240 protein-coding genes, 3 tRNA genes, 3 pseudogenes and 1 riboswitch are annotated in these 220,535 nt (G+C 59.4%); of the genes and pseudogenes, 96 read left to right on the forward strand and 150 right to left on the reverse strand.

Going from position 1 to position 220,535, the window contains the following annotated elements; translation table 11 throughout:
- The first annotated feature begins 131 nt into the window (after positions 1-131).
- A complete protein-coding gene (locus KUW67_RS11450) occupies positions 132-1,001 on the forward strand; it encodes an endonuclease/exonuclease/phosphatase family protein (protein WP_370634971.1) in 870 nt (289 codons plus the stop codon).
- Positions 1,002-1,037: 36 nt separating this feature from the next.
- Positions 1,038-1,385 carry a hypothetical protein gene (locus tag KUW67_RS11455; RefSeq protein WP_224825452.1) on the forward strand — a complete coding sequence of 116 codons (348 nt, stop codon included), beginning with the start codon at positions 1,038-1,040 and terminating at the stop codon, positions 1,383-1,385.
- Here KUW67_RS11455 and KUW67_RS11460 read toward each other — a convergent pair.
- The 5 genes from KUW67_RS11460 to KUW67_RS11480 form a co-directional block, all read right to left on the reverse strand.
- Complete coding sequence (locus tag KUW67_RS11460; RefSeq protein WP_224825453.1) at positions 1,382-2,944, reverse strand: Ppx/GppA family phosphatase; 1,563 nt, start codon at positions 2,942-2,944, stop codon at positions 1,382-1,384. The two genes, KUW67_RS11455 and KUW67_RS11460, sit on opposite strands and share 4 nt — an antisense overlap.
- Before the next feature lie 48 nt (positions 2,945-2,992).
- Positions 2,993-5,158 (reverse strand): RNA degradosome polyphosphate kinase, encoded by a 2,166-nt coding sequence (locus tag KUW67_RS11465; protein ID WP_224825678.1) that lies wholly within the window; start codon positions 5,156-5,158, stop codon positions 2,993-2,995.
- Positions 5,159-5,199: 41 nt separating this feature from the next.
- On the reverse strand, positions 5,200-5,883 hold the full coding sequence (locus tag KUW67_RS11470) for a DnaA ATPase domain-containing protein (protein WP_224825454.1): 684 nt from the start codon (positions 5,881-5,883) through the stop codon (positions 5,200-5,202).
- Position 5,884: 1 nt separating this feature from the next.
- Positions 5,885-6,964 (reverse strand): AI-2E family transporter, encoded by a 1,080-nt coding sequence (locus tag KUW67_RS11475; protein WP_224825455.1) that lies wholly within the window; start codon positions 6,962-6,964, stop codon positions 5,885-5,887.
- 97 nt (positions 6,965-7,061) lie between these two features.
- On the reverse strand, positions 7,062-7,571 hold the full coding sequence (locus KUW67_RS11480) for a fasciclin domain-containing protein (protein WP_224825456.1): 510 nt from the start codon (positions 7,569-7,571) through the stop codon (positions 7,062-7,064).
- A 173-nt stretch (positions 7,572-7,744) separates the two neighbouring features.
- Between KUW67_RS11480 and proS the strand changes: the two genes are divergently transcribed.
- The 5 genes from proS (at position 7,745) to KUW67_RS11505 (ending at position 13,888) form a co-directional block, all read left to right on the forward strand.
- Entirely contained in the window at positions 7,745-9,082 is a 1,338-nt protein-coding gene (proS, locus tag KUW67_RS11485) for a proline--tRNA ligase (RefSeq protein WP_224825679.1), read from the forward strand.
- Positions 9,083-9,344: 262 nt separating this feature from the next.
- A complete protein-coding gene (locus tag KUW67_RS11490) occupies positions 9,345-10,886 on the forward strand; it encodes a trimethylamine methyltransferase family protein (RefSeq protein WP_224825457.1) in 1,542 nt (513 codons plus the stop codon).
- Positions 10,887-10,955: 69 nt separating this feature from the next.
- Positions 10,956-12,239: a lipoprotein-releasing ABC transporter permease subunit gene (locus KUW67_RS11495; protein ID WP_224825458.1), complete on the forward strand. Its 1,284-nt coding sequence runs from the start codon at positions 10,956-10,958 to the stop codon at positions 12,237-12,239.
- The gene (locus tag KUW67_RS11500) at positions 12,232-12,912 is read left to right on the forward strand and encodes an ABC transporter ATP-binding protein (RefSeq protein WP_224825459.1); all 681 of its coding nucleotides are present in this window, start codon (positions 12,232-12,234) and stop codon (positions 12,910-12,912) included. Before KUW67_RS11495 ends, KUW67_RS11500 begins: the two co-directional genes overlap by 8 nt.
- Position 12,913: 1 nt before the next feature.
- Positions 12,914-13,888: an Ldh family oxidoreductase gene (locus KUW67_RS11505; RefSeq protein WP_224825460.1), complete on the forward strand. Its 975-nt coding sequence runs from the start codon at positions 12,914-12,916 to the stop codon at positions 13,886-13,888.
- Here the strand turns inward: KUW67_RS11505 and KUW67_RS11510 are convergent.
- The gene (locus KUW67_RS11510) at positions 13,872-14,306 is read right to left on the reverse strand and encodes a DMT family transporter (RefSeq protein WP_224825461.1); all 435 of its coding nucleotides are present in this window, start codon (positions 14,304-14,306) and stop codon (positions 13,872-13,874) included. The genes KUW67_RS11505 and KUW67_RS11510 overlap by 17 nt on opposite strands.
- 139 nt (positions 14,307-14,445) lie before the next feature.
- Here KUW67_RS11510 and KUW67_RS11515 point away from each other — a divergent pair, with 139 nt between their 5' ends.
- The 4 genes and pseudogenes from KUW67_RS11515 to KUW67_RS11530 all read left to right on the forward strand — a co-directional run.
- Positions 14,446-14,847: a cytochrome c gene (locus KUW67_RS11515; RefSeq protein WP_224825462.1), complete on the forward strand. Its 402-nt coding sequence runs from the start codon at positions 14,446-14,448 to the stop codon at positions 14,845-14,847.
- A 72-nt stretch (positions 14,848-14,919) separates the two neighbouring features.
- Entirely contained in the window at positions 14,920-15,564 is a 645-nt protein-coding gene (locus tag KUW67_RS11520; protein WP_224825463.1) for a DUF3047 domain-containing protein, read from the forward strand.
- 89 nt (positions 15,565-15,653) lie between these two features.
- Positions 15,654-15,890 (forward strand): hypothetical protein, encoded by a 237-nt coding sequence (locus KUW67_RS11525; protein ID WP_224825464.1) that lies wholly within the window; start codon positions 15,654-15,656, stop codon positions 15,888-15,890.
- A 264-nt stretch (positions 15,891-16,154) separates the two neighbouring features.
- Positions 16,155-16,410 (forward strand): annotated as a pseudogene (locus KUW67_RS11530) (helix-turn-helix domain-containing protein); the annotation flags it as partial.
- A 588-nt stretch (positions 16,411-16,998) separates the two neighbouring features.
- Here KUW67_RS11530 and parE read toward each other — a convergent pair.
- Positions 16,999-18,960, reverse strand: coding sequence for a DNA topoisomerase IV subunit B (gene parE / locus KUW67_RS11535; protein ID WP_224825465.1), 1,962 nt, complete (start codon positions 18,958-18,960; stop codon positions 16,999-17,001).
- A gap of 219 nt (positions 18,961-19,179) precedes the next feature.
- Here parE and KUW67_RS11540 point away from each other — a divergent pair, with 219 nt between their 5' ends.
- The 5 genes from KUW67_RS11540 to KUW67_RS11560 all read left to right on the forward strand — a co-directional run bounded on the left by KUW67_RS11540 (position 19,180) and on the right by KUW67_RS11560 (position 24,024).
- Positions 19,180-20,001 (forward strand): hypothetical protein, encoded by an 822-nt coding sequence (locus KUW67_RS11540; RefSeq protein WP_224825466.1) that lies wholly within the window; start codon positions 19,180-19,182, stop codon positions 19,999-20,001.
- Positions 20,002-20,084: 83 nt separating this feature from the next.
- Complete coding sequence (gene ppk2 / locus KUW67_RS11545) at positions 20,085-21,002, forward strand: polyphosphate kinase 2 (protein WP_224825467.1); 918 nt, start codon at positions 20,085-20,087, stop codon at positions 21,000-21,002.
- A 105-nt stretch (positions 21,003-21,107) separates the two neighbouring features.
- Positions 21,108-21,683 (forward strand): DUF1007 family protein, encoded by a 576-nt coding sequence (locus KUW67_RS11550; protein WP_370634972.1) that lies wholly within the window; start codon positions 21,108-21,110, stop codon positions 21,681-21,683.
- Positions 21,668-22,627 carry a nickel/cobalt transporter gene (locus tag KUW67_RS11555; RefSeq protein WP_224825469.1) on the forward strand — a complete coding sequence of 320 codons (960 nt, stop codon included), beginning with the start codon at positions 21,668-21,670 and terminating at the stop codon, positions 22,625-22,627. Before KUW67_RS11550 ends, KUW67_RS11555 begins: the two co-directional genes overlap by 16 nt.
- Before the next feature lie 50 nt (positions 22,628-22,677).
- Positions 22,678-24,024 carry an MATE family efflux transporter gene (locus KUW67_RS11560; protein ID WP_224825470.1) on the forward strand — a complete coding sequence of 449 codons (1,347 nt, stop codon included), beginning with the start codon at positions 22,678-22,680 and terminating at the stop codon, positions 24,022-24,024.
- A gap of 217 nt (positions 24,025-24,241) precedes the next feature.
- Here the strand turns inward: KUW67_RS11560 and KUW67_RS11565 are convergent, their stop codons facing one another.
- Together KUW67_RS11565 and KUW67_RS11570 are read right to left on the reverse strand one after the other, a co-directional pair.
- On the reverse strand, positions 24,242-24,649 hold the full coding sequence (locus KUW67_RS11565; RefSeq protein WP_224825471.1) for a hypothetical protein: 408 nt from the start codon (positions 24,647-24,649) through the stop codon (positions 24,242-24,244).
- 13 nt (positions 24,650-24,662) lie between these two features.
- Positions 24,663-25,865 carry a pyridoxal phosphate-dependent aminotransferase gene (locus KUW67_RS11570; protein WP_224825472.1) on the reverse strand — a complete coding sequence of 401 codons (1,203 nt, stop codon included), beginning with the start codon at positions 25,863-25,865 and terminating at the stop codon, positions 24,663-24,665.
- A 76-nt stretch (positions 25,866-25,941) separates the two neighbouring features.
- Here KUW67_RS11570 and KUW67_RS11575 point away from each other — a divergent pair, with 76 nt between their 5' ends.
- The 3 genes from KUW67_RS11575 (at position 25,942) to KUW67_RS11585 (ending at position 27,192) form a co-directional block, all read left to right on the forward strand.
- Entirely contained in the window at positions 25,942-26,343 is a 402-nt protein-coding gene (locus KUW67_RS11575) for a helix-turn-helix domain-containing protein (RefSeq protein WP_224825473.1), read from the forward strand.
- On the forward strand, positions 26,343-26,603 hold the full coding sequence (locus KUW67_RS11580) for a succinate dehydrogenase assembly factor 2 (RefSeq protein ID WP_224825474.1): 261 nt from the start codon (positions 26,343-26,345) through the stop codon (positions 26,601-26,603). The genes KUW67_RS11575 and KUW67_RS11580 overlap by 1 nt, the downstream gene beginning before the upstream one ends.
- Positions 26,604-26,694: 91 nt before the next feature.
- Positions 26,695-27,192, forward strand: a complete 498-nt coding sequence (locus tag KUW67_RS11585; protein ID WP_224825475.1) for a MarR family winged helix-turn-helix transcriptional regulator — start codon at positions 26,695-26,697, stop codon at positions 27,190-27,192.
- On the opposite strand, the gene KUW67_RS11590 is transcribed toward KUW67_RS11585, so the two are convergent.
- Positions 27,189-27,968: a DUF1194 domain-containing protein gene (locus tag KUW67_RS11590; RefSeq protein WP_224825476.1), complete on the reverse strand. Its 780-nt coding sequence runs from the start codon at positions 27,966-27,968 to the stop codon at positions 27,189-27,191. The two genes, KUW67_RS11585 and KUW67_RS11590, sit on opposite strands and share 4 nt — an antisense overlap.
- Positions 27,919-28,347, reverse strand: coding sequence for a VOC family protein (locus KUW67_RS11595; protein ID WP_224825477.1), 429 nt, complete (start codon positions 28,345-28,347; stop codon positions 27,919-27,921). Before KUW67_RS11595 ends, KUW67_RS11590 begins: the two co-directional genes overlap by 50 nt.
- A gap of 160 nt (positions 28,348-28,507) precedes the next feature.
- Between KUW67_RS11595 and KUW67_RS11600 the strand changes: the two genes are divergently transcribed.
- Both KUW67_RS11600 and KUW67_RS11605 read left to right on the forward strand, forming a co-directional pair.
- Entirely contained in the window at positions 28,508-29,341 is an 834-nt protein-coding gene (locus KUW67_RS11600; protein WP_224825478.1) for a thymidylate synthase, read from the forward strand.
- Positions 29,341-29,817: a dihydrofolate reductase gene (locus KUW67_RS11605; RefSeq protein WP_224825479.1), complete on the forward strand. Its 477-nt coding sequence runs from the start codon at positions 29,341-29,343 to the stop codon at positions 29,815-29,817. The genes KUW67_RS11600 and KUW67_RS11605 overlap by 1 nt, the downstream gene beginning before the upstream one ends.
- On the opposite strand, the gene KUW67_RS11610 is transcribed toward KUW67_RS11605, so the two are convergent.
- Positions 29,814-30,101 (reverse strand): hypothetical protein, encoded by a 288-nt coding sequence (locus KUW67_RS11610; protein WP_224825480.1) that lies wholly within the window; start codon positions 30,099-30,101, stop codon positions 29,814-29,816. The genes KUW67_RS11605 and KUW67_RS11610 overlap by 4 nt on opposite strands.
- 242 nt (positions 30,102-30,343) lie before the next feature.
- Positions 30,344-30,550, reverse strand: coding sequence for a cold-shock protein (locus KUW67_RS11615; protein WP_224825481.1), 207 nt, complete (start codon positions 30,548-30,550; stop codon positions 30,344-30,346).
- 187 nt (positions 30,551-30,737) lie between these two features.
- Between KUW67_RS11615 and KUW67_RS11620 the strand changes: the two genes are divergently transcribed.
- On the forward strand, positions 30,738-31,061 hold the full coding sequence (locus tag KUW67_RS11620) for an arsenate reductase family protein (RefSeq protein WP_224825482.1): 324 nt from the start codon (positions 30,738-30,740) through the stop codon (positions 31,059-31,061).
- Here KUW67_RS11620 and KUW67_RS11625 read toward each other — a convergent pair.
- The 8 genes from KUW67_RS11625 to KUW67_RS11660 all read right to left on the reverse strand — a co-directional run bounded on the left by KUW67_RS11625 (position 31,045) and on the right by KUW67_RS11660 (position 37,687).
- Positions 31,045-31,590 carry a DoxX family protein gene (locus KUW67_RS11625; RefSeq protein WP_224825483.1) on the reverse strand — a complete coding sequence of 182 codons (546 nt, stop codon included), beginning with the start codon at positions 31,588-31,590 and terminating at the stop codon, positions 31,045-31,047. The genes KUW67_RS11620 and KUW67_RS11625 overlap by 17 nt on opposite strands.
- Complete coding sequence (locus KUW67_RS11630) at positions 31,587-32,342, reverse strand: DUF2063 domain-containing protein (RefSeq protein WP_224825484.1); 756 nt, start codon at positions 32,340-32,342, stop codon at positions 31,587-31,589. The genes KUW67_RS11625 and KUW67_RS11630 overlap by 4 nt, the downstream gene beginning before the upstream one ends.
- The gene (locus tag KUW67_RS11635) at positions 32,339-33,196 is read right to left on the reverse strand and encodes a DUF692 family multinuclear iron-containing protein (RefSeq protein WP_224825485.1); all 858 of its coding nucleotides are present in this window, start codon (positions 33,194-33,196) and stop codon (positions 32,339-32,341) included. The genes KUW67_RS11630 and KUW67_RS11635 overlap by 4 nt, the downstream gene beginning before the upstream one ends.
- A gap of 72 nt (positions 33,197-33,268) precedes the next feature.
- Positions 33,269-33,574, reverse strand: coding sequence for a DUF2282 domain-containing protein (locus tag KUW67_RS11640; protein ID WP_224825486.1), 306 nt, complete (start codon positions 33,572-33,574; stop codon positions 33,269-33,271).
- A 220-nt stretch (positions 33,575-33,794) separates the two neighbouring features.
- On the reverse strand, positions 33,795-34,283 hold the full coding sequence (locus KUW67_RS11645; RefSeq protein ID WP_224825487.1) for a Hint domain-containing protein: 489 nt from the start codon (positions 34,281-34,283) through the stop codon (positions 33,795-33,797).
- Between the two features lie 147 nt (positions 34,284-34,430).
- The gene (gene thrS / locus KUW67_RS11650) at positions 34,431-36,377 is read right to left on the reverse strand and encodes a threonine--tRNA ligase (RefSeq protein ID WP_224825488.1); all 1,947 of its coding nucleotides are present in this window, start codon (positions 36,375-36,377) and stop codon (positions 34,431-34,433) included.
- Positions 36,378-36,515: 138 nt separating this feature from the next.
- Positions 36,516-36,917: an MAPEG family protein gene (locus KUW67_RS11655; protein ID WP_224825489.1), complete on the reverse strand. Its 402-nt coding sequence runs from the start codon at positions 36,915-36,917 to the stop codon at positions 36,516-36,518.
- The gene (locus KUW67_RS11660; RefSeq protein WP_224825490.1) at positions 36,914-37,687 is read right to left on the reverse strand and encodes a metalloregulator ArsR/SmtB family transcription factor; all 774 of its coding nucleotides are present in this window, start codon (positions 37,685-37,687) and stop codon (positions 36,914-36,916) included. Before KUW67_RS11660 ends, KUW67_RS11655 begins: the two co-directional genes overlap by 4 nt.
- Positions 37,688-37,784: 97 nt before the next feature.
- Here KUW67_RS11660 and KUW67_RS11665 point away from each other — a divergent pair, with 97 nt between their 5' ends.
- The 12 genes from KUW67_RS11665 to KUW67_RS11720 all read left to right on the forward strand — a co-directional run bounded on the left by KUW67_RS11665 (position 37,785) and on the right by KUW67_RS11720 (position 49,898).
- On the forward strand, positions 37,785-38,540 hold the full coding sequence (locus KUW67_RS11665; protein ID WP_224825491.1) for an alpha/beta fold hydrolase: 756 nt from the start codon (positions 37,785-37,787) through the stop codon (positions 38,538-38,540).
- Positions 38,541-38,586: 46 nt separating this feature from the next.
- Positions 38,587-39,945 carry an MFS transporter gene (locus KUW67_RS11670; RefSeq protein ID WP_224825492.1) on the forward strand — a complete coding sequence of 453 codons (1,359 nt, stop codon included), beginning with the start codon at positions 38,587-38,589 and terminating at the stop codon, positions 39,943-39,945.
- A gap of 58 nt (positions 39,946-40,003) precedes the next feature.
- The gene (gene hisD, locus KUW67_RS11675; RefSeq protein WP_224825493.1) at positions 40,004-41,329 is read left to right on the forward strand and encodes a histidinol dehydrogenase; all 1,326 of its coding nucleotides are present in this window, start codon (positions 40,004-40,006) and stop codon (positions 41,327-41,329) included.
- A 66-nt stretch (positions 41,330-41,395) separates the two neighbouring features.
- Positions 41,396-42,331 (forward strand): ester cyclase, encoded by a 936-nt coding sequence (locus tag KUW67_RS11680; protein WP_224825494.1) that lies wholly within the window; start codon positions 41,396-41,398, stop codon positions 42,329-42,331.
- A 14-nt stretch (positions 42,332-42,345) separates the two neighbouring features.
- Positions 42,346-42,960 (forward strand): hypothetical protein, encoded by a 615-nt coding sequence (locus KUW67_RS11685; protein WP_224825680.1) that lies wholly within the window; start codon positions 42,346-42,348, stop codon positions 42,958-42,960.
- Positions 42,961-43,003: 43 nt separating this feature from the next.
- Positions 43,004-43,762 (forward strand): SDR family NAD(P)-dependent oxidoreductase, encoded by a 759-nt coding sequence (locus KUW67_RS11690; RefSeq protein ID WP_224825495.1) that lies wholly within the window; start codon positions 43,004-43,006, stop codon positions 43,760-43,762.
- Positions 43,763-44,773 (forward strand): LacI family DNA-binding transcriptional regulator, encoded by a 1,011-nt coding sequence (locus KUW67_RS11695; protein WP_224825496.1) that lies wholly within the window; start codon positions 43,763-43,765, stop codon positions 44,771-44,773. It abuts the gene before it with no gap.
- Positions 44,773-45,732 carry an ester cyclase gene (locus KUW67_RS11700; protein WP_224825497.1) on the forward strand — a complete coding sequence of 320 codons (960 nt, stop codon included), beginning with the start codon at positions 44,773-44,775 and terminating at the stop codon, positions 45,730-45,732. The genes KUW67_RS11695 and KUW67_RS11700 overlap by 1 nt, the downstream gene beginning before the upstream one ends.
- A gap of 138 nt (positions 45,733-45,870) precedes the next feature.
- Positions 45,871-46,938, forward strand: coding sequence for a transporter substrate-binding domain-containing protein (locus tag KUW67_RS11705; protein WP_224825498.1), 1,068 nt, complete (start codon positions 45,871-45,873; stop codon positions 46,936-46,938).
- Complete coding sequence (locus tag KUW67_RS11710) at positions 46,935-47,954, forward strand: transporter substrate-binding domain-containing protein (protein ID WP_224825499.1); 1,020 nt, start codon at positions 46,935-46,937, stop codon at positions 47,952-47,954. Before KUW67_RS11705 ends, KUW67_RS11710 begins: the two co-directional genes overlap by 4 nt.
- A 96-nt stretch (positions 47,955-48,050) precedes the next feature.
- A complete protein-coding gene (locus KUW67_RS11715) occupies positions 48,051-49,184 on the forward strand; it encodes a cobalamin-independent methionine synthase II family protein (protein WP_224825500.1) in 1,134 nt (377 codons plus the stop codon).
- 3 nt (positions 49,185-49,187) lie between these two features.
- The gene (locus KUW67_RS11720; protein ID WP_224825501.1) at positions 49,188-49,898 is read left to right on the forward strand and encodes an alpha/beta fold hydrolase; all 711 of its coding nucleotides are present in this window, start codon (positions 49,188-49,190) and stop codon (positions 49,896-49,898) included.
- Positions 49,899-50,061: 163 nt separating this feature from the next.
- On the opposite strand, the gene phaZ is transcribed toward KUW67_RS11720, so the two are convergent.
- Entirely contained in the window at positions 50,062-51,342 is a 1,281-nt protein-coding gene (gene phaZ, locus KUW67_RS11725; RefSeq protein ID WP_224825502.1) for a polyhydroxyalkanoate depolymerase, read from the reverse strand.
- A 101-nt stretch (positions 51,343-51,443) separates the two neighbouring features.
- On the opposite strand from phaZ, the gene KUW67_RS11730 reads away from it, so the two are divergent.
- The 3 genes from KUW67_RS11730 (at position 51,444) to phaR (ending at position 54,511) form a co-directional block, all read left to right on the forward strand.
- Positions 51,444-53,249, forward strand: a complete 1,806-nt coding sequence (locus KUW67_RS11730; protein WP_224825503.1) for an alpha/beta hydrolase — start codon at positions 51,444-51,446, stop codon at positions 53,247-53,249.
- A gap of 130 nt (positions 53,250-53,379) precedes the next feature.
- The gene (locus KUW67_RS11735; protein WP_224825504.1) at positions 53,380-53,823 is read left to right on the forward strand and encodes a phasin family protein; all 444 of its coding nucleotides are present in this window, start codon (positions 53,380-53,382) and stop codon (positions 53,821-53,823) included.
- Positions 53,824-53,959: 136 nt separating this feature from the next.
- On the forward strand, positions 53,960-54,511 hold the full coding sequence (gene phaR, locus KUW67_RS11740) for a polyhydroxyalkanoate synthesis repressor PhaR (RefSeq protein WP_224825505.1): 552 nt from the start codon (positions 53,960-53,962) through the stop codon (positions 54,509-54,511).
- Positions 54,512-54,520: 9 nt separating this feature from the next.
- Here the strand turns inward: phaR and KUW67_RS11745 are convergent, their stop codons facing one another.
- From KUW67_RS11745 to secG, 17 genes are all read right to left on the reverse strand, one after another.
- Entirely contained in the window at positions 54,521-55,558 is a 1,038-nt protein-coding gene (locus KUW67_RS11745; protein ID WP_224825506.1) for a Hint domain-containing protein, read from the reverse strand.
- Between the two features lie 135 nt (positions 55,559-55,693).
- On the reverse strand, positions 55,694-57,061 hold the full coding sequence (locus tag KUW67_RS11750; RefSeq protein ID WP_224825507.1) for an aminotransferase: 1,368 nt from the start codon (positions 57,059-57,061) through the stop codon (positions 55,694-55,696).
- Positions 57,062-57,120: 59 nt separating this feature from the next.
- Positions 57,121-58,314, reverse strand: coding sequence for a DegT/DnrJ/EryC1/StrS aminotransferase family protein (locus KUW67_RS11755; protein WP_224825508.1), 1,194 nt, complete (start codon positions 58,312-58,314; stop codon positions 57,121-57,123).
- A gap of 83 nt (positions 58,315-58,397) precedes the next feature.
- Complete coding sequence (locus KUW67_RS11760) at positions 58,398-59,687, reverse strand: FAD-binding oxidoreductase (RefSeq protein WP_224825681.1); 1,290 nt, start codon at positions 59,685-59,687, stop codon at positions 58,398-58,400.
- The gene (locus KUW67_RS11765; protein ID WP_224825509.1) at positions 59,684-61,036 is read right to left on the reverse strand and encodes a glutamine synthetase family protein; all 1,353 of its coding nucleotides are present in this window, start codon (positions 61,034-61,036) and stop codon (positions 59,684-59,686) included. The genes KUW67_RS11760 and KUW67_RS11765 overlap by 4 nt, the downstream gene beginning before the upstream one ends.
- A complete protein-coding gene (locus KUW67_RS11770) occupies positions 61,033-61,725 on the reverse strand; it encodes a type 1 glutamine amidotransferase (RefSeq protein ID WP_224825510.1) in 693 nt (230 codons plus the stop codon). Before KUW67_RS11770 ends, KUW67_RS11765 begins: the two co-directional genes overlap by 4 nt.
- Positions 61,726-61,770: 45 nt before the next feature.
- The gene (locus tag KUW67_RS11775) at positions 61,771-63,060 is read right to left on the reverse strand and encodes a glutamine synthetase family protein (RefSeq protein ID WP_224825511.1); all 1,290 of its coding nucleotides are present in this window, start codon (positions 63,058-63,060) and stop codon (positions 61,771-61,773) included.
- Positions 63,060-63,896, reverse strand: a complete 837-nt coding sequence (locus tag KUW67_RS11780; protein WP_224825512.1) for an ABC transporter permease — start codon at positions 63,894-63,896, stop codon at positions 63,060-63,062. Before KUW67_RS11780 ends, KUW67_RS11775 begins: the two co-directional genes overlap by 1 nt.
- Entirely contained in the window at positions 63,893-64,771 is an 879-nt protein-coding gene (locus KUW67_RS11785; RefSeq protein WP_224825682.1) for an ABC transporter permease subunit, read from the reverse strand. Before KUW67_RS11785 ends, KUW67_RS11780 begins: the two co-directional genes overlap by 4 nt.
- A gap of 86 nt (positions 64,772-64,857) precedes the next feature.
- Positions 64,858-65,574 carry a transporter substrate-binding domain-containing protein gene (locus tag KUW67_RS11790; RefSeq protein WP_224825513.1) on the reverse strand — a complete coding sequence of 239 codons (717 nt, stop codon included), beginning with the start codon at positions 65,572-65,574 and terminating at the stop codon, positions 64,858-64,860.
- Between the two features lie 22 nt (positions 65,575-65,596).
- A complete protein-coding gene (locus KUW67_RS11795) occupies positions 65,597-66,370 on the reverse strand; it encodes an ABC transporter ATP-binding protein (RefSeq protein ID WP_370634974.1) in 774 nt (257 codons plus the stop codon).
- Positions 66,371-66,473: 103 nt separating this feature from the next.
- Positions 66,474-67,193 carry a phosphate/phosphite/phosphonate ABC transporter substrate-binding protein gene (locus KUW67_RS11800; RefSeq protein WP_224825514.1) on the reverse strand — a complete coding sequence of 240 codons (720 nt, stop codon included), beginning with the start codon at positions 67,191-67,193 and terminating at the stop codon, positions 66,474-66,476.
- 6 nt (positions 67,194-67,199) lie between these two features.
- The gene (locus KUW67_RS11805) at positions 67,200-67,640 is read right to left on the reverse strand and encodes a TerB family tellurite resistance protein (protein WP_224825684.1); all 441 of its coding nucleotides are present in this window, start codon (positions 67,638-67,640) and stop codon (positions 67,200-67,202) included.
- Positions 67,641-67,693: 53 nt separating this feature from the next.
- Positions 67,694-69,550: a cation:proton antiporter gene (locus tag KUW67_RS11810; protein WP_224825515.1), complete on the reverse strand. Its 1,857-nt coding sequence runs from the start codon at positions 69,548-69,550 to the stop codon at positions 67,694-67,696.
- Positions 69,551-69,619: 69 nt separating this feature from the next.
- Complete coding sequence (locus KUW67_RS11815; protein ID WP_224825516.1) at positions 69,620-70,480, reverse strand: PhzF family phenazine biosynthesis protein; 861 nt, start codon at positions 70,478-70,480, stop codon at positions 69,620-69,622.
- Positions 70,477-72,120 (reverse strand): CTP synthase, encoded by a 1,644-nt coding sequence (locus KUW67_RS11820; protein ID WP_224825517.1) that lies wholly within the window; start codon positions 72,118-72,120, stop codon positions 70,477-70,479. The genes KUW67_RS11815 and KUW67_RS11820 overlap by 4 nt, the downstream gene beginning before the upstream one ends.
- 155 nt (positions 72,121-72,275) lie before the next feature.
- Positions 72,276-72,644, reverse strand: a complete 369-nt coding sequence (secG, locus tag KUW67_RS11825) for a preprotein translocase subunit SecG (protein ID WP_224825518.1) — start codon at positions 72,642-72,644, stop codon at positions 72,276-72,278.
- A 196-nt stretch (positions 72,645-72,840) separates the two neighbouring features.
- Between secG and KUW67_RS11830 the strand changes: the two genes are divergently transcribed.
- Together KUW67_RS11830 and KUW67_RS11835 are read left to right on the forward strand one after the other, a co-directional pair.
- The gene (locus tag KUW67_RS11830) at positions 72,841-74,133 is read left to right on the forward strand and encodes an adenylosuccinate synthase (RefSeq protein ID WP_224825519.1); all 1,293 of its coding nucleotides are present in this window, start codon (positions 72,841-72,843) and stop codon (positions 74,131-74,133) included.
- 13 nt (positions 74,134-74,146) lie between these two features.
- Complete coding sequence (locus KUW67_RS11835; protein WP_224825520.1) at positions 74,147-74,377, forward strand: DUF2842 domain-containing protein; 231 nt, start codon at positions 74,147-74,149, stop codon at positions 74,375-74,377.
- Between the two features lie 235 nt (positions 74,378-74,612).
- Here KUW67_RS11835 and KUW67_RS11840 read toward each other — a convergent pair whose 3' ends face one another.
- Positions 74,613-76,454 (reverse strand): hypothetical protein, encoded by a 1,842-nt coding sequence (locus tag KUW67_RS11840; RefSeq protein ID WP_224825521.1) that lies wholly within the window; start codon positions 76,452-76,454, stop codon positions 74,613-74,615.
- Positions 76,455-76,685: 231 nt separating this feature from the next.
- Between KUW67_RS11840 and KUW67_RS11845 the strand changes: the two genes are divergently transcribed.
- Positions 76,686-77,357: a thiamine diphosphokinase gene (locus tag KUW67_RS11845; protein WP_224825522.1), complete on the forward strand. Its 672-nt coding sequence runs from the start codon at positions 76,686-76,688 to the stop codon at positions 77,355-77,357.
- Here the strand turns inward: KUW67_RS11845 and KUW67_RS11850 are convergent.
- Positions 77,287-78,219: a DMT family transporter gene (locus KUW67_RS11850; RefSeq protein ID WP_224825685.1), complete on the reverse strand. Its 933-nt coding sequence runs from the start codon at positions 78,217-78,219 to the stop codon at positions 77,287-77,289. The two genes, KUW67_RS11845 and KUW67_RS11850, sit on opposite strands and share 71 nt — an antisense overlap.
- A gap of 106 nt (positions 78,220-78,325) precedes the next feature.
- On the opposite strand from KUW67_RS11850, the gene KUW67_RS11855 reads away from it, so the two are divergent.
- Both KUW67_RS11855 and KUW67_RS11860 read left to right on the forward strand, forming a co-directional pair.
- Positions 78,326-78,868, forward strand: a complete 543-nt coding sequence (locus tag KUW67_RS11855; RefSeq protein ID WP_224825523.1) for a L,D-transpeptidase — start codon at positions 78,326-78,328, stop codon at positions 78,866-78,868.
- Positions 78,869-78,960: 92 nt separating this feature from the next.
- Entirely contained in the window at positions 78,961-79,545 is a 585-nt protein-coding gene (locus KUW67_RS11860) for a L,D-transpeptidase (protein ID WP_224825524.1), read from the forward strand.
- Positions 79,546-79,661: 116 nt separating this feature from the next.
- Here KUW67_RS11860 and KUW67_RS11865 read toward each other — a convergent pair whose 3' ends face one another.
- Positions 79,662-79,913, reverse strand: a complete 252-nt coding sequence (locus KUW67_RS11865; RefSeq protein ID WP_224825525.1) for a hypothetical protein — start codon at positions 79,911-79,913, stop codon at positions 79,662-79,664.
- A gap of 61 nt (positions 79,914-79,974) precedes the next feature.
- Between KUW67_RS11865 and KUW67_RS11870 the strand changes: the two genes are divergently transcribed.
- Positions 79,975-80,214: a hypothetical protein gene (locus KUW67_RS11870; RefSeq protein WP_224825526.1), complete on the forward strand. Its 240-nt coding sequence runs from the start codon at positions 79,975-79,977 to the stop codon at positions 80,212-80,214.
- A 55-nt stretch (positions 80,215-80,269) separates the two neighbouring features.
- Here the strand turns inward: KUW67_RS11870 and KUW67_RS11875 are convergent, their stop codons facing one another.
- Positions 80,270-81,643 (reverse strand): L-serine ammonia-lyase, encoded by a 1,374-nt coding sequence (locus tag KUW67_RS11875; RefSeq protein ID WP_224825527.1) that lies wholly within the window; start codon positions 81,641-81,643, stop codon positions 80,270-80,272.
- 167 nt (positions 81,644-81,810) lie between these two features.
- On the opposite strand from KUW67_RS11875, the gene rpiA reads away from it, so the two are divergent.
- The 10 genes from rpiA to KUW67_RS11925 all read left to right on the forward strand — a co-directional run bounded on the left by rpiA (position 81,811) and on the right by KUW67_RS11925 (position 91,920).
- Entirely contained in the window at positions 81,811-82,599 is a 789-nt protein-coding gene (rpiA, locus tag KUW67_RS11880) for a ribose-5-phosphate isomerase RpiA (protein ID WP_224825528.1), read from the forward strand.
- 11 nt (positions 82,600-82,610) lie between these two features.
- Positions 82,611-83,969: a glutathione-disulfide reductase gene (gene gor, locus KUW67_RS11885; RefSeq protein ID WP_224825529.1), complete on the forward strand. Its 1,359-nt coding sequence runs from the start codon at positions 82,611-82,613 to the stop codon at positions 83,967-83,969.
- A gap of 62 nt (positions 83,970-84,031) precedes the next feature.
- Positions 84,032-85,219, forward strand: a complete 1,188-nt coding sequence (gene hflK, locus KUW67_RS11890; RefSeq protein ID WP_224825530.1) for an FtsH protease activity modulator HflK — start codon at positions 84,032-84,034, stop codon at positions 85,217-85,219.
- Positions 85,219-86,094 carry a protease modulator HflC gene (gene hflC / locus KUW67_RS11895; protein ID WP_224825531.1) on the forward strand — a complete coding sequence of 292 codons (876 nt, stop codon included), beginning with the start codon at positions 85,219-85,221 and terminating at the stop codon, positions 86,092-86,094. Before hflK ends, hflC begins: the two co-directional genes overlap by 1 nt.
- Positions 86,095-86,098: 4 nt before the next feature.
- Positions 86,099-86,293, forward strand: a complete 195-nt coding sequence (locus KUW67_RS11900; RefSeq protein WP_224825532.1) for a DUF2065 domain-containing protein — start codon at positions 86,099-86,101, stop codon at positions 86,291-86,293.
- Between the two features lie 27 nt (positions 86,294-86,320).
- Complete coding sequence (locus KUW67_RS11905; protein ID WP_224825533.1) at positions 86,321-86,821, forward strand: VOC family protein; 501 nt, start codon at positions 86,321-86,323, stop codon at positions 86,819-86,821.
- Between the two features lie 27 nt (positions 86,822-86,848).
- Positions 86,849-87,652, forward strand: a complete 804-nt coding sequence (locus tag KUW67_RS11910; RefSeq protein ID WP_224825534.1) for an alpha/beta fold hydrolase — start codon at positions 86,849-86,851, stop codon at positions 87,650-87,652.
- Between the two features lie 48 nt (positions 87,653-87,700).
- On the forward strand, positions 87,701-89,137 hold the full coding sequence (locus tag KUW67_RS11915; protein WP_224825535.1) for an MFS transporter: 1,437 nt from the start codon (positions 87,701-87,703) through the stop codon (positions 89,135-89,137).
- A gap of 147 nt (positions 89,138-89,284) precedes the next feature.
- Entirely contained in the window at positions 89,285-90,751 is a 1,467-nt protein-coding gene (locus KUW67_RS11920) for a DegQ family serine endoprotease (RefSeq protein ID WP_370634975.1), read from the forward strand.
- A 107-nt stretch (positions 90,752-90,858) separates the two neighbouring features.
- Positions 90,859-91,920: an AbrB family transcriptional regulator gene (locus KUW67_RS11925; protein ID WP_224825536.1), complete on the forward strand. Its 1,062-nt coding sequence runs from the start codon at positions 90,859-90,861 to the stop codon at positions 91,918-91,920.
- Here the strand turns inward: KUW67_RS11925 and KUW67_RS11930 are convergent.
- Positions 91,893-92,420 (reverse strand): peptidoglycan-binding domain-containing protein, encoded by a 528-nt coding sequence (locus tag KUW67_RS11930; RefSeq protein ID WP_224825537.1) that lies wholly within the window; start codon positions 92,418-92,420, stop codon positions 91,893-91,895. The two genes, KUW67_RS11925 and KUW67_RS11930, sit on opposite strands and share 28 nt — an antisense overlap.
- Before the next feature lie 166 nt (positions 92,421-92,586).
- Between KUW67_RS11930 and KUW67_RS11935 the strand changes: the two genes are divergently transcribed.
- Both KUW67_RS11935 and KUW67_RS11940 read left to right on the forward strand, forming a co-directional pair.
- Positions 92,587-92,910: a 2Fe-2S iron-sulfur cluster-binding protein gene (locus KUW67_RS11935; RefSeq protein ID WP_224825538.1), complete on the forward strand. Its 324-nt coding sequence runs from the start codon at positions 92,587-92,589 to the stop codon at positions 92,908-92,910.
- Positions 92,910-93,614, forward strand: a complete 705-nt coding sequence (locus KUW67_RS11940) for a VCBS repeat-containing protein (protein ID WP_224825539.1) — start codon at positions 92,910-92,912, stop codon at positions 93,612-93,614. The genes KUW67_RS11935 and KUW67_RS11940 overlap by 1 nt, the downstream gene beginning before the upstream one ends.
- Positions 93,615-93,698: 84 nt before the next feature.
- Here the strand turns inward: KUW67_RS11940 and purD are convergent, their stop codons facing one another.
- Positions 93,699-94,961, reverse strand: a complete 1,263-nt coding sequence (gene purD, locus KUW67_RS11945) for a phosphoribosylamine--glycine ligase (RefSeq protein WP_224825540.1) — start codon at positions 94,959-94,961, stop codon at positions 93,699-93,701.
- A 71-nt stretch (positions 94,962-95,032) separates the two neighbouring features.
- Here purD and xseA point away from each other — a divergent pair, with 71 nt between their 5' ends.
- Both xseA and KUW67_RS11955 read left to right on the forward strand, forming a co-directional pair.
- Positions 95,033-96,583, forward strand: a complete 1,551-nt coding sequence (xseA, locus tag KUW67_RS11950) for an exodeoxyribonuclease VII large subunit (RefSeq protein ID WP_224825541.1) — start codon at positions 95,033-95,035, stop codon at positions 96,581-96,583.
- 85 nt (positions 96,584-96,668) lie between these two features.
- On the forward strand, positions 96,669-97,616 hold the full coding sequence (locus KUW67_RS11955) for an IS1595 family transposase (protein WP_224825542.1): 948 nt from the start codon (positions 96,669-96,671) through the stop codon (positions 97,614-97,616).
- Positions 97,617-97,996: 380 nt separating this feature from the next.
- On the opposite strand, the gene KUW67_RS11960 is transcribed toward KUW67_RS11955, so the two are convergent.
- The gene (locus KUW67_RS11960; RefSeq protein ID WP_224825543.1) at positions 97,997-98,416 is read right to left on the reverse strand and encodes a hypothetical protein; all 420 of its coding nucleotides are present in this window, start codon (positions 98,414-98,416) and stop codon (positions 97,997-97,999) included.
- Between the two features lie 298 nt (positions 98,417-98,714).
- On the opposite strand from KUW67_RS11960, the gene KUW67_RS11965 reads away from it, so the two are divergent.
- Complete coding sequence (locus KUW67_RS11965) at positions 98,715-98,855, forward strand: hypothetical protein (RefSeq protein WP_224825544.1); 141 nt, start codon at positions 98,715-98,717, stop codon at positions 98,853-98,855.
- 40 nt (positions 98,856-98,895) lie between these two features.
- A complete protein-coding gene (locus KUW67_RS18485) occupies positions 98,896-99,048 on the forward strand; it encodes a BC1881 family protein (protein WP_224825545.1) in 153 nt (50 codons plus the stop codon).
- Here KUW67_RS18485 and KUW67_RS18490 read toward each other — a convergent pair.
- From KUW67_RS18490 to KUW67_RS11985, 3 genes are all read right to left on the reverse strand, one after another.
- Positions 99,045-99,227, reverse strand: coding sequence for a KTSC domain-containing protein (locus KUW67_RS18490; protein WP_224825546.1), 183 nt, complete (start codon positions 99,225-99,227; stop codon positions 99,045-99,047). The two genes, KUW67_RS18485 and KUW67_RS18490, sit on opposite strands and share 4 nt — an antisense overlap.
- A gap of 133 nt (positions 99,228-99,360) precedes the next feature.
- Complete coding sequence (locus KUW67_RS11980) at positions 99,361-99,753, reverse strand: hypothetical protein (protein WP_224825547.1); 393 nt, start codon at positions 99,751-99,753, stop codon at positions 99,361-99,363.
- Between the two features lie 47 nt (positions 99,754-99,800).
- Entirely contained in the window at positions 99,801-100,874 is a 1,074-nt protein-coding gene (locus KUW67_RS11985) for an alkane 1-monooxygenase (RefSeq protein WP_224825548.1), read from the reverse strand.
- Between the two features lie 153 nt (positions 100,875-101,027).
- Here KUW67_RS11985 and ftsY point away from each other — a divergent pair, with 153 nt between their 5' ends.
- The 3 genes from ftsY (at position 101,028) to KUW67_RS12000 (ending at position 104,025) form a co-directional block, all read left to right on the forward strand.
- Entirely contained in the window at positions 101,028-102,446 is a 1,419-nt protein-coding gene (gene ftsY / locus KUW67_RS11990; RefSeq protein ID WP_224825549.1) for a signal recognition particle-docking protein FtsY, read from the forward strand.
- A gap of 61 nt (positions 102,447-102,507) precedes the next feature.
- A complete protein-coding gene (locus tag KUW67_RS11995; RefSeq protein ID WP_224825550.1) occupies positions 102,508-103,413 on the forward strand; it encodes an EamA family transporter in 906 nt (301 codons plus the stop codon).
- 9 nt (positions 103,414-103,422) lie between these two features.
- The gene (locus KUW67_RS12000) at positions 103,423-104,025 is read left to right on the forward strand and encodes an inner membrane-spanning protein YciB (protein WP_224825551.1); all 603 of its coding nucleotides are present in this window, start codon (positions 103,423-103,425) and stop codon (positions 104,023-104,025) included.
- A 34-nt stretch (positions 104,026-104,059) separates the two neighbouring features.
- Here KUW67_RS12000 and KUW67_RS12005 read toward each other — a convergent pair whose 3' ends face one another.
- Together KUW67_RS12005 and KUW67_RS12010 are read right to left on the reverse strand one after the other, a co-directional pair.
- Positions 104,060-104,758, reverse strand: a complete 699-nt coding sequence (locus KUW67_RS12005) for a glutathione S-transferase N-terminal domain-containing protein (RefSeq protein WP_224825552.1) — start codon at positions 104,756-104,758, stop codon at positions 104,060-104,062.
- The gene (locus tag KUW67_RS12010) at positions 104,755-105,651 is read right to left on the reverse strand and encodes an alpha/beta hydrolase (protein ID WP_224825553.1); all 897 of its coding nucleotides are present in this window, start codon (positions 105,649-105,651) and stop codon (positions 104,755-104,757) included. The genes KUW67_RS12005 and KUW67_RS12010 overlap by 4 nt, the downstream gene beginning before the upstream one ends.
- Before the next feature lie 115 nt (positions 105,652-105,766).
- A riboswitch (SAM riboswitch) is annotated at positions 105,767-105,845 on the forward strand.
- Between the two features lie 69 nt (positions 105,846-105,914).
- On the opposite strand from KUW67_RS12010, the gene metZ reads away from it, so the two are divergent.
- The 3 genes from metZ to folE2 all read left to right on the forward strand — a co-directional run bounded on the left by metZ (position 105,915) and on the right by folE2 (position 108,768).
- Positions 105,915-107,093, forward strand: coding sequence for an O-succinylhomoserine sulfhydrylase (metZ, locus tag KUW67_RS12015; RefSeq protein WP_224825554.1), 1,179 nt, complete (start codon positions 105,915-105,917; stop codon positions 107,091-107,093).
- A 3-nt stretch (positions 107,094-107,096) separates the two neighbouring features.
- The gene (locus KUW67_RS12020) at positions 107,097-107,558 is read left to right on the forward strand and encodes a GNAT family N-acetyltransferase (RefSeq protein ID WP_224825555.1); all 462 of its coding nucleotides are present in this window, start codon (positions 107,097-107,099) and stop codon (positions 107,556-107,558) included.
- Between the two features lie 106 nt (positions 107,559-107,664).
- Positions 107,665-108,768, forward strand: a complete 1,104-nt coding sequence (gene folE2 / locus KUW67_RS12025; protein WP_224825556.1) for a GTP cyclohydrolase FolE2 — start codon at positions 107,665-107,667, stop codon at positions 108,766-108,768.
- A 63-nt stretch (positions 108,769-108,831) separates the two neighbouring features.
- Here folE2 and KUW67_RS12030 read toward each other — a convergent pair whose 3' ends face one another.
- Both KUW67_RS12030 and KUW67_RS12035 read right to left on the reverse strand, forming a co-directional pair.
- On the reverse strand, positions 108,832-110,127 hold the full coding sequence (locus KUW67_RS12030; RefSeq protein WP_224825557.1) for a PepSY domain-containing protein: 1,296 nt from the start codon (positions 110,125-110,127) through the stop codon (positions 108,832-108,834).
- Between the two features lie 40 nt (positions 110,128-110,167).
- Positions 110,168-110,560: a hypothetical protein gene (locus tag KUW67_RS12035; RefSeq protein WP_224825558.1), complete on the reverse strand. Its 393-nt coding sequence runs from the start codon at positions 110,558-110,560 to the stop codon at positions 110,168-110,170.
- A gap of 163 nt (positions 110,561-110,723) precedes the next feature.
- Between KUW67_RS12035 and KUW67_RS12040 the strand changes: the two genes are divergently transcribed.
- Both KUW67_RS12040 and KUW67_RS12045 read left to right on the forward strand, forming a co-directional pair.
- Positions 110,724-111,074, forward strand: coding sequence for a hypothetical protein (locus KUW67_RS12040; RefSeq protein ID WP_224825559.1), 351 nt, complete (start codon positions 110,724-110,726; stop codon positions 111,072-111,074).
- 102 nt (positions 111,075-111,176) lie between these two features.
- Entirely contained in the window at positions 111,177-112,622 is a 1,446-nt protein-coding gene (locus KUW67_RS12045) for a TrkH family potassium uptake protein (protein ID WP_224825687.1), read from the forward strand.
- 2 nt (positions 112,623-112,624) lie between these two features.
- On the opposite strand, the gene KUW67_RS12050 is transcribed toward KUW67_RS12045, so the two are convergent.
- The gene (locus KUW67_RS12050; protein ID WP_224825560.1) at positions 112,625-114,388 is read right to left on the reverse strand and encodes a serine protease; all 1,764 of its coding nucleotides are present in this window, start codon (positions 114,386-114,388) and stop codon (positions 112,625-112,627) included.
- A 163-nt stretch (positions 114,389-114,551) separates the two neighbouring features.
- On the opposite strand from KUW67_RS12050, the gene KUW67_RS12055 reads away from it, so the two are divergent.
- From KUW67_RS12055 to glmM, 8 genes are all read left to right on the forward strand, one after another.
- Entirely contained in the window at positions 114,552-115,481 is a 930-nt protein-coding gene (locus KUW67_RS12055) for a glycine--tRNA ligase subunit alpha (protein ID WP_224825561.1), read from the forward strand.
- A complete protein-coding gene (locus tag KUW67_RS12060) occupies positions 115,478-116,008 on the forward strand; it encodes a DUF6446 family protein (protein ID WP_224825562.1) in 531 nt (176 codons plus the stop codon). The genes KUW67_RS12055 and KUW67_RS12060 overlap by 4 nt, the downstream gene beginning before the upstream one ends.
- Positions 116,008-118,320: a glycine--tRNA ligase subunit beta gene (gene glyS / locus KUW67_RS12065; RefSeq protein ID WP_224825563.1), complete on the forward strand. Its 2,313-nt coding sequence runs from the start codon at positions 116,008-116,010 to the stop codon at positions 118,318-118,320. Before KUW67_RS12060 ends, glyS begins: the two co-directional genes overlap by 1 nt.
- Before the next feature lie 35 nt (positions 118,321-118,355).
- The gene (locus KUW67_RS12070; RefSeq protein WP_224825564.1) at positions 118,356-120,950 is read left to right on the forward strand and encodes a putative PEP-binding protein; all 2,595 of its coding nucleotides are present in this window, start codon (positions 118,356-118,358) and stop codon (positions 120,948-120,950) included.
- Positions 120,951-121,147: 197 nt separating this feature from the next.
- The gene (locus KUW67_RS12075) at positions 121,148-121,846 is read left to right on the forward strand and encodes a cell wall hydrolase (protein ID WP_224825565.1); all 699 of its coding nucleotides are present in this window, start codon (positions 121,148-121,150) and stop codon (positions 121,844-121,846) included.
- A gap of 99 nt (positions 121,847-121,945) precedes the next feature.
- Positions 121,946-122,851 (forward strand): dihydroneopterin aldolase, encoded by a 906-nt coding sequence (locus KUW67_RS12080; protein ID WP_224825566.1) that lies wholly within the window; start codon positions 121,946-121,948, stop codon positions 122,849-122,851.
- Positions 122,848-123,852, forward strand: coding sequence for a dihydropteroate synthase (folP, locus tag KUW67_RS12085; RefSeq protein ID WP_224825567.1), 1,005 nt, complete (start codon positions 122,848-122,850; stop codon positions 123,850-123,852). The genes KUW67_RS12080 and folP overlap by 4 nt, the downstream gene beginning before the upstream one ends.
- Complete coding sequence (glmM, locus tag KUW67_RS12090) at positions 123,849-125,192, forward strand: phosphoglucosamine mutase (RefSeq protein ID WP_224825568.1); 1,344 nt, start codon at positions 123,849-123,851, stop codon at positions 125,190-125,192. The genes folP and glmM overlap by 4 nt, the downstream gene beginning before the upstream one ends.
- Here glmM and KUW67_RS12095 read toward each other — a convergent pair.
- Positions 125,189-126,091 carry a DMT family transporter gene (locus tag KUW67_RS12095; RefSeq protein ID WP_224825569.1) on the reverse strand — a complete coding sequence of 301 codons (903 nt, stop codon included), beginning with the start codon at positions 126,089-126,091 and terminating at the stop codon, positions 125,189-125,191. The genes glmM and KUW67_RS12095 overlap by 4 nt on opposite strands.
- A gap of 64 nt (positions 126,092-126,155) precedes the next feature.
- Entirely contained in the window at positions 126,156-127,178 is a 1,023-nt protein-coding gene (ilvC, locus tag KUW67_RS12100) for a ketol-acid reductoisomerase (protein ID WP_224825570.1), read from the reverse strand.
- A 135-nt stretch (positions 127,179-127,313) separates the two neighbouring features.
- On the opposite strand from ilvC, the gene KUW67_RS12105 reads away from it, so the two are divergent.
- From KUW67_RS12105 to KUW67_RS12115, 3 genes are all read left to right on the forward strand, one after another.
- Positions 127,314-127,772 carry an Lrp/AsnC family transcriptional regulator gene (locus tag KUW67_RS12105; RefSeq protein WP_224825571.1) on the forward strand — a complete coding sequence of 153 codons (459 nt, stop codon included), beginning with the start codon at positions 127,314-127,316 and terminating at the stop codon, positions 127,770-127,772.
- On the forward strand, positions 127,769-128,227 hold the full coding sequence (locus KUW67_RS12110; protein ID WP_224825572.1) for an Lrp/AsnC family transcriptional regulator: 459 nt from the start codon (positions 127,769-127,771) through the stop codon (positions 128,225-128,227). The genes KUW67_RS12105 and KUW67_RS12110 overlap by 4 nt, the downstream gene beginning before the upstream one ends.
- A gap of 113 nt (positions 128,228-128,340) precedes the next feature.
- The gene (locus KUW67_RS12115; RefSeq protein ID WP_224825573.1) at positions 128,341-129,468 is read left to right on the forward strand and encodes an aminotransferase class V-fold PLP-dependent enzyme; all 1,128 of its coding nucleotides are present in this window, start codon (positions 128,341-128,343) and stop codon (positions 129,466-129,468) included.
- 104 nt (positions 129,469-129,572) lie between these two features.
- On the opposite strand, the gene KUW67_RS12120 is transcribed toward KUW67_RS12115, so the two are convergent.
- The gene (locus KUW67_RS12120) at positions 129,573-130,778 is read right to left on the reverse strand and encodes a UbiH/UbiF family hydroxylase (RefSeq protein ID WP_224825574.1); all 1,206 of its coding nucleotides are present in this window, start codon (positions 130,776-130,778) and stop codon (positions 129,573-129,575) included.
- 39 nt (positions 130,779-130,817) lie between these two features.
- The gene (locus KUW67_RS12125; RefSeq protein WP_224825575.1) at positions 130,818-131,471 is read right to left on the reverse strand and encodes a pyrimidine 5'-nucleotidase; all 654 of its coding nucleotides are present in this window, start codon (positions 131,469-131,471) and stop codon (positions 130,818-130,820) included.
- A 102-nt stretch (positions 131,472-131,573) separates the two neighbouring features.
- On the opposite strand from KUW67_RS12125, the gene KUW67_RS12130 reads away from it, so the two are divergent.
- A complete protein-coding gene (locus tag KUW67_RS12130; RefSeq protein WP_224825576.1) occupies positions 131,574-132,227 on the forward strand; it encodes a GntR family transcriptional regulator in 654 nt (217 codons plus the stop codon).
- Here the strand turns inward: KUW67_RS12130 and KUW67_RS12135 are convergent.
- The 57 genes and pseudogenes from KUW67_RS12135 to KUW67_RS12410 all read right to left on the reverse strand — a co-directional run bounded on the left by KUW67_RS12135 (position 132,145) and on the right by KUW67_RS12410 (position 169,723).
- A complete protein-coding gene (locus KUW67_RS12135; RefSeq protein WP_370634977.1) occupies positions 132,145-133,470 on the reverse strand; it encodes a glycosyltransferase family 2 protein in 1,326 nt (441 codons plus the stop codon). The genes KUW67_RS12130 and KUW67_RS12135 overlap by 83 nt on opposite strands.
- 45 nt (positions 133,471-133,515) lie before the next feature.
- Positions 133,516-134,628: a phage late control D family protein gene (locus KUW67_RS12140; protein WP_224825577.1), complete on the reverse strand. Its 1,113-nt coding sequence runs from the start codon at positions 134,626-134,628 to the stop codon at positions 133,516-133,518.
- Entirely contained in the window at positions 134,621-134,830 is a 210-nt protein-coding gene (locus tag KUW67_RS12145) for a tail protein X (RefSeq protein ID WP_224825578.1), read from the reverse strand. The genes KUW67_RS12140 and KUW67_RS12145 overlap by 8 nt, the downstream gene beginning before the upstream one ends.
- Positions 134,831-134,846: 16 nt before the next feature.
- Positions 134,847-135,323, reverse strand: a complete 477-nt coding sequence (locus tag KUW67_RS12150) for a hypothetical protein (protein WP_224825579.1) — start codon at positions 135,321-135,323, stop codon at positions 134,847-134,849.
- 1 nt (position 135,324) lies between these two features.
- On the reverse strand, positions 135,325-135,753 hold the full coding sequence (locus tag KUW67_RS18495) for a hypothetical protein (RefSeq protein WP_224825688.1): 429 nt from the start codon (positions 135,751-135,753) through the stop codon (positions 135,325-135,327).
- Between the two features lie 28 nt (positions 135,754-135,781).
- A pseudogene (locus tag KUW67_RS18500) lies at positions 135,782-136,267 on the reverse strand (DNA cytosine methyltransferase); the annotation flags it as partial.
- On the reverse strand, positions 136,221-136,439 hold the full coding sequence (locus tag KUW67_RS18505; RefSeq protein WP_224825580.1) for a Com family DNA-binding transcriptional regulator: 219 nt from the start codon (positions 136,437-136,439) through the stop codon (positions 136,221-136,223). The pseudogene KUW67_RS18500 and the gene KUW67_RS18505, both read right to left, overlap by 47 nt.
- Positions 136,440-136,574: 135 nt before the next feature.
- Entirely contained in the window at positions 136,575-137,369 is a 795-nt protein-coding gene (locus tag KUW67_RS12170) for a DNA adenine methylase (protein WP_224825581.1), read from the reverse strand.
- A gap of 24 nt (positions 137,370-137,393) precedes the next feature.
- Complete coding sequence (locus tag KUW67_RS12175; protein WP_224825582.1) at positions 137,394-137,603, reverse strand: hypothetical protein; 210 nt, start codon at positions 137,601-137,603, stop codon at positions 137,394-137,396.
- Positions 137,603-138,016: a phage tail protein gene (locus KUW67_RS12180; RefSeq protein ID WP_224825583.1), complete on the reverse strand. Its 414-nt coding sequence runs from the start codon at positions 138,014-138,016 to the stop codon at positions 137,603-137,605. Before KUW67_RS12180 ends, KUW67_RS12175 begins: the two co-directional genes overlap by 1 nt.
- Before the next feature lie 6 nt (positions 138,017-138,022).
- A complete protein-coding gene (locus KUW67_RS12185; protein WP_224825584.1) occupies positions 138,023-140,251 on the reverse strand; it encodes a phage tail tape measure protein in 2,229 nt (742 codons plus the stop codon).
- A gap of 72 nt (positions 140,252-140,323) precedes the next feature.
- Positions 140,324-140,782 carry a phage tail assembly protein gene (locus tag KUW67_RS12190; RefSeq protein ID WP_224825585.1) on the reverse strand — a complete coding sequence of 153 codons (459 nt, stop codon included), beginning with the start codon at positions 140,780-140,782 and terminating at the stop codon, positions 140,324-140,326.
- Positions 140,783-140,829: 47 nt separating this feature from the next.
- Positions 140,830-140,904: transfer RNA gene (locus tag KUW67_RS12195), tRNA-Met, on the reverse strand.
- A 10-nt stretch (positions 140,905-140,914) separates the two neighbouring features.
- Entirely contained in the window at positions 140,915-141,415 is a 501-nt protein-coding gene (locus tag KUW67_RS12200) for a phage major tail tube protein (protein WP_224825586.1), read from the reverse strand.
- 34 nt (positions 141,416-141,449) lie between these two features.
- Positions 141,450-142,646 (reverse strand): phage tail sheath subtilisin-like domain-containing protein, encoded by a 1,197-nt coding sequence (locus KUW67_RS12205; protein WP_224825587.1) that lies wholly within the window; start codon positions 142,644-142,646, stop codon positions 141,450-141,452.
- 154 nt (positions 142,647-142,800) lie between these two features.
- Entirely contained in the window at positions 142,801-143,163 is a 363-nt protein-coding gene (locus KUW67_RS12210; protein ID WP_224825588.1) for a DUF1353 domain-containing protein, read from the reverse strand.
- Complete coding sequence (locus KUW67_RS12215) at positions 143,150-143,803, reverse strand: hypothetical protein (protein WP_224825589.1); 654 nt, start codon at positions 143,801-143,803, stop codon at positions 143,150-143,152. Before KUW67_RS12215 ends, KUW67_RS12210 begins: the two co-directional genes overlap by 14 nt.
- Before the next feature lies 1 nt (position 143,804).
- A complete protein-coding gene (locus KUW67_RS12220; RefSeq protein WP_224825590.1) occupies positions 143,805-144,530 on the reverse strand; it encodes a hypothetical protein in 726 nt (241 codons plus the stop codon).
- Entirely contained in the window at positions 144,523-145,137 is a 615-nt protein-coding gene (locus KUW67_RS12225; RefSeq protein WP_224825591.1) for a phage tail protein I, read from the reverse strand. Before KUW67_RS12225 ends, KUW67_RS12220 begins: the two co-directional genes overlap by 8 nt.
- Positions 145,134-146,165, reverse strand: coding sequence for a baseplate J/gp47 family protein (locus KUW67_RS12230; protein ID WP_224825592.1), 1,032 nt, complete (start codon positions 146,163-146,165; stop codon positions 145,134-145,136). Before KUW67_RS12230 ends, KUW67_RS12225 begins: the two co-directional genes overlap by 4 nt.
- The gene (locus KUW67_RS12235; protein WP_224825593.1) at positions 146,162-146,497 is read right to left on the reverse strand and encodes a GPW/gp25 family protein; all 336 of its coding nucleotides are present in this window, start codon (positions 146,495-146,497) and stop codon (positions 146,162-146,164) included. Before KUW67_RS12235 ends, KUW67_RS12230 begins: the two co-directional genes overlap by 4 nt.
- 5 nt (positions 146,498-146,502) lie before the next feature.
- A complete protein-coding gene (locus KUW67_RS12240; RefSeq protein WP_224825594.1) occupies positions 146,503-146,724 on the reverse strand; it encodes a hypothetical protein in 222 nt (73 codons plus the stop codon).
- A gap of 10 nt (positions 146,725-146,734) precedes the next feature.
- A complete protein-coding gene (locus tag KUW67_RS12245; RefSeq protein ID WP_224825595.1) occupies positions 146,735-147,319 on the reverse strand; it encodes a phage baseplate assembly protein V in 585 nt (194 codons plus the stop codon).
- Positions 147,319-147,855 carry a hypothetical protein gene (locus tag KUW67_RS12250; protein ID WP_224825596.1) on the reverse strand — a complete coding sequence of 179 codons (537 nt, stop codon included), beginning with the start codon at positions 147,853-147,855 and terminating at the stop codon, positions 147,319-147,321. The genes KUW67_RS12245 and KUW67_RS12250 overlap by 1 nt, the downstream gene beginning before the upstream one ends.
- Positions 147,852-148,331, reverse strand: coding sequence for a phage virion morphogenesis protein (locus KUW67_RS12255; RefSeq protein WP_224825597.1), 480 nt, complete (start codon positions 148,329-148,331; stop codon positions 147,852-147,854). The genes KUW67_RS12250 and KUW67_RS12255 overlap by 4 nt, the downstream gene beginning before the upstream one ends.
- Positions 148,331-148,753 carry a gp436 family protein gene (locus KUW67_RS12260; RefSeq protein ID WP_224825598.1) on the reverse strand — a complete coding sequence of 141 codons (423 nt, stop codon included), beginning with the start codon at positions 148,751-148,753 and terminating at the stop codon, positions 148,331-148,333. Before KUW67_RS12260 ends, KUW67_RS12255 begins: the two co-directional genes overlap by 1 nt.
- Before the next feature lie 198 nt (positions 148,754-148,951).
- Positions 148,952-149,365: a hypothetical protein gene (locus tag KUW67_RS12265; RefSeq protein ID WP_224825599.1), complete on the reverse strand. Its 414-nt coding sequence runs from the start codon at positions 149,363-149,365 to the stop codon at positions 148,952-148,954.
- 79 nt (positions 149,366-149,444) lie between these two features.
- Complete coding sequence (locus tag KUW67_RS12270; protein WP_224825600.1) at positions 149,445-150,350, reverse strand: Mu-like prophage major head subunit gpT family protein; 906 nt, start codon at positions 150,348-150,350, stop codon at positions 149,445-149,447.
- 45 nt (positions 150,351-150,395) lie between these two features.
- Positions 150,396-150,788, reverse strand: coding sequence for a hypothetical protein (locus tag KUW67_RS12275; RefSeq protein ID WP_224825601.1), 393 nt, complete (start codon positions 150,786-150,788; stop codon positions 150,396-150,398).
- Between the two features lie 39 nt (positions 150,789-150,827).
- On the reverse strand, positions 150,828-151,880 hold the full coding sequence (locus tag KUW67_RS12280; protein WP_224825602.1) for a phage protease: 1,053 nt from the start codon (positions 151,878-151,880) through the stop codon (positions 150,828-150,830).
- A 338-nt stretch (positions 151,881-152,218) separates the two neighbouring features.
- Positions 152,219-153,442 (reverse strand): phage minor head protein, encoded by a 1,224-nt coding sequence (locus KUW67_RS12285; protein WP_224825603.1) that lies wholly within the window; start codon positions 153,440-153,442, stop codon positions 152,219-152,221.
- Complete coding sequence (locus tag KUW67_RS12290) at positions 153,435-155,003, reverse strand: DUF935 domain-containing protein (RefSeq protein WP_224825604.1); 1,569 nt, start codon at positions 155,001-155,003, stop codon at positions 153,435-153,437. Before KUW67_RS12290 ends, KUW67_RS12285 begins: the two co-directional genes overlap by 8 nt.
- A gap of 491 nt (positions 155,004-155,494) precedes the next feature.
- Complete coding sequence (locus tag KUW67_RS12295; protein ID WP_224825605.1) at positions 155,495-155,677, reverse strand: hypothetical protein; 183 nt, start codon at positions 155,675-155,677, stop codon at positions 155,495-155,497.
- On the reverse strand, positions 155,677-157,329 hold the full coding sequence (locus tag KUW67_RS12300) for a hypothetical protein (protein ID WP_224825606.1): 1,653 nt from the start codon (positions 157,327-157,329) through the stop codon (positions 155,677-155,679). The genes KUW67_RS12295 and KUW67_RS12300 overlap by 1 nt, the downstream gene beginning before the upstream one ends.
- The gene (locus tag KUW67_RS12305) at positions 157,326-157,892 is read right to left on the reverse strand and encodes a DUF3486 family protein (protein ID WP_224825607.1); all 567 of its coding nucleotides are present in this window, start codon (positions 157,890-157,892) and stop codon (positions 157,326-157,328) included. Before KUW67_RS12305 ends, KUW67_RS12300 begins: the two co-directional genes overlap by 4 nt.
- A gap of 3 nt (positions 157,893-157,895) precedes the next feature.
- Positions 157,896-158,213: a hypothetical protein gene (locus tag KUW67_RS12310; protein WP_224825608.1), complete on the reverse strand. Its 318-nt coding sequence runs from the start codon at positions 158,211-158,213 to the stop codon at positions 157,896-157,898.
- Positions 158,210-158,581, reverse strand: a complete 372-nt coding sequence (locus KUW67_RS12315) for a DUF2730 family protein (protein WP_224825609.1) — start codon at positions 158,579-158,581, stop codon at positions 158,210-158,212. Before KUW67_RS12315 ends, KUW67_RS12310 begins: the two co-directional genes overlap by 4 nt.
- On the reverse strand, positions 158,554-158,985 hold the full coding sequence (locus tag KUW67_RS12320; protein WP_224825610.1) for a hypothetical protein: 432 nt from the start codon (positions 158,983-158,985) through the stop codon (positions 158,554-158,556). The genes KUW67_RS12315 and KUW67_RS12320 overlap by 28 nt, the downstream gene beginning before the upstream one ends.
- Positions 158,978-159,196, reverse strand: coding sequence for a TraR/DksA C4-type zinc finger protein (locus KUW67_RS12325; protein ID WP_224825611.1), 219 nt, complete (start codon positions 159,194-159,196; stop codon positions 158,978-158,980). Before KUW67_RS12325 ends, KUW67_RS12320 begins: the two co-directional genes overlap by 8 nt.
- A complete protein-coding gene (locus KUW67_RS12330) occupies positions 159,193-159,534 on the reverse strand; it encodes a hypothetical protein (protein WP_224825612.1) in 342 nt (113 codons plus the stop codon). Before KUW67_RS12330 ends, KUW67_RS12325 begins: the two co-directional genes overlap by 4 nt.
- A gap of 2 nt (positions 159,535-159,536) precedes the next feature.
- A complete protein-coding gene (locus KUW67_RS12335) occupies positions 159,537-160,094 on the reverse strand; it encodes a holin family protein (protein ID WP_224825613.1) in 558 nt (185 codons plus the stop codon).
- A gap of 69 nt (positions 160,095-160,163) precedes the next feature.
- Positions 160,164-160,775 carry a holin-associated N-acetylmuramidase gene (locus tag KUW67_RS12340; protein WP_224825614.1) on the reverse strand — a complete coding sequence of 204 codons (612 nt, stop codon included), beginning with the start codon at positions 160,773-160,775 and terminating at the stop codon, positions 160,164-160,166.
- 75 nt (positions 160,776-160,850) lie between these two features.
- On the reverse strand, positions 160,851-161,243 hold the full coding sequence (locus KUW67_RS12345) for a hypothetical protein (protein ID WP_224825615.1): 393 nt from the start codon (positions 161,241-161,243) through the stop codon (positions 160,851-160,853).
- Positions 161,240-161,677 carry a hypothetical protein gene (locus KUW67_RS12350; RefSeq protein WP_224825616.1) on the reverse strand — a complete coding sequence of 146 codons (438 nt, stop codon included), beginning with the start codon at positions 161,675-161,677 and terminating at the stop codon, positions 161,240-161,242. Before KUW67_RS12350 ends, KUW67_RS12345 begins: the two co-directional genes overlap by 4 nt.
- Complete coding sequence (locus KUW67_RS12355; protein WP_224825617.1) at positions 161,677-162,312, reverse strand: regulatory protein GemA; 636 nt, start codon at positions 162,310-162,312, stop codon at positions 161,677-161,679. Before KUW67_RS12355 ends, KUW67_RS12350 begins: the two co-directional genes overlap by 1 nt.
- Positions 162,309-162,593, reverse strand: a complete 285-nt coding sequence (locus KUW67_RS12360) for a hypothetical protein (protein ID WP_224825618.1) — start codon at positions 162,591-162,593, stop codon at positions 162,309-162,311. The genes KUW67_RS12355 and KUW67_RS12360 overlap by 4 nt, the downstream gene beginning before the upstream one ends.
- The gene (locus tag KUW67_RS12365; protein WP_224825619.1) at positions 162,590-163,231 is read right to left on the reverse strand and encodes an HNH endonuclease; all 642 of its coding nucleotides are present in this window, start codon (positions 163,229-163,231) and stop codon (positions 162,590-162,592) included. Before KUW67_RS12365 ends, KUW67_RS12360 begins: the two co-directional genes overlap by 4 nt.
- On the reverse strand, positions 163,231-163,470 hold the full coding sequence (locus KUW67_RS12370; protein WP_224825620.1) for a hypothetical protein: 240 nt from the start codon (positions 163,468-163,470) through the stop codon (positions 163,231-163,233). Before KUW67_RS12370 ends, KUW67_RS12365 begins: the two co-directional genes overlap by 1 nt.
- Positions 163,467-163,715, reverse strand: coding sequence for a hypothetical protein (locus tag KUW67_RS12375; RefSeq protein WP_224825621.1), 249 nt, complete (start codon positions 163,713-163,715; stop codon positions 163,467-163,469). Before KUW67_RS12375 ends, KUW67_RS12370 begins: the two co-directional genes overlap by 4 nt.
- The gene (locus KUW67_RS12380) at positions 163,712-164,365 is read right to left on the reverse strand and encodes a DUF3164 family protein (RefSeq protein WP_224825622.1); all 654 of its coding nucleotides are present in this window, start codon (positions 164,363-164,365) and stop codon (positions 163,712-163,714) included. Before KUW67_RS12380 ends, KUW67_RS12375 begins: the two co-directional genes overlap by 4 nt.
- Before the next feature lie 14 nt (positions 164,366-164,379).
- On the reverse strand, positions 164,380-164,895 hold the full coding sequence (locus KUW67_RS12385; RefSeq protein ID WP_224825623.1) for a helix-turn-helix domain-containing protein: 516 nt from the start codon (positions 164,893-164,895) through the stop codon (positions 164,380-164,382).
- Positions 164,895-165,914, reverse strand: coding sequence for an AAA family ATPase (locus KUW67_RS12390; protein ID WP_224825624.1), 1,020 nt, complete (start codon positions 165,912-165,914; stop codon positions 164,895-164,897). The genes KUW67_RS12385 and KUW67_RS12390 overlap by 1 nt, the downstream gene beginning before the upstream one ends.
- Before the next feature lie 18 nt (positions 165,915-165,932).
- The gene (locus KUW67_RS12395; protein WP_224825625.1) at positions 165,933-167,819 is read right to left on the reverse strand and encodes a transposase domain-containing protein; all 1,887 of its coding nucleotides are present in this window, start codon (positions 167,817-167,819) and stop codon (positions 165,933-165,935) included.
- A gap of 71 nt (positions 167,820-167,890) precedes the next feature.
- On the reverse strand, positions 167,891-168,724 hold the full coding sequence (locus KUW67_RS12400; RefSeq protein ID WP_224825626.1) for a ParB/RepB/Spo0J family partition protein: 834 nt from the start codon (positions 168,722-168,724) through the stop codon (positions 167,891-167,893).
- Positions 168,721-169,128, reverse strand: coding sequence for a helix-turn-helix domain-containing protein (locus KUW67_RS12405; RefSeq protein WP_224825627.1), 408 nt, complete (start codon positions 169,126-169,128; stop codon positions 168,721-168,723). Before KUW67_RS12405 ends, KUW67_RS12400 begins: the two co-directional genes overlap by 4 nt.
- Positions 169,125-169,250 carry a hypothetical protein gene (locus KUW67_RS18380; protein WP_255596816.1) on the reverse strand — a complete coding sequence of 42 codons (126 nt, stop codon included), beginning with the start codon at positions 169,248-169,250 and terminating at the stop codon, positions 169,125-169,127. Before KUW67_RS18380 ends, KUW67_RS12405 begins: the two co-directional genes overlap by 4 nt.
- 197 nt (positions 169,251-169,447) lie before the next feature.
- On the reverse strand, positions 169,448-169,723 hold the full coding sequence (locus KUW67_RS12410) for a hypothetical protein (protein WP_224825628.1): 276 nt from the start codon (positions 169,721-169,723) through the stop codon (positions 169,448-169,450).
- A 125-nt stretch (positions 169,724-169,848) separates the two neighbouring features.
- Between KUW67_RS12410 and KUW67_RS12415 the strand changes: the two genes are divergently transcribed.
- Positions 169,849-170,514, forward strand: coding sequence for an XRE family transcriptional regulator (locus KUW67_RS12415; protein WP_224825629.1), 666 nt, complete (start codon positions 169,849-169,851; stop codon positions 170,512-170,514).
- A 397-nt stretch (positions 170,515-170,911) separates the two neighbouring features.
- Here the strand turns inward: KUW67_RS12415 and KUW67_RS12420 are convergent, their stop codons facing one another.
- From KUW67_RS12420 to KUW67_RS12440, 5 genes are all read right to left on the reverse strand, one after another.
- Entirely contained in the window at positions 170,912-171,667 is a 756-nt protein-coding gene (locus tag KUW67_RS12420) for a hypothetical protein (protein WP_224825630.1), read from the reverse strand.
- 336 nt (positions 171,668-172,003) lie between these two features.
- The gene (locus KUW67_RS12425) at positions 172,004-173,209 is read right to left on the reverse strand and encodes an acyl-CoA dehydrogenase family protein (protein WP_224825631.1); all 1,206 of its coding nucleotides are present in this window, start codon (positions 173,207-173,209) and stop codon (positions 172,004-172,006) included.
- A 180-nt stretch (positions 173,210-173,389) separates the two neighbouring features.
- The gene (locus tag KUW67_RS12430; protein ID WP_224825632.1) at positions 173,390-174,418 is read right to left on the reverse strand and encodes an AraC family transcriptional regulator; all 1,029 of its coding nucleotides are present in this window, start codon (positions 174,416-174,418) and stop codon (positions 173,390-173,392) included.
- Positions 174,419-174,598: 180 nt separating this feature from the next.
- Positions 174,599-175,231, reverse strand: a complete 633-nt coding sequence (locus KUW67_RS12435; protein WP_224825633.1) for a DUF1826 domain-containing protein — start codon at positions 175,229-175,231, stop codon at positions 174,599-174,601.
- Complete coding sequence (locus KUW67_RS12440; RefSeq protein WP_224825634.1) at positions 175,231-176,442, reverse strand: GTP-binding protein; 1,212 nt, start codon at positions 176,440-176,442, stop codon at positions 175,231-175,233. Before KUW67_RS12440 ends, KUW67_RS12435 begins: the two co-directional genes overlap by 1 nt.
- Before the next feature lie 105 nt (positions 176,443-176,547).
- Between KUW67_RS12440 and KUW67_RS12445 the strand changes: the two genes are divergently transcribed.
- Together KUW67_RS12445 and KUW67_RS12450 are read left to right on the forward strand one after the other, a co-directional pair.
- Entirely contained in the window at positions 176,548-176,973 is a 426-nt protein-coding gene (locus tag KUW67_RS12445) for an Rrf2 family transcriptional regulator (protein ID WP_224825635.1), read from the forward strand.
- A 261-nt stretch (positions 176,974-177,234) separates the two neighbouring features.
- A complete protein-coding gene (locus KUW67_RS12450; protein WP_224825636.1) occupies positions 177,235-177,984 on the forward strand; it encodes an FkbM family methyltransferase in 750 nt (249 codons plus the stop codon).
- Here the strand turns inward: KUW67_RS12450 and KUW67_RS12455 are convergent.
- From KUW67_RS12455 to KUW67_RS12485, 7 genes are all read right to left on the reverse strand, one after another.
- Complete coding sequence (locus KUW67_RS12455; protein WP_224825637.1) at positions 177,979-179,028, reverse strand: glycosyltransferase family 4 protein; 1,050 nt, start codon at positions 179,026-179,028, stop codon at positions 177,979-177,981. The two genes, KUW67_RS12450 and KUW67_RS12455, sit on opposite strands and share 6 nt — an antisense overlap.
- The gene (locus tag KUW67_RS12460; protein ID WP_255596817.1) at positions 179,025-180,608 is read right to left on the reverse strand and encodes an ABC transporter permease; all 1,584 of its coding nucleotides are present in this window, start codon (positions 180,606-180,608) and stop codon (positions 179,025-179,027) included. The genes KUW67_RS12455 and KUW67_RS12460 overlap by 4 nt, the downstream gene beginning before the upstream one ends.
- Positions 180,605-181,405 carry an ABC transporter ATP-binding protein gene (locus KUW67_RS12465; protein WP_224825639.1) on the reverse strand — a complete coding sequence of 267 codons (801 nt, stop codon included), beginning with the start codon at positions 181,403-181,405 and terminating at the stop codon, positions 180,605-180,607. The genes KUW67_RS12460 and KUW67_RS12465 overlap by 4 nt, the downstream gene beginning before the upstream one ends.
- Complete coding sequence (locus KUW67_RS12470; RefSeq protein WP_224825640.1) at positions 181,395-182,390, reverse strand: ABC transporter substrate-binding protein; 996 nt, start codon at positions 182,388-182,390, stop codon at positions 181,395-181,397. Before KUW67_RS12470 ends, KUW67_RS12465 begins: the two co-directional genes overlap by 11 nt.
- A 107-nt stretch (positions 182,391-182,497) precedes the next feature.
- Positions 182,498-183,439: a lysylphosphatidylglycerol synthase transmembrane domain-containing protein gene (locus KUW67_RS12475; protein ID WP_224825641.1), complete on the reverse strand. Its 942-nt coding sequence runs from the start codon at positions 183,437-183,439 to the stop codon at positions 182,498-182,500.
- On the reverse strand, positions 183,436-185,046 hold the full coding sequence (locus tag KUW67_RS12480) for a sulfatase-like hydrolase/transferase (protein WP_224825642.1): 1,611 nt from the start codon (positions 185,044-185,046) through the stop codon (positions 183,436-183,438). The genes KUW67_RS12475 and KUW67_RS12480 overlap by 4 nt, the downstream gene beginning before the upstream one ends.
- Before the next feature lie 11 nt (positions 185,047-185,057).
- Positions 185,058-185,726, reverse strand: a complete 669-nt coding sequence (locus tag KUW67_RS12485) for a CDP-alcohol phosphatidyltransferase family protein (RefSeq protein WP_224825643.1) — start codon at positions 185,724-185,726, stop codon at positions 185,058-185,060.
- Between the two features lie 244 nt (positions 185,727-185,970).
- On the opposite strand from KUW67_RS12485, the gene KUW67_RS12490 reads away from it, so the two are divergent.
- The 3 genes from KUW67_RS12490 to KUW67_RS12500 all read left to right on the forward strand — a co-directional run bounded on the left by KUW67_RS12490 (position 185,971) and on the right by KUW67_RS12500 (position 189,641).
- Entirely contained in the window at positions 185,971-186,474 is a 504-nt protein-coding gene (locus KUW67_RS12490; protein ID WP_370634978.1) for a cytochrome b, read from the forward strand.
- Positions 186,475-186,579: 105 nt separating this feature from the next.
- Entirely contained in the window at positions 186,580-188,145 is a 1,566-nt protein-coding gene (mdoH, locus tag KUW67_RS12495; RefSeq protein WP_224825645.1) for a glucans biosynthesis glucosyltransferase MdoH, read from the forward strand.
- The gene (locus KUW67_RS12500) at positions 188,145-189,641 is read left to right on the forward strand and encodes a glucan biosynthesis protein (RefSeq protein WP_224825646.1); all 1,497 of its coding nucleotides are present in this window, start codon (positions 188,145-188,147) and stop codon (positions 189,639-189,641) included. The genes mdoH and KUW67_RS12500 overlap by 1 nt, the downstream gene beginning before the upstream one ends.
- Here the strand turns inward: KUW67_RS12500 and KUW67_RS12505 are convergent.
- Both KUW67_RS12505 and carA read right to left on the reverse strand, forming a co-directional pair.
- Positions 189,638-190,387, reverse strand: coding sequence for an endonuclease/exonuclease/phosphatase family protein (locus tag KUW67_RS12505; RefSeq protein WP_224825647.1), 750 nt, complete (start codon positions 190,385-190,387; stop codon positions 189,638-189,640). The genes KUW67_RS12500 and KUW67_RS12505 overlap by 4 nt on opposite strands.
- Positions 190,388-190,865: 478 nt before the next feature.
- Positions 190,866-192,011 (reverse strand): glutamine-hydrolyzing carbamoyl-phosphate synthase small subunit, encoded by a 1,146-nt coding sequence (carA, locus tag KUW67_RS12510; protein WP_224825648.1) that lies wholly within the window; start codon positions 192,009-192,011, stop codon positions 190,866-190,868.
- Between the two features lie 171 nt (positions 192,012-192,182).
- Between carA and KUW67_RS12515 the strand changes: the two genes are divergently transcribed.
- Positions 192,183-192,641: a GatB/YqeY domain-containing protein gene (locus KUW67_RS12515; protein WP_224825649.1), complete on the forward strand. Its 459-nt coding sequence runs from the start codon at positions 192,183-192,185 to the stop codon at positions 192,639-192,641.
- Positions 192,642-192,656: 15 nt separating this feature from the next.
- On the opposite strand, the gene KUW67_RS12520 is transcribed toward KUW67_RS12515, so the two are convergent.
- The 7 genes from KUW67_RS12520 to KUW67_RS12550 all read right to left on the reverse strand — a co-directional run bounded on the left by KUW67_RS12520 (position 192,657) and on the right by KUW67_RS12550 (position 199,691).
- On the reverse strand, positions 192,657-193,613 hold the full coding sequence (locus KUW67_RS12520; protein ID WP_224825650.1) for a hypothetical protein: 957 nt from the start codon (positions 193,611-193,613) through the stop codon (positions 192,657-192,659).
- Between the two features lie 77 nt (positions 193,614-193,690).
- Complete coding sequence (locus KUW67_RS12525) at positions 193,691-194,194, reverse strand: hypothetical protein (protein ID WP_224825651.1); 504 nt, start codon at positions 194,192-194,194, stop codon at positions 193,691-193,693.
- Positions 194,187-195,137, reverse strand: a complete 951-nt coding sequence (locus KUW67_RS12530) for a DoxX family membrane protein (RefSeq protein WP_224825652.1) — start codon at positions 195,135-195,137, stop codon at positions 194,187-194,189. Before KUW67_RS12530 ends, KUW67_RS12525 begins: the two co-directional genes overlap by 8 nt.
- Before the next feature lie 85 nt (positions 195,138-195,222).
- Entirely contained in the window at positions 195,223-196,155 is a 933-nt protein-coding gene (locus KUW67_RS12535; RefSeq protein ID WP_224825653.1) for an IS5 family transposase, read from the reverse strand.
- 299 nt (positions 196,156-196,454) lie between these two features.
- Positions 196,455-197,000, reverse strand: a complete 546-nt coding sequence (locus tag KUW67_RS12540; RefSeq protein WP_224825654.1) for a DUF2244 domain-containing protein — start codon at positions 196,998-197,000, stop codon at positions 196,455-196,457.
- Complete coding sequence (locus KUW67_RS12545; RefSeq protein WP_224825655.1) at positions 197,000-198,676, reverse strand: cytochrome c oxidase subunit 1; 1,677 nt, start codon at positions 198,674-198,676, stop codon at positions 197,000-197,002. Before KUW67_RS12545 ends, KUW67_RS12540 begins: the two co-directional genes overlap by 1 nt.
- Positions 198,677-198,890: 214 nt before the next feature.
- A complete protein-coding gene (locus tag KUW67_RS12550; RefSeq protein WP_224825656.1) occupies positions 198,891-199,691 on the reverse strand; it encodes an endonuclease/exonuclease/phosphatase family protein in 801 nt (266 codons plus the stop codon).
- Positions 199,692-199,810: 119 nt separating this feature from the next.
- Here KUW67_RS12550 and KUW67_RS12555 point away from each other — a divergent pair, with 119 nt between their 5' ends.
- Positions 199,811-200,902 (forward strand): serine hydrolase, encoded by a 1,092-nt coding sequence (locus KUW67_RS12555; protein WP_224825657.1) that lies wholly within the window; start codon positions 199,811-199,813, stop codon positions 200,900-200,902.
- Here KUW67_RS12555 and KUW67_RS12560 read toward each other — a convergent pair.
- Positions 200,899-202,077: a TauD/TfdA family dioxygenase gene (locus KUW67_RS12560; protein ID WP_224825658.1), complete on the reverse strand. Its 1,179-nt coding sequence runs from the start codon at positions 202,075-202,077 to the stop codon at positions 200,899-200,901. The genes KUW67_RS12555 and KUW67_RS12560 overlap by 4 nt on opposite strands.
- A 198-nt stretch (positions 202,078-202,275) precedes the next feature.
- Between KUW67_RS12560 and KUW67_RS12565 the strand changes: the two genes are divergently transcribed.
- On the forward strand, positions 202,276-202,449 hold the full coding sequence (locus KUW67_RS12565) for a hypothetical protein (RefSeq protein WP_224825659.1): 174 nt from the start codon (positions 202,276-202,278) through the stop codon (positions 202,447-202,449).
- Between the two features lie 75 nt (positions 202,450-202,524).
- On the opposite strand, the gene KUW67_RS12570 is transcribed toward KUW67_RS12565, so the two are convergent.
- From KUW67_RS12570 to lipB, 3 genes are all read right to left on the reverse strand, one after another.
- A complete protein-coding gene (locus tag KUW67_RS12570; protein ID WP_224825660.1) occupies positions 202,525-203,022 on the reverse strand; it encodes a DM13 domain-containing protein in 498 nt (165 codons plus the stop codon).
- Positions 203,023-203,112: 90 nt separating this feature from the next.
- Positions 203,113-203,643: a class I SAM-dependent methyltransferase gene (locus KUW67_RS12575; RefSeq protein ID WP_224825661.1), complete on the reverse strand. Its 531-nt coding sequence runs from the start codon at positions 203,641-203,643 to the stop codon at positions 203,113-203,115.
- 10 nt (positions 203,644-203,653) lie between these two features.
- Positions 203,654-204,316 (reverse strand): lipoyl(octanoyl) transferase LipB, encoded by a 663-nt coding sequence (lipB, locus tag KUW67_RS12580; RefSeq protein WP_224825662.1) that lies wholly within the window; start codon positions 204,314-204,316, stop codon positions 203,654-203,656.
- 118 nt (positions 204,317-204,434) lie between these two features.
- Between lipB and KUW67_RS12585 the strand changes: the two genes are divergently transcribed.
- The 7 genes from KUW67_RS12585 (at position 204,435) to KUW67_RS12615 (ending at position 211,321) form a co-directional block, all read left to right on the forward strand.
- Positions 204,435-204,521: transfer RNA gene (locus tag KUW67_RS12585), tRNA-Leu, on the forward strand.
- Positions 204,522-204,622: 101 nt separating this feature from the next.
- Positions 204,623-206,332, forward strand: a complete 1,710-nt coding sequence (dld, locus tag KUW67_RS12590) for a D-lactate dehydrogenase (RefSeq protein WP_224825663.1) — start codon at positions 204,623-204,625, stop codon at positions 206,330-206,332.
- 202 nt (positions 206,333-206,534) lie between these two features.
- The gene (locus KUW67_RS12595) at positions 206,535-207,626 is read left to right on the forward strand and encodes an ABC transporter ATP-binding protein (RefSeq protein WP_224825664.1); all 1,092 of its coding nucleotides are present in this window, start codon (positions 206,535-206,537) and stop codon (positions 207,624-207,626) included.
- A 50-nt stretch (positions 207,627-207,676) separates the two neighbouring features.
- Positions 207,677-208,747, forward strand: coding sequence for an ABC transporter substrate-binding protein (locus tag KUW67_RS12600; RefSeq protein ID WP_224825665.1), 1,071 nt, complete (start codon positions 207,677-207,679; stop codon positions 208,745-208,747).
- A 54-nt stretch (positions 208,748-208,801) separates the two neighbouring features.
- A complete protein-coding gene (locus KUW67_RS12605; RefSeq protein WP_224825666.1) occupies positions 208,802-209,092 on the forward strand; it encodes a DUF1330 domain-containing protein in 291 nt (96 codons plus the stop codon).
- Entirely contained in the window at positions 209,092-210,405 is a 1,314-nt protein-coding gene (locus tag KUW67_RS12610) for an ABC transporter permease (protein ID WP_224825667.1), read from the forward strand. The genes KUW67_RS12605 and KUW67_RS12610 overlap by 1 nt, the downstream gene beginning before the upstream one ends.
- A gap of 4 nt (positions 210,406-210,409) precedes the next feature.
- Complete coding sequence (locus KUW67_RS12615) at positions 210,410-211,321, forward strand: ABC transporter permease (RefSeq protein ID WP_224825668.1); 912 nt, start codon at positions 210,410-210,412, stop codon at positions 211,319-211,321.
- Here the strand turns inward: KUW67_RS12615 and KUW67_RS12620 are convergent.
- Genes KUW67_RS12620 through KUW67_RS12650 form a run of 7 tightly spaced genes read right to left on the reverse strand, consistent with a single transcriptional unit; the run spans position 211,318 to position 217,622 of the window.
- Positions 211,318-212,244 (reverse strand): AEC family transporter, encoded by a 927-nt coding sequence (locus KUW67_RS12620; protein WP_224825669.1) that lies wholly within the window; start codon positions 212,242-212,244, stop codon positions 211,318-211,320. The genes KUW67_RS12615 and KUW67_RS12620 overlap by 4 nt on opposite strands.
- Positions 212,244-213,035 carry an MBL fold metallo-hydrolase gene (locus KUW67_RS12625; RefSeq protein WP_224825670.1) on the reverse strand — a complete coding sequence of 264 codons (792 nt, stop codon included), beginning with the start codon at positions 213,033-213,035 and terminating at the stop codon, positions 212,244-212,246. Before KUW67_RS12625 ends, KUW67_RS12620 begins: the two co-directional genes overlap by 1 nt.
- Entirely contained in the window at positions 213,035-213,823 is a 789-nt protein-coding gene (locus KUW67_RS12630) for a TatD family hydrolase (RefSeq protein ID WP_224825671.1), read from the reverse strand. Before KUW67_RS12630 ends, KUW67_RS12625 begins: the two co-directional genes overlap by 1 nt.
- Positions 213,820-214,956, reverse strand: coding sequence for a DNA polymerase III subunit delta' (locus tag KUW67_RS12635; RefSeq protein ID WP_224825672.1), 1,137 nt, complete (start codon positions 214,954-214,956; stop codon positions 213,820-213,822). Before KUW67_RS12635 ends, KUW67_RS12630 begins: the two co-directional genes overlap by 4 nt.
- Positions 214,953-215,570 carry a dTMP kinase gene (gene tmk / locus KUW67_RS12640; protein ID WP_224825673.1) on the reverse strand — a complete coding sequence of 206 codons (618 nt, stop codon included), beginning with the start codon at positions 215,568-215,570 and terminating at the stop codon, positions 214,953-214,955. The genes KUW67_RS12635 and tmk overlap by 4 nt, the downstream gene beginning before the upstream one ends.
- Before the next feature lie 3 nt (positions 215,571-215,573).
- Positions 215,574-216,734: a D-alanyl-D-alanine carboxypeptidase family protein gene (locus KUW67_RS12645; RefSeq protein ID WP_224825674.1), complete on the reverse strand. Its 1,161-nt coding sequence runs from the start codon at positions 216,732-216,734 to the stop codon at positions 215,574-215,576.
- Positions 216,735-216,746: 12 nt separating this feature from the next.
- The gene (locus tag KUW67_RS12650; protein WP_224825675.1) at positions 216,747-217,622 is read right to left on the reverse strand and encodes an SPOR domain-containing protein; all 876 of its coding nucleotides are present in this window, start codon (positions 217,620-217,622) and stop codon (positions 216,747-216,749) included.
- A gap of 221 nt (positions 217,623-217,843) precedes the next feature.
- Between KUW67_RS12650 and KUW67_RS12655 the strand changes: the two genes are divergently transcribed.
- Positions 217,844-217,933, forward strand: a tRNA-Ser gene (locus KUW67_RS12655).
- Between the two features lie 2 nt (positions 217,934-217,935).
- Here KUW67_RS12655 and KUW67_RS18385 read toward each other — a convergent pair.
- The 3 genes and pseudogenes from KUW67_RS18385 to KUW67_RS12670 form a co-directional block, all read right to left on the reverse strand.
- Positions 217,936-218,352 (reverse strand): hypothetical protein, encoded by a 417-nt coding sequence (locus KUW67_RS18385; RefSeq protein ID WP_255596819.1) that lies wholly within the window; start codon positions 218,350-218,352, stop codon positions 217,936-217,938.
- A 287-nt stretch (positions 218,353-218,639) separates the two neighbouring features.
- Positions 218,640-219,359, reverse strand: a complete 720-nt coding sequence (locus KUW67_RS12665; RefSeq protein ID WP_224825677.1) for an alpha/beta fold hydrolase — start codon at positions 219,357-219,359, stop codon at positions 218,640-218,642.
- A pseudogene (locus tag KUW67_RS12670) lies at positions 219,356-220,405 on the reverse strand (ABC transporter permease); the annotation flags it as partial. The gene KUW67_RS12665 and the pseudogene KUW67_RS12670, both read right to left, overlap by 4 nt.
- Positions 220,406-220,535: the final 130 nt, after the last annotated feature.

A 220,535-nucleotide genomic window follows, 5' to 3' on the forward strand; every position in this document is an offset into this window, starting at 1 on the left:
TGGCAAAGCTCAAGCCGATGGACCCAGCCTTTGAGTAAGAGCGCGGTCCTACTTCGGACATCCCAGTAAATTAACGCGATGACGCAAACCAAAGCGTCAGAAAAGAAGAGTTTTTCAACAAAATCGGGCGCGTGTTTCGTGCGCTGGATGCCGATGCGGTCATGGTGATCGAGGCCCCCGACACGAACCGAAACCGCGATGGCGCGCGCGCCTTGGAAGGCTTTGCCGCGCAGTTTGATCTGCGCGCGCGGGTTGCTCTGATGGGCTTTGCCAATGACACGCAGCAGGAAATTACGCTGCTTTATGACCCGGATGTTCTGAGCGCGCGGCATGATCCGCAGGACAGCGATGCAGCACCCGGTTTTGACACGGATTTTGCGATTGATTTGGATATCGACGCGGCGGCGGAGGTTGTGTCCTTCTCGAAGCCGCCGTTGGAGGTCGCGGTTGAAGCGGCGTCTGGTTTTGCCTTTCGAATGATCGGAGTGCATGCAAAATCCAAAGCACCCCATGGCGCGCGGACGCCGGACGAGGTGATGCGCATCTCGATTGCGAACCGGCGCAAGCAACTGGCGCAGTGCATCTGGCTGCGCGCGCGGGTCACACAACATCTGGAGGCGGGCGATCCGCTGATTGTTCTAGGTGATTTCAACGATGGTCCCGGGCTGGACGAGTATGAAAAGCTCTTTGGACGCTCCAGCGTCGAGATTGTGCTGGGCGAAGGCGATACTGCCCTGTTCGACCCCCATGCGCGCGCTGCCCTCACGCAGCGTATTGGGGCAGTGCCAACGTCATCGCGCTTCTTTCTTGCGCATGAAAACAGATACTTACAGGCTTTGTTGGATTACATCATGGTCTCGGCTGATATTCGCAAGACCAACCCGCGCTGGCGTATCTGGCACCCGTTCGAGGATGCGGGCTGCTTTCATATGCCTGAACTGCGCGAAGCACTTTTGACCGCGTCAGATCATTTTCCGGTCACGGTTGATTTGCAGGTTTGACTTAAAATCGGCGCGGTTTTCGCCTATATTCATCATATGAAACAGATCGCTGCTGCCCTTGCCCTCTCGCTGACCTTGACCCCTGCTGTCGCCCAAGACAGCGAGGTGGAGGAGGGTTTTAGCCTGATGGAACGTGGCGCGAAGCTGCTGTTTGAAGGGCTGATGCAAGAGATGCAGCCGCGTCTGGACGAGTTGGAGAGCATGACCCGCGAGCTTGAGCCGAAGTTTCGCGATCTGATGTCCAAGATGGGGCCTGCGCTGGCGGATCTGGCCGAAATGGTCGATGATTTCAGCAATTATGAAGCGCCCGAGATGCTGGATAATGGCGACATTATTATTCGCCGCAAGCCCGAGCCGTTGCAGGACGGTGAGATCGAGATTTAGCGCGCGACGCGAACCTTCGTTTCGGCTTCCAGCGAGCTTGCGAGTGAATTGAAGCGCGCCTCGGCAACCTCGCCATAAAGTGCGACGGCGTCTTTGGTTAGCACCAGTTCCAGCAGTTTTTTCTTGGGGAACCAGCGCAATTCACCCATCTGCCCTCCCGGTTGCAGCCAAAGCATCGCGCCAAAGCGCATCGCTTTGCCAAGGATTTCGGCTTCGTTCTGCTCTTTTTCCGTAAGTAACTCGCAAAGGTCTTCAAAGCGCGTCCCTTCGCGCTTGTTACGATAGCGGTGCAGCAGGGACAGCCCCAGAAACACACGTTCGGAGTGTTTGAGGCCACCCAGATTGGCGCGGGTAGCGTTATCGAATGTCACTTCGGCGCGGTAGTCGGGATGGGCGCGCCAGCTGACATCGTGGAGCAGACAGGCGGCTTTGATAATGCGTTTGCGCTGCGGGTTAGCGGCGCGGAAAAGCGGGCTGATGAAGTTATGCAGCGTCTTGCCGAAACCGGGCAGCCGGGCGTCCTTGGCCTCGGCAAAACGGCAGGCCTCGATCAGGGGATCGCGGTCGCGCAAGCGTTGGGGCATTTGCTCGTACAGCATTCCTTCGCGGATGCCGTAGCTTGAGATCGCGATGTCGCGGGGCTTGAATTGGCGCACAAGCTCTTTCAGCACAAGCGAGGCGAGCGGGATCAGCGACATACGCGCCGACGAAATCCCGACGCGCGAGCGCAGCTCATCAAGATCCTGATCGGCGATCCATTTGACGGTTTCGCGGACGGATGTGGCAGTCATGCGGTATTCGTGCAGCACGTAAAGCGGATAGCCGCGCCGTTCCATATCGAGCCGGGCGATCGCGCGCCACGACCCACCGACGAGAAAAAGCCGCTGATTGGTCCAGTCGATCTCGTCCTTGAGGCCGGACATGACCTCTTTGATATGGGCCTTCGCGCCTTTCTTGCCGCCTTTGACGTCTTTCAGCTTAAGCGGACCAAGGGGGGAGGTGACGCGCTTGCCGACGCGACCTTCCCAAAGGGTCGCAAGCTCCATTGACGAGCCGCCGATATCGCAGACCAGACCGTAGCTGCCGGGCCAGCCCAGTAGGACACCTTGGGCGGATAGGCGGGCCTCTTCCTCGCCGTCGATGACCCAGAGGCGCAAGCCGGTTTCAGCCTCGACCTCGTCGCGGAACTCAGGGCCGTCGCTGGCTTCGCGGACGGCGGCGGTGGCCACAGCGGTCAATGGCGTAATGCCCATGCCTTCGGCCAAGCGTTGAAAGCGCTTGATGGCGGACAGCGCACGAACGCGGCCTTCGGGGTTCAGATGGCCCGTGTCAGACAGCCCCGCCCCTAGCGCGCACATGATCTTTTCGTTGTAAAAATACGCAGGCGACCGGGCCGCGCCGTCAAACACGACCAGACGAACCGAGTTTGAGCCGACATCAACCACGCCGACACGGCTTAGCGCGCGGGCAGACGGGTCCTCAAAAAGCGGGCGACCGAATGGTCCCCAATCCTCGGATTGAGCGATATCTACGGATGGCTCGGCGCGTGCGTCGTCCATGAAGTCCCCCGGGCGTCTGTCCTTTGATGCGACAGCGCAGGCGTTCCGTCAATCCTCGGTGTGGGTGAGCTTTGGCACATCGCTGGCCCCGGCAGAGCCGCGACCCGACAGCGACGGGTTCTCCATGAAGAAGCGGTGGCAGTTGAAGGCGAACGTGCCATCGGGGATTTTGGCGCGGGTGAAACTGCCATCCGGCCCCATGACCCAGCTTTGGGCAACATCAGCCAGATTGGCGGCCATGACCTGACTGACGATCTGTGCTTTGACAGTCGAATTTTCGATCTCGATCAGGGTTTCGACGCGGCGATTGAGGTTTCGGCCCATCCAATCGGCGGACGAGATATAGACGCGGGCTTTCTTGTGGGGCAGCCCGTATCCATTGCCGAAACAGACGATGCGGGAGTGTTCCAGAAAGCGCCCGACAATTGATTTCACACGGATATTCTCGCTCAGGCCCTTGATGCCGGGGCGCAAACCACAGATGCCGCGGATCACAAGGTTGATCTTCACACCTGCCTGCGAGGCCGCATAAAGCGCGTCGATCACATCGCTGTCGATCAGCGAATTCATCTTGGCCCAAATCTCGGCGGGTTTGCCGTTCTTGGCGTAATCGGCTTCGGCGGCGATGCGATCCAGCAGGGTCGATTTCAGTGTGAGCGGCGAGATGGAGAGATTTTCCAACTCGTCCGGTTGGGCGTATCCCGACAGGAAATTGAAGACCTTGGTGGCGTCGCGCCCCAGCGCCGGATCGCAGGTGAACAGCGACACATCAGTGTAGATGCGTGCGGTGATCGGGTGGTAATTTCCGGTGCCGTAATGGGTATAGGTGACCAGTTTGTCGCCCTCGCGGCGTACAACCGTGCTGATCTTGGCGTGGGTTTTATAGTTGATGAAACCGTAAACCACATGCGCGCCCGCGCGTTCCAGACGGCGCGATTGGCGGATGTTGGCGGCCTCGTCAAAGCGGGCCTTCAACTCGACCAGCGCGGTGACGGATTTGCCGTCCTCCGCCGCTTCGCAGAGCGCCTCGACAATCGGAGAATTCTTCGACGTGCGATAGAGCGTCTGTTTGATCGCAACAACATTCGGGTCGCGGGCGGCTTGGCGGATGAAGCGCACGACCATGTCGAATGTCTCGTATGGGTGATGCAGAAGCATGTCCTTCTGGCGGATCGCGGCGAGCATATCGCCTTCGTGATCGCTGACCCTTTCCGGCACGCGAGGTGTAAACTGCGGCCATAGCAGATCGGGGCGATCATCCAGGACCAGTTCAGACAGGTCAGAAATGCCGATCATGCCGTCCACTTCAACGACCTCTTCGTCGGACACATCAAGTTCGTCCATCAAGAGCGCCTTAAGCGCGTCGGGGGCGCCCGCCGAAAGCTTCATGCGGACCACTTCACCGCGACGGCGGCGTTTCAGAGCGGTTTCAAATTCGCGCACAAGGTCTTCTGCTTCGTCCTCAACCTCAAGATCACTGTCGCGCAGCACGCGGAAGGTGCAGTGCCCTTTGAGTTTGTAACCGGGAAAGAGGCTGTCGAAATGCGAAAGCAGCAGGTCTTCGAGCAACACAAAACGCGCGATGTCGCCGGGCAGCTTCACGAAGCGGTCGATCTGATGTGGGATCGGCAAAAGCGCTTGCAAAGGCGTCTTGTCGGTCTTGCGCTCCAGCGAGAGAGCAAGCGAATAGCCTTCATTCGGCAGGAAGGGGAACGGGTGCGCAGGGTCAATCGCGAGGGGCGACAGAACCGGGAAGACTTGCGTCAAAAAATGCTCTGTCAGAAAGGACTTGTCTTCCTTGTCCAACGCGTCGGGGGCCATGAGGGTAATGCCTTCGGCTTCCATCTGCGAGCGGATCTTCTGAAAAATGCTTTGCTGACGCTCCATCAAATTGCGGGCGTCTGCGTTGATCAGCTTGAGCTGCTCGGCTGGCGTGAGACCATCGGCAGCGGGGGTTGTGTTGCCCGCATTGGCCAGTTCGCGCAGGCCTGCAACGCGGACCGTGAAGAATTCGTCCAGATTGGTGGCCGAGATAGACAAGAAGCGCAGACGTTCCAGCAAAGGAACGCGCGGGTTTTCGGCTTCTTCCAGCACGCGCCAATTGAAGCCAACCCAGCTAAGCTCTCGATTGAAAAACCGCGATGGTGTCGTCATGTCCCCCTCGACCGCGACGGGCTCGGGGAAGGGCGCTTTCAGAAAATCAGCAGGGCTCATAACGGGGTTCATGGGGGCGCTTTGTATCAGGGAAGTGACAATCATGCACCTGAGGTGGCGATTTTGTCCAGTATATCAATGGCCAAGCCGCGATTGATCTCGCGCCCCGATTGCAACGCTTCGGCGTCCATGGCCGCCACGATGGTGCCAGCTTGGGCAAAAGAGCGGTCCATATTGGCGGCCAGATACTTCACCACGGTCAAGGCGGGCTTGAGCTGGCGATCATCAAAGAGCTTGAGCAGCACCGCGCTGAGTAACGCATCATCCGGCAAGGCGATGGCAACGGTGTTCGTCGCCTGCATCCGGCTGGCCAGATCGGGCAACGTCAAGGCCCATTGGCTGGGTGCGGTGCTTGCGGTCAACAGCAACGGCTGACCCCGTTCAGCCATACGGTTGTGCAGGTGAAATAGGGTGGTTTGCGCGGCAGTGTCTGAAGCGATCTGGTCGGCATCCTCGACCGCGATGGGGTGGGTGGCCAGCGCGTCGATATCCTGCGCCGTGAGGGCATCGGCGGCAATCAATTGCGCGCCCACATCACTGGCCCAGACATGGGCGAGATGGGTTTTGCCTGCACCTGTCGGGCCGGTCAGCACCAGTTTGCCGTTGGGCCAAAGGGCAGGCGTCTCCAACGTTGCGACGGCGGTCGCATTGGCGGGCGAGACAAAGAAATCCTCGCGCCCCAAAGCCGTTTTGCTGGGCAGATCAAAGGTGAGTTGTTTGGCCATATCAGTCGTCAGTGTTGGGTTCTTGCTGGCCCGAAAGACCATTATAGAGCCGTCCGTCTTTATACCGGCTGATCGCAAACCGCGCTATGACGCCGATCATGGCGGCGACGGGGACAGCGACAAGCATTCCGACAAAGCCGAAAAGTGAGCCGAAGACCGACAGCGCAAAGATCAGCCAGACCGGGTGTAGCCCGACGCTGCTGCCCACAAGGTTTGGCGTCAGGATATTGCCTTCGACCATCTGGCCCGAGAAGAAAACGGCAGCTACAGCGGCCAACATATACCATTCGCCCCAGAACTGGAAAATCCCCAGACCCAGCGCGAGCCCTCCGCCGACGACAGCCCCCACATAGGGAATGAAGGAAATCAGCCCGGCGATAAAGCCCACGACAAGGCCGAAGTTAAGCCCGATGATCATCAGGGCCACAGCGTAATACGTGCCAAGGATCAAGCAGACCGTGCCTTGGCCGCGAATGAAGGAGGCGAGGGTCTTGTCGATCTCTTTTGCCAGATGACGCACGGTCGGGGCGTGATCGCGGGGCAAAAGATCGTCGATCTTGGCGGTCATGTTGTCCCAGTCAAGCAGCAGATAGAACGTCACGACAGGCACGATCACCACCAGAACGAGAATGTTCACCAGCCCTGCCGCCGAGGTCACGACGGTGTTGAGAAGCTCGGCCCCGCGGGATTCGATCGCCTCCCCGATTTTGAGGAGTTGCTGACGGATCGTGCTGTCCTCGACCATGATCGAGGGGAAGCGTTCGGCCAGAAAGGTCTGCAGATTGTTGAAAATTTCGGGCGCAGAGCGGATCAGCGCGCTGGTTTGCTGGATCAGGGTCGGGACGACAAGAAGGATCAGGACAGTGAAGATAACCAGCGCCACAAGGGTGATGACGATCGTGCTGGCAATCCGGCTGAGGCCCATTTTCTGCAAACGGTCTGCGATGGGATCAAGACAATAGGCCAGCGCGCCGCCTAGCACGAAGGGCAAGATCACATCCCCAAGAAACCACAGGATAATGAATAGCACCGCTGTGACGATGCTCCAGTATTTTGCTTGTTGTTCGACGGGTAAGCCCATGAGCGCCTCAACGATATCGGTCGTGATCTACATTGCGCGTTGCGGTCAGGCTTGCAAGGGGGCTCCGCCGACCCCCGGGGCCGACGGAGCGGTCCTGTTAGTGGCAGTCCGGACGCGTGCCTGGCAGCAGCACTTTGTCGATCACGTGGATCACGCCATTGTCTGCCTGGATGTCGGCGATGATGACATTGGCCATCTCCCCGGTGCCATCAGCGACTGTCACACCGTTTGCACCTTTTGTAATGCAGGTGCGCTCGGACGCGAGGATCGGCTTGAAGAAATTGGAGCCTGCGGGGATGTCGGCTGCACTCAGGTTGCGGTCATCGACATGATAGAGCAGCACATTGGTCAGCTGGTCCTTGTTTTCGGGCTGCAGCAATGTCTCGACCGTGCCATCTGGCAAGGCGGCGAAAGCATCATTGATGGGCGCGAAGACGGTAAACGGGCCGGGGCCGGAGAGCGTCTCGGCGAGACCCGCGGCTTGAACGGCGGCGACGAGGGTTGTGAAACGCTCGTCTCCCGCGGCGATATCAACAACAGTGTTGGCGCTGGCTGTGGTCGCGGCGAAAGTGGCAGCGGCAACCGTCATCTTGAAGATGTTTTTCATCGTTCTTATCCTTTGTTTTGCAAACCATGCTCTTTGCATGTGCAAGGGGTTACGGCAGGCGCGTCAAAGCGGTTCACCGTTCTGACGCGTCTGTTATCACGCGTGATCACTTGTCTGTGCCGATATGCGCCGCTACACCGCTTGGGACCGTTCTTTGACTGTGGATGACCCCGATGCGCCTGAGCCGCTATTTCCTGCCCGTTTTGAAAGAAAACCCTGCCGAAGCGCAGATCGTCAGCCACCGGCTGATGCTGCGGGCTGGGATGATCAAGCAAGCCAGCGCGGGAATCTATTCATGGCTGCCGATGGGCTTCAAAGTTCTGAAAAACATCGAAAACATCGTGCACGAGGAACAAATCCGTGCCGGTCACATCCCGATGCTGATGCCGACGCTGCAATCAGCTGATCTGTGGCGCGAAAGCGGACGCTATGAGGATTACGGCGAAGAAATGCTACGCATGTCGGATCGGCACGGGCGCGATATGCTTTACGGGCCCACCAATGAAGAGCTGATCACGGATATCTTCCGCAGCCATGTGGGCAGCTACAAGGACCTGCCGCTGACGCTTTATCACATCCAGTGGAAGTTCCGCGACGAGATCCGCCCGCGTTTTGGCGTGATGCGCGGCCGCGAATTCTATATGAAAGACGGCTACAATTTCGACATCGACTATGACAGCGCGATGCACGCCTATAATCGCCACATGGTCAGCTACCTGCGCAGTTACGAGCGGATGGGCCTGCAGGCCATCCCGATGCGCGCGGATAGTGGCCCGATTGGGGGCGATGACACGCATGAGTTCCTTGTGCTCGCGGACACCGGCGAGAGCGAGGTGTTCTACGACAGCGCCATCACCGATCTGACCTTTGGGGATCGTGCCGTCGACTATGACGATTGGGACGCATGCAAAGCCATCGTGGACGAGTGGACGACGCCCTATGCGCGCACGGACGAGACCCATGACGAGGCGCTTTTTAACGAAGTGCCCGAGGCCCGCCGTAAATCCTCGCGCGGGATCGAAGTGGGTCAGATTTTCTATTTCGGCACCAAGTATTCCGACGCGATGGGCGCCAATGTCGTGAATGACAAAGGCGAGCGTGTGCCGGTCCATATGGGCAGCCACGGCATCGGTGTGTCGCGCCTGCTGGGCGCGATCATCGAGGCCAGCCATGACGACAAGGGCATCATCTGGCCGGAAGGGGTGACGCCGTTCCATTGCGGGATCGTGAACCTCAAGCAAGGCGATGACGAAGCAGATGCCGCGTGTGAGGCGCTCTACGCATCGCTGACTGCGTTGGGGCTTGAGCCGCTTTATGACGACCGCAACGAACGCGCTGGCGGCAAGTTTGCGACAATGGACCTGATCGGTTTGCCGTGGCGCATCACGGTTGGCCCGCGCGGGCTGAAGAACGGTGTGGTGGAGTTAACCTGCCGTCGCACTGGCGAAAGCGAAGAGCTGCCCCCCGAGCAGGCCATTGAAAAGGTTGCGAAAATCTACGCCACGCTCTGAGTGGGGCGAAAACTTTTCTGAAAAGTTTTGAAAGAGTTTTCTGAAAACTCTTCTGCACGCAGGCTGAAAACGACGCTTTGTCGTATTTGAGCGCGCGCATGTCCTGTTTCGTGGCATGTTGTGTGGTGGGAGGACCGCCATGCACATCTTTTGGCGTTTTATACTGACCATCCGCACCATCGGTGCCCAACGTGGCCGCGCCGCGCGCGGAGCCCCTTTGATCTGAGCCTTACCCTCTCTTTCAGATCAAAGGACCCAAGTTATGAACCAGCTCAAACCCCGCCGTTCCGGAGGTCGCGCCGCCCGCAAAGCGCTGCGCGCCGCCCCGCTGACCGAAGATGTGCGCCCAGTGCGCGCAGGCCTTGAAGGGGGCACCTATAACCCGCTGACCAACGCCGATATCGCGCGTATCCACGACGCCGCCCTGACGGCGCTGGAAACCATCGGTTTGGCCGATGCGCCGCAAAGTGGCATCGAGGTGATGACCAAAGCCGGAGCGATCCTCGGTGAGGATGGCCGCCTGCGTTATCCCCGCGCCTTGATCGAAGACATGCTGAGTGTGGCCGCCAAGGACCTGACCCTATGCGCCCGCGATCCGCAGCATGATCTGGACCTCAGCGGCACCAAAGTGCATTTTGGCACTGCAGGCGCAGCGGTGCATATCGCCGATCCGGTCACCGGCGACTACCGCGATAGCACCTTGCAGGACCTCTACAAGGCCGCCTGCCTTGTCGACCGTTTGGACAACATCCACTTTCTGCAACGCCCTATCGTCGCACGTGATATCGCGAACAACCGCGAGATGGATCTGAACACGATCTACGCTTGCGTCAGCGGCACCACCAAGCATATCGGCACCTCAATCTCCGAGCCGGATTTCTGTGCCGATGTGCTGGAACTTTTGCACATGATCGCCGGGTCCGAGGATGCGTGGCGCGCGCGTCCCTTCGTGCTGAACTCCAACTGCTTTGTCGTCCCACCGATGAAATTCGCGACCGAATCCTGCGAAACGATGGAGGCGATGATCCGGGGCGGCATGCCGGTTTTGTTGCTCTCAGCCGGGCAGGCGGGCGCTACCGCACCTGCACCAATTGCAGGAGCCATCGTGCAGGCGGTCGCCGAATGTCTGGCTGGTGTTGTCTATGTGAACGCCATCGCGCCCGGTCATCCGGCGGTTTTCGGCACATGGCCCTTTGTGAGCGATTTGCGGACGGGGGCGATGTCGGGCGGTTCCGGCGAGCAGGCGCTGCTGACCGCTGGGTGTGCTCAGATGGGGCGGTTTTACGGGCTACCTTGTGGCGCGGCGGCAGGCATCGCGGACGCCAAGTTGCCCGACATGCAGGCGGGTTGGGAGCAGGCGATGTCGAACGTCATGGCCGGTCTGTCGGGCTTGAACATGGTTTATGAGGCTGCGGGTATGCATGCGTCCCTTCTGGGATTTTGTCAGCAATCTCTAGTGCTTGGGGATGATCTGCTGGGGCAGGCCCTGCGCTGTATTCGCGGCATCGAGGTGAATGAGGACACGCTCAGCCTTGAGACGATGGCGGCGACATGTGTCGGCGGGCCGGGCCATTATCTAGGCAGTGATCAGACCCTGCGACTGATGCAGACCGAGTATATTTACCCTGAGACAGCGGACCGGTCCTCTCCCAAGGAATGGGAAGAGCGCGGCAAGCCCGACCTTCTGGAAAACGCGACTGCGCGCATGCAGGCCATATTGGCGGAAGGCAGCCGATGCCGCCTCGCTGCTGACGTGGATCAGGCGATCCGGGCGCGGTTCAACATCCATTTGCCCGCCGGGTAACGCGGCAGTTGCTTGACCATCCCGCGCAAAGGCCGCACGGTCCGCCGTGAGCAGTTTGCAAGGATTTCAATGGCCAAAACAGCCCCCTTTGCCCCGTTTGAATGGATGATTGCATGGCGCTACCTGCGAGCCAAAAAGGCCGAAGGTGGCGTCAGCACGATGACGTGGATCAGCCTGATCGGCATCACGCTGGCCGTTTTCGCGCTGATCGCAACGCTGGCCGTGCGGTCGGGTTTTCGGGCCGAGTTCGTTGATACGATCCTTGGCGCGAATGCGCATGTGACGGTTTATAACTCGACCGTCGTCAACGAGTTCGGCGTGCAGTCCCGCACGATTGACGATTATGAGGCCATGGCCGAGCGCATTCGCGCCATCCCCGGCGTGACGCGTGTGGCCCCTCTGGTTAAGGGCCAAGTGATGGCCAATGCCGGCCAGAACAACACCGGCGTGCAGGTCTTTGGCATCTCGGAGCCGGATCTGAACACGATCCCGCGCGTGGCCAATCCAGAGGTCTCTCAGGGTGATATCGGGCGGTTCTCCGAAGGGGTTGCCATCGGCTCTGGCATCGCGCGCGAGCTTGGGTTGCGGCTGGGCGACCGGATCAAGCTGATCTCGCCCAACGGAGTGAAAACCGCGTTTGGCACCAGCCCGCGGGTGAATGCCTATGAGGTCGTCTATATCTTTACTGCCGGGCGGTATGACATTGATCGCACACGCGTCTACATGCCGTTTGAAGAGGCGCAGCTTTACTTCAACCGCGACGGCGTGGCCGACGAGTTGGAGGTCATGGTCGAGGAGCCAGAGGCGATCGACGATCTGACCTTACCGCTTTTGCAAGCCGGTGGAGAGCGCGCGCTTTTGTGGACCTGGCGCGATGCGTCGGGCAGCTTTCTGCGCGCGCTGGATATCGAGGACAACGTAATGTTCATCATCCTGTCGATCCTCGTTCTGATCGCGGCAATGAATATCATTTCGGGCCTGATTATGCTGGTAAAGAACAAGGGGCGCGACATTGGGATTTTGCGGACGATGGGGTTGACCGAAGGGTCACTGCTGCGCGTTTTCTTCATTTGCGGTGCGTTCACCGGGCTGATTGGCACGGCGCTGGGTGTGATCCTTGGCTGTCTTTTCGCGATCTATATCGACCCGATTTTCAGCGTGGTGAACATGATTTCGGGCGGCGGCGTCTGGGACCCGTCGATCCGCGGGATTTATGCGCTGCCAGCCAAGCTGGAGCTGGCGGACGTGCTGTCTGCCGTGGGTCTGTCGCTGGGGCTTTCCTTTATCGTGACGATCTTCCCCGCGCGCCGTGCCGCGCGCCTGAACCCGGTGGAGGCGTTGCGTTATGAGTGATGTTACTCTCCGCCTGCGCGGGATCGAGAAGGCCTATAACAAGGGTAAGTCAAACGAAGTCGCCGTGCTGCGCGGTCTTGATCTGGAGGTCCGCAAGGGCGAGGTCGTGGCATTGGTCGCCCCGTCCGGAGCGGGCAAGTCTACATTGCTACATATCGCAGGTCTGCTGGATACGGCAGATGCTGGCACGGTCGAGATCGCGGGAACCGATCTGACGAAACTCCCCGACCGTCGCCGCACCGCCGCGCGGCGCGAGAATATTGGCTTTGTTTACCAGTTTCACCATTTGCTGCCGGAGTTCACAGCGGCGGAAAATATCGTCTTGCCGCAATTGGCCAATGGAGTTTCCAAGGCCAGTGCAAACGCCCGCGCCACTGATTTGTTAAGCCGCGTCGGGGTCGAGCATCGCGCGGGCAATCGCCCCGCAGCCCTGTCGGGTGGCGAGCAACAGCGCGTTGCCTTCTGCCGCGCTTTGGCCAATGAACCCCAGCTTTTGCTGGCCGATGAGCCGACGGGCAACCTTGATCCCGCCACCTCAGACCGCGTTTTTGAAGCCCTGATGGAGCTTGTTCGCACCACCGGCCTGTCGGCCTTGATCGCAACCCACAATCTTGATCTGGCTGCACGGATGGACCGTGTCCTGCGCCTTGATCAAGGCCATCTGAGTGAATGATATGCCCAAAGTTGCCGTGACCGAAATTTACGAGACCAGCCGCAAGGCGTTAACCAACCACGGCGCAGCAACTTGGATTGCCGAAGAGGTCGCCAAGGCCGTCGCCCGCGCCGAAGCCCTCGGCAATATTATTTGCGGACTTTACTACCTTGAAAGCTACTGCACTCAGTTGAAATCCGGTCGCGTGAAAGGCGATGTGGAGCCGGATGTGCAAGCGATCCGCCCCGGCTTCATCAAGTCCGACGCGCGCTACGGCTTTGCGCAACCGGCTTTCACCCGTGCGCTGCCAATGGCTTTGGAGGCGGCGAAAACAAACGGCACTGCGACACTCGCGGTGGCCCACGCGCATACTTGCACCTCTTTGGGCTACTTCACCGAACAGATTGCGGAGGCGGGGTTCATCGCGATTGGCTTTACCAACGCCTCGCCCATTGTGGCCCCTCCCGGCGGCAAGGACCGGGTGATCGGCACCAACCCGATCTCGATGGCCGTTCCGGGTGAGGGCGCGCCTGCGATGCAGTTCGATTTCTCAACCTCAGCCGTCGCCTTAGGCAAGATCACCATGGCCAAAGCGGCAGGCGAAGCGATCCCGCTTGGCTGGGCTGTGGATGCCGACGGTCAGCCCACAACCGACCCAGAGGCGGCACTGAAAGGCTCTCTGGTCAGCACGGGCGGCTACAAAGGCTGGGGCTTTGGCTTGATGGGCGAGGTGATGGCAGCGGCCCTCACCGGATCGGTTAACTCGCTGGATGTCGGCGGTCTGAAGCTGCCCGATGGGCCACCCCACGGGCTGGGCCAGACCTATGTGATCCTCGATCCTTCCGTCTCACCCGATTTCGGCGCCCGCATGGCGCGGGTCATCGACGCGGTTGAAGCACAAGAGGGCGCGCGCATCCCAGGTGCGCATCGCACTGCCATGACCCATGTCGACGTGCCCGACGCGCTTTGGGACCTGACGCTCAGGCTTTCTGCGTAAGAAAGACCCCGACCGCCATCAGCGCAATGCCCGCTGCACGCATCGGGCCAAGCGCGCTGACCTGCGCGCCAAACAGTCCGAAATGGTCGATGGCCGCGGCAGAGATCAGCTGCCCCAGCAATACAAAAAACACCGCATTGCCGACACCAAATCGCGGTGCGATTGCGGTGATCGTCAGCACGTAAAACGCGATCAACGCGCCTGCGAACAGCAAGTATTTCGGCGCGGTCGCAACCTTTCCCAATGCGCCGGGGCCTTGTGTCAGCGCCACCACCGCCGCGCAGATAAAGGCCACTGCAAAAAGCACAACCGACGCGCTGGCGGCTGATCCGATCCGGGTTCCGAGTGCTGCGTTCAGAGCTGCCAAAATGGGGATGCCGATCCCGGCAGTCAGCATCGTCAGAGCATAAAATGGCATGGCCTCTCCCTTTCTCGCGCATCCTGTGTCAGTGGGGGACGAGGCGCAAGCACCCCTGCGCATCTTGTCTGATCCGGATCAAGGCGCGGCCCTTTGCCCCTGCTACACTGACCTTATGCCCAACCACGGAGGACCCGATATGCGATCCCTGACCCTAGCCCTGACCTTGCTTCTCGCTGCACCTGCCTCGGCGCAGGATGCCGACGCCGGACGCCTGCTTTACATGGATATCTGTGCGGCTTGCCATGGCCTTGAGGCCACCGGCAACGGCCCCATGGTCGAGGCGCTGACCATCGCGCCGCCTGATCTGACGCAACTTTCCGCAAATAATGACGGCGTCTTCCCCATTGTCCGCGTGGTCTTTCAGGTCGACGGGCGTGACCCGATGATCGCCCATGGTGGGCCAATGCCGATCTTCGGCCCTTATCTGGATGGCGGTGCCAGCGTCGCCATGAGCGCGCCAGACGGCACCCCGATCCTGACCAGCCCCGCGATTGCCGATCTGGTCGCCTATCTCGAGACGATCCAGAGCGAGGGCTGACATAACTCTCGCGGGAACGTGCGTTGCGTGTGAGGGCGCGGGCGCGGTTTAACCGGGGTAAAGGAGACCCCAATGTTCTATCGTTCCGTCCTCGCCCTTGCCTTGTCCCTCGCCACCATGCCCGCTTTGGCAGGCCCTGTGTCTTTCTCGGGCTGGCAAGAGCAAAAGTTTTTCCGTACCGCGGACAATGACTATGCGTTCCGCGGCGGGTCTTTGGGGATCGCGTCGGATCAGGCGGTATCCGTCGCCTATTCCGCGCTGGGCCAGGACATGTGGGACAAACGCGCGGCCTCCTGGAACTGGAGCGTGTCGCAATCAGTGCCCCCTACCGACCTGCGCGTGAAGGGCGGCGATGACCGCAACATCTCGCTTTATTTCGTCTTCATGGACCGTGCGAGCGCCGAGCGCGCTGGACCAAACCCGCGTCTACGCTCGCTTCTGGGCAACAAGAACGCGCGGATGCTGGTTTATGTCTGGGGTGGAGATCACAGCCGGGGGCAAGTGCTGGCCTCCCCCTATCTCGACACGCGCGGCGTGACGCTGATTAGACGCGGGGCAGGGACGGGGTCTTTCTCGGAAAGCGTCGATCTGGCGGCGGATTATGCCAAGGTGTTCGGCGGCGCGCCGGATGCGCTGGTGGGGGTCGCTGTGTCGGCGGATAGCGATGATACGGAGACGGCTATTCGGGCCGAGGTGAGCGGATTGGTTTTGCGTTAACTGCACACCCTTTGAGGCGTCTTCGCCGCCCATTCATTGAAAATCAGCTCCGTTAACCTTAATTAATAATTGGTTAACGGAGCATTTTTATGAAGTCTTTTATGATCGCTGGCCTGAGTGCCACAGTCGCCATTCTCAGCATCACCCCGGCTTTTGCCCAGCAATGCCATAACAGCTATCGCGGCGCATGTGTGCCGATTGCATCGGATGTGGATTGCGCAGGTGGGAGCGGCAACGGCCCGGCCTATGTGCGCGGCCCTGTGCAGGTCGTAGGGCCGGATGTGTATGGGCTGGATCGGGACAACGACGGGATCGGGTGCGAGTAAAGTCGCGCACCGCGTTGGAACAAACGCCGCGCCCGAACCGAGGGGTGGGCGAGAAGCGCCCGAGTGGTGCTATGGGTATGCCTTGGGCGTGACGGGGGAGGTTCGGACAGCATGTCAATAGGAAGCCTAAGAGACAGCAAAAACCCTGACGCGTTGATACTGTTTTTTGGGAAAGACGCAAATACCAGCACTCGCTAGCAGACAGGCGCAAGTTAGACTATGCAACCCTAGTTTGCTTTCGACGGATGGAGAAGCGTTAGTCTAATGTCTGGTTCAGGTAACGAATTCCTCTTAGGGGACGTCATGCGTGGCGAAAGGGCCTCTTTGAGAAAAAGTCTGCTAGATGTTCATAGGGAGTTGAAGATTAAGGCGGCCTACATCTCGGCTATCGAAAACGCTGATGCATCCGCATTTGAGACTCCTGGCTTTATCGATGGTTACGTGCGGTCTTATGCGCGGTATCTTGGGCTGGACCCCGAATGGGCGCTAGATAAATTCTGTCTCGAAAGTGGGTTCGGGTCTCAACAGAAATTGTTTCCTTTCACTCAGACTGAAACTAAGCCCAAGATTTCTCAATTACCCAAGAACCAAGCGCTACTTCGGGTTGTGAAGAGTTTCGTGTTTGTGATTTTCTATCCGGTGCTAGTTGTCTTTGATGTTTTCAACTGGATCGTAAGTCGGGCAACACGAGCCGAACCCGGAAGCAAACTCTCTTTTCAAAGCGTTTCCTCATCAACTACCGACTGGTGGGCCCTGTTTTCAGTTTGCGCAGCGATACTGGCAGGCGTCCTCTTCTTTTTTTCTTCCGCGCTGCCAACAGTATCTGACTTACCAACGAGACTACTTCTAACGAGTCTTTTCGCAATCTCGATTGGGTTCATGACCGCTTGGTTCAATCCGAAGTTCTTTTTCGCTCGGATTACCTTGCTCTTGCTCGGTCCGATGTTTATCGCATCTGTTTTTGGCGCCGAAGTACAGGTAAAAGCAAACGGTGAGCTGTTCGGAGGTTATCTTTCGTTAGGAAAAGATTGGGATCCTGTCGAAACGGTTGTTCTGGGTATTCTCTGTGCTTTGGCAATGCTGTTACATAGGCGAGACCAATAAAACGCTAAACATCCAACTCCTCAACGAACTGCGCGTTCGCCTGGATATACTGGAACCGCATTTCCGGCTTTTTCCCCATCAACCGCTCGACCAGATCACCCGTTTCCCCCGGTTCGTCCTCGTCAATCGTGACGCGGATCAGCTTGCGGGACGCGGGGTCCATCGTGGTCTCCTTGAGGTCCTTCGCGTCCATCTCGCCCAGACCTTTGAAGCGGCTGACGTCAATTTTTCCCTTTCCGCCCAGACCCTTCTCAAGCCAGTCGTCCCGCTCGACCTCGTCCAGACAGTAGACCCGCTTGGCCCCTTGGGTCAGGCGGAACAGCGGCGGGCAGGCCAGATACAGATGTCCCGCGTCGATCATCGGGCGCATTTGGGTGAAGAAGAACGTCATTAACAGTGACGCGATATGCGCGCCGTCGACATCGGCGTCGGTCATGATGATGATCTTGTCGTAGCGCAGATCGTCGACGTTGAAGCGGGTGCCGAGGCCGACACCCAGCGCTTGGGTCAAATCGCTGATTTCGGCGTTCGAGCCGAGCTTTGACGACGCGGCCCCCAGCACATTCAGGATCTTGCCGCGCAAGGGCAGAAGCGCTTGGGTTTTGCGGTCGCGTGCCATCTTGGCGGAGCCACCAGCGCTGTCGCCCTCGACGATGAACAACTCGGTCCCGTCGCGGTTCGTGGCGGAGCAATCGACCAGCTTGCCGGGCAAGCGCAGCTTCTTGGTGGCGGATTTGCGTGCGGTCTCTTTTTCCTGACGACGGCGCAGGCGTTCTTCGGCCCGCAGCACCAGAAAATCGAGGATCGCGCCTGCGGATTTTGTATCCGCTGCCAGCCAGTTGTCAAAGTGATCGCGCACCGCGTTCTCGACCAGTTTCTGCGCCTCAACCGTGGCCAGACGGTCCTTGGTTTGGCCGACAAACTCCGGCTCGCGGATAAAGCATGAGACCAGCGCGCAACCGCCCGTAATCAAATCATCACGCGTAATCTGTCCTGCTTTGCGGTTATTTATCAATTCACCATAGGCCCGGATACCCTTGAGGATCGCGGCCCAGAACCCGGCCTCATGGGTGCCACCCTCAGGCGTGGGCACGGTGTTACAGTAGCTTTGGATGAACCCGTCGCGCGACGGCGTCCAGTTGATCGCCCATTCGACCTTGCCGGGCGTGTTGAACTTTTCCTGAAAATCAACCGTGCCCGCGAAGGGCTGTTCGGCATAGGTCGAGGCGCTGCCCAGCGTTTCGGACAGGTAATCCGACAGGCCGCCGGGGAAGTGGAACACGGCCTCTGTCGGGGTCTCGCCATCGTCGATCTCGGATTTCCAGCGGATTTCCACGCCCGAGAACAGGTAAGCCTTCGAGCGGATGGATTTGAACAGCCGCGCGGGCTTAAAGCGGTGCTTGCCGAAAATCTGTTCATCGGCGTGGAAGGTCACCGTGGTGCCGCGCCGGTTGGGGGCCGCGCCGACCTTTTCGACGCCGCCTAAGGGCACGCCGCGCGAAAAGCGTTGCTCGTAGACTTCCTTGTTGCGCGCGACCTGCACGACCATGCTGTCGCTCAAAGCGTTGACGACCGAGGCACCCACGCCATGCAAGCCGCCCGATGTCTGATACGCCTTGCCGCTGAATTTACCGCCCGCGTGAAGCGTGCAGAGAATCACCTCCAACGCGGATTTGTCGGGAAACTTGGGATGCGGATCAATCGGAATGCCGCGCCCGTTGTCACGCACGGTCAGGGCATAATCCGCGTGCAGCTCCACCTCGATCCGGTTGGCGAACCCGGCGACAGCCTCGTCCATGGAGTTATCCAGAACCTCGGCCACCATGTGATGAAGCGCGCGCTCATCCGTGCCGCCGATATACATGCCTGGGCGTTTGCGCACAGGCTCCAGCCCCTCCAGCACTTCGATGGAGGAGGCATCGTAATCGGTAGGCTCCGGGGTGCCGGAAAGAAGGTCGTCGGCCATGGCAGCTGCTCTTATTCTTAAGGGTTTTCCCCAATAAAGCAGGTTTGACGGGGCGGGGGAAGATGGATCGGCACGGGATGGGTCCAATCCTGCCCCGCGCGCGCCATATTTTGACGCCATATCAATGCTCGGAAAAGAGCGATACTGAATAGCAAAAGGCATGTTATGGCTGTGTATGGGCCATGCTGGACCGCGCGTGACGAGTGAAACGAGATGACTGTGAACCAGACAATTTTCGATCTTGACCCTGATAGTCTGACCGGTCCGTTAGGCGCGCATCATCATGCACGCTTCACGGGGCAAGGCGCTGAACTTCTTGTACATTTTGCGACGACTCCGAAGGGGATGGATGCCGATCAGCATCATTCGCCGCTTGAGGCGCAGGCGCGCCAGCGCGGTTGGTCTTTGCTGACGATTGTGGCACAGGCAGGTCATGATTTCCGCGCCGATGCAGTGATTGGTTTCTTTGATCGCTGCGTGGATGGCGCGATTTTCGATCAGTTCGAGCAAACGCTTTTCTATGGTGACGAAGATGGCGGCTATGCCGCGCTGTGTTATGCGCTTTCCGCACCCGGCGCGCGGATTGTTAGTGTGACACCCAAAGCCGCGGCTCAGCCACCACAGGCCCGGTATTTGCCAGAGTCCAAGAACCTTGCCGTGGCATCCCGCCTTATCTGGCTGCATGACCCGACAAGTGCCGATGCCATGAAACCGGACGAGGCGGCACAGGTGCTTACCACACGCTTTCTTGCGCCGGAGGCCGAGGCGCGCTTGCTGCGTTACGGTGTGTTCTGGACCCTGCTAGAGGGGGCTATGGGCGGCGGTGTCGCGCCCAGCGCGATTTACAAAGGCCTGCGCGCCCGGCGGGATGATCAACGCTATATCAGGCGGTTGCTGGCGCTCTGCAAGCCAGCCGACCGTCAGGCGCGTGCGGCTGTCATCGCAGGCTCGTATGCGGCGCGTAGCGGGCATCCTCGTTACCGCGAAACTTATCGCAAATTGATCGAAGCGCATGATCTTAAAGGATTTATGCCGATCTGAGGCATTCTGCCTCACTTGATTCAGCGCAAAGTAGACCGTTGCGCGATGCGCTAAGGCTCTGTCGACACGACAAGGAGACAGAGATGGCCACCCCAAACCCCGCCAATAAATCCGCACTCAAAGCGGTTGCCCCCACACCCGAGGCGGATGCCTTTGAGACAGGGCAATACCCCTATGAGACAAAGCTCTCGCGCCGCTCTTACGAGACGCAGAAAGCGAAGTTGCAGGCCGAATTGCTGAAGGTTCAGCTGTGGGCGCAGGAGACGGGGCAGAAGTTTGTGCTTTTGTTCGAGGGGCGCGATGCAGCGGGCAAGGGCGGCACGATCAAACGCTTTACCGAGCATTTGAATCCCCGTGCCGCCCGCGTTGTCGCGTTGAACAAACCCACCGATGAAGAGCGCGGCCAGTGGTACTTCCAGCGCTATGTGAATCATCTGCCCACAAAGGGGGAAATGGTCCTTTATGACCGCAGTTGGTATAACCGCGCAGGTGTAGAGCGCGTGATGGGGTTCTGCGAGCCCGGTGAATATCTGGAATTCATGCGTCAGACGCCCGAATGGGAGCGGATGCTCGTGAACTCTGGTATTCGGATGTACAAATACTGGTTCTCAGTAACCCGAGAAGAGCAAAAGCGCCGCTTTGACAGCCGCGCCGAAGACCCGCTCAAGCAGTGGAAGCTGAGCCCGATTGATAAGGCCAGCCTGGGCAAGTGGGATGACTACACTGAGGCCAAAGAGGCGATGTTCTTTTACACCGACACGGCTGATGCGCCTTGGACAGTGATCAAGTCCAACGACAAAAAGCGCGCGCGCCTGAACTGCATGCTGCATTTCCTCGACAGCCTCGAATATCCGGGCAAGGATTTGAAGGTCGCGAAAGCGCCTGATCCGTTGATCGTCGGCCGGGCCGGTCAGGTGATCCACAAGGCGGACCATATTCTGGGAACCTCTTTGCATCCTGCACAGCGAAAGGCTGCCAAACCGGCACCCGCCGCTGAATGATGTCTTGAGCCTGCGCGCCCGACCCCCTATTTCAGGGCAATGTGGACGCGCGCGCTCTCTTTTGTTTTGTGCTGTGCTGCCCCGGTTGCCGGGGCGCATCCGCATGTGTTTATCGACACCGGACTGAAGCTGGTTTTTGACGAAGAAGGCCAGCTCAGCGCGGTTGATGTCACATGGGCCTATGACCCGCTTTATACCCTTCTTTTGCTGGAAGACATGAGGCTGGACCCTGATCTGGACGGCGTGCTGGAGCCTGCTGAGTTGGAGCAGCTTCAGGGCTTTGACATGAAATGGATCGAGGGCTTTGAAGGCGATCTTTATCTTGAGGCTGACGGCCCTGTCGCCTTGGCTCCGCCTCAGCCGATCGAGACGCGGATGGAGGGTGAAAAGATCGTCTCGGTGCATCGACGTCCGCTTGAAACGCCGATGGATGTGCGCAATCCGGTCAAAGTGCGCCCTTTCGATCCGGGCTATTTCACCGCCTATGCCGTGACCCTTGATGTCGGCATCGAAGGGGGGGACGGCTGTGATGCGACATTGGAAATGGCCGATATCGCAGCCGCTTCGGACATTCTGGAGGAACTCCTTTTTACCGTTCCACAAGCGCAGCTTGAGACCGACTTCCCCGCAGTGGGCGAGCACTTTGCCGATACGGTGACCCTTACATGCGTCTCTGGATAGCGCTTGGCTTGCTTGTGGCGGCGGCGCTTGGTTTTTGGCTGAGCGGCGTGGACGACCGGATTGCGATCTGGGCGGCCAATGGTCAGCGCGACGTGCAAGCGGCGATGGCTTCATACTTACGCGGCTTGCGCACTGGCGATGCCGGCGCGTTCTGGGGGCTGATGGGTCTTTGTTTTGCCTATGGGTTTTTCCATGCTGCAGGGCCGGGCCATGGTAAGTTGGCGATTGGCGGCTACGGCACCGCGCGGCGCGTGACGGCGCTGCGCCTGTCTGGTTTAGCCTTGGCGTCCAGCCTTGCGCAGGCAGGCACGGCGGTGCTGCTGGTTTATGGCGTGGCAACCGCATTAGGGTGGGGTCGCGAACGGGTCGAGGCGGTGAGCGAAGACATCATGGCACCGATCAGTTACGGGGCGATTGCATTGATCGGGCTTTGGTTGTTATGGCGCGGTACGCGCGCTTTGCTGCGCAGTGACACGCACAGCCGTGATCCACACCATAAGCACGATCATGAACACGGGCATGATCATAAACACCGGCATAGCCATACCCACGGCCACGGCACTCATGACGATGGTACCTGCCACAGTTGCGGGCACAAACATGCCCCTACGGTAGAAGAGGCCGAACGCGTGCGCTCCTTGCGCGATGCGCTTTTGGTGGTTGGCGCGGTCGCGATCCGGCCTTGCACCGGCGCGCTTTTCTTATTGATCCTGACCTGGCGGCTGGGTGTCGAGGCCGCAGGTATAGCAGGGGCGTTCGCAATGGGGCTTGGCACAGCGACAATCACCATAATGGTGGCGCTTCTGGCGGTTTCTGCCCGCGAAGGCGCGCTGACGCAATTGAGCGGCTCGGACAAGCTGGCTCGTGTTGCCCCGGTGTTGGAAATTCTAGGCGGCGGGTTGATCGTGCTGGTGGCGAGCCAATTCCTGCTGCGCGCTCTTTAGAGTTTCGCAAGGTGTTGCCAGTTGCTTTGGTTTGATCCAAAGCAGAAAGCATGACACGTTTTCAACATCTCAAATCGCTTCTCGTGCTGGGGCTGCCATTGATCGGTAGCCATATCGCCCAAATGGCGATCACGACAACCGATACATTGATGTTGGGCTGGTATGGCGTGACAGAGCTGGCGGCCGTCACGCTCGCCTCGTCGATCTTTTTCACGCTTTTCATCGTTGGCAGTGGCTTTGCCTGGGCAGTCATGCCTCTGGTCGCCGCGGCCTCTGAGAAAGGCGACGAGGTGCAGGTCCGCCGCGTCACCCGCATGGGGCTGTGGCTGTCGATGATCTACGGGAGCATCATGATCCCCGCGATGATCTATTCCGAGCCGATCTTCCGTGCGCTTGGGCAAGAGCCAGACGTCGCCGCATTGGCCCAAACCTATTTGCGTATCGCCGGATGGGGCATTCTGCCCGCGCTTTTCGTCATGGTTCTCAAAGCGTTCTTATCCGCTTTGGAACGCACGCAAATCATTTTGTGGGTCACTATTGCGGCTGCAATTCTGAACGGGTTGATCAACTATGCCCTGATCTTTGGCAACTGGGGCGCGCCTGAACTGGGCGTGCAAGGGGCGGCAATTGCCTCGGTGATCGTGCAGGTGGCGTCTGGTGTTTTGCTTGCCCTTTATGTGTCGCGCGTCTTGCCGAAATTTGCGCTGTTCCAACGGATCTGGCGTCGTGACCCAGAGGCATTGGGCACCGTTTTCCGTCTGGGCTGGCCCATCGGTGTCACCAGCTTTGCGGAGACCGGATTGTTCACCGCGTCCGCGATCATGGTGGGAACCATCGGTGCCGTCGAATTGGCGGCTCATGGTATTGCGCTGCAACTGGCGTCGATCACGTTTATGGTGCACCTGGGGTTATCTCAAGCGGCCACTGTGCGGGCTGGTCGGGCGCTGGGGCGCAAGGATATCGGTGGATTGCGGCAAGGTGGCGGCGTCGCTGTTGGCGCGTCTGTTGTCTTCGCTGCGGTCACGATTGCTGCGTTTTTGCTGGTGCCGGAATTTCTGCTGAACCTCTTTGTCGATCCAGACGACCCGCAGCGCCCTGCCATCCTTGCTATTGGTGTCGGCCTTTTGTCGATGGCGGCGTTGTTTCAATTTGTCGATGGCGCGCAGGTTATGGCGCTGGGGCTGCTGCGCGGTGTGCAGGACACTCGCGTGCCGATGATCCATGCGACCCTCAGCTATTGGGGTTTGGGCTTGCCTGCAGGCTATGTACTGGGCTTCCCGCTTGGGTTTGGAGCTGTGGGTGTCTGGATGGGTTTGGTCGTCGGCTTGGCCATGGCTGCAATTTTGCTGCTGGGCCGGTTTTACGGACCAACTTTGCGGCGGTTGTCAGCTGTATGAGGATTTGCGCCGCGGCTTTGCCGCGTCGCTTCGCGGGGGCTCTGCCCCCGCACCCCCGGGATATTTGGAAAAAGCGAAGCGGCTTCCGGCAAGGACTCTGAAAAAGCGAAGCGGCTTCCGGCGAGGACTCTGAAAAAGCGAAGCGGCTTCGGTTAAAGACTCTCAAAAGCGAAGCGGTTTCCAATAAGGACTCAAAGAAAGCGAAGGTGGGCGGGGCCTAGCCTTTGTCTTTCATCAGACGGTCTGCCTTTTTGCGCACAAGCGTTGAGCGCAGATCGTGCATGGCCAGCAAAAGCGCATCGGTGACATTCTCAAGCTCGTCATCAGTGGCTTTGGACTGCACCCATTGGGTCGTCAGGTTCAGATAATCGACCGCCCGGTGAATGTCGTCGATATCGCGCTCCGCAAGGATCGCCCGACGCTCGGTCATCCAATCGTCAATGACATCGCGGTCAGTGTCCGACAGTGTCCGATCCCCGTGGGGTTTGACCTCGCCATTGCGGATGTTGATCACCGCGATCTGGTCCATGTCGATCCGCCGCTGGCGATTTTCGGTGTCCACGCGGAAAACAGCAGCGCCGTTTTCCCGTACACGGAAATAATAGTCTGGCAGATCTCCGGCCATGCTCCGTCCCTCGTTACGTCAGATCTTCGCAAAAACCGATGATCCGAGTGCAGGCCTCTTTCAGGGCCTCGTCGGAGGTAGCGTAGCTGACGCGGAAGGCTGGGGAAAGACCGAAGGCCGCGCCGAAGACAACGGCGACGCCGGTTTCCTCAAGAAGCGCTGTGGCGAACGCCTCGTCATCGGTGATCGGCGTGCCGCCTTTCGAGGTCTTGCCAATGCAGCCTTCGATGAACGGATAGACATAGAACGCGCCATCTGGCGTGGGGCAGGTGATGCCGGGCGCGGTGTTGAGCATGTCCACCACCAGATCGCGGCGGCGCTGGAAGATGGCATTGTTCGTCGCGATATAGCTTTGATCGCCGTTAAGCGCTTCAATCGCCGCCCATTGGCTGATCGTGCAAGGGTTCGACGTGGATTGCGACTGGATCTTGCGCATCGCTGCGATCAACTCCACCGGGCCTGCCGCATAGCCAATGCGCCAGCCAGTCATCGCATGGGCCTTTGAGACCCCGTTGCAGGTCAGTGTGCGGTCATAAAGCTGCGGCTCTACCTCGGCAGGGGTGCAGAATTTAAAATCGCCGAAAACGAGGTGCTCATACATGTCGTCCGTCATCACCCAGACATGGGGGTGACGCAGCAATACGTCCGTCAGGCCCTTAAGCTCGCCCCAGCTATAGCCCGCACCTGTCGGGTTGGAAGGTGAGTTGAAGATCAGCCACTTGGTTTTCGGGGTGATCGCGGCTTCCAGCTGATCCGGTGTCATCTTGAAGCCGGTGTCCAACCCGGCCTCCACCACGACAGGCTCGCCGCCTGCCAGCAGCACCATATCGGGATAGCTGACCCAGTAGGGCGCTGGGATGATGACTTCGTCACCGGGGTTCAGCGTGGCCATCAGCGCATTGTAAAGGATCTGCTTGCCGCCCGTGCCGACGCTGACCTGCGCGGGGGTATAGCTGAGGCCATTGTCGCGCTGAAACTTGTCGCAGATTGCCTGCTTCAGCTCAGCAATGCCGTCGGGGGGTGTATAGCGCGTCTTGCCCGCATCAATCGCGGCCTTGCCTGCGGCGGCAATATTGGCGGGCGTGTCGAAATCCGGCTCGCCCGCGCCCAGACCGATGACATCGCGCCCTGCGGCTTTAAGCTCTGCCGCTTTCGTGGTGACTGCGATCGTCGGGGATGGTTTAACACGGGTCAGTGTCGCAGACAGAAAGGGCATGGTCGTCTCCGGTTGTAAGCTGAGGCGCGACCCTCATAGGATGCAGAGGACACCCAATCAACCCGGAAGGATCGACATGACTGATGCAGTAGACGTGATGGATGGCTGGTATGACGAAGAGACGGCCACATTCGGCGACCGCATGGCTGCCGCGCGCGAACGTGCGGGGTTGAGCCAGGTGCAACTGGCCAAGCAATTGGGCGTTAAGCATGTCACCGTGCGCAATTGGGAAGACGATCTGTCCGAGCCGCGCGCCAACAAGTTGCAGATGATGGCGGGGCTGGTGGGCGTATCGCTCAGCTGGTTGTTGACCGGGGATGGCGAAGGCCCCGATGGCCCACCTGACGAGGAAACGCTCTCGTCCGACGTTACCGATGTTCTGGTTGAAATCCGGGTGCTGAAAGGCGAGTTGTCCCATGCGGTCCAGAAACTGGGCTATCTTGAGAAGAAACTGCGCCAAAAGCTGAAGGAAAGCTGATGTCAGAGACGCCGGAGAACCGGATCAAGCGGCTGAAAATGCGCTCCATGCGGCGCGGCATCAAGGAGATGGACCTGATCCTGAGCGCCTATGCAGGCGACCGGCTGGACGGCATGTCAGAGGCGCAGATCGTGAAATACGATGCGCTTTTGTCAGAAAATGATCAGGATTTATATCAGTGGGTGACCGGGCAATGTGCCCCACCAGCTGAGTTTTCCTCTTTGATTTCAGATATTTCGGATCACGCAGGCACGAAGTAGCTCTTTTTGCGCGAATTTTTCGGGCTTTAACCGAATATTGGGTATTTCCGCCGTAACTGGTCTCAAAGCAGATCAATAAGGCGGATGTCTCATGAGTTTTCAGAACACGGTTTCTACAGGCAAGAACAGCAGTTTCATATCGGGCTACCTTGACAGTTTGGCACTGGTCGAACGGCTTCACCGGCTGTTGCTGGACGTTGTTAAGGACGAGTTTGAGCGGGTCGGCGTGTTGGAGATTAACGCAGTGCAGGCGCTGCTGATCTTCAACATCTCCGACAATGAAGTGACCGCCGGGGAGCTGAAAACCCGCGGCTATTACCAAGGCTCGAATGTCAGCTACAACCTGAAAAAGCTGGTCGAGATGGGCTATATGCACCACCAGCGCTGCGAGATTGATCGCAGGTCTGTGCGCGTGCGCCTGACCGAAAAAGGACGCAATATCAGGGACATCGTGGCCGAGCTTTTTGCGCGGCATGCTGATGGTCTGATGGATAAAGGCGTCATCGGCATGGATGGCATTGAGGAAATCAACACCTCTCTGCGCCGGGTGGAGCGGTATTGGACCGACCAGATCCGCTACATTTACTAGGGCATCAACCGCCCGATCACGAGACCCTCCAACTCGCGGATCAGTTTGCGCGTCATCGCCCGTTCAAAATCCCGGAACCCTAGCGCGGTTTCCACAAAAGCGCCGGGGCCGCGCAGCACAGTTGTGCGGTAATAGCTTGAAAGATCGGCGACCTCGATCAGGCGAATATCACCGATGGGCGGGTTATCCGCGCCGATGACAAGGCCGTTGATCGTGTAGCGATTATCAACAAACACGTCCTGCGGCGCGATCCCGGTGTTGTTCTTGCCATCGCCCGAGATATCCAGCGTCAGTTTCCAACACTCCTCCTGCTGCTCAAGCATGCTGATCCCGAGGGTCATCGCGGTGCCAAGGGCCGTCGCGGTAGAGTTTGCCGTGGCAGCGGCGTTAAAGGCCCGCTGTGTGCCGCGTAACTGTGCAGCGATTGCGGTGATGTCAGCACGGGTACGCACCTCTTGCCAAGGCAGGATCACGCGCTGGCGTTCGGTCGTGCTCCAGTCAAAGGCGGCCAAGCGCACTGGTGCTTCGGGCATCGCCAAAAGCCGCTCTGCCACGCCGGGGGAGGCGATGGCATCGGCCAATCCATTGAGTTGCAAGCTATATTCCTGCGCATCGACCGAGCCTGACACATCCAGCCCCAGGACAAGCGCTTGCCGGCAGGCGGCCTCGGCCGCCGATGGCAAAGCCACCGAAAGCCCCAGCGCGCATGCCAGCCGCGCGGCCACCTTACCAGTGGCCGGTATTTTCCATACTCGCCCAGGGCTCGGCTTTTTCAAGCGCGTCGCCTTCCTGCAAAAGCTCGATGGAAATATTGTCAGGGGAGCGGACAAAGGCCATATGCCCGTCGCGTGGCGGGCGGTTGATGGTCACGCCGTTATCCATCAGATGCTGGCACATCTCGTAGATATTGCCGACCCGGTAGGCCAGATGGCCAAAGTTGCGGCTGTCATCGGGCAGCGCATCGTCGCCGTCCCAGTTATAGGTCAGCTCAATCGGGCACTCCTCCTGACCCGGAGGGGCCATGAAGACCAGCGTAAAGCGACCGCCTTCGTTCTCATGGCGACGGGTCTCTTTCAAACCCAGAAGCCCGTAGAACGCGATGGACTCGTCAAGATCCTTCACGCGAACCATAGTGTGCAGATACTTCAGTGACATGGACGTCTCCCTTTTCGTTGGTTCAAATATAGCGCAATGCGGCCGCGTGGCGAGCTGCCCTGACGCGTAGGCGCAGCACAACAAATGGCGGTTCACGCGCGCACATCCGCAAGATATAGTGATTCGACGACTCGGCGCTTTTCCAAAGGATCCGACCCAGATGCAGCAGTATCACGACGCCCTTCAAACCGTCCTCGACCAGGGAGAGGTCTCAACCGACCGCACCGGGACCGGCACGCTCAGCTATTTCGGCCTGCAAGCACGCTACCCGTTGGCCGATGGCTTTCCGCTGGTGACCACGAAGAAATTGCACCTCAAATCCATCGTGCACGAGCTGTTATGGTTCCTCGCAGGCGACACAAATGTCGGATATCTCAAGGAAAACGGGGTTTCGATCTGGGATGAATGGGCAGATGAAAACGGCGATCTGGGGCCTGTCTACGGCTCTCAATGGCGGCGATTTCCGGCGCTTACACCCACCGGCGATCAGAAAGACGGCGCGCCGACCTTCTTTGCCCACCATGTGGATCAGATCGAAAAACTGGTGGAGGCAATCCGGAAAACCCGCGACAGTCGCAGACTGATCGTCTCTGCCTGGAACCCTGGCGAGGTCGATAATATGGCGCTGCCGCCCTGTCACACGCTTTGGCAGGTGCGCATCATCGGCGGTAAACTGCATCTGCAACTTTACCAACGCTCTGCGGATATGTTCCTGGGCGTGCCGTTCAACATCGCGTCCTACGCGCTGCTTTTGGCGATGCTGGCCCACGTCACGGGCTATGAGCCGGGCGATTTCGTCCACTCCATTGGCGATGCCCATATCTATTCCAACCATATGGATCAGGTGAAAACCCAGCTTGCCCGCAGCCCCAAAGCGCTGCCGAAACTGGTTATCAAACGCGATGTAACGTCGATTTTTGACTTTACCTTCGATGACTTCGCGTTTGAGGGATACGATCCTGATCCCGCCATCAAAGCACCGGTGGCCGTCTGATGCTCAGCCTGATCGTGGCCCGCGCACGTCATGGGGCGATTGGAAAGGACAATGAGATCCCGTGGCATCTGCCAGAAGACCTTAAGCTATTTCAGCGCGAGACGCTGGGCGGGGCGATCATCATGGGGCGCAAAACCTGGGATAGTTTGCCTTACAAGCCCTTGAAAAGCCGATTGAATATTATTGTTTCGCGCGATGCGTCACTGACTGATCACGTTGCAACATCCCCGCAGGAAGCGGTCTCAATAGCCTATGCACAAGGCTACCGCCGCGTTTACGGGATTGGGGGCCAGCGCATATACACAGAAATGTTGCCCATCGCTGACCGCTTGCTCATCACAGAAGTCGATCTTGAGATCGCCGACGCAGACGCCTTCTTTCCTGAATTCAAGGAAAGCGATTGGCGCGAGCTTGGCCGCAGCGAGATCACAGGCGACGGCCCTGCGGCGGTCATGCGCGAATTGATCCGCGCCTAACCCTCAAAACCTACGCGGATAGCACGCTCGGCTTTTTGGCGCAGATCAGCCACGATGTCAGGATTGTCGGCCTCCCATGATTTGAACCCCAGATAGCCGTGCTGCATCTGCTCAAATCGGGCGAGGCTGCCGCGCGGTGCCAGATCGAAGCTTGGAACGAAATAGGTCTTCACCGTCTCATAGGTCTGGGTGCATCGCAGGACCTCTTCGCCAGACATGGGGCGCAGTGCTGCGGTGCTGTCGCAAATGTAGTAAAGCGCCAAAACGGCGAGAAAATCGGACATAACGCGTCTCCTGTATAGGCGGAGACGGGTAGGCCTCCGCAGGTTGCGGTGTCCTCCCCAGCGCGACGTTGCGCGCATCATGAGTGTTGCATGAACTGGTTAACAAATCGCCGATAAATTGCTGCGACGCAGCAAATGTCGCGATGCAAGCTTAGATACGCGGCTGAATGCTGTGAAATCAGGCATAAAAAAAGCCGCCCCTCGAAAGGCGCGGCTTTTAGGTTTGGGGGGTTGGGGAACGCTTACAGCGCTTTCAACTCGCCTGCCGACTGACGGCCGTCACGGCCTTCGATCATCTCGTATTCGATCTTCATATTGTCGGCGAGGCCTGTCATGCCTGCGCGTTCCACGGCGGAAATATGGACGAAAACGTCCTTACCGCCGTCATCGGGTTCGATAAATCCGAACCCTTTTGTGGTGTTGAACCATTTCACGGTGCCAGTGGCCATCCGTCTTCTCCTTCAATTTGCCGCTGCAGAGCGGATCGTGGCCTTGGTCAGACTTGTGATCTCACGGGACGAGGCCGCCCCCCGCAAGTTCATGAATGTAATTTTAGACCGATTACCAAAAAAACAAGGGTGCGCCCCGTGGGTTAACATGGTTTTCATGGCTCAACCTCTTGGAGAAGGAGCCATTATGCAGTTCTACGGGCTAAAAACCTGCGATACCTGTCGCAAAGCACAAAAATTACTCACCGAGGCGGGGCATTCGGTCACAGTGACCGATGTGCGTGCCGATGGCGTCTCCCGCGCTGATCTAGAGCGGTTTCACGCGGCTTTCGGCGATGCGCTGGTGAATACACGCTCGACCACGTGGCGCGGGTTGAGCGATGAAGACCGCGCGCGTGACCCGATCGCGCTGTTGCTGGACCACCCGACATTGATGAAGCGCCCGGTGATTGAGGCCGATACGCTCTACCTAGGGTGGGGCAAGGACGTGCAGGCTAAGTTGATCGGCTAAGCAGTCGGTCAAGCGACAGCGGACCAGCGCCACGAAAGACCAGCACGAGCAGCGGGAAGACCCACATTGCGCGCTGATCCGCGATCAGGCTGGAGGCCCCTTTGTCGAACCACGCACCGATATCGGCGGCGGCCAGATTGTGGCCTGTGATATCGACCAGCGTTTGCACCGCGATAAACACGATCATCCCAAGGCTCGACAGGCGCGTGAGCAGGCCCAGCACGATCAGAACGGGCAGGATGAACTCTGCCCAGGTGCCTGCGACCACGACCAGCCAGTGAAACGCGTTCAATTGCGAGGTGTCATAACCCACCGCCTCGACCGCTTTCGGGAAGATTTGGATATAAGCGCCGCTGGAGGGTCTGAGAAAACCCAGTACGCCTTCGCCCAGTTTTGTTGTCGCTGAAGACCAATAATAGCTGAACAGCACCGCAGCGAAAAGGACGCGGGCAAGGGTTGGCGTGACCCAATCTGCGCTGCGATCCAGCGCTGCTGCTGTGCGATTGTGTAAGGAAATCAAGCTATTCATGTCGGTGGTCCAATCGTGAGTGACGTCAGAGCGCTAGCGCCTAAGAGACATCCCAGTGTCGCGCTGAGATCGAAATCGGGATGCGTTTGGGTGACGCTCTCGAACGCGGTGCCGAGGGTCTCGCCTTGGCCAAGTGCTGAGATGAATGTCGCAGCACCCATGGGCAAAAGCGTTTGCACCGGATCAAATTCGGGCCGCGCGATCATGACGTCTTGCGCCTGCATTTGTGGCTTTGGGCCACCTGCCATGTTGAACTGCCAAAGCGCGTGGATCGGCCACTCCGATGTCACGATCCGCAGCGCTGGGGCCAGCGTGAAGCGCGCCTGCATCAGGTCCTCAGGCGCCAAGGCTCCCAGCGTTTCGGATGCAATCGGGGTGCTGTCAGCGCTATGATAGGCCTCCCGTATTGCAATCTCGAGCCGGGCGACATCCGCAAGGTAAGGCAGATGGGCGACAGGCTCGAAGCTGCGCAGAAACTCTGGCATGGCCGCGCCGTAATACATCATCAGCGCCGAACTGGGCGGATGTGCGCGCAAATAAACTCCCGCCATGGCGCGGAAAAACTCGTCGCCGAGCAGTTTATGGATGACCGGAAACGCTGTTTCCAAGGCGTCCGTCAGGCTGACGGCGACGTTATTGCGATAGACATCGAAACGCTTGGGGGCAGGGCGGCCCTGAGGGTCGACCAAGCCGTCCGGCACGGCGCTTTTGGGATCAAGCAACGCCTGTGTGAAATCAGTTTGATCGGTCATTGTGCCAACTGCGCGAGTGCGGCCTCGGCCCGGGCGGCTTCGGCGGCCAGAACCGGCCATTCGGGCACGTCATTGTCCCATTCGATCAGCGTGGGCTTTGCCCCGCCGCGGGCAATCGTGTGGTCATAAAGCGCCCAGACTGGATCAACGACGGGCTTGCCATGGCTGTCGATCAGCAAGGTCGCGCCATGGTCGTCTTCATCCTCGTCATGCCCGCCAAGGTGAATTTCTCCAACCTTATCAAGGGGAAAGGCGTCGATATAGCTGAGCGGATCGGTTTGTTGATTGGTGGCGGAGACAAAGACATTGTTCACGTCAAAAAGCAGCCCGCAGCCGGTGCGCGTCGCGATCTCCGACAGGAAATCGACCTCAAGCATATCGCTTTCGGAAAACGCCAAATAGGTCGAAGGGTTCTCCAGCAGCATTCGCCGGCCGACGGCCTCTTGCACCTCGTCGATATGGTCACAAACCCGCGCCAAAGTCGCCGCCGTGTAAGGCAGGGGCAGCAGGTCATTCAGGAAGTGGCTGTCATGAGTGGACCACGCCAGATGCTCCGAAAAGCTGGCTGGTTTCAGCCAGCCGATCAGGTGCTTGAGGCGCGCGAGGTGTTCAGGGTCAAGACGGCCTTCGCCGCCGATGGACAGGCCTACGCCATGCACCGAAATGGCAAAACGTTCGGCCAAGGCGCGCATTTGCGCCAGAGGGCGGCCACCGGCGCCCATGTAATTCTCTGCATGGATTTCCAACCAGGCCACGGGGCCAGGGTCTGCCATGATCTCTGCGAAATGCTGGGGTTTATAGCCCACGCCGGGTTTGTTTGGCAGGCGGTCGAAAGGGGGGGACGCATCAAGCATGAGGGGTCTCTTTGTCGTCAAAGCGATGAGCCCTCGCCACTGGGAGGCGAAGGCTCAAAGGTGCGCTATGGCTTATGCCGGCAGGTCGCGGTCCAGCTCTTCGAGAGACCCCGAACGCTCGGTGCCATCGGCCATTGCGGGAAGCTCGATGTCAGCGCAGGTTCCGGCCTCAACGAGGGTCCAGGCATTGCCCTGATAATCGACAGTCGAGGTGCCAGCGCAGGACGTGCCGGGGCCTGCTGCGCAGTCATTTTCGCCAGCCAACGAAACACCGAAGCACTTTTCTTGGGCTTGCGCGTGAACGGGCGTGGTCATCTGAACGGAAAGGGCAGCGGCAACGGCGCCAGCAACGGCGAGAGTTTTTGCGGTGGTCGACATGAGGTAGAATTCCTTCGTGTTGGTCATGAATGTCGCGATGTGCGATAGCCAGACCTTAGAAGGCCGATCATGTCACGCACCACTCACATGCCTGTGTAACACGGCCCCGTCAGGAACTGTAACAAATGGTATGCGGTTGTATTCTAACTTTAAGCGACTGAAAACGCTTGTAAATACGACGTTCAAAAAGTGGGCGGCACGTGGTGCACGCGCCTCTTTATCACCCGGCAAGGCGCATTTTTGCCATTTGTGTTTCATAACCGACCGACTCGTCGCTGGCAGTCGCCGTCATTGACGGACACCAGACACTGCCCACCAGCATGAATCCGTCTTGCTCCAACATCAGTTGAGTAAAGCGCAGATCATGCAGGACCGGCAGCCGATCTGTTCCGCAGAGCAGCGCTTTGGCGGCAATAACGCGCGTCTCCGCCTGTCCGGGCCCATCGCAGAGCACGATCTCTTGGGTCGGGGCCATAATCAGATCGCGGCAGGGGGCGTTTTCAGTCAATGTCCCTGCGCGCAGTCGCACCGGTTGCACACCCGGCGCCCGCGCCACTTCGCGGGCAGAGAGTTGTGTGTGCCCCACCCAAACGACGCGGGCCAGCTTGCCCGCGAGTGTCAAGATGCGGTCGCCCGGCACCAAGCGTTCAATGGTGCGTAGGCCGAAACCTGTTTCCACTTCCGTGCCGTGCAAAAACCCGTAGCTCATAGGAACCTCATAGCGTTGCTGAGGTTAAAATGGCGTTTAGAGGAGCGTGCCGAACGGGGAAAAACGGCTCAACCGCCTCAAAACGCAGGGCTCTGAGGGGCTAAGCCATTCATCTTCAAAACTTTTTGCAGGGCTTGGTTGGCTTTCTTACGCCACGTCGGGCGCTTTCGCCTCCGCTCCCAGATCACGCAAAACATCCTGCAGCGCTTGGACCGAGGTCTGCTTTTCGCCCAAACGACGCAAGGACACCGTGCCTTCGTCCACTTCGCGCTGCCCGCAAGCCAGAATCACGGGGACCTTGCCAAGCGAGTGTTCGCGGACTTTGTAGTTGATCTTTTCGTTGCGGATATCGGCCTCAGCCCGCACGCCCGCCTTGCGCAAAGCGGCCACGACCTCGTGCACATACGCGTCCGCATCCGACACGATGGAGGCGACAACCACCTGACGCGGCGCCAGCCAGAAGGGCAGGCGGCCGGCTGAGTTCTCGATCAGGATACCGATAAAGCGTTCAAATGACCCCAGCGTCGCGCGGTGTAGCATCACAGGCCGGTGCTTGGCGCCGTCTTCACCAATATAATTCGCATCCAGCCGTTCAGGCAGCACGAAATCCACCTGATGGGTGCCGCATTGCCAATCCCGCCCGATGGCATCGGTCAGAACAAACTCCAATTTCGGTCCATAGAACGCGCCTTCTCCGGGGTTGAGTTCCGGCTCGATCCCTGCCGCACGGGTCGCGTTCAACAAAGCCTCTTCCGCCTTGTCCCACACTTCGTCCGATCCTGCGCGCATCTCTGGTCGGTCCGAGAATTTCACCTTGAAGCTATCGAAGCCCAAGTCGTGATAAACCTTCGACAAGAACTCGATAAACTCCGCGGTCTCGGATTCAATCTGGTCTTCGCGGCAGAAGATATGCCCATCATCCTGCGTGAACCCGCGCACCCGCATGATACCGTGCAGTGCGCCTGATGGCTCATACCGGTTGCACGACCCGAACTCGGCCATCCGCAACGGCAGATCACGATAGGATTTCAAGCCCTGGTTGAAGATTTGCACGTGGCACGGGCAGTTCATCGGCTTCAGTGCGTTCACCGATTTCTCGCGCGCGTGTTCCTCGTCCACCTCGACGATGAACATATGCTCTTGATACTTTTCCCAGTGCCCTGAGGCTTCCCACAATTTGCGGTCCACGACCTGAGGCGTGTTCACCTCGACATACCCGCCATCCTGCTGACGGCGGCGGACGTAATCCTGCAGTTCAGTATAGATGCGCCAGCCATTCGGATGCCAGAAAATCTGCCCCGGCGCTTCTTCCTGCATATGAAACAGGTCCATCTCGCGGCCCAGCTTGCGGTGATCGCGCTTGGCGGCTTCCTCCAGCATGTGCAAATGCTTGCGCAGCTCTTCCTTATTGGTGAAGGCCACCCCGTAAATCCGCTGGAGCATCGCGCGGTCACTGTCGCCGCGCCAATAGGCACCCGCGACGCTCATCAGCTTGAACGCATCCGCAGGCACCTGTCCGGTATGCTGTAAATGCGGGCCACGGCACAGGTCCTGCCAGTCACCGTGCCAATACATCCGCAAAGGTTCATCACCGGGAATGCTGTCGATCAACTCAACCTTATAGGGCTCGCCTGACGCCTCATAATGCGCAACCGCGCGCGCGCGGTCCCACACTTCCGTGCGGACTGGGTCGCGCTTGTTGATGATCTCTTTCATCTTCCTTTCGATGAGGCCCAGATCTTCGGGCGTAAACGGCTCGGCGCGATCAAAATCGTAATACCAGCCGTCCTTGATGACCGGTCCGATGGTCACCTTCACATCCGGCCAAATCTCTTGCACCGCGCGCGCCATGATATGCGCAAGATCGTGGCGCACCAGTTCCTCGGCAGGCTCGCGGTCTTTCATCGTGTTGATCGCAATCGAGGCGTCTGCTTCAATCGGCCACTGCAAATCCCAATGCGCGCCATCAACGGTCGCCGAAATCGCTTTCTTGGCGAGCGAGTTGGAGATACCAGCCGCGATCTCAGCAGGGGTCACCCCGGCGTCAAAATCACGCGCATTGCCATCAGGAAAAGTCAGAGAGATTTGGGCCATCAAAGGCACTCCTCGTCAGTTTGGCGCCCACGGAACGCCCGGTTGCGGGTTATGTATGCGGTCCAAATGCCGAAAGGGGCCTGCGCTGTCAACGCCGCCCCTTTCACTTTGGTAAAAATATCCGCGCCGCAGGCAAACTCACGCCAGCAATACAGCGCCTCCGATCAGCAGAATGCAGATCCATCCGGCCGTGAAAATGACCGGGCGGACCGGAAACCGTGCAAGCCCGCTGATCATGCCCACCGCATGGGCCACCCGCAGCCAGAAGAGCGCGGTGGCTGCGATCACCGTCAAACCCGTCGAGACCCCTTGCAAATGGGCCACCAGAACAACTGCCGCAAAAGGCAAGAACTGTTCAATCATGTTCAGATGCGCGCGGTTGGCGCGGTGCACCCAGGCAGGCATCTGGCGCAGATCGGGCGGGCGTTTAAAGTCCGCCACCTCCCGCGCCTCGGTCGCATTCACGCCGATGATGAACGGCAGCCAAAGCGACGCTGCCAGCAAGGCGCTGAGCGTCAGATAGGTCAGCTCGATGCTCATGCGACCTGCTCCTCCGGGCGAAAGTGGACATCCTCGCCCGTCTCCAGCCACGTCTTCAGCCCCGACAGCGTGCGCGCCCAGCCCTCGGCCACACCTTCGTGACCGGCAGGGATCGCATAATGCTCGACCCGCAGCTTGCAGGCGTCCTGCATCGCCTCGACCAGAAACACGCACCGAGAATGCGTTTTGACCTCGTCCCAGTTCGGCTCGAAGGTCACGTCAATCCGCCGTTTAGGCTCAATCGCGTTTACAGTATAGGCCACGATATCGGACCCATCGGGCGCACAAAAGGCCAGCCGGTCTCCGGCAGCTTGCATATCGCCTGCGCCATGCGAGGCGACGAAGTGATAATGTGCGACGGCATCGGCCTTGGTCAGCGCATTCCACAATGCATCGTGGCGGCACCGAATAAAGGTCTCCATCACGAAATCGGGTGGTGTGTTGGTGTCGGACATGGGGGCGGTTCCTTCCAAAGTGTCTTTCAGATCCAGCAAGGCCCGCGCCGCAGGCTTGGCGCGGTAAGGCTCGATCCAGTGGTCAAGGGCGGCCTGCAAACGGGCGGCGTTTAGGTAGTGATGCTTGAACCGCCCCCGCTTCGTCGTGGTGATCAGATGCGCCTCTTCCAGAACGCCCAGATGCTTCATCACGCCGAAACGTGACATCTGCAGATGTGCTTCAAGTTGGGAAAGCGTCTGCCCGTCAGTCTCGCGCAAAGCGTCGAGAAGAGTGCGGCGGGCCGGATCGGCGAGGGCTTTGAACAGGTCATCCATGCAACGACCATAGGTTACTTATTAGTCACGTGACAATAGGGTAACTTGTAAAATACCTCAAACCACTGTTTTCCTTGCCCCAAATCCGGAGGACACCATGCCGAACCCATCCTATCTGACCACCGAATCGGGTCGCCGTATCGCCTATCACCGCAGCGCGGGGCAGGGTCCGGGTGTTGTCTTTCTGGGTGGGTTCAAGTCCGACATGGAAGGCTCCAAAGCCACCCATCTGGAAGACTGGTGCCGCGCCCAAAATCGCGCCTATCTGCGGTTTGACTACTCCGGCCACGGCGAAAGTGATGGGGCCTTCACCGACGGTTGTATCGGCGATTGGGCCGCTGACGCACAAGCGGCGATCAGGCAGCTCACCGACGGCCCTCAAGTCCTTGTCGGCTCCTCCATGGGCGGCTGGATTTCTCTGCTGACCGCCCGCGCGATGCCGGAAAAGGTTGCGGGACTTGTCACCATCGCCGCTGCCCCCGATTTCACCGAAGACGGCTTTTGGGCCAATTTCACCGTCGACCAGCGCGCCGCGCTCGAAACCGATGGCCAGATTGCGCTGCCCTCGGATTATGGTGAACCCTATATCATCACCAAACACCTGATCGAGGAAGGCCGCGACAACCTCGTACTGCGCAGCCCTCTGAAGTTGCCATTCCCCACGCGCTGCCTGCAAGGCACCGCCGACACCTCCGTCACAACAGAAACCGCGCTCAAACTGCTCGATCACGCCCAATGTGATGACATCCGCCTGACCCTCGTCAAATACAAGGATCACAGCTTTTCCGATCCTGAATGCCTGTCGATCATCGAGGCTGCCATTACAGACGTGACGCAGCGTATCGCTATGTAGTCGCGGCCTTCCCCGCATAGCGTCGCCGCCAAACAGGGGAGGGCGTATGCCACTATCACTTACGCAAAAAGCGGGCTGGGGCTTGGCCGACATGGGCATTGTCGTCTTTGTCGTGGTCAAGCAACTGCTGGTGCTGGCCTTCCTGACGAACTACCTCGGCGTGCCTATCGGCCTTGCGGGGGCCGTCACCACCGCCGTGCTGCTCTTCGATATCATCACCGACCCGCTGATCGGCTACCTGTCGGACCGCACCCGTTCCCGTTTTGGCCGCCGCGCCCCATGGATGGCGATCGGGGCGCTTATCCTCGCCGCCGGAACAATCGGCCTTTTCGCGGTGCCGCTGGGCCTCAGCACACTCGGCAACCTTACATGGGTCACAGGGTTTTTCGTTCTCGCCACCATTGGCTTCACCATGGTCGCCATCCCCTACGGAGCCATGGCGGGCGAGATCACCCAAGACCCGCGCGAACGCTCGGCCATGACCGGCTTCCGAATGGGCTTTGCCTCCCTCGGCATCCTGATCGGAGGCGCGCTGATCCCGATCCTTGCAGGCGACGCCCGCGAAGGTTTCGTGCGGGCAGCGCTGGCCGTGTCCCCCCTGATCGTGGGCGCGATCTGGCTGTCGATCTTCGCCACCCGCAACGCCCCGCGCATCGAGGAACCCTCCACCGCCGCCTTCCTGCCGATGCTCAAACTGGTCCTCGCCAACCGCCCCTTCACGATCCTCGCTGTGCTCTACGGCGTGATGACCCTCGCCGTGGCTCTTTTGACTGCAGGGCTGCCTTTCGCCGCGCTATACCTGATCGCTGATACCGAGAACACGCCGCTCTCCGGCGCGGCCCAAGCCCTCGGCACCCTATCCCTGATGTTCGCCGCTTTCGTCATCGGCTCCATCCTGAGCCAAGCCGTTTGGGTGATCTTGTCGGCCCGTTTGGGCAAGCTGAATGCCCTGATCCTTGGCCTCGCGCTCTATATCGCGCTGCTTTTCGGGATGTATGCGGTGCTGCCGTCGGTCAACGTCACCGCAATGTTCGGCATGTTCGTTCTGGCTGGCATGACCAATGGCGCCTACCAGCAAATCCCCTGGGCGATCTATCCTGACCTGATGGACGTGACCCGAACTGAAACCGGCGAAGCCATCGAAGGCGCGTTCTCGGCCCTTTGGCTCTTTGGCCAGAAAGTCGCCAACGCACTCGCCCCGCTGCTGCTGGGTCTGATCCTTGGTGCTTTCGGCTGGGTCGAAACGACCCAAGGCAGCGTGCCCCAAACCGACACCGCGCTAAACGTACTGCGCATCTGTATGTCACTGCTCCCCGCCGCGATCCTTGCCTTTGCCATCGCCGGCCTTTGGACGATTTACCGGCCTTTGGTGAAAAAATTGCATGCGTATGCAAAAACTGGTTGAGCCAAGCTGCGGTTCCGCTATCTTACCCCGAAACGTCACCTCATAGGGGAGAGAGACCATGGCCGAATACCTCAAGCGCGGCAAACCCGCAGACGAGCGCGCGGATGACGACGCAAAAGTCCGTGCAACCGTCGAAGGCATCCTGAAAGACATCGAAACTCGCGGCGACGCCGCCGTGCGTGACCTGTCGACGAAGTTCGACGGCTACACGCCCGACGCTTTCCGTCTGTCTGACAGCGAAATCGAGGCGGCCATGCAAAAGGTCACCACCCGCGAGATGGACGATATCCGCTTTGCGCAAGACCAGATCCGTGCGTTTGCGCAAGTCCAGCGCGACTCGATGAAGGACGTCGAAGTCGAAACGATGCCCGGCGTAATCCTGGGCCATCGCAACATCCCCGTGAATTCGGTCGGCTGCTATGTGCCGGGTGGCAAATTTCCCATGGTGGCTTCGGCTCATATGTCCGTGCTGACGGCGAAAGTGGCCGGTGTGCCGCGCGTCGTCGCCTCCGCCCCGCCCGTGAACGGCGAGCCGCACCCTGCCATCGTTGCTGCGATGAAAGAAGGCGGCGCGGATGAAATTCTGGTGCTGGGCGGCGTCCAAGCCGTGGGCGCAATGGCGCTGGGCACGGAATCGATCAATCCGGTCGATATGCTCGTCGGCCCCGGCAACGCCTTCGTCGCTGAAGCCAAGCGCCAGCTTTTCGGGCGCGTCGGCATTGACCTGTTTGCCGGCCCCACGGAAACCTGCGTGATCGCCGACGATACCGTGGACGGCGAAATGGTTGCCACCGACCTGCTGGGTCAAGCCGAGCATGGCTATAACTCCCCCGCAGTCCTCATCACCAATTCCCGCAAACTGGCCGATGACACGATGGCCGAGATTGACCGCATCCTCGGCATCCTGCCTACAGCCGAGACCGCCCGCGTCAGCTGGGAAGAATACGGTGAGATCATTCTGTGCGACGACTATGACGATATGCTGGCCGTGTCCGAAGACGTTGCCTCCGAGCATGTGCAGGTGATGACCGACCGCGATGATTGGTTCTTGCAGAACATGACCAATTACGGCGCGCTTTTCCTTGGCCCGCGCACGAATGTGGCCAATGGTGACAAAGTCATCGGCACCAATCACACCCTGCCCACCAAGAAAGCCGGTCGCTATACCGGGGGACTTTGGGTCGGGAAGTTCATCAAGACCCACAGCTATCAGAAAGTGACCACGGATGAGGCCGCGACCTTGGTGGGCGAATACGGTTCGCGTCTATGCATGCTGGAAGGCTTTGTCGGCCATGCTGAACAATGCAATGTCCGCGTCCGCCGCTACGGTGGGCTGAATGTGCCTTACGGCGAAGCCGCGCCCTATCGCGACGCGGCAGAGTAAGGTGCCTTTGGCAGGCCTCACATGCCTCCGGCGGAGGTATTTAGGGACAAAAGAAAGCAGGGCGCGATGAACGGGCAAGATGTGGTTAACGGCCTCTTGGCGGGCATTCGGGATGCCGGTGCCTTTATCGATGATGCGCAGGTTCATCTGGCGCATCCGTTTGAGACGCTAACGGTTGAGGGTTATTTTGGTGGCCCACTGACCCAACTCGCCGAAGCCTTCCCCGATCTGGAACGCCGCGACACGATCCGCATGGAAGGTGTCGACGGCCATAACCAGCTTTGGGTGGGGGTGTGTGGCTATTATTGTGGCACCTTCGCGGCCCCTTTCCTCGACATCCCGCCTACACGGCGGATGGCGGTCATGCGCTATCATGAATTCTACCGGATCCAAGACGGCAAGGTTGCCGAGATGCAGGCGCTTTGGGACATTCCAGAGCTGATGATACAAGCCGGTGCGTGGCCGATGGGGCCGTCGCTGGGCCGCGAATGGCATGTGCCGGGACCCGCCTTGCAGGATGGTCTGCGCATTGAGGGCGACGGGGCACGCGCTTTGCAGATCGTCGGAGATATGTTGGGTCGCCTGCATCATAGTGCGGAAGGCGAAGAGGCGATGCGCTTGCCGGATTACTGGCACGAGAACGCCTCGTGGTATGGACCGTCCGGGATTGGCACCTGCCGCGGCATCAAGGGGTTTCGGGCGCATCACCAGATCCCGTTTTTGAACGCCATGCCCAATCGGCGTGGCTTGATCGAGCAGGGGCATTTCCTTGCGCAAGGCAATTACGTCGGTTTTACCGCCTGGCCAGGGATGGAGATGACGCTCTCGGGCGATGGGTGGCTGGGTATCGCGCCGTCTGGTCAGGTCATCACCATGCGCAGCCTCGATTTTTGGCGCATTGAGGACGGCAAGATCGCCGAGAACTGGGTACTGGTCGATTTGCTCCACGCCTGGCACCAGTTGGGCGTTGATGTGCTCGCCCGGATGCGGCAGCTCGCGTGAAGCGTCCCCGATCCATGCGCGGGCTTGAGGATTTGGGCCGCGTCCGCCTGTCCAAGCACTTCTATATGCGCGATTTTCTCTATTCCGAGATCGGCAATAGTCACCAGATTCAGAACATCCCCGATGACCCCGATCTTGCGATCTCAGCAGGTCGCAAGCTTTGCGAAACGCTTCTGGACCCATTGCAGGATACCTTTGGACGCATCGCGATCCGCTCTGGCTTTCGCTCTTGCGAGCTGAACGCTTATGGCAACGCAAACAACCTCAATTGCGCGCGCAACGATGCCAATTATGGCCACCATATCTGGGACCGGCTGGACAATGGCGTGATGGGCGCGGGCACCTCGCTTGTCATCCCTTGGTTTGCCGACCGCTATGATCAGGGCCGTGATTGGCGCGATCTGGCGTGGTGGATTCACGACCATCTGCCTTATTCCGACATGTGGTTCTTCCCGAAGCTGGCGGCGTTCAACCTGAGCTGGCGCGAGGCGCCGAACCGCACGATCTCCAGCTATATCGCGCGAAAAGGCAAGCTGCTGGCTGCCGGAGCCGACCCTGACGAACCCCTCGCCAAACGCCAAAAACGCTACGCTGATTTTCCGCCCTTTCGCGGCATTGAATACCCATGAGCACCCCGCTAACCTGCGTGCAATCGCTTGCAAGGATTGATCCATGAGCCTGCCCAAAACCCCGTCTTTCCGCCTTGAGGGCCGCACCGCTCTGGTTCCCGGAGGCTCGCGCGGCATCGGCCTTGGATGCGCCATGGCGCTGGCCGAGGCTGGTGCCCATGTAATTGTCGCCGCGCGCGGCGCCGAGACGGTGACCGAGGCTGCAGATGCGATCAATGCCGCTGGCTATAAGGCGACCGGTCACACGCTTGACGTCGGTGACCGCGCCGCCGTTGAGGCGACATTTGCCCAGTTCGGCCCTATCGACATCCTGTGCAACTCCGCCGGTATGGCGCGCCATGGACCCGCCTTGGAAAGTCGCGAAGACGACTTTGACGCGGTGGTGAACATCAACCTCAAAGCCGCCTTCCATCTCGCGCAGACGGCGGCGAAACAGATGGTCGGGCGCGGCGGCGCGATCCTGCAAATCTCCAGCCAGATGGGCCATGTGGGCGGCATCGACCGGTCCGTCTATTGCGCCACGAAACACGCGGTGGAAGGCATGACGAAAGCCATGGCCATCGAATGGGGGCCAGAGAATATCCGCGTCAACACGATCTGCCCGACCTTCATCCGCACGCCCCTGACCGAAGCGACGTTTAACGATCCCGTCCGCCGCGCCTGGATCGACGAAAAGATCAAACTGCCGCGCGTGGGAGAGGTTGAAGACATCATGGGCGCGGTTGTCTTCCTCGCCTCTGATGCAGGCGCGATGATCACGGGAACATCGCTGCTGATCGACGGCGGCTGGACAGCTGGTTAAATGCCTAAACCCAAGATCACCTCGCTTGATGTCGCGGCCAAGGCAGGCGTCAGCCAGTCTGCGGTCAGCCGTGTCTTTTCAGGCGCGTCGGCGAGTAAATCAACCGTCAAGAAAGTGCGCGAAGCAGCCGATCAGCTGGGCTACCGGCCTAATGTCCTGGCCCGGTCGCTGATTACCGGACAGTCGAAAATCATCGGCCTCGTCGTGGCCTATCTCGACAATCAGTTCTATCCTGACGCGTTAGAGCGCCTGTCGAACGCGCTGCAAGAGAAGGGCTACCATATCCTGATCTTCATGGCGTCTGGTCAAAGCACAGATGTGGAACGCGTCGTCGGAGAACTCCTTGATTATCAAGTAGATGGCATCATCACGGCCTCTGTGGGCATGTCGGATGAGCTGACCAAACGCTGCGAAGCTGCAGGCATCCCCGTGGTTCTGTTCAACCGTGGCCAAGACGATCCCCGCCTCAGCCAAGTGACCTCTGATAACCGGGCCGGCGCGCGCAAGATAGCCGATTTCCTGATCGCTGCAGGACACGAGCGGATCGCCCATATCAGTGGCTGGTCTGGCTCCTCCACTGGGCGGGAGCGGCAGGCCGGGTTTATCGACGCGCTCGCCGCTCATGAGATGGAGCCTGTCGCCATTGCGGACGGTAAATTCAAACGCGATGTGGCGGCCGAGGCCGCGCTCGACATGGTAATGACCGCAAAGCCCGACGCCATATTCGTCGGCAACGATCACATGGCTTTCGCCGTGATCGACGCACTGCGCCACACTGCCGGACTGACCGTTCCAAACGATATCTCGATCATTGGCTATGATGATGTGCCCATGGCCGCATGGCCTTCCTATGATCTGACGACGATGCGTCAGCCGTCTGGGCAGATGGTTGAAGCGACGGTCGATACGCTTCTCGCTCAAATCGCCGACCGCAGTGTCGCGCCGCAGAAAACCGCGATTGACGGGCCTCTGATTGTCCGAGGTTCTTCTCGCAAACCAAAGGATATGTAATGCACGGATTTAATAATCGTTTCAAAGACTTCCCTGACTATATCCTTGGGATTACGCAAGAAATCTGGGAAGATCGCGGTCTTGGCGCGCGGATGAAAGACTATTACCACCCTGAGGTGATCGTTCGCATGCCGGGCGGCATCTCCCATGGTGAGCCCGCCTCAACCGCGGCCACAATGGCCACACTGGTCGAATTTCCCGACCGTCAGCTGATGGGTGAGGACGTCATTTGGTCTGGCGATCCCGAAGCCGGGATGCTGTCGTCACACCGTATCATCAACACCGCGACCCATAGTGGGGACGGCGCCTTCGGTGCTGCGACAGGTCGCCAGATCACCTATCGCGCCATCGCCGATTGCTATGCGAAAGACAATATGATCAGCGACGAATGGCTGATCCGCGACAATGGCGGGATTGTGCGGCAACTGGGGTTTGATCCGAAAGACTGGGCGCGCGCTAAGCTCGAAAGCATGAGCGATTTCAATCCGATGCGCCCCGAAATTGACGTCGAAGGCCCCTATATGGGCAAAGGCAACGACAACGAATGGGGCGAAACATATGCGGCCCTTCTCACCCGTACCATGGGGGCAGAATTTTCCGCGATTCAATCCGAGTATGACCGTGCATGCTCGGTGCATTATCCGGGTAATGTGAACGCTCATGGGCGCGCTGCGGCTGACAAGTTCTGGCTCGGCCTGCGTTCTGCCTTTCCATCGGCAACCTTTACGGTCCACCACCAGATCGGCCGCGAAGACCCGATGATGCCACCTCGCGCCGCAATCCGCTGGTCGCTTGACGGTACCCATGATGGCTGGGGCTGCTTTGGTGCGCCAACCGGCGCGAAAGTGCATATCATGGGTATTTGCCACGCCGAGTTTGGACCATGGGGCCTGCGCCGCGAATACGCGCTGCTCGATGAAACAGCGGTTTGGATGCAAATTCTGCATCACAGAGGTTAATCATAGACGCTGCCAGATATAGCGTAACGTGCAGCGATCTAATCAAAATCCATGTTTGACCCGGCACATCTTGGGTTAAACCTTGACCGCTTCCACCACATTCAGGCAATTTCTTGCCGACTGGATAGGGGGGATTCCATGCGTTTTTCACTGGCTGCCGCCACATATGTTGCAACCGCTTTGGTGGCAGGCACCGCCGCCGCTCAGGCTTGCGGTGGAAGCTATACCGTGACCAGTGGCGACACGCTTTCTCAGATCGCCAATGAGCTCTACGACGACTCGCGCAAGTGGTCTGTCATCTACAACACCAACCGCGCGCTGATCGGCGACAGCCCGAACCGCGTTCAGGTGGGTCAAAACCTCAACATCCCTTGCGTTGGTGGATTGCCGGTTCTGGGCGGCGCACTCACCGCAACCGCCGCCCCGGCAACCACCTCGCCGGTCGGTCAGCGTCCCGCGCTAAGTGCATCCAGCTTGCGCTTGCTGACTGCAGGCGACTTCGCGCCTTTCACCGATGAAGAGCTTGAGAATGGCGGGTTGATCACCGAAATCGTGGACGCCTCCATGCAGAATGCAGGCGTCGGAGAATACTCGATCAGTTGGGTTAACGACTGGTCGTCGCACCTTGACCCGCTGCTTAGCAATGCGATGCTGGATGCAGGCTTTCCTTGGTACAAGCCCGATTGCGATGGCGATCCGGCCAATTATCGCTGCGAAAACTTCCACTTCTCGGACCCGATGTTCGAGATGTTGATCCTGCTTTTCACCACGAACGCCAACCCGATCACCTTCAACTCTGACGCCGATATTGTCGGCAAAACGCTCTGCCGTCCGGCGGGGTATTTCACCCATGATCTCGACAAGAATGGGCGCAATTGGGTGAAAGAGGCCAAAATCACGCTCAAGCAGCCCGACAGCGTTGCCGATTGTTTCGAGATGCTGACCGATGGCGATGTGGACGCTGTGGCGCTGAACGAATTTACCGGGCGCACCGCGATCAAGGATCTTGAACTCGGCGGCCGCGTTGCCCCCGTGCAGAGCCGCCCGCTGTCGATTGAAGGGCTGCATGTGCTGGTCTCCAAGAACCATCCGAACGCGGAAAACGTGATGGCGGCGATCAATCAGGGCCTCGATGCGATCAAGGAAAACGGGACCTATCAGCAGGTCATCAACCGCCATATGTCCCGCATTTGGTCCGAGCTATGAGGGCAGCCGCCACCGCCTTCGCTCTCCTGCTTCCGGGCGCTGTTTTCGCTCAAGGCCAATGCGATGTTCCGCACAGGATTGCCGAAGGGGAGACGCTTTTTTCCATTGCAGATCAATACTATGGCGACTTGAACAAATGGTCGGTGATCTATTACGGCAACCAGAACACGCTCCCCGCAGGCTTGCTTGATCTGCCCGCCGGCGTGACCGTGACGATCCCCTGCCTACCCGGTCAAAGCCCCGCCGATCCCACACCGCTCCAGACGACAAACGCGGAAATGATGATCCTCACCGGCTCCAACTACGCGCCCTTTGCGGACCGCAGCTGGATGGGCCAGGGCATGGTGACCGAGCTGGTCAACGCCGCGATGGAGGCGACGCCAGAGCCTTTGACCTATTCCATATCGTGGGAGGATGACTGGTCCCAGCATCTGTTCCCGATGCTGGATTCCGGTGCGCAATTCGACATGGGCTTTCCGTGGCTGCGACCCAATTGCGATGAAAATCCGGACAATGAGCGGTGCGCGAATTTCCATTTCTCCGATCCGCTGGTCGAAATCCTCGTGTTGCTTTTCACTCGCACTGATGCGCCCGTGCAGTTCGAAGATGACGCCGACCTGCATGGCCGTACCATCTGCCGCCCCGCGGGGTATTTCACCCATGATCTCGACCGCGCCGACCGCCGTTGGATCAGCGACGGCCTTGTCACCCTTGTGCAAGCCGAAAGTCCTGAGGCGTGTTTTGCCGCGCTCATGGACGGCTCCGTCGATGCGGTCACGGTAAACGAGTTTCTGGGCTGGACCAAAATCCACGAGCTTGGCCTGCAAGGGCAGGTCCAGCCCGAACAGCGCCCCGTCTCCGTCGAGGGCCTCCATGTCGTGATCTCCAAGAAGCACTGGCGCGGCACCACACATCTCTACCGCTTCAACGCAGGCCTTGCCGCCCTGCGCCAAACCGAGCGCTATAACGAGATCGTCACCCGCCACCTTGGCACCTTTTGGGAGCAGCTCAACTAGGCTGAAAATCGCGCGCATGCAGCGGATTTCGAGTGCAGCGCCCGGCGGCTTTGGCTAACGTCCCAACAATGCAATTCCGGGGGAGGACCGCACGCCATGACCAGTATCAAGACCACCCATGTGGGCAGCCTGCCGCGCACACAGAAGGTCGTCGATTTCATCTTCGCCCGCGAGCACGGCAAGGACTATGATCAGGCCGCATTCGACGCGACGATGGCCGAGGCTGCCGGTGAAACCGTGCGCCAGCAGGTCGCCGCGGGTATTGATGTGGTCAGCGATGGCGAGACCTCAAAGATCAGCTATGCGACCTATGTGAAAGACCGCTACACTGGCTTTGACGGCGACAGCCCGCGCAATGCGCCGGCTGATCTCAAGCAGTTTCCGGGCTTCCTGAAACGCCTTGCCGATGATGGCGGCACTCCGCAATACGCGCGGCCGATGTGCGTCGGTGAAGTGAAGTCGAAAGGGCAGGGCGAGCTGGAAAAAGACCTTGCCAATCTCAAGGCCGGGATGGCGGCCCATGGCGCCTCGGAAGGGTTTATGAACGCAGCCTCTCCCGGCGTTATCTCTTTGTTTTTGCAAAACGATTACTATCCCACTCGCGACGCCTATCTGGCCGCTCTGGCAGATGCGATGCGCGAGGAATACCGCACCATCGTGGATGCAGGCATCATGCTGCAGCTCGACTGCCCCGACCTCGCCCTCTCGCGCCATATGCTGTTCAATGACCTGAGCGACGCCGAATTTCTCAAGATCGCCGCCTCCCATGTGGAGGCCCTGAACGCAGCGCTTGAGGGCATTGACCCGTCCCGCGTGCGCTTGCACATCTGCTGGGGCAATTACGAGGGGCCGCATGTCTGCGATATCGACATGGGCAAGGTTTTCGCCACTCTGATGAGCGTCGCGCCACAGCAGATTTTGTTCGAAACCTCCAACCCCCGACACGCCCATGAATGGACGGTGTTCCGCGACCGTGCGTCGGAAATCCCCGATGACAAGATCCTTGTGCCGGGCGTTGTGGACAGCACCACGAACTTTGTCGAACATCCCGAACTGGTCGCTGAACGTGTCGCGAAATTTGCAGGCATCGTCGGGGCAGACCGCGTGATCGCGGGCTCGGATTGCGGCTTCGGCACTTTCGCGGGGTTTGGTGCGGTTGATCCTGCTATCGCCTATGCCAAGCTGGGTGCGCTCAGCGAAGGCACAAAACTCGCCTCTGACCGGGTCTGATCCATGAACGAGCCGCTCGTCCTTCTTCCGGGCATGATGTGCGACGCGCGCCTTTTTACCCCGCAGATCGAGGCATTCTCGGCAGACCGCGCTGTGATGGTGGCCCCGGTCACAAAAGGCGAACGGATTGGGGAGATTGCCTCGGACGTGCTGCAAGCCGCGCCCGCCAAGTTCGCGTTGGCGGGCCTTTCCATGGGCGGCATCGTCGCGATGGAAGTGCTACGCCGCGCGCCCGACCGTGTCACACGCGTCGCATTTCTGGACACCAACCCGCTGTCGGAAACCCCGCAGGTGGCCGCTGCGCGCGAGCCGCAGATCATCGGTGTTCGCTCAGGCCGCTTGCAAGAAGTGATGCGGGACGAAATGAAGCCCAATTACCTTGCGCCCGGCCCGCGCCGGGTGGAGGTGCTCAATACAGTGATGGCGATGGCAATGACCCTTGGACCCGAGGTTTTCGTGCGCCAGTCCCGCGCGCTGCAACGCCGCCGCGATCAGCAACGCACCCTGCGCGGCATCAAAGTGCCGACGCTTGTGATGTGCGGGGCCCATGACGCACTATGCCCGGTGAAACGCCATGAGTTCATGGCCGAACTGATCCCCTATGCGCAGCTTTATATCGTGGCGGAGGCGGGCCATTTGCCGACATTGGAGCAGCCCGAAGAGAGCAACCATGTCCTGGCCCATTGGCTGAAACAGCCGCTGGTTCTGCAGTAGATATTGCGCTGCGGCTTCGCCGCATGGCCCCGCGGGGGCTCTGCCCCCGCACCCCCGGGATATTTCCAAAAAGCGAAGTGAGAGCGTGTCTGAGGATAGATGCGAAGGCATATTGGCCTCCGCTTCAAGACCATATTGGCCTCCGCTTCAACACGGTGTGGATTTAGGCGGCTGCGTTTTTGTTTGCAGGCTTTTTGGCCTTTTTCTTCGGCGCGCGCTGGTTGGCGTCGATGAAATCCAACACCAAGGGCCGGATATTGTGACGCCAGCTTTTGCCCGCGAAGATACCGTAGTGGCCAGCGCCTTCCTCTACATGAGAGGCTTTCTTGCTGTCAGGCAGACCCGTAAGCAGGTCAAGCGCCGCAATACACTGACCGGGCGCCGAGATATCGTCCAAAGCGCCTTCAACGGTTTTCACGGCGACATCTGTGATCTTCGAGATATCGACCTGATGACCATCCACGATGAACTTGTTTTGGGCAATCTCACGTTCTTTGAAGATGCGGTGCACTGTCGACAGATAGAACTCTGCCGTCATATCCATCACGGCGAGATATTCGTCGTAAAAGCGGTTATGCTTGTCATGATCACTTGCCTCGCCATGGGCAACCTTCTGAATTTGCTCAGAAAACGCATTCGCGTGACGCTCCCCATTCATCGAGATGAACGAGGCCAGCTGTAGCAGGCCCGGATAGACTTTGCGGCCAACGCCGGGGTATTTGAAGCCCACGCGTTGGATCATCATTTTTTCCAACTGACCCATGGTGACACGACGGCCAAAGTCGGTGACGTCGGTCGCGGCGGCATCTGGATCGACGGGACCCCCAATCAGCGTGAGCGTGGCAGGCTGCGCCTTGGGGTCCAGCTCGGCCAGATAGGCGGTTGCGGCCAACGCCAGCGGCACCGGTTGGCAGACGGCGATGACATGGGTGTCGGGGCCCATCTCGCGGATGAAATCCATCAGATAGAGCGTATAATCCTCGATATCGAACTTGCCTTCGCTGACAGGGATGTCGCGGGCATTGTGCCAATCGGTGATATAGACCTCGCAATCGACCAGAAGGCTTTTCACGGTCGAGCGCAGGAGCGTCGCATAATGGCCGGACATCGGGGCAACCAGAAGCACTTTGCGCGGCTTTTGCTTGCGCCCCGAGACGGCGAAATGGATCAGATCGCCGAACGGGCGCTCGACCACGGTTTCGATATTGACCAGATGATCCTTACCGTCTTCGCAGGTGAATGTGCGGATGCCCCAGTCAGGCTTGGCCACCATGCGCGAGAATGTGCGTTCCGTCACCTCGCCCCACGCCGCCATCATGTTCATCAGGGGGCTGGGGAACATCGCGACCGCAGGATAGGAGGCCATGGCCAGAGCAGACGCGCCCATCCATTGATTTGTGTTCCGCACCGTTTCCATGAGATCATAGGTCATCATGTAGCGCATAGTCGTCACTTTCTCGGGGTGGCCCCGGTTCAATTCGTCGCTTTGCCCCCCCGAACAGACGACGTTATTCTGCAGATGCAAACTAGGGGGAGAGGCTCGTCATGACAACTAAAGAATCCGGAACGGATCATCCTGACGCACCAAATCTAGAGAAACTCACCGAGAATCTGGAGCATGTAGAGACCCTCTCGAAGCGTCTGGTGGAGGCTTTGTCCCACAAGCGCCAGCTTCCCGCGTCGCTGCAAGGCCCCAATCAAGAGTTGTTTGCCAAGGCCGCGACGGCCTATGTGCAGGAGATGATGCAAAACCCTGCAAAGATCGTCGAGCATCAGATCGACTACTGGAAACAGACGGTCACACATTATGTCGAAGCGCAACAAACGCTCGCGAAAGGCAAGCTGGAGGCCCCCGAGGATCACACGCCCCGCGACCGACGTTTCAAGAATCCCCTCTGGGAGACGCATCCTTATTTCAACTTCCTCAAGCAGCAATACATGATGAATGCTGCGGCCGTGGATCAGGCTGTGGCCGATATCGATGGTCTGGACCCGGATGAGCGCAAGCGGGTCGAATATTTCTCCCGCCAGATCGTGGATTTGTTCGCGCCTACGAATTTCCTCGCCAGCAACCCCGACGCTTTGGAGCGCGCCGTTCAGACCGATGGCCAGTCGCTGGTGGACGGTCTTGAGAACCTCGTGGCCGATATCGAGGCAAACCACGGCGAAGTGCAGGTCAATCTTGCCGATAAGTCGGCCTTCACAGTGGGGGAAAACATCGCCACCACGCCCGGCGAAGTGATCTTCCGCAACCGTCTTTTCGAGCTGATCCAATACACCCCGACCACCGATCAGGTGCACCAGACCCCGCTTATTCTGTTTCCGCCCTGGATCAACAAATTCTACATCCTTGATCTGAAAGAGCAGAATTCCCTCATCAAATGGATCGTCGATCAGGGCTTCACACTTTTCGTGGTGAGCTGGGTCAATCCCGATGCCAGCTACCGCGACACGGCCCTCGATGACTATATCGAGGAAGGCTACCTGACCGCGATCCGCGAAGTGCAGGAAATCTGCGGCGTCAAGAAAGTGAATGTCGTGGGCTACTGCATCGCTGGCACGACGCTCAGCCTCACCATGGCGCTTTTGAGAAAGCGCGGCGAGGACCCGATCAAGTCTGCGACGCTCTTTACGACGCTCACTGACTTCTCTGATCAGGGCGAGGTGGGCGTCTTTCTGGATGATGACTTTGTGGACGGCATCGAGCAACAGGTCGGCAAGGATGGATATCTGTCTTCTTTCTTCATGTCGCGCACCTTCTCGTATCTGCGCAGCAACGACCTGATCTATCAGCCCGCCATCAAAAGCTACATGATGGGAGAGGCCCCACCTGCCTTCGATCTGCTCTACTGGAATGGTGACGGCACGAACTTGCCTGCGAAGATGGCCGTGCAATATCTGCGTGGGCTCTGCCAGGATGACAGATTTGCTCAGGGCGGTTTTGAGATCTGCGGAGAGACGGTGACCCTCGGCGACGTCAAAACCCCGATCTGCGCCATTGCGTGCGAGACCGATCACATCGCCCCGTGGGACAACTCCTATCGCGGCGTCCAGCAGATGGGCAGCGCCGACAAGACCTTCATCATGTCCCAATCCGGTCATATCGCCGGGATTGTAAACCCGCCCAGCAAGAACAAGTATGGCCACTATATAAACGACGACCTCAGCCTCGATGCACCTGCTTGGCAAGAGGGCGCGACCTTCCACGAAGGAAGCTGGTGGCCGCGCTGGGGCAAGTGGCTTGCAGGGCGCTCTGGCAAGAAGGTGAAGGCCCGACAGCCGGGCGATTCGACCCACCCAGCCCTGTCTCCGGCCCCCGGAACTTACGTTACGGCAACGCCAAGCGACTGATTTTTCGCCTTTTTCCAGAAATATGCTGCAGTGCAGAAAAAAGACTTGAAATGCTGCACCGCAGCATGCATATTCTTTGCAAGCGCAACGAACGCGGGATTGGCCCGCAAGTGCTAAAGGAGCGAAGAAAATGGCTAAGACACAAGATTTCACCGCTGTCATGAAAGACATGATGGGCGCATTCCCCGTTGACACAGCGGCTATGCAGGACGCGTTCAAAACGTCCGCAACTCTGAACGAAAAAATGTCCAAAGTGGCTCTGGAAGCTGCTGCGAAGTCCAACGACCTGTCCGCCAAGTGGACCAAGGACACGCTGGCCAAAGTCACCGAGCTGACCAAAGTCAAAGAAGACCCGGCTGACTACACCAAAGCCATGACCGATTTCGCATCGGCCTCTGCTGAAACCGCAGCCGAGCACATGGCCGCTTTCGCCGAGATCGCGAAAAAAGTTCAGATGGAAACTGTCGAGTTGATGATGGCTGCTGGCAAAGACGTTGCTGAAGAAGCAACGGCTGCTGTCAAGAAAGCAACCAACGACGTCACGACCGCTGCGAAAAAAGCCGCAGCCAAGTAAGTCGACTTTCTATACGCGCCGCATTTCCTCCCTAATCGGCGTGAATAGCTGGGCGGGCTCTTCGGAGCTCGCCCTTTCTTTTTATGTGCAACCGCAGTAGGCTTTTCTGCATTGCCGCAAGACGGGGAGACTTCGGGTGGCCAAAAACGACAAACCGCTACTAATCAAGCGCTACGCCAGTCGGCGTTTATACAATACCGAAACCAGCGATTACGTGACGCTCGAAGATATCGCGAGCTTCATTCGCGAAGGCCGCGAAGTTCAGATCGTCGATCTGAAGTCCGGCGATGACCTGACCCGACAATATCTTCTGCAAATCATCGCGGAACATGAAAGCCGCGGCGAAAGTGTGCTGCCAGTGACCGTGCTGAACGATCTGGTACGCAGCTACACCACGCAAGCCACCAGCGTCGTGCCGCAGTTCCTCGCCATGTCCTTCGAGATGTTGCGCGACGGGCAGTCAAAAGCGGTCGAGAACATGTCCGCCATGAACCCGATGTCGAAAATGCCCGGCTTTGAGGCCATGCAGGCCCAGCAACGTGCCTTCATGAAAGCCATGACCGGCGGCATGGCCGGACAATGGAGCGGCCCATCCGTCGACGCGCCCGACGCGGAAGAGACAGAGAACCTGGAAGAGATCAAAAAGCAGCTGGCCGAACTGCAGGCGAAGCTGTCGAAACTCAGTTGATGAATGCGGTCAGGCGGCCAACAAAGCTGCCTGCCGTCCACGCACATCTGGCAGAACCGATGGCCCATAGGCGCCAGGGTTGTCCGCCAACTCCGGAAAGATTGCAAAAAGCTCATCCCGTGCGGCCTGTTCCAGCGTCGACAGGCCAGCCGCGCCGGGGTGGAAGCTTTCTGTTGCCACGCCTTCGGCAAAGATAATCTCGTGGGTGTCAAACAACAGGTGGTGATAGCAGACCGTCCCGCCTTCCTCGCGTAGGATCGTCTCGCCATTTACCAGATCTTTCGCGGGCACCAGCACGGCATCGGCACCAAACCACAATTGCGACCGCCAGTCGCTGATCTGCATCCGGTGCTGCGGTGAAACCCGCAGGGCCCGCGGGTTCCCGATCGCCTGCGCCAGAAACAGGATTGGCGCCAGACGACCGATTGCGGGCAGCTCCCGATGTGCACGCCAGCGCACGGGTTGCGGGCCATTGGTATCGGTGAGAACCAAATCGCCCACGGCAATATCCTCGATCCGCCGCAACCCGGTCGGGGTCGCAATCAATGTGCCCGACGCAAAGCAAATCGGCGTTGCATAGCTGGAGGCTGCAAAGTTTGGCCCCTCAAATGTGCGCGTCACCGTCAACGGCACGCCGACCGGTGGGAACCCTCCCGGTCCGCCGATAAAAGCCAGCCCTTCGACTGTTGCATAAGACGGCGAGCTGTTGTTGACGTTGAAGCCGACCACCGTCCAGGTATTCGTCCCGTCGCTCAGCTCCAGCCCGTATTCCGCCTCCACGACAGACCCGTCTGCATAGGTCGTCCCGTCAATCGCCTGTGCGCCGTTCAGCACCTGGCTGCTGTCGCTGTCTTGAAAGTCGCTGTCATTGTCCGTGATGCTGATGGCCCGCCACGCCCCGGAATTGAGCGTGATCGTCGCCCCGTCCAGATGCGATCCATCGCCTTGATTGACACCATCCAGTACCCCGCCAACGATGGTCAGGTCACTTTCGTCCAGAATGTAGATGTCATAATCCATCAGGAACCAGCTTTGATCAGTACTCAATCTGGATGCTAGGAGGGAAGTAAGACGATTCTAAGTGGGAATTTCGGCGATTTTGCAGCTCTGACGAAACGTCAAACGTATGGCTCAATGCCATACCCGAGCCATACGCAAACCATACCCGAACCAGACAGGCTGTCAGGCGACCTCGGAAAACACCTGTTTGAGCGCCTTTTGCAGCTTCTCGAACATCTCATCCATCTGCGCATCGGTCATGATGAAAGGCGGACAAAGCACGATGGATTGCCCCAGCGGACGACAGATCAGCCCGTGATCCGTGCATGTATTCGCGATCCGCTCGCTGACCGATAAGTCACTGGAAAAAGGCGTTTTTGTCGCCTTGTCAGCCACCGCTTCCAGCGCGCCCATAAAGCCCTTGCTACGTGCCTCACCGATATTGGCGTCCGTCGCGATCTCTGCCAATCCAGCCTCGAATTTGGGTGTCAGACGGACGACATTTTCCATCAAACCGTCGTTCAAGATCACATCAATTGCTTTCAGTGCAATCGCTGCCCCCACCGGATGCCCCGACGCGGTAAATCCATGTGGGAATTCTTCAATCTTTTCCGAGGCTTCCTGCAATCGCGCCGTCAAATCCGGCCCCAAAATCACGGCCCCCATCGGAAAGTATCCCGCTGTCAGATTTTTCGAGCTGATAATCGCATCCGGCACAAAGTCATACGTCACGCAGCCCCACTTCGTTCCGGTGCGTCCGAACCCGCAAATCACCTCGTCCGAGATCAGCGGAATCCCGTGCTTTTTCAGCACTTTATGGATTGCCTGAAAGTAGCCCTCAGGTGGTGGAATGACCCCGCCTGCGCCGATTACAGGCTCTGCAAAGAACCCGGCAATCGTGTCTGCACCTTCGGCGTTAATGGTTTCTTCAAGCTCTTGTGCCAATCTGCGCGTGAATGCGGCTTCCGTTTCGCCCTCAAGCCCCTCGCGCCAGTAATGCGGGCAGGTCAGATGGATAAACCCTTCAAAAGGAAGGCCAAAAACCGAATTATAGGGTTTGCCCGTCATCGAGGCCGACACAGCAGTCACCCCGTGATAGCCATTCTTCCGCGTCAGGATCTTGCGCTTTTGCGGATGGCCTTCGCTTTGATTTAGAAACCAGAGCATTTTGACCATCGTGTCATTCGCCTCTGATCCGGAGTTGGTGTAGAACACCTTTCCGTCCTCAAACGGCGACACCTCCACCAATTTTTCAGACAGCATCACTGTCTGATCTGACATCCGCCCAAAGAACGCGTGATAGCCGGGGAATCGGTCATATTGTGCCTTCGCGGCCTCAGCCAACCCGGGGTGATCGAACCCCGCAACCATGTTCCAAAGCCCTGAATTTGCGTCCAAATATCGCCGTCCATGGACGTCTACGACATAAGGTCCTTCGCCATGGGTCAGGACGACCGCCCCGCGATCCTGCACCGTCGGCAGGTCAGTAAATCCGTAAAAGGAATGCGCATCCGCGCGGGCTTCCCAGCTGTTGGGCGCATGGTCTTTCATGGGGCACCTATGAGTCGATTGCCCTCACGCTAGACCCGCGCCCTTGCGGGATCAATCGCTCAAGTGCCGTAGGCGCGCGCAGGTTCCGCAACGGCGTCGGAGGCCCCGACCAAGGCAGCGATCACCGCGTCCAGTTCGTCTTTGGTCAGCCGTGCTGGTAGACGCACATCGCAGGCCCGCATCAACATCGCGCGAGTGCGGGGCAGATCGGGTTGATCGCCCAGAAACTGCCAGTTCCAGAAAGCCCGCGCATTGTCCGTCGACAGGCCAAAGATTTGCACCTTCACGCCGCGCTCGGCAGCGCTCGCGGCAAAGGCTTTTGCTTGCGCGTCATCCATGCCGATCAGGTTGAACTGAATGCTGTCCGGCGCGCGGGCCTCGGCCTTCAAGGGCGGCGGCACATCCAGATTGTCGCATTGATTCAATGCATTGGCGACGTAGTCATGATTGGACAACCCATCCCGCACCCGGCGCGGCACCTCGGCCAGTTGAGGCCGAATGATCGCCGCCGACAGGTTCGACAGGCGCTGGTTATAAAGCGGCAGCTTGTTCTGCCAATGGGCGCAACGCTCCGCCATGTCGCCATGCTTTTTCCACGCATGCTCGTAAGCGCCCGACATGATGATCGCCCGCGCGGCAAGGTCGGGATCATCGGTGATCAGAATGCCGCCTTCGCCTGCATTCAGCAACTTATAGCTTTGAAACGAGAAACACCCGATCGCGCCGATTGTCCCGATATTGCGTCCGTTCCAAGTGGTCCCGAGCGAGTGCGCAGCATCCTCGATCACCGGCACGCCAGCCGCATCGGCCATCGCCATGATCGCGTCCATATCAGAGGTATGACCGCGCATATGGCTGATGATGATCGCTTTGATATCGCCCGTTAACTTGGCGGCAAAGTCGTCCAGATCGACGCGGTAATTCTCTCCCACCTCGACCAGAACCGGTACGCAATCGGCATGAACAACCGCCGATGGGACGGCCGCGAATGTGAACGCAGGGATCAGAACTTTCGCGTCGCGCGGCAGGTCCAACGCTTTCAGCGACAAGAACAAAGCGGCCGAGCATGATGCCACGGCCAAGGCATATTTCGACCCCATCATCTGGGCGAACTCCTGCTCCAGCAGCGTGACAGGCGCGTCTTGCTCTGCAGTGTATCGAAACAGATCGCCGCTTTGCAAAAGCCGCTCAATCTCGGCGCGGGCGGCGTCCGGGATCGGTTCAGCACTATAGACGTCGGGGGCCTTGCTCATCTGCACGTCTTTCTTGTCGTTAGCGGCATGTTTTCATGCATTATATGACATGTAGCCGCAATGTGTAACGAAAAAGCGACCGCTCAAACGCCCAGCCGGTCGCGCAGGGCATACCATGTCATTGCCAGTTTCAGCAGCGGCGATTTGAACGCAGGTCCACCCGGAAAGCGCATCATCGGCAGGCCCGCCAGCACGTCCCACTGGTTCATGCGTCCGGCGATTGCGTCCGCCAAAACCCTCCCAGCGAACGTCGCCATCGCGACCCCGTGACCCGAATAACCCGAAGCGGACCACAAGTGCGGCTCGGGCCGGGCGAAATAGGGCAGGCGGGTCATGGTGATTGCCAGCGTGCCACCCCATGCATGGCTGATCGGGATGCCTTTGAGCTGAGGGAAAACCTGCTCCAACGGGCGGCGCACCTTTGCGGCGATATCCTCGGGGAAGCGGTAACCATAGCTTTCCCCACCCCCGAACAGCAGGCGATTGTCTTCGGTGCGGCGGAAGTAATTTACCACGAATTTACTGTCGGCCACGGCCACGTCGCTGGGCAAAATGGCCTCTGGATCGGGCAGAGGGTCAGTCGCAACGACGTAATTGTTGATCGGCATGACGCGGCTTGCAACCTTGCGGTTCAAGCCCCCCAGATAGCCATTGCCAGCCAGCAAAACCTCCTGAGCGATCACCCGGCCTTTATCTGTTTGAACAATGGGTTGCGGGCCGATTTTGATATGATGAACCGGGCTTTCCTCAAAGATCACAGCACCCGCCGCCTCGGCTTGTGCGGCCAGCCGCAACGCATAGCGCAGCGGGTGCAGATGCCCGCCCTGAGGCATGAACACCCCACCTTTGTAGCGCGGGGAGCGGACGTAGGCCTCAAGCGCCTTGCGGTCCAAGGGAACCATCGTCTCTTTACCATAAACCTTCTGCATATGCGCGGCCAGCGCGTGGCTGTCGCGCAGGTCAGAACGAGTCCAATCGGTATGCAAAAGGCCGGGGCGGAAGTCTTCTCCGGCGAGGTCTCGCGTGAGCCCCACAGCCTCAAGGCTCATGTCCCAAAGCAGCCGCGCGGTGTCAGCACCAAGCCGATCCTCCAGCGCCATTTGGTCCACGTTCCAACCAAGCCCGACCTGTCCGCCATTGCGCCCCGAGGCGCCAAACCCCGCGCGATGGGCCTCCAGCACGATCACGTCGATCCCGGCTTGCGCCAGATGTAGCGCGGCCGACAGCCCGGTATAGCCCGCACCGACAATGCAGACCTGCGCGCGCGTCTCGCCGCGCACGGGCGTGCGGGGGGCGGGCAGGTCGGTGCTGGCGGTATACCAACTGCCCTGCGGGTAGACCCCGGCGCGGTCATTGGCATAGAGCAGGTTCATACGTTCAGCAGCAGATGTTCGCGTTCCCAAGGGCTGATTTCTTGCAAGAACTCTTCGTATTCCGCTGCCTTTACAATGGCATAGACTCGCGCGAACTCTGGCCCCAGAATGTCGTGCAAACCAGTGGCGGCGGTGAAAAGATCAAGTGCAGAGTAAAGCCCGCGCGGGATATCCTCGGCCCCCGCATAAGCATCGCCAGTGCATTCCGGGCTGGGCGCACGCGCCTCGGTCAAGCCCAGATAACCGCAAGCCAACGAGGCCGCGATACCCAGATACGGGTTGCAATCCATGCCCGCCAGACGGTTTTCAACCCGGCGTGCTTCAGGCTCGGCGACCGGAATACGGATGCCCGTCGTGCGATTGTCGCGCCCCCATTCAAGGTTAATCGGGGCCGCGTGATCCTTTACATAGCGCCGGTAGCTGTTCACATACGGCGCCAGCAGGGCGATCACGCTGGGCAGATGGTTCTGCAGCCCGGCAATGAAATGCTGAAAGGCGGGCGTTTCGGAGCCATCGGCGTTCGAGAAGATGTTCCGACCGTCCGCATCCACGACAGAATGGTGCACGTGCATCGCACTTCCCGGCTCCCCTTCGATGGGCTTGGCCATGAAGGTTGCAAAGCAATCATGGCGCAACGCGGCCTCGCGGATCAGGCGTTTGAAATAGAAAATCTCGTCAGCCAGACGCACCGGATCGCCATGGCGCAGGTTGATCTCGACCTGGCCCGCGCCGCCTTCCTGCGTGATCCCGTCAATCTCGAAGCCTTGGGCTTCGGCGAAATCGTAGATGTCGTCGATGACGGGGCCATATTCATCGACAGCGCTCATCGAATAAGCCTGACGCGCAGCGGCGGGGCGTCCGGACCGGCCCATCATCGCCTCAATCGGGCGGGCCGGGTCGATGTTGCGGGCGACGAGGAAGAATTCCATTTCGGGGGCCACAACCGGGGTCCAGCCCTTGTCCGCATAAAGCTGGCAGACGCGTTTCAGCACATTGCGCGGTGCCATCGGAATGGGCGCGCCTGTCTGATCGAATGCGTCGTGAATCACCTGCAATGTCCAGTCGCCCGTCCAAGGCGCAGCGGTGGCGGTGCGCATGTCAGGCTTCAGGATCATGTCGGGTTCGGTAAAGCCAGCATCACCTGCGGCTTCACCCCAACCTCCTGCGATCGTTTGGAAAAAGATCGAATTGGGCAGGAAAAATTGCGACTGGCGCGCGAATTTCGAGGCAGGCACAGCCTTGCCACGGGCGATGCCGGGCAGGTCGGGGATGATGCATTCAACCTCGTCCAGCCGGTGGCCTTCCAGATAGCGTCGCGCGGCGTCGGGCAGATTGTCTTCCCAGCTCATGCGGGCACCTCGCGGTTTTTCAAAAACGCCGCGAGCATTGCCGCCACGCGGGCCTCATCATTAGGTGTTTCGACCGTCTCGGCGGCTTGCGCCATCAGATCGGCGGGGTATTTTTCCTGCCCCCGAAACGCCTCGAGATAGCTGGCCACCACAGGATTGCGGATCTCTGGATGAGGCTGCACGGTCATGATCCGGTCGCCATAGACCAGCGCGGCATTCTGGCAGAACGGGCTGGAGGCGATGGTCTTGGCGCCCTTTGGTCGCGCGACAACCTGATCCTGATGCCACGCATTCAGCGCGGCCTCCCCGAGACCGTCGAAGCGGTAGTCATGCCGCCCAATGGCCCAACCGCCTTCGAATTTCTCGACCTGGCCGCCCATGGCTTGTGCGATGATCTGATGACCAAAGCAGATGCCGATCATTGGGCGATTTGCAGCATGGATCGCGCGGATCAGGTCCTCCAACGGCGCAATGAACGCGTGATCCTCATAGGCACCATGGCGCGAGCCGGTAACAAGCCAGCCATCGGCGGCGTCGGGGCCGGACGGAAAGTCCATATCGACAACGTTGTAGGTCTGAAACGTAAAGCCTTGACCTTCAAAGATATGGTGAAACAGCGCGTCGAAATCCCCATGGGCGGCGTGAACCGCGTCGGGGGTGTGCCCGCATTGCAAAATGCCGATTTTCATCTGTGGCCTGTTGGTTTGTTGATGGCCCTAGCTAGAGCGCGTCGGTCAAACGCGGTCAAGCAGAACCGTCCGAATATCGGGCGGGGACATCTCAGAGAACTTTGCCAGCTCCTGACGTTTCGTGCGCGTGAGCATGTCGATCAGGAGCGGCGGGAAAAGCTGACCAACCAGCGGGTCGGTCGCGAAAAGATCAATCGCGCTGGCCCAATCCTCGGCCAGTTGCGGCAGCTTTTGCGCATAGGCGTTGCCGGTGACCGGGGCAGGTGCCTTGAGCTTTTTGACCAACCCGATATGGGCGGCCCCAAGGATCGCGGTGAGCAGCAGATAGGGGTTAATATCGCCGCCTGCCACGCGATGCTCGAACCGGCGGGCGACACTTGGCCCGTTGGGAATGCGCAACGCAACGGTGCGGTTTTCATAGCTCCAGCCGATCCCAGTGGGCGCGTGCGCTCCGGGCGTCAGACGAGCGTAGCTGTTGGCGTGCGGCGCAAAAAGCAGCGTTGCCCCGCGCATCGCGCGCAGGCATCCGGCCACCGCATGGCGCAGCGCATCGGTCCCATTTGGCCCGCCATCATCGAAGATATTGCGTCCCGCCCGCAGCACGGAGACATGCACATGCATCCCGTTGCCCGCCTGATCGGGATCGGGCTTTGCCATAAAGCTGGCCCGCATGCCCCATTTGCGCGCCAGACCTTTGACCATATGCTTGAACAGCATCGTGTCATCGGCGGCTTTGAGGGCGTCCTGATGGGTCAGCGTGACCTCAAATTGCCCCGGCGCGGCCTCTGAAATCGCGTCTTTCGCAGGGATGCCCATCGCCTCGCAGGCCTCATAAAGATCGGTGAAGACCTGATCGAACGCGTCCAGCTCCTGCAGGCTGAGCGTGTTGACTGTCTTGATTGGATTGCCCGTTTGTGGGTTCAGCACCGGGCCGCCATCGGCGTTGAAAAGCGTAAACTCCAGCTCGGTTGCGGCCATCACCTGCAAGCCATCGGCAGCGTAGCGACCCAGCACAGCCTCCAGCGCGTGGCGCGGGTCGCCCTCAAACGGTGCGCCGTCTTCGGTATGCATCACCATCGGCACCAGCATCGAGGGCGTGGCCAGCCACGGCATCGGCACTGCCCCGCGCGAGGAGGGGCGCAGCATGCCGTCCCGGTCGCCAGTCTCGAACACCAGCGGGCTGTCCTCGATATCGGCACCGAAGATGTCGAGGTTCAGGACCGACAGCGGCATTTTCAGCGTGTCTTTATCCGGGTCAAACGCGCCCGCTGCGCGCTTGCCGCGCAACTGGCCGTTCAGATCGACGACAGCGAAACGGGTCGTTTGCGGGGCCATCAGCGGATGATCTGCGGGCGCAGACGCAGCTTGGGGCGTTCGCCGGGCAAATGCCGGTTCAGATGGCGATTGGCCAGACCGAAGAGGCCGATGATGAGCAACGTGAGCAGGATGAAATAGCCTGCAAGGATCGGGTAGGGGATGAATGGGTTAAACGTCTTATCGGCGAAGTAATTGGCATAATAAAGCGCGTCACCGCGTTGCTGCCATGCGGGAAAACCGCTGAAAAAGACCAGCGTTGTGGCATGAAAGAGAAAGATCGCCTCGTTGGTGTAGGCGGGCCAGGCGAGGCGCAACATGGTGGGGAAAATCACCCGGCGGAAGCGCTTCCAGCCAGTCATGCCGTAGGCGTCCGCCGCTTCCACATCGCCCTTGGGGATTGACCGCAGCGCGCCGTAGAAAATCTCGGCCGAGTAGGCGGCGGTGTTCAGGAACAGAACGATCAGCGCGCCCATCCAGGCCCGCGTCAGCCAGCGCGTTTCGGCCGTTAGTTCGACAAAGCCGAGGTTGAGGTCGATGCCGACTTTGGGCAGCAGCACAAAGGTTTCATAGGCCAGAAAGAACTGGATAAAGAGCGGAGAGCCCCGGAAAAGCAGGATGAACCAGTTTGCCGGACGGCGCGCCCATGGGCTGCGCGCGTTCTTGGCGCAGGCGATGGCCACTGCAAGAAAGAAGCCGAAAATCAGTGCGAGGGCACCGAAATAGACGTTCCACAGCATGCCGGATCCGATCAGGGTGAATTGCTCACACAGGGTAAAATCCGAGCGCGGCAAAAGGCGTTCGCCGTAGCCGATGGAGCGTAGTCCGTAGTCTTGGATGGTTTGCCAACAGCTCATGCTCCGGCCCTCATCGCTTCGCCGCCCGTGGTGGCCTGGCCGTGCGAGAGGCGGCGCATGAGGCGTTCCAACACGATTTCGGAAACCTTGGTGAAGGCCAGATAGAAGACCAGCAGGAACAGGAAATAATAGATGCGCCAGTCTGGGTGGGGATATTCAAAGACAGAGGTTTTCATGCCGCCCAACTCGCGCGCCCAATAGACGATGTCTTCGACCCCCAGCAGGAACAGCAGCGGCGTGGCCTTGATAAGCACCATCCACAGATTCGAGAGGCCGGGCAACGCATACACCCACATTTGCGGCACTAGCACGCGCCAGAAGGTCTGGCGCGGGGTCATGCCATAGGCTTCTGCCGTTTCCAGTTGCGGACGCGGAACGGCGCGCATGGCCCCGAACAGGACATTGGCCGCGAAGGCCCCGAAAACGATGGCGAAGGTCAGCACGGCAAGGCTGAAGCCATAGCTTTCATGGACCCATTGCGGGGCTGTGCCGAGGGGGAGTTTTGCCTGCGCGCACACAACGAAGTCGTTTCCTTGGCGGACAGGCTGGTCCCAGTCCGGGCATTTCACCTGGTGGCGCGTCCACTCGAATGCCTGGTCCAGCGCAATGACGAAAAATAGAAAGAACGCAATATCTGGCACGCCGCGCACGATGGCGATATAGATCTTGCCGATCCAGCGCAGGGGGGCGATGCGCGACCGCGCCGCAGAGGCCCCCGCGAACCCGAAAGACAGCGCGACAGGCGCGGTGATCGCCAGCAAAAGCAGGACCGTACCGAAAGACGCGTAGAAGGCCATATGCTTCCCGTTGGTCAGGTAGCAGGCAAACCATTGAGCGGTTTCTAGCGTCGAAGGGTCAGTGCAAAAGCTGAAAATGGCGGGCCTCGTGGAGAGGTCTGGATTTTAGGTATTTATGGACAAAAGAAGGGGGGCGGATTTCTGCGCCCCCCTTGTTGTCTGTCTTAGAACGTTGCCGAACCGGGCAACCACTTTTCGATCAGCGCATTGAGCGAGCCGTCCTCTTTCATCGACTGGATCGCGGCGTTGAATTTCTCTTTCAGTTCGGTGTCGCTTTCGCGGATGCCAAGGCCGATGCCGCCGCCCAGAAGCACGTCTTCGCCGATGATCATCAGATCGCCATCTTCGGCCGCGATCGGCTCAAGAAAGCCTTTGTCCGCCAGAACCGCGTCCGCTTCGCCGTTTTTCACAGCGGCGATGGTCTCGTCCGGTGTGGCGAATTCGACCAGGGTTGCGCCCATGGAGGCGACATGGCTGGCCTGAATGGTGCCGGTCTGGGCTGCGATCACACCGCCCTCAAGGTCCACGTCCTCCGACATTGCTACGTAAGACGACGGATCGGGCTGGGTGTAGGGATCGGTGAAGTCGATGACCTCGTCACGCTCGTCGGTGATCGACATGCCCGCGATGATCGTGTCGTAGTTGCCACCCACCAGGTTGGGGATGATCGAATCCCATTCGTTGGTGACCCATTCGCAGGTCAGTTCGGCGCGGGTGCACAGCTCGTCGCCCAACTCGCGCTCGAACCCGTCGACTTCGCCAGCATCGTTGATGAAGTTGTAGGGCGCATAGGCGCCCTCGGTGCCCATGCGGACGGTGTCGGCCATGGCCATGCCAGCGGTCAGCGCAAGGGCGGCGGTGGTGAGGATCAGGTGTTTCATTGGTGTCTCCCTTAGAGGTGGTTTACGCGTGCGAGGTTGCGGAAAGAAACCCGCGCAGGCGATCTGATTTAGGGGTGCCGAAAAGCGTCTCCGGCGGCCCCTCTTCTTCGATCCGACCTTGATGGAGGAAGACCACATGGTCGCTCACATCATGGGCCAGTTTCATGTCATGCGTGACGATCAGCATGGTGCGCCCTTCGGCGGCCAGGTCCTTGATCACGCGGACAACTTCTTGCTCCAGCTCTGGGTCGAGAGCTGAGGTGGGTTCGTCAAACAAAAGCGCGCGCGGTTCCATGCAGAGCGCACGCGCGATGGCGGCGCGTTGCTGTTGGCCGCCAGACAATTGCGCCGGGTAGACGTCGCATTTATCGCCGATGCCGACCTTGTCGAGGAACATGCGCGCGCGCTGTTCCACTTCGGCCTTGTCCTGGCCTAGCACGGTGACTGGTGCTTCCATAACGTTTTGCAGGATCGACATATGCGCCCACAGATTGAACTGCTGGAACACCATCGACAGGTTCGTGCGGATGCGCGTGACCTGGGCGCGGTCGGCAGGATGACGGCGGTGACCGGTGCCTTTCCACGTCACAGGCTCGCCTTCAAAGAGGATATCCCCTTGCTGGCTGTCTTCCAACAGGTTGGCGCAGCGCAAGATCGTGGATTTGCCCGAGCCCGACGAGCCGATCAGCGAAATGACCTGACCTTTCGGTGCTACGATATCGACACCTTTGATGACCTCCAGCGCGCCGTAGGCTTTGTGCAGGTTCTTGATCTCGATGACAGGAGCGGTGGACACGTGGTTTGGCAGCTTTGTTATGGGTCAGCGGGCAGTTGGGCTGAAAAATAGCGCAAATGCAATGACTCTATGCAAAGTGACCTAGGGGAAAAGAGGCATTTGCCTATGGATCGGGCGGAATTGGCAGTGCGAGATAGGCCTTATGGCTGATATCGACCAGACCGTGCAGGCAGAGGGTGGCGCGGTCTTCGTCGCTGAGACCGACGATGGCGGCGCGCAGCTTGGCGCGCAGATCATCGGCGCGGTCGGGCAGGGCGGTGACGTAGGGCGTGCCGGGGGTGGGCGGCGTGCGGTCGAGCATTCGCAAGGTTTTGGCCTCGGGCGTATCGCGGCAGATCAGCCGGAACGTATGCGCGTCGATGCAAGCCAGATCGACCCGGCCTTCCAGAAGCGCCTGGACCGAGGCCGTATGACCGCCGGTCCCGATCAGGTTTGAGAACGTCACGCCGCGCGCTGCCGCATAGGCGTAAAACGCTCCCCAGCCCGATTGTGAATGGCTTTGGTTGAAGGCCACGGGCGCGTCGGAAAAGGCTGCAATCGCGGACCGCGTGTCATCGCCGCGGGTGAGCAGCACCGAGTTGTAATGCCCCGGCGGGCAGTCGGGCAGACCGAAATCAGGCGCTCCCAGCAAAGTCAGGTGTTTGTGCAAGCCCAGCGCATAGGGCAGCCCGCAGGTCTGGCTGAAAAGCAACGTTGGATCGTGCCAATGCGCCCAGAGATCGTCCGGGTTGGTGCGTTCCAGCCCCAGATCAAGCGCTGACCAAAACCGGTTATTGGCCGCGCGCAAGGCGGGGCGGTCATACATCGGAAGGGAGGCGATCATCGCAGGTTAGCTTTGCGCCTCGACCCGCTGGCGCGCCAAAGCGCTATCCCGGTCATTGACGCCCAGCAGGCTGGCTGCCAGCCGCAGTAACGCGTTTTCCTCATCCTCGCGGACACCGTCTGCCAGCACGACGCTCCAGAGCGCTTCGATCACCTGAATGCGGTCCTCATAGGCGACCACATCCTTGATCGCGCGGGTGAAACGGACGGTATCGGGGGCCTCGGCTTCCAGCGCTTCTGCATCACTGCGCAGCTTGGTCGCCTCGAATGGGGAAAGCCCGTAGCGCGTGGTGATGATCCGGTCGATCCGATCAACCTCGTCCGCAGCGTAATCGCCATCAGCGCGCGCAATGCGCACCAGCAAAGCCGTCAGCGCCAGACGGGCATCTTCATCGGGAAGGGGGGCGGGTTCGGGCGCGGTCAGGCGCTTTAGAAAGTCAGCAAACATGATCGGGATATAGGGCGTTGGCACGGCTCAGGAAAGAGGGCATCGCCCGACGCTCACGCGCGCTTGAGGATTTCATTGATTTGCGCGTTCAGCTCGGCTTCCCAGATGACACTCTTTTCGCGAACCTGTCGGACGTAGGTGTCATTCGCTGCGCCGGGATTTTCGGGGTCGTGATGCTCGGCCAAGACAATGATGGATTTGCGATCCATCACGTCAAAGGCGTCGGTCACCGCATCGGCATTCTCGCGGCTTGCTCCTAGCGCTTCAAATGCTGACCGGCCCATACGGAGAGAGCTGTCATATGTCTCGCGGATCACATCGCGGCAGCCTGCGGCCCATAGATCATAGACATGATCGCGGGCGTAGGCGCGGGCGATCACATGCACCTGCGGGTAGTTGCGCTGCATGTATTTGACCAGCTCAAGGGTTTGGGCGGGATCGTCGATGGCAATGACAAAGAGCTTGGCCTCTGCGATCCCCGCCGCATTCAGAAGATCAGGTCGGGTGGCGTCGCCGTAATAAGCGCGCAGGCCAAATTTACTTAGCACTTCCAGTTGCTTGGCGCTGTGGTCGATCACTGTGGGCGTATGACCTGCCGCGCGTAACATGCGTGCCACGATGCCACCCACGCGGCCATGCCCGGCGATGATGATGTGGTTTTGCTCGTCAATGTCGTCGGCGTCACGGTCGTCAGACGTGGCATAGCGCGGCGCGATCACGCGGTCATAGAGGATGAATAGTGCAGGCGTCAGCAGCATCGACAGGGCCACGATCAAAAGCAGGCGGTCAGCCAGATCTTGAGGCAACACCGCATTCGTCACCGAGAAGGAGAGCAGCACAAACGCAAACTCCCCGGCCTGGGCGAGGCCAAGCGCCATCAGCCAGTTATTCGCGCCTCTGACTTTGAAAATCCAACCCAGCAGCAACAGTACGCCTGTCTTGGCCGCAACCAAGCCGAGGGTCAGTCCGATGATGGACAACGCATTTGCTGCCAGAAGGGCGAAGTTAATGCTTGCCCCGACCGTCATGAAGAACAGCCCCAGCAGAAGGCCTTTGAACGGATCAATGTCGGATTCCAGCTCGTGCCGGTAGGGGCTGTTGGCCAGAACCACACCTCCGAGGAAGGTGCCAAGCGCGGGCGACAGGCCCACCAGCGACATCAGCAACGCGATACCGATCACCATCATCAGCGCCGTTGCCGTGAAGAGCTCGCGCAGCTGTGCGGCGGCGATATAGCGGAAAATCGGCTGGCTCAGCAGCCCACCACCCAGAACGACAGCGCCAATCGCGCCAAGGTTCACCAGCGCCGTTTGCCAACCGTTCAGCCCGGCGACAAGGCTCATCTGCGCGTGCGTGGCGTCGTCACCATGGGCCTCACTGCCATGGCCCACCAGCTCTGGCATGGCCAGAAGCGGGATCAGCGCGAGCATCGGGATCACGGCAATGTCTTGCGAAAGCAGCACCGAAAAGCTCGCCCGCCCGCCGTCGCATTTCATCAGGCCCTTTTCCTGAAGGCTTTGCAACACAATCGCGGTCGAAGAAAGCGACATGATCAGACCTATCGTCAGGCCAATCATCCAAGGCAGACCAAGCGCCATGGCCGCGCCCATCACCACAAGTGTTGTCAGAACAACCTGCCCACCGCCAAGCCCTGCAAGCTGCGCGCGCATTGCCCAAAGCATCTTGGGCTGCAATTCTAGCCCCACCAGAAACAGCATCATCACGACGCCAAACTCCGCGAAATGCTGGATGGAGATCACATCGACATTCAGGATCGTCAATAACGGGCTGATCAGGATGCCCGCGATCAGATATCCCAGAACCGAGCCCAGACCCAGCCGCGCCGCAATCGGCACTGCCGCGACCCCTGCGATCAGGAAAATAAAGGCCAGAAGCAGGAAATCGGTCATTGTCTCAACGCCTTATTCAGGGATGCCCCCAGCAAAGAGCCGAACCGATCTAAATGCAAGGGTGGGCGCCTAGGGGACCGTAATCTCGCCTTGGGAAATCGGCACAGCGCGGCCAGCGATGCGCACGGATTGTAATGCGCCGTCAGCGACGGTCGCCGTCATGCGGATCTGCGACGGTCGCCCCATCTCGACCCCTTGGGCCAGCGCGATGACCGTTTCGCCGTTTTGCAAGATGCCCGAGGTCATGAGTTGCGATGCCAAGATGGCGCTGGCTGACCCGGTTGCGGGGTCCTCTGGAATGCCTGCCGTGGGCGAAAACATACGCGCACGGTAGCCGTCCTTGTGAGGTGCGTAGATATAAGCGCTGTCGACGCCGCAAGCGGTCATGAGTTGGGTCCAGTGCGGCTCCATCGGGCGGGCGCGCTCCAGCGCGGACAAGCCCGCCACCGGCACATAAAGAAACGCCGGGCCGCCTTCATGCACCGCAATCGGCGCGTCGCCAGCCAGGTCGAGCGTGCCAAGGTCGAGTGCGGCGCAGGTCAGGCTGACATCGGGGGCGATCGGACGGGCAAAGGGCGTGACGGGGGCTGTGAACTCTGCCTCGTTGTTTTGGATCGTTACCGGGACAAGCCCTGCTTCCTCTTCCAAAGTGATCTCGCAATCGCGTCCCTGCGCGAGGTGCAACGCGCAGCCAATCGTTGGATGTCCAGCGAAGGGAATCTCTGCCGTCGGAAAGAAAATCCGGACCTTTGCGGTATGCGCGGCGTCCTGCGGAGCCATCACGAAGATCGTCTCTGACAGATTGAACTCCCGCGCCATGGTCTGCATTTGCGCGGTGTTCAGACCATCCGCACCTTCGACAATCGCCAGCGGGTTGCCCGCAAAGGGCGTGTCCGTGAACACATCATAGGTGTGAAAGCGCAGCCTCATACGAGGCGCGAAGTTTCGACAGCCGCGCGCACGAAATCGCGAAACAGCGGGTGCGGTGCGAATGGTTTGGATTTTAGCTCTGGATGGAACTGAACGCCGATGAACCACGGGTGGTCTTTCCACTCCACAATCTCGGGCAAACGCCCATCGGGCGACATGCCAGAGAAGATCAAACCTTGTTCCTCAAGCTGATCTTTGTATTTGATATCAACCTCATAGCGGTGGCGGTGCCGCTCCTCAATCGCAGTCGCGCCGTAGACTTTGGCCACTTTCGAGCCTTCTTTGAGCGCTGCATCATAAGCGCCAAGCCGCATCGTTCCTCCCTTGTCGTCACCGACTTTGCGCTCGACCTTATGGTTGCCCTGCACCCATTCCTTCAGGTGATAAACGACAGGCGTGAACCGCTTTTTGCCCGCCTCGTGGTCAAATTCTTCCGATCCCGCATCGGTGAGTTTCGCGGCATTCCGGGCAGCCTCAATCACGGCCATCTGCATGCCCAGACAAATGCCCAGATAAGGAATTTTCCGCTCGCGCGCGAATTGCGCAGCTTTGATCTTGCCCTCAGTCCCGCGCTCGCCAAAGCCGCCGGGAACAAGGATTGCGTGGAAGCCTTCGAGGTGGGGGGCGGCATCTTCGCGATCGAACAACTCGGCATCGACCCACTCGATCTTGACCTTCACACGGTTGGCCATCCCACCATGGGTCAGCGCCTCGGCAATCGACTTATAGGCGTCTTCAAGTTGGGTGTATTTGCCGACGATGGCGACCTTCACCTCACCTTCGGGATTATAGACGCGGTCGGCCACATCTTCCCAACGCGCCAGGTCCGGCTTGGGCGCAGGGCTAATGTTGAACGCATCCAGAACCGCCTGATCCAGCCCCTCGCGGTGGTAGGCCAATGGTGCTTCATAGATCGACTTGAGGTCCTGCGCCGCGATCACGGAATCAGGCCGAACATTGCAAAACAGCGCCAGCTTTTCGCGCTCTTTCGCCGGAATTGGTCCTTCCGACCGGCAGACCAACACGTCTGGAGCGATGCCGATTGAGCGCAGTTCCTTGACCGAGTGCTGTGTCGGCTTGGTCTTCAACTCACCGCTGGCCGCGATATAGGGCAGCAACGTCAAATGCATGAAAATGCACTGCCCGCGCGGCTTGTCTTGGCTGAACTGGCGGATCGCCTCGAAGAACGGCAGGCCTTCGATATCGCCCACGGTGCCGCCGATCTCACAGAGCATGAAATCGACCTCATCCTCGCCGATGCCGATGAAGTCTTTGATTTCGTTCGTCACATGAGGGATCACCTGAATGGTCTTGCCCAGATAGTCGCCGCGTCGCTCTTTTTCGAGAACCGTCGAATAAATCCGCCCCGAAGACACCGAATCCGTCTGCCGCGCAGCTACACCGGTGAAGCGTTCATAATGGCCCAGATCGAGGTCTGTTTCCGCCCCGTCATCGGTGACAAACACCTCGCCATGCTCAAAGGGCGACATCGTTCCGGGATCAACATTCAGATAAGGATCAAGCTTGCGCAAACGGACGCTAAAGCCGCGCGCCTGGAGCAAAGCGCCCAGCGCTGCTGAGGCCAGCCCTTTGCCCAAAGAGGACACAACACCGCCCGTAATAAAGATGAATCGCGCCATGCAGCGAGCCCCCTGAAGTCGTCAAATTGTCTGGAAACAGCCCGTCACAGCGCCCTGTATCACGGGATTTGAGATATAGAGGATTCGGCCCGGAAAGGCAACTAATCCTCTAGATGATGTTGCTATGAGCAGTGACGCCGCGACAGCTAGTGGTTTTAGTCGGCAGACGGAACCAGTGGTGCATTGTCATCGACCGACGGCGGCAACAGGCTTTCGCCATCCGGCACAGGAGCCGCATCCTCATCGCCACCGCCGTCGATCTGAACGCCCAGGCGGTCGACAACAGACGTGCCAGCCGAGTTCTGCGCCGCGATAATCGTCAAGGCAATCGACGTGCAGATGAACGCAACCGCCAGAATCCACGTGACTTTCCCAAGTGCTGTTGCAGCCGAGCGACCGGACATGACGCCACCGCCACCGCCGCCGCCCATACCAAGGCCACCCCCTTCGGAGCGTTGCAGCAGCACCACGCCAATCAAGGCGAGAGCAAGAAGAAGGTGGACGACAAGAACGACGTTTTCCATGGAAGACCTGATGCTTTCAGCGTTGGCGGCTATGTAGACAGCTTTGCGCGTGCCCGCAAGGTGGGCGATGCCTACGGCGAGAGTATTTCCGCAAAGAGGGCGCCAGACAGCGCCGTTGCGGCGAATTAACGGTTTCACCCAGCGGACGGCACGACTATAGGGGTGTCGGTTTTTCAGATACCGAACGGGGATCAGCATGGCAAACGTGGTTGTGGTCGGCGCACAATGGGGCGACGAAGGCAAAGGCAAGATCGTGGATTGGCTCAGCGAGCGGGCCGATGTGATCGCGCGCTTTCAGGGCGGTCACAACGCGGGCCACACGCTGGTCATTGACGGGGAAGTTTACAAGCTTTCGCTGCTGCCTTCAGGCATCCTGCGCAAAGGCAAGTTGGGCGTGATCGGCAATGGAGTGGTGCTGGACCCCTGGGCCTTGGTTGCCGAGATCGAAAAGATCGAAGGGCAGGGCGTCACGATTACCACCGACAACCTAATGATCGCCGAGAACACGCCTCTGATCCTGCCAGTGCACGGCGAGTTGGATCGCGCGCGGGAAGAGCAGACCAGCGTTGCCAAGATTGGCACGACGGGTCGCGGCATTGGCCCGGCCTACGAGGATAAAGTCGGTCGCCGCTCGGTCCGCGTCGCTGATCTGGCGGATGAGGCCACGCTGGACGCGCGCATCGGGCGCTTGCTGACCCACCACAACGCCCTGCGCCGCGGCCTTGGTCTGGATGAGGTCGACGCTGCCAAGCTGAAAGCCGATCTAATGGCGATTGCCCCGAAAATCCTGCCCTACGCCGCCCCTGTCTGGAAGGTCCTGAACGAGCGCCGCCGCAAAGGTCAGCGCATCCTTTTTGAAGGCGCGCAAGGCTCACTTCTGGACGTGGATTTCGGCACCTATCCCTTCGTGACCTCCTCGACGACGCTGTCGGGCATGGCCGCGTCTGGCACCGGCATGGGCCCCGGCTCGATTGATTTCGTCCTCGGTATCGTCAAAGCCTACACGACCCGCGTCGGCGAAGGCCCGTTCCCATGCGAGCTTTTTGACGAGGTCGGCGAACATCTTGCGACCGTGGGCCATGAGAAAGGCACCGTCACTGGGCGCGCCCGCCGCTGTGGCTGGTTTGATGCCGCCCTCGTCCGCCAGACCTGCGTGCTGTCCGGCGTCAACGGCATCGCGCTGACCAAGCTCGACGTGCTCGACGGGCTGGAAACGCTGAGAATCTGCACCGGCTATATGCTGGACGGCAAAGCGGTCGATTACCTTCCGACCGCCGCTGACCAACAGGCGCGCTGCACCCCGATCTATGAAGAGATCGAAGGCTGGAAAGAAAGCACCGCCGGCGCGCGCAGCTGGGCCGAGCTTCCCGCACAGGCGATCAAGTATATCCGCCGGATCGAAGAGTTGATCCAATGTCCGGTCGCCCTAGTTTCCACGTCACCTGAGCGTGACGATACGATCCTCGTCACGGACCCATTTGCCGACTGACGAAAGGCCTCGCATGAGCCTGTCTTACAAAGCCCGACGCCGCTGGTCGCTGGTGATCCTGCTTTTGGGATTGCCAGCCTATATCGTGGCAGCTGTCACAATCATGAACTTGCTGGGCCGTCCGCCCATGTGGGTGGAGTTCGCGGTCTACGTGGCGCTTGGCATCATCTGGGCGATCCCGTTCAAGTTCATCTTTAAAGGCATTGGCCAAGCCGACCCCGATGCGCCTCAGGACCGTGAGTAAGCATCGCGCAGCTGCCATCGCCTTAAAAAGCCTTTCGCAAGAAGCCGTTTCGCTTTTTTTAGAGTCTCCTACCGGAAGCCATTTCGCTTTTGCAAAAATATCCCCGCCGGAGGCCGCGCGGGTTTGCGCAGCAAACCCGCGCGTGGCGATTGCCGAAGGCAAGCGCAATTCCTCCATAGAAAAAGGCGGCCCGTTTCCGGCGCCGCCTTTCCCATTGGTCGAGCAGACCAATTTCTTATTCGCCAGCGATCCTCGCATCCGGGCGGAACCGCGTCTCTTCCGAGACAACGAATTGCCCGCGGCTCAGCTTGTTGATCTTGCCTTCGCGCAAGAGCTGACCAAACGACCGCAACCCGTCTTCGCGTGAGAACCCGTCTTTGCCGGCCACAGCCGCCGCGCGGCGCATCACCTGCGGACGCGTGAAGTTCTCGCGACCTTCAACATAGGCCGTGTAGGCGGCGGCGGCTTCCAGAAGATCGGGCAACTCGCTGGCCCCGGCGCTTTGGGCAAATTCGGCAAAACCGCCTTCGCTATCGGGCGCTGCGACCTTGGTTTTGCTGATCCGGCGCGGACGTACAGGGGCGCCAGGTGCGGTTGCGTCCACACGCTGTTCTGCGACAAGTTTCAACGGCGCGACAGGGCGCTCGGGACGCGCCCGTGTCGCGGTGGCAGGCGTTGCACGTTTGGGGCGCACGACCTGAGCCAGATCTTCGCGATAGCTTTCGGTCTGATCTGGGTTCTCTGCTTCGCCACCGCTCAGCTTGCGGTCTGCCTCAGTTGCGGCAACGGCAGCTTTCAGATGCGAGATAGCCTCCCGCTTGCGACCGCTTTCCGGTGTCTCAAGCGCATCATTGGTCTTTTCCATAATGCGATCAATGGCAGGTTCGGGATCGTCGATGCTGGCCAGAATGGCAGCGCCATCGCGGTCTTGAGCGGTCTCTGTTTCGGCTTCGGTGTCGCGGGCCACTTCGGCCAGTTCAGCCATCAGCTCGGCTTCTTCCTCGGGGCTCAGATCGCTGTCGTCATCATCCTCGTCAAAGATCGACATGTCGATTTCATCAGCCGAAGTCGTGGTTTCCTCAGTATCGACACTCTCGTCAGAGGGTGCCGTCACCGCGTCATCTTCTGCGTCACCTTCCTCTGCATCAGCCGCGAGAGCGGCCTCCAATGCGACAGACTTCACTCTGAAGACGCGCCCTTGAGCAGGTTCCTCGGTCTCGATCTCTTGCTCTTGCGTGATAGGATCGTCAGCAAGCTCGGCCTCGGGGATGTCGGCGATGTCATCGGACAGGGCCGACATGACCACCGACATATCCACATCCTCGGCCTCGTCGCCTTCCTCCTCAAAGGTCTCGTCCTCGACCACCGCCGTCTCTGGCTCGGCCTCAAAGGCAACCTCTGGCGTCACCTCTTCTGCTCCCACAACATCCGTCGTGGTCTCGGCTTCAACCTCGGCAACGTCGATCTCAGTGTTGCCTTCATCCACCGGATCAGCATGCTGATCTTCGGTGAAGATGCTGTCGTCGTTGTCTTCGCCGGGGGCCACGACCGCGCGAATACGCTGCAGTTTGGCGGCAATGCTGTCGGCATCGGGATGCGTAACCGGCGTTGGCACAGTCTCCGCCTCGACATGAGACGTGTCTTTTTCGGACGGCAGCTCCACGTCTTCGATCTGGTCGCTGATCCCGTCGGACATGAACGCGGCAATGGCGTCTTCGTCAGAGGGAGCGTCAACGACCTCCCCCTGCACATCCTCCTCCTGCATATCAGAGTCATCTTGTGCGTCGGTGACTTCGGGCGTCTCGACCGGGGGCTCAACATCCGCCGCACCCGCTGCGACCTGCTCAGAGGCCGTCTGCTCAGCCTCGGCATTCTCCGCGGTCAAAGCCGCCGCAGCCGGGGCAGTTTCAGCGGCCCGCAACACGACGTTTTCGCCATCAAACCGCGCGTCCACGCGGCGTTCAATCTCACGCTCGGCAATCCGCGCCAGCATGTCTGCATCCGGCGTCGGAGGCTCCGCGCCGAAATAGCGGTCATCCGCCGCCAAGTCCCTGAAATACTCCGCGATGGCCTTCATCGTGGAGAATGAATCGTCGAAACCCTCTAACGTACAAGAGAAGGTTCCGTATGAGACGGTGAGTATTTTACTCGCACCTACCATCGGTCTGCTCGCTTTCTTCCCAGTCCAGCAAAGCCAGTGATACCAGCCTTTGGTTCGCAGAAAGCAACAAAACCAAGATTATTGCGGTATTATTTCGTGGCCGAAATGTGGACTGTTTCGTAACACGAAGGTAATGGCGGCAGCATCATGGTTATTGTTCACTCTCAGGCACCGGTCATTTTAGTCGGCGGCGCGCCAATTGAAAAAGAGATTCTTTTTCAAGCGTTAGACTTGGGCGATCAGGTGGTCGCGGCGGACAGTGGCGCACTGGCTGTGCTGGACGCAGGGCGCGTGCCTGATGCCGTGATTGGCGATTTCGACAGCCTGCCCGAGGACCATCGCGCGGCCATCCCCGCAGAGCGTCTGCACTACGTCCCTGAACAAGACAGCACGGACTTTGAGAAATGCCTGACCCGCATCGACGCGCCACTTGTGATCGCGATCGGTTTTTCCGGCGCACGGCTTGATCATGAACTGGCCGTGTTCAGCACGCTTCTGCGCATCGACACGCCGCCTTGCGTTATCCTGCGCGGCGCCGAACTTGCCTTTATCGCGCCGCCTCAATTGCGGCTAGATCTGCCCGTGGGCAGCAATCTCAGCTTCTTCCCCTTGGCACCGGTAACCGTCACGACTTCTGGTGTGAAATGGCCGCTGACCGACGCGCTGATGCGACCCGGCGGCTTGACCAGCAGCTCTAACATCGTGACAGGTCCGGTCGCGCTTGAGTGTGATACTCGCGCAGTTCTTGTCACGCTGCCGGCGGCGTCTGTGGCGTCTGTGATGCAAGCGCTTGCTGGCCCAACCGCCTCTCCCGCATAATGATGTAAAGCCCGGCCGAGACAGTGACGGCGATGCCAAGCGCTGCCAATCCCTTGGGCAAATCGCGAAACAGCAAATAGCCGATGACTGTTGCAAACGGGATTTCCAGATATTGCATCGGTGCGAGGGTCGCCGATGGCGCGAAACGCAGCGACCATGTCATGAGCAAATGCGCAACCGTGCCAATCAGCCCTGCTGCAAGCAGCAACATGACTGACACCGAGTTATCCCAGACCATCGCGGCGACAGGGCTGTCCACCGCGCGCCCGATCAACAGGCCAACCAACAGGATCCCAGTGGCCAGCGCGCCGCTGACCGCTTGCAAAGTGATCGGATCAACCTCCTTGGCCATTTGCCGTGTCGTCAGCATGAACAGCGCGAAGACGACCGCGACCAGCAAGGGGAGCAACGCCGCCGCGCCGACGCTCACGAAATTCGGCTGGATCACCAAAAGCGTGCCCAGAAAGCCAACGACGCAGGCGGCCAGCCTGTGCGGGCCAACCTGTTCTTCAAGGACAAACTTGCCCAGCAGCAACATGATGAACGGCATCACGAAGGCAATCGCGATAGCATCGGCCAGGGGCAGATAGCGCAATGATGTGAACATCGCGCCGATCCCGATGATGTGCAGCACCGTCCGCTGCACCGTCAGCCGCCAGATGCGCCGACTGAAACGCAAGGATTTCGATTGCGCCCAGACCAGCGGCGCCAGCGCCAAAGCCTGCACCGCAAAACGCGCGATCAGGATCTGCAAAAGCGCCATGGTCTCTCCCAACAGTTTTGCGATGCCGTCGCCCAACGGGGCCAGCACGCAAAAGCCAAGCATCAGCAGGATGCCTAGGAGGGGGCGGTCAGCGGTCATGGCTCTGGTGTAGGTCAGTGCGCCGCCGCCCGCATCTCTTTTCTGAGCCGGAACCGACGCAACCGATCCTGCGTTACACGTCAGATATTCTAACTGGAGGTAATTCATGTCCCTACTGACCCGTCGTCATTTCATCTGGACCGGTTTGTCGAGCGTTGCCCTGGCAGGGGGTGCATCCGCACAGGCGGCCCAACGCAATGTCTCGGGCTGGGTGTCGCAACGTTGGCAGGACCACTTCGATGGTCTCGGCAAAGCGTGCATCCTGTGTGACACCACCTCCAAGACCCTGCATTTTTGGAGCGGCGATGGCTCTGATTATCGCATCTACCCCACATCGGTGCCGATGACAGATGAACTGACCCGACGCGGCTACACACGGATCGTGCGCAAACGCGTCGGCCCCGATTGGACGCCGACCGCAAACATGCTCAAACGCGACCCCACGCTTGAATACATGCCGCCGGGTCCCGGCAATCCGCTGGGGACGCACGCGATGTATCTCAGTTGGCCCGCCTATCTGATTCATGGAACCCATGACACGCGCAAGATCGGGCGGCGGTCCTCTTCTGGCTGTATCGGGCTTTACAACGAATTTATCGCTGATCTCTTCGCCGTCACGCCCGTTGGCACGCAAGTGCGCATCATTTAGCGACCGTCCGCAATCTCGCAGAATTGTGAATGGTCTGCCGGGGGCGCTTTCGGCACAAGCACTGCAATGAAAAACAAAACGAGGCACCGAGCATGACCCGATTGACCCGTCGCAGTTTCGTCGGCGCTGGCCTGAGCACCTTGGCTTTGACCGGGGCGGTCCGCGCGCAGGACACTGAATTTGAGGCTGAGATCAACCCCGAAGCGCCCACGACCGCGCCACGCAATATCTCAAGCTGGGCCACTCAGGATTGGCGTGATCATTTTGATGATCTGGGCGTGGCGGCGATTGTGGCCGATACCGTCTCACGCTCGCTGCACTTCTGGAGCGGCGACGGCACGGATTACCGCGTGTATCCGACCTCTGTCCCGATGAGTGAAGAGCTGACCAAACGCGGCTACACAAAAGTTGTACGCAAGCGCGTCGGCCCAGACTGGACGCCGACGGCCAATATGATCGAGCGAGACCCGACATTGGAATACATGCCGCCGGGGCCGGACAATCCGCTCGGCACCCATGCGATGTATCTCACATGGCCCGCCTATCTGATCCACGGCACGCATGACACGCGCAAGATTGGGAGGCGGTCGTCCTCGGGGTGTATCGGGCTCTATAACGAGTTCATCGCTGAGCTTTACGAGATCACGCCCATAGGCACCCAAGTGCGCATCATCTGACATAAGAAAACCGGCCCCCGCGTTTGCAAACGGGAACCGGTTTTTTTTGTGCATCACTTTGTAGTTGGTCCGCCTATCGGCACCACCGAGGGAGAGGCAGCGGCGCGAAAGTGGTCTTAGCGTGCAGCCAGTTCGGCAGCCGATGTGACGCCCAGCTTTGCCGACACGTCGACGTTTTGGGTGGAGATCACGTCATTGCCGACGGTACCTTCACCAGCGATCTCAGCGGGGGAGGTTTTGCCCAGATCGTTGGAGGCCACGAAGCTGGTCTCAAACCCGTGCTGTGCATTGGCTTCAGCAGGTGAGGTGATGTCAGCGAAAGCCGGAGCGGCAGCGACGACGAGTGCGGAGATAAGAGCGAATTTCATTTGTTTAGTCCTTTGTGTGTGTTTTGTTTGCGTTGTGTGTGTTTGGAAGTTTGCGCTTCCGATGACAGACAAATGGCATTCCACAGTGGACCTGAAAACGCGCACGGTGATCTTGGCGTATGTGCACGAACGCACATCACAGGCCCGTGACGGGCTATTGCGTGATTTTGGTAACGACGGTGTGAGCAAGGCTCCCCCCGTCCCGGACCTGATCCGGGACCCCGCTGCCATTGTTGCACAACCCCAACCCCATGAGGCCCCGGATCACGTCCGGGGCGGGCATGACAGTGCCCAGCGCTGAAAAGTTTTCAAAAAACTTTTCCCCAAACTCTTCTAAAAAGTTTTGTGTACTCTGCTCAGCAATTCGGAATATTCACAGCCAAACCGCCCAAAGCCGTCTCTTTATACTTCTCACTCATGTCTTCGCCGGTCTGGCGCATCGTCTCGATCGCCGCATCCAGTGGCACGAAATGCGTGCCATCCCCGCGCAACGCCAGCGATGCCGCCGATACGGCCTTGATCGCGCCGAGCCCGTTGCGCTCGATACACGGGACTTGCACCAGACCTTTCACCGGATCGCAGGTCATGCCCAGATGATGCTCTAGCGCGATCTCGGCGGCGTTCTCGACTTGCTCAGGCGTCCCGCCCATCACAGCACACAATCCTGCCGCTGCCATCGCGGCCGCTGATCCCACCTCTGCCTGACACCCGCATTCCGCACCGGAGATCGAGGCGTTGTGCTTGACCAGCCCGCCAATCGCAGCTGCGGTCAGCAGAAACTCCCTGACCCGAGAAGGGGCAGCCCCTGGGACATGGTCCAGCCAATAGCGGATCGTGGCAGGCACCACGCCTGCGGCCCCATTGGTGGGCGCGGTGACAACCTGACCGCCTGCTGCGTTCTCTTCGTTCACCGCCATGGCATAAACGCTGATCCAGTCGTTGATCGTATGCGGGGCGGACAGGTTCATGCCACGCTCGGCCTCAAGCGCCTCATGAATTCCCTTCGCGCGGCGCTTGACGGATAGACCGCCGGGCAAGATGCCATCACGCTCCAAACCGCGCTCGATACAGTCGTTCATGACCTGCCACAGACGGTCCAACCCGTCCTCCAGCGCGCTCACGCCCATGCGTGACAACTCATTGGCGCGCTTCATCTCGGCGATGGATTTCCCGGAACCAGAGGCCATCTCCAGCATCTCGGCGGCAGAGTGAAAGGCATAAGGCACCGCGGGACCGTCATCGGTATTGGCGCCGGAGGCCAACTCGTCTGCGGTCATCACAAAGCCACCGCCGACGGAGTAATAGGTCTCGGACACCACGATATCGCCCTGCGCATCGCGCCCGTTCAGGATCAGACCATTGGCATGACCGGGCAGGGGCGGGCCGAAATCGAAAAGCAGATCATCTTTTGGATCAAATGCCAGATCGCCCAGACCCTCTGGCGTTACCGTCTTCTGGGCATGGATGCGCCTCAGCTCTGCCTCGGCTTTATCAAGATCATAGGTGTCGGGCAGAAACCCTGCCAGCCCCAGCATCACCGCCCGGTCGGTCGCGTGGCCCACGCCGGTAAAGGCCAAAGACCCATGCAGAGATGCCGAAACTCCTGCGACGCCAAATGGCTGCGCGCGCAGGTGATCAAGGAACCGCGCTGCGGCCACCATCGGCCCCATCGTATGCGACGAGGAGGGGCCAACGCCCACCTTGAACATCTCGAATACGGACAAAAACATCGCAACCCTCCCTGCGCTCCGGCCACTATAGGCACGCCTGACAGCCTGTCGCAGCCTGAAAGCGACGCAACGCCCGCTACAAACGCGCACATTTTCACGGCTTTCCCTCTCGCACCCTGCGCATGACCGCCCTATAGTCGCGCAACATTCAACCGGAGTGCTGCCCCATGTCCGCCGATCTGTCGCCTATCGACAAAGCCAAATTTGTTGCCGCCAAGCGGGCTTGTGACTTTGTCGAAGACGGCATGCGCGTTGGGCTTGGCACCGGCTCGACCGCCGCCTGGATGGTGCGGTGTCTGGGCGAATTGGTGCGCGAGGATGGGCTGAACATCCAAGGCGTGCCGACCTCCAGCCGCACCGCTGATCTGGCGCGCGAAGTGGGCATCAAAGTGATTTCGTTGGACGAGGCGAAATGGCTCGATCTGACGATCGACGGGGCCGATGAATATGACGCCAACCTGAACCTGATTAAAGGCGGCGGCGGCGCGTTGCTGCAGGAAAAGATCGTTGCAACCGCCAGCGACCAGATGATCGTGATTGCCGATATCGGCAAGCAGGTCGACGCGCTGGGCGGCTTTCCCTTGCCGGTCGAGGTGATCCCCTTTGGCTGGCAGACCACCAAAGCTTTGGTCGAGGAGACGCTGGTTGGGCTGGACGTGCTTGGCCAGACCACGACGCTGCGGATGAACGGGGAGGCACCCTACATCACGGATGAGGGTAATCATATTCTAGATCTGCATCTGCACCGCATCAATAATGCCCGCCAGTTGAGCCTTGTGATGAACCAGATCCCCGGCGTGGTGGAAAACGGCCTTTTCATCGACATCTGCGATGCGGTCGTGATCGGCCATGGTGACGGGCGTGTCGAAGTGCGCGACATCAATGCAGGCACTGTTGAAGAAGACAAAATCGACTTTCTGGAAAACGAGAACCTCTTTTCCGACCTGACTGACTAAAGGAAGACCCCATGGCTTTTGACTACGACCTTTTCGTCATTGGTGGCGGCTCTGGCGGGGTGCGCGCGGCCCGCGTGGCCGCTCAAGAGGCCGGGGCAAAGGTAGGCCTTGCCGAGGAAGATCGCATGGGCGGGACCTGCGTCATCCGCGGCTGCGTGCCGAAAAAGCTGATGGTCTTTGCCTCGACCTACCGCAACATGTTCGACGATGCGCGCGCCTATGGCTGGGAGCTTGAGGACGGCGATTTCCATTGGCCCAAGTTTCAAAAGCACATGTCCTCCGAGTTGGACCGCCTGGAGCAGATCTACCGCAACCTGCTGAAAGACGCGAATGTCGAGACATATGATGCCCGTGCCACGCTGGAAGATGCACATACCGTCAAGCTCTCTACCGGAGAGACGATCACCGCCAAGCATATCCTGATTGCCACGGGCGGTCGCCCGCAACTGCCGGGTATTCCCAATGACGATCTGGGGATCACCTCAAATGATATCTTCCATCTGAAAGAGTTGCCCAATTCCATGCTGATTGTCGGGGGCGGTTACATCGCCTGTGAATTCGCCGGCATCATGAACGGGCTGGGCACTGAAGTGACGCAGTATTACCGCGGTGCGCAAATCCTGCGCGGCTTTGATGACGAAGCGCGCGGCATGGTGGCCGACCAGATGAAAGAGCGTGGCGTCAAGCTGCACACCGGCACCAATGTGCTGGAGATGGAAAAGCGCGATGGTGGCATCTGGGTGAAGTCGACCACCGGGCAAGAGAACATCTTCGATCAGGTCATGTTTGCAACAGGTCGCACGCCGAACACAGACGCGCTGGGTTGCGAAGGCGCAGGGGTTGAGCTTGGTCGTCGTGGCGAGGTAATCGTGGACGAGTACAGCCAGACCAAGGTACCCTCAATTTACGCCATCGGGGACGTGACCAACCGCGTGCAGCTGACCCCAGTTGCGATCCGCGAAGGCATGGCCTTTGTCGAGACGGTTTTCAAAGGCAACCCGACGAAGCCTGATCACGAACTAATCCCATCTGCGATTTTTACCCAGCCTGAAATGGGAACGGTCGGTCTGACCGAAGAGGAAGCCCGCGACCGGGAACCGATCGAGGTTTACTGCACCTCGTTTCGGCCCATGCAAACGGCCTTTGCCGGGCGTCCTGACAGGGTTTTGATGAAATTGGTTGTCAGTCAAGAAACCCGCGTGGTTCTGGGCTGTCATATCGTGTCTGATCACGCGGGCGAGATGATCCAACTGGCTGGTGTTGCCGTAAAAATGGGCGCAACCAAGGAACAGTTTGATCAGACATGCGCGGTCCACCCCACGATTTCTGAAGAACTTGTGACCATGAAAACTCCCATGCGCACGGCTTGAATTCCGTGCAAACACACACAGTTATCAATCCATACTCTGAGCGAGAGGGGAATTAACCTAAAATGGCTGGAAATAACGGCGGCCCATGGGGCGGCGGCGGTGGAAACCGCGGCGGCGATGACGACCGCAACAAAGGAAATAACGGGGGCGGGCGCAGGCCCGGCGGCGACGGGCCGCAAATCCCCGAGATCGACGAGATCATGAAAAAAGGTCAGGAACAGCTGCGCGTCCTGATGGGAGGTCGTGGTGGTGATGGCCGCAATGGCTCTGGCGGTGGCGGCGGTGCAGGGGGCGGTGGCCCGCTGTTGACCAAAAGCACTGTCGGTATCGGTGTGCTTGTGGCCGCCGGTCTGTGGCTCGCCGCGTCGTTCTACACTGTCCGCCCGGAAGAGCAGTCGGTCGAGTTGTTCCTTGGTGAGTTTTCATCCGTCGGCAATCCAGGTCTGAACTTCGCCCCATGGCCGCTGGTCACCGCCGAAGTCATCCCGGTGACGCGAGAGCAGATCGAGGATATTGGCGTTGGTAATCGCGGTGGCGATGCTGGCCTGATGCTGACCGGGGACGAGAATATCGTGGACATCGACTTCCAGGTCGTCTGGAATATCAATGACCCTGCGAAGTTTCTCTTCAACCTTGCCGATCCGCGCCCGACGATCCGGGCCACCTCTGAATCGGCCATGCGTGAGATCATCGCGCAGTCCAATCTGGCCCCGATCCTCAACAGGGATCGTGGTGTGATTGCCGACCGTCTGGACGAGCTGATCCAATCCACGCTCGACAGCTATGACAGCGGCGTCAACATCGTGCGTGTGAACTTCGACAAGGCCGACCCGCCCGAGTCCGTGATCGACGCTTTCCGTGACGTGCAAGCCGCCGAACAGGAACGCGACCGTCTGCAAAACGTGGCAGACGCCTATGCCAACCGCGTTCTCGCCGAAGCCCGCGGTGAAGCCGCACAGGTTCTCGAACAGGCCGAGGGTTATCGCGCCCGCGTGGTCAATGAAGCCCAGGGTGAGGCGTCACGCTTCTCGGCTGTCTTGACTGAATATCTGCTGGCCCCCGAAGTGACCCGCAAACGTCTCTATTTGGAGACGATGGAAGAAGTGTTGGGCCGCGTCGACAAGATCATTCTTGATGACATCGGAGCAGGCGGCGGCCAAGGCGTCGTGCCATATCTGCCGCTTAATGAGCTGCGTAACAACCGCGCAGCACCTGCTGCAAGCACGGCGACAACCGGAGGAAACAACTGATGAAAAAATCTACATTCCTTCTGCCCATTGTGGTCGTCGCGATCGCGGCATTGCTGTCCTCGGTCTTTATCGTGGATGAGCGTGAGAAAGCTCTGGTTCTGCAATTCGGTCGCGTTGTCGACGTGAAGGAAGACCCTGGTCTTGCCTTCAAGATTCCGCTTATTCAGGAAGTCGTGCGCTATGACGACCGGATTCAGTCACGTGATGTCGACCCGCTTGAGGTCACGCCTCTTGATGATCGCCGTCTCGTCGTGGACGCCTTCGCGCGTTACCGGATCGCCGATGTGGAACGCTTCCGTCAGGCTGTCGGTGTGGGTGGCCTTGCGACCGCTGAAAGCCGTCTCGACAGCATCTTGCGTGCTGAAACGCGCGAAATTCTTGGTTCTGTCAGCTCGAACGACATTCTCAGTTCGGACCGTGCGGCGCTGATGCTCCGCATCCGGAATAACGCGATTGCCGAAGCGCGGGGCTTGGGGCTTGAGATCATCGACGTTCGTCTCAAGCGCACCGACCTGCCCGAGGAAAACCTCGACGCGACGTTCGAGCGGATGCGCGCAGAGCGTGAACGGGAAGCGACCGACGAACGCGCCCGTGGTAACGAGGCCGCGCAACGTGTTCGGGCGCAAGCCGACCGGACCGTGGTCGAACTGGTCTCTGACGCCAACCGTCAGTCCGAGATCATTCGCGGTGAAGCCGATGCCGAGCGTAACAACATCTTCGCCTCGGCGTTCAGTCGCGATCCGGAGTTCTTCGAGTTCTACCGCTCGATGACCGCCTATCAGCGCTCGCTGCAAGGAGGAAACTCCACACTGGTTCTGTCGCCCGATAGTGACTTCTTCAATTACCTGAAGTCCGACGAATTGACGCCGCAGTAACGCGATGTTGGAAACCATCATCCTGGCCATCGGCCTGGTCTTGATAGTCGAGGGGCTGGTGTACGCACTGGCCCCTTCGCTTATTGAGCAGATGCTTGCGGCTTTGCGCGACATCCCGCCCGAGGCCCGTCGCTTGATGGGCCTGCTGGCGATGGTCACCGGTTTGGCTCTTGTCTGGCTCGCCCGCTCCGCGCTTTAAGTGGCTCAAGGACGAAAGGCCATCCGCATGAGCACTGATCCCCAAGGCATTCCCGGCGCAACGATTGGCCATGGCCACCTGATGGTCGCTGATCTGGACCGCGCCATTACCTTTTACCGCGACGTGATCGGGATGCGCCTCGTGCGCGAATATGGCGATCAGGCCGCGTTTATGTCCTTTGACGACTACCACCACCATCTTGGCCTCAATACGTGGAACAGCAAGGGTGGCACCCCGCCGCCAAAGGGCCATACCGGCCTTTTTCACCTCGCTTTGCTCTTCCCCGACCGCGCCACTTTGGGGCAGGCCATCGACCGGGTGCAAAGCGCAGGTTACGGGCTGACAGGGGCCGCCGATCACGGGGTCAGTGAGGCCGTCTATCTGGACGATCCCGATGGCAATGGGCTGGAGCTTTATTGCGACCGTCCCCCATCTGAATGGGAGACGGAGGAAGATGGCAGGCTCAAAATGGTCAACGAACCGCTTGATGTCGCCGCCCTTGTTGCGGAAGGCCGCGCGGCGCTTTAGCGGCGTTTGATCCGAAAGCTTTTTGCCATGACCACCGCCACTGCGTTGCCCGATGATCTGCCCCTCGAAGGAATCGCGGTCGGGGAGGGGCCAGCGCTTGTTCTGCTCCATGGGGCCGGTGTTGATCTGGACCTTTGGACACCCCAAATGCCCGCATTCGCCGCCTGTTATCGCGTGATTGCCCTGAACCTGCCCGGTCATGGTGACAGCCCGATGGTCTCGGGCGGTGTGCCTGCCATGGCGGATGCCGTCATGCAGACGCTCGACGCACTTGGCATCCAGCGCGCGGCGTTCATGGGCCTTTCCCTTGGCGGAATGGTCGCGCTTGAGATTGCAGGCCGCTGGCCCGACCGCGCAACGCATCTGATTATGGTCGAAGCGGTGCCATTTGTGGCTGCAACCTCATGGGGTCAGCGTTTGATGGAGGCTGCGATCCTTCCCCTGCGTCTGATCCCGCCGCGCTGGCTGGCCAAGCTGCCCGCCAAGTCCATGGGGGCCGAAACCGAAGAGGCCGGTCGTTACGTCAAGATCGCCCTCGCCAAGATGACTGCCGCCAACACTCACCGCATCCTGCGCGACGCGTTGCGCTATGATGGCCGTCCGCGCCTTGCACAGGTCACGGCCCCCACGCTGGTCATGGTTGGGGCTGCCAACCCCGCGACCCACAGCCGCGCACAGGTCGCCGCCGATGGCATCCAGAACGCGCAGTTCGAGGTCGTCCCGAACGCGGGCCACATTCTGAACCGGGACGCCGCCGCGCATTTCACCGCGCGCAGTCTTGCGTTTCTAGAAACGCCCACAACCGTTGGCGGGTCCGCAAGCGCGTGCTAGGCTTGCGCGACGAAAAGCTCGGACACCCGACATCATGATCCTCTGCGCATGACCACAGCTCTGACCCCGCCTTGCGAGGAGAGGCGCGCCATCGCGCCCCAGCCCGCGGCGCAAGAGCATGACCCGCGCGGCGCGCTGCTGGCAACGATCCTTGGCTCAAGCCTCGCGTTTGTCGTTGGCTCTATCGTCAATGTTGCGTTGCCCGCCATGCAGACCGAGTTCGGCGTCGGCCCCACAGGCGCCCAGTGGATCGTGAACGCCTATCTGCTGCCCCTCGGTGCATTGGTGTTGATCGGAGGCGCGCTGGGCGATGTGGCTGGGCGCAAACGCGTGTTTGAAGCCGGGTTGATCCTCTTCGCAGCCTCCTGCCTGCTCTGCGCGGTCGCGTGGAACTTCCCGGTTCTTATGCTGGCCCGCGCCTTGGAAGGCGTTGCCGCTGCCATGATCGCGCCCACCTCGCTGGCAATCATCGCAGACGCTTTCACCGGGCCGGAGCGTGGCAAGGCCATCGGCACTTGGGCCGCAATCGGTGCCGCCGCAGGCGCACTCGCCCCTGTTCTGGGTGGTGTGATCGTCGATTTTGCTGGCTGGCGATGGGCCTTCGTCGCCGTCGTCCCGGTCTCGCTTTATGCCTATGTCGTGGCCCGCCGCGCCATCCGCGAAAGCCGCGCCCCGCGTGAAGATTGCGCGCCGCTGGATTTGTCTGGGGCTGTGCTGATCATGCTGGCGCTGCTTGCCCTGATCTGGGCGCTGATTGCGCTGCCGGACCAAGGCGCGACCCAAGCGACACTGGGTGCATTAGCTGTCGGCACCGCCTTGCTGCTCACCTTCCTTGCTGTTGAATATCGCAAAGGTGACAACGCCATGACACCGTTACGCTTGTTTACGAATTCGAGCTTTCTGGGCCTCTCGCTTCTGACGTTCTTTCTTTATGCCGCGCTCGGTGGGTTGCTGGTCTTGCTGCCATACGTGCTGATCAGCGAGCTCAATTACTCTGCCACCGCTGCAGGCGCGGCGATCCTGCCATTCCCGCTGCTGCTCGGGCTGCTTTCAAGGACCATGGGCGGAACGCTCGCGACCCGGCTTGGCACACGCACGATCCTGACCGGCGGGTCTGTCTTCGTGGCCATCGGCTTTACCCTTTTCACCCGTATCCCCGCAGGTGAGGTCAATTACTGGACCCATATACTGCTGCCTCTCATCGTGCTCGCCATCGGCATGGCCGCCAGCGTCGCGCCACTCACCACAGCCGTGTTGCAAAGCGCAGGCGCGCGGTATTCTGGCGTCGCCTCTGGCATCAACAACGCCATTGCGCGGATTGCGGGCCTTGTCGCGACTGCGCTTTTGGGCCTTGTTCTGCTGGGCGAAGCCGGCACGCTTGTAGCAGGTCTTACCCAAGCCGCCTGGGCCGGGGTCGGCCTGTCGCTTTTCAGCGCGGGCAGCGCCTGGCTGTTGCTACGCCACGCAGATGACCCGGTTCCGTAAAGCCGGAGACAGAACACACACGCTTCACATCTCTTTGAAACCCTGAGAGCGCGGTTTGAGTTGTGGTTTGCGCATCCTACATATCTAATCAGCGATAAGCAGCCGACACCTTGGTGGTCTGGCACAATTCTGCAAAGGAGACCCCTCGTGACACCACAGGCCCTCACCCGTACACAACAGCGATATCTGCCCTTCAAGGCAGTCGCCGCTCTGATCCTCGGCTTCGCGCTCGTTTTGGCGCAAGCGCTTTCTGCTGCGGCACAAGACCGGCCCGGCAGCTTTGCCGATCTGGCAGAGCAGATCAGCTCATCGGTCGTTAACATCACCACATCTACAACCGTGGCCAGCCGTACAGGTCCCGGCCCGATTGTTCCCGAAGGCTCCCCGTTTGAGGATTTCTTCCGTGAATTTCAGGACCGCCAAGGCCCCAACGGCCAGCGTCCGCGCCGCTCTTCCGCGCTGGGCTCGGGCTTTGTGATCTCGGCGGATGGCTTCATCGTGACGAACAACCACGTGATCGACGGTGCAGACGAAATCCTGATCGAGTTTTTCTCGGGCGATGAATTGCCCGCCGAAGTGATCGGCACCGATCCAAACACCGACATTGCCTTGTTGAAAGTCGAAAGCGACAATCCCCTGCCGTTCGTGCCTTTTGGTGACAGCGACGTGATGCGCGTGGGCGACTGGGTCATGGCTATGGGCAACCCGCTGGGCCAGGGCTTCTCGGTCTCGGCTGGAATCGTGTCGGCCCGCAACCGCGCGCTGTCGGGGACCTATGACGACTACATCCAGACCGACGCCGCGATTAACCGTGGCAACTCTGGCGGTCCTCTCTTTAACATGGACGGCGAAGTGATCGGTGTGAACACCGCGATCCTGTCGCCCAATGGTGGCTCCATCGGCATCGGTTTTGCGATGTCATCGGCTGTGGTCACGCAGGTGATCGACCAGTTGCAGGAGTTTGGCGAGACCCGTCGCGGCTGGTTGGGTGTGCGCATTCAGGACGTCACCCCCGATGTCGCTGAGGCCATGGAAATGGAAGAAGCGCGCGGTGCGCTGGTAACCGATGTGCCCGCAGGCCCTGCCGAAGACGCGGGCATGCAGGCGGGCGACGTCATCATGACCTTTGACGGCGCCGAGGTGGAAGACACCCGCGGATTGGTCCGCCGGGTCGGAAACACCGCCGTTGGCAAAGCGGTCGAAGTCATCGTCTTCCGTGACGGGGATCGCGAGACACTGACCGTCACCCTCGGTCGCCGTGAAGAAGCCGAAGGGGCTGTGCCAGCCGCCGCCCCGGCAGAGCCTGAAGGCCCCGCCACGATCGAAATGATGGGCCTGACCCTGAGCGAAATCGACGATGAGATCCGCGAAGGTCTGGACCTGAACGCCTCTGTCGAAGGGCTTGTCGTGACCGACGTCGATGAGACCTCCGAAGCGTTTGAGAAAGGTCTGCGCGCTGGTGACGTGATTACCGAAGCCGGTCAGAACCGGATCACCTCGATCTCGGATTTTGAAGAGCGTATCGAGGCGGCAAAGGAAGCCGGGCGCAAATCGTTCCTGCTGCTGATCCGTCGCGGCGGTGACCCGCGTTTCGTGGCGCTGTCGCTCGAGTAAACCGGGTTTCCATCACCCCGCTTGGAAACCCCCGGCGTCCTCAAGACAGCCGGGGGTTTTCTTTTGCGCCCTTTGCAGCGCCTTTCCCGCTCTGCTAGAGCGAGGCCATGCCGCGCCACCCTTTCCTTGATGACCTGCGAGCCACGCTGATAGCTGTGGCAATCGGGGCCATCGGCGCACTGCTGGGCTGGCTGCTTCATTTCCCGCTTTTCATCCTGACCGGACCGGCCCTTGTCGTGTCGGTCGTGGGCATCATCGGGCCTGAATTGCGCATCGCACCGGTCTTTCGCGATGCGGCCTTTCTGGTCCTTGGCATTGGCATCGGGGCAGGGGTCACACCGCAGGCTGGTCAACTTCTGCTCGACCTGCCGCTGGCGGCGCTGGGCATCCTTGTGATGCTTGTGGCCATCATTTGGCTCAGCCGCTGGCTGCTGGTTCGTGCTTTTAGCTTTGACCGACGCAGCGCGGTGTTGGCAGGCTCTCCCGGGCATTTAAGCTATGTGCTGGGGCTTGGTCTCAGCTTTGATCTGGACACCACCCGGATCACAGTTGTGCAAACCGTGCGCCTACTGGCGCTGACCTTTCTGGTGCCGCTCGCAGCACTTGCCATGGGGATCACCGTGGATGCAGGCGTGCTGATCGCCGGGGCTTCAATGGCGTGGCATCACCTTTTGCTTGTGGCTGGTATCGCGCTGGTAGCGAGCCTTGTGCTAAAACGCCTCAACATCCCGGCCCCCTTCCTGCTCGGAGGGCTCTTCACCTCATCTGCGACCCATGTGATGGATCTGACGCCCGGAGCGCTACCACCCGGCCTCGCTTGGCCTGCCTTCCTGGTGCTCGGCACGCTGATCGGATCGCGCTTCACAACGATCACTCCGCGCGAGTTGGGCCAAAGCCTGATGGCAGGTCTGGGCAGCACCCTGATCGCGCTGATCTGTGCGGGCGTGGCGGCGGTGGTCATCGCGCCCTTGATCGACGTGCCGCTCATTCACGTGCTGGTGGCGTTCGCGCCCGGAGGCCTTGAGACGATGATCGCAACGGGCGCGGTGTTGGGCGCGAACCCCGGCTTTGTCGCGGCCTGTCATGTGCTCAGGCTCTTTATTCTCACGATTCTGGTGCCGATGATGCTGGGCAAGGCCGCTCAGCGCCCGAACGCATCCAGATCGTAATTTGCCAGCCCCAATTGCTGTGCTGCCTTCAGCGACAGCACCGCGCTGTCGAGCCCTTGCAAGGATTGATAGCGCCGGATCGCCGCTTGGGTTCGCGCATCCAGCACGCCCGTGATCGGCCCGATATAGCCGCCCCGCACCTCCAATGCGCGCTGAACAGAAGAGACGAACTCCGCGTCAAACGCAGGCGGGCAGGGGGCGCGGAACCAGAAGGGCCGCGCCGGGGTGACCACCACGTCCATCTCGGCTTTTCGGTAGATTGCAGGCTGCAACAAAACACCGTCCAGCCCGCGCTGTTCCGGGGCGACCAGCACGTCGCCAAGACCCTTGCCCATCACCGGCGGGATCATGTCGCGCGCCCAGCAGTTTTGCCCAAACGCTTCCGGTTCCGTCATGAAAATCTCGCCGCGCAACGCCCCGTCACCTGCCGAAGGGGGCAGGTTTGGCGTGCCCGGCTGGCAGGCCGACAGCAGCAAAACCAAGGGAAGGATCGCGCGCATCTACTCATCTCTCAAATCACGGCTCTCAGGGCCGCTTTCGCGCGAGCATACGCCAAATCCCTCGACCAGCCTAGGGGCACGACCCGTACACTCTCAGAATCCGCTGGCGCGCCTGAATTGGCTTGGCTAGAACCATCTGGACAACGTTTTTCAAGGAGCCAGTGACATGGCAAAAATCACTTATATCGAGCATGGCGGCACCGAGCATGTGGTGGACGTGGCCAACGGCCTGACCGTCATGGAAGGAGCCCGCGACAATGGCATTCCGGGGATCGAGGCCGATTGTGGTGGCGCTTGCGCGTGTTCGACTTGCCATGTCTATGTGCATCCCGACTGGGTCGAAAAGCTGCCCGCGGTGGACCCGATGGAAGAAGACATGCTCGATTTCGCGTTTGAGCCCAAGCCGGGCCAATCGCGCCTGACCTGCCAGTTGAAAGTGACCGACGATCTGGACGGCCTCGTTGTGCAGATGCCCGACAAGCAAATCTGATGCGCTGGGCGGCTTTTGCCTTGGCATTGGCCGCCAGCCCCGCTGTCGCTGAGATCACCAGCGCGCGCTACACCGATCCCACGACCCGCTACGCCCATGGGGTTCTGGGCGACGCGATTGAGCACGAGACCTTGGAAGTCACGCTTTCGACGGGCCAGACAGCCCGCGTGCACTGGTCAGACACGGTTGTCTTCGAGGACACAGAGCCGCGCGTGGTCGACGTCACCGGAGATGGTGCGCCCGAGGTAGTCGTCGTTGAAGCGCATCAAGACCTGGGCGCGCGCCTCTCGGTCTACCACCTTGCAGACGGTACGCTCACCCGTCTTGCCGAAACGCCTTTCATCGGCCGCACAAACCGCTGGCTTGCCCCCATTGGCGCCGCTGATCTGGACGGTGACGGTGCGATCGAGATCGCCTATATCGACCGACCGCACCTTGCCAAAACCCTCCGCGTCTGGCGCTTTGCAGATGGCGGTCTGACCGAGGTCGCCACCCTCGCAGGCCTTACCAACCACCGTATCGGTGAACGCGATATCGCCGGTGGTATCCGCGATTGCGGGCAGGGGCCTGAGATGATCGTAGCGGATGCGGTGTGGGAGCAGGTGGTGTCGGTGCGGATGAATGGCGACGGTCTATCTGCTCGTCCGATCACCCCGCATCAAGGCCGACAGAGCTTTTCCGCTGCGATGGCGTGCGGTGAATGACGACCCGTCCCGGGCTTGAGCCGGGACCTCCAAACTCAAGACCTCGGGTCAGGTCCGGGGCTGGGTCGCGAAAAATATTATCGCTTAGAGCGCCCGCCATCCGATATCGCTGCGGTAAAACCCTTCGGGCCAGTCCACCGCCTCTGCCATGGCATAGGCCCGATCCCGCGCCTCTTGTAGACTTGCGCCACGGGCGGTGACGTTCAGCACCCGCCCTCCCGAAGCCACAATGCATCCGTCCTTCTCAGACGTGCCCGCATGAAAGCACATCTCGAAACTGGTCTCTGCCAGATCGTCTAGTCCCTTGATGACACTGCCTTTTTGATAGGCACCCGGATACCCATCCGCCGCCATCACCACCGTCATCGCATGATCCTCAGCCCAATTCACGCGAGCCTCTGCCAGCCGTCCTTCGGCGCAAGCATGCATCAGATCCAAGGCCTGCGCCCCCAGTCGCATCATCAGAACCTGACACTCCGGATCGCCGAACCGGACGTTGTATTCCACCAGTCGAGGCTGCCCGTCTTGGATCATCAGACCGACATACAAAACGCCCTGATAAGGCGTGCCGCGCTTGGCCATCTCGGCCATTGTCGGACGTACGATCTCGGCCAGCGCCTTTTCGGCCAGCGTGTCGGTCAGCACCGGTGCAGGGGAGTATGCCCCCATTCCGCCCGTATTTGGCCCGGTATCGCCTTCGCCCACGCGCTTGTGGTCCTGCGCGGTGCCGATGGGTAGCACATCCTCACCATCGCACAGCACAAAGAACGAGGCTTCCTCACCTTCCATGAACTCTTCGATGACAACTTCCGCGCCCGCGCCGCCGAAGGCTCCGCTGAACATATCGTCCACGGCGGCCAGCGCTTCGCTTTCGGTCATGGCCACGATCACGCCTTTGCCCGCGGCCAAACCGTCGGCCTTCACCACGATCGGCGCTCCCTCTGCCCGGACATATGCCTTCGCCGCCTCAGCGTCCGTGAAGTGCCCATAACCTGCTGTCGGTGCATTCGCCGCATCGCAAATCTCTTTGGTAAAGGACTTGGATGCCTCCAAACGTGCCGCTTCCGCCGATGGTCCGAAACACAAAAGTCCCGAATCGCGCAGCCGGTCCGCGACCCCCGCCGCCAAAGGCGCTTCTGGCCCGATAATCACAAAATCAATCGCGTTTTCGTCGCAAAAAGCAGCCACTGCGCCGCCGTTTTCAATCTCCAACGCCGCACATTCCGCGATCTGCGCAATCCCGGCATTGCCAGGGGCCACGATCAGCCGATCGCATTTCGGGTTCTGCTTCACGGCCCAGGCCAACGCATGCTCACGCCCGCCCGATCCCAAAAGAAGAATATTCATGCGCGTCCCCCGCTTGGCCTTCGTTGCTCGGCGTTCTAAGCTGCGCTCGACCCAATCACAAGCGAGCGCGCATGTCCGATCTGATTGACGATGACCTGCCCGGCAGAAATGCCCCTGAATTCACCGTCACCGAAATTTCTGGTGCCGTGAAAAAGACAATCGAGGGGGAGTATTCCCATGTGCGCGTGCGCGGCGAAATTGGGCGTGTCTCGCGGCCCCGGTCGGGGCATATCTACCTTGATCTGAAAGATGACCGCTCGGTCCTAAATGGCGTCATCTGGAAAGGCGTCGCAGCACGCTTGCCCACGCAACCCGAAGAAGGGCTAGAGGTCGTCGCGACCGGCCGCCTGACGACATTCGGCGGCCAATCCAAATACCAGATGGTGATCGAAGACATCGCGCCTGCGGGTATGGGCGCGCTTATGGCGATGCTGGAGAAGCGCAAAAAGGCGCTCGCCGCAGAAGGCCTTTTTGACCCCGCCAGCAAGAAGCCGATCCCCTACCTGCCTGAGATCATTGGCGTCGTGACCTCACCTTCCGGGGCTGTGATCCGCGATATCCTGCATCGGCTACGCGACCGCTTCCCGCGGAAAGTCCTGATCTGGCCCGTCGCCGTGCAAGGGGCCAATTGCGCGCCCGAGGTAGCCCGCGCCATCGAAGGTTTCAACGCCTTCACCCCCGGCGGCGCGCTTCCACGACCCGATCTGATCATCGTTGCGCGCGGCGGTGGCTCCCTCGAAGACCTCTGGGGCTTTAACGAAGAAGCGGTCGTGCGTGCCGCCGCCTTGTCCCAAATCCCGCTTATCTCCGCCGTGGGTCACGAGACCGACACAACCCTCATCGACTTTGCCTCGGATGAACGCGCGCCCACACCGACCGCTGCTGCCGAACGCGCGGTTCCTGTCCGCCTCGAGTTGCTCAACTGGGTCGAAGCCCAGGACGCCCGGTTAACCCGCGCCCTGACAGGGATCATCACTCAGAAGGGCCAGCGCCTTCGCGATCTGTCCCGCGCGCTGCCGCGCCCCGAGACCCTTGCCCAAAGCGCTCGCCAGCGCCTCGACGTGATGGAGGATCGCCTCCCCGCTGCGCTCACTGCTGCGGCCAATCGCAAACGCGTGGCGCTTTCGGAGGCCGCAGGATCTCTCCGCCCTGCCACACTCACCCGCGCGTTGAAGGATCAGGACCGCCGCGTGCAGGACCTCGGCAAACGCCTCGCCCCCGGGCTATCTCGTGCTGCTACTTTCGAAAAACGACGCCTGGACCAGCAACTCGTGCGCCTGCGCCAGGCCAGCCCCGCCCGCGATCTGGCCCGCAAAAAAGAACGTCTGACGTCTCTCTCCACCCGGCTCATCGCGCGCGCGCAAACCGATCAGGCGAGCCGCCAGCGCAAACTGGATGCGCTCGACCGGCTCCGCGAAACGCTCGGATATAAAGAAACTCTGAAACGTGGCTATGCGGTTGTGCGTGGGGACGGCGACGTCACCACGACCAAAGCCAAAGCAAAGGCCGCCAAATCATTGGAAATCGAATTCGCTGACGGGCGCCTCACCCTTGGAGCCTCTCCGAAATCCGCGCCCAAAAAACCCAAAGCCGCACCCCCGGAACAGGGCACACTCCTCTAGCGATGCATTAACCTTAGGCGATTGTATATTTGACAAACCCACGGGAAAAGCATAGTTTAATCTCAACAAGTTAGAGGTTATCGCAATGTCCGTTCTTTCCGCCCCCTACATGCACGACGAAGCAGCAGCTTTTGCACACGTTGAATCCATGCTCTGGGCCGATGGTCCAGTCTGCCCCCACTGTGGCGTAGTTGATAAGGCATATCGCCTTGAGGGCGTCCGCACGAAGCCTTCCAAGAAAAACCCCGAAGGCAAAGAGCGTCACGGCTTGTGGAAGTGCCGCGAGTGCCGTGGCCAGTTCACCGTGCGCAAAGGCACGATCTTCGAGGAAAGCCACCTGCCGCTACACCTGTGGCTGCAAGCAATTCACCTGATGGTGTCCAGCAAGAAGGGTATCAGCAGTCACCAGCTTCACCGCGTTCTGGGCATCACCTACAAGTCCGCTTGGTTCCTGACCCACCGCATCCGCGAGTGCATGCGCACTGGCGATCTGGCAACACCCATGGGCAGCGGTGGCGGCACTGTGGAAGTTGACGAGACATTCATTGGTCAAGACCCAGATCGCCCTAAAAAGAAGGGCGAGCGTCACTATCACCACAAAATGAAGGTGGTGACGCTTGTGGATCGTGACACGCGCCGCTCCAAGTCCATCGTGGTCGACCAGCTTAACAAGAAAACGCTCCTGCCGATCTTGCAAGAGAACATCGCGCAAGAGGCAGTGCTGCACACAGATGAAGCGGGCTGGTACAAGGCCATCGGTAAAGAGTTCGGCGGTCACGCCAGCGTCCAGCACAATGCAGGTGAGTATGTGCGCGGCAAGGTCACGACAAACACGGTTGAAGGCTTCTACAGCATCTTCAAGCGCGGCATGAAGGGTGTGTATCAGCACTGCGGCAAGCGGCACCTACATCGCTATGCGGCGGAGTTCGACTTCCGCTACAACAACCGCATTGCAAATGGTGTTGATGATGCGGAGCGGGGTCAGATCGCGTTGAAAGGTGTCGTAGGCAAGCGCCTTACTTACACCCAGTAGATACGCAATGATGCAAACCATTGTGGTTGCGTCAGCAAAGACTTCACCTCAGATGAAAAGTAACCAAAATGATCATGTGGTGGCAAAAAAACCTTGCACGGTGCCGGTTCGCCGGTTGCGTCACTGCAAAAAAAAGAGGGAGCAGTTTTTGCTCCCTCCCGATTTTAAGGTAAGTCAGGTTTTAATTCGAAACGCCTTCTTACCATACCACTTGGCCCATATTTTGCGACCATCTTTGGTCGTGATGTAAGGGCGGTAGATGACCTTTTTGTCATCGTTCAAGTTGTCCATGTCAGGTTCCTTTCCTGTCGGACGTGACCACTCCCTCAGATTGCTTGCAACGGCGTTTTTCTGGGGGGGTGGGCCTTCTCAGCGAAGTATCAGAAAGATCCTTCACCCGAAGTTCTCAAAGGGGTGACAGCGCTTGGCATCCCCGTGTATTTCTTTAGGCGATAGTTGCTGCCATCATAAACAACTACGTCATCCTGCTTAAGCCTAGATAGCAGGCTGGAAACTGATCCGCGATCCAGCGGATCACCGCTGGCTTCACTCAATTCTACTGCCTTAGCAGCATTCAGCCCGCTCCTGCCCTGTGCCTCAAGCATTTCAAGAACCCGAACCTTCACGGACCCCTTTGGCGCTCTTCGGCCAGTTTTTTTGGTTGGCTCTTCTCCCAGCAAGTCCAGTACAAGCGCTTCCTGCGCTTGTAATTTTTCGGTCTCCCTTTGATGCTTGTCTATTTCTCGCCTTATACCCTTAAGGCGTTCTCTTAAGTCTTTCATCTTTGGCGCTTTCGACATAGCGGCCTCCGTATTGTGGTGGCCCCGGTGGGATTCGAACCCACAAACCTTGCACGGTGTCCGTTTTAAAGACGGCTGCGTCTACCGATTCCGCCACGGGGCCTATGTTGTGCGGGGCAAGCCCGCCTACGCAACATCCTGTGGCATCAGTGGCTTACGAGTCAATCGCAATTTGCGTTTTAACTAATGCATCAGAATAAGATACTGAAATTAAACGATTTGCAGTTTGCGTCACAAAATTTGACAAGACCTATTGTGTGAAGTGGTCCTAGTGGTCGCGAATCAGTAGTGTAAAGGCATGGAAAAAAAGAAAACCCAACTAGACCGCTTCAAAGAAGCCGCCCGCGAGTTAGAAGCGGACGACGACGAAGCGAAGTTCAACGAAAAGCTTGACAAGCTGGTGAAGCAGAAGCCGGACGACAAGAAGGCTGACGATTGAGGTATTGAGTTACCTTATCCTATGGGGTATCATATTACCCATGAAGTTGCCTGAATTAAAAGATATCCCAACTTGCGACCTTCACGCCGAACTCATCAAGCGGGAAGGCGTTTCATCTGTTTTTCTGGGGCCAGACGACGAAATCAAAAAAGTGGTCCGTGGACCCGCGTGGGTTGTGGTGAACCGCGACTAATATCTGTCTTTGATATGATCGTTGTAGAATTGGCCCTTGGACCCAGACGCTAAGAACGCGCTATAAACACTCTCTGGGACACTGGGGTAATCATAGCGCCCACTTTCATGAAACCAGATAGACAACGTGCCTCCGCTCCATTCAATGCGACTTATGGCTGACGAACTCACAAATGGCATGCCCGAATCCCCTCATTACAGAGGCCGAGCATCCCCGCTAGCTACGGGTTTGTCAAATATACAATCGCCTAACCTTAACGCGCCTCTACCGGCTTTCTTTTGTCCAAAAATACCTGAAACGCGTCACCCGCCGTCAGACACCCACCTCTGGCCCAAGGCACATCATCGGTTCATCGGCCTCTCCGGCCTCATACAAAACCGTTGAACTTGGATCATTCTCGAACTGCGCCACCAATCCGCCGGGCTGCTCGAAAAAGGACCAGCATTGCGGTGTCGGATTGTCGTCATAGACGAAGCAGATCAGGTCATTCTCTTCATACCAGATGCCATCCTTGCATTCGCCATCCAGAAAGGACCACCGCACCCGCCGATTGTCGAAATACTCTTCAACCCCGTAGGGCTGCCCGGCTTGCCCGAAGTAAAGCGTTTTTCCCATGACATAGGCTTCAAACTCGGCGGCGGACATCGGCTCTGCCGCCTGAACAGGCAGGGCAAATGCGATCAGAAAAAGGGCAATGCGGATCATGGGTCAAACCTGCCAGACTGCGCTTGCAATGACCACTCATGATCTGTTTATTCGGCGGCCATCCGCAGTTGTGATCCGACGCCGACACGCCATTCCATCGCGCGCGCGTCCATGATCTTGCGCCAAAACGGCGGATAGAGGGCGAGCACGGCCATGGTTGGCAAGCTACGGGGCAACATCGGTGCATCTTCCGCATCCGGTAGGGTCAGCCCCGGATAGCGCTTGCCCGGATGCGCATGATGATCCGAATGGCGCGGCGCGTTGAGCATCAGAGCAGAGCTGAACCAATGCGGCGCGTTCCAACTGTGCCGGGCCACCACTGGCTCAGGTTTGCCGTTTGGCATTATCTGCCGCACCAGCCCGTAATGCTGGACATAATCCGACAGCAATAACTGCATCTGCGCGTATGCCGCCAACCCGAGCAGCGTCAACACGCCTCCAAGTCCACCGATCAGGGCAGCACATCCCAAAAAGATGGCGGACCCGCCCAAGTAGCCCGTATAAGGATGCCGCCATAGCCGCACCGTGCCGTCGCGTTGCTGCAAAAGAGATGTCTCAATCTCAAGGCCCGCCTTGAACGACCCGCCCCATGCGCGGATCGCATAGGCATAAAACGATTCGCCCAAACGTGCGGTGTTCGGGTCATCCGTAGTCCCGATATAGCGATGGTGAATCCGCGTATGCGCGCTCGTATGATGGCCAAACAAAAGCGAGGTATAGACCCACGCCCCCAGCCTGCGCAGCCCGCGCGACGATCTGTGGATCAGCTCATGCGCATTGGAATTGGACACCTGCCCAAAGAAGATCCCAAAGGCTGCAAATAGCCCCGCTTTCTCCCATCCTGTGTGAAAGCCGTCCCAAGATATGGCCCAGATTGCGACACCAAGCAGCACATAATGTGCCACCGCAAGGAACGCGGACAGTGTATCAGCGGCAGGAAATTCGGATCCTTCCGGCGCATCCTGCCCGGCAAAGGCGACCAATTCATCCATCGCAAAGGTGAAAACCGTCAGACAGGCCAGCGCGACCGCGACAAAGGCGCCACCGAACGCGGCGGCGGCCAGCAAAAGCGGGATGGGGATCAGCGTCGCGGCTGCAAACAAGGTCACTGGTCTGGTCATTCAGGGTGCTACACACACGTCGGTGCAGCTTAGCATAAAGACCTGCGCGGTGCAGACAAACGCGCTGTTTCCCCAGCAGAAACCGCGCCGCGCCCTTTGCATCTGGTCCGCGCAAGGCGTAAGTGCAAAGCAGTAAGCGACGAGGGGCGGGCGATGGCCTTTTTCAAGAAACTCAAAGAGCGGCTTTTCAAGTCATCCTCCAAGATCGAGGAAGGGCTGGACGCCATCGTCGAAGACGGCGGCGCCGAAGAAACAGTTGCGGCGATAGAGGTCGCAGAAACCGTTGAAGAAATCGTTGACCCCGAACCGGTAATCGACAGGCTTCCCGAACCCGAACCCGAACCCGAACCCGAACCCGAACCCGAACCCGAACCCGAACCCGAACCCGAACCCGAACCCGAACCCGAACCCGTCGATGAAGTGATGGCCGAAGACGCCGCAGCGCTAGGCGAAGTGCAGCGCGAGGCAGAGGTGCTCTCGGACGATCCGGTTGACGCCGACCTAATCCAGCCCGACCCCCTTCCTGAGCCTGAGCCTGAGCCTGAGCCTGAGCCTGAGCCTGAGCCTGAGCCTGAGCCTGAGCCTGAGCCTGAGCCTGAGCCTGAGCCTGAGCCTGAGCCTGAGCCGATCCGCATCGAACAAGCGGTCGAACCCGCGTCAGAGCCTATACCCGATCCTGCTGCCAAACCTGGCATTCTCGGCCGCCTGCTGGGTCGCGGCGCACCTGCAAAAACTGTCGTCAAACGCACGCTCGACGATGACATGCTCGAACAGCTTGAAGAGCTGCTTATCACAGCCGATATGGGCGTCGACACGGCACTACGTGTGACCGCTAATATGGCCGAAGGCCGCTTCGGCAAAAAGCTCTCCGCGGACGAAATCAAACAACTGCTCGCCGACGAGGTCACCCGCATCATGGAGCCGGTCGCCAGACCGCTACCCATCTACCCCAAGACCCCGCAAGTGGTGCTGGTTGTCGGCGTCAACGGTTCCGGCAAAACCACCACCATTGGCAAACTTGCCAGCCAGTTTCGTGCGGCGGGCAAAAAGGTCGTTATCGCCGCCGGTGACACGTTCCGCGCCGCTGCTGTCGAACAGCTTCAGGTCTGGGGCGAAAGGGCCGGCGTGCCCGTGCTGACCGCCCCCGAAGGCTCAGACCCCGCAAGCCTCGCCTTCGACGCGATGACCCAAGCCGAAGCCGATGGCGCGGACCTGCTCATGATCGACACCGCAGGCCGCCTGCAAAACCGCGCCGACCTGATGGAGGAACTTGCCAAAATCGTGCGTGTCATCCGCAAGAAAGACCCAGAGGCCCCGCACAACACGCTGCTTGTCCTCGATGCGACGACAGGCCAAAACGCGCTCTCACAGGTCAAGACCTTTCAGGAACTGGCGGACGTCTCGGGCCTCGTGATGACGAAACTCGACGGCACGGCAAAAGGCGGCGTGCTGGTCGCCCTTGCCGATAAGTTCGGCTTGCCGATCCACGCCATTGGCGTTGGTGAACAGATCGACGACCTCGCCCCTTTCGACCCCGAGGATTTCGCCAAAGCGCTGACCGGCCTCGAATGACCCGTCTCACCTTTGCCCAAATATTCTGGGGGTCTGGGGGCAAAGCCCCCAGCCGCCGCCGTTGAGCGACTGGCTTCTCTCTATCGAAGGCACCGAGACCGGGCACACTGTGGCCCTTATCCTCGCACTGACAGCCGCCTTCCTCCATGCCGTCTTTGGCGCCCTTCAAAAAGGCAAGCACGACCCCTGGACCTCCCGCGCCAGCATTGATTTCTGCATCTTCTGGTTCGCCCTGCCCATCGCGCTCTTCGTCGTTCCTTGGCCCGAAGGCCCTGAATGGTGGCTCTTCGTGGGCGCTTTGGTGATCCACTTCATCTACAAAGTCGGCATGGCCATGGCCTTCGAGCGCGGGGCTTTCACTGTCGTCTACCCGGTTGTGCGTGGCACTGGTCCGCTGTTCACCGTCATCGGTGCGGGTATCATTTTTGGGGAGCAGTTCACCATCGGCCAATGGGGCGGTGTGGCTGTGCTGCTCACCGGCATCTTCGGGCTGGCGCTTTATAACTACATTTTCCTCGTGCAGGACCGTGCCTCGCTGACGCCCGCGCTGCTGCTGGCGGTCTTCACAGGCCTGATGGTGGCGATCTACACGACCTACGACGCCTACGGCATCCGCACCACGCCTGATCCGTTCACCTTCCTGGCGTGGTTTTTCTTCATCACCTCGATCGACTTTCCGCTGCTATGGCTTTGGCGCGTGCGTACCGGGCGCTCCACGGCACCCCCGCTGGCGCCACTTCTCCAACGCGGAGCCATTGGCGCGCTGGTTGCCTTCGGCTCTTTCGGCTCGATCATGATGGCCACCCGGCTCGACAAGGTCGGTGAAGCGGCGATCCTGCGCGAAACATCCACCGTTTTCGCGGCTTTCATCGGCTGGATCTTTCTGAAAGAGACCGTTGGCCCCCGCCGCATTGCCCTTATGGCCTTGATTGCGGCAGGCGCGGTGATAGTTGAGATGGCAGGCTAAGGAGACCTCATGGAACGCGACATCAATCCGCTGGCAAAAACCCTGCTCGAACTGGGCCCGCCGCTTCTCTTTTTTGTGCTCTACCTGCGCATTCAGGATGAAACCTATCTTTGGGGCGGGATCGAATATTCGGGCTTTATCGTGGCCACCATCGCTTTCATCCCACTCTTGCTGATCTCGATGGCGGTGCTGTGGTTCATGACCGGTAAACTCAGCCGGATGCAAATATTTACCGCGTTCATGGTCATCTTCTTCGGAGGCCTCACCGCGTGGTTTAATGACGAGCGGTTCTTCAAGATGAAGACCACGCTTGTCTACGGCTTTTTCGCGCTGCTTTTGGGTATCGGTCTGGCGCAAGGCAAAAGCTATCTGGCCTATGTCATGAATGAGATGATGCCGATGGAAGACGAAGGCTGGATGATCCTGACCCGCCGCCTGTGTCTGGCGTTTATCGCTCTTGCCGTAACCAATGAAATTCTGTGGCGCACGCAGTCAACAGATCTGTGGGTCAAGGTGGAGACCTTCGGCTTCCCATTGGCGCTCTTTGCCTTTTTGTGGTGGCAAATCATCGCCTTGCAGAAATACGTTATAGAGCCGGACGAGAGAGGCTGACCGGGCATTTTGAATATTTTGACCAGAATGAAGCTCAGGCTTTGCGTTTAAACAGCAAGTCCTGCGCCTTCTTATCTGCTTCCAGATTGGATCGTTCATCCCGATGCAGCGCGCGGCCCTTCTGGACGCCCTCGCGACTGCCCACAAGATCAAGCCAGCGCGCTAGGTTTGGCTTGTCATCCAGCGTCTGCTCTTGCCCTTCCCAGAGCGAGGCCCAAGGCCAGATCGCCATATCCGCAATCGAGAAGAAATCGCCAGCGACATACGCGTTTGACGCCAACTGCGTGTCCAGCACCATATAGAGCCGTCCCGTCTCGGCCCGGTAGCGGTCCTTGGCGTAGGGCAGATCATTGGGCGGGTCCATCGCAGGGGCGTATTTCAGGAAGTGGTGCGCTTGGCCCGCCATCGGCCCAACGCCGCCCATCTGCCACATAAGCCATTGGTCCACCGCCACGCGGTCCCGCTCGGTCGGGCCGCCGAATTGACCTGTCTTGCGCGCGAGGTATTGCAGGATTGCGCCCGATTCAAAGATCGAAATCGGCGCGCCATCGGGCCCATCCGGGTCCACAATCGCGGGCATTCGGTTGTTGGGTGCGATCTTCAGAAAGTCCGGTTTGAATTGATCTCCGGCCCCGATATTCACCAGATGGGTTTCATAGGGCAGGCCCATTTCCTCAAGCGCAATGGACACTTTCCAGCCATTGGGCGTGGGCCAGTAATAAAGATCAATCATGCGGGCGCTCCCTTTGCAGTTCCCTGCAGGATCGCAGGTTTTGCGGTAGGAACAAGGGGCAGGCGGCTCCATTTCGGTTGCATTTGGGCAGGCAAGGCCGCGCGCAGCTGCGTCATCGGCAGCGTTTCCGGTGCGCGCAGCAGGCGTTTGTAGAAGGGAAACGCGCCGGGGCGCAGGTAGCAGGACCAGTGGCAGACGGCGCGGTTTGAAGGCGCCAAGCGGTGGCCCAGCCGTGCCAGCCCCGCTTCTGTTTGCGGGTGATCGAGCTGAATATCGAGCCAGTTAGGCGCGCCCCCAGGCAGCCCCAGCCCAAGAACAGGGGCTGCTTGCGGGACCGCGCGGGCGAGCAATGTGTCGAAAAGGTCATTCTCCCGCGCTGTAATGTTGAAAACTTCCGCCGCATCGCCTGCCACGCTGGTCAATGCCGCCTCTGCATGATCGGTCCAGTCGGCTGGCGACAGCAGAATGACCCGGTTCAGGGCCGGGCCCTCAAGCCGCGCCATCGCCTCAAGCACAACACGCGCGCCCAGTGAATGGGCAATCGCGTGGATCGGGCGCGCTGGGTTTTGAGTTTGCAGCGTTTCGATGATCCGCGCCAGCGCTGCACCCGCCTCCAAAGCGGCTTCCGTCACCCGCCAAATCGCGCCGCGCGCGTGCCAGCCAAAGCCAAGCGCCAGACCGTCCTCCGCCCGCCCGCGAAACCCCAAATGGCGCGGCCAACTGACGGCACTTCGCCGCCCCGGCGAAGGGGTCATCGACAGGATATGGTCAAACGGGTCATGGCGCGGCAGATCGGGAGAGAATTTGTAGCCATGCACCATGACGATGATCGGGCCGGGGCCATCGGGCAACCGCGGCATGGGACCGTTTGCTGTCAGGGCGTGCAAAACCATCTCAAAGCTCTCCACAACATCTTGTGGTCGCCTGATGCCTTGCGACTATGACACAGACATAAAACCGCCATGACAGCTCTATGACGGCGCTTGACGTCCCGCCGCCACGGGCCTATCCAACCCTCGTGGCGATTTGTCTTCCGGATTGCGGGCCACGTTAAACATGCTGCTAAAGAGGTCAGGGTTGAACCCCCGGCGTCTATTGAACGGTGGGGGTTTTTTTGTGGCCGACCCCTTGATGACACGGCCCGAAGGAGAACGAGATGAGCGATTGGAAACCCCGGACCAAAGCGGTTCATGACGGGACACGTCGCAGCCAATATGGCGAGTTGAGCGAGGCGATTTTCCTCACCCAGGGCTTTCACTACCCAACGGCAGAGGACGCCGAAGCGCGGTTCCTCAAAGCAGGCGAGGACGAGTTCGTTTACGCTCGTTACGGAAACCCCACCGTGCGCATGTTTGAAGAGCGCATCGCGTCCCTTGAGGGCTGCGAAGACGGGTTTGCGACGGCCAGCGGCATGGCTGCTGTCAACGGCGCCTTGGTGTCGATGCTGAAAGCAGGCGATCACGTGGTCGCGGCGCGGGCGCTTTTCGGCTCATGCCTTTACATCCTCGAAGAAATCTTGCCGCGCTACGGGGTTGAGGTCACGTTGATCGACGGCACCGATCTTGATGCTTGGAAAGGCGCGATCCGTTCCGACACGACGGCTGTGTTCTTCGAGTCGATCTCCAATCCCACGCTGGAAGTCATTGATATCAAATTCGTTTGCGATCTGGCCCATGCGGTTGGCGCCACGGTGATCATCGACAATGTCTTCTCCACCCCTGTCTATTCCCGCGCGGTGGAGCTAGGGGCCGATGTCATCATCTACTCCACTACCAAGCATATCGACGGACAGGGCCGTGCGCTGGGCGGCGTGATCCTTGGCAGTCGTGACTTCATCCGCGGCACGGTCGAGCCTTACATGAAGCACACGGGCGGCTCGATGAGCCCGTTCACGGCGTGGATGATGCTCAAAGGGTTGGAAACGCTTGACCTGCGCGTCCGCGCGCAGACCGCCTCGGCGCATGCGCTCGCCGAAGCTCTTGACGGCAACCCTAAACTGGCACGCGTGATCTATCCGCATCTGGCGTCTCATGCGCAATATGACCTTGCCAAAGCGCAGATGGCGGCAGGTGGCACAATCCTGTCGATTGATGTGAAAGGCGGGCGAGATCCGGCTTTCCGGCTGCTGAATGCACTCGAAATCTTCTCGATTTCGAACAATCTGGGAGATGCCAAATCTATCGTGACGCCGCCGGCCGCCACGACGCATCAGCGCCTTCCGCAAGAGCAAAAGGACCTGCTCGGTATCACTCCCGGCCTGATCCGCATCTCGGTAGGTTTGGAAGACACCCAGGACCTCATCGCAGACCTCACCCAAGCGCTGGAGGTCGCTTGAGCCATGTGGGTCCGCAGATACAAGCCGGGCGACGCCGCCGCCTGCGCCATGCTGTTTTACCGCGCGGTGCATGAGGGGGCGTCCGGCGCCTACACGGCAGAGCAACGCGACGCCTGGGCCAAGCAGGTTCCAGATACCGAATATTGGCACAAGCGCTTGTCAAATGACGTCTGTTTCGTGGCCGAACGGAACGGCGCTGTCGCCGGTTTCATGACGCTTGAACCGGACGGCCATGTGGGGCTGACCTATGTCGCGCCCGAGGAAATGGGCAAAGGCACGGCGGCTGCCCTATATGCGGCTCTGCTCAATGAGGCAGCGGTCAAGCGCTTGAAATCGCTGACAACAGAGGCCAGCCACCTTGCCAGACCGTTCTTCGAGAAGTTCGGCTGGAAGGTCGTGACACCGCAGCAGGTCGAACGGCACGGTGTCCTGATCCCCAATTACAAAATGCGCTGCGATCTTTGATCCGATCCCCCCGCGCGCCCGTAATAAGATGCGTACTGGTTGAAACACACCGTGTTGGTTCCCTATATGTTTGGGGCTGGCCCGCACCCAAAGGGGGGAAATTGCCATGAATATCCATTCCACTGATCTTGACCGTAACCCAAGCCGTGAAGAGGCCGAAGCGGCCCTCGCGCTGCTGCGCCGTTGGGCCGTCGACGCTGGTGAGACCGAGGTCAAAACCCTCGATCCGCTCGTGGCACGGCTGATCCCGGGCGCCGAAATGTCGAACTATCCGGCACTTGCCCGTGCCTACCCCGAAGATTTTACCGTCGATGCCGCCTACAAGGCCTCAATGCCTGATCTGCAGAATGGCCCGACCTCGCTTATCCGCGGGGCGAAGCAGCAAATCCAGCATGTGGGGATTTCCAATTTCCGCCTGCCGATCTCTTTCAAGACCCGCGACAACGGCCCTCTGACGCTGGAAACCTCCGTCACTGGCACCGTGTCCCTTGAGGCTGAAAAGAAGGGCATCAACATGTCGCGCATCATGCGCACCTTCTACCGCCGGGCTGAAGAGACGTTCTCTTTCGAGGTGATCGAAGCCGCCTTGGACGACTACAAAACCGATCTGGAGAGCTTCGACGCCCGCATCCAGATGCGCCTGTCCTTCCCGGTGAAAGTCGACAGCCTGCGCTCTGGCCTGTCGGGCTATCAATACTATGACATTGCGCTCGAATTGGTCGAACAGAACGGCGTGCGCAAGAAGATCGTGCATCTGGACTACGTCTATTCCAGCACCTGCCCATGCTCGCTGGAACTCAGCGAACATGCCCGCCAGATGCGCGGTCAGCTAGCCACACCGCATTCGCAACGCTCTGTTGCGCGTATCTCGGTCGTGTTGGACCCCGATGCGCCAACACTCTGGTTTGAAGACCTGATCGAGCTGTGCCGCGCCGCCGTGCCAACCGAGACGCAAGTGATGGTCAAACGCGAAGACGAACAGGCTTTTGCCGAACTGAACGCAGCTAACCCGATCTTCGTCGAGGACGCGGCACGCTCATTTTGCAAACAGCTGCAAAACGACGCCCGTATCGGTGACTTCCGCGTGATCGCCAGTCATCAGGAAAGTCTGCACAGTCACGACGCGGTGTCCGTGCTGACCGAAGGCGCTACCTTCGCCTCTGACAGCCTTGATCCCAAACTGTTCAATACGCTCTTCCACGTCGGCTAGGCCTTCATCTTTGCCCAAGTACTCTAGGGGGGTCAGGGGGGACAACGTCCCCCCTGCCTTCGTTTATGCAGACTGAAACCAGCCCAACCGCCGGAAAATCAGCCAATCCAGCGCAAGCGCCACGATTAACGACAGTCCCATCAGCGGCAGCAAGATCATCAGCGCGATGACCAAAGGGATCATGCCGGTGCCAAGTGCTGCGTCGGGGGCCGCAGGCACGCCCAAAGACCCAGCAGGCCGCCGCATCCACCATGCGACAAAGCCCGACACCGAAAGCACGACACCCAGTGCCGCCGCCAGCGTGTTCTGCGCCAGATTGAGCCAGCCATAAAGCTCGCCTTGGTGGAACGAGATGCCCAGCGACACCCCTTGCGCCAGCGCCGGGTTCTTCTCGAAATCATGCCGTTTCAGCACCGCACCACTATATTGATCCACGATCAGCTCGGTCTGCTCGAACCTGTTTTTACTGGCCGAGCGCACCCAATAGGCGCCCCCAGCACCTTTTGCAGGACGCATTTCAAGCGGGTAGACCAGCCCTTCGCTGCGCGCGACTTCAAAGACTTCCGCATAAGCGACCGGAAACCCTTCCGAGGTGGTCGAGCCTGGTACATCGCCGCCAAAGCGCAGGCTCTTTGACTTGGTGCCGGTCTGCTCCTGCACATAGCTCAGACCGCCGCCCCAGACATCCGTCCAAGGCAGGCCAGTGACAATGATCGGTACGATCAGGATCGTCGCCAGAAACCCGGTGAACAAATGCGTTTCCCGCCAGAAAGATCGGCCCGACCCACCGGGCAGCCGGAAGACCTGCCCCCATGTGCGCTGTCCGCGCGGCCACCACAGGTAAATCCCTGTGACGAACATCACGATGGCCCAATGGGCGGCAAGTTCGACGAATTTCGTACCGAAATCCCCCAGCAGAAGCTCTCCGTGGAATTTGCGAAGCAGGCGCATCGCGGTTTCATCCCGCGGCACTGTGGCCAAAACTTCCGCCGTATAAGGATCAACCCACGCCAAGGAGCGCACGTTCTCAGCATCGTTGAACTCAATCAGGGTCGAGCGTGCGGGGTCGCCATAAACTGTCACCCCGCGCAGCCGGGTCACACCCGCGGCGTCTTCCACAGCGGCGACTTGCGCCTCGTAAGACATCCGAGCGTCTTGCACAGTGACAGACATGCGGTCGGCGTAAAGCCAAGCCTCGATCTGTGGTTTATAAAGGTAAATGCCTCCGGTAAGCGAAAGCATGGCCAGAAACGGCAACACGTAAAGCGACGCCAAAAAGTGCCATTTCCAGATAAGTCGATAAAATGCGCCGCCGGTCGTGCTCGACCGCGCAGCCGCCGGAGCGGTTGAATCCGTCATGATGTATCCTGTCGTTAGGTTTGGTTTGAAAGAAAGGTCTTCAAACCACGACAGGTGGCGCGCGACTGGGCGCAGGTCTCTGCAAGACAGACCGCAAGGGCTGCCGGTTTTCATGCTGGATGAAACGGTCTTGGTGGTCGCGGGCCAATTGCTGCCAGAACTGCGGCGCGCGCAGGGCGACAGGTGGCACATCGGCACTCAGACAGGGTGCGCTGTCAGTGGCGACCTGTTCGATGGGGTTGCCCTCTGCATCCACGAGGATCGTCACCATATCGGCGCCTGTGCAGATCACATAGCTCTGAACACCGGGCAGAAAGCCAACCACAGCTGCGGAGACTTTGGGCCAGATCAGGCCCAGTGTCAGGCACAGCACCAAAAGCCCGCGCAAGACGAAGGCAACAGATACGCGGTTTAGGGTAGCAAGGTCACTCATGACAGATTTGCTTAACGGCCTGACTTCATGCGTCGATATTGCGACGTGCAACGTCTTACGGTATTTCTAACGCCACGGAAAGCTCTGCCCGGCGGTGATACATTCATTTTGTAGGTCGGTGCTAAGGGTCATTGTAAAACAATATTTTAGATCAGGAGTTACTATGCAAAACTGGATCAAACGGAGCCTCGTCATTGGCGCAACCTCTCTTGCACTGGCCGGCTGCATGGACGGCGCAAGCACCGGCACGACAACCGCAAGCATGAGCACATCCGACACGATGATGTCGCGGGCCGAGACTTTGGCTGCGCGCGGATCGGTCACCTCTGCTCAACTGACCGAGGCATTCGAAACTGGCGTGCAAACCCAGGCGGTTCAAGACACCGAAGCCGGAACCAATTTTGCAAATAGCTGCAATCGGTTGAAATCGACGACCGACAACTCAGCGGGTCTGAATGCGCTTGGTGCGGACGCGTCTTTGACCTTTGCCAGATGTGCCGGCTTTTTCAGCTAAGCCAAACAGCAGCCCCCGGCGGTTCACGCGTATACAACATCATCAGGGTGACATAAGCACCTCTGCTTGACAGCGTATGCCCTGCGGGCCAAGCCTGCACAGATGTTTGACCTGCGTCCCGTCGGATACGTGATCGGCCTGTTGGTGGCCTGCCTCGGCGTGACGATGCTGGCGCCGCTTGTTGCTGATCTGATTGCCGGAAACGGCCATTGGCCTGCCTTTCTGGAAAGCGCGATCATCACCACCTTCACCGGGGGGCTGGTCGCGCTGTCATGCCAGAACGGTGTGAAGGAAGGCCTTACGATCCAGCAAACCTTCCTGCTGACCACCGGTGTCTGGCTGACACTTCCACTATTCGGCGCGCTGCCCTTCATCTTCGGCGCGACCGAGGCGCGCTTCATCGACGCCTTCTTCGAGGCGATGTCCGGCCTCACAACCACCGGAGCCACGGTTTTTGCAGGCCTTGATGCGCTGCCCGACGGGCTGCTCCTTTGGCGCGGTATTCTGCAATGGCTGGGCGGCATCGGCATCATCGTTGTCGCGATGGTGTTCCTGCCGGAACTGCGCGTTGGTGGTATGCAGATCTTCCGCTCGGAAGGCTTCGATACATTTGGCAAAATCCTGCCCCGCGCGACGGAAATCTCGTCTCGCATCTCGGTGATCTATATCGGCATCACTTTGATGTGCGGCATCGCATATATGACCACCGGCGTCGGTGCGCTGGATGCGATTGTCCACGCGATGACCACGGTTTCCACGGGCGGTTTTTCGACCTTCGACGCCTCTTTCGGTGCCATGCCCCCCGCTGCCGAATATGTCGCCGCGCTCTTTATGATCGCGGCCGCGCTGCCATTCGTGCGCTACGTGCAGCTGATCTCCGGCGCGCCCGAGGCGCTTTGGAAAGACAGCCAGATCAAGACCTTCCTGACAATCATCGTTGTGCTTGCGGGCGCGCTGAGCGTCTGGCTTTTCATCAGCGTCGGTGGTTCCGAAATCGCCTTCCGCAAGGCGCTGTTCAACACCGTGTCGATCCTGACCGGGACTGGCTATGCCAGCGCGGATTATATGCAATGGGGCAGCTTTCCGGTCATGGTCTTCTTCCTGATGGGCCTGATTGGCGGCTGCGCGGGCTCCACCTCCTGCTCGATCAAGGTGTTCCGCTACCAATTGCTTTTCGCGTCAATCCGCGCGCAGGTGCGCAAAATCCACTCGCCGCATGGACTTTTTGAACCGCGCTACCAAGGCCGCGCGGTCTCCGAGGATGTGCTGAGCTCTGTGATGTCGTTCTTCATGCTCTTTATCGTGACCCTGGGGGTGACGGCTGTCGCGCTAGGTCTGACGGGCCTCGACTTCATCACCTCTGTCTCTGGAGCGTCTGCCGCGCTTGCCAATATTGGCCCAGGTCTAGGCGATATCATCGGCCCCGCCGGAAATTACGGCGCGCTCAATGATGCCGCCAAATGGATCCTCGCCATTGCGATGCTGATCGGGAGGCTCGAGCTGATGGCCGTCTTCGCCATCCTCACGGTCGCCTTCTGGCGGGGGTAGCTCTAGTCCCAGCAGCTGACCAGAACGGTCATGCCCATGCCAATCTCGGTCAGGTCTTCGGGCGCTTTCACGGCCACGGCGTCGGTCGCGGAATAGCTGACACCAGCCTGGTCCAGCACAGCCTTGATCGTCGCGGCATCGGCCGAGAAGCTAACCTCGGCTGGCAATTGCCGGTCGCCTTCCGGGCGCGGCAAAAGCATCCCCAACACGGTGCCAGCGCCGTCGATCACTGGACCACCCGCATCACCGGGCAGCGTGCTCAACGCCAGACGGTCCAACGTTTCCTCACCGTTCAGCCCGCGAATATCGGCCAGTTTACCGAAAGTCAGCGTGGGCGCACCCAACGCGCCCCCATAGGGGTAGCCCGCGACGGCCACATCCGACTGCAAACGCGGCACGGATTGCTGGAACGCGGCGACCTGCGCAGGCGCCAAAGGCTCTGACGGGGTCAGCACCGCGACATTGCTTGCGCTATCCGCAGCCGCCAGTTCCGCCTCATACAGCTCATCCAGCGTGATCCGTGCGCAGGATCCCAGATTATCGCCCGATGTCACCACCGCGCCGTCATCGCTTACATAAAAGCCCGAGCGCACAGACACCGGCTTGCGGATTTCCAGACCTGCAATCAGATCAGGCGCTTGTCCCGCACCTGTGTCACCCAGACCAGGGTCCAGAACGCCCTCAACCGGCTGAAAGCTCGCTTTCATCTCGTCCAGAATACGCGTGCGGCGCTCTTCATCGCCCGCAGGCCAGATCAGCGTGAAGCCCTTGATCTGCCCATTGCGCAGCTCGGCTTTGGTGTAGCTGACAATCTCGTCATTCTCGCCTTGCAGCTCAAAGCTGGAGTTCCTCCGCTCGCGCGGGCCGTCCAGCGGGACAATCTCAAGCGTCTGCATAATGTCATAGAGACCAAAAAGCGTGTCCTGATCGCCTGCCTGCGAGATCAGCAATACTCGCGCATCGATATCCCCCGATGCGTCATATTGAACGAAAGGCGGCTCGTAACGGCCAAATTCCACCACGCCCAAAGGCAGTGTCATCTCGATCCCGGCCGCCTCGTCACGCAGACTTGCCAGCCCCATGCCATCAAGCACTGCGTTATAGGCCTCAAGCAACGCCACGCGTTGAAGGGTGGTCAGAACGCCCGTTGGCTCATAGCCGTTTTGCTCTTGCCACAGCGCCATCGCACCGCGCGTGCCGCGCCCGAAAGAGCCGTCAATCGCCGCGTTATAGGTGCCAGCCCATTTCAAAGCGACCTGCAAGGCCTCTCGGTCGGGCCGCGACAGCAACCGCTCGCTCTGCCGCGCCTCGCGCAGGGTCTCGTCTGGTGCAATAACCGGCTCAGGCTCGGCCACGACAACCGGCGCTTCCGGTTCGGGCGCGACAAGGGCCGTCTCTGCTTCTGGCAAGGGCGCAATGGGCTGGACAGGCCGCACCGCACTACCGCCTATCGGCCAGATCTGACGCGCGAAATTGCCACCCAAAGCCACGAAACTATCCCGAGGGATCAGCCCGTCGCGCCGCAGCGTCCGTAACAACTGCGCCGCATCATCAGGCGCATAAGGCCCCAGCGCTACGGCGTGCCAACCGCTATCAAGCGTAAAGCCGTTCACATTGGGCAAGTTGCGAGAGTAATCCCGAAGCCGTTCTTGTGCCTCGGCCAGCGTCGGCTGCGCTTCGATCTGAACCCAAACCTGCGCGTCTTGCGCAGATATTTGCGTTGCCAAAACACCTGCCACAACCAACCCCGTGAAATACGCCCGCATGATCCTGCTGCACCCCTGTCAAAATATCTTGGCCGCTATTGAACGTATAATAGCGCAAAGTGCCAGAGCCGCTGGTCATTTTCACGTGTATTTATGCGCGTCGCTTCATTGACGCCCTTGCCGCGCCCGCCTAGTAAGATCACGCTTTTCCAAAGGGCTTGTCATGGCATCCGAAACGACAACACCGCGCTCCTTCCAAGAGATCATTTTGCGCCTTCAGGCCTACTGGGCTTCGAAAGGCTGCGCGATGCTGCAACCTTATGACATGGAAGTGGGCGCGGGCACGTTCCACCCGGCGACGACGCTGCGCGCGCTGGGCTCCAAGGACTGGACCGCCGCTTACGTGCAGCCCTCCCGCCGCCCGACCGATGGCCGCTATGGTGACAGCCCCAACCGCTGGCAGCACTACTACCAGTATCAGGTTATCATCAAACCCAGCCCGCCCGATCTGCAGGACCTCTACCTCGGCTCGCTCGAGGCCATCGGTATCGACATGAAGATGCACGACATCCGCTTTGTCGAAGACGATTGGGAAAGCCCCACGCTGGGTGCATGGGGCCTCGGCTGGGAAGTCTGGTGCGACGGTATGGAAGTGTCGCAGTTCACCTATTTCCAGCAGGTCGGCGGCCATGATTGCCACCCTGTGTCCGGCGAACTCACCTACGGTCTCGAACGCCTCGCCATGTATGTGCTGGGCCATGATGACGGCAACGAAATGCCCTTCAACGACCCGCAATCGCCGATCCCGCTGACCTATGGCGATGTCTTCCGCGAGGCCGAAGCGCAATACGCCCGCTGGAACTTCGACGTGGCCGATACCGACACGCTGCTGCAGCACTTCAAGGACGCCGAAGCCGAATGCGCGCGCATCCTCGCTGAGCCTGCCGATGACCCCAAAACAGGCCGCCGCATCGTCATGGCCCAACCCGCCTATGATCAATGCATCAAGGCGTCTCACGTCTTCAACCTGCTGGATGCACGCGGCGTGATCTCGGTCACCGAACGCCAGGCCTATATCGGCCGCGTCCGCGCGCTCGCCAAAGCCTGCGCGGACGCTTTCGTGCAAACCGACGCCGGAGGCTACGCCGCATGAGCGGAAAACTCGTTGGGAGCATCCTCGTGATCATCGCCCTGATCGCCGGTGCGGCGCTCTATTACCTGCAGGTCTATCACTTCTACGAACCCGTCACCGCGACGGGCGAGGACGACGTGCAGATGACAACACTTGTCTCTGGCCAGCCCGAAACTGTCCTCTATGACGATTTCGAGGCGATCGACGCCACGTCCTCGCCCATCCGCTACCGCTCCTGCTTCACCACGCCCATCTCTCTTGCGCTCGCCACAGAAACCTACGTCGCCTACGAGCGCGCCGAGCCGCTGGAGGCCCCCGGCTGGTTCGACTGTTTCGACGCCGACGCGCTGGGTGCGGCCTTGCAGGACGGCACCGCGCTCGCCTTCCTGGGCACCGCCAACATCACCTACGGCATCGACCGGATTATCGCGCTGACCGAGGATGGCCGCGGCTATGCGTGGCACCAGATAAACCCTTGTGGTGAAAAGCTATTCGACGGCGAGCCGCTCCCCGACGACTGCCCGCCGCCCCCCGAAAGGACCGAATAATGCCTGATCTCCTGATCGAGCTTTTTTCCGAGGAAATCCCCGCCCGCATGCAGGCCAAAGCCGCCGCCGACCTTCAAAAGCGCGTCACTGACGGGCTGGTTGAGGCTGGCATCACCTATGCCGGCGCGCGTGCCTATTCCACGCCCCGCCGCCTGACGCTGACGCTTTCCGATATGCTCGCCCGCTCGCCGGATTTGCGGGAAGAACGCAAAGGCCCCCGCGCCGATGCGCCCGAAAAAGCGCTCGAAGGGTTTCTGCGTTCCACCGGCCTGACCAAGGACCAACTGGAACTGCGTGATGATAAAAAGGGCCAGACCTATTTCGCCGTGATCGACAAACCGGGCCGCCCCGCCGCTGACATCGTGGCCGAGGTCCTTGAAGACACGATCCGCAATTTCCCATGGCCCAAATCCATGCGTTGGGGCAGCGGCTCCCTCCGCTGGGTCCGCCCGCTCCATCGCATCCTGTGCATCACCTATGACGAGCAGGGCACAGACATCGTCCCCGTCACGGTCGATCACATCACCTCCGGCGACATTACCGAAGGCCACCGTTTCATGGCCCCCGGCGCGTTCAAAGTCACCAGCTTTGACGACTACGAGGCCAAGCTCAAAAAGGCCCATGTCGTGCTCGACGCGACCGAGCGCGCCGACCACATCTGGGCCGACGCCACCTCCATGGCCTTCGCGCAAGGCCTTGAAGTTGTGGAAGATAAAGGCCTTCTGGCCGAGGTCGCAGGCCTTGTCGAATGGCCCGTCGTCCTGATGGGCGAGATCGGAGAGCGCTTCCTCGATCTACCCCCCGAGGTCCTGCAAAGCTCCATGAAAGAGCACCAGAAGTTTTTCTCTGTCCGCAACCCAAAGACGGGCCGCATCGAAAAATTCGTGACCGTCGCCAATACCGAGACGCCCGATAACGGTGCCACGATCCTCGCGGGCAACCAAAAGGTCCTCGCCGCCCGTCTGGCCGATGCGGTGTTCTTTTGGGAGAACGACCTGCGCATCGCCAAAGAGGGCATGCAGCCGTGGCTCGACAGCCTTGGCAAAGTCACGTTCCACAACAAACTTGGCACCGTCGCCGACCAGATCGACCGCATCGCGGCGCTGTCGCGCGAAATCGCGCCCGTGGTTGGCGCAGATGCGGACGCCGCCGAAAAAGCCGCCCGCCTCGCGAAGGCCGATCTGGCCTCCGAAATGGTCTACGAATTCCCCGAACTCCAGGGCATCATGGGCCGCTACTATATCGAGCGGGCAGGGGAGAGCGCCGAGATCGCTGCCGTCGCCGAAGACCACTACGCTCCGCTTGGGCCGTCGGACGATGTGCCCACCGCGCCGGTTTCCGTGGCCGTGGCGTTGGCAGAGAAGATCGACAAGCTGACCGCCTTCTGGGCGATTGATGAGAAGCCGACTGGGAGCAAAGACCCGTTTGCGCTGCGGAGGGCTGCACTTGGGGGTATTCGGTTGGTTCTGGAGAACCAGACCAGCTTTTCGTTAAGAAACTTGTTTGATCAGGCTCAGGATGGCTTTCTTGATGTTCTCTTCACGGCGATTCATAAGAGGTTCGCGGTAAAGAGCATTTCAGATCATTCTGCTATCGTCGAATTTTTTGATTTGAAAGGTTGGTTAACTGAGACCGGCGATCTTACTGCAGATGCGGAAGAGAATATTGTTGAACTGGCTAGTGCTTTGGAGAGTGGGGCTACGACGGGCGAAGAACAGGCTATAAATATCCTTCGTGCTGCTGCGACGAAACAACTAGGCCGAAAGCCTAATCGCAAGCTCGATACGGAAAGCCTCCTCTCCTTCTTCCACGACCGCCTCAAGGTCTATCTTCGCGATCAAGGTATCCGCCATGACGTCATCGACGCCTGCATCGTCATGCCGGGCAACGATGACCTCACCCTGCTGGTCAAACGCGCCAACGCCCTTTCGGATTTCCTGAAAACCGACGACGGCGAAAACCTGCTTCAAGGCTTCAAGCGCGCCAATAACATCCTTTCTCAAGCCGAGGAAAAGGATGGCGTCGAATACTCCTTCGGCGCGGATATCAAATTCGCCGAGACCGACGAGGAACGCGCGCTCTTCGCAGCGCTGGACGCAGCCGACGCGCAAATCACCCCCGCGATGAAAGAAGAAGATTTCGCCAAAGCCATGACCGCCATGGCCGCCCTGCGCGCCCCGATTGATGCGTTTTTCGAGGCCGTTCAGGTCAACGCTGACAGCGCCACGATCCGCCGTAATCGGCTCAACCTGCTGCACCGCATCCGCACGATTTGCCTCAGCGTGGCCGATTTGACGCGTGTCGAAGGGTAGCGCAAACAATCCTTGTTAAGAATCGCGTCAGGCGTATGCTGCAGGCACGAAAGGATTGTGCCGCAGTGCAGAAACATGCTGATTTCACTGACTTTACGCTGATTACCCCCAGCGCCGCGATTGCCGCGGACAAGCATGGTGGGCGCGCAAAATGCCTGCAACGCCTGATCCGGCTTGATCTGCCCGTGCCGCGCACAGTCGCGCTCTCTTTTGCCGTGGTTCACGCGGTTGCAGCTGGCCAACTCCCTGATACCAAAGCGCTTTTGGCGCTCTTTCCCGAAGGTGCGCTGGTGTCCGTGCGCCCCAGCAGTCAGGACCCCGATTGGGGTGGGCCGGGCGCTGTGCTCAATATCGGTATGAACGACGCCCGCTACGTTGATCTGTGCGAGACGATGGGCAAACCCGCCGCCGCCGCACTTTATGCGCGCTTCGTGCGGGCCTTTGCGATCCACGTCGCGCGCCTTGATCCGGACGAATTTGATCTGCCCGCGCACCCGACACCCGAAGATCTGACCGCTGCACTCGCCGCCTATGAGGCCGAAACCGACAGCATTTTCCCCCAAGATCCCGCTCAGCAATTGGGCGAGGTTCTGCGCTCCATGGCGCGGGCTTGGGAAAGCACAACCGCACGCTTGTTGCGCCAGGCCAAAGGCGCGCCTGCGGATGCCGGTCTGGGCCTCGTGGTGCAGGAAATGGCCATGGGCGTGGGGGCTGCCGAAAGCGGTTCTGGCGTGATCCAGTTCGTCTCGTCCGACACCGGCGAGCCGGGCGTGACGGGGCGCTATCTGAGCCAAAGCCAAGGGCGCGAGGCGCTGTCGCCTGACGTGCAAGCCAGCTACCTGACCCGCGATCCCCGCGGCGCGTCGCTGGAAGAACTTTGCCCGGACGCTTTCGCCGAGTTGATGACCTATGGCGACACGGTCCGCACCCGTCTGCGCGAGGAAATGCAGATCGAGTTCACCATTGATGGCGGCGACCTGCATGTGCTGGATGCTGTCCGCGTTGCACGTTCCGCCCGTGCCGGGGTGCGCATCGCTGTCGATCTGGCCAAGCAAGGCGTGATCGAGAAAAGCGATGCCCTGATCCGGGTGGAGCCACGCGCCCTGAACGAATTGTTGCACCGGCAGGTCGATGATCGCGCCAAGCGCGACCCGATTGCGCGCGGCATTGCCGCGTCGCCCGGTGCGGCCAGCGGCAAGATCGTGTTTACCGCCAACGATGCTCAAGCCAGCGCCGCGCGCGGCGAGGCCTGCGTTTTGGTGCGTCGCGAAACCACGCCTGAGGACATTCGCGGCATGCACGCCGCCGCCGCCGTGCTGACCGAACGCGGTGGCATGACGTCTCATGCTGCCGTGATTGGCCGGGGCCTTGGCCTTCCTTGCGTCGTTGGGGCTTCCGAAATTCAGCTCGATGCGCGTCAAAAAACCCTGACCACGCCTGATGGCCGCACCTTCTTTGAAGGCGAAGTGATCACCATCGACGGCACCGCCGGCGAAGCGCTGGCCGGGGAGCCGAAGATGCGCGAAGCCGCCTTGGATGACGTTTTCCAGACCTTGCTCGGCTGGGCGGACGAGGTGCGCGATATCGGCGTGCGCGCCAATGCCGACACCCCCGCCGACGCCCAGACCGCCCGCAATTTTGAAGCCGAAGGCATCGGCCTCTGCCGCACTGAACATATGTTTTTCGAGGGCGACCGCCTGACCGTGATGCGCGAGATGATCTTCGCTGACAGCTCCGAAGATCGCCGCGCCGCCGTAGATCGCCTGCTGCCCATGCAGCGCGACGATTTCAAACAGCTCTTCGATATCATGCGCGGCATGCCCGTCTGCATCCGCCTGTTCGACCCGCCCCTGCACGAGTTTTTGCCCAGCTCCCGCGACGGTATGCGCGATTTGGCCGAGGCGCTGGGCTTGCCGTTGGCAGACGTCACCCACCGGGTCGAAGCGCTGAGCGAATTTAACCCCATGCTGGGGATGCGCGGTGTGCGCCTTGGTATCACGGTGCCGGAAATCTACGATATGCAGGTCCGTGCCATTTTTGAGGCGACGGTTGAAGTTACCACGCAGGGCATTGATATCACGCCGGAAATCATGATCCCGCTGGTCTCTGCCGCACGTGAGGTCGAACTTGTGCGCTCCCGCATCGACGCAGTCGCGGCCGCTGTGCGGGCCGAGCGGGGCATTGATTTCAACTTCAAACTGGGCGTCATGGTGGAAACGCCGCGCGCTGCTCTGCGTGCGGGCGATATCGCGGAAACCGCCGCCTTCCTTAGCTTCGGCACAAACGACCTGACCCAGATGACCTATGGCCTGTCGCGCGACGATGCGGGCCGCTTCATGTCGAACTATGTCCAGCAGGATGTCTTCCACGAAGACCCGTTCCACCGCCTCGACATTCACGGCGTGGGAGAGCTGCTGAGCATCGGTGCCGAACGAGGTCGCCACATCCGCCCCGACGTCGTCTTGTCCATCTGCGGTGAGCATGGCGGCGACGCTCTGGCCATCGAATTTTGCCGCAAGGCCGGGTTCAACTATGTCTCGTGCTCACCTTTTCGTGTGCCGGTCGCTCGGCTGGCCGCCGCGCAACTCACCATTCACGATCGTGCCGAAATCAAGGCAAACACCAGCTAAGTGGCTGAAAAACAAGCGCTCTTTTCAGGCTTTTCCAAGGCATCACAATCGGCGAACTGTTGCCGGTATGCCACGCGACAGGCTGCGCGACTCGACGTTTGGGGCAAACCGGCCTATGTGACCGGCTGGCTGCCAACCGCCCCTCCGATTTCGGAGCGGCTGCCACCTGACGGGAACTGCCTGAGAAGGACGACGATATGCTTGTGAAGAGGATCGCATTTACATGCGCCCTGTCGCTTTGCGCGATCGTTGCACCTGCATTTGCAGATGCTGCCGACGTTGAAACGCAAAGCCACGAAGCTCTGGGAAAGAGCGTTAAACAATTGTTGGATAATGAGCGCCGGATCATGCTGAACGGGGGGGCTGATCGCCTCGCCATGATCGCAACGACCGCACCGCGCAGCTCGATCACGCCGACCAAACGCCCGGCCTATGCCGGCATCAGCTATGATCGCGAATGGCTGGCCGCCCAGCCCGAAGCCAAAGGTGGCGCGCAGTGGCGTTGCCTTGCCGAAGCGCTCTATTTCGAGGCGCGCGGTGAAAGTGTCAAAGGCCAGTTCGCTGTGGCCGAGGTGATCATGAACCGGGTCGCATCCTCGCGCTTTCCCGACAGCGTTTGCGGCGTGATCAACCAAGGCACGGGCAAAAAGTACGCCTGCCAGTTCACCTATACTTGTGACGGCAAGGCCGAGGTCATCAACGAGCCGCGGGCGTTTAACAACGTGGCCAAGATCGCCAAAGCCATGGTCGATGGGGCACCCTTGCGCCTGACCGGTGGGGCCACGCATTATCACACCAAATCGGTGAGCCCGCGCTGGGCGCGCACCTATCCGCGCACCGCAACAATCGGCTACCACCACTTCTATCGCCACACCTACCGCACGGCGTCGAACTAGGTCGCAATTGCCATCTGCTGCGACGCGGGCGCCCCTTTTCGGAGGCGCCCGCTTTGCGTATCAGGGGCCGTGATCTCCCGCGCTGAAGGCCAAGACCCCATGACAAACGACATCCATCTGGCCTTTGCCCACCCATCCGAGCGCGCCGCCGCCACCGCAGACGGCCCGCGCGACCGCATTTCGGTGCGCGACTATATTGTCGAGGTCGAGATAGGTGCCTTCCAACAAGAACGCGGCACCACTCAGCGGGTGCAATTCAACATCGTTGTCGAAGTGCAGCCCGTCGAGGGCCCCATCGACGATGATGTAGATCGTATCCTCTCCTACGACCGCGTGACCGAGGCGATTACGCTGGAGCTGTCGGAAGAACGCCTGAATCTGCTCGAAACACTGGCCGAACGCGTGGCCGACCGCATCCTACTGGAACCCCAAGCGATGCGCTGTTTCGTGCGGATCGAAAAACTGGATCGGGGTTCCGGTGCGTTGGGCGTCGAGATCGTGCGCGCGCGGCCCTTGAAAGTCGTCGATCCGACCGAGTCGCTTCTGATCCCGCCGCGCGTCGTAATGCTGTCCAACGCTGCGATCATATCGGACAACCTGACCGGTTGGCTTGATCAGCTCGCCTCAGATCCGGCCCCCGTGATCCTTTGCGTCGGCATGCCCGAGGCGACACCGCCCGCGTCACAGGTTGCTCCGGCCCAACGGCGCATCGACCTTCTTGCAATCGAACAGAACGCCTGGGTCCTTGCGGGCCGTGATGCGCGCTGCGTGGTCGTCGCAACCCGGACCGAGCTTGATTGGGCCATGAAAAACGGCCAAATCTGTGTCTGGGCACCTTCCAAGATCGTGCTGGATGCGGTCGAAGGTCCCGCAACACAGCCTCGCGATGCGGCCGCCCTCAATGCGTGGTTTGCCGCAGAAATGGACGCTGCCGCTTTCTGGTCCATCGGCGGGCAATCCCCTGAGGCCACGCGGGTCATCGCACTTGATCAGGTCACCCTATGACGCTTTACCGTCCTCTGGCTCAAACGGGTCCCGCGCCGAAAGGGGCCAAGCGTCTTGCGGGCGGTTGGTGCTGGTTCACTCAGGCCGAGGTTCTCACACCGGGCCGGGCCTCGCGCATCATTCCGGCCAGTGACATTCCCGCTGACAGGCTCGACCGTTTGACCGCGCCGCGTACGCCGCAAGCCAGTCTCAGTTGGGCCATGCCGCATATCATGGGCATTCTCAACGTCACCCCCGACAGTTTTTCAGATGGCGGTCAGTTCATCGGCGCTGACGCCGCGATTGCCCATGCCCGCGATATGGCAGCCTGCGGGGCTGACATGATCGACGTGGGCGGCGAAAGCACCCGTCCCGGAGCCACATTGGTGCCAGTCGAGGATGAGGTCGCCCGCATCCGCCCGGTGATCGAGGCCACGGCACAAGCGGTTGACACACCGATCTCCGTCGATACCCGCAAAGCCGCCGTGGCCGAGGCCGCGATGGCTGCCGGTGCCGCCATGGTCAACGATGTCTCTGCCTTTAGCTTCGATCCGCAAATGGCGGAAACTGTTGCGAAATCTGGCGCGCCGGTTTGCCTGATGCACGCCAAGGGGGAGCCTGAGACGATGCAGGATGATCCCCGCTACACGGACGTCCTGCACGAGGTCTACAGCGCGCTTGAGACCCATATCGCCACCGCTGAGGCCGCAGGCATTGCCCGCGCCCGCATCCTTGTCGATCCTGGTATCGGCTTTGGCAAAACGCTGGATCATAACCTGACCCTCCTGCGCCATATCGGCGTTTTTCACGGGCTGGGCTGCCCGATCCTGTTGGGGGCCTCCCGCAAGCGCTTCATCGACACCGTGACCGATGCGCCATCCGCCGCCGACCGTTTGCCCGGAACCCTCGCGATCACGCTCATTGCGGCCATGCAGGGTGTTCAGTTGCACCGCGTCCATGATATCACCCCTGCAGTTAAAGCGCTGAAAATGGCGCAAGCAGTCTTAGGGGCAAAGAAATGACACGGAAACTTTTTGGCACAGACGGCGTGCGGGGCACCGCCAACACCTATCCGATGACTGCCGAAATGGCCCTTAAGCTGGGTGCTGCTGCAGGCCGCTATTTCCGCCGCGACGGCATGAACCGCCACCGTGTCGTGATTGGCAAAGACACGCGTCTGTCGGGTTACATGCTGGAAAACGCGCTCACCGCGGGCCTCACCTCCACCGGCATGAACGTGCTGCTTCTGGGCCCCGTGCCGACCCCCGCTGTGGGCTACCTGACCCGCTCCATGCGCGCCGATCTGGGCATTATGATCTCGGCCAGCCATAACCCGCACCACGACAACGGCATCAAGTTCTTCGGCCCCGATGGCTTCAAGTTGTCTGACGAGGCCGAGATGGAGATTGAAGCGTTGGTGGCTGGCGAAATCGACCCCGCGCAACCTGCCAATATCGGCCGCGCCAAGCGTATCGACGATGGCCGGGGCCGCTATGTCGAATATGCCAAAACCACCTTTCCCCGCCAACAGCGCCTGACCGGCCTCAAGGTTGTCATCGATTGCGCCAACGGGGCGGCCTACAAAGCTGCGCCCGAAGTCTTGTGGGAGCTTGGCGCCGAGGTGATCCCCGTCGGCACCGCCCCCAATGGCTATAATATCAATGAAGGCTGCGGCTCCACCAGCACCAAGACCGCCGCCGAAACCGTCGTGGCCCATGGCGCGGATGTGGGCATTTGCTTGGATGGCGACGCCGACCGCGTGATGATCCTGGATGAGACCGGAACGGTGGCCGATGGCGATCAACTCATGGCGCTGATGGCCCGCCGCTGGGCCGATCTGGGCCAGCTGCGCGACGACACGTTGGTGGCGACCGTCATGTCCAACCTCGGCCTGGAGCGCTATCTGCAAAGCAACGGCCTGCGCCTTGAGCGCACCAAGGTTGGCGACCGCTATGTCGTTGAAGCCATGCGCAAAGGTGGCTGGAACCTGGGCGGCGAACAGTCCGGCCATATCGTGATGACCGACTACGCCACCACCGGCGACGGCCTGATCGCGGGCCTGCAATTCCTCGCTGAGATGGCCCGCTCGGGTAAACCCGCCAGCACGCTGGTCAAAAGTTTCGAACCTGTGCCGCAGCTGCTCAAAAACGTGCGCTACGCGGCAGGCCAAGACCCGCTGAACGCCGCCGCCGTCCTCAAACGCATCGCTGAAGCCGAAGGCCAGCTCACTGGCAAAGGCCGCCTCCTGATCCGCAAATCCGGCACCGAACCCCTGGTCCGCGTGATGGCCGAATGCGAAGATGACGCCCTGCTGCATGAGGTCGTGGACGGCATTGTTGCAGAGGTCGAAGCCGCCCTTTAAGCAAACAGCTTGCGCAAAGTCCCTGCCTGCGAAATCGCGATCCCCACAAGGATCAACGCGAGCGCGCCAAAGAGTTGCGCAGGCAGTTTTTCCGACAGGATCAACGCGCCAAACAGCACCGACCAGACCGGCACCATGTAGTTGGTCAACGTCATGAAACTGGGTCCGGCTGACCGGATCACCGCCACCTTGATGATGAACGCCACCGCCGTCGGCACCACGCCCAGATAAAGCAGCGCCAGCCAGCCTTGCGGCGCGACCTCGCGCGGAACGCCTTCCACGAGCAACGCCAAAGGCACCAGAAACACCGCTGCCAAAATCAGCGATGCGGTCGACAGCGCCAATTGGTTCACCTCCGGGCAAAGCCGCGTCACAATCGACCCAACCGCGTAGCAAAGTGCCGCCGCCACGCAGGCCATTCGCGCCAGCGCTTCGGTGTCCGATGAAATCTCGGAAATCGTGCCAGGCCCGATCAGCCAAACCGTGCCCACAAAGCCAATCGCAAAGCCGATACCTTTGCGCAATGTCAGCCGATCTCCCGGGACCAGAAAATGCGCCAAGGGCAGCACGAAGATTGGCAAAGCTGCCATCGTCATGCCCGCAAAGCCCGAGGCGACATGCTGTTGCCCCCAGCTCAGCAACATGAAGGGCCACGCGCTCGACAGCAGCGCGATGCCCAGCGTGAACACCCAAACCTTCCGGTCCGAAAACGGATGCAACGCCCCGCCGCGCAGCTTCAAAAGCGCGTAAAGCGCGCCTGCGCCGATGACGATCCGGCCTGCGGCCAGCGTCAGCGGCTCAAAGTCGCGCAGCGCGATCGAGACCGTCATGAACGCACTGCCCCAGATCATCGCAACCCCGACGATCCGCAGCCAATTTATGGCGCCCGGCTTGTCCATACGTCCTCCCAAACAAAAAGGCGCGACCCGAAGGCCGCGCTTTTCTTTCAACGCTTACAAGCGCTTAGTTCTTCTCTTTGTCAACCATCTTGCCAGCGGAAATCCACGGCATCATCTCACGCAGCTTGGCACCGACCTGCTCGATCTGGTGCTCGTCATTCAGACGACGCGTACCTTTGAAGAAAGGCTGACCAACCGAGTTTTCCTGCATGAAGTCCCGCACAAACTTGCCGCGCTGGATGTCGTCCAGAACCGCTTTCATACGCGCCTTGGTCTCGTCATAAGGCAGGATGCGCGGGCCGCTGACATACTCGCCATATTCCGCCGTATTCGAGATAGAGTAGTTCATGTTCGCGATGCCGCCTTCATAGATCAGATCCACGATCAGCTTCACCTCGTGCAAGCACTCGAAATAGGCCATCTCGGGCGCGTAACCGGCCTCGACCAGCGTTTCGAAGCCCATGCGGATCAGCTCTACCAGACCGCCACACAGAACGGCCTGTTCCCCGAACAGATCGGTTTCGCATTCCTCGCGGAAGTTCGTCTCGATGATGCCGGACCGCCCGCCACCGATGGCCGAGCAATAGGACAGACCGATTTCCAGCGCCTTGCCGGACGCATCATTGTCGACCGCCACAAGGCAAGGCACACCGCCGCCTTTGGTGTATTCGCCGCGCACCGTGTGGCCGGGGCCTTTGGGCGCCATCATGATGACGTCGACGCCTTCTTTCGGCTCGATCAGGCCGAAATGCACATTCAGACCGTGGGCAAACGCAATTGCGGCGCCTTCGCGAATATTGTCGTGGACGTATTTCTTGTAGGTCTCTGCCTGAAGTTCATCGGGCATGGTGAACATGATGACGTCGCACCAGGCTGCGGCTTCTGCGATCCCCATAACTTTCAGGCCTTCACCTTCGGCTTTCTTGGCCGAGGCCGAGCCTTCGCGCAGCGCCACGACAAGGTTCTTTGCACCGCTGTCGCGCAGGTTCAGCGCGTGGGCGTGGCCTTGAGAGCCGTAGCCAAGGATGGCCACTTTTTTGTCTTTGATCAGGTTAATGTCGCAATCGCGATCGTAGTAAACGCGCATAGGGTGGTCCTCCATCAAGGTTTAATTGTGGCGCACCATAGGGGCGTTTCGCTTAGGATACCCGTATCATTCAGGTATTTTTAGACAAAAGAAGGCATATAGTTATTCGTCAAATTTGATGTTACGTACATTTTCATGCAAATAGATGATCTAGACCGCCGCCTTCTTCGGCTCACGCAATCCGATCCGACCGCCTCGGTGCCAGCATTGGCAAAGGACGCCCGTGTGTCGGTTGCCGTAGTCCGCCGCAAGCTGGACAGGCTTGAGGCGGCAGGCGTTTTGAAAGGGCGGCAGGCCGTGATCGACTGGGCCGCTTTGGGATACGCGGTCGAGGTTTCCCTGCGCATCACTATCGACAAGGCACAGCCGCAGGGGTTTGACCAGTTTCTAGCGGCAGCCCGCGACGTCCCCGAAGTGATCGAGATTCAGACCTTTCTGGGCCGTGTGGATCTGCGTCTGTCTGTGCTGGCGCGAGACATGGCGCATTACCAGGAACTCTACCGTGACCGGATTTTAACCCTTCCGCATATCGCCGATGTCGAAGCCTTGATGCACGTCGCCTCCGTCAAGTCAGACGAGGGTTTACCGATATGATTGATCTGGACCAGACCGACCGCGCCCTTTTGAAGGCTCTGGTTAACGATGCAGGTGTATCAACAGCCGCCTTGGGCAAACGCTTGGGGTTAAGCCAACCCGCGACGTGGCGGCGGATCAGGCGGCTGGAACAAGCGGGCGTGATCACGGGATACCGCGCGGTGTTTGATCTGGAAAAACTGGGTTTTGGTGTGTCGGTATTTCTGGGTGTGAAACTGGCCCGCAAAGGCCGCGTGAGTTTGGAGGATTTTGAACGGGCGGTCACCGCCATTCCAGAGGTCCAATCGGTGCAGCATGTGCTGGGCCTCTTTGATTATCGCCTTCGGATTGTCGCCCGCGATTTGGCGGATTTCGAGCGGGTTTTGCGGTGGCGGATCATGACTTTGCCGGGTGTCGGGGATGTTGAGGCTAATGTTCTGCTGTCGGAAGAACGGCGTCCGGGGCCGATCGGATAACGGGGTTTCCGATCCGCGCCACCAACTGCTGCGATGCGGCGAATGTATACCGAAATAGACTTTGCGCACCGGGGTTTCGCTGCGATACCACATCTCCAAACATGGAGATCACGATGGCTGCTCTGCTCGACACGATTGACCCTGATGGGCTCGAAGAATTCTCGGTGGTGTTCACCGACCGCTCGCTCAACCATATGTCTGCCGCGTTCGGCGATGTGATGCGCGATATCTCTGGGATGCTCAAGGACGTCTACAAGGCCGAGGCCACGGCCATCGTCCCCGGCGGTGGCACCTACGCGATGGAGGCGGTCGCGCGCCAGTTTGCCACCAATGCCCATGCTTTGGTCGTCCGCAATGGCTGGTTTTCCTACCGCTGGAGCCAGATTTTCAAAGCAGGTGGTTTCGCGCGCGAAACCACAGTGGTTAAAGCAAGGTTAACGGGCAACGACCCGCAATCGGCCTTCATGCCCGCCCCGATTGAGGACGTCACCGCCCGTATCCGTGAGGCCAAACCCGACGTCGTCTTTGCCCCCCATGTTGAGACCTCGGCAGGCATCATCCTGCCCGACGCCTATATCACTGAACTGGCCGCCGCCGCCCATGAGGTCGGCGCGATCATGGTGCTCGATTGCATCGCCTCCGGCTGCGCCTGGGTCGATATGGAGACCACCGGCGTTGACGTTCTGATCTCTGCCCCGCAGAAGGGCTGGTCTTCGACGCCGTCCGCCGGCCTTGTGATGATGAGCGCCCGCGCGAAAGAGCGGTTGGGCAACACGCAGTCCAACTCCTTCGCCATTGATCTGGCGAAATGGGCAGCGATTATGGACACTTACGAGGGCGGCGGTCACGCCTATCACGCCACGATGCCCACCGACGGCCTGCGGGCCTTCCGCGACACCATGCTGGAAACCCGCGACTACGGCTTCGAGAAGCTGAAGGAAAACCAGTGGGCTTTGGGCGATGCGGTGCGCGCCTATCTCAAAGAAAAAGGCGTGAAATCCGTCGCCGCTGAAGGCTACGGTGCGCCAGGGGTTGTTGTCAGCTACACCACCGATCCGGACATCCAGAACGGTAAGAAATTCGCGGCCCAAGGCATGCAGATCGCCGCCGGTGTGCCGCTGCAATGTGATGAGCCGGAAGATTTCCGCACCTTCCGTTTGGGCCTTTTCGGGCTGGATAAGCTCCATGATGTCGATGGCACGATGACGCGGCTCACCCGGGTTTTAGATCAGGTTCTCTGACCTAACGACTTAACATAATACCGACTTCTTTTGTCCTGAAATACCTTGGGGGTCACGGGGGCTAGCCCCCGTGCCGGGTTTTTGGCGTAGCCAGAAAAAGACGACTACCGACCTCGCGCCCCGAGCCCAAGTTGAATCATTGTCTTTCGGACGGGTGCCACGGAATAAAGCGCGTTCAGACCCATCGCACGGGCATCACGTAAAGGTTGCGCTTCAATTTGTGACGTGCGGTTCAGAAGATCAACGCCAGCGACGCGGGCGCGCACCTCGGAGTGGCGAGCCTTGTGATAGCTCTCCAGCATTGACACCTCGCCAATCAGATGTGGGGCTTCGACCGCCAGATTTAAAAGCACGCGCAAATCCCCGAGGCTCATATTCAGACCTTGTGCGCCGATGGGGGGCACGACATGGGCGGCCTCGGCGACGAGGGTGGTGCGTTCACCATACATTCGCTCGGCCATTTGGCTGATGATTGGCCAGACAGTGCGCTGGGACGCGAGCGTCAGAGGGCCGTACAACCCGCAGGACCGCGTGGTCATTTCGGCGTTGAAATCGGCCTCAGGCAGGGCGGCAAGGCGCGCGACTTCGGGGCCGTCTTCCATCCAGACGATGGCGGAGGAAGGGACCCCGTCCCGGTCTGGAAGCGGGACCAGGGTGAAGGGACCGCCAGAGCGATGCACCTCGGTCGAGACATTCTCGTGCGGGATCGGGTGGGTGACGGCAAAGGCGAGGGCCTTTTGGCCATAGCGTGTCGTTTTTACAGGAATATCAAGCGCTTCGCGGACAGGCGAGCCACGCCCGTCAGCGGCGATGATCATTTTCGCCTCAACTTTCGTGCCGTCAGACAGCGTCACCAAAGCCTGCCGGGAGCGCGTAAAAACCCGCGCGGTGCCGGTGCCGGGACGGAAATCGACATTGGGCAATTCCGCCAAACGCGCTGTCATTTCGCGGCGCAAAAGCCAGTTGGGCAGGTTCCAGCCAAAGGGCAGATCGCCGATATCGGCGGCGTTGAAATCCTTGGTCAGGCGCGGCTCTGGCGTCTCGCCACCCGCATCGACGATGCGCATGATTTGCAGCGGGCTTGCATGGGGGGCGAGCTTGTTCCAGATGCCTGCGCGATCCAGAAAATCACGAGCCGGCTGCAAAAACGCGGTGGTGCGGAGATCGGCACCTGCGGCATCACGCTCGGTGATGGGTGGTGCAGGATCAACGCAGATCACGTTGAAGCCAGCTGTGCCGAAGGCGGCGGCGGCGGTGAGGCCAGCGACGCCGCCGCCAGAGATCAGAATATCGGTTTTGATACGTTCCATAGGGCTCAACTTAGGCACCGCAGCGGGCGCGTCCAAGCGTCATTCCGCCCCACGTAGACGCTTGAGAAAGCCGGTCAGATCGTCGGTGTGGTGGTGGATATGATCGGCAGGCTGGGCATCATCGGCCACATGCACGGTGCGCATTCCCATGGCGTGGGGGGCTTTGAGATTGCGGGGGTCATCCTCGAACATCGCGGCTTGGCTGGGGGTGACGCCGTCTTGGGTAAAGATCGCCTCGAACGCGGCGCGGTCGGGTTTGGGGCGGTATTGGGCATGCTCGACGCCGTAGACCGCGTCAAAAAGATCCGACAGCCCACGCGCCGCCAGAACCCTTTGGGCATAGGGTCTTGAGCCGTTTGTGTAGACGATCTTGCGGCCCGGCAGATCGGAGATTTCGGCGGCCAGGCCCGGGTCTTTGGTCAGGTGGCTGAGGTCGATCTCATGCACGGCATGCAGATAGGGATCGGGATCCACGTCATGCTCGGCCATCAACCCGGCGAGCGTCGTGCCATAGGTCTGCCAGTAGTGGTGCCGCAGGTGGTTGGCGCGGTCGCGCTCTACCCCCAGAACGTCTTGCACCCAATCCGTCATCTTCACCTCGATCTGATCAAAGAGGCGGGCAGAGGGGTGATAAAGCGTGTTGTCGAGGTCAAACACCCAAGTATCGACATGTGTAAAATTCTGGCGTGGCATGCGCCGAGACCTAAGTCTTATGGCAGGGCAGGGCAAGCTGTTGTGCTTGATTGACATGAGGCCCCCCGTGTAGGTTGACACAGCAACGCAAGGACATCGTAGATGACGGACGCACGGGCAGAGCATAAAGACGCGTATTCACTGATCCTCGAGGCGATTGATGTGGGCGTTTACCGGCCCGGCGACCGTCTGGTGGAATCAGAGCTGGCGGAGCGGTTCGGCGTCTCGCGCACGCCGATCCGCGAGGCGTTGCAGCGGCTTGAAACGCAGTCCTTATTGGCGCGCGACGGACGGTCTTTGATCGTGGCGTCGCTGGATCATTCGCAACTGGCCGAGCTTTACGTGGTACGTGCCGAATTGGAGGGACTGGCCGCAAGGTTGGCGGCGCGGCATGCTGCCGAAGAAGAGGTGCGGGTCTTGCGCCAGATGGTCGAGGATGACCGCGCGTTGATCGGGCAGCCTGAAAAGATGAGCCGCGCGAACCGTCGCTTTCACAAGCAAATCCATCTGGCCTCGCATAACCGCTATCTGGTGCAGCAACTGGATTTGGTGCATCGGTCGATGGCGCTGATGGCCAACACCTCGATCGCCGCGGAAGGGCGCGGCGAAAGCACGATTGCAGAGCATGACAGGATTGTGTCGGCGATTGAAGCGCGGGACGGGGACGCGGCGTTCAAGGCGCTTCGGGATCACATCTCGGTCGCTTTTGAAGTGCGTCTGAAGCTGGATGCGGGCGAAGTGGAAGCGGCGGAATAAGCGCTTTTCTCAAGAGCGGGACTTGCAATGCTGCGCCTTTGATCGGCTGGATTGCGGCGTCATTCTCAAAAACGCCATGGTCGGTTTTGTCCCAGTAGAACGGCTTTTTTATCAACTCCCACAAGCCTTTATAGGCCGCGGCTGTGGCCAGTGGAAAATAGGCGGGCAGGGTCAGAACCCAGCCGCGCAGGTGGCGGTGTTTACGCGATCTGACGCCGATCAGCGATACCGCGATGGTGGCAATCCCCGAAAGCGCGAAGGTGACTTGCAGTGCGATAAGCAAGGGCAGCGACATCGCGGCGCTGAGCGGGTGCCAGAGACCGAAGAGCATGAGCCAGAAGCTCCACAATACAGGGGATAGCGCTGACTGGATCAGGCTGCCGAGGAAGAGAAGCTGGAAGCCCCAGAATTTGCGCGGCCCCAGATCGCGCCAGAGCTGGCGGGGCTTGCGCATATGCACGGCGTAGGTGGCCGCATAGCCCTTGATCCAGCGGGAGCGCTGTTTGACCCAAGGCCAGGGGCGGCAGTTGGCTTCCTCTTCGGTGACGGTGTCCACAAGATCTGCGCGAAAGCCGTAACGGGCCAGGCGCATGCCCAGATCGGCGTCCTCGGTGACGTTGTGGGCGTCCCAGCCGCCCAATTGCTCGAGCGCCGTGCGGCGGAAAAAGAGTGTTGTGCCGCCCAATGGAATGGCGCAACCGAGCTTGGCGAGGCCGGGCAGGATCACGCCAAACCATGTGGCGTATTCGATGGTGAAACAGCGTGACATCCAGTTGGAGCGGCTGTTGTAAAAGTCGAGGCGGCCCTGGAGGCAAGCCACCTCGGGGCAGCGCGCGTGGAAGGCGCGCGCGACCGTAATCATGGCGCGGGGGGCGGGGGCGTCTTCGGCGTCAAACACCCCGATGATGGAGCCGCGGGCGAAATCCATCGCGTAGTTCAGCGCGCGCGGCTTGGTTTTGACCGCGCCCGGTGGCACCTGAATGACCCGCATCCAGTGGGGCAAATCGGTTTTGGATAACGTGGCGCGGGTGCAGGCATCGTCTTCTTCGACAACCAGACAGATGTCGAGGCATTCGCGCGGGTATTCGAGGCGTTCCAGACGGCGGACAAGGCGGGTCGCGATCTCGGATTCCTCAAAAAGGGGCACAAGGACCGAGATGACGGGCAGTTGGAAGGGCAGATCGTGTGGCGGGATCGGATCGCGGGGGGCGGGGTCGGTGTAGCGGATCGCTTGATTTGGCAAAACGGATCACTTGGTTTGTCAAAAAGTTTTAGGCCTCTTGAGGCGCTACCGATCTAGGATTGAGACATACTCGCCGGTCTGCTTCGGGGTGCTCTTGGTCTTCTTTTTCGATTTGGTTGGCTTCTTCTTATCACTATTCTCTTCCATGCCAAACTCTGCTTCCACGGTTGTCACTGCGCCACTGCCATCGGTGTAGTCCCAGATATGGGTCACAGAAGCCGCAATCCAGTCGCCATCGGCATCCGGAGCGACGCCCTGAACCTTGATCGGCGCTTCAGCACGGGCCTTCGGGAAGCCGACAAGATCGCAGCTTAATTCACCTTCACCAGCCCGCAACTCTTTAACCTTCGCCTCGGCTGCTTTGCGCGCGTCGGCAGCGCTTTGGAAGACCTCTCGAAGCGTCATCGAAGGGCCTTTTAAACCCGCTTTAAGAGTGATGGTCCGCGTCCGTCCAGCGGCGCGATCCTGCCACTTCGCAATTACCCTTGAATACCGCGAGCGCGGCTTGCGCCGAACCATATATGCGTTGTCGGCTATCAGCTGCTGGGTTGTGATGAATATTGTCGGCATGGGCTTGCCGGAGACCGTCTTGCCGGATCCACGAGAGGATATTAGCAAGCGGCCGTCTTTGGGCGCCACAACGGCCCCCAGACGCCGCCCAAGCCGCGTCAGGAAGTGCTGATCGCTTTCCTCCGTCTGCGCGATATAGGCGACCCCGAACGCAGCCAGATCACTGGCAATCGCCAGCTTCAGATTGTGTTCGCGGGCGATGGTGCCGCAGATCGCGCCGAAAGTCTGACCCTCCCATGCGCGCGTCTTGGGCTCTTTGAGGCTTTCCGCATGATCCGCCGCTTTGGCGGTCAAGGTCAGTGTGCGTTCATATCCGTTGCGCTCGATCTCTTCGAAGACGTAGGTGCCGATAAAGATCGGCGGGCCCCATTCTGCATAGCCAAGACTGAGTTCGTAGGTCGCCCCCTCGCGTGGGGTCTCGATCTGGGGCGCGCTGTCGTCCAGCGTCAGCCTCAACTCGTCGCTTTCAAACCCCGCCGCGTCCGTCGCCTCGATCCGCAAGATGCGTGCTGAAGGGAAAGGCTTTCCATCCACCAGCAGCTTGAAAATCGGCGTCTGCGCGATTGGATGAAGGACAGGATCAATCATATAGCTTCACGGTCTGGATCGGATCAGCCTCAGCCAGGTCCGGAAGTGTCAGGATCGTTCCTTCAGGCAACACCAGCGGCAGCTTTGCAAGGCCGCGATTGGCCTCGAAAATCACCTCAGTGGTGCCGTTGTGGCGACCATAGTGGCGATAGGCGATCGCATCGACCGTATCGCCTTCGATTGTGCGGTAGGTTGTGGCCATAGCTTCCTCTACTCTATTAAATTGGCTGACAAGCCTCTGGGCTGATGACCTCGTTCTGCCAACCACGAAACGGATTTTTTCTTGGACCGAGGGGCCGCAGATCAATATCGGCGGCGTTCTCGACAAATAGCTCAAGTCGCAGTTCCGGTGCCTCGGTGGCTAACTTCAATTCGCGTTCAGCCATCACAACATACACATCGAACTGTGTGGTTTCACCTGAAAGCAGGCCGCCATCGATAATTCGAAACTCACCCCAATGCCCGTAAGCAATTGGCAGCGGGCGTCCGTCAGCCCATAGTTCGTAACCAAGAACAAGACCGCCAATCGGGATTGAGAGATCGTTTGTCAGGGTCAACTCGTATTCGACACCAGCTGAATAGAACTCTTGAAATGCAACTGAGGCTACGACGTTTTCTGCGATACAGTCAGAAATAGGGTCAGCAAAAGCGGGCGACCCTAAGTTCAAACAAAGTGCAATTGCCAAACAGCGCATATCAACTCTCCAAAAGGTTCCTAAGGTGGTCATCTTCCGAGTTCAGCTCGCAAAGCGCAATACGCATGTGCCGCAGCCAACGGGACCACTCCGTTACCGGCCGCAGAGGATCGGTCCAGCCCGAAGGCCAGCCCATCATCCAGTCCGTGAATGCAGGGTTTAAGCCGAGGGGCGCGCTCGAGTATTTTTCCCCACTCAGCAAAATCACTCGGAACGGGTGGGAAGATCGGAACGGTTGAGGTGTCCAACCCGCCGCCAGCAGCATGTCCCACATCAGGGTCCACGCGCTGGCTGCATTCTTGATCCCGATCTGGGTGCCGACCTGGTTTAAATCGGTCTTGAACTGAATGCCCGCTTGGCTGCCCTGAAGCGCTGCGCGATTGCCCGACCCCTTGAAAGTCGGCGTGGGCCAGAATGAAGACCCTTTCACGGGTATGCGATGCGCCGACTTCCGCCGCTGATACGACGCGCGCTGCAACTTGGTAGCCCAGCTCCTGAAGGTCTCGGGTGACGTCTTGCAGGCCAAGGGTAAGATGCCCTGGCACATTTTCGAAGAAGACCCATTCGGGCGCGACCTCGGCCGTGATGCGCGCGACGTCCGGCCATAGGTGGCGGGGGTCGTTCTGGCCAAGCCTAAGGCCGGAGAGCGAGAACGGTTGGCAGGGATAACCGGCAGTGAGGATATGAACGCGGTTGCGCCATGGGCGGCCGTCGAAGGTTTTGAGATCGTCCCACACAGGTGCCTGTGCCAGGGACGTGTCCGCCATCCGCGCCACGAGAGCGGACGCGGCGAAACTGTTTCGCTCGACAAAACACACAGTTCGATATCGGGGTTCGGCAATGTGCAGTCCGAGGTCGAGACCTCCGACGCCTGAACAAAGGCTAATGCCTCGGAAGTCATCTTCTCGTCCGGGATGAAAAGCCACATGAGGCCTCCTTTCCATCGCACTCGTGGCGCTCTGGTTCGGGGCTCTGCCGATCTGTGCGAACGGGCCTCAATACATTGATGTTCCGGCAACGCGGGCATTTGATTGACAACACGCCAACCAGCCCATCCGGCTCCATCTTGAATAGCAGTTTTGCACAATGCGTGCATCTTATTTCCTCTTGCCTCATCTGGGCGACTCACCTCAATTTGGCCGTCCCTTCGCGAAGGGTGGAAGCGGCCATAAGGTGTATTCTGGTCGGCGGGGTTGGGTGTGAGAATTTGGCCCCGTGCCGAGGGGCGTTTCCGCGCCCTTCGGCCTTCCGTTAATCGGTTTGGTTGGACAGCACCTCCATAATCGCCAGCCGTTCCTGACGATCCATCTTGCCGATCTTCGCCGCCCATCGCGCCTTCTTGCGTTTGATGCGTTCCCGCTCTCGGTAGTTGTCGCCGAGGTGGCTGTAATCGTGCAGAGCGACTGGTGGCTGGAAATTCATCCAGAGGCTTTCAGGGACGCGCCCATGACGTGTCTGGGCGAGGTAATCGACGCGGGTGAAGCGGCGCAGAGCATCGTCATAAAGAGCGCTGCGGTACCCGGAGATCATCACCATGCAGCGAGCGTCGGACAGGATCGTCAGCAGCTCCTTATGAGCCGCATCATCCATTTCGAAGTCATACAGCTCTCCACCCTTCCGCGTCTCCATCAGATAAGGCGGATCGGCATAGACCAGGGTGTCGGGTTGCTCGATCAAAACGGAATCGGACACCATCGCCTTGAGCGAGGGCAGCAGCTTGAGCGCATCGCCATCCAGAAGCCGAAATTCGCGACCCTTCTCGCCCGCGAGATCAAGGCATAAATCCAGCGCATCTAGGCTTCGATCAATGCCGATGTTGCGCTCTGCTGGGCGCTTGTTCCGCAGAACCGCACCAGAGCCAAGGAATGCCTCGATATAGGTCTTGTGCGGGGGCATGTGATTGATGATCCGCTGATAGGCGCCCGCCGCGTTTTTGCCGCCTGGATACGTCATTGCGCCTGAAGCCTCGCCACTTCTGACGATCTCGGCCGCACAGCGCAGAGCTGACGATGGCGGAATCGGATATCGCACGTTTTGGCGATACATGCCGGCATCCCTGAGTAGGCGGCTTTATCCATCGCTATCAGCTCCGTTATGGAGCTGGCACTCCAAAGCCAACGCCTCGTTCGTCAGCTCCGCCAGCCGCGCGCGCAACGCGATGGCCTTGTGTGATTTCGGCGCCAGCTTTTCGATCCGCCCCGACAGTGCGACGCGCTGCGCGTTCAACTGATCCAATCGACTAATCTCGGGTGCTGCAAAAAGGGGAAGAACTTGCGCCATCAAAACACCTGAATGCCGAAGATCGAATATCCCGCGGGCGCGCGGGTCAGTGTGATCTGAGTGGTGATCTTCTGGAACGTGCCGTTCGGCAGCACATGGGTCTTCTCAGCCGCCAGTTCTTCAATCAGATAGAAGCCATAGAAATGGCCCGAGCGCGAAATCAACGGCAAGCGGCGCCCGGTGCGCATCCAAAGCCGCATGAGCTCGATCTGTGCGGGCCCACCGGGCGATAGAACTTCTTTATAGATGACCGCATCCAGCGTGATCGTGCGGTCGCCCGGACCAAGGAACTGTTTTGTCGGCATCGTGCCGGCGCGGTCCATCGTGGCGATCCGCGCGCCCTCGCGATCCTCAAGGCGCTCTAACGCTTGTGTTGTCAGGGTGATGAAAAAGGGTCCAAGGGCAAAAAGCATATCAGATCATTCCACGTTCGCGGCGTCATCAAGGCTGCGACGCACGGCACGCTCTGTTTCAGAACCGGCGCGCCGACCTGCATCTTTGGCTATCTGCGCATTGTTGACGGCTTGCTCGCGCCGGATCGAAATCGGCATGTCCACTTTGACGGCAACATCCAGCTTTGTGTTGCCCTCGAACCTGCTTTCGACCTGCACATTGGGTTGGCTAGTGCCGTAGGCGAATGGCCCACCTAAAGGCGCGGAGGTCGGTCGGCTTCGTCCCTCTGCAAGAGCGTTTTCAAGACTATCCTGAGGTGTCCGTATGCGGAGGCGATTGCGCCCGCTTAGGTCGCGATCCGCGCGCTCTTGATCGCTCAAGCCGCCTGCTTTAAAGATCTGACCCAGATTGAAGTCCGGGATAATGGCACCCCAATCCCACGTCGGCAACACATCGGTCCATTTGAACAGCAGATAGGTGCCCCAGGTGATCGGCCCTCCTATGATCGCCAGCCACTTCCATTTGGGGAGCTCATTGACCCACTCGAAGGAGAGAAACTTCTTCCAGTCGATTTCGTAAATAAAATCGTCCCAACCAAGTGGCACGATGAGTTTCTTCCAAAGCAACGTGCCTGCAAGAAGAGCCCATCCAATCGGCGAAATAAAGCGGCTGCTCCAAAGAACTGCTTTAATGAGGGTTCGCCAGCTCAGCATCCCGGCAAGGCGACGCCACGGGAGCGCAGGGATCATCCCCGCCGTCCAACGCAGCGGAACAATCGCCCATTTCAACGGCGTGCGCATCATCCGCGCAAGGCCGCGGCCACCACGGTAAAGGCCACGAAATGACCGGCCCGCCAGCCGTGCCGAGCGCGCCATTACGGAGATATTCTTGCCCGATTTATCAAACTTCAGGAACATCGCGGCCGTCCGGAGTGCGCCGTCGAACATTAGGGCATAACCGAAGCTGACCACGCGTGACGCGATCCCGAACGCTAACAAACCGGCCGTGCCTTTGACGATTGTCGCTGTCAGCTCTGGATTGGCCGATGTCCAGGCTGCGACGGCATCCACCCCAAAACGCACTTCGTTCATAATATCCGTGATGACCGGCAACAGCGCGCCGGATGCACCTAGAAGTGATGTGACCGAATTCTTGAGCTGTCGGAAGCCTTCGTTAAAGCCCTTCATCACCCGCTCGTAATCGGCATCGATGACGCCATCTGCGCCCAAGGCTTCGGCCTTGATCCGCTGATACTCTTCTAGGTTCGGGATCATCGCGCGCAGGAAATCGAGAACCTGTTTGTCGGCGAAGAGCTCGCCCATCTTAAACGCATTGCCGCCGGTCATCTTTTCGATCACCTGCAGCATGTGCAGCATCGGATCGGCGCCGCGCGAAAGCGCGATTTGCATCTCTTTCTCGATATCAACACCAGCTTCCTTGAACTTCTTCACGGTGTCGGTCGCCGTGATCTTGCCAAGGAAGTTGGTCATGTTGGTCGCGGCCTGATCCTCAGAACCGGCTGACTTCATCGCGATTTGCAGTGCAGCCGACAAAGAGGCGACGGCATCTACGCCTTCCATCTTCAATGACTTTGCACCTGCGGTGATCTCAGGAAACTTGCGCGCCATAGCGGCCAGCTCGAAGGACCCTTCCTTGCCAGACTTCGCCATAATGTCGAAGGCCTTGCGCAACTCGTCTGGCGAAACGTCTAGGTTGTCCATGACGGCAAAACCGGAGTTCGCCAATTCGTTCATGGCCGACTTGGTGGCCTTCGCCGCGCGGCCCGTCGCTTCCATGCCGGCGATCGCCTCGTCCAGCCCCATACCTTTGCCGACATAGGCCTCAAGCCCGTCCAGAAGTTGCAACTTGGACTGGCCGGTTGAGAGGCGTAGCTGATCTAGCTGGCGATCAAGCTCGGCAGCGCGATCCGAGCCGATTTCTGCCAAGTTTGCGAAATCGATCAGCCGCTCTTCGAAGTTACCAGCCGCAACCACAGGCGCACCCAAGGTAACTGCCATTGCGGCGGCGCCCATCAACCTCCCGCGTGCATCCGAAACGCGGCGTTCGCTTCTTGACATCGCCGCTTCGATTTCAGTTGCGGAAAATCCGGTGGTGATCTTGCGCCCCATCTCGCGCCGCATATCGCGGGCGCCCTGAGACATATTGCGCATGGATTGGCGAATTTTGTCAGCGGGGGCGGACCACTGATCCATCAGGCGGATCAGCATCGAAAAGCTCAGATCACCCCCGCCCATCTGTCATCCCCATCTGTTTATAGATGCGCCCGACTTCCGCATGGTAGCCAAGCAGATCATCCCAGAACATGCCTAGGAGGTCTCGTTCGCTCCATTTGAAGGCATACGCGACGTCGGTGAGGACTGAGCGCCAAGGGGCGATAGATCGCTTTGGCCGCCCGCTTCCTCCTGCATGCGCTGCTGCAACATCTCTTCCAACTGCGCCCGAGCGTTCTCCATCTCGTTGCGCAGCTTCACCGGCAAAAAATCAATGACGGTCTCCGCAACCTCGGCAAAGTCGTCCTGGTCCAGCGCGTCCAGCACATATTGCGGCTGATCCGTAAATGACTGGATCATCTTATCGAAATTGAGGCCAGCATCATCGACCCCCTCTTGCAGCTCCCGAACCTCATGGCCCTTCAGGCGACGAACTGTGACGCTGTTCAACGGCTCGCCGTCCACCAGCAATGGGTAGGTCAAAGGAACTGCACGGAACCGCTCGGGACCTCCGGGCGCGAATTCTACGGTTGGGCGTGTCGCATTCTCGGTCATCGGTTTTCCTTGGATGTTAAGCGCCCCATTTGGGACGCTCTGGGTTTTGGTTGCGGGGGCGGGACTTGAACCCGCGACCTTCAGCTTATGAGGCTGACGAGCTACCGCTGCTCTACCCCGCACTCAGGTGGGCTAGAGGCCCATGCCGTTGCGCAGCTCTGCGGACAGGTCCACGCCATCGACGATCAAGATGTGGTTCAACTGATCGATGTGATGGATTTTTTCGCCGTCGATCAGGTGCTTGTAATAAAAGATCGACCCGATCTTATATTCATCCTTGAGGACCGACTGCGCCTCCCAACCTGCATATTCCGCGTTGAGCCGACCATCGAACGAGATGACTTCGTTTTGCTGACTGCCATCGATTTCGGACAGATCAACAGACCGCAGCGTGATGTCGAGACGCTTGCCTGGCAGCATCCCCACCTGCTTCATCAGATACTTCTCGCGGGCGTTCACCTTGATACCAGCTTCCATTTTCGCGAGACCAAGAGCGACATCAACCGCCCCAATAAGACCACCGGCCTTGACCTCCTCGTAGACATCCTTCACCTGAGGCGGCGTGCAGCCTTCAACGATCAGGTGCTGCGAGACGCCCGCAACAAAGCAGTTGAATTTGCGTTGGATTTGCATCGTCAATTTCTCCTGTGGGTGACGATCTGAAGGCTTAGCTCAGCCGGTTGATCTCACTGATGGCATCACGAGCAAGTTCATCGTAGTAGCCGGTGTTGCGGTTGAACTGGAAGATCAGGCGCTGAAGCGGTGCGGGCGCTTCGGCGTCATAGGACACGAACAGATCACCATTGACCCAGGTCTCTTTCGTGTTCAGCGCAGGATCGATCCAGACATCGTAGCCAAGCGTCCAGCCGCGGGCGCGCATCTGGCGAAGGAACCCGTTTACGGTTTCTGCAATATCGACCAGAAGCTGCAACGAGAACGGCTTGTCGCGGAACGCTTTGTGACCGGCTGCGACGCTGTCCATGATGATGTCGTGAACGCGAACCACCGGGAAAAACTTGTTCAACGGCTCTGTCCAGGCGGTCTCGTTGCCCCAGAGACGGAAACCATTGTCGCGCACGATCGTCGCGATCTGGTTGCGGGTCAGATAGTCAGCTTCGGTATCAGGATCGCCATCGTAGTATTCGACAGGACGCGCGACACCTGTGATGCCAAAGAACTCATGGTTCGACGGCGAATGGTTCGGGCCGAGGGTGCGATCAACGCGCAGGGTGATCCCTGCCACAGAGGCGCTGGACGGCTTTACAAGCGTCTGGCCCCCGCGGAACACCTTGACGGCGGGATCGGTGATGTAGATGCGCTCGGAACCCCAGTCCTCACGATACTGAAGCGCAGCTTCCTTGGTGGTGTTCGGGCCATCGGCAAAGATCATGCCGCGACGCCGTGTTGCAATGCCAAGCATCTCGGCCACGACCGGATTACGACCATTATCCACGCGCTGGGATGTGAAACCCGGCGCCAACATCAGACGGGGCGAAAGACCGAGCTCGGACTGCGCGGCCTTGATGGCATGCACGCCGGTTTGCGGACCAGCCGCACCCACGACATTGGCAAGCGTGGCATCGAAGTCAGCGCCTTCTTCAACACGAACCCCGATGGCGTTCATGCCGGTGCCTTCGGCGGTGATCTGGCTGATGATATCAGGGCCTGTGCCGGTTTCGCCCATACCGTCCAAAAGCTCGGACCCGCCGATCAGCCCCAGCGGTTCGTTCAGCGGGAACTTGGTATTGTCCGCGTCAGGCGCGGTGAACACAAAGGCGACGGTTGACGCCTGTGCGACCTGAACCGGGCGACCGCCCTTCAGGTTCTCAAAAGTCCCAATGCCTTTGTGAAAAGCCGGTTGCATGTGCTTGCTCCATCCGTCGAGAACGCATCGTTCATGTGATGAAGCCGTTTTTTCACACGCGTAGGCAGGCGATTATGGTAGCGCGCGCTACCATAAGGGGATCAGTTTTCGGGAATACCCGTGACATACACGGACCGAGGCAATCGGCCAAGAATTATCGGTGAACCAACCACAGCCAGGATCGCCGCACCAACATCCCCAGATAGGCCATGGCCGTCCGCAAGATCGGCGCACCGTCTGATATCGCAATGGTGGCCCAAAGCATGTCGGCCTCGAAGTGGCGAGCGCCACTTTCGATTGCGACGTCGTGGAACAAAGCTGCACGCAGATAGAACGGATCGTCAGGCGACCAGACCCAACGCGCAAGGCGTGGAACCGAACTTTCGAACTCGCGTCCCGATTCCACCACCACCGTGTGCGGCGATCCCTTCCAAAGCAGGTCCCAGCGCATAACGCGTTCAGTCCGGTAGTCGCGCCAGGTTCCAGGCGCGCACCAGCTTGTATCAGGCTCCGCCACCGCTGATCTCCGCCTCTGCCGCTTCCAAGGGCGCACGGTCACCCGTTAGGGCGGCCTGTTGCACGGCTTGAAACTGAGCGGTCCGCGCGGCGACTGCCGCCTCGAAGTTTGCGCGGATCGCGTCGACGGCAGCGTGATCCTCCGCCGCTTCAAGTGCATTGCTAGAGGCATCGGCAATTACGTCTGCCGCCGCCTTCAGCGCTTTGTAAAGTCGGGCGCGCAGCATGACGCGTTCGGCGATTTGGGCCTCCGTCCGACCCTTGGCGAAGTCGCGGACGAAGAGCATCCGATCCAACGGAGTGCCATCTTTCAGAAAAGCCAGCGCAGCGGGCTTCTTCTCTGGCCATGATTGCCGCTCACTCTCTGACGGATCGCCTGCGAGCTTCCAGATTGTGGCCTCTGCGTTGCTCTTGAAAAATGCTTTTGTGTCGTCTTTCAGTTCCGAAATGTCACGGGGCGCTTGTGGCGCGGCAATGGGCTGGCCATTGGTGTCCCCCTCAATCGTAAAGCCCTCTCGCTGATTTTCGAGGAGCTCTGCGTAAGTGGCATCATCCAATTCGACGGCGTCGCCTGGAATTTGATCCCCGTGAACTGCACGGCTGTAAAAACCTTTGGTTTGCGCTGAAAAAAGCATTGTCATGTCAGTCTCCGATTGCCAGCCACCAGAAGGGCGCAGATGAAAGTTGGCCAAGCGCTGCGCCATCACCGTTGATGTTTCCGCGAAACACCGCTTGTGTGTTGGTGATAGAGCCCGCCATCATCACAAGGTGCAAATTGGTGGCATACGTGACGAAGTCATGGGTCGCGGTCACGGACCGACAGCCATTCGGAAACGCCAGAGGGAAGGTGATATAGGTGTAATTGCTCGCTGTCGCAGACGCGCCCCATTGCATAATCAGACCCGATGGAAAGCGCTGCCAGCCTGTCGCACCAAAACCGCCTGACCATTCATCTTTGCGATAAAAACGACCGTCGATTGCACCCCCATCAACGTCCGCCTGCGACAGCTTCCCTGCCAGCGACTGGGTTACGGTCGCCGCGAAATCAGGATCATTACCGAAGGCGTCACCAAGCTCTTTCAAGGTGTCCAGCGCACCGGGTGCGCCATCCACAAGACCGGCGATTGCAGCATCCAGATCGGCTTGTGTCAGACCGTTTGCGACAGCCTGCTGCAGCGCGACGATGGCAGCGCGGTTGTGGGTAGTGCGATTGGCCAGTCCCTGCGCCTGACGGTTCATTGTCCCACCACCAGCAGGTGTTACATCGCCACCTGTCGGAAGGTAGCCATTCTCGAGTTTGAAAATGCTATCTTCCCAAGCAGGATCGTCTACGAGATAGGTCATGTTGTCGGGATCAAAATCAGGCATTCAAGGCCTCCCAATGATAGCTGGCGCCAAGGGCGATTTCGTCGCCAATGGGCCAGAGGTTGTCGCCAATTGTGTATTGAACGCCGCGCACGGTAATCGCCCGCAACCGGCAGTGCTTAGGGGCAACCGCACGAACGATGCTGCCAAGACGGCGCGCTGCGCGCAGAGTGATCGGTCGTGTGACTTCGATCCAGTAGTCGGCCCAATGGACCGAGCCATCCGGCCCCAGGCGCCAGGTATCACCTAAAGCGGGTGCACCTCCGATCCGGGGATATTGGAAAGCCTCGGTTATGATCGCATCACCATAACCCGCCACTTCCAGCGCGCGCTTAATGATCGGCAAGGTGCCTTTGCGGCGCACGATCGAAGGCCATTCCTTGAGGTAGTTGCGCTGGACCGCCTCTGGCCATTCGGGGTCCCACTCATCCGCGGAAAGCGCGAAGGCCAGATGTGGCAGAACCTCTTTAGGGCAAGCCATCGGGTTCCAAAGTGTGTCGAAGCAGATACCAACGTCCTCGAGCCGCTCAAACGCGGTTTCGACCAAAGCACGTTCCAGCTTTGTCGCGTTCGATGGGAGAAGACCGCTGACCAGTTGTTCGATGGTCATGGGCGCCAGCCTTCGGGCAGATGTTCGACAGTGATGACGGGATCGACCAAGCTATCGGCATATCCCTTTGAGCCTGGATCAATGTCTTGGGCAGGTTGCGTCAGCGTCAGTTCCTCGACGCCAGGAACCTTCATAGCCGCACCTAACCCAAACCGCTGCACTTTCGCTCCAATGCGCCGACGCTTATCGCGATGCTCGAGCGCCGCCGCCATCGCCGCCGCTTCGATCGCCACCAAATCGGAACCCGGCGCAACATAAAGTGTGGCTTCAATCGTGTATGTGTGGAGCGCCGCGGGCTCAGCACGCAATGGCACGTTCAAAGGACGGACGGGATAGATTGCTTGAACAACCCGGTCCAACAGAGCTTGATCTGCTAAGCCGTATTCGCGGGTGGCCAAAATGCACAATAGGATTTCCGCTGGGCCTACAGGATCGCCATTTGCGCGGACAGGTGCTGCAAATAAAGCCTTTCCAATTGTGTGCAGGTCCGAGAAAAGACCCGCGCTGTAGGTTGCCTGATCTTCCATACAAAGCGGCACGACATCCGCAATGTCACGTCGGCCATCCAGTTCAAGCGCATGATAGATGTAGGACCCCTCTGTGCCCGCGGTCGTATAAGCTTCCGGGGCAAGGGCGAGGCGCGGCCGATAGTCAGCGTCGCTTTCGAGCACTTCATCTACTGGTGGGATCGCGTCCGGATCACCGGCTTGGACCGTCAACCGACCGGCACCGTAGTAGGTGGCACCGATGTGGTCCAGTTCAGCCCCTTGGCCGAATGCCAGGGTCAGCGCGTTTTTCTGATCGTTGCCTTCGGCCTTGAGCTGGACGATCCGTTCAGCGAACGCTTCAAGATTGACATGAAGAGGGTCGCTTTCGAGGTTGATTACCTCGGACAGATCAAGGCCCTTGTCTTCGGCGCGCCGCAACAGGCGCTCTTTGAGAAGCGCCAGTTCATCCTCGAAGTTCAGCTCCTCAAGAACAGAGAGCGGTTCAAGCGAGGCCAGATTGACAGCAGAAAAGCGGCTCATACCGACACTCCGATCGTGTTTTGAACACCCGTCGCACGAACCGTCACATCCACTTCGATACGCCCGTTGCCGCCCGCGTCGATTTCAGCCAGGCGAAACCCATTGAGCTCAACGCGCGGCTCAAAAGCATCAAGGGCCTCGGCAATAGACACAAAGTGGCTCAGAACAGTTTCGTCATTGCCGGGCCGATCTTGTAGATCTGGCGCGACAGAGCCAAAGGCCCGCCGCTCAACGCGGGTGTTGATCCGCGTTGTGAAAATCACCTCGAGGGATTGGGCGATATGATCCCATCCCTCAAGGCGACGCCCGGTATGCCGACACATCCCAGCCATGGACCTTAGTCTTTAGGCTTCGACGTCTTGGCGGGCGCGGACTTCTGCAAGGGGCTCACGTCGGACTTCTTTTGCAAGACATGCGGCACATAATAGCGCGCCTCGTCGTCAGTCATCTGGACGACATCGCCCTTCTCCTTCAGGTGCGGCCCGATCCACGAGTTGGTTTGCAGCACATAGTCATGCTTTTGCAGTTTGGGGTCGGGTTTCTTGGTCGTCTCAGCCATGTTCGTCTCCTTAGACTGGGGTGCCGGTGTTGGCGTTTCCGGGAACGATCCCGCTATGCTTGTGGGTGTCGCCGATATCGGTGCCGTTATGGGTGATCTCGCCACTAGTAATCGCGACACCAGCATCGGTGATTTCGATTGTGACGCCGCCGACATTCGCCTCGATCTTGTCATTCGTGATTTCGACGGATGTTCCAGCCACTTCAATCATTGAGCTGTCATCGATCACCGTGACGGTGACGGATCCGAGTGTGAACGCGAAAGCATCCCCATCTGCCGTGGGTGCCGCGTTCTGATCGGTGAAGCCGCCATGCACCGCGAGCGCCTTCTCGTCCAGTTCGCCCCCTTGCGCCAGAACGGTCATCAGTTCGCCGACGCTTGGCGGGTTCCAAGTCTTGCGCGCGCCGGCACGCTCAGTCCATCTGATCCAGGGCGTAATCAACGGGCTACCGTCATCACCGACGTCTACCTTGACACGCTGGTTCGCAGGATCGACCGCGGTCACAACACCAGACCGCACCATGTTGGTGAGCTTGCGGCGATCCTCGGCAATCATGCCCTGTAGGCGCGCGATGATTTTTGAGACATCCGCCATCACACATCCTCCGGCATGCGCGTGATGTCGATATCGGTGTTCAGCTCAATTGACTCGGACATCGTCGTATCGGACGGCCCAGCAGCGCCAATCCCCTCGGACGTGCCAATCGTTATCGCTTGGGTCCAGGACACCGAATGCAGCGAAATCCCCTTGTCATCCAGATCGCCGGAATAGAGCGCATCAATCCGCAGGTTGCCGGGAAGGCCGATACCGTGACCATCAGAAAACCGATTGAGCTCAATCCGCTCGGCCACGGCTTCGGTCAGATCGATGCCTTCGTTGGCGCGGCCTTTTCCATCGGTCAAAACGAAGACGGCGAACGCAGCCTCATAGCGGCGCGTGGCGTCTGGCTTTGGCTGTGTGCGGGGGGCCCCAAGAAAGGCAACGCGCAGCGCGGGGGCCTTGAAGGTCCGCCGCGTCACCTCATCGGCGTTGAAGCGACCGGGACTGATATCGATATCACGCGCGTCAGACAGGCTGTCTGTTGCTTGCAGATCGGCTTTGATCGCCTCAAGAAGATCGGTAATTTTCATTTGAGCACCTCACGCATGAAGTCCTCGACCACGTCCTCGATCTCGCGCGCGTTTGCCGGACTGATCCCCAGATAAGGGCGTGCCGGCATGGTAACGCTTTTTGCGAAGACCTTTTTGTTGCCCGCCATGAATGCCAGCGCTTTGCCGATCTTCGCTTTGATGACGCCGCCAAAATGATGGATCGCGGCATAGATCAACGGTGATCCGATCGTGACCTGCCCAAGGCCGGTCTGGTAATCGATGCTGTCATGCAATGCGCCCGACGCATAAAGCGGAGCTGAGCCTTTGCGGTTGTGTGGCCACAACTCTCCATTGGGGCCTATCTTTTCCGATTTGAGCCTACGTCGCGTCTGAAGTTGCACAAGGCGACCGATTACATCCATCAGTTCGAACCGATCGAACCCTGTGACCCGCTCAATTGCTTGGGCGGCACGGTCAAGGCCTGTGAGTTGCATCTCGACGGCAAGACTGGTCATCAGCCGCGCCCCCGACCAAAGCGCCGCGGCCGTGCGGTGAAGTCGGCACCCGACGTGGTGCCGGTCTCCGATCCCGCAACAGCCGAACTGGGCTCGGCAAGCCCCAGGCCGACACGTCCATCGCTGATCTTCGTCAAAAGCGCCGTTGCTTGGGTGTAGCGGGTTTCAATGTTGTCGGTGAGGCGAGTGTGCGAGTTCGCCAGCACATAAGCGGCGATATCAATGCAAGGGCGGCGCAAGACTTTCGGCTGGCCACCAAGGGGAAGGTCATACCGTGCGGAAAGATAGCCGTCGATTTCAGCAGAGGCATCGGCCAACGCTTCGTCGATCGCACCGTTCGGATCAGCCACGTCAGCAGGCGTGATGTCCTCAAGGAACTCAGCGCCATAGATCGCGGTGATATCGTCTCGGGTGGCATACATCGCATTCTCTCCAAAAGCGGTGGGCTTTCACCACCCGCAAGCCGCATCACAAGCCTTCAGACACCGCAGTTCGCCGGGTGACCCTTCGCGCTATGGTCTCGCCCCATAGAGGCCTACTCAGAACTGCACCGTAGGGCGGGGTCTCTGTTTCTTCCCGTTCATCCCTTGGGCTCGCGACCGTTCCTTTCGCTCTGGAATTCACTCAGTGATCGGCGACACCTTCAGGTAGGGATCGCTCTGGATCGCTTCTTTCTGCTTGGCGTCCAGCTTCGTCACGTCCACACGGACACCTTCGGGTGTGAAGCTCATACCGGCACGACGGCGCGACTTCTTGTGCGTGGTCGAAATCAGGACAAATTTGTCGGCATCTTCGACTTCGACGTTCGTTTTGGCACTCGGCAGAGGCGCTTGGCTTTCCGCCGATGCTTGCTTTGTGACTTCCGCCGAAAGCTTCGCTACCTCTTTGGTCGTAGCCTCACCCGCATCCGCGGCGGTCACATTCTCAGCGGGCGCTGCCTTCGGATCATCCTTGGACGCGGCCTGAACCGCATCCTTGGGTTCGGCGGGCTTTGCGTCGTTCTTGTCGGTCTGGGTTTTTGCCTTGGGGGCCATGGTTCTCTCTCCTGAAGGGGTCGGCTGAATGAAGCGGGCCGGGAATGCGCGACCGGCCCGCTCTGACAACCGGCCTGCGTTAGCTCAGCCAGGGGGTCATCAGGATTTCCGCTTTGCCGTAGTGCGGATTGTCTTTGCCGCCATCGGTGCGCTTGACCTTGAGGATTTCCTCAGCCTCGGTTTCCAGCTCGGGCGGGATCACCAGCAGGTTCGGCACGATGTTCAGCGGACGGCCCTGGTCACCTTTGAGCGATGCCATGGCTTGTCGGGCTGCCTTGAAATTCGCCGCCGTCAGCGGTGCCTTCGAGGCAAACGCCAACTGCCAGAACGTATAGCCCGCGGCACCGCGCGACCGCACGCCGTAAAGGTATTCGTCCTTCAGGAAGACGTGGTCGGAATTGCTGGCATCATCCTTGGTTTCCAGCTCAGCCGCGATGCGCTCCTGATAGATGATCGGCTTGACCGCCTTGACGGTGCAAAGCAGATACCATGTCGGACCCGCACCGGCCTGCATGTTCGAAACGGAGACCTCTTCGCCGTCCACCATTACCGGGTGATCGGTGTCAAAGAAGTTCTGACCATCAAAACAGGTGACGTTGAAGCCTTCCTTGAGAGCGTCGAATACCAGCTCTTCAGGATGCTCGGCCGCGGCCGTTGCCATGCCTTTGATCGCCATCGAATACGTCCCAAGCTGATCGTCTTCGATCGCTTCGCGCTGGACGGCGATTGTATCCTCGAACTTGTCGTTCTTCAGCGTGTAGGCTTCGACTTCCAGCCGTTTGATCCGGCGCTCGTCGATCCATTTCTTCATGCCGGGGATTTGGGCCAGCCAGGCATAGGTTTCGATGGATGTGTTGGAATTGACCTTTTCCGCGATCATCGACCATTTGGGATCGGCCGCTGTGAAGGCGTTTTGGAAAATGGCTTTGAAGCCAGTGGTCATCCGTTCGATGACTTGGCGCGTGATGCGCTTTGCAACGGGCATGTGCGGGGTCCTCTCAGAAGGTTTGTGTGGTCAGGCGATGCCCGATCAGATGGTGATCCAGACGCTGGCACCCTCAACGGCGCGCACGCGGCCCGCCTTCGAACGGGCGCCGCCGCCATCAGTTTTCGCGACCGTCTCGTCATCAAGGACAAAGCAGTCCTTGCCGATTTCGGTGCGGGTGATTTCATCCGCGCCGGTCGCGCCGCGGAACTTGAATGTGCCAGTGCGCGCCTTGACGGTCAGATCGCCCTCGGCCGCATCTGCGCTGTCCATCGCAACACCGACCGTGACAACGGCGTTGTCGGCAAAGCCAGCCTTTGCATAGCCAGCGTCTAGGACAACCAAAGCGCCCTTGTTGATCTTCGCTGCGGCATCGAGGTCGTAAGCGAAAACATCGCCTTGCCGCATTTCGGTGTTGCGTTCTGCATTGGTGGCCATGTGTCAGGTCCTTTGGATTGTGTCAGGGGTGGCCTGAGATCAGGCCTTTTCGGCTGCGCGCTGTTTGGCGAAATCCTCTTCGGAGACGCCAAGCATCGCGCACATCTCGCGATCATCGTCGCTCAGCCCGTGCGCGTTGATCGTCTTGTCATCCAGGTTCGACGGCTCAACGATTTCGGGCAGGGTTTCGGTGAGCTTTTTGACCTCTTCGAAACCAGCATCACTGGCCATGGCCAGCGCGACGTAGTGGCCCTTGGATGCAGGCGCGATCTTCTTGGCCTTCACGGCAGAGGCGATCATCGTTTCAACCTCGCTCTCGCGAGCGGCTTTTTCGCTCTTGGTCAACTTGCCTTCAGCTTCCTCGGCGCGGGCAAGAACCCGGTCATAATCGGCGCGCGGCATGAAATCCTTGGTCGAGGGCGTCACGGTCGAGGCCTTGGCCGTCGCCAGCTCCGCATCCTTTTCGCGGATTGCGGTCAGGACTTGCTCTTCGGTCGCATCGTCGGACAGACCAAGCACCTTAGCGATTTCTTTGAACATGGGAGTGTCTCCGGTTTTTCTGGCGCTTGCGCGGGCAAGGGCCTTCATCTGATCGAATGCGGGTCGGTTGACCAACGCGACAGCGTCAAGGATCGCGACCTCGCCAGTTTTCTTGTGTGCGCGGAATTCGGGGCTGATAAAGCGCCACTCGCGATCGGCGATTTGCTTTGCGGCCCGGACCGTCCAGGCGACGCGCGCCCAAATCTCGCCGTCGCGAACCTCTAGTTCTTCGATCCAGCCAGCCGCCGTCTGATCGCCGTTTTCTTCCGGCATGAAGGATGACAGATGGTCATAATCGACGAGGATTGGTTTTCCAGCGGAGGTGCGCTGCGCATCAACGAACGCCTGCGGATCGCTCAGCTTGAACGAGCGACCATCATTCGTCGCCAACTCGGGTCCAGCAGGGAAGACTTGTATCCATTCCGGCGCGGTGGCCGTCGGTCCGTCCCCCGCGACCTGGAACGCCAACGCGGTCTCAAGAAAATAGGTCTCGGTTACGGCGGTAGCCGTGCGATGTGAAACATGGTGCAGATGCGACAGGTGCGTATTCATGCGCCATGTCTTGCCCGAATGCCCAAACACAGACTTTGGTAGCGCGCGCTACCTAAAAGAGCGTGCTGCCGTCCATTTCGTCAGAAGTTGGGGATCGCCTCAGTCATACGCAGGCAGGATCGTTTTTGAAAGCGTTTTGAAAGCATTTGAAAGGCCATAGGGGGTTTTCAGGCATCAGCGGCCCCGAACAAGCCCTGAGCAGCCTTAGAACCGCTCTGACGCGGCATCGATTATAAGGGGGTTATTTGAGGCCGGAAGGTCACAACACCCTTCGCGAGATATACCCGGCTCTGTATGGCTCGGCCTCGTTGAACAAATAGCATCAAATGATCGATGGTTCAATCCATTGGGATGTTGCGAGATGTCGGGCCGAATTGCTCCGGCCGGATCCGACGAAGACTTTTCAGGTAGACCTCTCGTTGATCTTTCGTAAGCCTCAATATGCCTGTCCAAGGCTCCCCCTCAATCATCATCTGCAGCGCGAAGGTGACCTCCGATGTGGCATCCTCGTAAACGGTTCCACCTTCGGCCATCTGCTGAACGATCGCATAAGCCTTCGGGTCCACCTGAGGTCGCTTTCCGACCTGCTTGTGCGCGTCATGGTTCGAAAGCAAAACGGTCCGCGTCTTCGCGCCAATCAGTTTCCGGACATGCTCGGGCAAAATCGCGACGGGAAGTGCCATGCGGCCCCGCTCGATATTCGCGGGCGATCGGTCATTGGCACCATCATAGGGCAGCTCTGCTCTTGCCAGCGCCTGAAAATGTTTCTGCCCAACAAGGTCCCGGACTGCGATGCGGCGCGCATTTTGAGGCAAGGCATCCAGGCGGTCTGACAGAAACCGGCGCAGGTTATCGGCGCGTGTGGCGCCTGGGTTGCTTTGCCAACCGGGATCGATCCCCTCGGGCACATTGAAGCGTTCCCCTGTCACCTTGTTCGTCCAGGGCCTCGTCACAACCTGCGGTGCTGCAGCGGTCGCATCATAACCAAGGACTTCGGCCTCACGCCGTGATATCTGTCGCACCCGGCACTGGCATAGCCATCCGTTCGGGGGATAATGCGTGATCCAAAAAGCGTCATCGACCGGCAGGATCACCCCAACCCATTGCAGATGCTCTGGCCTGCGCCGTTCGGCCACGGACAGTTCATAGACCAGAAAGGGCAGACCGCGCTTTGTGCGCTGAATGCGCTCCCATTCACCTGCGGCCCGCGCCGTGTTCACATTCGCCCAATAGATTGTGCGCAATCGTCGCAACGATCCGAATTGGACGAGTTGCTTACCGTTCGGTCCATCAACGACCTTTCGGCCCCACCAGCCTTTCATCCGCAAAGTGGGCATGAGCTGATTAACGAAATCACCATAAGTCGTGTAATTGGCAATCGCATCTCGCGTCGCTGCACGAACATCGTCCAGGATGTCGAACCCCGCGGATTTGGCGACTGTAAACGCGAAAGCATGTTCGTTGGGTGCAAAGTCACGCCAGTCGAAGGACGGCTGCGTTCCCTTCGCATCGAAATATCGCATGACCTCTTCGGGGGCTTCTTTGAAAACGCGATCAGGCATCGATATCGCCGTCGCCGCGCGCTTTCATCATTTGCTTGGCCAACCGATCGGTCATCGCTTCGACATTCGGCGAAACCGTATCGAGCTCTTCCAGAAATGCCTCATAGCTGTCAGCTGACTTTGCCGCGGCCAAGATGCTCGCGACCGTCGGGCCGATATCGGCTTCCCAGTTTTCGAGCGCTTCAGACACAAGGGCGTCTTCGGTCAGTTCTGACGATGCTCGATGGCGTTCACCGCAAGACGGGCAAACAGGCGGAAGCTGTGACGCCCTCTCAACACCCGGACCAGGCACAACATTAGACGTGGCAATTTGCAGAACCGGCTCATCGTCGTCCGGCACCCGAAAGCCCATTTTCTTGTTCACGTCCGCAGAGGCAACCCGTAGGCCCAAAGGCACCAGCGTGCCAAGTGAAGTCGTAAGCGCCTCGATGTCTTCCGCATCCTCGACGGGGAAGCTGGTTTTGGGTGGCACGCGGTCCCAGCCCCAGTTCAGGCCCACGAATGGCGCGATCAGATCGCGGTTGACGGTCGTTGCCATCTGACGCGCGTCGGCGCGCTTGATATCACCGCGCACCTCGTCATGTGTTTCCGATTGCGACCGGCTTGAGCCTTCATCCGTGGTCATTGTTTGACCGATGATTGCCTTGGACATTTGCTTGTCGAGATACTCGGTCATTGCTCCAAAGACAGCATTGCCCTGGCCACCCTTGGCCTCGATAAAATCAATCTCCATGCTTTTGGGAATGATCGCGGCGGCGTCTGATCCCAGATCGCGCACGGCCCGCAAGAGGACGCGTTTTTCATCTGCGCTTGCGGTGTCGTCGTATTTACCGACGCGCAACGGCATGCCGAAGACCTCAAGGAACGCGGCCCAATCTTGCAGCGTGTAGGCTTTCAGCATGAAGCACCATGCCGCGATCCGCGCGATGCCGCCGCGCACGGTCAGCCCGGACTTCAGCTTGGGGCGATGCACGATCCAGCCGTAAGGGTTCAACTCAACGCCATCGGCGTTACCTTCTTCGCGGATCAGCAACTGGCGACCGGTCCGCTTGTCAAACTGGAAATGCCGCGGATCGCGATGGATGTATTCTGCAGGCGTCCAACGGTCGGACGTCGCATCCCAGATTGTCTCAATCGCGGAATAGCCCTTTGCGATCCCGTCCAGAGCGTCATCAATCATGTCTGCAAAATGCGGTTCTCCGATCAGCTCTTCGACAGCCTCAGCAATTTCCTTGTCCGTGGCATCTTTGGACGCGGGCGTCACGATCGGCTCGATACCCGACACGGCACGCTTTCGCTGGCCAAGGACGGACGCATAATGTCCATCGCGCTCTTCCATTTCTTCGGCAAGGATCAGGAAGTCGTTATTGTCGCCCTCATTCGCCGCTTTCAAAAGCGACGCTAGCTTACCCGGATCAAGTCCGCCGGCGATGCTGTCAGTCCAAACCGAGCGAACACCAGTGCTGGCCGGCGGTGCTTGTTCTTCGGTGAGCATCGCCACTTTGAATGGCTTGCCATCAGAGCCAAGAACCGTGGAATTGCGTGTTGATAGATTAGCCACTCGTGGTCTCCTTACTCATCGGCCAGCCATACCAAGATCGTAATGATGGCGGCCGGAAAGGTTAGTGTTGCGGGATGCCATCCTGTGAGAACGACCCAAAACTTGAGCAGCAAATAAGAGAGCGCAAAAGATAGGATCACAAAAACGAAGATTATCGAAAGACCTCTCATGACAGCCCTATGAATGCCAATATTGTCGCAATGATGCCAAGAGCTGCACCATTCGAGCCGCGCCTCGATGCCAGTGTCCCGAAGATCCAGCCTAGAACAAACACAAGCGCCACAACCAACCAATCCATCACCAATACTCCTCTCGTAGAGACAGGCCCTCAACAGCTTCATCAGCCTTTCGAACCGCGTTCGTGGCCCCTGAAATGTTCTGCTGACAAACCCCTTCATCCCGAGCGATGGAAGACGCAGGTTCGCCTGCCACACGGCGACTGATCCAGTTCAATAACCTTTCGTCGCTCTGACGGCTGGCCATTCGCGGCATCAGACGGCCCCCCAAATCAATTCGTAAGCGCTGCCGATCACCGTGATGATCCCTATGACGAACAACACAGCCCAAAGCCATTCCAACGTCGGCTCATCTTCGCGCCGTGCATGGGGTGCAAATGCCAAAGCCATCACCACCGCGACGATCATAATCAGAAGGCCATAAAGAATACCGAACATCACCAAAGCCCTCCGGACCGCCGAAAGTTTTCCCGAGTGTCACGCCGCCGATCGCCCCAGTCGTCGCCTGCCTCTTCGACATGCGCCGAGGTGTATTCGTATGTGCTGACAGGCTGGCGGCTGGCGAACCAAGCCAGCGCGCCCGCGACAGCGGTATCGCCATGACGGTTGAACCCGTCAGATCCCTTGAAGCGGAAATTCTTGGGCACGCGGATCACGCCTTCGACGAACTGAAGCGCCTGGTGATCCTGCAAAACATCATCGTGTCGCGGCAGCACCACCGTGCCGTCGCCAAAGGCCGCGATGTAGGGTGGCATTTCCTGCCGATACCATTCTTGGGTGAACGACACTTCGACGATCTTCTCGCCGTAGCGCTGTGCTGCGACCTCGGCCAAGTATGCGCCGTTCCCCGTTCGGTCCATCGCGCCTTTGGCGAACCGTGGCAGGCGATCAAGGATGTAGAACAGAACTTCGCGCTGTTGATCGAACGGCACATTGCGCATCTCGACGATCAGCTTTGTGCGCCGGACCAGATCATGCCCAATCTCTTGGATGACGATATCGCTGGCATCGCCCGAGCGCGCAAAGTCTTCTCCCATCACGTGCCGCTTGTCGCGGTTCAGCGATTTCAGAACCGGCTCAAGATGCTTGCGACACCAATCCAGCGCTTCGGCCGTCCGGAAAGCCGCGGGCGCGTTGCGGAAATCATCGTCGAGCGTCCACCGTTCAAACGGGATGCCGTCTTCCATACAGGCTTCGATCTGGACACGCGTCAGGGCAGCACCTTCTGCCTCGGCCGGGATCGCGTCCAGCTCCTGGCGCATGGCCGCAACGCGCGGTCCATAAGAGCCGCGGATCAGCGCCTCCCAATCGTCTTGAGCCTCTTGCGTCCACGTCCGCCCCTTAATCAGGCACACCCGCTTGAACAGACCGTTCTCGACGGCGGTGGCAAACGGGATGTGGTGGACCGAGAACGGGTTCTTGCCTGCCTTCGCCTCGACGATCAGCTCGTTAAACGGATTGAGAATGCTGTTGTGTGTCGAGATGACACGCACTTTGCCGCCCCAGATCAGCAACGCGTTCACCGCATCGATGACTTCGCGCACGTCCTTGTGAAACGCCGCCTCGTCAATAACGACGATCCCCTGAAGGCCGCGAATGTTAGCGGGGTTGGATGACAGCGCCTCAACCCGGTAGCCGCTGGCAAACTTGATGCGGAAAGCAGAGATGTTCTTGGTGGTGCCGTCTGGCTGTTCATCCTCGAACAGGAACTCTTCGATTTCGGCCAGCTCCTTTGAGACGATCTTGGCGAAATGCGCGACATAGCCAATGAACTCGCGTCCCTTGTCCTTGGTGTCACCGATGTAGAACACGTTGTCGCCACCGGCAGATCGGGCGGACGCGGCTGTGATGGCGCTATCCAGAGCCTCGGCGAAAGTGATACCTGTGCGGCGGCCTTTTTCAGCCAGTTTCAGATCGCTCGTATCTGCAAGCCATGCTTGCTGGTGAGCCATGAGAATGCCGTCAGCAAGCGGGTCCAGATCACTGGGGATTTCACCGCCGCGGGTGAAGGTTTCAGGCAAGGCGTCTGGATCGCGGGCGATTACGGGCGGACCGGCCTTCGCATTCTCTGGGATGTCAGGCTTGTTCATTGCTTGACCCCGAGGACCTCATTGCGGAAGAACTTGGCCTTCTCGGCTGTCAGGCCTTTCTCTTCGGTGATCTTCTCGATCGCGTCGTCGACCTGGCTCTCAAACTGTTTCTGGATCGCTCGTTTACGGTCCACAGACAGTTTTTGGGAATTGACCGCCGATTGCAGCGCGCGCGCCAGCTCCATAGCGTTTTTCGGGGAAGCGGCTTTGCCATCTTCCATCATCTCGAAGATAAGCGTCTTGATCGTCTCAGCCGCCATAATCGTCAGATCATCGGTTTGGCTGGGGTCCAGACGCTCTGTCAGCGCAGCGGTGATTGCGCGCACTTCCTCGTGGCGCCGTGCCATCGATGCCAGCCGGATCGAATGGCGGTTGAAAGCCGATTTGGAAATGGGACCCAGCGACAATTCGGCCAGCTTGTCATTGAACTCGAACCATATCTCGGTTTGGGTCCGGTCGCGCTCTTTCAGCTCCTGGAAGGCCCATGCCACGATATGATCCGCTTCCGCCGGAAGCAGATCAATCGACGACAGACGCCCTCGTCCTTGGCGTGCGACCGCCATCGGTTAGGCTTTCCGACGCGACGGCTGATTGATCCCTTCAATCACCGCTTTGCGCTTCAGATGATTTTCGCCTTGTTCCGTCAGCTCCGCGACCAACACACTGCCAGCTTCCGTCAGGACTACGGCTTGCGCCTGCTTTTCCAGCCAGCGCAATTGTGTGTGGACAAACTCGCGGGTTCGGTTGATCGCGAACGCCTCGAGGACTTTCATCAGCATTGAAGAGTTTAGCCGACCGTCAGCCTCCTCAGAGAGCGCGCGCAAGATGATAAGACGCACTTCAGCGTTGAAGTGGTCTTCGTAACCGTCGAAAAGATTGCTCATTTGGGTTGCCCCCGCGATAGGTTTATCAAGAAATCCTCGACGCGCAGAACGCCCGCCTTCGTCGCCTCGGTTGTGGTTCTCAGGACTTGAATTTCGCCCGACTGCCGCTCTTGCATCAGTTGTAGTTCGTGAATTTCCTCACGCGTCGGCAAGCCTTCGACGTCCTGTTCAAGACGCCCGAGCCGCTTATCGAGATCGGTCACCTGCGAGCTTAGCTCGGAAAGCTGAGAGCTCGGGACGATCTTGGTGCGATCAGAGCTGAGCCAACCTTTCTGGCGAAGAACAAAGCCGACGACCAATACCGCGACGACGACCGCCGCCCCAATTGGCCCGCCTTCCTCTAGGATTGGTAAGAGGTAGTTTTCCATGCGAGCCATGATCCTGAGATTGCGCATGCTCCGGCAAGCAAGCTGTAGTTGAGATTGGCGGTGGTCAGCACGCCGGTTGACCAGAAGTTCCAGGCGATCACAGTCCAGGCACCTGCGGCAAAAGCGAACGCGCAAAAGCGGACTTCAATGGCATGGCGCCAGCGAATGACCATCGCGACAACCTGCGCGGCTCCGATGATGCCAAAACAGCAGGCCCAGAATATCGGCTCTTCGCCGCCAAAGCCCGCGTAGCTATCGCGCGCCAGAATATCAGGCGTCGTGGCGAAAAAGTTTGACCATGCAAGCAAATTGAGGGCTGAAAACAGCTCCACAAGCCGCACTTCGTCACGAAAGTTGAACGCAACAAACGCGTCCAAAAGAGCCTTCAAACGGTCTTTAAGCATAGATGCGATCCTTCCGTTCCTTGTCTTGCTGGCAGTCGATACAGCGATCCGCGAAAGGCGCAGCCTGCCGCCGGGCCTCGGGAATTTGCCGCCCGCATTCGACGCAATCAGAGTTACCGACCTGCCGCACAGCCGAGCGCGCAACATTGGCCATCCGGTCCCGCTCTTGGGTCACGCGATCTTCGCTTCGTTCGAGGTCCCGCTCATTCACAGATCGTCTCCCTTAACGGTCGCATCCGCAGCAAGTTCGAAGGCCTGTCCGCTTGCGACCAGACACGTCAGCCCGTTCGGACTGCTAACTATGATGGTCCATGACCCGCTTTCGTCAGATGCGTAGACCTCAACCAAGGTATCGTTCGCCGCCAGACCATAGGCCTTGCGCCCCTCTCCGTAGCGCTCTGACAGGTGGCCAATCACGTCCGCGCGCGGCGCACAGCGCGGACCGTCAATTCCGGGCGAAGCCATAAGCGGCACTTGCAATGCGATGCTCAGAACGATGGCGGCGAACATCGCAATCAACCAGTTAAGGAAGGTTTCCAGTTTCAGCATGGCTATTCTCCCTTCCAGGCTTCAATGGCTTGGTTGCGCTGAGGTGAAATCGCGTCCTGAGCAAGTTCGCTGTCGGTGCCGGTATCAGCCACGCCCGGCGTGTCATGGCGTAATTTATCCAGACGGCGGATGTTTTCGATTACCTTCGGAACCATCGCAGCTGACTGGACAACCGATTGCTGGAATTCCTGACTTTTGATCTGGAAGCGGCCACCGAAGTAAAACGCAACGATTGTGCCGGCCAGCCACCAGAGCGGCTCAGGGACCAATGCCAAGCCCTGCATCCGTGTTGCAAACCAGATCGGGTCGAACATGGCCGACGCGAACAACAGGAACGTGGCGACAACCATCAAGGGGCGTGGCAATCGGTTCAGACCGTCCATAAAACGATCAAACCCTCCGCGGCGCGCATGACGGAACTCGGCGGCGTATTGGGACAGCGCCGCTTCGGCGTAATCCGCTTTTCGCTGCGCGCCCGCCTCGGCGTTCTCGCGAAACACCTCGGCCGTCTCAGCGATCACATTGCGACCGCCCCCGAATAGCCATTGAAAAAAACGCATGCTGTTATCTCCCAAGCCGTTGCCAAACGCGGTCCATCAGAAGCGAAAACCGCCAATCAAAAGGGGTCATCATCCCCATGCCGCCACCCGTTGCCGGAATTCGGCATCACTCATATGAAACTCGGGGCGGATGAACTCTTCGGCACGCTTGATCCAGCCGCCTTTGCCACCAGCGCGGGTGCGGGCAAACTTACGGCTGGCATGCCGACGATCCGCGATGCGGAAGTAGTAATTGCGGCGGGCGATCCCGTAGGCGTCCACAAGGAATTCCCCGGCACGCTCATAAATGCGCTCAACCGCACCAGCGGTTTGCGGGCCAAGAACACCATCAACGATCACGGGCTCTTGAAACTCTGCCATCAGACGCTGAAGGATTTTGACGGCATTGGAGCCTGCGTTCACATACATGTCGAAAACGGTTGAGTGCATTGCAGGCGGCAGGAGGCGGATGCGTGGTTGTTCAAAGTAGTGGCGGATGAAGATATCGACGGCCTGATCTTTGGTCAGCGCCCGCACATCGCGCGCATCCACATCGCCATCACGGTCTAGGTCCATACCCAGACGCCGCATCGTGTGGATCGTCACGCCGAAGTTGGTTGCGCCACCCGGATCATCGGGGTCGTTCACATAGCCACCTTCGCGCACGATGATTTCGTTGGCGATCTCGCGAACGGTTTTCATGATCCTGCCCTCCTTTGGATGACAGGAAACTATTGGGTTTTGAGGGGAGCGTTATTGGTAGCGCGCGCTACCAAATCAGTCGAAAAGATCAGGCTGGTTTTCGTCTGGGGACAGCTTGGCCTTTCGCCGAAAAACTGTCGTGCGATGCACATTCATTGTCTGTGCGATCTTGTCCGCAGATACGCCATCGCGGATCATCTGGTCAACTTTTTTGCGCGTCTCGTTTGCGGCCGACTTCGGACCGACAGGCAGATCAATGACAGCGCCGCCATATCCCGAACGGAAATGCTCGCAAATTTTGTCAGCGCTTTCGCGGCCAACAGCGTCAACAAGCCAATGCCCGTCGGGCGCTTTCGCAGGGATCGAAACCCGGCTTCCACCACGCACGTTCGAGATCGCGATCGCGGCGTCGATGCCCGCGATATCCGCAATCTCGTTCAGCAAAGGGGGAAGCCAGGAATAGCTCATGCGGCGCGCGCAACCTCCGCCTCAAGCGGTGCGATCGGCTGCCATTTAATCAGCAGGCCATCGAAGAAATGGTCCGGTGCAGGCAACTCCCAGAACGCACTCATTTCACGCAAGGATGTGAAGCCGTCTGCCTTCGCGAAGGCTTCAAGATCGGTGAGGGGGGGATTACGCACCCAACCAACGCGAATGCGCTTGATCTGTCCGGCTTCCCACTGGATCGTGATGGGCCGAACATCCAGACACACCGGATCAGGAATGATCTTGCGACAGTGCTTGGTGCGCATCGCATAGTAGAGCTGTAAATTCTCACCGGGATAAGCATGGCGTTTGCGTGGCCCTCGGATCGTTTGCAGCTTTGCGCCCGGTGCCTTTGGGTCGCGCATGCCAAGTTCGATCGGCTCGATAAACTGCTTTTGAAAGCTGTAAGCGACCATCACAAGGCTCCTTCGGATTTGAGCGTGCGGACGGTCTCGCCAAAGGTATTCATCACCGTGATCCAGTCGGCATCCTTCAGATCAGGAAGGTTCCGATGCGTGAGCCTGTAAACGAAGCCACGGAAAGTGTCTCCGGCGTAGGGCGCTTCGCCCTTTATCAGCTCCCACTGCGCGGCAGCGATCTTGAAGCCGGGGGCGCGCATATAGCTTGGGTCCCCGCGATGGCCCGACCATTCGACGCCCCGCCGTTCCAACATTTTCTTGAGCGCCTCGATCACAGCGACGGCGTCGTCTTGCTCTCTGATCCAGTTGGCGTGATCTACCTTCGCCTGCTTGACGGCAAAATTGTTCAGCGCCGCGTCATCGCGCGACCCGATCAAGCCGAGGTTCCAGCACGAAATCCAAAGCGCCTGTATTTTCTTGGCGTAGGGACCGGACAAGGTGGACCGTTTTCGCGTGATCTTACCCGCACCCATGTCGTCTAGTGCAGCGAGCAAGGCATTCGACTGCTTATGGCTCAGGCCGCGCGTTGACCGCTGGCCTGTGTGCTTTTCAACAAAGTCACGCCATGTGTCGTCTTCGTTCAACGAATGCACCTGACGACGCTTGGCGTGAATGGCTCGAAGCGCGCTCATTTGGCTGCCCACCTGTCTCCGAGTGTCGGTCGATAGTTGGGATAGATTTGATAATCCTTATACCTGAAGGTGACTTTGCCGAGTGCGTGATCTGCCTCGGAAGAAGTGACTTGAACGGTCGGAACCTGATTTTGAGCGGCAAACATCAAGCGCACTGCGGCATTGGTGATGCTGACAACCTGTTTGGGCGTTGCTCCGGCATCAAGGCATTCATCCAGTAGGGCCAGAAGCGCGCGCTCGGTCTCGCTGACTTCGTCGAAAGGTTTTTTTTGGGTATTCATCGGTCCATCTCCTTCCGGGCCTCGCGCGCGGCGTGCTGAAGCTTAGCGGCGGCAAGGATGTAGGGTTTCAGCTCGGGCTCGGCGTTGTCGTATTTGAGGGATGCCCAACGGCCGTTCAGGCGCGGCAACAAAGCGCGCGGGATCGCCAGCCAGTTCTGCGGATCGGTATTGGCCTTGTCGCCATCGATGCACTTCAGGCAATGGCCTTCAGGAAGCGGTCCGTTCGTATCTTCCCAGCGGATCAGATGGACCGCACGCCACCGTGCCTGCAAAGGCAGATCATCGTTGATCTTGCGCTCGACATAGCCGTCGCGTGTCGTTCGTTCCGTGCCGATCGGCTTATAGAGCTGCACCGCGACCCCGCGGCGTTCGCCTTTCTTGAACCAGCCCTTTTCGGAACCAGGCGCGCAGATGCCCTTTTTGCCCTTGTTTGGCGGCACACTGCCTTTCTCAAAACAGCCATTGCGACCGGTGAACCAGCCCATCCGCTTCATCAGGGACTTGAGATTGTCCAAAGACACGTCGAGCCGATCAAACTTGTCGCAGAAGTCGGTATGCAGGGCGCGGCGCGGCATTTCGGACCGCGCCTTCAGCCATTCCAGCTCGCGCTCACTGTAAGGAATAGACCGGCCGCGCATCAGTCTTCTTTCTTTCCGATCTGGGGCAGATGCGGCAGCACGGCGTCGCCATGCTCGGCGAAGAGTTTTGCAGCTTTTAGACCGGTATCCGCGACACGCAGAACTTGATCCGAGATACCGACCAAGGCGTCAGCGCGCTTTACTTCCCGTTCGATATCGTCCGAGTTGAGGTCCTCGTCCGAGAGCCGTTCAAGTTGGGCAAAAAGGTGATCGTTCAGATCTGAAAGTTTGTTCTTCATCCGACTATCCATCCTTTGGGAAGTTTGACGGCCAAAGCGTCCGGCGTGGGTGCGCCTGGCGGTATCGACACGAGGCCGAAAGCCTCGAGCATCGCCGCCATCGCCTTGACCTCGGCAAGGGTGACATTTGTGGGTCCGCGGAGCGGATCATGGGCAATCTTTCCCAGAGCGCGCCCGGCCCGTTCAACGACGATCTTCTGAGCGTCAGGACGAGCCGGGCGACGGGTTTTGCGTGCGGCGCTCACTCGATTTCCTCCGCATTGGCCAGATTGATCTGCATCGCACGGAATGAGGCCTGAGGGTTGGGCCGTGTCGAGATGCGAACGATCTCGCGCGAACTGGCGATGCGTTGGCTGTCGGCAACGGCTTCCATTGCCTGCAGGAATGTCGGATGCGTTATGTTCAGCCGCCGCATGGCATAGAGATTGGCACGGTTGACCTTGCCCTGCTTGTCGACTTCAAAGCCGTATTCCAGCAAGGCGCGGATTTCGTCTGGAACATCCTTGCCGACATCGCGGATGTAGTCGTCGATCAAGTCTTTCGCGATCTTCAGCTCGGGGCCGTATTCGAGATAGTCCTGAACACTGATCTCGACCTTTACGAGGCCGTCGAAGGATTTGAAGCTGACATTCCCTTTGCCGCCTTCACGCTTGCCACGGGGCGTGACGCCGTATTGCTCGGCCAGCAAATCCGCCAAAACACTGATGTCGTCGTGTGTGTGGCCACGAAACCGCGCGATCTGGTTAGCCAGATCAACCGAAAAGCCGTGGATCGCGCGCACTGTCTCGTCAACCTGTCGGTCCATCGGCTTCATAAGGTCCTTCGGCACCTTGTGGCCTTGGGCGTTGATGTAATCGGTGAGTTCACCGTGTTCGTCGTAAATGTAGCCAGACATGGCCGTTCCTTTCTTCAGGTGAGGTCTGTGAGTTCTTCGAGAATTTTGTTCTTCAGGCTGCGATAACCTTGAAGCTGGCTATCGGAGCCCAGCAGATGCCGCGCCATCACCTTCAGATCGTCGGCCTTCCAGACGCGGTCCTCGTCGCAGAAACCGATAATGTGCCGCGCAAGGCGAAGGGCCTTGTCGCGCTCGCTGGGATTGCCGATGAAAAGCTGATCTTCGCAGTCGATCGCATTTTCGGCGATCTCACGAAGAGTGGCGAAGTCCTGAACGTAGACTGGGCTGTTTTCCAAGTTCTTCGTCACACGCTTCAGCGCATTCATGATGGTGGTGTGATCTCGGCCACCGATCGCCATGCCGATCTGCGGCAAGGATGCCTCTGTCAAAGTTCTTGCCAGCGCGCAAAATTCGAACCTTGGCCAAACCAGATGCGGCTGGCGGCCAGCACCCTTGATCTCACCTTCAGAGACACCGCGGTAATCCGAGATGACCCTGAGAATGATCTTGAGATGCGCTTTGGTGGACATCAGACCGCGCCACCGCCACGCAGTTGGTAGGCCGCACGCATATCGTCCGCCTTCAAAGCGCGACCCATCCCGCGGGCAATCATCGATGCCGCCTTGATGGTCTCGCTCAGCGCCCCAAGCGCACCGGGGCGCGTGGCAATCGCGGTGCCCACACGGCGCACATCCTCGTCAGTGATTTGCCATGCGTCCAAAAGCTGATCGATATCTTCGGGATAGGGCTTCATCACGCTGATGCGGTAGCCGATCCTGCGTGTGACCTGAGGCGACGCATGTTTCACATCGCGGCTTGCATAGGGCGTTGTGCTCTCATTGTTGCCGAGCAGAACCAGACCGCATCGGGCCATGTCGCGGAAGTGCCGCAACTCGTTTACACCGTCCTCGTTCAGATACTGGGCTTCGTCAACGATCAGCAAAGCGCTGAAGCCGTCGCGCTTCAATGCCTCAACAATAGCGCCTTTAAGCGTCGCTGAGTTGCGCGTGTCGATGCCAAGCTGAGCACCGATCTCCGACTTCATGGTATGGATGCTGGCGCTCGATGGGCTCAACACAATGTGGAACACATGAGGCCGGCTTGCCTGAAATGCCTCGGCGGCGCTGGTTTTACCCAATCCTGCCAAAAGGGTTGCAATCGCGATGGTTGGCAACGCCTGCGCATAGGTGAACGTCTCGAACAGCTCCCGCGCCACGCGCGTTTGAACAAAGCCCGGCTCAACCGGCAGTGCAGACGCCGCCTCAGAAGCCTCTTGAAAGGACGTAAGGAAGTTCTCGACGCGCTGGGTCGTGTTGTCGTAGCGACCGTTGTAGGTGCCGTCATACCAGCCTGAGAACGTGCCAATCGCCATATCTGCGCGGCGCGCAACCTCGGACTTCGTCCAGTCGTTTTCGGACGCGAGCTGAGCGACCTTTGCCGTCGCGGACTTCCACCTCGACTTCAGGTCATCGCTTTCAATCTCTGGAACCTGTTTGGACGGGGACCAGCCCGTGACGATACCCGTCTCTGTCTTCGTTTGCGCATTCATGTGTGGTGCTCCTCAAATTTACGGCGTTCCGTCGCCTTTGCTTTGATTGTTCGGGTGATCGAAGATGTTCGAGACGCCCAGCGACGCGGCCAACCCGCGCCCGAACGCGTCGGATGTGTCTGTCGGCGGTGCCAGTCCGGCACTTGGTGTGTTTTGCAATCCGACCACTTTGGGCAGTTCCATATCGAGCGGTTCAGGGTCTGGGATTTGCGCAGCGACCTGAGCGGGCGTCAGGAGACGTCCAAGACGCAGAACTTCGCGGTGCGCCTTCATGAACTGACGCCTTGTTTTGGCGTGCTGCCGCGCTGCTTCAGCATCGTTGAAGCCAACCGCTTCGATACACTCGACACGGTCGATGAAACGACCATCCATTGTGTAGACGAAGATATCGCCGTGCAGGTCTTCTGGATCAAAGCGGACCATCAATTTGCGGCCCGCATGTGCGATCAAATGTTCGCTCCAATAGCGGTTTCCAGCGAGATGAATTTCGCCGTTGGTGCGCCGTGCTGTCTTGCCCTCGCCAGCCAAAAGCAGGAATTGTCGCTGAAGCGGGGAAGCGCGGCGCACAACGACGCCAGGACGCTCAAGGCTTTCCTGAAAGACCTCGGCAAAACTACGCCCTTTGGCCGTTTGCGTGTTGCGGTCTTTGCGCGTGTTGTGGCGCATGATTTCCTGCGCAACGAACTTACGGAATTCGTCAATCGGAATGGCGCGAGAGCCGTAGTTCTCGGGCTTCGCATCTATCGTGTTTCCGGTAAACGCCCCTTCAAGCGCGGGGTGCCGGCTGATCCGGTCCACCATATCACGCCACGCGCGCTCAATCGGCTTGGCCTGACCGTGATAAGGCGTCGTATTATGAACCTCGACGTTGAGCTGTGTCAGAACACCCTTCGGCTCTTCATCCTTCACCTTGAAGCGGAACCGGTGTTTCATGCCACCAGTGATCCACTTGGACATAAACGCGCGGCCGTTATCGAAGTAAACATGGTCTGGAATTCCCCAGCTATCCACCATGTCAGAGATCGCCAAACGGGTCGTTTCCTTGTTCTCGGTCTGTGAGATACGGAAGCTCAGAACCATTCCAGAGTAGATGTCTTGGAAGCCGATCAGGCATGGCCGACCGATGCTGCCATCATCAAACTTCACAAAGACATCGAAGACGTGACCGTCTGCGTTCACCGCTTCCATTGCATGGAATACGCTGCGGTCCCGCGTCTGCGCCGGATAAAGCTGCGCCGCAGCCGATTTGCCTTCGCGCGCCAACTTGATCGCGACAGGCCCGAACTCAGCATCCAGCCGACGCTTGAGTGTCACCTTCGACGGGATTGGAGCCCATTCATGCGCCTTCGCCGCTTCTTCCATCCGCGCGTAGCAACTGGCAAAGCTGGGCCCCGCATTGCGCAGATAATCACTGACCAACATATCCCATGCCGCTTGATGGCAGGGCGCCGTCGAAGTGCGGCCTTTGTATTCGGGCAAGAGGGCAGGCAACCAATCGCTTTTATGAAGGCCGTGAAGCCCTTCAAGCCACCTATAAAGGGTGCGAATGGGTGTCTTCGTTTTGGCCTCGACCAAAGCCCGTGCAGCACCTTCTGGCATCGTCTGACGCAGCTTTGTGAAGTGCTGAACAACCTTCAGCCTGCGATCGGCTTCCTCGCGCGATGTTCCAGGTGCACTTTGAAAACGATGCCAAAGGCTCTCCGAGATCAGCTCGGAACGCTCGTCACGTTCCTCCGACGCCACTTCAGCAATCATGGCATCAGCCACGATCTGGTTGATCACTTCCGGCGGAAACAGGGTGTAGTGGTATTCCTTGCGGATACCATCTTTACCGCCACCACCGGGAACCTCTCGGCAGCGGTTTTTATCTTCGGTCCAACGGCGATCTTCCGCAAACCGGCGCATATTACGGACGGTGCGTGGCAGTGTCGGACAATCAAGTTCGACTATCTCTGATATGGACCACCATTCTTGCATCAGGATTCAGCATCCCGATCCAGTTCATCCAGAAGCGTGCGCAATTCATCCTTATATTCGGCGACAAAATCACGCTTCCAACGCTTCTTCGCCTGCCCCCAAACGGAAACCGTTTTCGTGAACCACGCATCGCGCGGCACGGCAGGTTCAGACGGGTCGGCAATATCGCCAACTGCGATCTGCCATTCCTTTACTGACGAGACATCACCCGATGCGATCCGCGCGGCACACGCATATTGCTGATCTGCTTGCAGTTTCGACAACGCTTTGAGCTGTGCCGCGTTGGACGCAAGAGGCGTGCTTGAGATGAGCGAAATCGCTTTCGGTTCAAGGCTCTTGACCAGTGCAATAGCGTCCTGAATAGAACGCTGGGAAAGCCCCATCTTTTCGGCGGCGTCTTCCGTGAAAGTGGCTAAGCGCGAAGTTTGCGTTTTGCCACCTGTATGTTGATTTCCAAGGTCGCCACCCTTCGCGGTTTCAGGGTGCAACTTCTCGTAGACCGACTTACGCTCAGTTAGAAATATCGCCCGATCAAGCGCTGTCAGTTCGCGCCGGATAAGGTTTTCGTCGATCTCCGCAAGGCGTGCTTCGGCTTCCGACAGCTCAAGAATTTTGCATTCCGCTTGGTCTAGGCCAGCGATTGCTAACCCACGGTATCGGTGGGCACCTGCAACCAAAGCAAACTGCCCTTCACCCAACGGGCGCACGATAAGAGGCTCCATCAATCCATTCACAAGGATGGATTGCGCGATGGCCTGCGCCCAGTCTTCATCAACAGAACGCAGCCTGTCAGCGACAGTGATACGGGACAGCTCAAGTATCTCGATGGTCAATTTTTCGCCCCCAGATCAATGTGATCGCCAAAGGCGGCAGCGGCGTTGAACTCGGCAACTTCCTTTTGAAGAGCACGCGCCCTCTTACTTAGGCTGTCTTTGATAGTTTTTCGTGCATTTTCCTCGCGCCGCGCCGCTCTGAAATCGTCCCGGGGTAGGACCCGACGGCTTTCTTTACCGTTATCCGGCGGATCAATGGGACCCTTTCCAGTGAGAACCCAAGTCAGGTTCAATTGCAAAAATGCGCATATGGATATCAGGTTTTGGTAGCTTGGTTCGCTCCGTTCGTTCAGCCAGTTATTGTAAGTGGATGGTCTTACACCGAGAGCTTCCGAGAGCATCGCCTCTGAATAGCCTTGCAACTTCATTTCAGTGCGAATTCGCTCACCAAAACCCAGCTTCATCTGAACGCCTCCCCAAGCCAAAGCATCCCAAAAATCATCACGAACAGGCAGATCGCGCCGATCACGTCGCCGATCCAGCTATCACCCAGACGCACAAGCAGCCGCCACGCACGCGCAAGCATCAGTCGGCAGGAAGAGGAAACCGTTGATGCTTGCACGCGGCCTTGCGGCGCTTCCGCGAGTGGCGGCTCGAAATCAGGAAAAGCCCCAGAGGGCCGAGCAGGACCCTCTGGGAAGGTGGCTCGGCTGTGATCTCCAAGAGGCGAGGAGATGGGACAGTCAGCCGAGCTGGCAATGACGGGGTCTGTCGGTGCGCGCATCATGCTGCCCACCGCTTGAATTCTTCGGCCTGTCGCAAAAGTTCGCGGTGATAGTTTTCAAGAACCACATCGCGCCCCGCATAATCGATCAACTTATTCAGCCGATCCTTACTAACGGGTCCACCGTTCAGCCCAAACATACAGCGGCGCGCAGCTTCGGATGGAACACCACTTTCGCGGCACCAAGCCTCTAATGTGATCGTCCGATTACGCAACGCTGACATGATCGCGCTATAAAGCGCCTGTCCGGGTAGTGGGGTTGGATATGAAGACATTGCTCGCGCTCCAATATTCTTAGTTTTCTTTGTCTAACAACATTAGTTTATGTGTCAACTAATAATATTATCAACTTGCGCATGTTTTGTATTCTCGAATCGGATTAAGCCTGCGATGAGGGGGTATGAAAGGTGCTGGAAAACGGATGAGAGCGGCTCTTGAGGCTCGTGGCTTCAGCGAAGACGCTGTTGCCAAGCGCCTTAATATCAAGAAGAACCGGCTTAATCACTGGCTCAACGACAGGGCAGAGCCGAGATTTGAAAACCTTCTGGCATTCTGTGAGATTGTAGGTGTCGGAGTTGATGAAATAATTCGGCGAACGGACGACAGCCCGCTTAATTTGAACCTTGATCCAGCGGACAATGAGTTCGTGAAAATCAATGTCTATGACGTAGATTTAGCTGCGGGTGATGGGCGGGCAGTGACCAGCGAAGAACCCATTGATCAGCTCGCGTTTCGCTCGGTATGGCTGGATCGCACTGGCATCAATCCGGCGCATGCATCAATCGTTCGTGTTTCGGGCGATAGCATGGAACCGACACTTGCGGGCGGTGGCATCGTGATGATTGATCATCGTGACAAAACACCGATTTCCAAGTCCTATATCTTTGCCGTCCGCAGGGGGACCGAAGTTGCCGTAAAACGCGTTGAGCGAGACCCGGAAAATAAAGCGATCTTGCTTCACAGTGACAACGTCGATGTTCCGACCAAAGTGCTACCTACCACTGAGCTTGAGGACTTTGAGATCATCGGCCGCGTCGTGTGGTCCGCACGCACTTGGCCCAGTTAATTTACGTCCTAACTCACGGATGTTCGGAAGCCGATCGCATGCCCCGCAAACCTTTGAAAGCAAATTACTTTAACCGTTTCTAACGATAGCATGACGAGTAGGGCGCATTTGTCCCTACTTTGGTCGGATTAGCTTTCAAAGCTGGTATGGTTTATCCTGTAATCCGCAGGCATCGAAAGCTTTGCAAAAAAGAGGTTTGAAGAGTTTTTGAAAAGTATTCGAAGAGTTTTCGAGACCCACACCGACGTGCCAATCCAAGTGAACCAAACGGCCATTCTGCTTGCTCTGTGCCAATCCAAGTGAACCATCAAATTCCAGCTCACGCTGACACCGCCCGCCGATTTGCCCTTATTTTCAGGCCTTTCCGCACAATCCCACTTAAAACCGGATTATCCCGTCAGATTGTCAATCCATGTGATCCGTAACAGTCGGCGTCCTTGCGCAAGGCGATAACGCCCGCGGCGATTTTCAGAGCGATATTGGCCAGAAGCGTGACGAGGGCGATCAGCACGAGGGTGGCGAAGGTCAGAACGGGGGCTGTCGCGAAGAGGGCCGTTGCGATACCCAGACCGGCGGCGATTTTGAAAAGCGGGAAGCGCGATTGCCATGTGCGGCAGCTTTCCTCGGCTCGGACGCGGGTTTCGGCCTGATGGGTGAGGGCTGCAACTTCGTGCACGGCGAGCACATTTTGCAGGGCGTCTTCATCAGCGAGCACCATCGGCAGATCGGCGAGCGCTTCGGGCAAATGGCGGCGCGTACGCTCCATCGCTTCGGCGCGGTCGGTGGCGAGCCAGAGCGTGTGATCAAGATCGCGCACCGGCAGCAGACCCAGCTTGAGGCAGCGCGCGGCGCCAATCAGAGCGATGCTGTCGGCGCAAGGGTGCAGGTCTTCGGCGGCGACGGTGCTGGTGTTGTGGATCGCTTCGCGTGCGGCTTGCAAGGCAGCGGGCGCGACCATGCGGCGGGCGCGCAGGATATGCCACAGCGGGACATCTTGCCGGCGTTGCAGGGCGCGGGCGTGAAAGAGGTCTTGCGGGCTGATCTGGTCACGCTCAAGCAGCAACGTGCCAAGGGAGCGGTGCAAAGGTGCACGGCTGGGGACCGCTGGAGGCGGTGTCGGGACGAGCCTGAGAGCCGGGCGGGGCTGGGCCACGTTGAGTTCCTTTCGCTACCAAGATCAGGGGTAGCGAGGGACAGTTAACGGGCGGTTAAGTTAAGGTTAACAGGGGGTTAATTCTGAAAGGGCTGTTTTTGGAGACCCGGATCGGGGTCCGGGGCGTGGAGTGTGGGATTAGCCGTTTGAGGTTTAATCCGAGGTTTTTGATCTTGAGAGAGGTGTTGGACGTCCGACACCTAGAAGCGGAGGAGCGAAATCTTCACCCCCCGCCTGAAGATCAATCGAGCAACGCGCAGTGAGGGTCAGACCAGCCACTTCCGTGTGGCAGGTCTGCAGTTTTGACGTTTTGATGCGTGAAAGCTCTTTGAGGGCTTATTGCGCAGCGACCGAAACCTCGGTCTCATCGGCTTCACCGAAGCCCTTGGGAACGGGCAGATCGGGCAGGCCAGCGGCTCGTTTTTGCAAGGCACGTCCGATGACCACACGGCTGATTTCTGTGGTGCCGTCCACGATGCGCAGCATTTGAGCGAGGCGTGACAGACGGTCCAGCCCGTAAGGTTGCAACAGCCCCATGCCACCAAGCACCTGCGTGCAGGTATTGGCCGCCTTTACGGCTGCATCCGGCACGAAGCGTTTCGCATGCGCCGCCATCAGCGGGCCTTCGGGCGTGCCAAGCGCCTCGGCCGCTTTGCGATAGAGCAGGCGGGACGCTTCAAGATCTGTTGCGACCTCGCCCAGCATCCATTGAATGCCATCCAGATCGAGGTTCTTTCCACCGAACATCTTGCGGTTTTTGGAATAGGACAGCGCCGTATCCAGCGCCGCCTGCATCAAGCCGCAGCAGCCCGATGCGATGGACACGCGCGCGATGTCGATGGCCATAAGCGAGCCCTGCAATCCTTGCCCCACCGGAAGGATGATATTGTCTTCGCTGACCACGACCTTATCGAGATACATTTCGGACATCGGCAGGAAGTTGTAGGACGGCGTGTCATAGAGCGGACCAAAGCTGATCCCCGGTGCATCTGCGGGAATCGCGATCATCGCCATATCTTTGTGACCGGGTGCATCGCTGGTCTTGACCACCGTGAAATAGATATCGGCTTCGGTTGCCAGGCTGACCCAAGCTTTCGACCCGCTGATCGTCCAGGTGCCGTCGCCATTGATCGTGGCGCGGGTATACATTTTCATCGGGTCCGATCCTGACTGTGGCTCTGTCAGGGCAAAATTCGCCAGCTTGCGCCCCGAGGTCAGATCGTGCGCCCATTTTTCCTTGAAAGCGTCAGTGCCATAGCCGCAGCCTGCATAGGTGCAGATGTTGTGCATCGAGAGGGCGAAAGCGTAGGCCCCGTCGCCAAGGCCCAGCTGTTCGTAGACCTGTATGCCTTCGGACAGGGGAAGGCCTTGGCCGCCCCACGCTTCGGGGGCGTAGAGACCTGTCAGCCCCGCAGCACCCGCCGCGTCAGAGGCGTCGCGCGGCCATGTCTTTGCAGCATTCCAGCGATCGACATTGGGAGCGATGATCTGCGTGGCATGATCATGGGCGGCGGTGAGGATCGTCTTGAGCTTTTCTGACATGCGCGTTGTCCTTCTGATAAGCGGGCACTGTCGCATTTCGCCGTTCGCGGGGAATGTATCGCAAAGCGCGAGATATGCGTCGCTACAGGTTTGAAGTGATGTTTCTTTGGACAGACTAGCGTTCAGGTCTGGGCTGCTCTATCTCGCGAGGTGACAGTTTATTGTCGAAAAGTGACAAAATCATCCGTCAGAGAAAGCGCGTCTCCTATAGGAGCTGGGCGTGTTGCCCGTCCATCTCTGGAATGCCTTGTGAAAATTGGCCGCCGAGGAAAACCCGACCTCGTGGGCGATGGCTTCGATACTGTGCTGACCGGTCTGCAAGTGGCGGATCGCGATGTCACGGCGCAAGGCGTCCTTGATCGCTTGAAACGATGTGCCATCGATCTCCAGCTTGCGGATGAGAGTGCGCGGCGTCATGTGCATGGCCTGCGCGGCGGCAGAGAGGTTGGCGCTGTCCCAGTCGGTTTGGCTGAGATAGGTGCGGACGCGCAAGGATTGGGTATGCTCACGGGATCGCGTGAAGATCCAGTCGCGCGGCGCGTTTTCCAGAAAGAGATCCAGATCGACCGTGCTGCGAACTTGAACTGGGCCGAGTTCCTTCAGGTCGAAGGAAATCGACGTGGCGTCCCCGCCAAAGCGCACCGGGGCGGGAAAGATCACCGCGTAGTCTTCCTCGAATGCGGGGTGGGCGAAGGCAAAGGCGACCGCTTTGACCGGCACTTCACGCCGTGCGAGCCACGACATCAGGCCATGGGCCAGTTTCAGGATCAGCATATGGCCAAACCGCTGTGCCGCGTGGTCGGTCTGTGGGATCAGCCTGAGCTCTAGCGCGCCGTCGGTTTCCAGCAGCTCGAACTGGTGGTCATCAAGCAATAGGTTCCAGAAGGTCGAGAACCGGTAGAGCGCGGAGGCAAGGGAGGTCGCCTCCCGCACCGAGGTCAGAAGATGCTGCAAGGCGCGGGGCCGGATCGGGCGTGACCAGAGCCCCATCATTTCATCGCCCGTCTCGACTGCAGCCAATTGGTAGAGACGCACGATCTGATCGAGCGTGACCCTGCCATGGGGATGGTCCTGATCTGTCAGCAAATCGGAGCGTTTCAAGAGGGATTCAAAGTGACGATCAGAGCAAAGCGGTCGCAATGCCTTTAGCCAATCCGCAATGAATTGGCTGGAAACGGTCGATAGGAGTGGCGGTGTATCATAGGTCATGCTGCGCCTGTCGCTATCATCGAAAGGGGCCGCGAAAAACACTTTAGGAGAGACTTCGTGAACGTGGGAGATACGTCTGGCATGTCTGCGCGCAGACGCAGCTTTGCAAAGGGCGGCATGTGTTGACGGGCAGTTGCGATTGTTCTGGCGCGGTTGGGTGTGCGGATCAATGGTCTTGGCTCAGATCTCGTCCTCTAGGTCTTCGATGGCATCCAGCACGAGCAGGAGACGGGTCTCTCCGGTGCCTTCTATGGGCGGAGAACGATGAAGCAAGCCAGAGGGTGGTGTCTCAGGCCAGAGGGTTCCGCGCAGCAGGATGGGCGCGCCCGTGGCGACAGAGAAGATGCGCGCAGGGTCGCGACCTTCGATGGACGTTCCGTATTGCGTTCCCTGCCCACGATAGGTGCAGACAAGCCGCGCGGTGATTGCATCAATATGGAACTTGCGACAGGCATTCGATGTCACCGGTTGGAGCCGGAGCCGTAGGTAAGGCGTTAGCATCAGACGCGCAAAGATGTCAGCGAGCGCTGCGATGTCGCTGATCAGTTGTTCGCGTTCGGGGCAGATCGGGGTTTGGGCGATGTCGCAGAGTTCTGTCACCGCCGTTTCGACCATGGCAGGGCGCAAGATGATGCGCCCTTCGGGCAGTGTCGCGGGGTCGAGGTGGTTGATCCATTTCTGGAACCCGGCGGCAGGTTGCCTCCGCCAGATTGCCGCCGCGCATTGCGGGTCCAGGAATGCGGTCAGGTCCTCCGGCTTGTCTGCAATCCTCACGCCGATGGCCGCGTTCTGGAGCGGTTTCTCTGCCAGCATCACGCCGCTTCCTCGGAACGCCGCCAGTTTGGAAATGGATCAGGGTAATCCGGCAGGTTATCCGGCCCGGTCGCAACCACCGCAGGGACCAGACAGGCATCAAGACGGTCTTTCAGCGTTGGCCAGTCGATCCCTGCGCCGATGAAGACGATCTCTTGTCGTCTGTCGCCCCAAGGCTCTTGCCAGTGCTGCTGGAGATAGGCGCGGGCGCTCTCGTGTTCGGGCCAGCGGTCTTTTGGCACCGAGGCCCACCATGTGCCAAGTGGCGTGACGCCGGACAGCGCGCCTGCAAGCGAGAACTCGGCCACCCACTCGGGGCGCGTGGCAATCCAGAAATGGCCTTTGGCGCGGATCACGCCCGGAAGCGGGCCATTCAGCACATTCAGGATCTTTTCCGGAATGAAAGGCTGCCTTGCGCGATACACGAAAGACGCGACGCCGTATTCCTCGGTCTCTGGCGTATGATCGGCGAAGCCGTAAAGCTCCTTGGCCCACATCGGATGCTCGTGGGCCTTTTCGAAATCAAACATGCCCGTGTCAAGAATTGTGTCGGCGGCGACATCAGAGTGGTCAGTCTCGATAATTCTGGCATCAGCGTTCAGACTTCGGATGATTTTGCGAGCAGCATCAGTGCGCTGAGGACCGGCATCCGTCACCTTGTTCAGGATCACGACATCTGCAAACTCGATCTGATCTGTCAGAAGGTGGACGAGTGTGCGCTCGTCTTCTTCGCCCAGCGTTTCGCCGCGGTCGCTGAGAAAGTCATGGCTGGAGAAGTCTTCAAGCAGGTTCACGGCATCGACCACCGTTACCATCGTGTCGAGGCGCGAGACATCTGAAAGGCTGTCCCCGAATTCATCACGAAAATCAAACGTGGCGGCAACCGGGAGCGGTTCGGAAATGCCGGTGGACTCAATCAACAAATAGTCGAAGCGATTTTCAGCGGCGAGCTTGCGCACTTCATCGAGAAGATCGTCGCGGAGCGTGCAGCAAATGCAGCCATTCGACATCTCCACGAGCGTCTCGTCTGTGCGGCTCAGTTCTGTATCAGCCCGCACCAGATCGGCGTCGATATTCACCTCGGACATATCATTGACGATAACCGCGACGCGGCGCCCTTCGCGGTTGTTCAAAACCCGGTTCAGGAGGGTTGTCTTACCTGCACCCAAGAATCCGGAAAGCACCGTGACGGGAAGGCGATTATCTGACATAGAGACGCTCCAATTCTGATCTGATAGATTACGCAACTTACGCAGTTACTTTACTAATGCAACTGTGAAAGTTACGAATAACGCCCGTTTGGAGAAAAACCGCACATGAAGCGCAACTCTCGTTTGTCCCTTGCCCTGCACACTTTGAGCCACATGGCGGGCAGCCCTGACCGTTTGCGGACGTCTGCAGAAATTGCCGAGCATTCGGGCACCAATCCTGTCGTCGTGCGTCGCGTGTTGGGAAAGCTGCGACAGGCGGGACTGCTGATTTCCGAAAAAGGGCATTCAGGAGGCTGGCGTCTTGCGCTCAAGCCCGAAGATATCACGCTGGCGGATGTTTATCTGGCGTTGGATGAACGGATGGTTGCAACAAATGAACCCAGCGAAGCATCGGTCTGTTCTGTGGAATATGCGCTGCATGAACGCGTGTCCCGCGTTCTTGAGGAGATCGAAGAGAGCCTTGTTCGCAAATTGAGTGAAACAGTGATCTCTGACGTGCATGGCGTCAAAGAAGACGGCGAATATCAGTAAGCGATAGCGTGAGGCCACCCGCGCTTTGGGCGATCAATTGGCTGCGCCGGGCATCCCCTTGATTGATGCGCCGGTGTCGAGGCGCCTCAGCTACAGCAGATCGCGACCGGGTGGACGTCGGCGGCGGATCGGTTGCCCGATAGAGATCACACGCAAATCTACGAGACCCTCAAAGGCTCTTTTTAAGGCGTGTTTAAGATGTGCTGCCGCGATAGGCTTTGCAAAACCTGACTGCCGGTTGGGGTCATTGAGGAGCGCGACATGACGCAAGAGGACGCTGGAAACTGGCGCGCAGGCATTGGTCGGTCGTTTGATATCTACTACCGTGATGCCGCGCGAACGCGTCGGATGGATGCTTTGAACAGACGCTTTGTGCGGCCTGGGGGGCTGGTCTTCGATGTGGGCGCGCATGTCGGCGATCGCACGGCCAGCTTTCTGCGACTGGGGGCGTCGGTTGTGGCGCTTGAGCCACAACCTCGCGTGTTCCGGGCACTTCGGTTGCTTCATGGGCGTCAGGCGAAAGCGACGCTTTTGCCATGGGCGGTGGGTCAGGACGAAAGCCAGATCGTGTTTTATCTGAATAGGCGTAACCCGACAGTTGCGACCGCGTCGGCGGAGTTTATCGACGCCGCGTCAGGGGCACAGGGATGGGAGGGACAGGTCTGGGACCAGAGCGTGACCGTGCCGATGACCACGCTGGATGCGTTGATTGCGCGATTTGGCTCGCCGGATTTCATCAAGATCGATGTGGAGGGGCATGAGGCCGATGTTCTTGCAGGGCTAAGCGTCGCGGTTCCGGCCTTGTCGTTTGAGTTTACGACGATCCAGAAGACCTGTGCGCATGACTGCATTGATCGGCTGTCCGCGCTGGGACCGTATCACTTTAACCTCAGCCTTGGCGAAGAACATGCGTTGCGCTACCCCGGATGGGTAACGACCGAGGTGCTGAAAGACGAGATTGAGGCGTTACCGGAGGCTGCGAATTCGGGCGATGTCTATGCGCGGCTATAGGGGTAGATCATCCAAGACCGACCCGGCAATTTTGGCCGTCTCCAGCCAGGTCGGTAAATTGCGGCCTGCGTCTTGGGAGGCGGTCGCCAGTTGCGCCCGATGTGCCGGGTCAGAAAGGAGAGCCTCAAGCGCTTTGGCGAAGGCCTGCGGATCATCTGATGGGACAAGGTGGCTTGCGGCTTTCGGTACCGTATCGGGCACGGCGCCGGTGGCGCAACTGACGATGGGAAGCCCGGCTGCGAGGGCTTCGTCAAAGACCAGGCCATAGCCCTCATAGCGTGTAGCAAGAGCAAAAACTGACGCTTGGCTATAGAGTTGCGCCAGCGTGTCGTCCGAAACGCGCCCGGCGATCTGGACGCGGGGCGTGAGGTCGAGATCATGCACAAGCTGCGCCAGCTCGGCGGCGTGTTGGGTGTCGTAAGGAGCACCGACGATCACTGCGCTCCACTCAAGACCCCGCAGTTCAGCGAGACTTTTCAGCACGATATCATGGCCTTTGCGCGGGTGCTGGATGCCCACCGACAAGATCAGGGGCGGATCAGCAGGGGCCGGCGGCAGCACCGGGCGATCTGTGCCGGGGCGCGCAATGGTGATGCGGTCGGGCGCGACATCGTAGCGGTTGGTAAGGATTTCTGCGGTGTGTGGGCTGGGCACCAACACATGAGAAATCAATGCCAGATTTGCGCGCTCGATCTGAAACAGGAAGTCGCGCCGCCCCGCATCCAGCCCGCTTTCAAGCGCGAGCGGGTGGTGGACCATCGCAACGGTCGGCACATGCAGGCGATACAGAGCGTCACTGTCGATCGTCGCCGAAAGAAAACCGTCGAGGATGACAGCGCGGTCAGGCTCCAAGGCGCAGAGCTGAGCGATCAGGTCTGCCATATCGGTGGGCGTTGGATCGGGGAAAGAGCTTCCGATCTGAAGGTGTTGGACATCCCGACCCCGTTCACGCAGACCTTCCAGCAGGCGACGTTCGTAGTAGTATCCGCCGGTCGGCTGGGTGATATCGCCAGGGATCGCGAAAGCGGCAGGGCGCAGGCTCATGACAGTTGCTCGGGGGCGTAGGTGGCGAGTACGCGCCGTTCGATCATGCCGACAAGTCCGTAGCCAAGCGCGGAGAGGGCGGAGACGATGACGACCGAGCTCCATAGCATATCGTAGTCGGACAGGGATGCGGAGAGCGCCATGAGGCTGCCGATACCAGAACCCGTGGCAAGCCACTCGGCCACGGTGATCGCGAGGACAGACGCTGGTACTGCCATACGTGCAGCCGCGAAAAAGGCTGGTAGCATCGCCGGAATGCGGACGCGGATCAGGCGGGTGACGGGGCCTGCGGCGTAGCTGTCGAACACATCCAGCACCTGTCCGGGCGTTTGGCGCAAGCCGTGCAGGCAGGCGACGAGTGTGGGAAAAAAGACCATGATCGCGACGAGGGTGATGGTTCCGGTGGCGCCGCGACCCAGCAGAAGAACGACCAACGGGGCAGTTGTGACAATAGGAACGGATCGCAGCGCGATGGCAAGTGGCATGGCCGTACTCGACAGGGCTGGTGCGAGGACCAGAACGATTGCAAGGCCCGCGCCGGCGACCAGTCCCGTGAGATAACCGGGGATTAAAAAGAGCGCCGTTTCCGAAAGAGCGCCGCCAAGCGTGGCGCGGGTTGCTGCTGCATCAGCGGCAATAAAGAGCGCGTCGAAGACCTGTGTAGGCCCTTTGGCGAAGAACGGATTTAGATTGAAGATCCACAGAGCGCTGGTCCAGATGGCGAGTGCAAGCAGCGTGACCAACACCGCATCCCACCACGCTGTTCTTTGAGTGCGGGCGGATTGGGGTGTAGCGAGTATAACGGGTGGATCGCTTAACAAGACGCGCCGCGCGAGCGACCCGATTGCGACATAGGCAAGGATGGCGACGGCAGTGGCAACGGTTGCGACGGCCCATGTCATCTCGACATCCAAAGCGCGCAGGGCGCGGATAGTGAGGACGCCCATGCCTTTTTCGGCCCCGGTAAACTCGCCCACCATTGCGCCGAGAAAGGCGGCGGGGGCTGCGATCTGCAGGCCTGTGAAAAAGTAAGGAAGGGCGGCCATTGCCCGCACATGGATCAAGGCAGCAAAGCGTCCGCGACCATAGCTGCGCACCAGATCGAACCAGCTGTCAGGGGCAGCGCGCAGACCTACAAGCAACGGGATGAGTGTGGTATAGTAAACGGCGAGTGCCGCCAGAATGATCTGCGGTCCGGATCCCGGCCCGAAAAAGACCCGCAGAATGGGGCCTGTGGCGACGAGCGGCAGGCAGAAAACCAGCAAGGCCAGCCCGGTCACGATGCGTTCACTGCGCGGCCAGAGCAGCGCCACCCCCGCCAAGAGCAAGGCCGCCAGATTGCCGATTAGAAATCCAGCAGCGGCATTGCCAAGCGTTGTCCAAAGCGCGCGGCCCATCAGTTGCCATTCGCGTAGCAGGTAGCCGATCACCTCGCTGGGGGCGGCCAGCACGAAGGCGGCGGTCAGCAGATGTCCGGCCAGTTCCCATCCTGCAAGCACTATGAGAATGCCGAGCCATGGGGTCGCCCTGGACCCGCGTAATTGCCCTGTGGCCGGGCTTTCTACGGTTAGGCTTGTCATTGCGCGGCCAAAGGGCGGTCGGCGGCCGCCATGCCATCGGAGAGTGCTGTGAAGACCTGTTCAATCAGATCGGTCGCCGCCGTTTCGCGCACCATTTCGGCCATGCGCGGCCGGGGCAGAGCGATGTCGATATCTGCAACGATCTTTGCCGGGCGCGGGGAAAGCACGATGACGCGATCCGAGAGCAGCACGGCCTCGCTGACGGAGTGGGTCACAAGGACGGTTGTGGTGCCTTGGGCCTCCCAGATGCGGGGCAAGTCCTGGGCAAGCTGTTGGCGGGTCAGCTCATCCACAGCGCCGAACGGCTCATCCAGCAGAAGGAGGCCGGGTTTCGTCGCCAAAGCCCGCGCGATAGCGGCGCGTTGGCGCATGCCGCCCGAGAGCGCAGCAGGGCGCGTGTCTCCGAAGCCGTCCAAGCCGACCAGCGCGATTAATTGATCAATCGCAGAAGCGTCGATGGGACGGCGTGCAAGGCTCAAGGCCAGCTCGATATTCCCGCGCACGCTGCGCCAGGGCAAAAGGGAGGGGTCCTGAAAGGCGACCGACAGCCCGGCTTTGCGCAACGTCTCTGCTGGTGGCGCGCCGTCGATTTGCACCTCCCCAGAGCTGGGCGTCTCAAGCCCCGCGATCATCCGCAGGACTGTTGATTTGCCACATCCCGACGGGCCGACCAGCGCTGTGGTCTGGCCCGCCGCAAATGTCAGATCAAGGGACTGGACGGCCTCTGTTCCGCTGTCGAAGACCTTTGCGAGGCCGGTGCAGATGACCTCAGGGGGTGGGGTTCGATCAGGCGCCATGGACCTCTTCAAGAATAGAGCGGTCCCAGAGGTCGGGCGTCACGTCGCGGCCCAGAAGCGCAAGGGTTTCGATATTGGCAGCGACGGTATCATCGCTCCACCAGCCAAAGCCATTGGCATCTGTCAATTCCGAGAACATGAGCGGCACCTGACGTGCGGCCTGCAATTTCTGGGTTTCCAGATCGAGGCCTGCATCAGGATACATCTGCAGCGTGAGCGCCGCAGCCGCGTCAGTATCGGTGCGATAGGCGTCCCATCCGCGAACCTCGCCTGCCATGAGTGCAACCAGTTCGGCGCGCCGATTGGCAAGGCTGTCCTCGGTCGCGATATAGGTTTGCGAATGCACTGCGTAGCCGTGATCGGCCATCAGCATGGTCAGGTTTTCGACGTTTTGCATGGTCATGGCGACCGGCAGATCAGTTTCCCAGCAAAGCAGGCAATCGACCTCTCCAGCCAGCATGGGCTGGGCGGAGTATTGCGTTGGCACTATCTCGATCCCGTTGATGTCGACATTGTTCAGTGTGCAGAGCGCTTGCAGGACAGGCTTGTTGGCAAGGGCCATGCCGATACGTTTGCCGATGAGATCGGCGGGTTCATTGACCGGGTTTGCCGGAAGGGACGCAATGACGAAGGGGTTCTTTTGCATCGCCACCCCGAGGATCTTGAAAGGTGCACCTTGTTCGACCGCGGCGGCGGTGTAATCAGCCGCAGAGATGCCAACCAGCGCGGTGCCTGCGACGACGGGTGGCTCAACCGGGGCGTTCGGGCCACCCGGCAGAAGCGAGACGTCCAGACCAGCCTCGGACCACCAGCCGTTTTCCTTGGCGATGTAGCTTCCTGCAAATTGCGAGGAGTGCAGCCATGAAAGCTGCAGGCCTACAGCGGTTTGCGCCTGCGCGCGTCCGGGTGCAAGGCCGAGGGCGACTGTTCCGGCAGCGGCGGCTCCGGTTGCTAAAAAACTGCGTCGGGTGATGGTCAATGGCATTGGGCTATCCTTTTAACTGTCCTTAGGAATGCTAGGCGAGGGTCGGAAACTGGCAAGGGCGGGGGCCGCGTCCAATCGTCCGTTTTCGGGCAGGCGTTTTTGCGCCGCTATAAATTCACCCCCGATGCACGGGGTTTGAGCCGCAAGAATATCACACCCGGCAAGACCGCGACGATGAAGCACAGGCCAAAGGCCACGCTGCTGGCCAACCCGCCGCTTGCGGTTGCGCCTGCGAGAGGCAAAAGTGCGGCTGCAGCGCCTTCGCGCAATCCCCAGCCAGAGACCGAGATCGGGATCAGCATCGTGAACAGGATCAGCGGCACGAGCGCCACAATGGCGGAGAGCGGCAGCGCGACGCCAACAGCATAGGCGCAAAACGCAAAAGCCGAAAGATTGCACAGGGTCGTCCCGATGCTCAGTGCGATTTGGCCGGGCAGCACTTTGCGGTCCGCAAGGGTCTTTCGCAGAGCTGTCGAAATTGCGCTGGCACCCCGCCCGGTAACGCCCTGGAAGCGCGTAGCGGCGAGCACCAGCGGCGGTAAAAGAAGACCCGTAAGCAGCAAGGCTGCAACGACGAGCGCCAGCCAACGGGGCCAGTCCAGCCCGCCGGGAACAAGGCTTGTCGCCAGAAACCCTGCCGCCAAGGTAAGAAACATCGCGATCTGCCCGATGAGCCGTTCGATCACCACGGCTTGTCCTGACGCCAAGAGCCCTGCTTGCTCGCGCGCGCGGTAGGCGCGACCTGCATCTCCGATCATGCCGCCGGGGAGTGATTGGTTTATGACTTGCGCGAGGTAGTATTCACGGATCGCATGGCCTGTCCCAAAGGACATCCCCAGTTGCAAGGCTGTGAGCCGCCAGCGCATCGCAGACAGGATGGTTTGCAGGGTCAGCATCGCAACGGCAAGGACTAGCCACACCCAATTGGCCTGTGCAAGGCTGCGGGCGGCGGCTGGTCCATCCGCGGCACGCCAGAGCAAAGATAGAAGAAGGGCCGCGATGCTCAATTGGAGCACCGGCCATATCCAGGGCGAGAGCTTGCGGATCAACTGCTTTCGTCCTTTGGGGGCAGGCTTGAGAACGCATCGAGTATGAGGTTGCGCATGTCGCTCATCGCGCGCGGAGAGGCCGTTTCCGTGGGCAAAAGACCGTCAGCCCAGCCCCAAGCGGCCGCACGCGCGACAAGGTGATCGGGGCCGATGAGGTGGATCGGGACGTCGGGGCGCTCATCCAGCGCGACAAAGCCTGTGGCCTGATGATCGCCGACGACAAGGATCAGAGGTGGGTCATCGGCGTGCAGAGCGATATAGTCAAAGACCACGTTGAGCGCGTAATCCACTGCTTGACGATATTGATCGCGGACGCGGTCGCGGTCTCGCCAAACGACATCCGGCGGATCGCCTGCCTCGGCCATCGGGTTGAAGATTTCGCCTTTTCCGATGGCCTCCCAATCAACAAGTCTTGGCACGGGCAGCCATGGCGCATGAGAGGAGCCAAGGGCCATTTGGACGAAGACGGGCCTGTCGTCCTGACCGTTGCGCAGGAGGCGGTCCATGGCGGCGAAAGTGAATTGATCTGGCATCGTGACCCAATTGAACGGCAGCCCTTCATAGCCGAGATCTGCGGCGGCGAGCACGGTTTCAAACCCCATGAATGCGGCTTCGGGCCAGTCGAGCGTGATCTGCGGCATCACGGCGGCTGTGTGAAAGCCCGAGTTCTGCGCGATGTGAAAAAGGGTCTGCCTCTCGCTGGCGAGCACTGCGCCATAGCTGGTCTGATCGGCCACCCAAAGCCCGTTGGCAAAGGTTGCATGGCTGAGCCAGCTTTGGCCGCCGCGCGTCGGGGCGCGCAGAAGGCCTGAGCGCATCTCAAGGCCGAGGTCGCGGAGCCGTGCTTCGGAGCGGGTCAGCGTTGCCCGGTGGGTTTGCGCGTAAAGCGGCGTGTCGAGGCTGGCGCGGCCATAGCTTTCCACGAAAATCACCAGTACATCGCTGTCGATGGTGTCCAATAGCCCGGTGCGACCTGCATAAGGGTCTTGTGCTGCGGCCACAGAAAAGGCGCGCAGATCGGCAAGCGTGTCACGTACCATCAATGTGCGCTCTACCCCGACGCGGGCTGTGAACGCAGCGCCGGGGATGGGGGCGGGCAGGTTCCAGCGGCCCATTGTCTGGCCAATCTCGGCCACGGCGATCGCGCCAAAAAGAATGGCCGCTCCGACCGTCAGGCCTGTATGCACACGCTCGATTTTCAACCGCGCCCAGACGCCTGTCGCCCACCAGAGGGCAACGGCCACGAGCGCAACGGCGGCCAAGGCGGCGACGACGCCTGCGGCTGTCAGAGCGGGTCCAACGGCGCCGTTTGCCAGACGCAAACCAGCCTCGATCAGCGGCAGATCGGAAACCGGGTTGAAGCCACGGGCGAGGGCCGTGAACATTGCAAAGTCAGCGGTTTTGAGCAGGGCGATCACAAGCAATGTGCTGACAAGAGCGATGCGCAGCCATTGCGCCCACCGGCCAGAGCCCAATGCGACAAGTGCGAGCAGAATCACTGGAAGCTCGAGCGGAAACAGCAGCAGGGCGTCCCAATTCATCGCGGCGGGGTGGTTGGGTTGGACCAGCACAAGGTGCAGGACCATCGCTGCTAAGACCAGCCTCACCACCAGTCCTTTCACGAACGGGACCGCCGCAGCCATACGATATCCAGGGCGAAGGACCACACCAGCGCAACTGCGACCAGCGGCACAAGAGCGATGGCGATGGTTGCGGGCAAGAGCGGGGCCTGCATCGCGATCAGGGCGGCCAGTTGGAGCACGCACACAACCTTGCGGCTGAACCGCTCTGGCAAGTCGCGTTGCATCCATGGCAAGGCATAAGACGCGGCGATGAAGGCGTATCGCGGGATGCCAAGCAGCAGGGCTGCCGCGCCAATCTCAGGCGTCAGCGCGGCATTTATGGCAAGGGTCAGAGCAAGCAGCGAGTCGACTTCGACATCGAAGCGCGCGCCGAACTCCGAGGTCAGGCCTTGCTTGCGGGCGAGCCATCCGTCAACGCCATCCAGCGACAAGGCGATAACCGCGAGGCCAAAGAATGCCCAAGATGGACCGCCCCCCGTCAGTAGATGGGCGCTTAGTGCGCAGACCAGCATCAGCCGCGCCAGCGTCACGTAATTGCACAGCCCCAGACGGTCATGGTGGTAGTCGCGCTGCAAGAACCGGCCAGCCATTGCTGCGGCCCCAGCAAACAAGACAACCGAAAAGCCGATAGACCCCGCTGTCGTTCCGGGCAAAGCTGCGGCCAGCGCCAGAACGCCGAGCCCGCCCATAAAAGCGGCGCGCACGAAAGCGTCGGTTACGCCATGGGGCGCACCCCAAGGTAGGCGTCGGCGCGTTTTTCGAAGAAGATCTGTCTGCGTAAAAGCCATCATTGAAAGATCGCGCTGACTTTGCCACTGTCAAGGAAAGATAACATAGCGCACCCGTCGCTTATATCGTCGGGCGGTGCGCCGCTTATCAAACCATGAGGGTGCAATGGCAAATCCGGATACCCAATACCCAAGTCCCGCACGTTTTATACATTGGACGATGGCCGCCTTGATATTGGCCACGATTCCCGTCGGCGTTCTGATGACGCAAGAGGGGCTGGAGCGGTCTTTTCAAAACAGCCTCTATATTTTTCACAAGAACGTCGGTGTTCTGCTTCTGGTGCTGATTTTGATCCGCATCTTTTATCGTCTGACCCATAAGCCTGCGCCTCTGCCCAGCGATATTCCCGATTGGCAGCACCGTATTGCAGGGCTGTCTCATGCGGCGCTTTACGCGCTTTTGCTGATCATGCCCATCGCAGGCTATATCCGCGTCAGATCGGGCGGCTTCCCCATTGAGGCGCTTGATGCGCTGGGGGTGCCGTCGCTGGTGCCGCGCTCGGATGCGTTGGCGGAGGTCGCCAAATCCATCCACTACTTTGGCAGCTTTGCCATTGCGGGCTTGATCGCCATGCATATTGGCGCTGCTCTTTATCACGGCATCCTCCGCAAGGACGGCGTTTTTTCGCGCATGTGGCCACCATTCGGGGGCAGTGCCAGCTAGCCCTGCTTGTCGTTCCGGCGTTGCGCCATACCTTCCTTGGGATTAGGAGCGCCCTTTACGCACCTCTCTTTCAAGGTTTGCGCCTCAAGGAATTTGAACGCCACGATGTCTCTGACAGAGATACATAGCACCACATCCGGCCCGCTCACCGGCCGGATCACGCCGCTTGCGTTTTATGCAGGCGCGACAGTCTTGATGGCGTCTGCCATCGTTCTGGGCTTCGCGGCGGGTGTATCTGAATGGTCCTTTGGCGCAGTACTTGCGCTTCCCTTGATCACACTTACCGCGCTTTGGATATCCGGGGGCGCTGCGACAGGTTTGCTTGGTCTTTTGACCGCCTCGCCGCGCGCGATACCGGTTCCGGAGGCGTGGACCCCATCCGAGCGCACAGCGATCCTTGTGACGGTTTGTGGTGAAAATCCGGTGCCGATTGCAACGCATCTGCGGGCTTTGCGCAGAAGCCTCGACACCTCTGGGACCGGTGACGCGACGCAGATATTCGTCCTGTCCGATACCTCGCGCGACGATCAGATCGCGACGGAGGAGGCAGCTTTCGCACCGTTGCAGCAGGCTGGCGTGCTGCGCTATCGGCGGCGCGCAATCAACACTGGGCGTAAGCCGGGCAATATCGGCGACTGGTTTCAGACGCACAGCGATGCGTTTGGCTATATGATGGTTCTTGATGCTGACAGCCAGATGTCGGCGCACCGTATTCGCCGGATGATCTGGCAGATTGAGCGGCAACCGCGCGTCGGCCTCTTGCAAGCTGGTATTGCTTTGATCCCCGGCACGACCCGGTTTGGTCGCCATCAACGCGTGGCTTCGCGCGTATTGTCGCGCAATTTCGGGCGCGGCTTTGCGGCGTGGACCGGGGAGAGCGGGAATTACTGGGGTCACAATGCGATCATGCGAACAGCCGCTTTTCGCGACGCAGTTCTGCTTCCCACGCTTTCAGGCGCTGCCCCATTTGGCGGCGATATCCTGAGCCATGACTTCATCGAAGCCGCGTGGATGCGCCGCGCTGGTTGGGCGATTGCGCTTGATCCTGATCCCGTCGGTAGCGCGGAGAGCGCACCGCAAACCCTGGGCGAGTTTCACCGGAGAGATCGGCGCTGGTGCCAAGGCAATTTGCAGCATCTGCGCTTGCTGTTCACACCTGGTTTATGCCCGATCAGCCGCGTCCATCTGGCTGCGGGTATCCTTAGCTATCTTGCTGCGCCGCTCTGGCTGATGCTTGTGGGATTGATCGCTTCAGGCCTAGTGCCGGTGAGCGGGGTGGTGCCGCTTCTGTTGGTTGCTTTCGTGCTGATCTTGCCGAAACTCTGCGCGATGATAGATTGGCTAGGGCGTACACGGACGCTGCGCCGTCGCATGGTTGCGATGCGTGCTTTGGTCGGCGAGCTTATCGTCTCCAGCCTGATTGCGCCGCTTGTCATGGTGCGTCATGCAGGTGCCGTGGTATCGGTTTGTCTGGGGCGCGATTGCGGTTGGAAGTCTGGTCGCGCACGTCGGTTTTATGTGCCTGACGGCCTGCCAGAGATGGCCGTTGGGGGAACGCTGATCTTGTTGGCTTGGGCGACGACCGGGTCTGTGACCTTATGGCTTGCCCCGGTTGTAATGCCGCTTTGCGCTGCGCCGGTTATTGCGCGTGTCTTGAACGCGTCTGCGTGATGCAACGACGGGGTTTTCTCGCGAGCGTCTGTGCGGTTGCGCTGCTGCGTGGTTTGCCTTCCTCGGCTCAAACGCCGCCGTCTTTGCTGCAGGTTGCTCGCCGCCTTGCCGCCGAGACCTACAGCCCGACCCAGACGCCGCTGCCCCCGCCTTTTACAGGGCTGAGCTATGACGCCTATCGCGGCATTCGGCCCATTGCAGGGCGCGCAGCATTGTTGCCCCATGGCGCCGACTTTGAGGTTGATCTGCTACCGCCGGGCCTCTTTTTCCCTGATCCGGTCCGCATTGATCGCGATACAGGCGATGGCCCGGAAGAAATTACGTTCTCGCTTGATCTTTTCAGCTTTCAGGACCGGTATTTCGACACGGCTCCAGAGACGGCTCCGGGCGCTGGTTTCTCGGGCCTGCGTTTGCGGTATCCACTGAACGCAGCGGATCGCATGGATGAGGTGCTGGTCGTGCAGGGCGCCAGCTATTTTCGCGCGATTGGCCAAGCGATGGTCTATGGTCTTTCGGCGCGCGCGGTGGCGATCGGCACCGGCGGTGCCGGGCCTGAAGAGTTCCCGCGCTTTACGCATTTGCGTCTGCATCCCCCCAAGGATGGCACTGTTCGGATGGAAGCTGTGATCGACAGCCCATCGCTGGCCGGGCATCTGGACATGACGTTGCGCCCCGGTGCTGATACCGTGGTGGATGTCTCTGTAACACTGATGCCGCGGCGCGAGATCGCGGATATCGGGGTCGCCCCCCTGACCTCGATGTATTTGAAAGGCCCGCTGCGCGCCTCGGTCTCGGACGACTTCAGGCCGCGCGTCCATGACAGTGATATGCTGTTGATCGAGAACGGTGCGGGAGAGCGCCTCTGGCGTCCGATTGCGAACCCCGTGCGGCTGGAAACGTCCGCCTTTGTCGATGACAGCCCTGCGAGTTTCGGTCTTTTTCAAACTGCGCGCGCCTACACGGATTTTGAAGATACAGAGGCGCGCTATCACGACCGACCCAGCGCAATTGTGCGCCCGAAAGGCGATTGGGGGCCGGGGGCTGTGGTTCTTGTCGAGATCCCCACGCGTGACGAGTTCATGGACAATATCGTTGCGTTTTGGCGGCCAGAGGCTCCGCTTGCGCCGGGTAGCACGCACCGATTTGAGTATACTCTGCGCTGGACGGTTGCCCCGCCGGGTGAAGATGGGGACGCACGTGTTCTGCAAAGCCGAAGTGGGCGGGAGCATGACCGCCCCGGCACACGTCGGTATGTGATTGATATCGCGGGGCCTGCGGCGGGGCGGAGGCCTGAAATCAGCGCGCATGATGATGCCGAGATCACTGGTGTCAGCCTCTTTGATCTACCGGACGGCCAGGGGACACGCGTGACGTTCCTTTTGACTCCAGAGGCTGTCGATACAGTCGACCTGCGCCTTGTGTTACGCGCCGAGACGGGTGAAGCCGAGGCCGTTTGGCTACACCGCTGGACCCGCGCGCGGGATGGCGGTGTTTAGCGCGCTACATCAAAGGTGACGCGTGCGGCGAGGGGGCGATGGTCAGACGCCATGCGGATGCCCGGCCCATCAAGAACCATAGTCTTTTCAATATGCGCTCCGCCTGCGGACAAGAAGCGATCCAAGGGCAGAAGGGGTCTGCGCACAGGAAATGTGCGCGGCGCGGGTCCTTGGAAATCTGCTCCTAGCACCCGGCGTGACAGAGCCAATCCGCCCCAAGGCCGCCATTCGTTCAGATCACCGCACAAGATTGCGGGCAGGTTGGGCAGACGGAAAAGATGCTGTCCAAGTGTTCGCATCTGAACGATCCGCAGGGCCTGTGACAGCGACAGATGCGTCCCGATGGCACGCAAGAAATGCCCATCTTTCACAAGATCCAGAAGCACGGCACCGCGGTGGCAATGACCGGGCAGATCCAAAACGCGGATAGCCTCGACCTTGATCGACGGGTGCACGAAACAGACGACGCCAAGAAAGCCATGGCTGTCTTGTCCCCAACGGCTATGCGTCTCGGTGTGGATGTAGCGAAGCCCGGTCTCGGCTTCGATCCTCTGGATGTTCAGAAACCCGCGGTGGGGTGGGCATTCTTCATCGGCCTCTTGCAGGATCAGCAACTCGGTTTCCGCGCTGCAAACCTCGTCACACAAGACAGTGACCGTGCGCGCGGGATCGACCGCTCCGTCTTCGTCCCGACCGCGATGGATGTTCCAACTGATACAAGACAGGGCGGTTCTGGGATCTGACATAGCGCTCCGATTTCTTGACGCGGTTGTTCTTCACGGATGAGTTTAGAGGGGCTGTGGCAGAGTGCTACCATTCTTGAGCAGATCGTGTCTGGTTCGACGAAGTATCCCCTATGCCCGTGGTGAACGCGCCATCCCGCTCTTTGCGCGCATGGATAGGTGATGCCTTATCTTTTTTGGACGTGCGGTGCCGCCTAGATCATCTGTGCTTTCTGGACGAGCGGCCCTTGTGACAGTGCTTTTGCGAACGTTTTGAATAGTGCGTCGATGTTCAGGTCGGGGCCACAGTGCCTGCCCTTTGCAGGTGTTTTATACGCTTCTGAAATTCTGGTCCGTCTTTCCATCCAGACGCGCAGCCTGTTTCTTGCGAAAGGCGACATGAATAGTGGCGCGGCGACGAATTGATCTGTCAGCGCTTACCGGCAGACGGTCCTTATACGGTCGTTTGCGGAAGGTCTGGCTGATTGCCGTGGCGCGGGGCTTAGCTGCGCGCGCTCATGGCGTCGGCAAAGCGCTCGAACAGGTAGAAGCTGTCTTGCGGGCCGGGGCTGGCTTCGGGGTGGTATTGGACTGAGAAGACCGGGCGATCGGTGACGCGGATGCCGCAATTGGAGCCGTCAAAGAGCGAGACATGGGTCTCTTTCACATTGGCGGGCAAGGTCTGGCTGTCGACGGTGAAGCCGTGGTTCATTGAGGTGATTTCGACCTTGCCAGTCTCGTAGTCTTTCACGGGGTGGTTTGCGCCATGATGGCCGTGGTTCATCTTGATTGTCTTGGCGCCGAGGGCCAGCGCAAGCATTTGATGCCCAAGGCAAATTCCGAAGACTGGCATATCCGTCTTGTCGAGGACCTCTTTGATCATCGGCACGGCGTATTCGCCCGTTGCTGCCGGATCACCAGGGCCGTTCGAGAGGAACAAGCCATCGGGGTTTTGGGCCAGCACGTCCTCGGCAGTGGCGGAGGCAGGCAGGACCGTGACCTCGCATCCGGCGGAAGCCAGGCAGCGCAGGATGTTGCGTTTTGCGCCGTAGTCGATGGCCACGACCTTATGGCCCTTGCCTTCGCGTTTAGGAAAGCCGTCGGGCCACGCCCACCGCATTTCGTCCCATTTGTAGGATTGTGCGCAGGTGACATCTTTGGCGAGATCCAGCCCTTCGAGGCCAGAGAACGCGCGGGCGGCTTTGACCAGCGCTTCGATGTCGAAATTGCCCTCAGGGTCATGGGCCAGCGCCACATGGGGCGCGCCTTGCTGGCGGATCGCACGGGTCAGGCGGCGGGTATCCACCCCTCCGATACCGATGCGTCCGCGCCGGGTCAGCCAATCGACCATCGGCTCGGACGCGCGCCAGTTCGACGGCTCGGTCGGGTCCCACTTGACGACCATGCCGGCGGCGACAGGATCGGCGGTTTCATCATCATCGGGGTTCACGCCGACATTGCCGATATGAGGGAAGGTGAAGGTCACGATCTGGCCCGCATAGGACGGGTCGGTCATGATTTCCTGATAGCCGGTCATGGCGGTGTTGAAGCAGAGCTCTGCCTCGGTCTGGCCGGTGGCACCGAAGCCCATCCCGTAAAACAGCGTTCCATCGGCGAGAGCAAGACAGGCGGTGGGTTTGGCAGGCATGGCAGTCTCCGGGGCGCAAATTATCGGGGTGATAGGGGGTGCGGGCCGTGGGGTCAAGGGGGCGATGCCCCTTGAAAACAAGGGCTTGCGGCTGACGCGAGGAATGGATTGAACCTCTGGGGCGATGCGCCTATGTGTTAAGGCTCTTGAACCGTTGGGATGGGATCAAAGATGGACTTACGCAGCCGGATTTCCACGAGTGTGAAAGAAGCGATGCGAAACAAGGAGGTAGGGCGTTTGTCGACCCTGCGTCTTATTAGTGCTGCCATCAAGGATCGCGATATTGCCGCCCGAGGCGAGGGTAATGAGACCGGGGTGTCCGACGCGGATGTGCTGGGGATTCTGGGCAAGATGGTCAAGCAACGGCAGGAAAGCGCGCGCGCCTATGAAGAGGGCGGACGACTGGAACTGGCGGAGAAAGAGCGTGCGGAGATCGTGTTCATCGAGGAGTTTTTACCGCGGCAATTGTCGGAGACCGAGGCCTTGAAAGCGGTTGATGCGGCGATTGCGGATACCGGAGCACAGAGCATCCGCGACATGGGCAAGGTGATGGGTGTGCTCAAGGGCAAATATACAGGCCAGATGGATTTTGGCGCTGTTGGCCCCATGGTGAAGGACCGGTTGGGGTAGCGGGAAAACTCTTGATCAAGAGTTTTTTGAAAACTCTTCTGCCTCCGGCGGGGATATTTTTTCAAAAGCGAAAGCGGCGCGGATTTGGGCGATCCTTTGGGGATCGGTGATCGCGTAGCGCTGTGTGAAGTGGGTCTTTGAGGAGACGCGGCCGCGCCGTGCGCCAAAATTGTCGCCGTGGTTGAGCACGTAGAGGGCAGCGGCGGTCGGAAGCGGTTGCAGCGGACGGCCCGCAAGCGCTGCGAGGTAGGGGAACATCCGGTGTTCGTGCTGCGTCAGTTCCGTCAGGAAGGCAGGGCTGTCTTCGGGGCGGTAGCGGAGCGCCGCACAAGAGCCGCAGAGTTTCCAGAAGGGTTTGCGTCGAGGTTTGCCCAGCGTCGGTGGGCCAGCCAGCGCTATGCGGTCGTTTTGCTGGTCGGCGACATAACCGAGGGAAACGAGGGCGCCTCCGGTGGGTTTGCTGTGCAGGATTGCCGAGATTTGACCCGGGGCGAGCAGGTCGTCGGCATCAAAGGGCATGACGTAGCCGTCTTGTTGTACGTGCTCGGGCAGCGCTTCACAGAGTTGGCGCAGTTTGGCCCATTTGTCATTGCCGTCCACAGGTGTCGTGAAGGGCAGAAACGTGATGCGCGGGTCGTTCATAAGGGCTTCGGGCAAGTCGGGGGCGTCTTGGCCGCAGATCACAGCGCTCCAATTGCCATTGTCTTGCCGGGTGAAGCTGGCGAGCGTTGCGGCGAGGCGCTGGCTGACGCCGGACCAGTCGTTGACGTGATGTTTGCCGACGAGTGGGATCAGGAAAGTGACGGTCGGGCTTTGCGGCGCGGCGGGGACGCCTTGTGCGCGCAAGTCAAGGGCGGCGCGTTCGGAAGCCTGTAGGGTCGCGGTCTTGGCCAATCGTTCAGGGCCGATCAACCGCGCCCAGAGCGACAAGGCCCAGCGGCGGGTTTTGTGCGTGGCTGGGATTTGGGCCATGTGCGGCGACCTTGAAGAGCTGCGTTTGGAGCGTTCTAGGCGGAGGGCGCGCGCGTGTCGAGAGCGGGGAAGTGACCCTAAGAGCCGCCCTCGGCCTCTTGGGTGATCGTGGTGCTGGCGGCAATCCGCTCGCCATTCACGAGGTAGTAGGAATGGTCATTGCTGCTGAGATTGACCGTTACCTCATATTCGCCTTCGGGCAGATCGGGGATGTGAAAATGCGGACCATAGAGGCGCGCTATTTTTACCTCGTTCAGATAGAGATGCGCATGGCCCGTATTCGCGACATTTTCGCTATTTACGGTGTCTGGTGTGAAGGTGAAATCCGTCGCCTCAATGCGCAGGTTCCAGCCATCCATCGCGTCTTTTTCGACGGTGATACCGAGTTGCGGGGCGGTGTCGGCGGGCACGTCGATGCTGCCATGCATCAGTTCGTGTTCGCGCATATCCTCTGTCATTTCGAATGCGGGGGTTTGCAAATCCGGCAACTCACGGAAGGCAGGTGCGATCAGCACACCCAGAAGGATCGAGGCAATGCTGAGATAGATCAGGTAGGGAAAGCGGAGGGAGATATTACGCATCTTTGGGCACCCGGATCGTTTTGATGTCGGAATTGACCTGCTTGTTCGGCAGAAGGTTGGTGACTTTGAGGCGCTGGCCATAGCCCAGCAGGATCAGGATCAGCGCGACGCCGATGACAGGCATGTGGCCCACAAACTCAACCAGCGCGGCCTCGTTATTGCCTTCGATGATGAAGAGAATATTCGACGCAAAAAGCACGACCGATAATGCGATCACATTGAGCCGGGTCGTGGTGCCGAGCACAAGGATGACGCCGAAGATCACCTCTGTGAAGCCTGCAGAGAGGGCGAAGAGACGGTCGGTGAAAAACTCGAACCCCAATGCAGAGACGAAGTTCCATTGGTAGGCGGCCAAAAAGCTTTCGGCCATGATCGCCCCGAAGAGCTTTTCCGAGAAGCCCAGGGTGATGAGGGAAATACCTGTGAAGATGCGCAGAAGAGCGACGGAGTAGGGCTTGAAGCGTTCGCGCAGCTCTTGGGTCGGCAGATCATTGATCAGCAGGAAAACCGCAATGCCGATGACGATCAGGTATTCCAGTGCTGACAGGATCCCGAACTGGATCGCCAAGCCGAGCTGCAGAAAGACCATGAAGATGGCGGCGTGACGTATGAAGCGATTGACCATTAGCAAGATGCCGATCACGACCTGCAACGTGATCAGGACCGTGCCGAAACTGCCATAGGCGGTCAGGTGGGGGGCCACGATAGCGCCTTCATAGGCGGTCAGAAGCAGCGACATGCCTGTGAAGATGCGCAAAAGCTCGATGAAGTCATGACGGGTTTTGCTGTCGACGATACGTATTGTGGGTAGAACCGTGTCCAGAAACACCGACATCCCGACAATCGTCACCGCGAGTGCGATCCAGATCAGCACTTCTGGATCAGTGAGGCGGTAAGCTTCGAAGTTTTCGACGGTGACACCGGCATCCACGAACCAGCGCACATGGGCTATGGCGCTGGGTGCGGTCGCGAGCGGCTTTGTTGCACAAATCGGGTGAGGGACGTTCTTCCCCTTACCCCTGACGGACTTAGCCTACCGCCTCTGTGACAGGTATGCCAAGAGCGGTGTAGCGATTGAGCACGGCGATACGGATTTGGATTTCCGCAACCTGCCTATCGAAGTCGCGTGCCATGAGCGATTGGCCCATCAGTTTCAAACAATGCATCTTGGTTTCGACGCGGCTTCGGCGGTGGTATTCGCTCCAGCGTTTCCAAATGGTGCGACCAAGATAGCGTGAAGCATTGACCGCCTCGTTCCGTGCGATGGCTCCAGCGGTGGTTGGTTTCCATGGCTGGGCGTTCTTGCGCGGCGGGATGATGGCATGAGCACCACGGGCGGCAATGGCGTCGTGGCATTTGCGCGTGTCGTAGGCCCCGTCGGCGGTCACTGACGCGATATCCTGATCGGTCGGAATTTGGTTCAGCAATTCCGGCAGCATTGGCGCGTCTCCGACATTACTGGTGGTGACTTCGACCGCCCGAACTTCCAGTGTTTCCTCGTCGATCCCTATGTGTATCTTGCGCCAGATGCGGCGTTTCGGGCCACCATGCTTGCGCGCGTTCCACTCGCCTTCTCCCTCGGATTTGATGCCGGTGCTGTCGATAAGGAGTTTCAGTGGGCCGGTTCCGTTGCGATAGGGCAGGCTAACGTTGAGCGTTCTCTGGCGACGGCACAAAGTGCTGAAGTCCGGCACCGTCCAATCCAGTCCGACCAACCGCAGGAGGCTTTCAACGAACCCTGTCGTCTGCCGAAGCGGCATGCCGAACAGCACTTTTATCGTCAAGCAAGTCTGGATCGCAGCGTCGCTGAACTGGGGCTGCCGCCCGCGTTTGCCGCTAGGCGGAGGTGTCCAAACCATCTCGGGATCAAACCAGATCGACAGCGATCCTCGTTGCTTCAGCGCGGTGTTGTACGAAGGCCAGTTCCTGGTCTTGTACTGCGTAGGGGCCCAACTGCTCATACTTCCCAGCTATCATGCTGGATTCATGTAGTGAATCCCTGTCAGTAATTGTGCAACAAAGCCGTCGCGAGCCAAAGAAAGAGAAGCGTGAAAAGGCCAAGCGCCCACGCCACGGGGCGGGTGAACAGGCCGCGAGGTTGCGCGGCTCTCTTTATCTTTGTTCGAGTTTTCATAAGCGTCTGCCTGGCTAACTCGGCTAGAACGTAATGCGTTGTTCGCGCTTTCAACCCGCAGGCGCGCGCGTCGGCTCCGTCCTTGACGAAATCGAGAGAGGTTGAGCCGGTTGGTCGTGCTGTGGTTCAGACGCTTGCCTTGCGCGCCATGCGCAAGCTGGCCAGCAAGTCCCGGTAGAGCGTTTTGCGCTCGTCTTCGGACAGAAACGCGCCAATCTCGACCTCGCGGTCATTGCCGCACAGGGTGATGTAATGAGGGACGGGGCCTTTGCTTTCGTGCATGCGCACGTCGGCCCAATAGGCGTTCGCGCTCCATTCCTGAACGGCTTTGCGCGGGTTGTGGCGGATCAGGGCGATATGGTCAGACCAGACACGCAGCTCTTCCACAATCGCGCCGTCTTTGTAGCTGCGTTCAATCGCCAACCAGACGCCACCCACTGTGATCATCAGGAAGGGCAGAACACCCCAGAGAACAGGGGTTCCAAGGACCGCGATCAACGGGACAGAGATGAGGGCCACGGTGAGCGCGATGAACAGCACAAAGCCGCGGCGGGGCAGGGACCGGTAGGGCCACAGATGCGCTTCGGCCAGCGGGGCGTCGCCTGCTTCAAATGAAGCGGCCCCGGAAATTTCCGAGGCCGTTTCTGGTTTCTTGAGCCATTCAACCGGCATCAGTGGGCGTGCTGCTTATCCCAGTCTTCCTGCTTGGGAAGCTGCTCGAACGTGTGCTCGGGCGGTGGGGATGGCAGGGTCCATTCCAGCGTGTCGGCGTATTCGTTCCAGTAGTTGTTCTCGGTCACGCGGCGGCCTGCGAGCAGGGTGTAGGCGATGATACCGATGAAGAAGAGGAACGAGGCGAACGACAGAAAAGCGCCAATGGACGAGACATAGTTCCAGTAGGCAAAAGCCTCCGGATAGTCGATGTAGCGGCGGGGCATGCCCTGACGGCCCAGGAAGTGCTGGGGGAAGAAGGTCAGGTTGGCACCGATGAACATCATCCAGAAGTGCAGCTTACCGGCCCATTCAGGATACTGACGGCCCGACATCTTGCCGATGTAGAAGTAGATACCGGCGAAGATACAGAACACGGCACCCAGCGACATCACATAGTGGAAGTGGGCCACAACGTAGTAGGTGTCGTGATAGGCGCGGTCGACGGCGGCCTGGCTCAGCACGATGCCGGTGACACCACCGACCGTGAACAGGAACAGGAAGCCAAAGGCCCAGAGCATAGGCGTTTTGAACTCAACCGAGCCGCCCCACATGGTGGCGATCCAGCTGAAGATCTTGACGCCTGTAGGCACCGCGATGACCATCGTGGCCAGCATGAAGTAGGACTGCTGGGTCAGCGACATACCGACGGTATACATGTGGTGCGCCCAAACGACGAAGCCCAGAACACCGATGGCGACCATCGCATAGACCATCGGCAGGTAGCCGAAGATGGGCTTGCGCGAGAAGGTCGCGATGATGTGGCTGATAAGGCCAAAGCCCGGCAGGATGATGATGTAGACCTCGGGGTGGCCGAAGAACCACAGGATATGTTGGTAAAGCACCGGATCACCACCGCCAGCCGGATCAAAGAACGAGAACCCGAAGTTGCGGTCCATTAGCAGCATGGTGATCGCGCCTGCCAGAACCGGCAGCGCCAGAAGGATCAGCCAGCTTGTGACGAAGATCGACCATGCGAACAGCGGCACTTTGTGCAGCGTCATGCCGGGCGCGCGCATGTTCAGGAAGGTCGTGATCATGTTGATTGCGCCGAGGATTGACGAGGCACCCGAGACGTGGACCGCGAAGATCGCAAGGTCCATCGACATGCCGCCTTCATTGGTCGAGAGCGGCGGATACAGGACCCAACCGACGCCAGAGCCCATCTGATCGTTGCCGCCTGGCGCCAGAAGCGAGGCGATACCGAGACCGACACCTGCGATAAACATCCAGAAAGACAGGTTGTTCATGCGCGGGAAGGCCATATCGGGCGCGCCGATTTGCAAGGGCATGAAGTAGTTACCGAAACCGCCAAACAGCGCCGGGATCACCACGAAGAACATCATCAGGACGCCGTGATACGTGATCAAAACGTTCCAGAGATGGCCGTTAGGTGTGCAAACCTCGCCTGCGGCAGCAGCGGTGAAGCGTGCGCCTTCGAGGCACATGTATTGAACGCCGGGTTCCATCAGCTCCATGCGCATGTAGACCGTGAAGGCTACCGCGATGAACCCGACGATGCCGGATGCGAAAAGGTAAAGGATACCGATATCTTTATGGTTCGTAGACATGAACCAGCGGGTGAAAAACCCGCGATTGTCTTCGTGCTCGTGGCCGTGAATGGCTGCGTCTGCCATAGGGGGTGCCTCCTGTTGGCTAGGCTCGGAGTATTCTTAGAATTCCAACGACGTAATCTGAATCACGCATATGTTCCGCCTGATGTTCTAGAGCGACTGCGAGCCCAGAGCAACGGGGGCGCGCGCTTTTGTCCGTGTTATTTTGGCGCAGTTGATACAGATCATTTTCGCGCAATGTTGCAGTCGATTTGCCGTGCAAAGGGCTGTTTTCACGTCAGATTTCCAGCACAAGCGGGCAGTGGTCTGACACTTCTGGGTTATACACCACGTCAAAGCTGCGCACCGCCTCGGGGCGGTTGACCAGCATGTAGTCGGCAAAGCGTCCCGGCTTTTGATACTGCGTGTTTCGTGTGCCCGGGAAATCGCGTGTCGTGACGAGTTCGGTGAAGCCCGCGTCACCCAGCAGGCTGAGGGTCTGGCTGTCAGGCTCTACGTTGAAATCGCCGCAGATGATCCGCAGATCGTCTGTCTCGGACACCTGATCGGAGAGGGCGAGGAGGCGCTCGGCCTGCGAAGCGCGCTCTGCGGTATCCATCTTGCCGCGCAGATCGCGCAAGCCGTGCATCTGCGTGATGCTGACAGCGCGCTGTTGTTTCAGGTCGAAAACGCGGATCGCATGGGCGCTGCGAGAGCGTGGATGATCGCCATACCCATCTGCGGAAAACGCTTTATGGACAAAGCCTTGAACCTGTCCGATGACAGGGATTGCCCGGTGCACGAATGTCGCCAGACCCCATTGTGACGGGATAGGCACATCGTCTTTCCACAACACGCCCTGAGCGGCTGGGCAGAAGGTTGACACGTGATCTGGCAAGGCGGCGCAGACATCGCGAAAGAAGTTTGCGCGCTGCGGTAAGACGTGGTCGCTGTCGCGGTAGGTCAGCCAGTCTTCCTGCGTCTCCGGACTGTGCACGACCTCTTGCAGGCAAAGCACGTCAGGCGATTGTGCGGCCACGTAAGCGACGAGCGGTTCATGCATTTTGCCGCCCCAGCCGTTCAGGCACATGATCTGCATGACCGCTCCTTTTGGTCCCGTTTGGATGTCGATAGCGGAGCAGGTGCGATTTTGGAATGGGTAGGGTTGATTGCCCCCGCCCGCGTTCCGATCTGTGGGAGGCGACAAGGAGAGACAGTATGCGAGCATTCAAGGGGCTGGCGCTGGTCGCCGCGATGGCGGGACCGGGTTTGGCGCAAGACAGCACCGAAACCCTGGAGGCGCAGCTTGCATCGGTGGCCAAGTCTGCCGCCCCCTTTGCGGTTGGCATGGGCTATCAATTTGTGGGTGACGAACCGCAGTGGCGCGTTGCAGGAACGCAGCACCGCTGGTCTGACGTGCCCGTGGCGGAGGATGCATTATGGCATGTAGGCTCGATCACCAAATCCTTTACGGCTACGCTGATCATGCAATTGCAGGCAGAAGGGCGTCTGGATGTGACAGCGCCGATCGCCACATATTTGCAGACCTATGTCGGGCAGTTTCATCCCAGCTGGGGCGAGATCACACTTGATGAGTTGATGCGACATGTTGCGGGTATGCCCGTGACCGACGGCTTTACCTGGCAATCTGATGCACCACGTCAGCAGCGGATCGAGGCGCTGCGGACGGTGTGGGAACTGCCGATCGAGGTGCGCGGGACGCAACAGTATTCTAACCTTGGTTATGTGCTGGCGGGCGTGATCGCCGAAGAGGTTACCGACACCGCTTGGCGCGATCTGGTGCGCACCCGGATCGCAGAGCCGTTGGGCATGACATCAGTCGGGTTTGGTGCGCCTGTTACGGATGGCAGCCCGTGGGGGCATCACAAGCGCATGGGGCTGCGCTTTCCGGTCGATCCAGAGACAGACGGTGCGGACAACCCGGAGTGGATGGGGCCTGCGGGGCGGCTCCACATGAGCATCGCGGATTTGCTGAGATGGGGCAGTGCGCATCAAGCGGCATGTTCAGGGGTAGGCGAAACGCTGCTGCCGCAAGCGGCGTGTTTGCAGATGCGCGCGTCAGTCGAGGACACGCATGGTTATGGCTGGGTGACGCAATTTGCCGAAGCTTACGACCAGCCAGTCGTTTGGCATAATGGGTCAAACACGATGTGGTATGCGATGTTGATCATGTTCCCGGAAAGCAATCTGTCGGTCGCCATGGCAATGAACGCGAGCAAGGACAGCCTTGTAGATGCAGCGTCGGCGGAGCTCGCAGCGGCGGTGTTGGGGATTGAGCTTCTGGACTAAACGGTCAGTCTTCTTTCGATCACGCGGATTGCCGAATAAAGATCGTCACGATCCGCATAGACCCCTTCGATGAAGCGCGCGCCGCCTGCGGCGTCATAAGCCGAGCGTCCGTGAAGGACGCGACGGTTATCAAAGGCGAAAAGATCGCCGGGTTTGTAGCGCACTCGCATGAGGTAGGCGTCGGACTGGGCGCGCTCGGCGAAGCGACGATAGGCCGTGTAGGCGCGGTCCTGAGTGGCCAGATCAGCCACAAGTGGTGCGCGAAGCCATGTTTCATAGCGTAGTGCCGCGATCTGGCCCTTCTCGTCGAGATCAACCATGGGACCGGACGCTTTGTAAGACGTGGTCTTTGCGCGGTTATTGTAGGTCCACGGAATGGTGGTCATCGCCTCCCATGTGTCCGGCTCTTCGGCGCGGATATCTTCGGCGATGCGGTAACCATCGCAGTAAAGCCCGTCGCCGCCCGAAGTGTCATTGGCGCGACAATACAGAAATTGCAGGCCGGGCGGGCATTCGCGCGTGCACAGATCCATATGCTGGGGCAGGGCGACGGGCGTGTAGGCGTTCGAGGTCGGGTCATCCTGAATGGCAAGTGTGTAGGTGCGCCCGAAATTCGTCTCGCGAATGGTGCCGATGCGTTCGGCGATCTCGACCAGAAGGCCGTCTTGCTGGGGCAGCCCTTCGAGGCGGGCAACGCCGTGGTCGCGCAGGCTCGTCAGGAACTTGTGAAAGACGCGGTCGTCTTGCAGCGCGTCTCTGCCGGAGACGGTGGCAGGCTCGGGCAGATCGGCGGCGCGCCAGAGGATAGGTTTTGGTGTTGCGGGGGCTGTGCCGGTCCAGCCATGGGCGTAAAGCCAACCGGGGTGGAACGCACCACGCGGGGTGCCGTCGGACCACGAGATTTCAAGCGCGCCAGAGGGGGCGATCTCAGCCTTCGTGGCTTTCAGCCCTTCGGGAAAATCCAACGGGCTTTTCAGCGTCTCGCGTGACAGCGGGTGGAGCGTGTCGGCATCGGTCGCGTTCTCGGCCAGCAGCAGGCGGTGATACGTGGCGATGCGCCCGTCTGACCATGTTAGTTCGATATGACCGCCCGGCAGAATTGTGGCGGCCTTGATCTGGGCTGTCACCGGCCACGTGTCGAAATCCGGGGTGAGCGGGAGGGACAGGTCTTTCATCGCGGGTCTCCAGTTGTCACGCATCAGGACGATCGGGCGGACGGACGAGATTCGTCTGTTCCGGAAACGACATCGGGTTGAAGACGATCAGTTCACGGTGCTGCACCAGTAAGCCCCATAGATATGCCCTAGGCCGCCGTCAGGTTTTCAGCGATATACGCCGTGCTTTGCACACGCATGAGGTCGCGCAGCTGTGTGATGACGTTGTTCGTGCACTCAATAGCCCCTAGTTTTCTAGATACCTTCTTGGTTGATATTGCGCTGTCTGTTTTCGAAGTCGACATAACGACCCGCATGGACGCGCTGAAAAGGACGAAACTGTTCGGCCATGGCGACAGCGCCGCTGAAATGCACGCGATCCTCGACAAGTAGTAACACATCACCTGCTGTATGAGTGATGGACGCGGGCATCTCTCAGACGGCTCGCGTTTTTTCTTTGTCTTGGACTTAGCGGTATTGAGCCGCGGCGATGAATTCGCCAAAGGTCTCGCACCAGATCAACACGGTCGTGTAGTCTTCAAGGGTGGTGTCGGCGGGCAGGTCGAGAATGAAGCCGCCGAATGTGTCGATATTTCCGACCATGCGAGAGCGGTCCCGCAGGGGGGTGAACGCATCCTCATGGTCCACGAACTCAGGCACCAGATAGAGCCGGTAATCCGGGCCGGGCGCGAGGCGACCTTCATGCACGATTTGGGTGGCCGTCAGGCTGATGCGGCCTTCGCCCCAATGCAGCGCGTCATTGCCGGGCAAGTCTTTTTGAATTTCCGCTGAATATGTCGCCGATTGTGCCATCTCGCTGAGCAACGCCTCATCGGGGGAGGGCGGTGCTGTCAAGATTGGAAGCAGGTAGATGCCCAAGGCGAAACCTACCGCGAGGGTGGCAAGATGTGTGCCTGCGAGGAGGATCAGACGTTTCATCGCAGTAGGGTAGCGCGCAGTTGGCATTGCTCCAAGGCATTCCTGAGCGTTGTGCGGGATTGGAGGCCCCGGATCATGTCCGGGGCGGGCGCCAGGATCGCCTTCGTTGGGTGGCGTTTAGTCTTTCGCCTCGGACCAAGTGAGGAAGCTGACCGCAGTTGGGTCTGGCGACCGCGTGCGGCGGACCACGCGGAAATGCTTCAGCAGGCGCTTGCGCCACCAGGGCGGCGGCTGAACTGTGCAATGGGCATTCTCGCCGTTGGGGAGGATTTCCTTGGCTTCACGCACGGAGATATTGAAAAACGCGTGTTTTGATAGGCTGCGGATGCGCGCGAAGATGTCGTCGATGTCTTCTTCGGGGATATGCTCCATCACGTCGGTGCAGATCACCAGATCGACCTTGTCTACGGGCATTTCCGAAAACGCCGGGATCGCGGGGTCGTAGCGGTAGACTTTCGCGTCATTGATCGCGCCCATCCAATCGACAAGGCGGGATTGCCCGCAGCCAAAATCCAAGACCGAACGGATTTTCGGAATGTCGTCCAACGGGCGCTGGATATAGCCGATCATCACCTCGGACGAGCGGCCATAGGTCTTGGTCTCGTGGATGTGGCGATATTGGGCGATCAGCTCGTCTCGGCGCGACATGGGATCCTCGTTACTGGGTCAATTGAAGCTCTGTGACGGTCGGGAATGTCTTTTTTAAGGCGACGTCGACGTCTTCGAGCGTCACAGGCAGCCCGAGATCGACAAGCGAAGTCACTCCATGCTCGGCGATGCCACAGGGGACGATGCCGGTGAAATGATCGAGGTCTGGTTCCACATTGATCGACAGGCCATGAAAGCTGACCCATTTGCGCAAGCGCACGCCAATGGCGGCGATCTTGTCTTCGGCGCTGTCGCCTGTCGTGGCCGGCGGCTTGTCGTCCCGCGCGACCCAGACGCCGACGCGCCCCTCGCGGATTTCGCCTTTGACATTAAAATGATCGAGTGTGGCGATCACCCAATGCTCAAGGCCTTTCACAAAACGGCGCACGTCATGGCCGCGCTTGCCGACATTGAGCATCACATAAGCCACGCGCTGGCCCGGCCCGTGATAGGTGTATTGCCCGCCACGTTTGGTATCGTAGACCGGGAAGCGATCCGGATCTGTGAGGTCTTCGCGCTTGGCCGAGGTGCCGGCGGTATAAAGCGGGGGGTGCTCGAGCAGCCAGATCGCCTCGTCCGCTTCGCCATTGGCTATCGCGGTTGCGCGCGCCTCCATCTCGCGCACAGCGAGGTCGTAATCGACAGGGTCTGGAGAGACGATCCATTCGACCATTCAGGGCTCCTTTGCGGTGCCATTTAGCGGCGCAGCGGCAAGAGGCGCAAGACACGCATTTTTCCCTTCACAAGGTGGATTGGTCGGTCTATACGCCCCGCTACCAAGCCTAGACAGTGCGGTCGTGGCGGAATTGGTAGACGCGCAGCGTTGAGGTCGCTGTGGGGTAACACCCGTGGAAGTTCGAGTCTTCTCGACCGCACCATTCTCCAAACATTCTTAGAAAGACGGAACCTATCGGGGTCATCGGTCGCATTCCGACGGACGTGTATTCTGTGGCAGTTTCCCCTATGGAGGGGCCTTGCCATGACCGATGCTGATCTGATTGCTGCATTCACCAAGATCGTAAGTCGCAGGCATGTGATGACCTCGGCCAAGGCGACCAGCCGGTTTCGCAAGGGATTTCGCTCGGGCGAAGGGGATGCGTTGGCAGTCGTGCAGCCGAAGACCTTGTTGGAGCAATGGGAGGTTCTCAAGGCCTGTGTTGCCGCCGACAAGATCGTGATCATGCAGGCAGCCAATACTGGACTGACCGAAGGCTCGACGCCCAATGGTGATTATGATCGCGATGTGGTGCTGATCAACACCCGTCGTATGGATCAGTTGCAGCTGATCGAGGACGGCAAACAGGTGATCAGTTTTCCGGGCGCGACCCTGTTCAAGTTGGAAAAATTGTTGGCCCCTTTGGGACGTCAGCCACATTCAGTCATTGGGTCCTCGTGCATAGGGGCGTCCGTGATTGGCGGCGTGTGCAACAATTCCGGCGGCTCTCTGGTCGAGCGGGGGCCGTCTTACACGGAGATGTCGCTTTTCGCACAGGTGTCCGAGGCGGGCGAACTGCAGTTGGTCAACCATCTTGGCATTGCGCTGGGCAACAGCCCGGAAGAAATTTTGACGCGGCTGGAAAAGGGCGATTTTTCGGCGTCTGACTTCGAGAGCAACAACCGAAAAGCGTCCGACACGGATTACGCACAGCGCGTGCGGGATGTGGACGCGGCGACTCCCGCACGGTTCAACGCGGATAAGCGGCGGCTGCACGAAGCTTCAGGTTGCGCGGGCAAGCTGGCGGTGTTTGCTGCGCGGTTGGATACGTTTGAAAAGAACGCCGCCGAGCAGGTGTTCTATATTGGCACGAACAGGGCTGAGGAGTTGACCGAGCTGCGCCGGGTGATGTTGGCGGAGTTTGAGAACCTGCCGGTGAGTGCGGAGTATATGCACCGCGAGGTGTTTGATATCACCGAGGTCTACGGCAAGGACACGGTTTTGATGATCGACAAACTGGGCACGGACCGGTTGCCGATGTTCTTTGCGATGAAAGGCGCGGTGGACGCGCGGTTGAATGGCGTTCCGGGGCTGAAAGGCTTTACGGATAGGTTCATGCAGTTTGCCTCAAAACTGTGGCCGAACTTGCTGCCCAAACGGATGCGCGCCTACCGCGACCGGTTCGAGCATCACCTGATCCTGAAAATGCGCGATGCGGGCATTGGCGAGGCGAAAGGGTTTCTGGACAGCTTCTGCGCGACGCGGGACTGCGATTATTTCGAATGTGATGCGCGCGAGGCCAAGATCGCCGGGCTGCACCGATTTGCTGCCGCAGGCGCCGCGATCCGTTATGCCGCCATCCATGCGGACGAGGTCGAGGATATCCTTGCGCTTGATATCGCGCTGCCGCGCAACACGCGGGATTGGGAAGAGCATCTGCCGCCCGAAATCGCGGACCAACTGGTGCACCGAATGTATTATGGCCACTTCATGTGCCACGTTCTGCATCAGGATTATATTGTGAAAAAAGGCTGTGATCCCAAGCCTTTAAAGGCTGCGATGCTCAAGCTGCTGGACACGCGCGGGGCGGAGTATCCGGCGGAGCATAACGTCGGGCATTTGTATAAGGCCAAACCCGATCTGGCCGCTTTCTATCAAGAGATCGACCCGACCAATGCGTTCAATCCGGGCATCGGAAAAATGTCGAAATGCAAGCATTACAGCGTGGGAGAGGCTGATGTTGCTGCGGAATAATCGGGCAGTCCGCGAAGAACATCTGATCGCCCTGTGCGCGTTTCCTACGCAATTTGCCTGAAAAGCGTCTGTCTGGCGGCCAAACGTCCGCTTTTGTCATCGGACTGTCGTAAATCAGGGAATCATATTGTCAGATTGCTTCAGCCTTGATTAACTCTTTCCTGGCGGCGGCGTCAGATCGCCCGAAACATCAGGGAGCCACATGGCTTTAGACACATCCAGCGACGCGTATGTCGAGTTTGACCGCGTCCAGAAAAGCTATGACGGGGAAATCCTCGTTGTAAAAGATCTTAACCTTGCGATGCCAAAGGGCGAGTTTCTGACGATGCTCGGGCCGTCTGGCTCTGGCAAGACGACCTGTCTGATGATGCTTGCCGGGTTCGAAACGGCGACGCATGGCGAAATCCGGCTCGACGGGCGCGAGATCAACAATATCCCTCCGCATAAGCGCGGCATCGGGATGGTGTTTCAGAATTACGCGCTGTTCCCGCATATGACGGTGAACGAAAACCTCTCCTTCCCGCTGGAAGTGCGTGGAATGGGCAAGGATGAGCGCGAGGCCAAAGTCGCGCGGGCGCTCGATATGGTGCAGATGGGCGAGTTCGGAAACCGTCGCCCCGCGCAGCTTTCCGGCGGTCAGCAGCAACGCATCGCCTTGGCCCGTGCGCTGGTCTTTGATCCGTCGCTGGTGCTGATGGATGAACCGCTGGGGGCTCTTGATAAGCAACTGCGCGAGCATATGCAGTATGAAATCAAGCACTTGCATGAAAATTTGGGGATCACGGTTGTTTACGTGACCCATGACCAGTCCGAGGCATTGACCATGTCGGACCGCGTGGCGGTCTTTAACGACGGGCGCATTCAGCAACTGGCCCCGCCGGATGATCTTTATGAGCGGCCCGACAACAGTTTTGTGGCTCAGTTCATCGGCGAGAACAACAAACTGACCGGGACTGTCAAAAGCAAGATGGGCGACGCGGTGCAGGTTGAACTGCCCGGCGGTGCCACCACCGAAGCCTTGGCGGTCAATGCAGGCGAGGTCGGTTCAAAAACGCTGATCTCGGTGCGGCCCGAACGCATCGAAGTCGCAACGGATGGCCCCAATGCCACCGACGCGCAAGTGAAAGAACTGATTTATCTGGGCGACCACATCCGGTGTCGCCTGAATGTGCACGGCAATGACGATTTCATCGTCAAAGTGCCAAACAGCGCGGGACACACGCATCTGAAAGTGGGCGAGACGACGAAAGTGTCGTGGGCCACAGAAGACGCGCGGGCGCTGGATCCACTCTAAGAACCCGGTGTTAAATCGGGCTTAAACCTAATCATCAACGGGAGAAACTGATGAAAAAGACACTTATTATGACAACCGCCCTTCTGGGCACAGCTTTCGCAGCCAACGCACAGGAAGTCACTGTGATGTCTTGGGGCGGCGCTTACACCAAGTCTCAGGTCGAGGCCTATCATAAGCCGTTCACGGCTGAGATGGGCATTACTGTGAACTCGGTCGATGCGGATAACCCAGCCACGCCGATCAAGGCGCAGGTGGAAGCAGGCAACGTGACTGTGGATGTGGCTGACGTGGAATATTCCGACGCTGTACGCTTGTGCGACGAAGGTCTGCTGGTCGAGCTGGATCACTCCATGCTGCCGGACGCACCTGATGGCACGCCTGCGGCTGAGGACTTTATCGAAGGCGCTCTGACCGATTGCGCAGTGGCCAATATCGTTTGGTCCACCGTCATGGCCTACAACACCGAAAACAACGAGAACGCGCCGGACAGCATTGACGATTTCTTCAATCTGGCGGACTTCCCAGGCAAGCGTGGCCTGCGCAAAAACGCCAAAGCCAACCTTGAGATGGCACTGATGGCGGACGGTGTTCCGGCGGATGAAGTCTATGCGATGTTGGAGACCGATGAAGGTGTGGACAAGGCGTTTGCCAAACTCGACACCATCAAGGACGAGGTCGTCTGGTGGGAAGCCGGCGCACAACCACCGCAGCTTCTGGCCGACGGTGAGGTCGTGATGTCGACCGCTTACAACGGTCGTATCTTCAACGCTGCCGTTGGCGAAGGCCAACCGTTCGAGATCGTCTGGGACGGTCAGATCCTCGACTTCGATCTGTTCGTGATCCCGCAGGGCGCGCCGAACATGGAAGAAGCCAAGAAGTTCATCGCCTTTGCGACCGACACTCAGCGTCTGGCAGATCAGGCGAGCTGGATCAGCTATGGTCCGGCGCGTCAATCTTCGGGTGCGCTGGTTGGTTTGTATTCCGACGGCAAGACCGAGATGGCGCCGCACATGCCGACGGCTGAGGCCAATCTGGAGAACGCGTTGGTTAACAACTTCGAGTTCTGGGCCGACCGCGATACAGAGCTGAACGAGCGTTTCAACGCTTGGTTGGCACAGTAAACGGACAGAGGGCGGGCTTTCGGGCCCGCCCTTTTTCTTCATTCGAGGACGCGGATGCCCAAAGCATATCTTATCGGTCACATCACGGTGACGAGCCCTACCGACTACGCCGAATATGTGCGGCTCGACACGCCGATTATCGAGGCGGCTGGCGGGCGATTTCTGGTGCGAGGGGGCGAGACGGAAGTGCTGGAAGGCAACTTCAAAGAGCGCCATGTGGTGGTCGAGTTTCCTGATATGGCTGCCGCTCGCGCGTTCTATTTGTCACCGGCTTATCAACGTGTTGCACAAATCCGATTTGAGAACGCCGACAGCGATATGCTGATCGTCGAGGGAGTGGCCTGATGGCAGATGCAACCATGGGATCGGCCCCGGTTTCGGACGCGCCGGAACGACTGACGACCGTAGACGGCAAACCGTTGAAAGCCGCGCTTATGGCCGCCGAGGCAAAAGCCCGGCGTCGCGCTTTTTTCCTCGTTTTGCCCTTGCTGGCCTTTGTGCTGGTGACGTTTGTCGCGCCGATTGGGCAGATGCTGCACCGGTCTGTCCACAACCCCGGCTTTACCGAGCACACCGATCTGTCCGACGGCACCCAGACCGAGATTATGGTTAACCTGCGCGCGTGGTTTGATGCCAATCCGCCGGGCACCGAGCCCGATGAGGCGGCTTATGCTGCGCTGACTGCCGATTTTGTGGTGTTGCGCGAGCTGCGCGCCCAAGGCGCTGTTGGCACGCGTATCAACTACGAAGCCCCCGGAACGCGATCGCTTTTCACCAAGACCGCAAGGCGCGCAGAGCGGTTGGAAGCGCCGTTCAAAGAGGCGATCCTTGATGTGGACGAGGATTGGGCCGACCCGAAGCTCTGGCAGGTGATGCGGGATGCGTCTTCGGCCTATACGATCAATTTCTACCTTGCCGCCGTCGATTTGGAGAAGAATGAGACGGGCGAGATTGTTTCAGTAAACGAGAACCGGCAGGTCTATGTGCTGCTTTTTCAACGCACGTTGATCCTGTCGCTGTTGATTACGTTCTTGACCTTTATGCTGGGCTTTCCCATCGCCCATCTCTTGGCGACGCTGCCGCTCAAATACTCCAACATTCTGATGATTTTCGTATTGCTGCCGTTCTGGACATCGCTTCTGGTGCGCACGACCAGTTGGATTGTTTTGCTGCAATCCCAAGGGGTTGTGAACGATACGCTGGTGGCAAGCGGTCTGGTGGCCGACGAAAGCCGCATCCAGATGATCTATAATCAGACCGGCACAATTGTGGCGATGACGCATATTCTGTTGCCGTTCATGGTGCTGCCTCTGTATTCGGTGATGCGGCCTATTAACCCGTCTTATGTCCGCGCCGCGCGCTCGCTTGGTGCCACCAGCTGGACGGCCTTTCGCCGCATCTATTTCCCTCAAACGGTGCCGGGGATCGGGGCAGGGGCCTTGCTCGTTTTCATCCTCGCGGTCGGCTATTACATCACGCCCGCGCTGGTTGGCGGTTCGGACGGTCAGCTGATCTCGAACCTGATCGCATTTCACATGACACGCTCGTTGAATTGGTCGTTGGCTGCGGCCTTGGCGGCACTGCTGCTGTTCGGGGTTTTGATCTTGTATTGGCTCTACGACCGGTTGGTCGGCATCGACAACCTGAAGCTGGGATAGAGATATGGCACTTCCGAAACACGCCTCCCCGCTCGAAAAGATCTGGCATTATTGCTATTTGGTGATCTGTGGACTGATCTTCTTGTTCCTGATCGCGCCGATCCTGATTGTGATCCCGCTGAGCTTCAACGCCGAGCCGTATTTCACGTTCACCGAGAAGATGTTGTCCTTCGATCCGACCGGCTATTCCATGCGCTGGTATGATCTGCTGTTAACTTTCGGGATGCAAGCTCCGGACGTGCCGCGGGACGGGTCGTGGTGGTCGGATGCTTGGCAGAATGCGGCTTGGGTTCAGGCGGCCAAAAACTCGGTCATCATTGGATTTTTCTCGACCATTCTGGCGACAGTTTTGGGCACATTGGCCGCTCTGGGCCTCTCGCGGCCCGAGATGCCCTACCGCCGCGCGATCATGGCAATCCTGATCTCGCCAATGATCGTGCCGATCATCATCGTGGCGACGGGAATGTTCTTTTTTTACAGCCAGGTGGGCCTCGCAAATACCTATATCGGGATCATCATGGCCCATGCGACGCTGGGCATTCCGTTTGTGATCATCACGGTGACGGCGACGCTGGTGGGCTTTGACCATTCGCTGACACGCGCTGCGGCGAACCTTGGGGCGACTCCGACAACGACGTTTTTCAAGATCATCATGCCGCTGATCCTGCCTGGTGTGATTTCCGGCGCGCTCTTCGCCTTTGTCACAAGTTTTGACGAGGTGGTTGTGGTCCTGTTCGTGGCCGATTTCGACCAACAGACGATCCCGCGTCAGATGTGGAATGGGATACGTGAGCAGATCAGCCCGGCGATTCTGTCGGTGGCGACGATTTTGGTGATTGTGTCGATTGCGCTGCTAACCACGGTTGAGTTGTTGCGGCGGCGTTCGGACCGGCTGCGGGGAATTTCGCAGAGCTAGGGAAGCAGGCTGAGCCAGACCCAGACCGTGCCGACAGACAGCGCGGTTGCCATCAGGACCGAGGACGCGGCGACGCGTTTGGCGACCCCGTACATATTGGCGAAAATGTAAGTGTTGATGCCGGGGGCCATGGCCGCAGTCAACACGGCTGACCGAAATGCGTCGCGGTCTAGGTCAAGCGCGGTTCCAACGGTCCAAGTAATCGCGGGATGCAGGATCAGCGAGGCGCAGATCACAAAGCCGATGGTGCGCAGATCGCCTTCGGGGCGGTATTGGACAAGGACACCTCCGAGGCCAAAAAGCGCGGCTGGCAGGGCTGCGCGAGCCATGAGGTTGACGGCATCAGTGACGACCATGGGCAGTGTGATGCCTGAGAGGTTGACGGCAAAGCCAAGGCCAATGCCAAGGATAAGCGCATTGCGAAACATCGCTTTGAGAACTTGCGGCACTAAGGCTGCGCCTGTTTTGTCGGCCTTTACGATCTCCATCACGGTGATGCCAAGGCCGTAGGCGAAGGGCGAATGGATAGCGATGATCGCGTAATTGCCGGCAAGGGCATCGGCCCCGTAGGCGCGCTCGGTGATGGGCAGGCCAAGCAGGACGGAGTTGGAGAAGAGGCAGCAAAATCCGATCGCGACGCAATCAGCCCATGGCCGTTTAAAGATCAGGCGGGCGCCAAAGATGCCCGCTAAAAAGCTGAGCGTGGCGCCAGTGTAGAAGGAGAGGAGCAGACGCCAGTCAAACTCTTGTCCCAGATCGAGTGTTGAGATGGCAGCGAAGAGCAAGCAGGGGATCGCGAAGTTCTGGGTGAATTTCATCAGCCCGTCGACATGGGCTTGAGAGAAATACCCGCGCCAGACTGCCAGATATCCAGCTCCGATCAGCAAGAAAACCGGTAGGATGACGTTAAGCAGCGCCTGCATCAGAGCGCTTGTGTGATCGTCATCATGTCGTAAGCCGGTGTGACATGGTCGGGCGTTTCAGCGTCCAGTGTCGCGTAGTCGAGGTCGATATGCATGTTGGTCAGAACAGCGCGCTTCGGTACGATCCGGGCGATGTAGTCCATCGTCTTTTCAAGATGCAGATGGGTTGGATGCGGCGAGCGGCGCAACGCGTCGATGATGAGCGTGTCGAGGCCGGTCAGCTTCTCCCATGCGTTGGGGAAAAGGTCGGCGACGTCGGGGAGATAGGCAAGGTCTCCGACCCGAAACCCAAGCGCGTCCATCATGCCGTGGTTGGCGTAGAACGGGGTGAGGGTGACAGGGCCGCCCGCGCCGTCGATGATAACGTCGCCGTCGATTGTATTCATCTCGCAGATCGGCGGATAGTTGGAGCCTTCGGGCTGGATGAAGGCATATCCAAAGCGGGCGTAGAGGTCTTTTTGTGTGGCCTCATCGGCCCAGACGTTCAGGCGGGCACGCATGTTATAGACGATCATGCGGATGTCATCGAGGCCGTGGACATGATCGGCGTGGGAATGGGTGTAGACGACGGCGTCCAGCTCTCCGACGCCTGCGTCCAGAAGCTGGCTGCGCATGTCTGGAGAGGTGTCGATCAGGATGCGGGTTGTGCCGTCGGGGCCGTCTTGCTCGATCAGCATCGAACAGCGGCGGCGGCGGTTTTTCGGGTTATTCGGATCGCAATCGCCCCAATTGCCGCCCAAACGTGGGACGCCGCCGGAGGAGCCACAGCCAAGGATCGTAAACCGGCGCATCAGCTCGCCGCTTTCGTAAAGAGGCGGTCGAAATTGGCCGAGGTTTGGACCGCGAAATCGGCGTAGTCCATGCCGAAGACCTCGGCGCCCACGCGTGCAGTGTGGGCGGTATAGCTCGGCTCGTTACGCTTGCCGCGATGGGGCGGGGGCGCAAGGTAGGGCGCGTCTGTTTCGACCAGAATGCGGTCGATTGGGGCGGCGGTGAATATATCGCGGACCTCTTGTGATTTGGGGAAGGTCGCGATGCCGGACATTGACAGATAGAAGCCAAGGTCGAGGGCGGTTTCAGCCAGTTCGCGGGTGCTAGAGTAGCAGTGCATGACGCATGTGAACGGAGCAGCGGCGTGTTCGTCGGTGAGGATCCGCGCCATGTCGTCATCCGCCGCGCGCGCGTGGATGATAAGCGGGAGTGCCGTTTGGCGGGCCGCCTCAATATGAATGAGCAGAGATTCCTTTTGGATATCAGCGCTTTCAGCAGTGTAATGATAGTCGAGGCCCGTCTCTCCAATTCCGACGAATTTTGGGTGATCGGCGAGTGTCACGAGGTCTTCGACAGCAATCAAAGGTTCGGAAGCGGCGGACATCGGATGGGTGCCAGCAGCGTAGAAGACGCCCTCATATTTCTCGGCAATCGCGCGCGCAGTAGGCTCCGCGCGCAGCTTGGTGCAGATCGTCACCATACGTGTCACGCCGGCCTCGCGTGCGCGGGTGATAATGGCGTCGCGGTCGTCCTCGAAATCGGGGAAATCAAGGTGGCAATGGCTGTCAACGATATGCGGAAGGGTCATGCAGCACCTTGAGGGGCCGCAAGTTTCGCGGCGGTTTGATCAATCTTCAGGACCATATCTAGAATGAGCGATGAGGGGTCAAGGTTCACGGCGCGGCCATGGCGGGCGCGGGCGCTGAGGTCTTGCTGGAGCGCAGCCCAATGGCGGGCGGCATGGGGGCTGGGCGCGAGTTTCGATAGCACCGCGGGCTCCGCGTCATTGGCCGGAACAGGCGGCATCATCGCACCGGTTCGGGCCACGCGGGCGAGAAAGAGATCAATGAGCATGAGCATCAGATCAAAGCGCGCGGCATTCGTGCGCCCGGCGGCGCTGTCGGCCAGCTTCAGAGCGTGGGCGCGGTTCATGTTGGGGCAGGTGGCAAACAGGTTCACAAGATCGGCGTAGAGCTTCACCCCGTCGAGAGTAAGAAGGGTGATCGCCTCTCCAACGGAGCCACCAGCGAGGGTTGCAAGGGCGGCCGCTTGGGTGCCGTCTTGGCCAGCCTGAGTAAGGGCTTGGGCCACTTGATCCGGGGCGAGAGGGGCGAGGCGCAGCTCGCGGCACCGCGACCGGATCGTGGGCAAGAGGCGCGAGGGTTGATGGCTGATCAGTAGGAGCGTCGTGTCTTTCGGGGGCTCTTCGAGCAGTTTGAGAAGCGCATTGGCGGCGTTTACGTTCATCTCGTCGGCGGCGTCCACGATCACGACACGGTGGCCGCCATCGGTGGAGGATAGCGCGAAAAACCCTTTGAGCTTGCGCACTTCGTCAACTGTGATGTCCTGTTTGAGCCGCTTGAGCTTTTCGTCATAGGGGCGTTTGAGGACAAACAGGCCCGGTTCAGACCCGGCCATCATGCGGCGCGCGACCGGGTGCTCGGCGTCGATATCGAGGGTGGTTGGCGGCGGCGGCGCGCCGAACGAACCATCATCCTGCGCAGGCGGGGTTGCGATCAGAAACCGTGCGATTTGCCAGGCGAGGGTGGCTTTGCCGACACCTTTCGGGCCGGTGATCAGCCAGCCGTGGTGCAACCGATCAGAGCTGTAGGCGGTCAGAAATGCGTCGCGCGCGGCGTTCTGCCCAATCAGCTGCACCGTCTCGCGCGGATGCGGCGCGCCGTCGAGACGGTCGGGCTGGGGGAAATCGTCGTCGCTCATGAGGTGGTGTGTAGCACGCTCCGGATCGTCTGGGCCACCACCTCTGGCGTGTCGTTTCCGTCAATCAGGCGGATGCGATCCGGGCTTTCGCTTTGCAGCGCAGCAAAGCCCGCGCGCAGCTTTTCCTGAAAGGCCAGGCCAAGATCTTCGAAGCGATCTTCACCACTGGCGCGGGCCAAGCCGCGGTGCAGGGCAATAGACGGATCCATGTCGATCACGAAGGTCAGATCCGGCTCGCGCCCGATCATCAGCGCGTGCAACTGGTCGACGACGGCGCGCAGATCACCGCGCGCGGCTCCTTGGTAAACACGGGTGCTGTCGGCGAAGCGGTCGCAGATCACGGTTTTGCCAGCCTCAAGCGCAGGCAAAATTGTCTTTTCAAGGTGATCGCGGCGGGCGGCTGTGAAGAGCAGGAGTTCCGTCTCGCCAGACCAGCGGTCCGGATCGCCTTCTACCAGAAGCCTGCGAATTTCCTCAGCCCCCGCAGAGCCGCCCGGTTCGCGGGTCAGCACGACATCAATGCCATCCGCTTTAAGATCGGCGGCTAAGCGCTTGGCCTGGGTGGATTTTCCCGAACCGTCGATACCCTCAAACGTAATGAAGCGCGCGGTCACAGACTACATCGTGCCTTGGGTCGAGATGCCCGCATAGTCGCGCAGCAACACCGTGACAGCAGCGCGTAGACGGGGCATAACACCGCCCCGCGCAATAGCGCGATCAGCCACAAGAGGATGGCGCGTTTCCGGCAGGCCTTCGACCTCGACCACCAGTTCGCCAAGCTGTTGGCCAGCTTCGATCGGCGCCTCGATCGGGCCGTTGAACTCGGCGAATGCATTCACCGTGTTTGCACCGACGACCGGAACCAAAAGGGACAGATCGTCCTGAACGGTCAGGCCAACGGTCGTCTGATTGCCCATCCAGACATCGGCCTGGGTGATGAGCGTGCCGCTGGTGGCAACCTCTTTCTCAACGAATTGGCGGAAGGCCCAAGTGGTGATTTTCTCGGCCTCTTCAGCGCGCGCGGCTACGGTATCAAGCCCGGTGATCACGAAGATCACGCGCCGATCGCCCTGCTTGGCAGAGCCGACAAGGCCGTAACCTGCTTCCTGAGTATGGCCGGTTTTCAGACCATCCGCACCAATGCCGAGACCCAGAAGTGGGTTGCGATTGCGCTTGTTCTGCGGCGCGCGACCATCAAAAAGGAACTCACGCTCGGCAAAGAGCGGATAGTAGGTCGGGTAATCCGTGATCAGGCGGTCGGCGAGTATCGCAAGGTCTTCCATCGACATGCGATGCCCGGCTTGCGGCCAGCCGGTAGAGTTGGTGAAGGTCGAGTTCATCATCCCCATTTCCTCGGCCCGCGCGGTCATCATGCGGGCAAACCCGGCCTCGGTTCCGTCCGGGCTGAGCGCTTCGGCCAGCACGATGCAGGCGTCATTGCCCGACAGTACGATGATACCGCGGATCAGATCCTCGACCGTGACGCGATCGCGGGTGTTCAGGAACATGGTAGAGCCGCCCAGATCCATCGCGCGTTGTGATACGGGAAGGGTTTCATCCAGCGTAAGGCGTCCGTCCGCGACGGCTTCGAAGGTCATGTAAAGCGTCATCAGCTTCGACATGGAGGCGGGAGGCAAGGGTTCTTTGGCGTTCTTGTTCAGCAAGACCGTGCCAGTGGTCTGATCCAGCACGAATGCCGCGCTGGCGCGGGTGTCAAAGGCGGCGACCTGAAAGGCCGTAATGAGCAAAGCAGTGACAGAGAGGAGCAGCGTTTTCATGTCAGATTCCCGTCAATTGGTGACGAAATAGGCGTCGTTGAAGCCTTTTTCCTTTACCTTATTCAACAATGTGGCCCGCTCAGCGCTGTTGCCGGCAGGGCCCACGATGACCCGCCAGAACGTTTTACCGGAGGAGGTCGATTGCTTGATGATCGGCACGATTCCAGCCGTGCGCATGGACGCAGCGGTGTTCTTGGCGTTCTGCTCGACCGAGAAAATACCTATCTGAATGAAGGGCTTGGCGAGCGAACTTGATGTTGGGCGCGGGGCAGGTGTGGGCGCGGGGGCTGCCGCAGCGGCGGCTTGTGTTCCAGTGCTTTCGGCGGCCTCAATCGCGGCGGCTGCGCCTGCAATCGGATCAAGCTCGGAGGCTTCGATTTGTGCTGGCGCGTTCAGACCGTCTTCGGTGGGGGCCTCGACCGGATCGGGTGCTTCTTCAACCGTTTCGCGGCGCAGAGCAACAACGCTGATACGTTGTGGCTGGCCTGCCAGCAATCCGATCTCGGCTGCGGCGTCAGAGGAGACCTGAACACGCGGTCCCGGTGTCTCGCGTTCTTTGCGGAACAACGCGCCGATGACGAATTGATCGGTTGCCTCGTTGCGGATGATCACACGTTCGGGGTCCTTGACGTCAGGATGCGCGACCCAGACACCGCCAAGCGACGGGCGGCCGTCCCATAATCCGGCCTCGGAGACGGAAAAGACATCGGGTGCTTCCACATCCCGCTCGACCATACGGCTTGTGCCAGTTGCGGCAGGTGCGCTGCCATCACTGGCGGCGGCGCTTTGCTTAAATGGGTTGGTGAAGCCCTGTCCGTCCTCACATGCGGCGACCAGAACAAGTGCCGCCCCCACAAGGATCGTCCGTTTGAGAGTTCCTGTCGTCATACCGGTGCCCCATGACTGCTCTGACGTGATTGGGCAAGCGCCCTGCCTGTTGATGCGCGGGTTTCCTCCCACGCTTTGGCGGCATCTTAACGGTGGCATTGCGTTTTGGGAAGTCTGTCGGCAGTTGGGCGGCAAAAATCCCCGTGAACTGCGCGCCCGATCTGCCCGGCATAAAACGATCTTTCAGAATCGCACTTGCGGCGGTAGGGCTATGCGACCGCGGAGGTTTGGCAGAGTGGTCGAATGCACCGGTCTTGAAAACCGGCGGGCGTGAAAGCGTCCCCAGGGTTCGAATCCCTGAGCCTCCGCCAACTTATAACTTGCTGATTTGATCAGATCGCCCTGAGTGTTGTGAAACTTGATGTTTTTGGTCCAGTCCAGGGAACTGGCGGAAAGCCTTGGGGCTGGGCATCACGGCGATGGGAACCGGATTTCCCATGTAGTGGACCCACCCGACGGACGGCGCCGGATCGTTCGTGTTGTTGTCAAAAGCCAGAAAAATAAGAAGGGCGCATCTTTGCGCACGAACTTCGTTTGGCGCGTGGGATATTGTCACGATCAACCAAGCGCGGGAACGGGCGCTCGAATATCGCCGCATGGCCAGGCAGGGTGTGAACTCGCCATCGTAAGATCCTTGTTTTTGATGAATTCGCCCAACAGGTTCATGTTGAGCGGAATAGAACGGGTCAAGAACACCGTGCCCCGCTGACAGATGAGGTTTGTCGATCATTGGCCGTTCACAGCGCTGCAATCTGACTAAGTCCTTGAGGGCAGGGAGCCAGTCAATAACTGCGGATACCAAGTAGACATCCAGAAAACGGAAATGGACTATCTAAGGAGAATTGACGGCAAGAAGTACCGTCTCGGGGCGCTAAGCACAGACACTTCAAATCAAAATTCAACGCAAAGCTTCGCCAATACTTGAGCATATCCAATCCCCGTAAGCACCCGAGCCGGACACCGATGGTGCCGACTAAAGCCAGACTAAAACGATCTGGGGCTACAGCACCTGCGGCACTACTGAATGCTACTCACGAGTACATCATTAAACTGCTTCGGGCATTCCAGATGAACTGCATGCGCGCAATTTGGAATAACGGAGAGGCTGGTTTGCGGGATGGTCTTCCACAGTTTATCGATTTGTGGCCACGTATAAGTACGGTCGCGATCACCCCAGATCAAAAGGGTGCTGCAACTGAGATCAGGAAGCGCATCGTGACCCGACCAACTTTCCATAGCATTCAGTCCGGCGAGAATGGCATTCGGCCCGGCACGCTCGGCGATAGCCGCGCAGTCTTCGTAAGCAGGAGACTCGCTACCATGCAAGAACCAGGTGGCAGCAATACGCCGTGCCGTCGCCTTTGCTCCTTCTGCCGTGGCGCGGGCTTTGCTTTGCGCAATTGTCTCAAACCGGCCGGGTAGAACGCCAATGGAACCTGTTGCATAAAGGATCAGCTTTTCAATTCGATCCGGGATGCGCGTCGCAATCTCCTGTGCAATCATCCCGCCCATAGAATGGCCGAGCAAGTGAAAGCGCTGGACATCGCGGTGGTCCAGTTCGGCTATCACCCAATCGGCAAATCTACCAATTGTGGCAATCGGTGGTAGATGGGCATTTTTGCCGAACCCCGGCAGATCAAGCGCAATCGTTTCGCAGTGATCCACCAAGGCATCCGTCTGCCCGCGCCACTGTGCACTGCCGCCCATGAAGCCGTGGACAAAGACCAAAGGGATCACTTGCGCTGGCCTTGAACGATACGGTCAAGGATCATGGCACAAAAGAGAATCGCGAACCCGGCCAGGATCCCCTGTCCAACGTTGGCATATTGCAGTGCCTCCAGCACGTCTTCGCCCAGACCTTTGGCCCCGATTAAGGACGCCACCACGACCATCGCGAGTGACAGCATGATTGTCTGGTTGATCCCGGCCCGGATCGACGGGCTGGCGAGAGGTAAATCAACCCGCGTCAGCAAGTACCACTTGTTCGCACCAAAACTGATCGCAGCCTCGCGCACGCTTTCCGGCACGCCCCGTAGGCCCAGAACGGTCAACCGGACAACGTGTGTGCCCCCGAAGATCATTGTCACAACCACTGCTGCAGGTTTGCCGACACCAAAAAAGGCAATAACGGGCACCATGAAGACAAAGGCGGGCATGGTCTGCATGAAGTCCATGATCGGCTGGATAAAGGCATAGAACCGAGGACGGCGGGCTGCAAACATGCCCAGCGGGATCCCGATAGCGATCGACAAACATGCCGCTGTTCCCAAAAGGGCCAGCGTTGTCATCGCGGCCTCCCAGAAACCGAGCAGGCCCATATAGGCAAGGAATGCACCAGAATAGATCGCGGTTCGTAATCCAGCGGTCAGCCAGGTCAGCAAAACGATCAGGCTTGCGATCACGATCCAAGGCGTCTGAACAATGATGACCTCAAGCGCATCAAGCAAGGACCGGATGCCGAAAGTCAGCGCATCAAAGAACGGCCCGCTATTGCGGACACACCACGCGATGAAGTCTTCTACCCATGTCACACCGGTGAGACGGATGCTTGGGTCGGTCGGGAAGGTTTTAAGCAGCCCAAACTGCCCCGGAAAGCTATAATGCAGCATTGCAGTCGAGACGATCAGCACCATGAAAATCGCGCTGAGTGCGATGTGTTGGACTGGCATGCCGGACCGGATGCTTCGATCTGACGACCACTCGGAAAACCGCTGCTCAAGCGCCCAGTTTGCGACGATTGACTGAACGATTTTGACGCAGACCAAGAGGATAAGTCCCATGAGAACTGTCTGACGTCAGCACCAATGGGACAGTTTAGGTTGATTTGATAAGAGAGGGTTTCTGGCACATCGTAACCACCAAGGAGTGGAGATGAGACAGAAACCCGGAACACGTAAGAGCCACGGCGAGAAG

This window comes from Cognatishimia sp. MH4019 (genome assembly GCF_020177595.1).
GTDB lineage: Bacteria > Pseudomonadota > Alphaproteobacteria > Rhodobacterales > Rhodobacteraceae > JAHTBL01.

Coding starts and splice junctions, on each gene's coding strand:
- KUW67_RS11735 (WP_224825504.1), top strand. CDS start 53,380: ATGGCTAAGACACAAGATTTCACCGCTGTCATGAAAGACATGATGGGC.
- KUW67_RS12630 (WP_224825671.1), bottom strand. CDS start 213,823: ATGACCCTTCCGCATATCGTTGACAGCCATTGCCACCTTGATTTCCCC.
- metZ (WP_224825554.1), top strand. CDS start 105,915: ATGAGCGATTGGAAACCCCGGACCAAAGCGGTTCATGACGGGACACGT.
- folE2 (WP_224825556.1), top strand. CDS start 107,665: ATGAATATCCATTCCACTGATCTTGACCGTAACCCAAGCCGTGAAGAG.
- KUW67_RS12605 (WP_224825666.1), top strand. CDS start 208,802: ATGCCCAAAGCATATCTTATCGGTCACATCACGGTGACGAGCCCTACC.
- KUW67_RS12500 (WP_224825646.1), top strand. CDS start 188,145: ATGCAACGACGGGGTTTTCTCGCGAGCGTCTGTGCGGTTGCGCTGCTG.
- KUW67_RS12030 (WP_224825557.1), bottom strand. CDS start 110,127: ATGACGGATTCAACCGCTCCGGCGGCTGCGCGGTCGAGCACGACCGGC.
- KUW67_RS11525 (WP_224825464.1), top strand. CDS start 15,654: ATGAAGTCTTTTATGATCGCTGGCCTGAGTGCCACAGTCGCCATTCTC.
- KUW67_RS11620 (WP_224825482.1), top strand. CDS start 30,738: ATGCAGTTCTACGGGCTAAAAACCTGCGATACCTGTCGCAAAGCACAA.
- KUW67_RS12070 (WP_224825564.1), top strand. CDS start 118,356: ATGCTGCAGGCACGAAAGGATTGTGCCGCAGTGCAGAAACATGCTGAT.
- KUW67_RS11680 (WP_224825494.1), top strand. CDS start 41,396: ATGAACGGGCAAGATGTGGTTAACGGCCTCTTGGCGGGCATTCGGGAT.
- KUW67_RS12240 (WP_224825594.1), bottom strand. CDS start 146,724: ATGGCTGAGACGACCAAGAAACCCGACCCCAAACTGCAAAAGCATGAC.
- KUW67_RS11845 (WP_224825522.1), top strand. CDS start 76,686: ATGGTTATTGTTCACTCTCAGGCACCGGTCATTTTAGTCGGCGGCGCG.
- KUW67_RS12235 (WP_224825593.1), bottom strand. CDS start 146,497: ATGGCTGGGATGTGTCGGCATACCGGGCGTCGCCTTGAGGGATGGGAT.
- KUW67_RS12470 (WP_224825640.1), bottom strand. CDS start 182,390: ATGCCATTGACCATCACCCGACGCAGTTTTTTAGCAACCGGAGCCGCC.
- KUW67_RS12300 (WP_224825606.1), bottom strand. CDS start 157,329: ATGAACAAGCCTGACATCCCAGAGAATGCGAAGGCCGGTCCGCCCGTA.
- KUW67_RS18380 (WP_255596816.1), bottom strand. CDS start 169,250: ATGCTTGCGCGTGCGTGGCGGCTGCTTGTGCGTCTGGGTGATAGCTGG.
- KUW67_RS11765 (WP_224825509.1), bottom strand. CDS start 61,036: ATGAGCTGGGAAGACAATCTGCCCGACGCCGCGCGACGCTATCTGGAA.
- KUW67_RS12385 (WP_224825623.1), bottom strand. CDS start 164,895: ATGTCCACCAAAGCGCATCTCAAGATCATTCTCAGGGTCATCTCGGAT.
- KUW67_RS12380 (WP_224825622.1), bottom strand. CDS start 164,365: ATGTCTGGCTACATTTACGACGAACACGGTGAACTCACCGATTACATC.
- KUW67_RS12175 (WP_224825582.1), bottom strand. CDS start 137,603: ATGGCGCAAGTTCTTCCCCTTTTTGCAGCACCCGAGATTAGTCGATTG.
- KUW67_RS12535 (WP_224825653.1), bottom strand. CDS start 196,155: ATGAGCAGTTGGGCCCCTACGCAGTACAAGACCAGGAACTGGCCTTCG.
- KUW67_RS11605 (WP_224825479.1), top strand. CDS start 29,341: ATGCTCAGCCTGATCGTGGCCCGCGCACGTCATGGGGCGATTGGAAAG.
- KUW67_RS12080 (WP_224825566.1), top strand. CDS start 121,946: ATGACAAACGACATCCATCTGGCCTTTGCCCACCCATCCGAGCGCGCC.
- KUW67_RS12615 (WP_224825668.1), top strand. CDS start 210,410: ATGGCACTTCCGAAACACGCCTCCCCGCTCGAAAAGATCTGGCATTAT.
- KUW67_RS12035 (WP_224825558.1), bottom strand. CDS start 110,560: ATGAGTGACCTTGCTACCCTAAACCGCGTATCTGTTGCCTTCGTCTTG.
- KUW67_RS12275 (WP_224825601.1), bottom strand. CDS start 150,788: ATGGCCACCAATGCAGAACGCAACACCGAAATGCGGCAAGGCGATGTT.
- glmM (WP_224825568.1), top strand. CDS start 123,849: ATGACACGGAAACTTTTTGGCACAGACGGCGTGCGGGGCACCGCCAAC.
- phaZ (WP_224825502.1), bottom strand. CDS start 51,342: ATGCGCTACATGATGACCTATGATCTCATGGAAACGGTGCGGAACACA.
- KUW67_RS12395 (WP_224825625.1), bottom strand. CDS start 167,819: ATGCGCCGGTTTGCGGAAGATCGCCGTTGGACCGAAGATAAAAACCGC.
- KUW67_RS12635 (WP_224825672.1), bottom strand. CDS start 214,956: ATGAGCGACGACGATTTCCCCCAGCCCGACCGTCTCGACGGCGCGCCG.
- dld (WP_224825663.1), top strand. CDS start 204,623: ATGACCGATGCTGATCTGATTGCTGCATTCACCAAGATCGTAAGTCGC.
- KUW67_RS11805 (WP_224825684.1), bottom strand. CDS start 67,640: ATGTTTGCTGACTTTCTAAAGCGCCTGACCGCGCCCGAACCCGCCCCC.
- KUW67_RS11900 (WP_224825532.1), top strand. CDS start 86,099: ATGTTGGAAACCATCATCCTGGCCATCGGCCTGGTCTTGATAGTCGAG.
- KUW67_RS11465 (WP_224825678.1), bottom strand. CDS start 5,158: ATGAGCCCTGCTGATTTTCTGAAAGCGCCCTTCCCCGAGCCCGTCGCG.
- KUW67_RS12370 (WP_224825620.1), bottom strand. CDS start 163,470: ATGAAGAACAAACTTTCAGATCTGAACGATCACCTTTTTGCCCAACTT.
- KUW67_RS12440 (WP_224825634.1), bottom strand. CDS start 176,442: ATGTCAGATAATCGCCTTCCCGTCACGGTGCTTTCCGGATTCTTGGGT.
- KUW67_RS12010 (WP_224825553.1), bottom strand. CDS start 105,651: ATGGTTTTGCACGCCCTGACAGCAAACGGTCCCATGCCGCGGTTGCCC.
- KUW67_RS11510 (WP_224825461.1), bottom strand. CDS start 14,306: ATGCCATTTTATGCTCTGACGATGCTGACTGCCGGGATCGGCATCCCC.
- KUW67_RS12575 (WP_224825661.1), bottom strand. CDS start 203,643: ATGTCGCGCCGAGACGAGCTGATCGCCCAATATCGCCACATCCACGAG.
- KUW67_RS12390 (WP_224825624.1), bottom strand. CDS start 165,914: ATGAATGCGCAAACGAAGACAGAGACGGGTATCGTCACGGGCTGGTCC.
- KUW67_RS12055 (WP_224825561.1), top strand. CDS start 114,552: ATGGCATCCGAAACGACAACACCGCGCTCCTTCCAAGAGATCATTTTG.
- KUW67_RS12000 (WP_224825551.1), top strand. CDS start 103,423: ATGGAACGCGACATCAATCCGCTGGCAAAAACCCTGCTCGAACTGGGC.
- KUW67_RS11865 (WP_224825525.1), bottom strand. CDS start 79,913: ATGAAATTCGCTCTTATCTCCGCACTCGTCGTCGCTGCCGCTCCGGCT.
- KUW67_RS11580 (WP_224825474.1), top strand. CDS start 26,343: ATGTCAGAGACGCCGGAGAACCGGATCAAGCGGCTGAAAATGCGCTCC.
- KUW67_RS11835 (WP_224825520.1), top strand. CDS start 74,147: ATGAGCCTGTCTTACAAAGCCCGACGCCGCTGGTCGCTGGTGATCCTG.
- KUW67_RS11780 (WP_224825512.1), bottom strand. CDS start 63,896: ATGAGCTGTTGGCAAACCATCCAAGACTACGGACTACGCTCCATCGGC.
- KUW67_RS11815 (WP_224825516.1), bottom strand. CDS start 70,480: ATGAGGCTGCGCTTTCACACCTATGATGTGTTCACGGACACGCCCTTT.
- ftsY (WP_224825549.1), top strand. CDS start 101,028: ATGGCCTTTTTCAAGAAACTCAAAGAGCGGCTTTTCAAGTCATCCTCC.
- KUW67_RS11655 (WP_224825489.1), bottom strand. CDS start 36,917: ATGAGCATCGAGCTGACCTATCTGACGCTCAGCGCCTTGCTGGCAGCG.
- KUW67_RS11930 (WP_224825537.1), bottom strand. CDS start 92,420: ATGCGCGCGATCCTTCCCTTGGTTTTGCTGCTGTCGGCCTGCCAGCCG.
- lipB (WP_224825662.1), bottom strand. CDS start 204,316: ATGGTCGAATGGATCGTCTCTCCAGACCCTGTCGATTACGACCTCGCT.
- KUW67_RS11750 (WP_224825507.1), bottom strand. CDS start 57,061: ATGAAAGACCATGCGCCCAACAGCTGGGAAGCCCGCGCGGATGCGCAT.
- KUW67_RS11460 (WP_224825453.1), bottom strand. CDS start 2,944: ATGGACGACGCACGCGCCGAGCCATCCGTAGATATCGCTCAATCCGAG.
- KUW67_RS12525 (WP_224825651.1), bottom strand. CDS start 194,194: ATGCGTAATATCTCCCTCCGCTTTCCCTACCTGATCTATCTCAGCATT.
- KUW67_RS12295 (WP_224825605.1), bottom strand. CDS start 155,677: ATGTTCGGTATTCTTTATGGCCTTCTGATTATGATCGTCGCGGTGGTG.
- KUW67_RS12255 (WP_224825597.1), bottom strand. CDS start 148,331: ATGACCAGTCTTGCCGTCGAGATGCAACTCACAGGCCTTGACCGTGCC.
- KUW67_RS11810 (WP_224825515.1), bottom strand. CDS start 69,550: ATGACCGATTTCCTGCTTCTGGCCTTTATTTTCCTGATCGCAGGGGTC.
- KUW67_RS11715 (WP_224825500.1), top strand. CDS start 48,051: ATGACCAGTATCAAGACCACCCATGTGGGCAGCCTGCCGCGCACACAG.
- mdoH (WP_224825645.1), top strand. CDS start 186,580: ATGTCTCTGACAGAGATACATAGCACCACATCCGGCCCGCTCACCGGC.
- KUW67_RS11665 (WP_224825491.1), top strand. CDS start 37,785: ATGCCGAACCCATCCTATCTGACCACCGAATCGGGTCGCCGTATCGCC.
- KUW67_RS11855 (WP_224825523.1), top strand. CDS start 78,326: ATGTCCCTACTGACCCGTCGTCATTTCATCTGGACCGGTTTGTCGAGC.
- KUW67_RS12450 (WP_224825636.1), top strand. CDS start 177,235: ATGACGCAAGAGGACGCTGGAAACTGGCGCGCAGGCATTGGTCGGTCG.
- KUW67_RS12460 (WP_255596817.1), bottom strand. CDS start 180,608: ATGACAAGCCTAACCGTAGAAAGCCCGGCCACAGGGCAATTACGCGGG.
- KUW67_RS12185 (WP_224825584.1), bottom strand. CDS start 140,251: ATGGGCGGGGGTGATCTGAGCTTTTCGATGCTGATCCGCCTGATGGAT.
- KUW67_RS12110 (WP_224825572.1), top strand. CDS start 127,769: ATGATTGATCTGGACCAGACCGACCGCGCCCTTTTGAAGGCTCTGGTT.
- KUW67_RS12215 (WP_224825589.1), bottom strand. CDS start 143,803: ATGACAATGCTTTTTTCAGCGCAAACCAAAGGTTTTTACAGCCGTGCA.
- KUW67_RS11555 (WP_224825469.1), top strand. CDS start 21,668: ATGCGTCTCTGGATAGCGCTTGGCTTGCTTGTGGCGGCGGCGCTTGGT.
- KUW67_RS11925 (WP_224825536.1), top strand. CDS start 90,859: ATGCCGCGCCACCCTTTCCTTGATGACCTGCGAGCCACGCTGATAGCT.
- KUW67_RS12265 (WP_224825599.1), bottom strand. CDS start 149,365: ATGGCCCCCAAGGCAAAAACCCAGACCGACAAGAACGACGCAAAGCCC.
- KUW67_RS12505 (WP_224825647.1), bottom strand. CDS start 190,387: ATGTCAGATCCCAGAACCGCCCTGTCTTGTATCAGTTGGAACATCCAT.
- KUW67_RS11695 (WP_224825496.1), top strand. CDS start 43,763: ATGCCTAAACCCAAGATCACCTCGCTTGATGTCGCGGCCAAGGCAGGC.
- KUW67_RS12120 (WP_224825574.1), bottom strand. CDS start 130,778: ATGGAACGTATCAAAACCGATATTCTGATCTCTGGCGGCGGCGTCGCT.
- KUW67_RS12140 (WP_224825577.1), bottom strand. CDS start 134,628: ATGATTGATCCTGTCCTTCATCCAATCGCGCAGACGCCGATTTTCAAG.
- KUW67_RS11635 (WP_224825485.1), bottom strand. CDS start 33,196: ATGCTTGATGCGTCCCCCCCTTTCGACCGCCTGCCAAACAAACCCGGC.
- KUW67_RS11965 (WP_224825544.1), top strand. CDS start 98,715: ATGGAAAAAAAGAAAACCCAACTAGACCGCTTCAAAGAAGCCGCCCGC.
- KUW67_RS11710 (WP_224825499.1), top strand. CDS start 46,935: ATGAGGGCAGCCGCCACCGCCTTCGCTCTCCTGCTTCCGGGCGCTGTT.
- KUW67_RS18505 (WP_224825580.1), bottom strand. CDS start 136,439: ATGAGGCAAGAGGAAATAAGATGCACGCATTGTGCAAAACTGCTATTC.
- KUW67_RS11660 (WP_224825490.1), bottom strand. CDS start 37,687: ATGGATGACCTGTTCAAAGCCCTCGCCGATCCGGCCCGCCGCACTCTT.
- KUW67_RS11985 (WP_224825548.1), bottom strand. CDS start 100,874: ATGACCAGACCAGTGACCTTGTTTGCAGCCGCGACGCTGATCCCCATC.
- KUW67_RS11915 (WP_224825535.1), top strand. CDS start 87,701: ATGACCACAGCTCTGACCCCGCCTTGCGAGGAGAGGCGCGCCATCGCG.
- KUW67_RS11905 (WP_224825533.1), top strand. CDS start 86,321: ATGAGCACTGATCCCCAAGGCATTCCCGGCGCAACGATTGGCCATGGC.
- KUW67_RS11760 (WP_224825681.1), bottom strand. CDS start 59,687: ATGAACCTGCTCTATGCCAATGACCGCGCCGGGGTCTACCCGCAGGGC.
- KUW67_RS11470 (WP_224825454.1), bottom strand. CDS start 5,883: ATGGCCAAACAACTCACCTTTGATCTGCCCAGCAAAACGGCTTTGGGG.
- KUW67_RS11685 (WP_224825680.1), top strand. CDS start 42,346: ATGCGCGGGCTTGAGGATTTGGGCCGCGTCCGCCTGTCCAAGCACTTC.
- KUW67_RS18485 (WP_224825545.1), top strand. CDS start 98,896: ATGAAGTTGCCTGAATTAAAAGATATCCCAACTTGCGACCTTCACGCC.
- KUW67_RS11830 (WP_224825519.1), top strand. CDS start 72,841: ATGGCAAACGTGGTTGTGGTCGGCGCACAATGGGGCGACGAAGGCAAA.
- KUW67_RS12180 (WP_224825583.1), bottom strand. CDS start 138,016: ATGCTTTTTGCCCTTGGACCCTTTTTCATCACCCTGACAACACAAGCG.
- KUW67_RS12200 (WP_224825586.1), bottom strand. CDS start 141,415: ATGCAAATCCAACGCAAATTCAACTGCTTTGTTGCGGGCGTCTCGCAG.
- KUW67_RS11505 (WP_224825460.1), top strand. CDS start 12,914: ATGCCCAAAGTTGCCGTGACCGAAATTTACGAGACCAGCCGCAAGGCG.
- KUW67_RS12130 (WP_224825576.1), top strand. CDS start 131,574: ATGACGGACGCACGGGCAGAGCATAAAGACGCGTATTCACTGATCCTC.
- KUW67_RS12075 (WP_224825565.1), top strand. CDS start 121,148: ATGCTTGTGAAGAGGATCGCATTTACATGCGCCCTGTCGCTTTGCGCG.
- KUW67_RS11940 (WP_224825539.1), top strand. CDS start 92,910: ATGCGCTGGGCGGCTTTTGCCTTGGCATTGGCCGCCAGCCCCGCTGTC.
- KUW67_RS12360 (WP_224825618.1), bottom strand. CDS start 162,593: ATGAATACCCAAAAAAAACCTTTCGACGAAGTCAGCGAGACCGAGCGC.
- KUW67_RS12520 (WP_224825650.1), bottom strand. CDS start 193,613: ATGGCCCAAATCCCAGCCACGCACAAAACCCGCCGCTGGGCCTTGTCG.
- KUW67_RS12040 (WP_224825559.1), top strand. CDS start 110,724: ATGCAAAACTGGATCAAACGGAGCCTCGTCATTGGCGCAACCTCTCTT.
- rpiA (WP_224825528.1), top strand. CDS start 81,811: ATGTCCGCCGATCTGTCGCCTATCGACAAAGCCAAATTTGTTGCCGCC.
- KUW67_RS12125 (WP_224825575.1), bottom strand. CDS start 131,471: ATGCCACGCCAGAATTTTACACATGTCGATACTTGGGTGTTTGACCTC.
- KUW67_RS12405 (WP_224825627.1), bottom strand. CDS start 169,128: ATGAAGCTGGGTTTTGGTGAGCGAATTCGCACTGAAATGAAGTTGCAA.
- KUW67_RS12150 (WP_224825579.1), bottom strand. CDS start 135,323: ATGCGCTGTTTGGCAATTGCACTTTGTTTGAACTTAGGGTCGCCCGCT.
- KUW67_RS12270 (WP_224825600.1), bottom strand. CDS start 150,350: ATGCCCGTTGCAAAGCGCATCACGCGCCAAGTCATCGAACGGATGACC.
- KUW67_RS12515 (WP_224825649.1), top strand. CDS start 192,183: ATGGACTTACGCAGCCGGATTTCCACGAGTGTGAAAGAAGCGATGCGA.
- KUW67_RS11480 (WP_224825456.1), bottom strand. CDS start 7,571: ATGAAAAACATCTTCAAGATGACGGTTGCCGCTGCCACTTTCGCCGCG.
- KUW67_RS11955 (WP_224825542.1), top strand. CDS start 96,669: ATGTCCGTTCTTTCCGCCCCCTACATGCACGACGAAGCAGCAGCTTTT.
- KUW67_RS11960 (WP_224825543.1), bottom strand. CDS start 98,416: ATGTCGAAAGCGCCAAAGATGAAAGACTTAAGAGAACGCCTTAAGGGT.
- KUW67_RS11980 (WP_224825547.1), bottom strand. CDS start 99,753: ATGATCCGCATTGCCCTTTTTCTGATCGCATTTGCCCTGCCTGTTCAG.
- KUW67_RS12005 (WP_224825552.1), bottom strand. CDS start 104,758: ATGATTGATCTTTATTACTGGCCCACGCCCAATGGCTGGAAAGTGTCC.
- KUW67_RS12415 (WP_224825629.1), top strand. CDS start 169,849: ATGAAAGGTGCTGGAAAACGGATGAGAGCGGCTCTTGAGGCTCGTGGC.
- KUW67_RS12285 (WP_224825603.1), bottom strand. CDS start 153,442: ATGCCTGATCGCGTTTTCAAAGAAGCCCCCGAAGAGGTCATGCGATAT.
- ppk2 (WP_224825467.1), top strand. CDS start 20,085: ATGGCCACCCCAAACCCCGCCAATAAATCCGCACTCAAAGCGGTTGCC.
- KUW67_RS12220 (WP_224825590.1), bottom strand. CDS start 144,530: ATGCCTGATTTTGATCCCGACAACATGACCTATCTCGTAGACGATCCT.
- KUW67_RS11850 (WP_224825685.1), bottom strand. CDS start 78,219: ATGACCGCTGACCGCCCCCTCCTAGGCATCCTGCTGATGCTTGGCTTT.
- KUW67_RS12330 (WP_224825612.1), bottom strand. CDS start 159,534: ATGCTGAAACTGGAAACCTTCCTTAACTGGTTGATTGCGATGTTCGCC.
- KUW67_RS12250 (WP_224825596.1), bottom strand. CDS start 147,855: ATGAAAATTACCGATCTTCTTGAGGCGATCAAAGCCGATCTGCAAGCA.
- thrS (WP_224825488.1), bottom strand. CDS start 36,377: ATGGCCCAAATCTCTCTGACTTTTCCTGATGGCAATGCGCGTGATTTT.
- KUW67_RS12540 (WP_224825654.1), bottom strand. CDS start 197,000: ATGCCGGTTGAATGGCTCAAGAAACCAGAAACGGCCTCGGAAATTTCC.
- KUW67_RS12555 (WP_224825657.1), top strand. CDS start 199,811: ATGCGAGCATTCAAGGGGCTGGCGCTGGTCGCCGCGATGGCGGGACCG.
- KUW67_RS12305 (WP_224825607.1), bottom strand. CDS start 157,892: ATGGCGGTCGCACGCCAAGGACGAGGGCGTCTGTCGTCGATTGATCTG.
- KUW67_RS12565 (WP_224825659.1), top strand. CDS start 202,276: ATGACGTTGTTCGTGCACTCAATAGCCCCTAGTTTTCTAGATACCTTC.
- KUW67_RS11630 (WP_224825484.1), bottom strand. CDS start 32,342: ATGACCGATCAAACTGATTTCACACAGGCGTTGCTTGATCCCAAAAGC.
- KUW67_RS12355 (WP_224825617.1), bottom strand. CDS start 162,312: ATGAGCGCGCTTCGAGCCATTCACGCCAAGCGTCGTCAGGTGCATTCG.
- hflK (WP_224825530.1), top strand. CDS start 84,032: ATGGCTGGAAATAACGGCGGCCCATGGGGCGGCGGCGGTGGAAACCGC.
- KUW67_RS11570 (WP_224825472.1), bottom strand. CDS start 25,865: ATGCCCTTTCTGTCTGCGACACTGACCCGTGTTAAACCATCCCCGACG.
- KUW67_RS12050 (WP_224825560.1), bottom strand. CDS start 114,388: ATGCGGGCGTATTTCACGGGGTTGGTTGTGGCAGGTGTTTTGGCAACG.
- KUW67_RS11565 (WP_224825471.1), bottom strand. CDS start 24,649: ATGGCCGGAGATCTGCCAGACTATTATTTCCGTGTACGGGAAAACGGC.
- KUW67_RS11840 (WP_224825521.1), bottom strand. CDS start 76,454: ATGAAGGCCATCGCGGAGTATTTCAGGGACTTGGCGGCGGATGACCGC.
- KUW67_RS11770 (WP_224825510.1), bottom strand. CDS start 61,725: ATGAAAATCGGCATTTTGCAATGCGGGCACACCCCCGACGCGGTTCAC.
- carA (WP_224825648.1), bottom strand. CDS start 192,011: ATGCCTGCCAAACCCACCGCCTGTCTTGCTCTCGCCGATGGAACGCTG.
- xseA (WP_224825541.1), top strand. CDS start 95,033: ATGTCCGATCTGATTGACGATGACCTGCCCGGCAGAAATGCCCCTGAA.
- KUW67_RS11910 (WP_224825534.1), top strand. CDS start 86,849: ATGACCACCGCCACTGCGTTGCCCGATGATCTGCCCCTCGAAGGAATC.
- KUW67_RS12465 (WP_224825639.1), bottom strand. CDS start 181,405: ATGGCGCCTGATCGAACCCCACCCCCTGAGGTCATCTGCACCGGCCTC.
- glyS (WP_224825563.1), top strand. CDS start 116,008: ATGCCTGATCTCCTGATCGAGCTTTTTTCCGAGGAAATCCCCGCCCGC.
- KUW67_RS11790 (WP_224825513.1), bottom strand. CDS start 65,574: ATGAAACACCTGATCCTCACCACCGCCGCCCTTGCGCTGACCGCTGGC.
- KUW67_RS11490 (WP_224825457.1), top strand. CDS start 9,345: ATGAACCAGCTCAAACCCCGCCGTTCCGGAGGTCGCGCCGCCCGCAAA.
- KUW67_RS12245 (WP_224825595.1), bottom strand. CDS start 147,319: ATGGCGGATGTCTCAAAAATCATCGCGCGCCTACAGGGCATGATTGCC.
- KUW67_RS12345 (WP_224825615.1), bottom strand. CDS start 161,243: ATGAGCTATTCCTGGCTTCCCCCTTTGCTGAACGAGATTGCGGATATC.
- hflC (WP_224825531.1), top strand. CDS start 85,219: ATGAAAAAATCTACATTCCTTCTGCCCATTGTGGTCGTCGCGATCGCG.
- folP (WP_224825567.1), top strand. CDS start 122,848: ATGACGCTTTACCGTCCTCTGGCTCAAACGGGTCCCGCGCCGAAAGGG.
- KUW67_RS12365 (WP_224825619.1), bottom strand. CDS start 163,231: ATGCGCGGCCGGTCTATTCCTTACAGTGAGCGCGAGCTGGAATGGCTG.
- KUW67_RS12490 (WP_370634978.1), top strand. CDS start 185,971: ATGGCCGCCTTGATATTGGCCACGATTCCCGTCGGCGTTCTGATGACG.
- KUW67_RS11600 (WP_224825478.1), top strand. CDS start 28,508: ATGCAGCAGTATCACGACGCCCTTCAAACCGTCCTCGACCAGGGAGAG.
- KUW67_RS12445 (WP_224825635.1), top strand. CDS start 176,548: ATGAAGCGCAACTCTCGTTTGTCCCTTGCCCTGCACACTTTGAGCCAC.
- KUW67_RS12570 (WP_224825660.1), bottom strand. CDS start 203,022: ATGCCAACTGCGCGCTACCCTACTGCGATGAAACGTCTGATCCTCCTC.
- KUW67_RS12545 (WP_224825655.1), bottom strand. CDS start 198,676: ATGGCAGACGCAGCCATTCACGGCCACGAGCACGAAGACAATCGCGGG.
- KUW67_RS11720 (WP_224825501.1), top strand. CDS start 49,188: ATGAACGAGCCGCTCGTCCTTCTTCCGGGCATGATGTGCGACGCGCGC.
- KUW67_RS12115 (WP_224825573.1), top strand. CDS start 128,341: ATGGCTGCTCTGCTCGACACGATTGACCCTGATGGGCTCGAAGAATTC.
- KUW67_RS11575 (WP_224825473.1), top strand. CDS start 25,942: ATGACTGATGCAGTAGACGTGATGGATGGCTGGTATGACGAAGAGACG.
- KUW67_RS12145 (WP_224825578.1), bottom strand. CDS start 134,830: ATGGCCACAACCTACCGCACAATCGAAGGCGATACGGTCGATGCGATC.
- KUW67_RS12340 (WP_224825614.1), bottom strand. CDS start 160,775: ATGAAAACCGTTCGCGAGATCGCCAACGAAATCATCGTGCGCGAAGGT.
- KUW67_RS11870 (WP_224825526.1), top strand. CDS start 79,975: ATGACAGACAAATGGCATTCCACAGTGGACCTGAAAACGCGCACGGTG.
- KUW67_RS11615 (WP_224825481.1), bottom strand. CDS start 30,550: ATGGCCACTGGCACCGTGAAATGGTTCAACACCACAAAAGGGTTCGGA.
- KUW67_RS18490 (WP_224825546.1), bottom strand. CDS start 99,227: ATGCCATTTGTGAGTTCGTCAGCCATAAGTCGCATTGAATGGAGCGGA.
- KUW67_RS11860 (WP_224825524.1), top strand. CDS start 78,961: ATGACCCGATTGACCCGTCGCAGTTTCGTCGGCGCTGGCCTGAGCACC.
- purD (WP_224825540.1), bottom strand. CDS start 94,961: ATGAATATTCTTCTTTTGGGATCGGGCGGGCGTGAGCATGCGTTGGCC.
- KUW67_RS12335 (WP_224825613.1), bottom strand. CDS start 160,094: ATGCGTTTTTTTCAATGGCTATTCGGGGGCGGTCGCAATGTGATCGCT.
- proS (WP_224825679.1), top strand. CDS start 7,745: ATGCGCCTGAGCCGCTATTTCCTGCCCGTTTTGAAAGAAAACCCTGCC.
- KUW67_RS12320 (WP_224825610.1), bottom strand. CDS start 158,985: ATGCTTAAAGACCGTTTGAAGGCTCTTTTGGACGCGTTTGTTGCGTTC.
- KUW67_RS11475 (WP_224825455.1), bottom strand. CDS start 6,964: ATGGGCTTACCCGTCGAACAACAAGCAAAATACTGGAGCATCGTCACA.
- KUW67_RS11500 (WP_224825459.1), top strand. CDS start 12,232: ATGAGTGATGTTACTCTCCGCCTGCGCGGGATCGAGAAGGCCTATAAC.
- KUW67_RS12190 (WP_224825585.1), bottom strand. CDS start 140,782: ATGACCGAGAATGCGACACGCCCAACCGTAGAATTCGCGCCCGGAGGT.
- KUW67_RS12350 (WP_224825616.1), bottom strand. CDS start 161,677: ATGGTCGCTTACAGCTTTCAAAAGCAGTTTATCGAGCCGATCGAACTT.
- KUW67_RS12205 (WP_224825587.1), bottom strand. CDS start 142,646: ATGCAACCGGCTTTTCACAAAGGCATTGGGACTTTTGAGAACCTGAAG.
- KUW67_RS12550 (WP_224825656.1), bottom strand. CDS start 199,691: ATGCAGATCATGTGCCTGAACGGCTGGGGCGGCAAAATGCATGAACCG.
- KUW67_RS11595 (WP_224825477.1), bottom strand. CDS start 28,347: ATGTCACTGAAGTATCTGCACACTATGGTTCGCGTGAAGGATCTTGAC.
- KUW67_RS11690 (WP_224825495.1), top strand. CDS start 43,004: ATGAGCCTGCCCAAAACCCCGTCTTTCCGCCTTGAGGGCCGCACCGCT.
- KUW67_RS11515 (WP_224825462.1), top strand. CDS start 14,446: ATGCGATCCCTGACCCTAGCCCTGACCTTGCTTCTCGCTGCACCTGCC.
- KUW67_RS12620 (WP_224825669.1), bottom strand. CDS start 212,244: ATGCAGGCGCTGCTTAACGTCATCCTACCGGTTTTCTTGCTGATCGGA.
- KUW67_RS12230 (WP_224825592.1), bottom strand. CDS start 146,165: ATGAGCCGCTTTTCTGCTGTCAATCTGGCCTCGCTTGAACCGCTCTCT.
- KUW67_RS11495 (WP_224825458.1), top strand. CDS start 10,956: ATGGCCAAAACAGCCCCCTTTGCCCCGTTTGAATGGATGATTGCATGG.
- KUW67_RS12170 (WP_224825581.1), bottom strand. CDS start 137,369: ATGTATCGCCAAAACGTGCGATATCCGATTCCGCCATCGTCAGCTCTG.
- secG (WP_224825518.1), bottom strand. CDS start 72,644: ATGGAAAACGTCGTTCTTGTCGTCCACCTTCTTCTTGCTCTCGCCTTG.
- KUW67_RS12225 (WP_224825591.1), bottom strand. CDS start 145,137: ATGACCATCGAACAACTGGTCAGCGGTCTTCTCCCATCGAACGCGACA.
- KUW67_RS11585 (WP_224825475.1), top strand. CDS start 26,695: ATGAGTTTTCAGAACACGGTTTCTACAGGCAAGAACAGCAGTTTCATA.
- KUW67_RS11640 (WP_224825486.1), bottom strand. CDS start 33,574: ATGTCGACCACCGCAAAAACTCTCGCCGTTGCTGGCGCCGTTGCCGCT.
- parE (WP_224825465.1), bottom strand. CDS start 18,960: ATGGCCGACGACCTTCTTTCCGGCACCCCGGAGCCTACCGATTACGAT.
- KUW67_RS11775 (WP_224825511.1), bottom strand. CDS start 63,060: ATGGCCCCGCAAACGACCCGTTTCGCTGTCGTCGATCTGAACGGCCAG.
- KUW67_RS11520 (WP_224825463.1), top strand. CDS start 14,920: ATGTTCTATCGTTCCGTCCTCGCCCTTGCCTTGTCCCTCGCCACCATG.
- KUW67_RS11455 (WP_224825452.1), top strand. CDS start 1,038: ATGAAACAGATCGCTGCTGCCCTTGCCCTCTCGCTGACCTTGACCCCT.
- KUW67_RS12280 (WP_224825602.1), bottom strand. CDS start 151,880: ATGAATACGCACCTGTCGCATCTGCACCATGTTTCACATCGCACGGCT.
- KUW67_RS12455 (WP_224825637.1), bottom strand. CDS start 179,028: ATGAGCCTGCGCCCTGCCGCTTTCGCGATCCCTGGCGATATCACCCAG.
- KUW67_RS11670 (WP_224825492.1), top strand. CDS start 38,587: ATGCCACTATCACTTACGCAAAAAGCGGGCTGGGGCTTGGCCGACATG.
- KUW67_RS12600 (WP_224825665.1), top strand. CDS start 207,677: ATGAAAAAGACACTTATTATGACAACCGCCCTTCTGGGCACAGCTTTC.
- KUW67_RS12310 (WP_224825608.1), bottom strand. CDS start 158,213: ATGAGCAATCTTTTCGACGGTTACGAAGACCACTTCAACGCTGAAGTG.
- KUW67_RS11705 (WP_224825498.1), top strand. CDS start 45,871: ATGCGTTTTTCACTGGCTGCCGCCACATATGTTGCAACCGCTTTGGTG.
- KUW67_RS11730 (WP_224825503.1), top strand. CDS start 51,444: ATGACAACTAAAGAATCCGGAACGGATCATCCTGACGCACCAAATCTA.
- KUW67_RS12560 (WP_224825658.1), bottom strand. CDS start 202,077: ATGAAAGACCTGTCCCTCCCGCTCACCCCGGATTTCGACACGTGGCCG.
- KUW67_RS12410 (WP_224825628.1), bottom strand. CDS start 169,723: ATGTCTTCATATCCAACCCCACTACCCGGACAGGCGCTTTATAGCGCG.
- KUW67_RS12315 (WP_224825609.1), bottom strand. CDS start 158,581: ATGGAAAACTACCTCTTACCAATCCTAGAGGAAGGCGGGCCAATTGGG.
- KUW67_RS11755 (WP_224825508.1), bottom strand. CDS start 58,314: ATGAGCAAGGCCCCCGACGTCTATAGTGCTGAACCGATCCCGGACGCC.
- KUW67_RS12625 (WP_224825670.1), bottom strand. CDS start 213,035: ATGCGCCGGTTTACGATCCTTGGCTGTGGCTCCTCCGGCGGCGTCCCA.
- hisD (WP_224825493.1), top strand. CDS start 40,004: ATGGCCGAATACCTCAAGCGCGGCAAACCCGCAGACGAGCGCGCGGAT.
- KUW67_RS12260 (WP_224825598.1), bottom strand. CDS start 148,753: ATGTATGCCACCCGAGACGATATCACCGCGATCTATGGCGCTGAGTTC.
- KUW67_RS12105 (WP_224825571.1), top strand. CDS start 127,314: ATGCAAATAGATGATCTAGACCGCCGCCTTCTTCGGCTCACGCAATCC.
- ilvC (WP_224825570.1), bottom strand. CDS start 127,178: ATGCGCGTTTACTACGATCGCGATTGCGACATTAACCTGATCAAAGAC.
- KUW67_RS11625 (WP_224825483.1), bottom strand. CDS start 31,590: ATGAATAGCTTGATTTCCTTACACAATCGCACAGCAGCAGCGCTGGAT.
- KUW67_RS12430 (WP_224825632.1), bottom strand. CDS start 174,418: ATGACCTATGATACACCGCCACTCCTATCGACCGTTTCCAGCCAATTC.
- KUW67_RS12435 (WP_224825633.1), bottom strand. CDS start 175,231: ATGCTGGCAGAGAAACCGCTCCAGAACGCGGCCATCGGCGTGAGGATT.
- KUW67_RS12610 (WP_224825667.1), top strand. CDS start 209,092: ATGGCAGATGCAACCATGGGATCGGCCCCGGTTTCGGACGCGCCGGAA.
- KUW67_RS12045 (WP_224825687.1), top strand. CDS start 111,177: ATGTTTGACCTGCGTCCCGTCGGATACGTGATCGGCCTGTTGGTGGCC.
- KUW67_RS11800 (WP_224825514.1), bottom strand. CDS start 67,193: ATGATCGCCTCCCTTCCGATGTATGACCGCCCCGCCTTGCGCGCGGCC.
- KUW67_RS12095 (WP_224825569.1), bottom strand. CDS start 126,091: ATGGACAAGCCGGGCGCCATAAATTGGCTGCGGATCGTCGGGGTTGCG.
- KUW67_RS12060 (WP_224825562.1), top strand. CDS start 115,478: ATGAGCGGAAAACTCGTTGGGAGCATCCTCGTGATCATCGCCCTGATC.
- KUW67_RS11875 (WP_224825527.1), bottom strand. CDS start 81,643: ATGTTTTTGTCCGTATTCGAGATGTTCAAGGTGGGCGTTGGCCCCTCC.
- KUW67_RS11820 (WP_224825517.1), bottom strand. CDS start 72,120: ATGGCGCGATTCATCTTTATTACGGGCGGTGTTGTGTCCTCTTTGGGC.
- KUW67_RS11700 (WP_224825497.1), top strand. CDS start 44,773: ATGCACGGATTTAATAATCGTTTCAAAGACTTCCCTGACTATATCCTT.
- KUW67_RS11935 (WP_224825538.1), top strand. CDS start 92,587: ATGGCAAAAATCACTTATATCGAGCATGGCGGCACCGAGCATGTGGTG.
- KUW67_RS12650 (WP_224825675.1), bottom strand. CDS start 217,622: ATGACGACAGGAACTCTCAAACGGACGATCCTTGTGGGGGCGGCACTT.
- KUW67_RS12645 (WP_224825674.1), bottom strand. CDS start 216,734: ATGAAAACGCTGCTCCTCTCTGTCACTGCTTTGCTCATTACGGCCTTT.
- KUW67_RS11645 (WP_224825487.1), bottom strand. CDS start 34,283: ATGAGCTACGGGTTTTTGCACGGCACGGAAGTGGAAACAGGTTTCGGC.
- KUW67_RS18385 (WP_255596819.1), bottom strand. CDS start 218,352: ATGATCGACAAACCTCATCTGTCAGCGGGGCACGGTGTTCTTGACCCG.
- KUW67_RS11560 (WP_224825470.1), top strand. CDS start 22,678: ATGACACGTTTTCAACATCTCAAATCGCTTCTCGTGCTGGGGCTGCCA.
- KUW67_RS12595 (WP_224825664.1), top strand. CDS start 206,535: ATGGCTTTAGACACATCCAGCGACGCGTATGTCGAGTTTGACCGCGTC.
- KUW67_RS12425 (WP_224825631.1), bottom strand. CDS start 173,209: ATGTCAGAAAAGCTCAAGACGATCCTCACCGCCGCCCATGATCATGCC.
- gor (WP_224825529.1), top strand. CDS start 82,611: ATGGCTTTTGACTACGACCTTTTCGTCATTGGTGGCGGCTCTGGCGGG.
- KUW67_RS11610 (WP_224825480.1), bottom strand. CDS start 30,101: ATGTCCGATTTTCTCGCCGTTTTGGCGCTTTACTACATTTGCGACAGC.
- KUW67_RS12020 (WP_224825555.1), top strand. CDS start 107,097: ATGTGGGTCCGCAGATACAAGCCGGGCGACGCCGCCGCCTGCGCCATG.